The 230,686-nt window shown below is 48.5% G+C and carries 234 protein-coding genes, 2 tRNA genes and 2 pseudogenes (2 of these 238 only partly in view); 104 read left to right on the plus strand and 134 right to left on the minus strand.

Translation table 11 applies throughout. From position 1 onward, the window contains the following. The 3 genes and pseudogenes from XMA152_RS01850 to XMA152_RS01860 form a co-directional block, all read right to left on the minus strand. Positions 1–177, minus strand: the 5' end (the start) of a protein-coding gene (locus XMA152_RS01850) for an ISL3-like element ISPpu12 family transposase (protein WP_173482551.1). 1,113 nt of this gene lie to the left of the window's left edge; only the first 177 of its 1,290 coding nucleotides appear in the window; the start codon lies at positions 175–177; the stop codon falls past the left edge of the window. A gap of 21 nt (positions 178–198) precedes the next feature. Continuing rightward, a complete protein-coding gene (gene lspA / locus XMA152_RS01855) occupies positions 199–711 on the minus strand; it encodes a signal peptidase II (RefSeq protein ID WP_173480186.1) in 513 nt (170 codons plus the stop codon). A 3-nt stretch (positions 712–714) separates the two neighbouring features. Further along, positions 715–1,595: pseudogene (locus XMA152_RS01860) on the minus strand (cation transporter). Between the two features lie 95 nt (positions 1,596–1,690). Here XMA152_RS01860 and cadR point away from each other — a divergent pair. After that, positions 1,691–2,098 (plus strand): Cd(II)/Pb(II)-responsive transcriptional regulator, encoded by a 408-nt coding sequence (gene cadR, locus XMA152_RS01865; RefSeq protein ID WP_173482552.1) that lies wholly within the window; start codon positions 1,691–1,693, stop codon positions 2,096–2,098. Between the two features lie 441 nt (positions 2,099–2,539). Next, positions 2,540–3,157: a LysE family translocator gene (locus tag XMA152_RS01870; RefSeq protein ID WP_173482553.1), complete on the plus strand. Its 618-nt coding sequence runs from the start codon at positions 2,540–2,542 to the stop codon at positions 3,155–3,157. Between the two features lie 65 nt (positions 3,158–3,222). Here the strand turns inward: XMA152_RS01870 and XMA152_RS01875 are convergent, their stop codons facing one another. Next, the gene (locus XMA152_RS01875) at positions 3,223–3,639 is read right to left on the minus strand and encodes a MarR family winged helix-turn-helix transcriptional regulator (RefSeq protein ID WP_254448264.1); all 417 of its coding nucleotides are present in this window, start codon (positions 3,637–3,639) and stop codon (positions 3,223–3,225) included. A 180-nt stretch (positions 3,640–3,819) separates the two neighbouring features. On the opposite strand from XMA152_RS01875, the gene XMA152_RS01880 reads away from it, so the two are divergent. Together XMA152_RS01880 and XMA152_RS01885 are read left to right on the plus strand one after the other, a co-directional pair. After that, positions 3,820–5,739, plus strand: coding sequence for an FAD-dependent monooxygenase (locus XMA152_RS01880; protein WP_173482554.1), 1,920 nt, complete (start codon positions 3,820–3,822; stop codon positions 5,737–5,739). 149 nt (positions 5,740–5,888) lie between these two features. Next, a complete protein-coding gene (locus XMA152_RS01885; protein WP_173482555.1) occupies positions 5,889–7,829 on the plus strand; it encodes an acetoacetate--CoA ligase in 1,941 nt (646 codons plus the stop codon). A 22-nt stretch (positions 7,830–7,851) separates the two neighbouring features. Here XMA152_RS01885 and ybaK read toward each other — a convergent pair whose 3' ends face one another. The 5 genes from ybaK to trxA (XMA152_RS01910) all read right to left on the minus strand — a co-directional run bounded on the left by ybaK (position 7,852) and on the right by trxA (XMA152_RS01910) (position 12,487). Next, positions 7,852–8,331: a Cys-tRNA(Pro) deacylase gene (gene ybaK, locus XMA152_RS01890; RefSeq protein ID WP_173481756.1), complete on the minus strand. Its 480-nt coding sequence runs from the start codon at positions 8,329–8,331 to the stop codon at positions 7,852–7,854. 15 nt (positions 8,332–8,346) lie between these two features. Then, positions 8,347–9,081, minus strand: coding sequence for an NAD(P)H-flavin reductase (locus tag XMA152_RS01895; protein WP_371731531.1), 735 nt, complete (start codon positions 9,079–9,081; stop codon positions 8,347–8,349). Positions 9,082–9,158: 77 nt separating this feature from the next. Further along, a complete protein-coding gene (gene ubiD / locus XMA152_RS01900; protein ID WP_173482557.1) occupies positions 9,159–10,637 on the minus strand; it encodes a 4-hydroxy-3-polyprenylbenzoate decarboxylase in 1,479 nt (492 codons plus the stop codon). Positions 10,638–10,720: 83 nt separating this feature from the next. Further along, complete coding sequence (gene rho / locus XMA152_RS01905; protein WP_173481811.1) at positions 10,721–11,980, minus strand: transcription termination factor Rho; 1,260 nt, start codon at positions 11,978–11,980, stop codon at positions 10,721–10,723. 180 nt (positions 11,981–12,160) lie between these two features. Further along, on the minus strand, positions 12,161–12,487 hold the full coding sequence (gene trxA / locus XMA152_RS01910) for a thioredoxin TrxA (protein WP_173481753.1): 327 nt from the start codon (positions 12,485–12,487) through the stop codon (positions 12,161–12,163). 137 nt (positions 12,488–12,624) lie between these two features. Here trxA (XMA152_RS01910) and XMA152_RS01915 point away from each other — a divergent pair, with 137 nt between their 5' ends. Continuing rightward, entirely contained in the window at positions 12,625–13,581 is a 957-nt protein-coding gene (locus tag XMA152_RS01915; protein WP_254443081.1) for a hypothetical protein, read from the plus strand. Positions 13,582–13,620: 39 nt separating this feature from the next. Here the strand turns inward: XMA152_RS01915 and zapE are convergent, their stop codons facing one another. The 7 genes from zapE to yrfG form a co-directional block, all read right to left on the minus strand. Continuing rightward, positions 13,621–15,015 carry a cell division protein ZapE gene (gene zapE, locus XMA152_RS01920; RefSeq protein WP_217363978.1) on the minus strand — a complete coding sequence of 465 codons (1,395 nt, stop codon included), beginning with the start codon at positions 15,013–15,015 and terminating at the stop codon, positions 13,621–13,623. A 200-nt stretch (positions 15,016–15,215) separates the two neighbouring features. Beyond that, a complete protein-coding gene (locus XMA152_RS01925) occupies positions 15,216–15,698 on the minus strand; it encodes an Ivy family c-type lysozyme inhibitor (RefSeq protein ID WP_173481750.1) in 483 nt (160 codons plus the stop codon). A gap of 34 nt (positions 15,699–15,732) precedes the next feature. Continuing rightward, positions 15,733–16,014, minus strand: coding sequence for a hypothetical protein (locus XMA152_RS01930; protein WP_173481749.1), 282 nt, complete (start codon positions 16,012–16,014; stop codon positions 15,733–15,735). 175 nt (positions 16,015–16,189) lie between these two features. Continuing rightward, positions 16,190–17,737, minus strand: a complete 1,548-nt coding sequence (locus tag XMA152_RS01935) for a phosphoenolpyruvate carboxykinase (protein WP_173481748.1) — start codon at positions 17,735–17,737, stop codon at positions 16,190–16,192. A 186-nt stretch (positions 17,738–17,923) separates the two neighbouring features. After that, on the minus strand, positions 17,924–18,802 hold the full coding sequence (hslO, locus tag XMA152_RS01940; RefSeq protein ID WP_173482560.1) for an Hsp33 family molecular chaperone HslO: 879 nt from the start codon (positions 18,800–18,802) through the stop codon (positions 17,924–17,926). A gap of 67 nt (positions 18,803–18,869) precedes the next feature. Then, on the minus strand, positions 18,870–19,250 hold the full coding sequence (gene hslR, locus XMA152_RS01945; protein ID WP_173481746.1) for a ribosome-associated heat shock protein Hsp15: 381 nt from the start codon (positions 19,248–19,250) through the stop codon (positions 18,870–18,872). Beyond that, positions 19,247–19,909 carry a GMP/IMP nucleotidase gene (yrfG, locus tag XMA152_RS01950; RefSeq protein ID WP_173482561.1) on the minus strand — a complete coding sequence of 221 codons (663 nt, stop codon included), beginning with the start codon at positions 19,907–19,909 and terminating at the stop codon, positions 19,247–19,249. Before yrfG ends, hslR begins: the two co-directional genes overlap by 4 nt. A gap of 40 nt (positions 19,910–19,949) precedes the next feature. On the opposite strand from yrfG, the gene nudE reads away from it, so the two are divergent. Next, positions 19,950–20,495 (plus strand): ADP compounds hydrolase NudE, encoded by a 546-nt coding sequence (gene nudE, locus XMA152_RS01955; protein ID WP_173481744.1) that lies wholly within the window; start codon positions 19,950–19,952, stop codon positions 20,493–20,495. Here nudE and XMA152_RS01960 read toward each other — a convergent pair whose 3' ends face one another. After that, complete coding sequence (locus tag XMA152_RS01960; RefSeq protein ID WP_173481743.1) at positions 20,496–20,780, minus strand: hypothetical protein; 285 nt, start codon at positions 20,778–20,780, stop codon at positions 20,496–20,498. It abuts the gene before it with no gap. A 214-nt stretch (positions 20,781–20,994) separates the two neighbouring features. Between XMA152_RS01960 and XMA152_RS01965 the strand changes: the two genes are divergently transcribed. Further along, complete coding sequence (locus XMA152_RS01965) at positions 20,995–21,579, plus strand: superoxide dismutase (RefSeq protein ID WP_173481742.1); 585 nt, start codon at positions 20,995–20,997, stop codon at positions 21,577–21,579. A gap of 48 nt (positions 21,580–21,627) precedes the next feature. On the opposite strand, the gene XMA152_RS01970 is transcribed toward XMA152_RS01965, so the two are convergent. Next, positions 21,628–22,236 carry an arylesterase gene (locus tag XMA152_RS01970; protein ID WP_254443080.1) on the minus strand — a complete coding sequence of 203 codons (609 nt, stop codon included), beginning with the start codon at positions 22,234–22,236 and terminating at the stop codon, positions 21,628–21,630. 94 nt (positions 22,237–22,330) lie between these two features. On the opposite strand from XMA152_RS01970, the gene XMA152_RS01975 reads away from it, so the two are divergent. The 3 genes from XMA152_RS01975 to XMA152_RS12690 all read left to right on the plus strand — a co-directional run bounded on the left by XMA152_RS01975 (position 22,331) and on the right by XMA152_RS12690 (position 25,716). Further along, positions 22,331–23,014, plus strand: coding sequence for an ABC transporter ATP-binding protein (locus tag XMA152_RS01975; protein ID WP_173482562.1), 684 nt, complete (start codon positions 22,331–22,333; stop codon positions 23,012–23,014). Next, complete coding sequence (locus XMA152_RS01980) at positions 23,011–25,488, plus strand: ABC transporter permease (RefSeq protein WP_173482563.1); 2,478 nt, start codon at positions 23,011–23,013, stop codon at positions 25,486–25,488. Before XMA152_RS01975 ends, XMA152_RS01980 begins: the two co-directional genes overlap by 4 nt. A gap of 105 nt (positions 25,489–25,593) precedes the next feature. Then, positions 25,594–25,716: a hypothetical protein gene (locus tag XMA152_RS12690; protein WP_256368141.1), complete on the plus strand. Its 123-nt coding sequence runs from the start codon at positions 25,594–25,596 to the stop codon at positions 25,714–25,716. 60 nt (positions 25,717–25,776) lie between these two features. Here the strand turns inward: XMA152_RS12690 and rpiA are convergent, their stop codons facing one another. Beyond that, positions 25,777–26,448: a ribose-5-phosphate isomerase RpiA gene (gene rpiA / locus XMA152_RS01985; RefSeq protein ID WP_173482564.1), complete on the minus strand. Its 672-nt coding sequence runs from the start codon at positions 26,446–26,448 to the stop codon at positions 25,777–25,779. A 127-nt stretch (positions 26,449–26,575) separates the two neighbouring features. Here rpiA and ilvA point away from each other — a divergent pair, with 127 nt between their 5' ends. Continuing rightward, positions 26,576–28,090 (plus strand): threonine ammonia-lyase, biosynthetic, encoded by a 1,515-nt coding sequence (gene ilvA, locus XMA152_RS01990; RefSeq protein WP_173481738.1) that lies wholly within the window; start codon positions 26,576–26,578, stop codon positions 28,088–28,090. Positions 28,091–28,100: 10 nt separating this feature from the next. On the opposite strand, the gene XMA152_RS01995 is transcribed toward ilvA, so the two are convergent. The 3 genes from XMA152_RS01995 to XMA152_RS02005 form a co-directional block, all read right to left on the minus strand. Then, positions 28,101–28,610 carry a hypothetical protein gene (locus XMA152_RS01995; RefSeq protein WP_173481737.1) on the minus strand — a complete coding sequence of 170 codons (510 nt, stop codon included), beginning with the start codon at positions 28,608–28,610 and terminating at the stop codon, positions 28,101–28,103. A gap of 69 nt (positions 28,611–28,679) precedes the next feature. Beyond that, on the minus strand, positions 28,680–30,041 hold the full coding sequence (locus XMA152_RS02000; protein WP_173481736.1) for a sigma-54 dependent transcriptional regulator: 1,362 nt from the start codon (positions 30,039–30,041) through the stop codon (positions 28,680–28,682). After that, positions 30,038–32,308 carry an ATP-binding protein gene (locus tag XMA152_RS02005; RefSeq protein ID WP_173481735.1) on the minus strand — a complete coding sequence of 757 codons (2,271 nt, stop codon included), beginning with the start codon at positions 32,306–32,308 and terminating at the stop codon, positions 30,038–30,040. The genes XMA152_RS02000 and XMA152_RS02005 overlap by 4 nt, the downstream gene beginning before the upstream one ends. A gap of 165 nt (positions 32,309–32,473) precedes the next feature. Here XMA152_RS02005 and gshA point away from each other — a divergent pair, with 165 nt between their 5' ends. Next, positions 32,474–34,039 (plus strand): glutamate--cysteine ligase, encoded by a 1,566-nt coding sequence (gshA, locus tag XMA152_RS02010; protein ID WP_173481734.1) that lies wholly within the window; start codon positions 32,474–32,476, stop codon positions 34,037–34,039. A 72-nt stretch (positions 34,040–34,111) separates the two neighbouring features. Continuing rightward, complete coding sequence (gene rsd, locus XMA152_RS02015) at positions 34,112–34,579, plus strand: sigma D regulator (protein ID WP_173481733.1); 468 nt, start codon at positions 34,112–34,114, stop codon at positions 34,577–34,579. 63 nt (positions 34,580–34,642) lie between these two features. On the opposite strand, the gene XMA152_RS02020 is transcribed toward rsd, so the two are convergent. Together XMA152_RS02020 and XMA152_RS02025 are read right to left on the minus strand one after the other, a co-directional pair. Beyond that, positions 34,643–35,335, minus strand: a complete 693-nt coding sequence (locus XMA152_RS02020; protein ID WP_173482565.1) for an FKBP-type peptidyl-prolyl cis-trans isomerase — start codon at positions 35,333–35,335, stop codon at positions 34,643–34,645. Positions 35,336–35,428: 93 nt separating this feature from the next. Then, on the minus strand, positions 35,429–35,896 hold the full coding sequence (locus XMA152_RS02025; RefSeq protein WP_173481731.1) for a TIGR02444 family protein: 468 nt from the start codon (positions 35,894–35,896) through the stop codon (positions 35,429–35,431). Positions 35,897–35,963: 67 nt separating this feature from the next. Between XMA152_RS02025 and XMA152_RS02030 the strand changes: the two genes are divergently transcribed. Next, complete coding sequence (locus XMA152_RS02030) at positions 35,964–37,871, plus strand: ATP-binding cassette domain-containing protein (protein ID WP_173481730.1); 1,908 nt, start codon at positions 35,964–35,966, stop codon at positions 37,869–37,871. Between the two features lies 1 nt (position 37,872). Here XMA152_RS02030 and spoT read toward each other — a convergent pair whose 3' ends face one another. From spoT to XMA152_RS02075, 9 genes are all read right to left on the minus strand, one after another. Further along, entirely contained in the window at positions 37,873–39,999 is a 2,127-nt protein-coding gene (spoT, locus tag XMA152_RS02035) for a bifunctional GTP diphosphokinase/guanosine-3',5'-bis pyrophosphate 3'-pyrophosphohydrolase (protein WP_173481729.1), read from the minus strand. A 63-nt stretch (positions 40,000–40,062) separates the two neighbouring features. Continuing rightward, positions 40,063–40,275 (minus strand): DNA-directed RNA polymerase subunit omega, encoded by a 213-nt coding sequence (rpoZ, locus tag XMA152_RS02040; RefSeq protein WP_173481728.1) that lies wholly within the window; start codon positions 40,273–40,275, stop codon positions 40,063–40,065. A gap of 65 nt (positions 40,276–40,340) precedes the next feature. Next, on the minus strand, positions 40,341–40,958 hold the full coding sequence (gene gmk / locus XMA152_RS02045; protein WP_173482566.1) for a guanylate kinase: 618 nt from the start codon (positions 40,956–40,958) through the stop codon (positions 40,341–40,343). A gap of 65 nt (positions 40,959–41,023) precedes the next feature. After that, a complete protein-coding gene (locus XMA152_RS02050) occupies positions 41,024–41,947 on the minus strand; it encodes an AraC family transcriptional regulator (protein ID WP_173482567.1) in 924 nt (307 codons plus the stop codon). Positions 41,948–41,980: 33 nt separating this feature from the next. Continuing rightward, positions 41,981–43,372 (minus strand): D-arabinitol 4-dehydrogenase, encoded by a 1,392-nt coding sequence (dalD, locus tag XMA152_RS02055; RefSeq protein ID WP_173482568.1) that lies wholly within the window; start codon positions 43,370–43,372, stop codon positions 41,981–41,983. A 9-nt stretch (positions 43,373–43,381) separates the two neighbouring features. Then, complete coding sequence (locus tag XMA152_RS02060; protein WP_173482569.1) at positions 43,382–44,395, minus strand: ABC transporter ATP-binding protein; 1,014 nt, start codon at positions 44,393–44,395, stop codon at positions 43,382–43,384. A 19-nt stretch (positions 44,396–44,414) separates the two neighbouring features. Continuing rightward, entirely contained in the window at positions 44,415–45,248 is an 834-nt protein-coding gene (locus tag XMA152_RS02065) for a carbohydrate ABC transporter permease (protein ID WP_173482570.1), read from the minus strand. Between the two features lies 1 nt (position 45,249). Further along, on the minus strand, positions 45,250–46,128 hold the full coding sequence (locus XMA152_RS02070; protein ID WP_173482571.1) for a carbohydrate ABC transporter permease: 879 nt from the start codon (positions 46,126–46,128) through the stop codon (positions 45,250–45,252). Positions 46,129–46,229: 101 nt separating this feature from the next. Beyond that, positions 46,230–47,546 carry a sugar ABC transporter substrate-binding protein gene (locus XMA152_RS02075; protein WP_173482572.1) on the minus strand — a complete coding sequence of 439 codons (1,317 nt, stop codon included), beginning with the start codon at positions 47,544–47,546 and terminating at the stop codon, positions 46,230–46,232. Between the two features lie 272 nt (positions 47,547–47,818). Between XMA152_RS02075 and xylB the strand changes: the two genes are divergently transcribed. The 3 genes from xylB to XMA152_RS02090 all read left to right on the plus strand — a co-directional run bounded on the left by xylB (position 47,819) and on the right by XMA152_RS02090 (position 51,163). Beyond that, positions 47,819–49,273 carry a xylulokinase gene (gene xylB / locus XMA152_RS02080; protein WP_173482573.1) on the plus strand — a complete coding sequence of 485 codons (1,455 nt, stop codon included), beginning with the start codon at positions 47,819–47,821 and terminating at the stop codon, positions 49,271–49,273. Positions 49,274–49,339: 66 nt separating this feature from the next. Further along, positions 49,340–50,392 (plus strand): aldo/keto reductase, encoded by a 1,053-nt coding sequence (locus XMA152_RS02085; RefSeq protein WP_173482574.1) that lies wholly within the window; start codon positions 49,340–49,342, stop codon positions 50,390–50,392. Positions 50,393–50,434: 42 nt separating this feature from the next. Next, entirely contained in the window at positions 50,435–51,163 is a 729-nt protein-coding gene (locus tag XMA152_RS02090) for an SDR family oxidoreductase (RefSeq protein ID WP_173482575.1), read from the plus strand. Positions 51,164–51,243: 80 nt separating this feature from the next. Here XMA152_RS02090 and XMA152_RS02095 read toward each other — a convergent pair whose 3' ends face one another. The 11 genes from XMA152_RS02095 to XMA152_RS02145 form a co-directional block, all read right to left on the minus strand. Continuing rightward, the gene (locus tag XMA152_RS02095) at positions 51,244–54,324 is read right to left on the minus strand and encodes an efflux RND transporter permease subunit (RefSeq protein ID WP_173482576.1); all 3,081 of its coding nucleotides are present in this window, start codon (positions 54,322–54,324) and stop codon (positions 51,244–51,246) included. Position 54,325: 1 nt separating this feature from the next. Beyond that, complete coding sequence (locus XMA152_RS02100; protein ID WP_173481723.1) at positions 54,326–55,324, minus strand: efflux RND transporter periplasmic adaptor subunit; 999 nt, start codon at positions 55,322–55,324, stop codon at positions 54,326–54,328. Between the two features lie 127 nt (positions 55,325–55,451). Continuing rightward, a complete protein-coding gene (locus tag XMA152_RS02105; RefSeq protein ID WP_173482577.1) occupies positions 55,452–56,036 on the minus strand; it encodes a DUF3501 family protein in 585 nt (194 codons plus the stop codon). Between the two features lie 10 nt (positions 56,037–56,046). Beyond that, positions 56,047–57,387 (minus strand): heterodisulfide reductase-related iron-sulfur binding cluster, encoded by a 1,341-nt coding sequence (locus XMA152_RS02110; RefSeq protein WP_173482578.1) that lies wholly within the window; start codon positions 57,385–57,387, stop codon positions 56,047–56,049. A gap of 59 nt (positions 57,388–57,446) precedes the next feature. After that, positions 57,447–57,878: a rubrerythrin family protein gene (locus XMA152_RS02115; protein WP_173481720.1), complete on the minus strand. Its 432-nt coding sequence runs from the start codon at positions 57,876–57,878 to the stop codon at positions 57,447–57,449. A gap of 250 nt (positions 57,879–58,128) precedes the next feature. Further along, complete coding sequence (locus XMA152_RS02120) at positions 58,129–59,757, minus strand: electron transfer flavoprotein-ubiquinone oxidoreductase (protein WP_173481719.1); 1,629 nt, start codon at positions 59,755–59,757, stop codon at positions 58,129–58,131. A gap of 38 nt (positions 59,758–59,795) precedes the next feature. Then, a complete protein-coding gene (locus XMA152_RS02125) occupies positions 59,796–61,565 on the minus strand; it encodes an acyl-CoA dehydrogenase (protein ID WP_173482579.1) in 1,770 nt (589 codons plus the stop codon). A 74-nt stretch (positions 61,566–61,639) separates the two neighbouring features. Beyond that, positions 61,640–62,566 carry an electron transfer flavoprotein subunit alpha/FixB family protein gene (locus tag XMA152_RS02130; protein WP_173482580.1) on the minus strand — a complete coding sequence of 309 codons (927 nt, stop codon included), beginning with the start codon at positions 62,564–62,566 and terminating at the stop codon, positions 61,640–61,642. A gap of 13 nt (positions 62,567–62,579) precedes the next feature. Next, positions 62,580–63,329, minus strand: a complete 750-nt coding sequence (locus XMA152_RS02135; protein WP_173482581.1) for an electron transfer flavoprotein subunit beta/FixA family protein — start codon at positions 63,327–63,329, stop codon at positions 62,580–62,582. Between the two features lie 48 nt (positions 63,330–63,377). Then, on the minus strand, positions 63,378–65,006 hold the full coding sequence (locus tag XMA152_RS02140; RefSeq protein ID WP_217362097.1) for an acyl-CoA synthetase: 1,629 nt from the start codon (positions 65,004–65,006) through the stop codon (positions 63,378–63,380). A gap of 107 nt (positions 65,007–65,113) precedes the next feature. Further along, positions 65,114–65,953, minus strand: coding sequence for a 3-hydroxyacyl-CoA dehydrogenase family protein (locus XMA152_RS02145; protein WP_217362098.1), 840 nt, complete (start codon positions 65,951–65,953; stop codon positions 65,114–65,116). Between the two features lie 165 nt (positions 65,954–66,118). On the opposite strand from XMA152_RS02145, the gene XMA152_RS02150 reads away from it, so the two are divergent. Beyond that, positions 66,119–67,129, plus strand: a complete 1,011-nt coding sequence (locus XMA152_RS02150) for an AraC family transcriptional regulator (RefSeq protein ID WP_173482583.1) — start codon at positions 66,119–66,121, stop codon at positions 67,127–67,129. A gap of 4 nt (positions 67,130–67,133) precedes the next feature. Here the strand turns inward: XMA152_RS02150 and XMA152_RS02155 are convergent, their stop codons facing one another. Genes XMA152_RS02155 through XMA152_RS02165 form a run of 3 tightly spaced genes read right to left on the minus strand, consistent with a single transcriptional unit; the run spans position 67,134 to position 71,089 of the window. Next, positions 67,134–67,595, minus strand: coding sequence for a DMT family transporter (locus tag XMA152_RS02155; RefSeq protein ID WP_173482584.1), 462 nt, complete (start codon positions 67,593–67,595; stop codon positions 67,134–67,136). 38 nt (positions 67,596–67,633) lie between these two features. Then, entirely contained in the window at positions 67,634–68,332 is a 699-nt protein-coding gene (locus XMA152_RS02160) for a response regulator transcription factor (RefSeq protein ID WP_173482585.1), read from the minus strand. Between the two features lie 6 nt (positions 68,333–68,338). Then, positions 68,339–71,089 (minus strand): cache domain-containing protein, encoded by a 2,751-nt coding sequence (locus tag XMA152_RS02165; protein ID WP_173482586.1) that lies wholly within the window; start codon positions 71,087–71,089, stop codon positions 68,339–68,341. 212 nt (positions 71,090–71,301) lie between these two features. On the opposite strand from XMA152_RS02165, the gene XMA152_RS02170 reads away from it, so the two are divergent. Beyond that, on the plus strand, positions 71,302–72,942 hold the full coding sequence (locus XMA152_RS02170) for a fatty acid--CoA ligase (protein ID WP_173482587.1): 1,641 nt from the start codon (positions 71,302–71,304) through the stop codon (positions 72,940–72,942). A 20-nt stretch (positions 72,943–72,962) separates the two neighbouring features. Next, positions 72,963–73,988 (plus strand): MBL fold metallo-hydrolase, encoded by a 1,026-nt coding sequence (locus tag XMA152_RS02175; RefSeq protein ID WP_173482588.1) that lies wholly within the window; start codon positions 72,963–72,965, stop codon positions 73,986–73,988. On the opposite strand, the gene XMA152_RS02180 is transcribed toward XMA152_RS02175, so the two are convergent. Continuing rightward, a complete protein-coding gene (locus XMA152_RS02180) occupies positions 73,985–74,989 on the minus strand; it encodes an AraC family transcriptional regulator (RefSeq protein ID WP_173482589.1) in 1,005 nt (334 codons plus the stop codon). The genes XMA152_RS02175 and XMA152_RS02180 overlap by 4 nt on opposite strands. Before the next feature lie 144 nt (positions 74,990–75,133). Between XMA152_RS02180 and bktB the strand changes: the two genes are divergently transcribed. The 9 genes from bktB (at position 75,134) to XMA152_RS02225 (ending at position 85,712) form a co-directional block, all read left to right on the plus strand. After that, positions 75,134–76,312, plus strand: coding sequence for a beta-ketothiolase BktB (bktB, locus tag XMA152_RS02185; RefSeq protein WP_173482590.1), 1,179 nt, complete (start codon positions 75,134–75,136; stop codon positions 76,310–76,312). Positions 76,313–76,396: 84 nt separating this feature from the next. Next, positions 76,397–78,520, plus strand: coding sequence for a fatty acid oxidation complex subunit alpha FadB (gene fadB / locus XMA152_RS02190; protein ID WP_173482591.1), 2,124 nt, complete (start codon positions 76,397–76,399; stop codon positions 78,518–78,520). Between the two features lie 14 nt (positions 78,521–78,534). Further along, positions 78,535–80,292 (plus strand): acyl-CoA dehydrogenase, encoded by a 1,758-nt coding sequence (locus XMA152_RS02195; protein ID WP_173482592.1) that lies wholly within the window; start codon positions 78,535–78,537, stop codon positions 80,290–80,292. Between the two features lie 257 nt (positions 80,293–80,549). Next, positions 80,550–81,329, plus strand: coding sequence for an ABC transporter ATP-binding protein (locus XMA152_RS02200; RefSeq protein WP_173482593.1), 780 nt, complete (start codon positions 80,550–80,552; stop codon positions 81,327–81,329). After that, complete coding sequence (locus XMA152_RS02205) at positions 81,329–82,042, plus strand: ABC transporter ATP-binding protein (protein ID WP_173482594.1); 714 nt, start codon at positions 81,329–81,331, stop codon at positions 82,040–82,042. Before XMA152_RS02200 ends, XMA152_RS02205 begins: the two co-directional genes overlap by 1 nt. Before the next feature lie 51 nt (positions 82,043–82,093). Then, entirely contained in the window at positions 82,094–83,299 is a 1,206-nt protein-coding gene (locus XMA152_RS02210; protein ID WP_217362099.1) for an ABC transporter substrate-binding protein, read from the plus strand. A gap of 64 nt (positions 83,300–83,363) precedes the next feature. Beyond that, positions 83,364–84,242 carry a branched-chain amino acid ABC transporter permease gene (locus XMA152_RS02215; RefSeq protein WP_173482595.1) on the plus strand — a complete coding sequence of 293 codons (879 nt, stop codon included), beginning with the start codon at positions 83,364–83,366 and terminating at the stop codon, positions 84,240–84,242. 3 nt (positions 84,243–84,245) lie between these two features. Next, positions 84,246–85,172 (plus strand): branched-chain amino acid ABC transporter permease, encoded by a 927-nt coding sequence (locus XMA152_RS02220; protein WP_173482596.1) that lies wholly within the window; start codon positions 84,246–84,248, stop codon positions 85,170–85,172. 72 nt (positions 85,173–85,244) lie between these two features. Then, positions 85,245–85,712: a MaoC family dehydratase gene (locus tag XMA152_RS02225; protein WP_173482597.1), complete on the plus strand. Its 468-nt coding sequence runs from the start codon at positions 85,245–85,247 to the stop codon at positions 85,710–85,712. A 4-nt stretch (positions 85,713–85,716) separates the two neighbouring features. Here the strand turns inward: XMA152_RS02225 and XMA152_RS02230 are convergent, their stop codons facing one another. Beyond that, positions 85,717–86,112 carry a DUF3429 domain-containing protein gene (locus tag XMA152_RS02230; protein ID WP_173481664.1) on the minus strand — a complete coding sequence of 132 codons (396 nt, stop codon included), beginning with the start codon at positions 86,110–86,112 and terminating at the stop codon, positions 85,717–85,719. A gap of 309 nt (positions 86,113–86,421) precedes the next feature. On the opposite strand from XMA152_RS02230, the gene XMA152_RS02235 reads away from it, so the two are divergent. The 4 genes from XMA152_RS02235 to XMA152_RS02250 all read left to right on the plus strand — a co-directional run bounded on the left by XMA152_RS02235 (position 86,422) and on the right by XMA152_RS02250 (position 89,586). Further along, positions 86,422–87,099: a hypothetical protein gene (locus XMA152_RS02235; protein WP_173481663.1), complete on the plus strand. Its 678-nt coding sequence runs from the start codon at positions 86,422–86,424 to the stop codon at positions 87,097–87,099. A gap of 122 nt (positions 87,100–87,221) precedes the next feature. After that, entirely contained in the window at positions 87,222–87,419 is a 198-nt protein-coding gene (locus tag XMA152_RS02240) for an AlpA family transcriptional regulator (protein WP_173482598.1), read from the plus strand. After that, complete coding sequence (locus XMA152_RS02245; RefSeq protein ID WP_173481661.1) at positions 87,419–88,837, plus strand: phage/plasmid primase, P4 family; 1,419 nt, start codon at positions 87,419–87,421, stop codon at positions 88,835–88,837. The genes XMA152_RS02240 and XMA152_RS02245 overlap by 1 nt, the downstream gene beginning before the upstream one ends. Before the next feature lie 251 nt (positions 88,838–89,088). Beyond that, positions 89,089–89,586 (plus strand): hypothetical protein, encoded by a 498-nt coding sequence (locus XMA152_RS02250; RefSeq protein WP_173481660.1) that lies wholly within the window; start codon positions 89,089–89,091, stop codon positions 89,584–89,586. Between the two features lie 837 nt (positions 89,587–90,423). Here XMA152_RS02250 and XMA152_RS02255 read toward each other — a convergent pair. Continuing rightward, the gene (locus XMA152_RS02255) at positions 90,424–90,993 is read right to left on the minus strand and encodes a hypothetical protein (RefSeq protein ID WP_173482299.1); all 570 of its coding nucleotides are present in this window, start codon (positions 90,991–90,993) and stop codon (positions 90,424–90,426) included. A 489-nt stretch (positions 90,994–91,482) separates the two neighbouring features. Between XMA152_RS02255 and XMA152_RS02260 the strand changes: the two genes are divergently transcribed. Both XMA152_RS02260 and XMA152_RS02265 read left to right on the plus strand, forming a co-directional pair. Then, entirely contained in the window at positions 91,483–91,815 is a 333-nt protein-coding gene (locus XMA152_RS02260) for a Qac family quaternary ammonium compound efflux SMR transporter (RefSeq protein ID WP_173482599.1), read from the plus strand. A 464-nt stretch (positions 91,816–92,279) separates the two neighbouring features. Beyond that, on the plus strand, positions 92,280–92,624 hold the full coding sequence (locus XMA152_RS02265) for a DUF3147 family protein (protein WP_173481955.1): 345 nt from the start codon (positions 92,280–92,282) through the stop codon (positions 92,622–92,624). A gap of 43 nt (positions 92,625–92,667) precedes the next feature. Here the strand turns inward: XMA152_RS02265 and XMA152_RS02270 are convergent, their stop codons facing one another. The 7 genes from XMA152_RS02270 to XMA152_RS02300 form a co-directional block, all read right to left on the minus strand. Further along, positions 92,668–93,189, minus strand: a complete 522-nt coding sequence (locus XMA152_RS02270; protein ID WP_173481954.1) for a cytochrome b — start codon at positions 93,187–93,189, stop codon at positions 92,668–92,670. Positions 93,190–93,339: 150 nt separating this feature from the next. Then, the gene (locus XMA152_RS02275) at positions 93,340–94,023 is read right to left on the minus strand and encodes an ATP-binding cassette domain-containing protein (RefSeq protein WP_173481953.1); all 684 of its coding nucleotides are present in this window, start codon (positions 94,021–94,023) and stop codon (positions 93,340–93,342) included. A 12-nt stretch (positions 94,024–94,035) separates the two neighbouring features. After that, positions 94,036–95,208 (minus strand): FtsX-like permease family protein, encoded by a 1,173-nt coding sequence (locus tag XMA152_RS02280; RefSeq protein ID WP_173481952.1) that lies wholly within the window; start codon positions 95,206–95,208, stop codon positions 94,036–94,038. Beyond that, positions 95,205–96,425, minus strand: a complete 1,221-nt coding sequence (locus XMA152_RS02285; protein ID WP_173481951.1) for an HlyD family efflux transporter periplasmic adaptor subunit — start codon at positions 96,423–96,425, stop codon at positions 95,205–95,207. The genes XMA152_RS02280 and XMA152_RS02285 overlap by 4 nt, the downstream gene beginning before the upstream one ends. A gap of 374 nt (positions 96,426–96,799) precedes the next feature. Beyond that, on the minus strand, positions 96,800–97,330 hold the full coding sequence (locus tag XMA152_RS02290; protein WP_173482600.1) for an SOS response-associated peptidase: 531 nt from the start codon (positions 97,328–97,330) through the stop codon (positions 96,800–96,802). Between the two features lie 213 nt (positions 97,331–97,543). Then, entirely contained in the window at positions 97,544–98,773 is a 1,230-nt protein-coding gene (locus XMA152_RS02295) for a site-specific integrase (RefSeq protein WP_173481949.1), read from the minus strand. A gap of 200 nt (positions 98,774–98,973) precedes the next feature. After that, positions 98,974–99,825: a YicC/YloC family endoribonuclease gene (locus XMA152_RS02300; RefSeq protein WP_254443079.1), complete on the minus strand. Its 852-nt coding sequence runs from the start codon at positions 99,823–99,825 to the stop codon at positions 98,974–98,976. A gap of 85 nt (positions 99,826–99,910) precedes the next feature. On the opposite strand from XMA152_RS02300, the gene rph reads away from it, so the two are divergent. From rph to XMA152_RS02315, 3 genes are read left to right on the plus strand one after another with little or no spacing between them, the layout of a single operon-like run. Continuing rightward, positions 99,911–100,678 (plus strand): ribonuclease PH, encoded by a 768-nt coding sequence (gene rph, locus XMA152_RS02305; RefSeq protein ID WP_305792080.1) that lies wholly within the window; start codon positions 99,911–99,913, stop codon positions 100,676–100,678. 31 nt (positions 100,679–100,709) lie between these two features. Beyond that, positions 100,710–101,294 (plus strand): HupE/UreJ family protein, encoded by a 585-nt coding sequence (locus tag XMA152_RS02310; RefSeq protein ID WP_173481947.1) that lies wholly within the window; start codon positions 100,710–100,712, stop codon positions 101,292–101,294. 3 nt (positions 101,295–101,297) lie between these two features. Further along, a complete protein-coding gene (locus XMA152_RS02315; protein WP_173481946.1) occupies positions 101,298–101,906 on the plus strand; it encodes a hypothetical protein in 609 nt (202 codons plus the stop codon). Positions 101,907–101,952: 46 nt separating this feature from the next. Here the strand turns inward: XMA152_RS02315 and XMA152_RS02320 are convergent, their stop codons facing one another. Further along, the gene (locus tag XMA152_RS02320) at positions 101,953–102,726 is read right to left on the minus strand and encodes an exodeoxyribonuclease III (protein ID WP_173482602.1); all 774 of its coding nucleotides are present in this window, start codon (positions 102,724–102,726) and stop codon (positions 101,953–101,955) included. Positions 102,727–102,893: 167 nt separating this feature from the next. Between XMA152_RS02320 and pyrE the strand changes: the two genes are divergently transcribed. From pyrE to XMA152_RS02370, 10 genes are all read left to right on the plus strand, one after another. After that, positions 102,894–103,541 (plus strand): orotate phosphoribosyltransferase, encoded by a 648-nt coding sequence (pyrE, locus tag XMA152_RS02325; RefSeq protein WP_173481944.1) that lies wholly within the window; start codon positions 102,894–102,896, stop codon positions 103,539–103,541. A 3-nt stretch (positions 103,542–103,544) separates the two neighbouring features. After that, complete coding sequence (modA, locus tag XMA152_RS02330) at positions 103,545–104,324, plus strand: molybdate ABC transporter substrate-binding protein (protein WP_173481943.1); 780 nt, start codon at positions 103,545–103,547, stop codon at positions 104,322–104,324. Further along, complete coding sequence (modB, locus tag XMA152_RS02335; RefSeq protein WP_173481942.1) at positions 104,317–105,009, plus strand: molybdate ABC transporter permease subunit; 693 nt, start codon at positions 104,317–104,319, stop codon at positions 105,007–105,009. The genes modA and modB overlap by 8 nt, the downstream gene beginning before the upstream one ends. Next, a complete protein-coding gene (gene modC, locus XMA152_RS02340) occupies positions 105,006–106,088 on the plus strand; it encodes a molybdenum ABC transporter ATP-binding protein (protein ID WP_173481941.1) in 1,083 nt (360 codons plus the stop codon). Before modB ends, modC begins: the two co-directional genes overlap by 4 nt. A 145-nt stretch (positions 106,089–106,233) precedes the next feature. Beyond that, complete coding sequence (locus XMA152_RS02345; protein WP_173482603.1) at positions 106,234–107,802, plus strand: cytochrome ubiquinol oxidase subunit I; 1,569 nt, start codon at positions 106,234–106,236, stop codon at positions 107,800–107,802. 2 nt (positions 107,803–107,804) lie between these two features. Then, a complete protein-coding gene (cydB, locus tag XMA152_RS02350) occupies positions 107,805–108,941 on the plus strand; it encodes a cytochrome d ubiquinol oxidase subunit II (RefSeq protein WP_173481939.1) in 1,137 nt (378 codons plus the stop codon). 12 nt (positions 108,942–108,953) lie between these two features. Further along, positions 108,954–109,058 carry a cytochrome bd-I oxidase subunit CydX gene (cydX, locus tag XMA152_RS02355; protein ID WP_173481938.1) on the plus strand — a complete coding sequence of 35 codons (105 nt, stop codon included), beginning with the start codon at positions 108,954–108,956 and terminating at the stop codon, positions 109,056–109,058. A gap of 73 nt (positions 109,059–109,131) precedes the next feature. Next, positions 109,132–110,817, plus strand: a complete 1,686-nt coding sequence (gene cydD / locus XMA152_RS02360) for a thiol reductant ABC exporter subunit CydD (protein ID WP_173482604.1) — start codon at positions 109,132–109,134, stop codon at positions 110,815–110,817. After that, a complete protein-coding gene (locus XMA152_RS02365; RefSeq protein ID WP_173482605.1) occupies positions 110,814–112,424 on the plus strand; it encodes an amino acid ABC transporter ATP-binding/permease protein in 1,611 nt (536 codons plus the stop codon). Before cydD ends, XMA152_RS02365 begins: the two co-directional genes overlap by 4 nt. 12 nt (positions 112,425–112,436) lie before the next feature. Next, complete coding sequence (locus XMA152_RS02370) at positions 112,437–113,489, plus strand: GTP-binding protein (protein WP_173481935.1); 1,053 nt, start codon at positions 112,437–112,439, stop codon at positions 113,487–113,489. Positions 113,490–113,567: 78 nt separating this feature from the next. Here XMA152_RS02370 and XMA152_RS02375 read toward each other — a convergent pair whose 3' ends face one another. Then, positions 113,568–114,779: a hypothetical protein gene (locus tag XMA152_RS02375; protein WP_173482606.1), complete on the minus strand. Its 1,212-nt coding sequence runs from the start codon at positions 114,777–114,779 to the stop codon at positions 113,568–113,570. A gap of 258 nt (positions 114,780–115,037) precedes the next feature. Between XMA152_RS02375 and XMA152_RS02380 the strand changes: the two genes are divergently transcribed. The 7 genes from XMA152_RS02380 to XMA152_RS02410 are packed head-to-tail and all read left to right on the plus strand — an operon-like array spanning position 115,038 to position 121,065. After that, the gene (locus XMA152_RS02380) at positions 115,038–116,432 is read left to right on the plus strand and encodes a cytochrome ubiquinol oxidase subunit I (protein WP_173481933.1); all 1,395 of its coding nucleotides are present in this window, start codon (positions 115,038–115,040) and stop codon (positions 116,430–116,432) included. Positions 116,433–116,443: 11 nt separating this feature from the next. Next, positions 116,444–117,667 (plus strand): hypothetical protein, encoded by a 1,224-nt coding sequence (locus XMA152_RS02385; protein ID WP_173481932.1) that lies wholly within the window; start codon positions 116,444–116,446, stop codon positions 117,665–117,667. 10 nt (positions 117,668–117,677) lie between these two features. Beyond that, entirely contained in the window at positions 117,678–117,980 is a 303-nt protein-coding gene (locus XMA152_RS02390; RefSeq protein ID WP_173481931.1) for a cytochrome C, read from the plus strand. Further along, on the plus strand, positions 117,977–119,302 hold the full coding sequence (locus XMA152_RS02395) for an NAD(P)/FAD-dependent oxidoreductase (RefSeq protein WP_217363979.1): 1,326 nt from the start codon (positions 117,977–117,979) through the stop codon (positions 119,300–119,302). The genes XMA152_RS02390 and XMA152_RS02395 overlap by 4 nt, the downstream gene beginning before the upstream one ends. Then, positions 119,299–119,964, plus strand: a complete 666-nt coding sequence (locus tag XMA152_RS02400) for a cytochrome c (protein WP_173482607.1) — start codon at positions 119,299–119,301, stop codon at positions 119,962–119,964. The genes XMA152_RS02395 and XMA152_RS02400 overlap by 4 nt, the downstream gene beginning before the upstream one ends. 17 nt (positions 119,965–119,981) lie before the next feature. Next, the gene (locus tag XMA152_RS02405) at positions 119,982–120,674 is read left to right on the plus strand and encodes a Crp/Fnr family transcriptional regulator (RefSeq protein WP_173481929.1); all 693 of its coding nucleotides are present in this window, start codon (positions 119,982–119,984) and stop codon (positions 120,672–120,674) included. Between the two features lie 10 nt (positions 120,675–120,684). Continuing rightward, positions 120,685–121,065: a rhodanese-like domain-containing protein gene (locus XMA152_RS02410; RefSeq protein WP_173481928.1), complete on the plus strand. Its 381-nt coding sequence runs from the start codon at positions 120,685–120,687 to the stop codon at positions 121,063–121,065. Between the two features lie 69 nt (positions 121,066–121,134). On the opposite strand, the gene XMA152_RS02415 is transcribed toward XMA152_RS02410, so the two are convergent. The 4 genes and pseudogenes from XMA152_RS02415 to XMA152_RS12415 all read right to left on the minus strand — a co-directional run. Beyond that, the gene (locus XMA152_RS02415; protein ID WP_173482608.1) at positions 121,135–121,557 is read right to left on the minus strand and encodes a rhodanese-like domain-containing protein; all 423 of its coding nucleotides are present in this window, start codon (positions 121,555–121,557) and stop codon (positions 121,135–121,137) included. A 120-nt stretch (positions 121,558–121,677) separates the two neighbouring features. Further along, entirely contained in the window at positions 121,678–124,137 is a 2,460-nt protein-coding gene (locus tag XMA152_RS02420) for a glycoside hydrolase family 3 protein (RefSeq protein ID WP_173482609.1), read from the minus strand. 21 nt (positions 124,138–124,158) lie between these two features. After that, on the minus strand, positions 124,159–125,052 hold the full coding sequence (gene rimK / locus XMA152_RS12410; protein WP_217362114.1) for a 30S ribosomal protein S6--L-glutamate ligase: 894 nt from the start codon (positions 125,050–125,052) through the stop codon (positions 124,159–124,161). A gap of 75 nt (positions 125,053–125,127) precedes the next feature. Then, a pseudogene (locus tag XMA152_RS12415) lies at positions 125,128–125,544 on the minus strand (ATP-dependent zinc protease); the annotation flags it as partial. Positions 125,545–125,721: 177 nt separating this feature from the next. Between XMA152_RS12415 and XMA152_RS02430 the strand changes: the two are divergent. Together XMA152_RS02430 and XMA152_RS02435 are read left to right on the plus strand one after the other, a co-directional pair. Then, positions 125,722–126,981, plus strand: a complete 1,260-nt coding sequence (locus tag XMA152_RS02430; protein ID WP_254448265.1) for a PotD/PotF family extracellular solute-binding protein — start codon at positions 125,722–125,724, stop codon at positions 126,979–126,981. Positions 126,982–126,990: 9 nt separating this feature from the next. Continuing rightward, a complete protein-coding gene (locus XMA152_RS02435) occupies positions 126,991–128,727 on the plus strand; it encodes a diguanylate cyclase (RefSeq protein WP_173482610.1) in 1,737 nt (578 codons plus the stop codon). On the opposite strand, the gene XMA152_RS02440 is transcribed toward XMA152_RS02435, so the two are convergent. Together XMA152_RS02440 and XMA152_RS02445 are read right to left on the minus strand one after the other, a co-directional pair. After that, on the minus strand, positions 128,696–129,016 hold the full coding sequence (locus XMA152_RS02440) for an AzlD domain-containing protein (protein ID WP_173482611.1): 321 nt from the start codon (positions 129,014–129,016) through the stop codon (positions 128,696–128,698). The genes XMA152_RS02435 and XMA152_RS02440 overlap by 32 nt on opposite strands. After that, the gene (locus XMA152_RS02445; protein ID WP_217362110.1) at positions 129,013–129,741 is read right to left on the minus strand and encodes an AzlC family ABC transporter permease; all 729 of its coding nucleotides are present in this window, start codon (positions 129,739–129,741) and stop codon (positions 129,013–129,015) included. The genes XMA152_RS02440 and XMA152_RS02445 overlap by 4 nt, the downstream gene beginning before the upstream one ends. 102 nt (positions 129,742–129,843) lie before the next feature. On the opposite strand from XMA152_RS02445, the gene XMA152_RS02450 reads away from it, so the two are divergent. Further along, a complete protein-coding gene (locus tag XMA152_RS02450; RefSeq protein WP_173481922.1) occupies positions 129,844–130,239 on the plus strand; it encodes a nucleoside-diphosphate sugar epimerase/dehydratase in 396 nt (131 codons plus the stop codon). Then, positions 130,226–131,101, plus strand: a complete 876-nt coding sequence (locus XMA152_RS02455; protein WP_173482612.1) for a DMT family transporter — start codon at positions 130,226–130,228, stop codon at positions 131,099–131,101. The genes XMA152_RS02450 and XMA152_RS02455 overlap by 14 nt, the downstream gene beginning before the upstream one ends. A gap of 30 nt (positions 131,102–131,131) precedes the next feature. Here the strand turns inward: XMA152_RS02455 and XMA152_RS02460 are convergent, their stop codons facing one another. Further along, positions 131,132–131,347: a DUF2892 domain-containing protein gene (locus tag XMA152_RS02460; RefSeq protein WP_173481920.1), complete on the minus strand. Its 216-nt coding sequence runs from the start codon at positions 131,345–131,347 to the stop codon at positions 131,132–131,134. Between the two features lie 165 nt (positions 131,348–131,512). On the opposite strand from XMA152_RS02460, the gene pyrC reads away from it, so the two are divergent. Together pyrC and XMA152_RS02470 are read left to right on the plus strand one after the other, a co-directional pair. Beyond that, on the plus strand, positions 131,513–132,547 hold the full coding sequence (pyrC, locus tag XMA152_RS02465; RefSeq protein WP_173482613.1) for a dihydroorotase: 1,035 nt from the start codon (positions 131,513–131,515) through the stop codon (positions 132,545–132,547). Between the two features lie 242 nt (positions 132,548–132,789). Next, positions 132,790–132,866 (plus strand) — tRNA-Arg (locus XMA152_RS02470). 84 nt (positions 132,867–132,950) lie between these two features. On the opposite strand, the gene XMA152_RS02475 is transcribed toward XMA152_RS02470, so the two are convergent. The 7 genes from XMA152_RS02475 to rluF form a co-directional block, all read right to left on the minus strand. After that, on the minus strand, positions 132,951–134,279 hold the full coding sequence (locus tag XMA152_RS02475; protein ID WP_173482614.1) for a sensor histidine kinase: 1,329 nt from the start codon (positions 134,277–134,279) through the stop codon (positions 132,951–132,953). Position 134,280: 1 nt separating this feature from the next. Beyond that, positions 134,281–134,952, minus strand: coding sequence for a response regulator transcription factor (locus XMA152_RS02480; protein ID WP_173481961.1), 672 nt, complete (start codon positions 134,950–134,952; stop codon positions 134,281–134,283). Between the two features lie 2 nt (positions 134,953–134,954). Then, complete coding sequence (locus XMA152_RS02485; protein WP_173481917.1) at positions 134,955–135,164, minus strand: PepSY domain-containing protein; 210 nt, start codon at positions 135,162–135,164, stop codon at positions 134,955–134,957. A 64-nt stretch (positions 135,165–135,228) separates the two neighbouring features. Continuing rightward, positions 135,229–135,846, minus strand: a complete 618-nt coding sequence (locus tag XMA152_RS02490) for a diheme cytochrome c (protein ID WP_173481916.1) — start codon at positions 135,844–135,846, stop codon at positions 135,229–135,231. Positions 135,847–135,861: 15 nt separating this feature from the next. Continuing rightward, positions 135,862–136,248, minus strand: a complete 387-nt coding sequence (locus XMA152_RS02495) for a DUF1924 domain-containing protein (RefSeq protein WP_173481915.1) — start codon at positions 136,246–136,248, stop codon at positions 135,862–135,864. After that, the gene (locus tag XMA152_RS02500; RefSeq protein ID WP_173481914.1) at positions 136,238–136,810 is read right to left on the minus strand and encodes a cytochrome b/b6 domain-containing protein; all 573 of its coding nucleotides are present in this window, start codon (positions 136,808–136,810) and stop codon (positions 136,238–136,240) included. The genes XMA152_RS02495 and XMA152_RS02500 overlap by 11 nt, the downstream gene beginning before the upstream one ends. Before the next feature lie 185 nt (positions 136,811–136,995). Further along, entirely contained in the window at positions 136,996–137,982 is a 987-nt protein-coding gene (gene rluF / locus XMA152_RS02505) for a 23S rRNA pseudouridine(2604) synthase RluF (RefSeq protein ID WP_173482615.1), read from the minus strand. A gap of 89 nt (positions 137,983–138,071) precedes the next feature. On the opposite strand from rluF, the gene XMA152_RS02510 reads away from it, so the two are divergent. From XMA152_RS02510 to XMA152_RS02530, 5 genes are all read left to right on the plus strand, one after another. Next, entirely contained in the window at positions 138,072–138,416 is a 345-nt protein-coding gene (locus XMA152_RS02510) for a hypothetical protein (protein ID WP_173481912.1), read from the plus strand. Positions 138,417–138,565: 149 nt separating this feature from the next. Continuing rightward, positions 138,566–138,727 (plus strand): hypothetical protein, encoded by a 162-nt coding sequence (locus XMA152_RS02515; RefSeq protein WP_173481911.1) that lies wholly within the window; start codon positions 138,566–138,568, stop codon positions 138,725–138,727. A gap of 50 nt (positions 138,728–138,777) precedes the next feature. Beyond that, on the plus strand, positions 138,778–139,446 hold the full coding sequence (locus XMA152_RS02520; RefSeq protein WP_217362111.1) for a rhodanese-like domain-containing protein: 669 nt from the start codon (positions 138,778–138,780) through the stop codon (positions 139,444–139,446). An 82-nt stretch (positions 139,447–139,528) separates the two neighbouring features. Continuing rightward, a complete protein-coding gene (locus tag XMA152_RS02525; protein ID WP_173482616.1) occupies positions 139,529–140,197 on the plus strand; it encodes a rhodanese-like domain-containing protein in 669 nt (222 codons plus the stop codon). Between the two features lie 315 nt (positions 140,198–140,512). After that, a complete protein-coding gene (locus XMA152_RS02530) occupies positions 140,513–140,932 on the plus strand; it encodes a cytochrome c5 family protein (protein ID WP_173481909.1) in 420 nt (139 codons plus the stop codon). Positions 140,933–140,983: 51 nt separating this feature from the next. Here the strand turns inward: XMA152_RS02530 and rep are convergent, their stop codons facing one another. The 3 genes from rep to XMA152_RS02545 all read right to left on the minus strand — a co-directional run bounded on the left by rep (position 140,984) and on the right by XMA152_RS02545 (position 144,856). Next, positions 140,984–142,999: a DNA helicase Rep gene (rep, locus tag XMA152_RS02535; RefSeq protein ID WP_173481908.1), complete on the minus strand. Its 2,016-nt coding sequence runs from the start codon at positions 142,997–142,999 to the stop codon at positions 140,984–140,986. Positions 143,000–143,074: 75 nt separating this feature from the next. After that, positions 143,075–144,568: a YifB family Mg chelatase-like AAA ATPase gene (locus XMA152_RS02540; RefSeq protein ID WP_173481907.1), complete on the minus strand. Its 1,494-nt coding sequence runs from the start codon at positions 144,566–144,568 to the stop codon at positions 143,075–143,077. Between the two features lie 39 nt (positions 144,569–144,607). Further along, entirely contained in the window at positions 144,608–144,856 is a 249-nt protein-coding gene (locus tag XMA152_RS02545; protein WP_173481906.1) for an accessory factor UbiK family protein, read from the minus strand. Between the two features lie 293 nt (positions 144,857–145,149). Here XMA152_RS02545 and glnK (XMA152_RS02550) point away from each other — a divergent pair, with 293 nt between their 5' ends. The 3 genes from glnK (XMA152_RS02550) (at position 145,150) to glnK (XMA152_RS02560) (ending at position 147,314) form a co-directional block, all read left to right on the plus strand. Then, positions 145,150–145,488: a P-II family nitrogen regulator gene (gene glnK / locus XMA152_RS02550; protein ID WP_173481905.1), complete on the plus strand. Its 339-nt coding sequence runs from the start codon at positions 145,150–145,152 to the stop codon at positions 145,486–145,488. 35 nt (positions 145,489–145,523) lie between these two features. Beyond that, a complete protein-coding gene (locus XMA152_RS02555) occupies positions 145,524–146,774 on the plus strand; it encodes an ammonium transporter (protein ID WP_173481904.1) in 1,251 nt (416 codons plus the stop codon). 201 nt (positions 146,775–146,975) lie between these two features. Beyond that, positions 146,976–147,314: a P-II family nitrogen regulator gene (gene glnK / locus XMA152_RS02560; RefSeq protein ID WP_173481903.1), complete on the plus strand. Its 339-nt coding sequence runs from the start codon at positions 146,976–146,978 to the stop codon at positions 147,312–147,314. A 32-nt stretch (positions 147,315–147,346) separates the two neighbouring features. On the opposite strand, the gene XMA152_RS02565 is transcribed toward glnK (XMA152_RS02560), so the two are convergent. Both XMA152_RS02565 and XMA152_RS02570 read right to left on the minus strand, forming a co-directional pair. Further along, complete coding sequence (locus tag XMA152_RS02565; RefSeq protein WP_173481902.1) at positions 147,347–148,603, minus strand: HAMP domain-containing sensor histidine kinase; 1,257 nt, start codon at positions 148,601–148,603, stop codon at positions 147,347–147,349. Further along, positions 148,603–149,307, minus strand: coding sequence for a response regulator transcription factor (locus XMA152_RS02570; protein WP_173481901.1), 705 nt, complete (start codon positions 149,305–149,307; stop codon positions 148,603–148,605). Before XMA152_RS02570 ends, XMA152_RS02565 begins: the two co-directional genes overlap by 1 nt. A gap of 143 nt (positions 149,308–149,450) precedes the next feature. On the opposite strand from XMA152_RS02570, the gene XMA152_RS02575 reads away from it, so the two are divergent. Beyond that, the gene (locus XMA152_RS02575; protein ID WP_173481900.1) at positions 149,451–149,846 is read left to right on the plus strand and encodes a hypothetical protein; all 396 of its coding nucleotides are present in this window, start codon (positions 149,451–149,453) and stop codon (positions 149,844–149,846) included. Between the two features lie 150 nt (positions 149,847–149,996). Then, the gene (locus XMA152_RS02580; RefSeq protein ID WP_173482617.1) at positions 149,997–150,839 is read left to right on the plus strand and encodes a fumarylacetoacetate hydrolase family protein; all 843 of its coding nucleotides are present in this window, start codon (positions 149,997–149,999) and stop codon (positions 150,837–150,839) included. Here XMA152_RS02580 and XMA152_RS02585 read toward each other — a convergent pair. Further along, positions 150,836–151,684, minus strand: coding sequence for a WYL domain-containing protein (locus XMA152_RS02585; protein WP_173481899.1), 849 nt, complete (start codon positions 151,682–151,684; stop codon positions 150,836–150,838). The two genes, XMA152_RS02580 and XMA152_RS02585, sit on opposite strands and share 4 nt — an antisense overlap. A 126-nt stretch (positions 151,685–151,810) precedes the next feature. Here XMA152_RS02585 and purT point away from each other — a divergent pair, with 126 nt between their 5' ends. The 4 genes from purT to XMA152_RS02605 all read left to right on the plus strand — a co-directional run bounded on the left by purT (position 151,811) and on the right by XMA152_RS02605 (position 156,198). After that, entirely contained in the window at positions 151,811–152,986 is a 1,176-nt protein-coding gene (purT, locus tag XMA152_RS02590; protein WP_173481898.1) for a formate-dependent phosphoribosylglycinamide formyltransferase, read from the plus strand. A gap of 13 nt (positions 152,987–152,999) precedes the next feature. Beyond that, a complete protein-coding gene (locus XMA152_RS02595) occupies positions 153,000–154,802 on the plus strand; it encodes an ABC transporter ATP-binding protein/permease (protein WP_254448266.1) in 1,803 nt (600 codons plus the stop codon). 191 nt (positions 154,803–154,993) lie between these two features. Beyond that, the gene (locus XMA152_RS02600; RefSeq protein ID WP_173481897.1) at positions 154,994–155,926 is read left to right on the plus strand and encodes an SPFH domain-containing protein; all 933 of its coding nucleotides are present in this window, start codon (positions 154,994–154,996) and stop codon (positions 155,924–155,926) included. Beyond that, a complete protein-coding gene (locus XMA152_RS02605) occupies positions 155,926–156,198 on the plus strand; it encodes a hypothetical protein (protein ID WP_173481896.1) in 273 nt (90 codons plus the stop codon). The genes XMA152_RS02600 and XMA152_RS02605 overlap by 1 nt, the downstream gene beginning before the upstream one ends. 95 nt (positions 156,199–156,293) lie before the next feature. Here XMA152_RS02605 and XMA152_RS02610 read toward each other — a convergent pair whose 3' ends face one another. From XMA152_RS02610 to ftsY, 10 genes are all read right to left on the minus strand, one after another. Further along, positions 156,294–156,479 carry a CPXCG motif-containing cysteine-rich protein gene (locus XMA152_RS02610; RefSeq protein WP_173481895.1) on the minus strand — a complete coding sequence of 62 codons (186 nt, stop codon included), beginning with the start codon at positions 156,477–156,479 and terminating at the stop codon, positions 156,294–156,296. 65 nt (positions 156,480–156,544) lie between these two features. Beyond that, positions 156,545–156,832: a hypothetical protein gene (locus tag XMA152_RS02615; RefSeq protein ID WP_173482618.1), complete on the minus strand. Its 288-nt coding sequence runs from the start codon at positions 156,830–156,832 to the stop codon at positions 156,545–156,547. Positions 156,833–156,870: 38 nt separating this feature from the next. Then, complete coding sequence (locus XMA152_RS02620) at positions 156,871–157,119, minus strand: RNA-binding protein (RefSeq protein ID WP_173481893.1); 249 nt, start codon at positions 157,117–157,119, stop codon at positions 156,871–156,873. Positions 157,120–157,135: 16 nt separating this feature from the next. Next, entirely contained in the window at positions 157,136–157,351 is a 216-nt protein-coding gene (locus XMA152_RS02625) for a VF530 family DNA-binding protein (RefSeq protein ID WP_173481892.1), read from the minus strand. 1 nt (position 157,352) lies between these two features. Then, positions 157,353–158,051 (minus strand): tRNA (guanosine(46)-N7)-methyltransferase TrmB, encoded by a 699-nt coding sequence (gene trmB, locus XMA152_RS02630; protein ID WP_173482619.1) that lies wholly within the window; start codon positions 158,049–158,051, stop codon positions 157,353–157,355. Further along, the gene (locus XMA152_RS02635) at positions 158,048–158,431 is read right to left on the minus strand and encodes a DUF423 domain-containing protein (protein WP_173482620.1); all 384 of its coding nucleotides are present in this window, start codon (positions 158,429–158,431) and stop codon (positions 158,048–158,050) included. The genes trmB and XMA152_RS02635 overlap by 4 nt, the downstream gene beginning before the upstream one ends. Positions 158,432–158,503: 72 nt before the next feature. After that, the gene (rpoH, locus tag XMA152_RS02640; protein ID WP_173482621.1) at positions 158,504–159,364 is read right to left on the minus strand and encodes an RNA polymerase sigma factor RpoH; all 861 of its coding nucleotides are present in this window, start codon (positions 159,362–159,364) and stop codon (positions 158,504–158,506) included. Between the two features lie 171 nt (positions 159,365–159,535). Next, complete coding sequence (gene ftsX, locus XMA152_RS02645) at positions 159,536–160,513, minus strand: permease-like cell division protein FtsX (RefSeq protein ID WP_173482622.1); 978 nt, start codon at positions 160,511–160,513, stop codon at positions 159,536–159,538. Further along, positions 160,503–161,168: a cell division ATP-binding protein FtsE gene (ftsE, locus tag XMA152_RS02650; RefSeq protein WP_173481887.1), complete on the minus strand. Its 666-nt coding sequence runs from the start codon at positions 161,166–161,168 to the stop codon at positions 160,503–160,505. The genes ftsX and ftsE overlap by 11 nt, the downstream gene beginning before the upstream one ends. 5 nt (positions 161,169–161,173) lie before the next feature. Next, the gene (gene ftsY, locus XMA152_RS02655) at positions 161,174–162,397 is read right to left on the minus strand and encodes a signal recognition particle-docking protein FtsY (protein WP_371813276.1); all 1,224 of its coding nucleotides are present in this window, start codon (positions 162,395–162,397) and stop codon (positions 161,174–161,176) included. A 247-nt stretch (positions 162,398–162,644) separates the two neighbouring features. Here ftsY and rsmD point away from each other — a divergent pair, with 247 nt between their 5' ends. From rsmD to XMA152_RS02670, 3 genes are all read left to right on the plus strand, one after another. Beyond that, complete coding sequence (gene rsmD / locus XMA152_RS02660) at positions 162,645–163,256, plus strand: 16S rRNA (guanine(966)-N(2))-methyltransferase RsmD (protein WP_173481886.1); 612 nt, start codon at positions 162,645–162,647, stop codon at positions 163,254–163,256. A gap of 124 nt (positions 163,257–163,380) precedes the next feature. After that, complete coding sequence (gene coaD, locus XMA152_RS02665) at positions 163,381–163,860, plus strand: pantetheine-phosphate adenylyltransferase (protein WP_173481885.1); 480 nt, start codon at positions 163,381–163,383, stop codon at positions 163,858–163,860. 32 nt (positions 163,861–163,892) lie between these two features. Next, a complete protein-coding gene (locus tag XMA152_RS02670; protein ID WP_173481884.1) occupies positions 163,893–164,138 on the plus strand; it encodes a YfhL family 4Fe-4S dicluster ferredoxin in 246 nt (81 codons plus the stop codon). Between the two features lie 58 nt (positions 164,139–164,196). Here XMA152_RS02670 and XMA152_RS02675 read toward each other — a convergent pair whose 3' ends face one another. From XMA152_RS02675 to XMA152_RS02685, 3 genes are read right to left on the minus strand one after another with little or no spacing between them, the layout of a single operon-like run. Then, entirely contained in the window at positions 164,197–164,733 is a 537-nt protein-coding gene (locus tag XMA152_RS02675; protein WP_254442848.1) for a DUF501 domain-containing protein, read from the minus strand. Next, a complete protein-coding gene (recG, locus tag XMA152_RS02680) occupies positions 164,708–166,783 on the minus strand; it encodes an ATP-dependent DNA helicase RecG (RefSeq protein WP_173482623.1) in 2,076 nt (691 codons plus the stop codon). Before recG ends, XMA152_RS02675 begins: the two co-directional genes overlap by 26 nt. A gap of 6 nt (positions 166,784–166,789) precedes the next feature. Further along, the gene (locus XMA152_RS02685; RefSeq protein WP_173482624.1) at positions 166,790–167,692 is read right to left on the minus strand and encodes a hydrogen peroxide-inducible genes activator; all 903 of its coding nucleotides are present in this window, start codon (positions 167,690–167,692) and stop codon (positions 166,790–166,792) included. 46 nt (positions 167,693–167,738) lie between these two features. Here XMA152_RS02685 and XMA152_RS02690 point away from each other — a divergent pair, with 46 nt between their 5' ends. Further along, positions 167,739–168,593, plus strand: a complete 855-nt coding sequence (locus tag XMA152_RS02690; protein ID WP_173482625.1) for an NAD-dependent epimerase/dehydratase family protein — start codon at positions 167,739–167,741, stop codon at positions 168,591–168,593. A gap of 6 nt (positions 168,594–168,599) precedes the next feature. Here XMA152_RS02690 and hemB read toward each other — a convergent pair whose 3' ends face one another. The 8 genes from hemB to radC form a co-directional block, all read right to left on the minus strand. Then, the gene (hemB, locus tag XMA152_RS02695; protein ID WP_371731467.1) at positions 168,600–169,616 is read right to left on the minus strand and encodes a porphobilinogen synthase; all 1,017 of its coding nucleotides are present in this window, start codon (positions 169,614–169,616) and stop codon (positions 168,600–168,602) included. A 346-nt stretch (positions 169,617–169,962) separates the two neighbouring features. Continuing rightward, a complete protein-coding gene (locus tag XMA152_RS02700; RefSeq protein WP_173482626.1) occupies positions 169,963–170,847 on the minus strand; it encodes an alpha/beta hydrolase in 885 nt (294 codons plus the stop codon). Then, entirely contained in the window at positions 170,847–171,659 is an 813-nt protein-coding gene (mutM, locus tag XMA152_RS02705) for a bifunctional DNA-formamidopyrimidine glycosylase/DNA-(apurinic or apyrimidinic site) lyase (RefSeq protein WP_173482627.1), read from the minus strand. The genes XMA152_RS02700 and mutM overlap by 1 nt, the downstream gene beginning before the upstream one ends. Next, positions 171,660–172,538, minus strand: a complete 879-nt coding sequence (locus XMA152_RS02710; protein WP_173481877.1) for a DMT family transporter — start codon at positions 172,536–172,538, stop codon at positions 171,660–171,662. An 88-nt stretch (positions 172,539–172,626) separates the two neighbouring features. Continuing rightward, complete coding sequence (gene rpmG / locus XMA152_RS02715) at positions 172,627–172,794, minus strand: 50S ribosomal protein L33 (RefSeq protein WP_027854336.1); 168 nt, start codon at positions 172,792–172,794, stop codon at positions 172,627–172,629. A gap of 17 nt (positions 172,795–172,811) precedes the next feature. Continuing rightward, the gene (gene rpmB, locus XMA152_RS02720; protein WP_173481876.1) at positions 172,812–173,048 is read right to left on the minus strand and encodes a 50S ribosomal protein L28; all 237 of its coding nucleotides are present in this window, start codon (positions 173,046–173,048) and stop codon (positions 172,812–172,814) included. A 657-nt stretch (positions 173,049–173,705) separates the two neighbouring features. Further along, entirely contained in the window at positions 173,706–174,140 is a 435-nt protein-coding gene (locus XMA152_RS02725; protein WP_173481875.1) for a transposase, read from the minus strand. A 371-nt stretch (positions 174,141–174,511) separates the two neighbouring features. Beyond that, the gene (radC, locus tag XMA152_RS02730; protein ID WP_173481874.1) at positions 174,512–175,186 is read right to left on the minus strand and encodes a DNA repair protein RadC; all 675 of its coding nucleotides are present in this window, start codon (positions 175,184–175,186) and stop codon (positions 174,512–174,514) included. A 99-nt stretch (positions 175,187–175,285) separates the two neighbouring features. Here radC and coaBC point away from each other — a divergent pair, with 99 nt between their 5' ends. From coaBC to XMA152_RS02755, 5 genes are read left to right on the plus strand one after another with little or no spacing between them, the layout of a single operon-like run. Continuing rightward, on the plus strand, positions 175,286–176,482 hold the full coding sequence (gene coaBC / locus XMA152_RS02735; RefSeq protein ID WP_173482628.1) for a bifunctional phosphopantothenoylcysteine decarboxylase/phosphopantothenate--cysteine ligase CoaBC: 1,197 nt from the start codon (positions 175,286–175,288) through the stop codon (positions 176,480–176,482). 1 nt (position 176,483) lies between these two features. After that, the gene (gene dut, locus XMA152_RS02740; RefSeq protein ID WP_173481872.1) at positions 176,484–176,939 is read left to right on the plus strand and encodes a dUTP diphosphatase; all 456 of its coding nucleotides are present in this window, start codon (positions 176,484–176,486) and stop codon (positions 176,937–176,939) included. Positions 176,940–176,970: 31 nt separating this feature from the next. Beyond that, a complete protein-coding gene (argB, locus tag XMA152_RS02745) occupies positions 176,971–177,885 on the plus strand; it encodes an acetylglutamate kinase (protein ID WP_173481871.1) in 915 nt (304 codons plus the stop codon). Further along, positions 177,882–178,481, plus strand: coding sequence for a nucleoid occlusion factor SlmA (gene slmA, locus XMA152_RS02750; RefSeq protein WP_173481870.1), 600 nt, complete (start codon positions 177,882–177,884; stop codon positions 178,479–178,481). Before argB ends, slmA begins: the two co-directional genes overlap by 4 nt. Next, positions 178,481–179,665, plus strand: a complete 1,185-nt coding sequence (locus XMA152_RS02755) for an MFS transporter (protein ID WP_173482629.1) — start codon at positions 178,481–178,483, stop codon at positions 179,663–179,665. The genes slmA and XMA152_RS02755 overlap by 1 nt, the downstream gene beginning before the upstream one ends. Here the strand turns inward: XMA152_RS02755 and XMA152_RS02760 are convergent. Genes XMA152_RS02760 through gpmI form a run of 4 tightly spaced genes read right to left on the minus strand, consistent with a single transcriptional unit; the run spans position 179,662 to position 184,423 of the window. Next, a complete protein-coding gene (locus XMA152_RS02760; protein WP_173481868.1) occupies positions 179,662–180,429 on the minus strand; it encodes an MBL fold metallo-hydrolase in 768 nt (255 codons plus the stop codon). The two genes, XMA152_RS02755 and XMA152_RS02760, sit on opposite strands and share 4 nt — an antisense overlap. Before the next feature lie 10 nt (positions 180,430–180,439). Further along, positions 180,440–181,714, minus strand: coding sequence for a S41 family peptidase (locus XMA152_RS02765; RefSeq protein ID WP_173482630.1), 1,275 nt, complete (start codon positions 181,712–181,714; stop codon positions 180,440–180,442). 24 nt (positions 181,715–181,738) lie between these two features. Then, positions 181,739–182,869, minus strand: coding sequence for a peptidoglycan DD-metalloendopeptidase family protein (locus XMA152_RS02770; RefSeq protein WP_173482631.1), 1,131 nt, complete (start codon positions 182,867–182,869; stop codon positions 181,739–181,741). Positions 182,870–182,872: 3 nt separating this feature from the next. Further along, positions 182,873–184,423 (minus strand): 2,3-bisphosphoglycerate-independent phosphoglycerate mutase, encoded by a 1,551-nt coding sequence (gene gpmI, locus XMA152_RS02775; protein ID WP_173482632.1) that lies wholly within the window; start codon positions 184,421–184,423, stop codon positions 182,873–182,875. 167 nt (positions 184,424–184,590) lie between these two features. Here gpmI and XMA152_RS02780 point away from each other — a divergent pair, with 167 nt between their 5' ends. From XMA152_RS02780 to secB, 3 genes are read left to right on the plus strand one after another with little or no spacing between them, the layout of a single operon-like run. Then, on the plus strand, positions 184,591–185,007 hold the full coding sequence (locus XMA152_RS02780) for a rhodanese-like domain-containing protein (RefSeq protein ID WP_173481864.1): 417 nt from the start codon (positions 184,591–184,593) through the stop codon (positions 185,005–185,007). Then, positions 185,004–185,267 (plus strand): glutaredoxin 3, encoded by a 264-nt coding sequence (gene grxC / locus XMA152_RS02785; RefSeq protein ID WP_173481863.1) that lies wholly within the window; start codon positions 185,004–185,006, stop codon positions 185,265–185,267. The genes XMA152_RS02780 and grxC overlap by 4 nt, the downstream gene beginning before the upstream one ends. A 28-nt stretch (positions 185,268–185,295) precedes the next feature. Further along, positions 185,296–185,778 (plus strand): protein-export chaperone SecB, encoded by a 483-nt coding sequence (gene secB / locus XMA152_RS02790; RefSeq protein WP_173481862.1) that lies wholly within the window; start codon positions 185,296–185,298, stop codon positions 185,776–185,778. Between the two features lie 67 nt (positions 185,779–185,845). On the opposite strand, the gene XMA152_RS02795 is transcribed toward secB, so the two are convergent. Beyond that, positions 185,846–186,886 (minus strand): NAD-dependent epimerase/dehydratase family protein, encoded by a 1,041-nt coding sequence (locus XMA152_RS02795; RefSeq protein ID WP_173481861.1) that lies wholly within the window; start codon positions 186,884–186,886, stop codon positions 185,846–185,848. Positions 186,887–187,021: 135 nt separating this feature from the next. Between XMA152_RS02795 and trxA (XMA152_RS02800) the strand changes: the two genes are divergently transcribed. Next, positions 187,022–187,396 carry a thioredoxin gene (gene trxA, locus XMA152_RS02800; protein WP_173481860.1) on the plus strand — a complete coding sequence of 125 codons (375 nt, stop codon included), beginning with the start codon at positions 187,022–187,024 and terminating at the stop codon, positions 187,394–187,396. Here the strand turns inward: trxA (XMA152_RS02800) and XMA152_RS02805 are convergent. The 11 genes from XMA152_RS02805 to XMA152_RS02855 all read right to left on the minus strand — a co-directional run bounded on the left by XMA152_RS02805 (position 187,383) and on the right by XMA152_RS02855 (position 195,564). Beyond that, positions 187,383–188,537, minus strand: a complete 1,155-nt coding sequence (locus XMA152_RS02805; RefSeq protein ID WP_173482633.1) for a glycerate kinase — start codon at positions 188,535–188,537, stop codon at positions 187,383–187,385. The genes trxA (XMA152_RS02800) and XMA152_RS02805 overlap by 14 nt on opposite strands. A 103-nt stretch (positions 188,538–188,640) precedes the next feature. Beyond that, positions 188,641–189,294, minus strand: a complete 654-nt coding sequence (locus XMA152_RS02810; protein ID WP_173481858.1) for a peroxiredoxin — start codon at positions 189,292–189,294, stop codon at positions 188,641–188,643. Between the two features lie 151 nt (positions 189,295–189,445). Then, positions 189,446–190,123: a tRNA-uridine aminocarboxypropyltransferase gene (locus XMA152_RS02815; protein ID WP_173481857.1), complete on the minus strand. Its 678-nt coding sequence runs from the start codon at positions 190,121–190,123 to the stop codon at positions 189,446–189,448. A gap of 16 nt (positions 190,124–190,139) precedes the next feature. Beyond that, positions 190,140–190,970, minus strand: a complete 831-nt coding sequence (gene tatC / locus XMA152_RS02820; RefSeq protein WP_173481856.1) for a twin-arginine translocase subunit TatC — start codon at positions 190,968–190,970, stop codon at positions 190,140–190,142. Then, positions 190,948–191,448, minus strand: coding sequence for a Sec-independent protein translocase protein TatB (gene tatB, locus XMA152_RS12795; RefSeq protein ID WP_173481855.1), 501 nt, complete (start codon positions 191,446–191,448; stop codon positions 190,948–190,950). The genes tatC and tatB overlap by 23 nt, the downstream gene beginning before the upstream one ends. Before the next feature lie 6 nt (positions 191,449–191,454). Further along, entirely contained in the window at positions 191,455–191,700 is a 246-nt protein-coding gene (gene tatA / locus XMA152_RS02830) for a twin-arginine translocase TatA/TatE family subunit (protein ID WP_173481854.1), read from the minus strand. A gap of 50 nt (positions 191,701–191,750) precedes the next feature. Further along, entirely contained in the window at positions 191,751–192,080 is a 330-nt protein-coding gene (locus XMA152_RS02835; RefSeq protein WP_173482634.1) for a phosphoribosyl-ATP diphosphatase, read from the minus strand. Continuing rightward, on the minus strand, positions 192,073–192,480 hold the full coding sequence (gene hisI, locus XMA152_RS02840) for a phosphoribosyl-AMP cyclohydrolase (protein WP_173482635.1): 408 nt from the start codon (positions 192,478–192,480) through the stop codon (positions 192,073–192,075). Before hisI ends, XMA152_RS02835 begins: the two co-directional genes overlap by 8 nt. A 9-nt stretch (positions 192,481–192,489) precedes the next feature. After that, positions 192,490–194,118 (minus strand): ubiquinone biosynthesis regulatory protein kinase UbiB, encoded by a 1,629-nt coding sequence (gene ubiB, locus XMA152_RS02845; protein ID WP_173482636.1) that lies wholly within the window; start codon positions 194,116–194,118, stop codon positions 192,490–192,492. Between the two features lie 110 nt (positions 194,119–194,228). Further along, a complete protein-coding gene (locus XMA152_RS02850; RefSeq protein ID WP_173481850.1) occupies positions 194,229–194,861 on the minus strand; it encodes a thiol:disulfide interchange protein DsbA/DsbL in 633 nt (210 codons plus the stop codon). A gap of 109 nt (positions 194,862–194,970) precedes the next feature. Next, positions 194,971–195,564, minus strand: a complete 594-nt coding sequence (locus tag XMA152_RS02855) for a cytochrome c (RefSeq protein ID WP_173481849.1) — start codon at positions 195,562–195,564, stop codon at positions 194,971–194,973. A gap of 199 nt (positions 195,565–195,763) precedes the next feature. Here XMA152_RS02855 and yihA point away from each other — a divergent pair, with 199 nt between their 5' ends. Further along, entirely contained in the window at positions 195,764–196,399 is a 636-nt protein-coding gene (gene yihA / locus XMA152_RS02860) for a ribosome biogenesis GTP-binding protein YihA/YsxC (protein WP_173481848.1), read from the plus strand. Positions 196,400–196,425: 26 nt separating this feature from the next. Here the strand turns inward: yihA and polA are convergent, their stop codons facing one another. Continuing rightward, entirely contained in the window at positions 196,426–199,182 is a 2,757-nt protein-coding gene (polA, locus tag XMA152_RS02865) for a DNA polymerase I (RefSeq protein ID WP_173481847.1), read from the minus strand. A gap of 106 nt (positions 199,183–199,288) precedes the next feature. Between polA and XMA152_RS02870 the strand changes: the two genes are divergently transcribed. Beyond that, positions 199,289–200,254 carry a homoserine kinase gene (locus XMA152_RS02870; RefSeq protein ID WP_173481846.1) on the plus strand — a complete coding sequence of 322 codons (966 nt, stop codon included), beginning with the start codon at positions 199,289–199,291 and terminating at the stop codon, positions 200,252–200,254. A 66-nt stretch (positions 200,255–200,320) separates the two neighbouring features. On the opposite strand, the gene XMA152_RS02875 is transcribed toward XMA152_RS02870, so the two are convergent. Further along, on the minus strand, positions 200,321–201,490 hold the full coding sequence (locus XMA152_RS02875; RefSeq protein ID WP_173481845.1) for a GAK system CofD-like protein: 1,170 nt from the start codon (positions 201,488–201,490) through the stop codon (positions 200,321–200,323). Positions 201,491–201,621: 131 nt separating this feature from the next. Here XMA152_RS02875 and uvrD point away from each other — a divergent pair, with 131 nt between their 5' ends. From uvrD to pstB, 6 genes are all read left to right on the plus strand, one after another. Then, positions 201,622–203,826: a DNA helicase II gene (gene uvrD, locus XMA152_RS02880; protein ID WP_173481844.1), complete on the plus strand. Its 2,205-nt coding sequence runs from the start codon at positions 201,622–201,624 to the stop codon at positions 203,824–203,826. Positions 203,827–203,982: 156 nt separating this feature from the next. Further along, positions 203,983–205,533 (plus strand): inorganic phosphate transporter, encoded by a 1,551-nt coding sequence (locus tag XMA152_RS02885; protein ID WP_217362113.1) that lies wholly within the window; start codon positions 203,983–203,985, stop codon positions 205,531–205,533. 171 nt (positions 205,534–205,704) lie between these two features. Then, positions 205,705–206,736 (plus strand): substrate-binding domain-containing protein, encoded by a 1,032-nt coding sequence (locus XMA152_RS02890; protein ID WP_173481842.1) that lies wholly within the window; start codon positions 205,705–205,707, stop codon positions 206,734–206,736. 69 nt (positions 206,737–206,805) lie between these two features. Further along, a complete protein-coding gene (gene pstC / locus XMA152_RS02895; protein ID WP_173481841.1) occupies positions 206,806–208,188 on the plus strand; it encodes a phosphate ABC transporter permease subunit PstC in 1,383 nt (460 codons plus the stop codon). Continuing rightward, complete coding sequence (gene pstA, locus XMA152_RS02900; RefSeq protein WP_173482637.1) at positions 208,181–209,488, plus strand: phosphate ABC transporter permease PstA; 1,308 nt, start codon at positions 208,181–208,183, stop codon at positions 209,486–209,488. Before pstC ends, pstA begins: the two co-directional genes overlap by 8 nt. Before the next feature lie 8 nt (positions 209,489–209,496). Then, positions 209,497–210,339, plus strand: coding sequence for a phosphate ABC transporter ATP-binding protein PstB (gene pstB / locus XMA152_RS02905; RefSeq protein WP_173481839.1), 843 nt, complete (start codon positions 209,497–209,499; stop codon positions 210,337–210,339). On the opposite strand, the gene XMA152_RS02910 is transcribed toward pstB, so the two are convergent. Both XMA152_RS02910 and ppk1 read right to left on the minus strand, forming a co-directional pair. Then, the gene (locus XMA152_RS02910; protein ID WP_173481838.1) at positions 210,336–211,847 is read right to left on the minus strand and encodes an exopolyphosphatase; all 1,512 of its coding nucleotides are present in this window, start codon (positions 211,845–211,847) and stop codon (positions 210,336–210,338) included. The two genes, pstB and XMA152_RS02910, sit on opposite strands and share 4 nt — an antisense overlap. Continuing rightward, positions 211,831–213,900, minus strand: a complete 2,070-nt coding sequence (ppk1, locus tag XMA152_RS02915) for a polyphosphate kinase 1 (RefSeq protein ID WP_173482638.1) — start codon at positions 213,898–213,900, stop codon at positions 211,831–211,833. Before ppk1 ends, XMA152_RS02910 begins: the two co-directional genes overlap by 17 nt. A gap of 198 nt (positions 213,901–214,098) precedes the next feature. Between ppk1 and phoU the strand changes: the two genes are divergently transcribed. From phoU to phoR, 4 genes are all read left to right on the plus strand, one after another. Then, positions 214,099–214,818 carry a phosphate signaling complex protein PhoU gene (phoU, locus tag XMA152_RS02920; RefSeq protein ID WP_173481836.1) on the plus strand — a complete coding sequence of 240 codons (720 nt, stop codon included), beginning with the start codon at positions 214,099–214,101 and terminating at the stop codon, positions 214,816–214,818. Positions 214,819–214,923: 105 nt separating this feature from the next. Beyond that, a complete protein-coding gene (gene ubiA / locus XMA152_RS02925; protein ID WP_371739804.1) occupies positions 214,924–215,784 on the plus strand; it encodes a 4-hydroxybenzoate octaprenyltransferase in 861 nt (286 codons plus the stop codon). Positions 215,785–215,855: 71 nt separating this feature from the next. Continuing rightward, positions 215,856–216,551, plus strand: a complete 696-nt coding sequence (gene phoB / locus XMA152_RS02930; protein ID WP_173481835.1) for a phosphate regulon transcriptional regulator PhoB — start codon at positions 215,856–215,858, stop codon at positions 216,549–216,551. A gap of 9 nt (positions 216,552–216,560) precedes the next feature. Further along, complete coding sequence (gene phoR / locus XMA152_RS02935; protein WP_173482639.1) at positions 216,561–217,847, plus strand: phosphate regulon sensor histidine kinase PhoR; 1,287 nt, start codon at positions 216,561–216,563, stop codon at positions 217,845–217,847. A 6-nt stretch (positions 217,848–217,853) separates the two neighbouring features. On the opposite strand, the gene cysZ is transcribed toward phoR, so the two are convergent. Genes cysZ through hisB form a run of 9 tightly spaced genes read right to left on the minus strand, consistent with a single transcriptional unit; the run spans position 217,854 to position 222,983 of the window. Next, positions 217,854–218,612 (minus strand): sulfate transporter CysZ, encoded by a 759-nt coding sequence (gene cysZ, locus XMA152_RS02940; protein WP_173481833.1) that lies wholly within the window; start codon positions 218,610–218,612, stop codon positions 217,854–217,856. Positions 218,613–218,618: 6 nt separating this feature from the next. After that, positions 218,619–218,849 carry a hypothetical protein gene (locus XMA152_RS02945; protein WP_173481832.1) on the minus strand — a complete coding sequence of 77 codons (231 nt, stop codon included), beginning with the start codon at positions 218,847–218,849 and terminating at the stop codon, positions 218,619–218,621. A 10-nt stretch (positions 218,850–218,859) separates the two neighbouring features. Then, on the minus strand, positions 218,860–219,291 hold the full coding sequence (locus tag XMA152_RS02950; RefSeq protein ID WP_173482640.1) for a hypothetical protein: 432 nt from the start codon (positions 219,289–219,291) through the stop codon (positions 218,860–218,862). Further along, on the minus strand, positions 219,288–219,560 hold the full coding sequence (locus XMA152_RS02955) for a hypothetical protein (RefSeq protein ID WP_173482641.1): 273 nt from the start codon (positions 219,558–219,560) through the stop codon (positions 219,288–219,290). Before XMA152_RS02955 ends, XMA152_RS02950 begins: the two co-directional genes overlap by 4 nt. Then, complete coding sequence (locus XMA152_RS02960) at positions 219,560–220,162, minus strand: DUF416 family protein (protein ID WP_173482642.1); 603 nt, start codon at positions 220,160–220,162, stop codon at positions 219,560–219,562. Before XMA152_RS02960 ends, XMA152_RS02955 begins: the two co-directional genes overlap by 1 nt. A gap of 22 nt (positions 220,163–220,184) precedes the next feature. Then, positions 220,185–220,958: an imidazole glycerol phosphate synthase subunit HisF gene (gene hisF, locus XMA152_RS02965; RefSeq protein WP_173481828.1), complete on the minus strand. Its 774-nt coding sequence runs from the start codon at positions 220,956–220,958 to the stop codon at positions 220,185–220,187. 10 nt (positions 220,959–220,968) lie between these two features. Next, a complete protein-coding gene (gene hisA, locus XMA152_RS02970) occupies positions 220,969–221,709 on the minus strand; it encodes a 1-(5-phosphoribosyl)-5-[(5-phosphoribosylamino)methylideneamino]imidazole-4-carboxamide isomerase (protein ID WP_173482643.1) in 741 nt (246 codons plus the stop codon). A 26-nt stretch (positions 221,710–221,735) separates the two neighbouring features. Beyond that, complete coding sequence (gene hisH / locus XMA152_RS02975) at positions 221,736–222,386, minus strand: imidazole glycerol phosphate synthase subunit HisH (RefSeq protein WP_173482644.1); 651 nt, start codon at positions 222,384–222,386, stop codon at positions 221,736–221,738. A 3-nt stretch (positions 222,387–222,389) separates the two neighbouring features. Further along, the gene (gene hisB, locus XMA152_RS02980; protein ID WP_173481825.1) at positions 222,390–222,983 is read right to left on the minus strand and encodes an imidazoleglycerol-phosphate dehydratase HisB; all 594 of its coding nucleotides are present in this window, start codon (positions 222,981–222,983) and stop codon (positions 222,390–222,392) included. Positions 222,984–223,106: 123 nt separating this feature from the next. Between hisB and XMA152_RS02985 the strand changes: the two genes are divergently transcribed. From XMA152_RS02985 to XMA152_RS03000, 4 genes are all read left to right on the plus strand, one after another. Beyond that, entirely contained in the window at positions 223,107–224,663 is a 1,557-nt protein-coding gene (locus XMA152_RS02985; protein WP_173482645.1) for an AsmA family protein, read from the plus strand. Between the two features lie 12 nt (positions 224,664–224,675). Next, positions 224,676–225,728, plus strand: a complete 1,053-nt coding sequence (gene mutY / locus XMA152_RS02990) for an A/G-specific adenine glycosylase (protein ID WP_173482646.1) — start codon at positions 224,676–224,678, stop codon at positions 225,726–225,728. Continuing rightward, positions 225,729–225,998 carry an oxidative damage protection protein gene (locus tag XMA152_RS02995; protein ID WP_173481822.1) on the plus strand — a complete coding sequence of 90 codons (270 nt, stop codon included), beginning with the start codon at positions 225,729–225,731 and terminating at the stop codon, positions 225,996–225,998. 67 nt (positions 225,999–226,065) lie between these two features. Continuing rightward, positions 226,066–226,141, plus strand: a tRNA-Phe gene (locus tag XMA152_RS03000). Positions 226,142–226,205: 64 nt separating this feature from the next. On the opposite strand, the gene XMA152_RS03005 is transcribed toward XMA152_RS03000, so the two are convergent. The 5 genes from XMA152_RS03005 to XMA152_RS03025 form a co-directional block, all read right to left on the minus strand. Next, positions 226,206–227,288 carry a site-specific integrase gene (locus XMA152_RS03005; RefSeq protein ID WP_173482647.1) on the minus strand — a complete coding sequence of 361 codons (1,083 nt, stop codon included), beginning with the start codon at positions 227,286–227,288 and terminating at the stop codon, positions 226,206–226,208. A 213-nt stretch (positions 227,289–227,501) separates the two neighbouring features. Then, the gene (locus XMA152_RS03010; RefSeq protein WP_173482648.1) at positions 227,502–227,888 is read right to left on the minus strand and encodes a GntR family transcriptional regulator; all 387 of its coding nucleotides are present in this window, start codon (positions 227,886–227,888) and stop codon (positions 227,502–227,504) included. 10 nt (positions 227,889–227,898) lie between these two features. Further along, positions 227,899–229,626: a DNA polymerase gene (locus XMA152_RS03015; RefSeq protein WP_217363980.1), complete on the minus strand. Its 1,728-nt coding sequence runs from the start codon at positions 229,624–229,626 to the stop codon at positions 227,899–227,901. Next, a complete protein-coding gene (locus tag XMA152_RS03020) occupies positions 229,623–230,186 on the minus strand; it encodes a hypothetical protein (RefSeq protein ID WP_173482649.1) in 564 nt (187 codons plus the stop codon). The genes XMA152_RS03015 and XMA152_RS03020 overlap by 4 nt, the downstream gene beginning before the upstream one ends. A gap of 130 nt (positions 230,187–230,316) precedes the next feature. After that, positions 230,317–230,686 carry the 3' portion of a hypothetical protein gene (locus XMA152_RS03025; protein ID WP_173482650.1) on the minus strand. 443 nt of this gene lie beyond the right edge of the window, so 370 of the gene's 813 nt are visible here — the last part of the coding sequence; its start codon lies off the right edge, out of view; the stop codon is at positions 230,317–230,319.

The raw sequence follows: 230,686 nt of genomic DNA on the forward strand, positions 1-230,686 counted from the left end.
ATCACGATAGGGAACGTCACGCTTGCCGAACCGTACGAGCTCACCCTGCACGCCGCATTCCTCGCAGGCGATGGGATCGGGCACGTCCACCTGGAAGTGCATTTCGTCGTCGGTTGATTTGCAGCCCAGTACTTGGTATTGCGGCAGGTGAAGGATGTTGTCGGGAAGTTCGGTCATGGTGTTGTATAGGCGTAGGTGTCAGTCAGATCCATCCGGCTCGGCATTGGTGTTTGCTTTTTTACCCAACAAGCTGCTGGAAACGAAAAGTAAGGCACCGAGGACAATTGCAATATCAGCCAGGTTGAAGGCCGGCCAATGCCAGTCTCGCCAATAGAAATCAAAGGAATCCACAACATAGCCGCGAAAGACCCGGTCAATCAGGTTGCCCATGGCGCCACCGAGGATAAGACTGTAAGCGATGGCTTCTCCTTTATGACGATTTTCAAGGATCAGCTTGATCAGAAAAATCGTGACCACTACCGCGATTCCGATAAAAAAGTAGCGCTGCCAGCCTCCACCATTCGCAAAAAGACTGAATGCGGCACCGGTGTTCCATAGGTGCACCCAGTTAAAGAACGGGGTCACCGAAACATACTCGCCATAGGCCATTGATTGCTGCACCAGCCACTTTACAGCCTGATCAGACGCTGCCAGCAGGCCCGATATGGACAATAGGGCATACGGCGAGAGCTTTTTGCCAATAATGAGCATTATTTAACCCTTCAACGCCAAAATGCGTCTGGCACCGTTAAGTACAATGCCCCCCGCGATGGTGCCGATAATCAGATCCGGATAATTGGAACCGGTCCACGCGACCAGGGCGCCGGCGGTGATGACCCCCAGGTTGATCACCACGTCGTTGGCCGAGAATATCCAGCTTGCCTTCATGTGCGCCCCGCCTTCCCGATGTTTGGATATGAGCAGCAGACAACTGGTATTGGCAATCAATGCGACGAATGCGATAGCCATCATCACCAGCGATTCAGGCTCACTACCGAATACAAAGCGTCTCACCACCTCTACGAGCACGCCCACAGCCAAGATCAGTTGCAGTACACCAGCAAGATGCGCGGCACGTACCTGCAAACCGCATAAAGGGCAAGCCCGTACACCGCCGCATCGGCAAAATTGTCCAGGGATTCTCCAATCAGGCCGGTGGACCGGGCGATCAGACCGGCAGTCATTTCCACCACGAACAGAAGTGCATTGATGCCGAGCAACCAGCGCAGGGTCCCGGATTCTTGCTTAGCAGAAGCTGCCGAAAACTCGGCGGCCTTGATGGTCTCCGGATTTGCAGCGACGGTTTCCTGAAGCGAGGCGCCTAGCCCCAAGGTCTTCAGTTTCGAGGTGACGGGCTCGACCTCGCCGTCATGCACGACCTTCAGCCGGCGGTTCGACAAGTCGAAGGACAGCGCCCGAATCTCCTCAAAGCCGTTCAGGGCTAGGCGAATCATTCGTTCTTCTGATGGACAGTCCATCTTCGGCACGGCATAAACACTGACCCATCTCCCTGGCGCCTCGGAGGAGGCCTGTATATCGGTATCCGCTGCGGACGTTGCATCACCGCCACAGGCGCCACCACAGGATTTGCTCATGATACGACTCCACTTGAACAATGTTGTGGTACCATTTAAAACTATAAAGCTACTATAAGGTCAATAGAGTAAAGAATCCGTTGGGGAGGAGGCTGATGCGCATTGGTCAGTTGGCGCAGTTGGTAGGGGTCGAAACACAGACGATCCGCTTCTATGAACAGCAGGGCTTGTTGCCGCCGCCTGATCGGCAGGACAACGGTTACCGTGTCTATACCGAGAAGCATGGTGAGGGGCTGGCCTTCATCCGTCGCTGCAGAATCCTGGGCCTGTCACTGGCTGAGATTCACGAACTACAGAGCTATCAGGACGACCCTCATCAGCCTTGTACCGCCGTCAACACCTTGCTCGATGATCTCATCTCTCATGTGCGGTCGCAGATAACCGCTCTGCAAGCGCTTGAGAAACAACTCGTTTCACTGAGAGCGAGTTGCAACGATGACCGGGAAGTTGAGGCGTGTGGGGTTCTTGCTGGAATTAGCGAAGGAAACATGCACCAGCAGTAGGTGAAGCATCAACCAGATAATCCGATGAGATGCCGGTCTGTCTCACTCTCATGCAAAGGTAAGATCAACCATTTAATCCGCTTACCCTAAATTTTAATGGGAACTTATTGTGCTCGAATCCACACTTCCACCCCGGCGTCGCTACACGCCAGAAATGAAGCTTGAGATAGTCCAGGAAGCTATTCCGGGAACTTTGCCCTTCCGCTTGACAAGCGTCATGTCCGCTTCAGGGAAAATACCTTCGATCTTTACATTGGATTAACGTCAGGAATGTGCGCTTAACCGCCATCTGGCGTTCCGTTGCAAATGACGCCTAAGTGCCGTAAAGCGAAGCTTAACTGAGTGTTCAAAGACGACCCAAAGCCCACATTTAATCGTTTACTTGCAGTTCTTTGTTTTAAACCACATCATTAAATATTGTGACATTTAATCGGTAGAAAGATGACTCTAGAAAGCTCCCTTTCATTCTTCTTGGCTGTTTTGGTCTTTGGGGTAACACCTGGCCCAGGAGTATTTGCAATTTTAGCTAGAGCATTGGTATCTGGCTCACGTTCATGTCTTTTTTTAGCATTCGGTATGACGATTAGTGACATTCTCTATCTAATAGCTGCATGCATCGGGCTTGCGGCACTGGCAACTCACTGGGGCGAAGTGTTTACAGTTATCCGTGTAGTTGGAGCTGTCTACTTAATCTATCTTGGCTGGAAAATGTGGAATGCACCGCTTGATTTGGATTCCGTAGATTCCGATTCATCAACTTCAGGTGGTCTTTTGAGTTTTGTGCAGGGCTTTTTAATATCTGCATCCAACCCTAAAGTTATTCTTTTTTACATCGCATTCTTACCAACGTTTATGGATTTAAATGCTCTAGATTTAAGTGATATAGCACTTGCTGCTTTTCTAACTTTAATAGCGTTAATGATTGGCTTAATGGGAATTGCTGTTTTTGCAGCTAAAGCACGGAAGTTTTTTAAATCTGAACTGTCAGTAAAGCGGCTTAACAGAAGTGCAGGCTCTATAATGGTCGCAGCAGGGGCTTACTTAGTATCACGCAATTAAGCTTCTTATGACTGCTTAGTGCCGTTAGGCGATCCTCACTCATAGACTTCAGTAGTCAAAACATATTAAGAGACAACCTTTTGCGCCAATTTGATAAACAGAGCGCGCTCGTCATCACTTAAATTGGCTACCACTTGATCCTGTAACGCCTTAACCACCGGGGTGATCTCCTCCAGAGCCTTACGCCCTTCTTTGGTTAGCGTCACCAATTTAGCGCGTCGATCTTTGGGGTTTGATTTACGCTCTACCCAACCACGTTTTTCGAGTCGATCAATCACGCCTCCAATCGTCGCTTTGTCGTAGTGAATCGACTGCGCGATCTGTGACTGCTCCATCTCGCCATGCAACTCTATTGCCTGCATTGAGGCAAATTGCACCGACGTGACATCGGCACCGATACGCTTCATCTCTTCTTGAAACACCTGATTCGACTGCTGACTTAAGCGACGTATCAGGTGACCAGGCATCTCGTAGTAGGACAACTCGTTCTCCAACACTTTTTACTGTTTGTTCCATCCTATTTGAAAAGAACTAGTTTGTATACTTACTAGTTTACAACCACATAAAACTTTGGTTACACTATGAGCACAAATAGTAAGCATACTTACTAACAAGGTTCTCTGAGCCGCACTAAGAGACAGAAGATAATAAGGAGTCTAGTGATGCAATATTACGAAGATGGTTTCCGTGGTGGTAACCCAGATCGCAAAAATGCTGCACCTAACCGTCGCGAATTCGCACCTAATGCCATTCTTCCTGAAAAAGTCGATGTACTGATTGCAGGTACAGGCCCTGCAGGCCTCTGTCTGGCGGCTCAGCTCTCTCAGTTCCCCGAGATCAGCACGATGATCGTTGAACCAAGCCCAATGAATATCCAAAAAGGTAAAGCCGATGGTATCAACACGCGTACCATGGAGATGTTCCAAGCCTTTGGTTTTGCCGATGCCGTTAAGCGTGAAGCTTACTGGGTAAACCAGACCAACTTCTGGATGCCAGACCCAGAAAATTCAAAGAATATCCAACGCATTGGCCGTGTACAGGATGTTGCTGATGACTCATCTGAAATGCCTCACATCATTGTTAACCAGTCACGCATCCACCAGTGGTTCCTTGAGGTGATGGATAACTCACCGACGCGTATGCAACCAGATTACAACTGGTCGGTAGAGACGTTGGAAGTAAACCCATCTCTTGATGAATACCCAGTGACAGTGACTCTGGTGAACACCGGTGTAAACAAAGGCCAGAAGAAGATTGTTCGCGCTAACTACGTGGTCGGCTGTGACGGTGCACGATCTAACGTTCGTACCGCCATTGGTGGCGAGCTGCACGGCGATGCTGCTCACCAGGCTTGGGGTGTAATGGACATCCTAGCTAACACAGATTTCCCTGATGTTCGCCAGAAATGTTTGATCACCTCTGCCACTGAGGGCAACGTACTGATCCTTCCTCGTGAAGGTGGTTACATGTTCCGTATGTACGTGGAGCTGGATAAACTAAAAGAAGATGAGCGCGTTGCCAACCGCAAGTTCACATCGGATGACACGATCGCAGCGGCTAACCGCATCATGCACCCATACAGCATCGATGTGAAAGAGGTTGTTTGGTGGTCTGTTTACGAGATTGGTCACCGCATGACGGACCGTTTCGATGATGTGACTGATGAAGAGCGTGCAACTCGCAACCCTCGCGTATTCACTGCGGGCGATGCCTGTCACACGCACAGCCCGAAAGCGGGTCAGGGTATGAACGTATCAATGCAAGATACCTTCAACCTAGGCTGGAAGTTAGTCCACGTACTGACTGGTCAATCAGACGCATCTCTACTACACACTTACTCTAAAGAGCGTTGGACAGAAGCGAAACGTCTTGTTGAGACCGACCACGAGTGGGCGCGCATCATGTCGGCACCTCCTGGTACGTCTGAACTGGATAAAGGCGATGAGCCTCGTTTCGTTCGTGCCTTCAAAGAGAATCTGGAGTTCACCGGCGGTCTGGCCGTTAAATATGATGAATCAATTCTAACCGGTGCACAAACTTACCAAGCACTAGCAACAGGAGAAGAGATTGGACGTCGTTTCCACTCAGCGCCGGTTCTACGCCTATCAGATGCTAAGCACATGCAACTTGGTCACGCAGCTCAGGCCGATGCTCGTTGGAGAATCTACGCATTTGCAGGCAAAAACGACACCAGCTCAAGCTCTGCCATTCATACGCTAGCGGACTGGTTAGAGAACGACAGCAACTCACCGGTTGTTAAGTACACCAAGTCAGGTGCTGACATCGATTCAGTCATTGATGTTCGCGCTGTATTCCAGCAGACATTCTACGACTTGGATTACGATAAAATGCCTTCTCTACTGATTCCTAAGAAGGGCAAGCTGGGTATCCAGGATCATGAGAAAGTCTTCTGTGTTGATCATAAAGGTAATGGCGACATCTTCGATATGCGCGGTATCGATCGTGAGCAAGGCTGTATGATCGTCGTTCGTCCAGACCAGTACATCGCACACGTACTGCCACTATCGGCAACCGACGAATTGGCCGACTTCTTCTCCAACATCTTTGTTGAGCAGAACTAAGTTCAGATCCAAGGATCAAAGGCACCTCAGGGTGCCTTTTTTATTGCGCACATCAACGGTTTCGCGAAGTGAATTCCGCTGTTTTTCCGCTTGAGTGAATGAACGCCTTAACTTAAGGTTCTTATAGTGTCTTAACCCTAGGTAACCTCATGTCTAAACTGCTATGGCAGCCAAGTAATCAACGCATTGCAGCTGCACGCTTAACCGAATTCCAAAACCGCGTGAACGACCAGTGCTCACTGGCACTGTCGACTTATGATGATCTGTGGCAGTGGAGTATCGATCAGCCCGATCAGTTTTGGGGCTCGGTGTGCCAGTTTCTCGATATTGAGTTCAGTCAGCCAGCACAAGAGGTTCTACAAACCGGGATTGGAATTCGTGACGCCCGTTGGTTTGAAGGGGCCAAGCTCAACTTTGCCAAGCATCTATTAAAACGTCGCGATGACAGCATTGCGATCATTTTTCGGGGTGAGAATGGCAAACGCAGAACGCTGACCTATGCAGAGCTCTTTCAGCAGGTTGCATCGGTACAGGGCTACCTGAAAAAGATGAATATCGGCGCCGGCGATCGTGTTGCAGGTTACCTACCCAATGCGCCAGAGGCGATCATTGCGATGTTGGCCACCACAGCACTGGGAGCGGTTTGGACATCCTGCTCACCTGACTTTGGTGTCAATGGCGTCGTCGACCGGTTTGGGCAAGTTGAACCGAAACTGATCTTTACGATAGATGGCTACCACTACGCAGGCAAACAGATTAACAACCTCGACAAACTACCGGAGATCGTTGATCGCATTCCCAGTGTAGAAGGGGTCGTGGTCTACCCGTTTCTGAATGATTCACCCGATCTAACGGGGATCAAGGGAGCACAGCCTTGGTCAGAGGCACTGGACGACCAAGCCGGCGACATCGATTTTGTTGAACTCCCTTTTGATCACCCGCTCTACATCCTCTACTCATCGGGCACGACAGGAGTTCCTAAATGCATCGTGCATGGCGCTGGCGGAACACTGCTCCAGCACATGAAAGAGCTAGCCCTACATACAGACTTAGGCCCTGACAGCCGGTTAATGTACTTCACAACCTGCGGTTGGATGATGTGGAACTGGATGGCATCTGGTTTAGCAGTTGGTGCTTCACTCGTTCTGTTTGATGGCTCCCCTTTCCACCCGACTGCCTCGGCACTGTGGGACATCGTGGAGCAAGAGGAGATCACTGCCTTCGGCACCAGCGCCAAGTACATAGCCGCGATTCAGAATGCCGGTTACTTACCCAATCAGCACCACAGCTTTGCTCAGCTTAGATCGATACTCTCGACCGGATCGCCACTCTCACCGGAAAGTTTCGAGTTTATCTATGACTCAGTTAAACAAGACCTTCATCTGGCCTCTATCTCAGGCGGAACCGACATCGTCTCATGCTTTGCGTTGGGTGTGCCGACCCTCCCCGTCTACTCAGGCGAGTTACAGGCCAGAGGCTTAGGTATGGCCGTTGATATTTATGACGATGAAGGCAACTCTTTGCTCGAGGAGAAGGGTGAATTGGTGTGTACAGCCCCCTTCCCTAGCCGCCCCATCGGTTTTTGGAATGATCCGCAGGGTGAACGTTACAAAGCAGCCTACTTTGAACGCTTCGATAACATCTGGGCGCACGGTGATTACGCTGAACTGACAAAACGAAAGGGCGTGATCATCCACGGTCGCTCTGACGCGGTATTGAATCCAGGCGGTGTCCGAATCGGTACAGCCGAGATCTACCGTCAAGTCGAAAAGGTCGCGGGAATCACCGATAGCATCTGCGTCGGGTTACCCAAAGAGGATGATGTCGTGGTAGCGCTCTATGTCGTGCTCGCAGACGGCCTGGAACTCACCGACGACCTAGTGGCCGAGATAAAACGCACCATCCGCAACAACACCACGCCGAGACATGTACCCGGTATCATCAAAGCGGTTACGGACATCCCGAGAACCAAAAGCGGAAAAATCGTTGAGCTAGCAGTACGCAACGTGCTGGTTGGCGAGCCGGTTAAAAATAGAGAGTCACTGGCTAATCCAGAGGCGTTAGAGCTGTTTGAAGGGTTAGGAGTTTAGGAATTAAAACGACCCAAACTAATTAATTTTTAAACTTAGCAATCGCTGCAAACTGACCTTGTGTGACTCTCAACAGGTCAGTTGGTGCCAACTCAATCTCAAGTCCACGTCTGCCAGCGCTGACATACAAAGTCTTCAAAGACTCGGCACTCTGATCAATTAAGGTAGCAAAAACTCGCTTCTGCCCCAGTGGACTGATCCCTCCAACCAAGTAGCCGGTTAAGCGCTGAGCAACCTGAGGATCCGCCATCGATACTTTTTTCTGTTTTAGCGCTTTGGCTGCGGCTTTGAGATCCAACGTTGCTGCTACTGGTATGACTGCGACCGCTAGCGCATTTGGGCCTCGGTCAGTCTCAAGCATCAAAGTTTTAAAAACCTGACCTGGGTCGAGGGCTAACTTATCTGCAGCTTCGAGGCCGTAAGCGGCCCCGGGTGCATGTTCATACTGATGCGTATTGAAGGATATTTTTGCCTTTTTGGCAGCATCAATAGCAGGGGTCATAGGTGAATTTAATGATTAAGGACGCGGAGCGTAGGCAAACACGTCAGATTTCATCTGACTCTGAGTAAAGCCCTGCTCTTCTAAAGCATCCAACAGTGCATACACCATTGCCGGCGATCCGCATGCGAACACCTCTGCTTTTGTCAGGTCGTCAACATCTTCCACAATGGCCGCTGGTAGTAAGCCCGTACGTCCACTCCAACCCGGGCTCTTATCTGGTTCACTAACGACAGGAATAAAGTGAATGTTGGCGTGGTGCTCTGCCCAGCTCTTCGGCAACGCTTCGAGATACATATCCTCTTCAACCCGCGCGCCCCAATAGACATGGATAGGATTTTTGCGCGCTCTGGCGATCAGGTGCTCAACAATGCTTTTCACCTGTGAAAAACCGGTACTTGCGGCAGCAAAGATGATGGGCTGATCGTCATTGAGCTCATCTAGATTGATGGTGCAGTCGCCCATCGCCAACTCCACTTCAACGCTCGGTTGATGCAGCAGATGTTGGACAATCGAGTCGTTGAACTCACTGTCAGGCATATGGCGAATGTGAAGTTCTAATTCACGACCTGCCTCGGGTGCCGAAGCAATAGAGAATGAAGCTTTTTTCCCGTCTGGCAGGCAGATATCTAGATACTGTCCCGCTTTAAATTCAGCGCCCGCTTGCTCAGACTCAGGAAGCAAAAGGCGGATACGGTAAACATCCCTATTTAACAGATCAGCCGATAAAATCGTCGTAACTTTCCTTGCCACGTTCACTCTCCAAATAACAGTCCACGCGATGCGTGAATTAACAATTTACTCTAGTCAGGTAACTAAATAGTGGGGACTTAGTCGTCGATTCCAAGATCAGCCCAGATATCATCTACTCGACGTTTCACCGACTCATCCATGGTAATGGGCTCTCCCCATTCACGATCCGTTTCGCCCTGCCACTTATTGGTCGCATCCAATCCCATTTTGGAACCCAACCCAGACACAGGGGATGCAAAGTCCAAATAGTCGATCGGGGTATTCTCAATCATCACCGTATCCCGAGCCGGATCCATACGCGTAGTAATGGCCCAGATGACATCCTGCCAGTCACGAGTGTTCACGTCTTCATCCACAACGACAACAAATTTGGTGTACATGAATTGACGCAAGAAGGACCATACACCCAGCATCACACGCTTAGCATGACCCGGGTACTGCTTCTTCATACTGACGACCGCCATGCGGTAAGAGCATCCTTCTGGTGGCAAGTAAAAATCGACAATTTCTGGGAACTGCTTCTGCAGAATCGGTACAAACACCTCGTTCAATGCAACGCCCAGAACAGCCGGTTCATCCGGTGGACGGCCCGTGTAAGTACTGTGATAGATCGCATCAGCACGTTTCGTGATGCGCTCCACCGTAAAGACGGGAAAACTGTCGACCTCGTTGTAGTAGCCGGTGTGGTCACCAAACGGACCTTCGTCCGCCATTTCGTCAGGGTAGATGTAACCCTCTAATACGATTTCTGCACTAGCAGGCACTTGCAGGTCGCTACCAATACAGGACGTCACTTCCGTTTTCCCACCCCGTAACAGTCCAGCAAAAGCGTACTCGGACAGAGTATCGGGAACCGGTGTCACAGCGCCCAGAATGGTCGCCGGATCCGCACCCAAAGCCACCGCAACCGGGAACGGCTCGCCTGGATGCTGTTGCTTCCACTCAAGAAAATCCAACGCACCACCGCGATGCGACAGCCAGCGCATGATCAGTTTGTTCTTAGCAATTTTCTGCTGACGGTAGATACCTAGGTTTTGACGCTTTTTGTTTGGGCCGCGAGTAATGACCAATGGCCAGGTCACCAAAGGACCAGCATCACCTGGCCAGCAGGTTTGAATCGGAATCAGATCCAGATCGACGTCATCACCCTCAAGCACAACTTCCTGACAGGGTGCCTTTTTAACCACCTTGGGCCCCATGTTCAGCACTTGTTTGTAGAGCGGAATTTTGTCCAGTGCATCTTTAAAGCCCTTAGGTGGTTCAGGCTCTTTAAGTTGCGCCAGCAATTTACCGACAGCGCGCAGTGCCGAAACGGACTCTTCCCCCATGCCCAGTGCAACGCGATCAGGTGTACCAAACAGGTTGCCTAATACCGGCATGTCATAACCAACCGGGTTTTCAAACAGCAGTGCTGGACCACCGGCTTTTAACGTGCGGTCACAGATTTCTGTCATCTCTAAATTGGGGTCGACAGGATGCGTTATTCGCTTAAGCTCACCACGAGCTTCCAGCTGGCTAATAAAATCACGCAGATCTCTGTACTTAGGTGTCGCCATACAATCCTCGGCAAAAACAAAAAAGGGCGAGTGGTAAATGCTCGCCCTGTTTCAATACTAAGCCAAATAAACGCTCAGATTGATTACTTACGCTTCATCGAAAGGAAGAACTCTTCGTTGGTCTTGAAGTCCTTCAGTTTATCGATGACAAATTCAGTTGCGGCCGCATCTTCCATTGGATCCAACAGCTTACGCAGAATCCACATACGTTGGAGCTCTTCTTCTGTTGTAAGAAGATCTTCACGACGCGTACCTGAACGACGAATGTTGATCGCAGGGAAGACACGCTTCTCAGCAACGCGACGATCCAGGTGAACTTCGGCGTTACCAGTACCTTTGAACTCCTCAAAGATGACTTCATCCATCTTAGAGCCCGTATCAACCAGAGCCGTAGCAATGATCGTCAAGCTACCACCCTCTTCGATGTTACGTGCCGCACCAAAGAAACGCTTAGGACGCTCAAGTGCATGCGCATCGACACCACCGGTCAGTACTTTACCCGAAGAAGGCACAACCGTGTTGTAGGCACGGGCTAGACGGGTAATCGAATCAAGTAGAATGACAACGTCTTTCTTGTGCTCGGTTAGACGCTTCGCTTTCTCTAGCACCATTTCAGCCACTTGTACGTGGCGTGATGGCGGCTCATCAAACGTTGAAGCTACCACTTCACCACGCACCGTACGCTGCATGTCGGTTACCTCTTCCGGACGTTCATCAATCAGAAGAACAATCAGGTAACACTCTGGGTTGTTACGTGTGATGCTATTAGCAATGTTCTGTAGCATCAGTGTCTTACCGGCTTTAGGTGGAGAAACCACCAATGCACGCTGACCTTTACCAACCGGAGTCACTAGGTCTAAGACACGAGCGGTAATATCTTCTGTACTACCGTTACCGATCTCCATACGCAGACGCTTTTGAGCGAAGAGTGGCGTAAGGTTCTCAAACAGAATTTTGTTCTTGGCATTTTCAGGCTTGTCGTAGTTGATCTCAGCCACTTTAAGCAGTGCGAAGTAACGCTCACTGTCTTTCGGTGGGCGGATCTTTCCGGCAATGGTATCACCCGTGCGCAGATTGAAACGACGAATCTGGCTTGGCGATACATAAATATCATCAGGTCCAGCTAGGTAAGAGGAGTCCGCTGAACGAAGGAAGCCGAAGCCATCCTGTAGGATTTCAAGAACACCGTCACCGTAAATATCTTCACCACTGCGGGCGTGCTTCTTAAGGATCGAGAAGATGACATCTTGTTTACGAGAACGAGCAAGGTTATCTAGGCCCATTTCTGCTGCGATATCGAGCAGTTCAGGCATGCTTTTTAGTTTGAGTTCGGTAAGGTTCATTTTTTCGTTATGAATAGTGTCGTGCACGACGAGAGCCGCGAGACAGGAATGATTGAAATTAGAAGAAGATTATTTGGGTTGGTCAGAAATCAACCAACGGAGTTAATATATAACCAGTTGGTGGTGCTGTCTAGCCAATAGACAAAGAAAAGGCGGGATATCCCGCCTTTTACCTAATATTTAGATGTTTGCGTCAACAAACGCCGTTAGCTGCGACTTAGACAGTGCGCCAACTTTGGTTGCTTCAACGTTGCCGCCTTTGAAGATCATCAGTGTTGGAATACCACGAATACCAAACTTAGGAGCGGTTTCAGCGTTTTCGTCGATGTTCAACTTACACACTTTCAAACGACCCGCGTACTCAGTCGCAACTTCTTCTAGGACCGGTGCAATCATCTTACAAGGGCCACACCACTCTGCCCAGTAATCAACCAGTACTGGACCTTCAGCCTTTAGGACGTCCTCTTCGAAACTTGCGTCAGTTACGTTTAGGATGTTTTCGCTCATCTGTTCTTATCTCCAATGCGTTTTACGCGAAGCGGTTGCAAGACTTGTCTTAACAAGACATCAACCTTAAATTGCAAAATAACTTGCCCAATAATAGCATCTGCTCACCAATAATGGGAATGATGTCGAGAACTGTGATGAATCCACTAATGAAACACCTGCGTGAAGTCACAGAGGACAGTGTTCGCGTTACCCTGACCCTGTTCAAAATACTCATCCCAGCCATCGTCATTGTACGCCTATTGGAGCTAATCGGTGCAGCCGACTTCTTAGCCGACACACTCAGTGCACCTATGGAGTGGCTAGGTCTACCAGCCATTGCCGGCATTGTATGGGCCACCACGCTGCTCACCAACATCTACGCAGGCTTAATTGTCCTATTCACCTACTCACAAGCCTGGACACTTGAGCAGATTACGTTGATGGGCATCCTGATGCTGGGTGCGCACAACTTGATTGTTGAGATCGCCATCACCTATCGAGGGGGTTGCCGATTATTGCCGATGATTCTAATTCGCATCGGCGGCGCACTCGGGCTTGCGATCTGTATGCACTGGGTCTACCAAGATATGCCCAGCATGCAGCAGCTGGTTAGCTTCGATTTTGCCCCAGAGATTGGTGACAACAGTTGGACCGCGTGGCTAAGTGCACAACTCGAGATGCTATTTTGGACCGTTGTCGTCATTTTTGGTTTGGTAGCCGTTCTAAGAATTGCCAAAGTGACGGGTTTAGAGCGCGCCATCGAATATCTACTTAGACCGATTCTCAAACTGATTGGTATTAAACGAGAAGCCCTACCGATGAGCTTAATAGGGATGACACTGGGATTAGCCTATGGTGGCGGATTACTGATTCGTGAAGCAGAGCGAGGCACCATCAGTGGACGCGATATTTTTGCCTCTTTTGCCCTTCTTGGCCTGTGTCACAGCCTGATTGAAGATACCCTACTGATCGCACTAACCGGTGCAGAACTGCACGGCATACTCTGGGCTAGATTGGCTTTTGCACTGATTATCATTGCCCTACTAACGCGGCTACTACCTCTGATATCAGATCAAACCTTCTATCGATTCTTCATGAGAAAGCAGGAGTAATATTAAAAACTGAGAGGCGGCTTTGAGTCGTTGAAGTTTTTACCGCCCCCAATCCTTACCACTCATTTCGACCAACCGAGACGCGGCTCGTCGAAAAGAGAAGGCTAGATCATTGGCGGCCGATAATTTTGCCAGTGACGCGCCATTTAGACCCGTTGCCGACCACTCCATATCTTCACCCTCTTTGGAACGAATCATGGTCGTCGCAAAGGAGCTTGAGTTGCCCCCTTTTTCACTAACAAACAACTCTTCATTGCCATCGCTGCGTTCAATTTGCGCTGAGAAATCGACAAACAGTTCATCGAGTGGGACGTTGGCTGCCAGCACCAAGCGGGTGCGAGATTCATAACACAGGTCAATGAGGGTCAAAAATCGTCGCCCTTCGTCAAGGTGATTGACGTCTAATTGCGGAACACCGTCGATGATGAGGACCGGAAATCGGTCGCAAAGGGAAATATAATCGGACGCGCCAAGCGGCTGGTGACACAACTCGGAAAAATCAAACCAGGCGCACCGGTCATTATGTCGTTTGACCTGGACGGTGCGGCCGAAGCGTACGTCAATGACCTCGTCCTCAGTTCCCGATACAGTGCCACCAAATATCTCTTTAAGCTGCGACTGAATGTTGTTATTGCCATGTACATCCTTGTTTGACCAAAAATAGGAATGACCATCTGCTCGAGTTTCGAGTCGATAATCTCTGGCGGAATCCTCCATGGAGATAATGTCGAACCTGTCTTTTAACATGTCTATGAATGGCAAAAAGAGGGATCGGTTAATGCCTCCCTCATACAATGTATCCGGGGAGCGGTTTGAGGTGGCGACCACTACGACATTCCTATCCAATAATAATGAAAACAGTCGCTTCAAAATCATGGCATCGGCAACATCGGTTACTTGAAATTCATCAAAACAGAGGAGTTGAGCTTCCTGTGCCAATTGTTGTGCAACAACAGGCATCACATCATCTAGTGGGTGCTTCTGTTTGAAGACAAATAGGCGATGGTGCACGTCTAGCATGAATTCATGAAAGTGGACGCGGCGCTTGGTAATAGAAGCCTTAACCGACGCGTAAAAGAGGTCCATTAGAAAGCTCTTGCCGACTCCGACCGGACCATGGATATAGATACCGCGCGGTGGTGGACTAAAAGACCACAAATTGAGTTTCTTTCGAAGAGAGAACTGAGCGGAGACCAAAGATCGTCCAAGTGGAAGCGGGCTGTTGCTAGTAGTACTGCTCGCTATCGATTTATCAGAACCCACAGGGACTGGCGGTAGCAAGGCAAGCGAATCATGCAGAGCATCGAGTTTTGCGGCTAGTGTGACTTGTGCCTCATCTCGTTGCACCTCCCCCGCATCCACCATTCGTTCATAGGTCTCAGTCACGGGGCCTATCGATAGGGGTTGCTGGGTGACGAAATGTTGTGCTGCCATATTCTTCCTAACCGTACTCATCATGAATCTGATCAGTAATACGGTATGGTAGGCAATATATGATCAAGTCTTTCATTGAAACCACTCATCGCGTTTCTCCTGTTTGTTAGATAGTTAAAATTTACCCCCAAGCCTCAGTAATATGAAATTAGATCTGTTTATCGGTCTGATAACCTTTTGGCTATAGTTGATAACGAGAGTTATTTGAGCTCAGCTCTGCAAAGGTCTGCAAACTGAGGCAGAACATAAATTGGCTTATCCCCATCATAGAACTTCAGCTTTACGCCGAATTGGCGAGTCACTTCGTCGAAACTAGTCATCACCCCATGAACTAGAGGGCATGTTTTGGAGACGACAAACGTAAATTTGCTACCCCAACAGTTGTGAGGCTCACACAGACTATAAATTTCAAAAACGAAACCGCCCTCCTCTACGTACTCAACTGGATGCTCCACGGCACCGTTGTCCAGGTATTCAGCCAACCACTGATCTACACCAACCTCGCCTTCAAACAGACCGTTCCATTTCATCCGATAGTCCGGTTTGTCGATCACGTCTGTGAGATAGTCAGGCATTGGTTGTTTTAATACATCGGAGAAATCGTCACGCGTTGGGTTTTCTTCGGCTTGAACTGGAACCGCTAGCATTAACACGCTCAACACAGCTGCTATTTGATTGTTCATAGAAGAGCCCCTCTGTCCTGAGTGGATATCAGTCTCATTTATTTTTTTTGTTTCTGCTGCCCACTTGTTCACCTGCTTTGAAAGCTGCAAGTATTCCTGACAACCCCTTCTTATTTTTTGCCTCGCGAACCGCATCGATTTCAGATTGGTTCAAAGTTATGGCTGGTTTTTTGGACGTGAATTTTATGGAAACAATGAAGCCTACAGCGAAGAAGATGAACAACCCACCAAAGTGCCAAGCTTCAGAAAAACCAAGCCAACGAAGTATTTGGTATACAGGTCCGAGCCAGTCTGCGATTAAGTCCTCATCTAACATCGTTCAGACCCTCCTTTAAACCCTTGATATTTTTTTCTATTGAATCACAGATTAACTTACACCGCCAAAGCCAGGTGTTTCTTACATGGAGTACCCAAGGTTTAAGTTCGAAATTAGTTTTCACAGCAATAAAAAAGGCGACCTTAGGTCGCCTCTCTATACTGCATGCAGCCTCTTAAATTTGAGGGCCTGCAGCAATGATCTTCTCATCAACACCTTCAAATTTTTCGAAGTTGTTAACGAACTGTGCGGTCAGATCGGCACAAGCAGCATCATAATCGGCGCCGTTTGCCCAAGTATCACGTGGCACAAGTAGGTTGTCATCAACACCCTGAACGGTCACAGGCACTTCTAGGTTTAGACCAGGGATGTGCTTAGTTTCCACATCTTTAAGGTGTCCGTGTTGGATCGCTGAGATAATGCCGCGAGTCGTTGGGATGCTGAAACGCTCACCTGTACCGTAGCTACCGCCGGTCCAACCGGTATTCACTAGGTAAACTTTAGAGCCGTACTCTTCGATACGCTTGATCAGTAGTTCTGCGTACTCGCTTGGTGGACGCGGGAAGAATGGTGCACCAAAACAGGTTGAGAAGGTCGACTTGATGCCGCCGCCTGAACCCATCTCTGTAGAGCCAACCAACGCTGTGTAGCCAGATAGGAAGTGGTACGCCGCTGCCTCTTTGCTCAGGATAGAGACAGGAGGCAGTACGCCGGTTAGGTCACAGGTTAGGAATACGATGTTATCTGGCTCGTCACCCATATTAGTCGCCGAACGCTTCTCAACATGGCTCAACGGGTAGGCACAACGACCGTTCTCTGTCAGGCTGACATCGTTGTAATCCGCTTCACGACACTCGTCTAGAACAACGTTCTCGACGATTGCACCAAAACGGATTGCATCCCAGATGATCGGTTCGTTTTTCTGGCTAAGGTTGATTGTCTTAGCGTAACAACCGCCTTCTAGGTTGAAGACACCGCCTTTCGCCCAACCGTGCTCATCATCACCGATTAGGTAACGGCTTGGGTCTGCAGAAAGGGTTGTTTTACCAGTACCTGAAAGACCGAAGAAGAGCGTCGTTGAGCCATCTTCACCAATGTTCGCTGAACAGTGCATTGGTAGCACGTCTTTTTCAGGTAGAAGGAAGTTCTGTACAGAGAACATCGCTTTCTTCATTTCTCCCGCGTAACGCATACCGGCGATCAACACTTTACGTTGTGCGAAGTTCAGAATGACACAGCCATCAGAGTTGGTGCCATCACGCTCTGGCTCACACTCGAAACCAGCAGCGTTAAGAATTTGCCACTCTTCTTTACCCTTAGGGTTGTAGTCGCTTGGACGGATGAAGAGATTTTGACCAAAAAGATTTTGCCATGCAGTTTCAGTGGTCATACGCACTGCAAGGTAGTGACTTGGATCAGAACCGACATGCACTTCAGAAGTGAAAGACTCTTGCTCAGAAATGTACGCTTCAACACGCGCCCATAATGCATCAAACTTGTCTGCGTCGAATGGACGGTTGATTGGCCCCCAAGAGATGGCATCGGATGTGCTTGGCTCTTGGACGATGAAACGATCCATTGGTGAACGACCTGTACGCTTACCGGTAGTAACGACAAGTGCACCTGTGTTTGCTAGTACGCCTTCATTGCGTGCGATAGCAGCCTCAACCAACGCGGCAGGCGTCAGGTTAAGGTGATTCTCTGCGATTGACTCTTTAGTCATCAACTGATCCCTTGGGCTTTAACCCATTTGTACCTAAAAGTTACCGTCCTCAAAGAGGGCGGAACGCGGAAAATAATTTAAATAATATTATTGGTGGTTGGTTTGAAAGGTCGTGGCCAACTCTTTTTGTAGGTGCGCGATTATCTCATAGCCGGGGGCTCTAACAAACCCCCAGATCGATAACCTTTAGTGTAACGAGTCACTCTCGTTCAATGCCCCATCGTTGTGGAACAGTGCTTTAATGTCTTGCGCATCAAAATCATAACTGCGATTACAGAAATGACAAGTTGTTGATACGACACCGTTATGCTCTTCAGCAAGGCTCAGAAGCTCCTCTTCGGTCATCGTTTGCAGAGCGGCTGCACTGCGTTGACGTGAACAGTCACACGAGAAGCTTAACGGCTCAGGATCTATGATACGTGCGCTCTCTTGGTGGAATAGACGATACAACAGTGTCTCGTTATCCAACTCGAGTAGCTCATCGTTTTGCAGGGTTTGCGCCAGAGTAGAGATGTGATTCCAATCCTCATCACCATTGCCAGCAGCCGGTAACACTTGCAGCATCATGCCAGCGGCACGCTGACCATCGGTGGTCAGAATCAGTTGCGTGGGTAGCTGCTCTGATTGGCGGAAATAGCCTTCGATACACTCGGCAACGCTCGCCCCTTCAAGCGGTACAATGCCTTGGTAACGCTGACCCTGTTCAGGCTCCATGGTCAGCGCCATGCGACCATTAACAAAGGAGTGATCGAAACGCTCGCCGTGCTTTAGAGTCTCTTCGTCAAAACGAGCAATCGCACGGACCTGGCCTTTATCGTTGCACTCAGCAAGAAGCAGACGCAGTCCACTGTCGCCCTGTGCTTGAAGTGACAAACGACCTTCGATCTTCAAGTTTGAACTGAGTAGCACAACCGCCGCCAACATCTCGCCCAACAGGTGGCGAATCTCATCCGGGTAGTCACCATAAGCAATCGCTTGCTGGAAACTCTCTTCAAGACCGACAACAACGCCTCGCACGTCGGCATTATCAAACAGGACGCGTTGAATTTGATCAGGTGTGCTCATCAGAAGACCTATAATAATTTAACAATTGGGGCGCGATTTTACGCGGAATTGGTGCAGGTTTCAGCTATCAATCTCGTAAATAACCTTTAACCCGCAACAACTCACGACGGCTCTTTTTATCCGGTCGTGCATCAGGCCCTGAGCCCAACTGCTTACGCATCGCAGCGTTCTCTTCGCGCTTATTGATACTGGCTTGAGTCTCAACGTAGAGTTTTTGAGCTTCTGGCGCGCCACGACGTTGATCAGAGAGTGCAACGATCTCGATCTCTTTCTCGTCGTAGCCCTGACGAATCTTAAGCTTGGCACCAATCTCAACCGCTTTACTGCACTTTGCTCTTTGCCCGTTGTAGTGCACCTTACCGCCTTCAATCATCTCTTTGGCAATGCCTCGGGTCTTGTAGAACCGGGCAGCCCAAAGCCACTTATCTAGACGGATACCGCTACTCATTCGTTTACCATTACCTCATTAAAATCATTGATCGACATAAAATCACAATCACTCATGTCGCGTGGGGGCATCTGCAGATCAGGCTGATCAATCGTTAGCAGATGCTTGATGCCGAAATCATGTGCGGACTGCAGAACCGGTAGACTGTCATCCACCATCAATGTACGTTCAGGGTCGAAGGGTTCATGCTTCATCAGAGCCTCCCAAAAGGCTTGCGACTCTTTCGGATAGCCATAGTCGTGTGAACTGATCACACCCTGCACCTCATCCGCTAAATTGGTACGAGAGAACTTTAAATCAACCCCTGCCCGATGCGAATTGGTGACAATCAGCACACGTCGACCACTCTGTTTAAGCCAAGCTAGAAACTCGGGCACAGAGTGGCGGTAGCCAATCCTATCGGCCACCTCGTGTTTTAGCTCAGCAATCGGTAGCTGAAAGCGCTCACTCCAGTAGTCAAAGCAGTACCAGTTTAATGTCCCCTGCTCTTCCATAATGTTCGACAGGATATATTTCTTAGCCTCTTCAACATCGATTTGGTGAATCTCTGCGTAACGAGCAGGCAGAAACTCAAGCCAGAAGTGTGAATCGAAGTGAAGATCCAACAGGGTGCCGTCCATATCTAAGAAGACGGTGTCTATCTCTTGCCATTGAAGCATAATCGGGGAACACTCTAGGAAACGTTATTTGGATACCAGTATGCCGATCAAACCGGAAATTTTGAAGGTCACTAAGCCAGAGAAGAGTGCGCTGTTTCATGTCGAGCAGGTCGACCTTCGCTTCAGCAATGGTGAGGAGCGTCGATTTGAACGCCTGGCATCCAAGGGCCGAGGCGCCGTCATGGTGCTTGCCATCGATGCCCAACAGAACATCGTTCTGATTCGAGAGTATGCGACCGGCTTTGATGATTATGTCTTAACACTACCCAAAGGGGTGATCGATCCTGGCGAAGATGCACTACAGGCAGCCAATCGTGAGCTTCAAGAGGAGGCGGGTTTTGCTGCCAATCAACTTCAGGTTATCCGGAATATGAGCGCGGTGCCCAACTACATGGGCAACTCACTGACGCTGGTTGTGGCGCAGGATCTTTATGAGAGTCGTTTAGAAGGTGATGAACCAGAGCCTCTGGAAGTTGTGAAATACCCACTGGCGGATATCGAGACACTGGCGATGCAGAGTGATTTTCATGAAGGCCGAGCCATTGCCGCACTGTTTCTGGTCAAGCAATGGCTTGCCGAGCAGTAGTTACTGATCCGCAGACTTACAGGCCAACGTACCAGCTGCAATAACGCGATCCACGCGCTCAGAAAAACCAGCATCAGACCGATCACTACGCAGAATGCGACCGACTTCCAAGTCGTCAAAGCGCTCGTGGACATAATCGGTTAGACAGCTGCAGCGCGCTTCAGAGGCACCTGACACCAGACAACCGTTCATAAACGGTTCGTAGGTTTTGGATCCAAAGTAGTTAACACGAACAATGTAGATGGCGCCCATAACAACGGCGATCCACAACAGAACCTTTGACATGCTTTAAGCCTTGTAAATGATCAAGATGGCCGCATTGTAATCAGAGGTGAACATAATTTCAGCTATCTTTAGTTGCAGATACGAAACAACCGAGTGATCTAAAGACATTACTTTTTGTGCCATTAATAGTCGGGCGAAAGGTGATATGATCGCATCCACTAACTTACCGCCAGGGTTTTTATGCCCTGACTAACTGAAATGATTGGAGCATAAAATGAGCTTTGAACTTCCAGCACTGCCATACGCAAAAGATGCACTAGAACCACACATCTCTGCTGAAACTCTAGAATTCCACCACGGCAAACACCACAACACTTACGTGGTTAAGCTAAACGGCCTAGTACCAGGTACTGAGTTTGAAGGTAAATCTCTAGAAGAGATCATCAAAACGGCACCAGCTGGCGGCGTATTCAACAACGCAGCACAGGTATGGAACCACACCTTCTACTGGAACTGCCTATCACCAAACGGTGGCGGTGAGCCAACAGGCGCTATTGCTGACGCGATCAACGCTCAGTGGGGCTCTTTCGACAAGTTCAAAGAAGAGCTAAACGACAAAGCGGTTAACAACTTCGGTTCTTCATGGACTTGGTTGGTTAAAAACGCTGACGGTTCTTTAGAGATCGTAAACACTAGCAACGCAGGCACGCCAATGACTAACGGTCAAACAGCGATCCTGACTGTAGACCTTTGGGAACACGCTTACTACATCGATTACCGCAACGTACGTCCAGACTACCTAAACGGTTACTGGTCACTTGTGAACTGGGACTTTGCAAACGCAAACCTAGCGGCTTAATCAGTAGCCCGTCATTGAAAAGAGAGCTTCGGCTCTCTTTTTTATTGTCTACTGCACGCCTATTTCCGGTCCCACAACACTCATCACGGTCTCAAGAATGATCGGCTGAGCGACCGCTTTAGGGTGTAGGCCATCTGACTGCATCAGATCCCAATCGGTCGCCACGCCCTCTAACAGGAATGGCACGAGTGGTGCATCAAATGTTTCAGCCAGCTGGGGGAATAGATTAAAAAAAGCGCGGGTGTATCGTGGACCATAGTTGGGCGGTAGCTGAATACCAATCACAATCAGCTTTGCACCTGACTCAGTAATCTTACTGGCCAAAGCTTCAAGATTGGTTTGAATAATATTCAGAGGAGTACCGCGTAAACCGTCATTGGCTCCTAACTCAAGCAGGACCCATTTAGGTTCGTGTAGCTCTAACAGATCGGGAAGTCGCGCCAGCCCCCCGGCTGTGGTTTCACCACTGACACTGGCATTTAATAACGTCAGACCGGAACTTTCCAAACGCTGTTCCATCAACTCTACCCAACCTTCACCCGGGGTTAATCCATAACCGGCCGAGAGGCTATCTCCCAACACCATAATATCCGCTGCCTTAACCGGCAGCGCTAACCAAAAAGCGATGAATAAGTGCAGTATGAAATTCTTTAACAAAACGACCTCGAACCTTTAAAAGCGACGTAACAAACCCAAAATTAATAATAGTCGTAAGGGTATTAGAAGACTATTGGATCATTAAGAGGACACCATGACTAGCCGCTCCGTTCTACTTGAAGCAAAACAGCTGGGAAAACAGTTTAAGACCGGAAGCGGAACACTGGATCTGTTCGTCAATCTCAACCTAACCATTAATGCCGGGGAGACGATAGCGATCATCGGTAAATCTGGCGCCGGTAAATCGACGCTACTCAGTCTGCTTGCGGGGTTGGATACGGCCACCTCTGGGACAGTCGAATTTGAAGGTAAGCCTTTAGAGTCACTGTCGGATGCAGAACGAGCAAAACTCAGAGCCGATAAAATTGCCTTTATTTTCCAATCCTTTCACCTACTGCCCGAGCTAACAGCACAGGACAACGTCGCACTACCCCTTGAGATTCGCCAGCAGCAAAACGCGGAGGCAACAGCGTCGGAATGGCTACAAAACGTCGGGCTGGGTGATCGAACTGATCACTATCCTTCACAACTCTCCGGTGGCGAGCAGCAACGCGTGGCGATAGCGCGTGCTTTTGCAGGTAACCCTGCCCTGCTCTTTGCCGATGAGCCTACCGGCAACCTCGATGAAGCGACGGGGCAGCAAATCGTTGAACAGCTCTTCTCATTAAACGAGCAACAGGGCACAACGCTGATATTGATCACTCACGACCTTGAGCTAGCAAAACGCTGTCAGCGTCGAATTCAACTGAGTAATGGGGCTATCGAGGAGCTGTCATGAGTTCTGCCATTCCCCGCATCGCAAGGCGACAGCTGTGGGTGCAACTGCGCACCATTGAGTGGCGAGTATTAATCCTTGCGGCTCTACTCGCTGTGACACTGACCAGCTTTCTATCGATCGTCAGTGATCGTTTAGAGAGTGGCCTCCTCAGGGAGAGTGCCTCAGTGCTAGGGGCCGATCTGGTCGTTCGATCCAGTCGACCCATTAATGAACAACGCACGGACCTAGCTGAAGAGCTGGGGCTAACCACCACCCGAGTGATTCAATTCCCCACCATGGTCGGTGCTGGTGACAACCTCATCCTAAGCTCAGCCAAAGTAATCTCTGATCCCTACCCGCTCAGGGGAGAGGTGATTACTGATCCACCTATGCAAGTAGCGGTACCTGAGCCTGGAACCGCATGGGCTGAAGAGCGCATTATTGATCAACTGGGTCTGTTGATTGGAGATACCCTGCAGTTCGGTTATGCCGATCTAGTGCTTACCGCCAGGTTAAAACAGTCCCCCGACAGAGGTAGCGGTTTCAACACACTCAACCCTCATCTTCTGGTCAATCAGCAAGATCTTGAGAAGAGCGCGGTACTGGGCCCAGGCTCTAGAGCCGAGTTCCGTCTACTGATCAGTGGTGACAATGATCAGCTTAAAACGTACGAGGCACGTCTAAAACCGACGCTGGAGAACCACGAGCGGATACTGTCACTGATCAATGATCAACCGGTCACCGGTAACGCTCTCGCTAACGGCCTCTCCTATGTTCGTTTGAGTTCACTGACGACCCTACTGCTCGCATCACTGACCATTCTTTTGGCACTGCGTCGCTTCGGTCATGCCCAGCAGAGTCGCAGCGCGCTCTTCTTAAGCATGGGGTTAACACCCAACGCCTTAGTAAGGCTCTATTTTTGGCAGCTCGGCATAGCCGCAACCCTTATCGCAGTGATTGGCGGGATGGCTGGCGCTCTTCTCGCTGGCCTAGCCGATATCTGGCTATCCGGTCTGCTTCCACAAGCGCTCCCTAACGCGCGGTGGACTAGTTACTTAATAGGCCCTGCGTTGGGGTATGCGATGCTACTTCTACTCGGCATGCCTCCAGCCCTGGAGCAGGCCAAGGTGCCCGTTGCACAACTACTACGAAGCGACCAGACAAACACGACTCAAAAAGCAAGCTGGGGACTCTACCTCATCAGTCTGGTACTGCTAAGCGCTGTATTACTGCTATTTTTGGCGGCGCCTGCCGCTGCTGCGGTTTTACTGATCATGCTGGGTATCAGTGGCCTGCTGTTCGGTTGGTTGGCCCAACTGATTCTGCATAGCCTCGGGCGTTTTTTAGCTAACCGTCTTGCCCTTGGGCGTTTGCTCATCATGCGTTTGCGTCAGCAACGTAAATGGCACCGATTACAAGCGGGTGTCATGGTACTGTTACTGATGTTGTTGAGCGTTATCTGGGTGGCTCGTCAGGACTTAGTCAAAGAGTGGCAAGCGCAATTCCCTGAAGACGTGCCGAACTACTTCTTAATCAATATCCAGGAGTGGCAAAAGCCAGGGGTCGATCAGTTTTTGGCAGATCGCGACATTGATACCGAACTCTATCCCATGATACGCGGGCGATTAGTGGACCTTAACGATGCACCGATCAGACCTCAGCTAAACGAAGAGCAGTTAAAGGATAACTCTCTACGCCGTGAGTTAAACCTGACCTGGCGCCAGCAACCACCGGTGCATAACCAGATCATCCAAGGTGAGTGGTGGGATTCAGACTCTAGCGAGCACCAGATCTCAATCGAGCGGGACATGCTGGAGGATCTAGGGCTTAAACTGGGTGACAAGCTCGGCTTTGACGTCGGTGGCCAACCCGTCAGTGGTGTCATCACCAGTGTGCGTGAAGTGAAGTGGGAATCTTTCCAACCCAACTTCTACGTCATTTTCTCGCCAGCAGCACTGCAATCTTATCCGGGCACATGGATCACCAGCTTTAAACTGGCCGAGGAGCGCAAAGCACAAGCGAACGAACTGCTTCGCGAATTCCCGTCGTTAACCTTGATCGATATCGATCAACTGATGAAACAGCTCGCTGGCTGGTTAGAAAGACTCGCTGAAAGCTCGGCCTTTGTGTTGATTATGACGCTGGCGACTGGCCTTATTCTGGTCACTATCACCCTGCTCCAAGCATTAGAACAGCGTAAAACTGAGGTGGCACTGCTGCAAACATTAGGGGCAAGAGCGACTGAGACCAAACAGCTTGATCTCTTGGAGTTTGGTCTTTTGGGTCTGGTGTGTGGCTCACTCGCTGTGTTCAGTGCAGAGATCACCTTGGCAGCCATGAATCAGTTTTTGTTGAAGATACCGCTCTCTGCTCACTGGGAGCTGTGGCTCACTCTGCCAATACTGGCCAGTTTCGCGTTTATTGCGATAGCCAGTCTGCTGCGTGCTCCACTTAAGATAGAGCAGTGCTATGCCATTCTTAAATCCAATGGGTAATAACAACGGCTAATTCCACTATTGGAGTAGTGTTATTTTTCATTAAAGATGTGTAGAATTCGCTCAAATTTTGATCTACATCAACAAATTTGAGGGTTTAAAACCATGGCACACGACGAAAACTTCCGTGACAAATCTGGCTGGGGCTGGATCGCAATCAACCTAGTTGCTCTTGCTTGGATCACTATGCCAGTCAGCATCGCATTGACTCAGGTTGTTCAGTGGTAAGCCACTCAACCAACAAAAAAGGAGCCTAATGGCTCCTTTTTTTGGCTGTACTTTTCCGACTTAGACAGTCAGTGTCTCAACACCCTCTGGCGTTGCCATCAGGACAAGGTCTGCAGGGCGCAGCGCAAACAGACCATTGGTGACAACACCCACCAAGTCGTTCAACTCTCGCTCTAGCCCTTTTGGATTGAGGATCTCCATATCGTGAACATCCAAGATGATGTTGCCATTATCGGTCACAAAGCCCTGGCGGTATTCAGGCTGCACACCCAGCTTCGCTAACTCACGAGCTACGTAAGAACGAGCCATCGGAATCACCTCTACCGGCAGAGGGAAAGCGCCCAATACATCAACCTGCTTAGACTGATCGACAATACAGACAAACTCTTTGGATGCTGCTGCGACAATCTTCTCGCGAGTCAACGCACCACCGCCACCTTTGACTAAGTTTAGGTGTGGATCGAACTCATCGGCGCCATCGACGTAGACCTCAATACCTGATACTGAGTTCAAATCAACCACTTCAATGCCATGTGAGCGCAGACGCTCGGCAGAAGCTTCCGAGCTGGCCACGGCCGACTCGAATGCACCTTTGTGTGCTGCCAAAGCATCAATAAAGCAGTTAGCCGTAGAGCCGGTTCCGATACCAATCACCGAATCCGCTTTTAATTTTGGCAATACATAATCCAGTGCCGCTTGTGCGACCGCCTGTTTCATTTCGTCTTGAGTCATCAATCCATCTCTAAACAGTCAATTTTCGGGTGTTTTAGCAGCCATTTGCCTGGCTATCTAGACGCAATAGCAGTGAGTCTATACCATTTGCATCCATATTTCTTAAGCAAAACAGCTCTTGATCACTATGCAGCGATACATACGAAAAATTCTTGAAGCGCGTGTTTATGACGTAGCCGTCGAAACCGCACTGGATGACGCACCCGGTTTGTCCGAGCGCACAGGCAACAAAGTCCTACTAAAACGTGAGGATGAACAACCTGTCTACTCGTTCAAAATTCGTGGTGCCTACAACCGTATGGCTCAGCTGACCGATGAAGAGAAGGCGCGCGGTGTAATTACTGCATCCGCCGGTAACCACGCTCAAGGCGTTGCAAATGCGGCTAAGTACCTTGGTATCAAAGCGACCATTGTCATGCCCAAAACCACGCCAGACGTGAAAGTCACCAACGTGCGTCGCTTGGGAGGAAAAGCGGTTCTGCACGGTGATGCCTTTGACGATGCGCGCCAGCATGCTGCAAAACTGGAGCAAGAGAAAGGCTTAACTTACATCCCGCCCTACGATGATCCCGATGTCATTGCAGGACAGGGTACCGTTGCAATGGAGATGTTGCGCCAGCATACTGGCCCCATCGAGGCGATCTTTGTACCGGTCGGCGGTGGCGGCTTGATTGCCGGTGTTGCTGCTTACGTTAAATACCTTCGTCCCGAGACCAAGATCATTGGCGTTGAATCGGATGAGTCCGCGTGTCTTGCACTGGCTATGGAGAAGGGTCGTCGTGCCACACTGCCACAAGTTGGCATCTTTGCGGACGGTGTCGCCGTAGCTCAGATCGGTAAGCACACTTGGGAAATCTGTAAAGATCATGTCGATGAAGTGATCACCGTCAGCGTGGATGAGATCTGTGCGGCCATTAAAGATATCTTTGACGATACCCGTGCGGTGTCAGAACCCGCAGGTGCCCTAGCGGTTGCCGGCCTCAAACGCTATGTCGAGCGCGAGCAGTGCACCGGCAAAAATCTAATCGCCATCAACTCAGGGGCCAACGTAAACTTTGATCGTCTGCGTCATGTTGCTGAGCGTTCAGAGATCGGTGAAAAACGTGAGTTATTAATAGCGGCCAAAATCCCAGAGCGACCAGGTGCCTTTAAGCAGTTCTGTAAAACGCTGGGGAATCGCAACATCACTGAGTTCAACTACCGCTATAGCGACAGCGATGCGGCCGTGGTGTTTGCCGGTGTTCAAATCCGAAAAAACAACGATGGTCGCGAAGAGTTACTGGCCGAACTTAACGACGCATTAGATGAAGTGACAGACCTTACCGATAACGAGGTGGCAAAAAGTCATATTCGCTATATGGTTGGCGGTCACAAGCCTGATGCCTGTGGTGACGAAGCGCTCTTCCGCTTTGAATTTCCAGAGCGTCCAGGCGCGTTGATGAAGTTCCTAAATACTCTGGGTGGGCGTTGGAATATCTCAATGTTCCACTACCGCAACCACGGCGCTGCCTATGGACGCGTTTTAGTGGGTATGGAAGTGCCTAAGAAAGAGCGTTCTGAAGTGCGTAAGTATTTAGACGAGTTGGGCTACACCTGGTTTGAAGAGACCACCAACCCAGCCTACCAGCTCTTCCTAGGTTAACCGAAAAACATCAGTGGTGTTCTGGGGTCTCGGGTGAGACGTCGAACACCTCTTTAGTTAGCGCTTTCATTCCGTATACCAGCAACGAAATAGTTCCCCAGGTCAGACCCAGTACGACACCAGCATCGACAATGCCGCGCCAAGGTTGCGGGATAGAGTGCACCACAATGATCAACACAATGATAAATGTGGTCAGTGAATAGCTGACGATTTTGCGCTTCTTAGTGGTATGGAAGAACCCCATGCAAAAGAGCGGTGCGAGTACCAAACGCGCAGGCGTCACATGGTGACGAAGGTAGCGAGCTCGCGCTGCTGCACGAGGTGAAAAGTTTTGCTGGAAGCCTCGATATCCCTCTGCAAATCCCATAAAAACCAACGAGAAAGCCAGTGCCACCCAATGGCCAAAACTCAATTCAGCAAACGGAAGTTCCAAAGCCATGGGGGCTAAGCGATAGATTGCACTGCTCAACAGAGCAACAACGCCAACAATACCCCAAACAGCTGCAATTGAACCCAACATAGAGAGTCGCCTTATATTCAAACAAGCGGGCAAGTATAACGAATAGTCAGGTCCTGACAACCGGGTGCGTTATTTGTAGTCCGCTTTATCAAGACCGTACTTACGCATTTTGTCAGAGAGGGTTTTTCTAGGTAGACCCAAAGCGGCCAGCGTCTCTTTGATTGAGCCGGCATGACGAGCCAATTCGGTTTGAATCAACGTTTTCTCAAAGTACTCAACGCGATCAGGTAGGCTCATAGTGGTGTTCTGATTACTCTCCAACTCGCCCGCTTCCCCACAATTGAGCTCACCGAGCAGCACAAAACGCTCCGCCACATTGCGCAGCTCACGCACGTTACCTGGCCAATCATAGGCGACAAGTTGCTGAATCTGCTCCGGTGTTAGCGGTTCGACTTCACGGCCAAACTGACCTGAGGCGACCAGAGCAAAGTGTTTAAACAGCAAAGGGATATCTTCGCGGCGTTCCCTAAGGGCGGGTAGATCGACTCGAACGACATTGAGTCGATAGTAGAGATCCTCTCGGAAATCGCCCTGGTCGGCCGCTTCACGCAGGTCCACTTTAGAGGCGGCGATGACTCTTAAGTCCAGTGAAATAGGGTCGTTCGAACCTAAACGCTCAATGACACGCTCTTCCAACACACGCAGCAGTTTAATCTGCAAAGAGATCGACATGCTTTCGATCTCGTCTAAGAACAGTGTTCCACCTTGAGCATGCTCTAACTTACCAATTCGACGATTTTTGGCGTCGGTAAAGGCGCCCGCCTCATGGCCAAAGAGTTCACTCTCAATTAGGTTTTCAGGAACCGCCCCACAGTTAATGGCGACAAAGTTGGCCCCGCGACGGCTGCTGTTTTCATGGATATAGCGAGCTAGCAGATCTTTACCCGCTCCGGTCTCACCGTGAATCAAAATATCCGCAGGGGTATCAGCAACCGCTCGAACAATATTACGCAGCTGTTGAATGCGCGGACTGGCGCCAATTAAACGAGGGCCTGCCGCGTTGTGAGTGGCTAGTTCCTCTTTAAGCGCTCGGTTTTCGAGAGTTAACGAGCGCTTTTCGATCGCACGACGTACGACATCAATCAGCAGCTCAGAGGCAAAGGGTTTTTCAATGAAATCGTAGGCGCCATCACGGATCGCCGTTACCGCCATAGAGATGTCGCCATGACCGGTAATAATGATGACCGGAATATCAGAATCGATGGCTTTGATCTTAGCCTGTAGCTCTAAACCGGTCATACCCGGCATGTTGATATCGGTGACGACAATCCCCGACCAACCTGAACTGATGATACCCAACGCCTTTTCAGCACGATCACAGGTCACCACAGAGTAACCTTCAAGCTCCAGCGTTTGCCCAGCCGAATCCAAGATGTAGGCGTCATCATCTACCAGTAATACTTGAATCTCGTCAGCTCTAGACTCTGTCACTCGGACTCCTTAGTTGCTTGTGCACTGGGTGGTTGAGCCCTATTTAGAAGAATACGAAACTCGGCGCCACCCTCGGGTAAGTTGTGGGCGCTAAGCATACCACCAAGCGACTCGACAATCCGCTGCGAAATAGAGAGACCAAGCCCCAAACCAAGCCCCTGCTCTTTTGTGGTAAAAAATGGTGTAAAGATCTGCTCTAACGCCTCATCACTTAAACCGGGTCCGGTATCGCATACAGAGATGGCGATCTGCTCCCCGAGAAACTCTGTACGAACCTGAATCTGCTTATCTTCACTCTGCTCCATCGCTTGAGCAGCGTTGTTGATCAGATTCACCATCACCTGCTCCATACGCAGAAGATCCGCTTTCAACCAAATTTGATCCGAGTTATCGGGCCAGGTGATCTCAACATTTTGACGCTCTAACTGCCCGTAAAGGATAGACATAGCCCCATCGCGCAGATCACGCAGCGACACACTACTCTGTTGCGGATCTTGCTTACGCGAGAACTCTTTCAGGGGGTGCAGTATGTTGGCCATTCGCTGCGTCAGATTGGCAATCTGCTGCAGATTGCTCGTGACTCGTTCTGCATTATTCAGTGTCTGAAACTTCAAGGCGTTATCGGCGTAATTGCGAATTGCCGTCAGTGGTTGATTCAACTCGTGGTTTATACCGGCTGACATCTGACCAATGGTCGCCAACTTAGCCGCCTGTACCAACTCGTTCTGAGTTAACTGGTGATTTTCGATCTCGGACAATAGCTTTTTGTTGGCGGCCTGAAGGTCCTGAGTACGCTCTGCAACACGACGTTCAAGCTCATTTTGTGCACGCTGTAAGGCCTGTAAATGCTCGCGACGTTCGGTGATATCAACCAAGGTGACAATCAGGTGATAACGGCCACTCTGCTCCATGTTACTGAGGGTCAGTTCAACCGGGATAACGCTACCATTAGCGTTGAGGCAATCCACCTCCAGCTTCAGATGCTGTTCACGGGTTGCGACCTCTAACTCAATATAGCGCTTCAGTAGTAACTGATCCTGCGGCGACAGTAGCTCATGAAACGGCTTGCCGATGATCTGATCCAAGCGATACCCCAGCAGTCTCTCCAGCACCGGATTAAAGTACTCAATCTTACCTTCTGTATCGATCAGAGAGAGGCCAACCTGAGTATTATTAATCACGCCTTCAATGCGCGCTTCCTGCTCTTTTCGAACTCGGCTTTCACGCTCAGTATAGCGCTGACGCTCAATGCGAATGCGGCGTCGCTGAAAGGCCACAAGACTGGCCAGAACGATCAACACACCCAGTATCGTGGTAATCAACTGCACCACCAATACGCGATCTTCAACCGTTTGCAGATTGGCGAGATGGCGAACGGTCAGACCAGTGTTAGAGATCTGGTCCGCCAACAGCAGATACTGTCGTGTGTCGAGCTCGGCCGATGCTGCAGGGTTGTCACTCTCATTGTGCAGCACAGTAATGATCTCAAACTGCTCATCCTCCACACTGCGTTTAGCAATATTCAAAGAATTAAGCGGCTGATCACCGTATCGAAGACTTTCGGCTATCCGCTTCATCTGCTCATCTGACAGCGGGCTGAGTGTCTTAAACATCCAATCTGGCTCGGTACTGATAACGATAACGCCATCCTCATCTGACACCATCACTTCGGTGGCCGGGTTGTTCCAGCGCTCTTCGATCTGATCCAAGTCGATCTTAACGACGACAACCCCAATGATTTCACCATTGCGGTGCATCGGGTGACTGAAGTAGTAGCCCCGTTTATTCGTCGTACTGCCCAAAGCAAAATAGCGCCCCGACTGCCCTTTCATGGCATCGGTGAAATAGGGCCTAAATGAGAAGTTCCGCCCAATAAAACTGGTCTCTTTAAACCAGTTGCTGGAGGCTCTGGTGTAGCCCGCACTGTCCATCACATAGATATCCAATGCATTGACCAGATCAACGGCTCGTTGCAGATAGAGATTCGCCTGCCCAACACGCTCCTCTTCGGCGCCAGTGACCGCATCAGCCAGTAATTCATGATCGGCTAACAGTTCGGGCAAGCTACGAAAACGATCCAGTCTCTGCTCCACTGACACTCGGTAACGATCAAGCTCACTGGAGGCCTGCTGATGCAGCTCCTCTAATGCCTGTTGACGGGTAAACAGGGTCAAGTAGATCAAAGAGACGACAAACAGCGTAAGCACACCTAAAATCACTTCGGGTCGGAAAGGTAAGAACTGTTTGGGCGTATAACGCTCGGGCATCGACTATCCTGTATAGGCGTTTTAAATAAACAGATATCGATTTTTCCACCTTGCAGGGCATCCCACAACCCCGATGTTGAATATGAAATTAAATCGTCTGCAATCCTCGTGGTTTCTGAAGGCTCTCTGATATACTTCGCCAACCAAGAGTAAGGAAGCTTCAAGGTGTTACAAGCAGTTAAAGAGAATCTGGATCGCCTCGTTGCAAGCGGTCATCAACATCTGTTGCGTGAGCTAGGTCACGGCATCGAGAAAGAGGCACTTCGAATCGACAGTGCCGGTCATATTGCCAAGACAGACCACCCCGCCGCGCTGGGTTCTACGCTGACCCATGGACAGATCACGACCGACTACTCTGAAGCTCTGATGGAGTTCATTACCGGAGTCAGCACCGATGTGCGCGACTCACTCAAAGAGCTGACCGAACTGCATCAATTCACCTACTCTTTACTAGGTCATGAATCGCTCTGGTGTGCCAGCATGCCCTGTGCGATCAAATCGGTAGATGACATACGCATTGCCGAATACGGCAGCTCCAACATTGGACAACTGAAGTACATCTATCGTGTGGGCCTTGAGCATCGTTACGGAAAGATGATGCAGACCATCGCAGGCATTCACTACAACTTCTCGATTTCGGAAGCCTTCTGGCCAGCGTGGAAACAGGTGTGCGACTCGGAACTTAGCGACCAAGATTTCGCCTCCGATCGTTACTTTGCACTGATTCGTAACTTCCGTCGTTACAGCTGGTTGCTGCTCTACCTGTTCGGTGCATCACCGGCTGTCAGCAAAGATTTCTTGCACTCTGTAGAGCACCACCTAGAGCCTCTCGACGATGATACCTATTACCTCCCCTACGCAACGTCACTGCGTATGAGTGATCTGGGCTATTCAAACAGAGCCCAAGAGGGGCTGAACGTCTGCTTCAACCATCTTGATACCTACTCAGACTCTCTTCAGGCTGCGATACACCAACCGCACCAACCCTATGAAGCGATTGGTATTAAAGTCGATGGCCAGTATCGCCAGCTCAACTCCAATGTGTTGCAGATTGAGAATGAGTACTACAGTGACATTCGTCCGAAACGCGTTGCCTTCAGCGGTGAAAAACCTGTCCACGCACTGATGGAACGAGGGGTTCAGTACATCGAAGTACGTAACACCGATATCAACCCACTGCTGCCGATTGGTATCGATCTGCAGCAGAGCCTCTTTATGGACGCCTTCCTGTTAACCTGTTTATTTGCAGGTGAGCAACTACTTACTAGCACTGAATGCGCTATGGTAGCTCACAACAAAGACAAGATTGTCTCTGAAGGGCGTCGCCCAGGTCTGATGCTTGAGACTCTTGAGGGCGAAGTGTCACGTGAGCAGTTTGCTCGCGACATCCTCGATCAGGTGACTCTGGTCGCTGAATTACTCGATCAGATCCACGGCGGAAATGCCTATCAACAAGCGGTTCAGAAACAGTATGAACTGGTAGCTGATCCGCAGCTGACTCCTTCAGCTAAAATTATTAGCGAGCTGAAATCGAGCTCACTCACCTTCCAACAGTGGACGCTCAAAATGGGACAGGTGCACCGCGAGACCCTGTCACGCGAACCGCTTGATCCAGCTGTTAAACATCGACTAACTGAAGAGGCTGAACAGTCACTGGCCAAACAGCGCGATGCTGAATCACAAGATGAAGCACCCTTTGATGAATTCCTTCAGCACTACCTAGCCTCCTAAGTGGAACTTAGTTATCACTTGCCAGCACTCTATCGATCGGCATAGACTGAAATCTCAATTGGAGGTTTTGTTATGTTAGAGAACTGCAAAGATGCTCGTGAACGCTGGGGCGGTGTCAGCACCATTATTGACCATTGGCTGGATGAACGTGCCGCGTTAATTCGAATTCTAATGGAAATTCCCCATACTCAAGTGGGCGAAGAGTTGGATGCGCGACTGGGTGAATTTTGCCAACTCTTGGTAGACTACCTCTCATCAGGACACTTTGAAGTTTACCAACAGCTGGTAGCAGAGGGAGAAGCCTTCAGCGATTCACAACTAGCAGAGGCTCAAGCACTCCTTCCCAAGATTCAGATTTCAACCGATCTTGCGCTCGATTTTAACGACCGTTTCTCTGATCTGCCTGCAGCGACCGTTGAAGATATCCGCTACTTCAGCGAACAGGTCTCTAAACTGGGCGAAGCCTTGGCTGATCGATTTGAGTTAGAGGATCAGATGATCGCCATGCTGCATGAGACACATCGCGAAGCCGTTAGCTAAATTTGCGGGACACTGAAACAAAAAAGGCTGCCCAAATGGCAGCCTCTTTTATATATGAGCAATTTACTCAGCCGGATTGATCGCAAGCAGTTCAACTTCGAACACTAGCGTCGCGTTTGGTCCGATCATACCGCCAGCACCGCCAGGGCCGTAAGCCAGATCAGATGGGATCACTAGACGTCCTTTACCACCCTCTTTAATCATCTGCAGACCTTCAGTCCACCCTTTGATAACGCCAGACAGCGGGAAGGTCACTGGTTCGCCACGACCGTAAGAGCTATCGAACTCTTGGCCATTGATCAGCATACCTTTGTAGTGCACTTTGACGTTATCTTCTGCTGTTGGTGTAGGGCCTGCGCCCTCTTCCAAAATCTCTACCTGAAGACCCGTATCAGTAGTGACAACACCTTCACGCTTAGCATTCTCTGCCATGAAGTCTTGGCCATTTTTCAGGTTAGCATCCGCTAGTGCTTGCTCTTTCGCCTGTTCAGCTTCTAGCTTTTTCGCTTGGAATGCCATCATCACATCAGACAGCTCCTGCATGGTCATCAACGGCTTGTTGCCTTCGAACATGTCCTTAACACCCTGACTCAGTAGATCGTAGTCAAGAGAGTCGAAATCAGCCATTAGACGCTCACCAAGTACCAAGCCCATGCCGTAACTCAACTTTTGATCATCGGTCGTAAGTTCAGTCGCCTGAGAAGGTGTCGCTAGCATTGCAGAAGATAGAGCAAGCGCTAATACCGCTTTTTTCATTGGAAAATCCTTATTCGTGTTATCAATGAGACCAGTGTCTCTGAATGAGATGAAAGAAACATTAAAACCTATACACCGCAGGATTAAAACCCATTAGGTTTGCGGTTTCAGGCGTTGAAGAACGGCATCCTTATCCTGATCAATATCACTGACGCCGGCTGAGACTCTGTCCAAATTAGATTGCGCTGTTATCAGGTTCATCGCTTTAGGCTTGGGCGCAAGCCACTGATGAAGCATCGCTATCTCGACGCGCTCCATGTTCAGCTCCACCCCTTTTAAATGCTGATACAGGGCTTCAAGTTCGGGGTAGTCATTAAGCTGAGGTTTTAACGACATACGCTGCGACCGAATCGGCAAAATTTTTTGATGCCACGCCTCAATAGCGTCGGGAACCGAATCAGGCCATTCGATCTGCTCAGAAGCCGACCAGAGCGCGGCCAACATTAAATTGACTCGCCCACCTTTCGACTGAATCGATAGCATCGGCTTAGCGACTGACGGGTAGATCTCTAGGGCGAAAGACCACAAAGGGTTGTCGAGTTTTAATCCTGAAGGAACCACGATATCTCCAAATATAAGGAATCTAACAGAGAGGATTACGGCCCTTGCTGTGATAGACTTGCCGCCCATGATACGACTTGAACAGCTCAGTTTACAACGTGGCGCCCAGCGCCTAATTGACCACGCCGACCTAAACATCCATTTTGGTTGGAAGGTCGCCCTTATTGGTGCCAATGGCGTCGGTAAATCGAGTCTATTTAAGCTGATTCTAGGTGAGCTATCACAGGACACCGGGGAGCTACACAAACCCGCTCCTGGCAAGATTGCGCATATGGCCCAAGAGGTCTCCAGCAGTGATCGTTGCGCGTTGGATTATGTACTCGATGGTGACAAGGAGCTGCGCCAGCTGCAGAGCAAACTGGCCATTGCCGAGCAGGAACATAGCCCAGAGTTAGGTGAGCTTTACGCACAACTGGATGCCATTGATGGCTACCGTGCCGAATCCCGCGCCCACACTCTACTCAATGGTTTAGGCTTTGCACCTAATGACGCTAGCAAACCCGTTCAGAGTTTTTCGGGTGGTTGGCGCATTCGTCTTAACCTTGCTCAGGCATTGATGTGCCGATCTGAACTGCTACTACTGGATGAACCGACCAACCACTTAGATTTGGATGCCACCATCTGGCTAGAGCAGTGGTTGAATCAATACCCAGGCACCCTGATTCTGATTTCGCACGACCGCGCCTTTGTCGATGCAACCGCTAACCAAGTCGTACACCTCTATCAGCAACAGCTCACCCTGTATAAAGGCAACTACTCCGCTTTTGAACGCATGCGCGCTGAACGACTCGCGCAACAACAAGCCGCTTACGACAAGCAGCAGGCACAAATAGCACACATCGAAAGCTTTGTGCGTCGATTTAAAGCCAAGGCGAGCAAAGCCAAACAGGCGCAGAGCCGCATTAAAGAGCTAGAGCGCATGGAGATGATCTCCGCGGCACACATCGATTCACCGTTTAGTTTTCGATTCGACTGTTCCGACAAACTCTCATCGCCCCTGCTGAATCTCTACAACACGGAACTGGGTTACAGCGAACAGAGTAAAATTCTTAACGGTGTATCACTTAGTCTTGTACCCGGTCAGCGAATTGGCCTACTGGGTAGAAACGGCGCTGGTAAATCGACCCTAGTCAAAAGCTTGGTCGGAGATCTACCTCTAATCAGTGGCGAGCGCTCCTGTGGTGAGCATCTAAAGATTGGCTACTTCGCACAGCATCAGCTCGAAGCACTGGATATGAACGCCTCGGTTCTGTTGCATCTGCAGCGTATTGCTCCTAAGGCAACCGAAGCTCAACTGCGTTCGTTTGCCGGTTCTTTTGGTTTCAGTGGCGATGATGCACTGGATCCGATTGGACGTTTCTCTGGCGGTGAAAAGGCTCGCCTTGCATTAGCATTGATCGCTTGGCACAAACCCAATCTGCTGCTGCTCGATGAGCCCACCAACCACCTGGATCTGGAAGTTCGTCACGCACTGACTCTAGCCCTTCAGGACTTTGAAGGCTCGATTATCTTGGTGTCCCACGATCGCCATCTACTGGCGAACACCGTCGATCAGTTTCTTCTGGTCGCCGAGGGCAAAGTGACCGAGTTTGACGGTGACCTCGATGATTACCACAAATGGCTAGCGACCCAACGGCAAGAGGACTCTTCACCGGTCATCGCATCGGAAGGCCGCTCACAAAGCGCCGCCGATCGGAAAGAGCAGAAACGCATCGAGGCTGAAAAACGCTCTAAATTACGCCCTTTGCGAAAAGCGCTTGAGAAGCTTGATGCGAAAATGGAGAAGCTCAATCAATCGTTGGAAGCCCTAGAGTCACAGCTTGCCGACACGGATCTGTATACGGATCAACGCAAAGATGAGTTAAAGGCCCTACTAAGCCAGCAGGCCGAAGCTAAAAGCGAATTAGAGGGTGTTGAGCTGGAGTGGTTTGAAACTCAAGAGCAGCTCGAAGAGCTTGAACAAGAGCACGCCTAGGCTAAATTCGACTCACTCGGGTCACTTGCTTAATAGCACGCAGCTTTTTCATAACCCGCGCCAGATGAACACGGTTGGTCACTGTCAGTTCAATGGTAACGGCATTCATCTGACCATCTTTCTCGCCTGACAGTAGCTGATTGACGTTCCCGCCTACTGAAGAGACCGCCATCGCCAGCTGTGCGATGATGCCTCGTTGTGATTCAACCTGAACTTCTAAAACGGTGGTGTACTCATCCTCACCTGTTTCGCCCCACTCGATGTAGATGTTGCGATTGGTGGTCTCGTCACGCTTACCGTTGAGGTTGCGACAGTCAGAGCGGTGCACCACCAAGCCACGTCCTGCCGAGATATTACCGACAATATTGTCGCCAGGAATGGGGTAACAACAGCGAGCAAAGTGCATGACCATGCCTTCTGCACCCCGAATCGAGATCGGTTTACCGTCTGTACCAATAAGTGATTCTGGTTCGTCAGATTCACCATCCGTCGGTTGTAGACGCTGAGCGATGACGTAAGCCATTCGATTACCCAATCCGATATCTTCTAACAGATCATCGAGAGTCTCGAAGTTCAAATCTTGTAACAGCTTGTCCAGCTTATTCTGATCAAGCTGTTGATCACTGATCTCATATTGAGCCAAGTACTGGTTCAACAGGCGACGACCCAACTCGATCGACTCATGCTGTTTTTGGTTCTTCAAGAAGTGGCGAATCGCTGTCCTTGCTTTACCGGTCACAACAAAGTTGAGCCAAGCCATATTGGGTTGGGCACGTGGGGTTGTGATGATCTCAACGGTCTGACCGGTTTTCAGCGGCTCTGACAGCGGCGATAGATGTCGATCAACACGACAGGAGATACAGGAGTTACCCACGTCGGTATGAACCGCATAAGCAAAGTCGACCGGGGTTGCCCCTTTCGGTAGCTCAAGAATGCGTCCCTTCGGAGTGAAGACATAGACCTCATCTGGGAACAGCTCTTTCTTAACGCTGTCGATGAACTCCATCGAGTCACCGGCAGCCTGCTGCATTTCAAGCAGGCCTTGTAGCCATTTGCGCGCACGGTTGTAAGAGCCTTCGGCACTGCTGCCATCGCCACTCTGTTTGTAGTGGCTGTGTTCGGCAATACCCTGCGCAGCGACGGCATCCATCTCATGGGTTCTGATCTGTACCTCAATAGTAATATCGCGTGCACCAAACAGATCGGTATGCAGCGATTGGTAGCCATTTGCTTTTGGGATAGCAATGTAATCTTTGAAGCGCCCCGGTACGGGTTTAAACAGGTTATGTACTGCGCCTAAAATTCGGTAACAGTTATCAACAGATGTCGTAACAATACGAAAAGCGAACACATCCATGATGCTGGCAAAACTGCGATTTTCGCTCTTCATTTTGCGATAGATTGAGTAGAGGTGTTTCTCACGGCCGGTCACTTCACCGACTAACTCCTCCTGTTTCAAGCGGCGATTAATGGCCTCCTGAATCTCAGAGATAATATCTTTACGCTGCCCCCGCGCTTGCACCACCGCACGGCGAATGTACTTAGCACGCATCGGGTGGAAAGATTTAAACGCTAAATCCTCTAGCTCTACCTGAACATCACGCATACCCAAACGGGCTGCAATCGGTGCGTAGATATCCAGAGTCTCTTTAGCGATACGACGCTGTTTATCTGGGCGCATAGCACCCAACGTACGCATATTGTGAAGACGATCCGCTAGCTTAACGATGATGACGCGAATATCTTCTGCCATCGCTAAGACCATCTTCTGGAAGTTTTCTGCCTGCGCTTCCGCTTTGCTCTCGAACTCAAGATGCGTCAGTTTAGAGACACCATCAACAACTCGTGCAACGGTTTCACCAAACTGGCCAGAGATACCGTCAAAATCGATCTCAGTATCTTCGATGACATCGTGCAACATGGCTGCAATCAGACAGTCACGATCCATGTGCATCTCAGCAAGAACACTGGCAACGGCTAGAGGGTGTGTAACGTAGGGCTCACCACTTTTACGACGCTGACCATCATGGGCCTGTTCCGCGTAAAAATAAGCACGCCTTACCTTTCGGATCTCATCAGAGTCCAAATATTCGGTAAGGCGTTCAGATAGAGCGTCTATAGTGGGCATCAGTTATCGCTTAACAAACAATATGATAAGGATGATGCCCCACTTTGAAGAGAGTTGGAAGAGTTAGTCTAGAACTGGCTCGTCAAGCACTGCGCGAGTTGTGTGACCTTCGGCGATTTCACGAAGAGCAACAACCGTTGGTTTGTCATTTTCCCATTCAACTTTAGGATCTTGACCACCAGTAGCGATCTGACGCGCACGTTTAGACGCAACCATTACAAGTTCAAAACGGTTATCAAGATTGTCTAGGCAATCTTCTACAGTAACACGTGCCATGAGTAACCTCTTTAAAGAGTAGTAACAAATTCGAACCGGCGATTGTACAGAGTTTAGGCAGCTCTCTACAAGAGTTCAGCGAGTAAACTTTGCTGCGCCTGCTGTTGAACCGCCATTTCTAGACGATTTGCGGTAAATATTGCAGCCAATTGATCCAGTGCAGTGTCGAATTGGTCGTTAATCACCAAGTAGTCAAAGTCGCCGTAGTGGCTCATCTCAGATTCAGCTTGCGCCATACGACCGGCGATCACCTCGTCACTGTCGGTGCCGCGACCGGTCAAACGACGCAGAAGCTCTTCGCGACTCGGTGGCAAAATAAAGATAGAGCGCGCTTCGGGCATCTTTTCACGAACGATTTCAGCACCCTGCCAGTCGATCTCTAGAATCACATCGATACCCTGAGCCAGTTGCGACTCCACCCAGCCTTTGGACGTACCGTATTTATTGGTGAAGACTTCAGCGTACTCGAGAAACTGTCCCGCTTCGATCAGACGATCAAATTCCGTAAGATCAACGAAGTTGTAGGCAACACCATCTTCCTCGCCAGGACGAGCAGCACGGGTAGTGTGAGATACCGACACACGAATGCGCTCGTCACGCTCCAACAGTGCTTTAACGAGACTGGTTTTACCGGCACCGGAGGGTGCAGAAATGATGTAGAGAAAGCCCTGAGCTGCTTGCATAACAAAAACCCTGATTACTGAGTCGCGAATGATATAACAACTCAGCGCGTCTGTTTAGGGATAGATCAGTAACGCAGCTTACCGTTTTTACGGAATTCACTCGGCGTCATGCCGCGCACTTCCATAAACCTACGGTTAAAGTTTGCGACGTTATTAAAGCCGACGCTGTAACAGATCGTAGAGATGTACTGATCAGTATCCAACAATAGCTGACTGGCCTTGTTGATACGCATGCGCGTGACAAAGTCAGTAAAGGTATTGCCTGTCGCTTTCCGGAAATAGCGAGAGAATCGGCTCTCACTCATACCAAACTTTTCAGCGACTTCCGCCATGTTGAAGTTGGTTGAGTAGTGCTCTGAGACATAGCCAACAATTTCACTGATCTCATCGAGATGGTGTTGATCATCTCGACTCTGCAACTGTACAGACGAGAGCAGTCGGTAGTTTTCATGCTTGGCCAAAACAGCCATTAACTCAATAAAATTGGCGAGACGATCCATACCTGAACTGACTTTTATGCGGTCCATCATCGCCTCAACTTGAGCGCTGATACCGTAGAATTCGACACCGTTAGCCGCACGATCCAGGAAATTCATTAAAGAACGCATTTCCGGAATTAATTCAGCACTGCGCACAAGCGGTTCGCGACGGAACTGCAACACCTTGTCACGCACTTCAACATGATCTTGGCCGTTAGGGTATTCCGTGGAGATCCAGTTATGAGGCAGGTGAGGCCCGGTCAGGACAAGCTGACCCGGCTGGAAGTGACCAATGTAATCACCGACAAAAACTTTGCCCTTGGTTTCGGTGATCAAATGAAGTTCATACTCTTCATGAAAGTGCCAACGAATCAACTGGTGAGGTGCACCATGCTCCAAAAAGCGAATAAAGCCCTCATCAATCTGCTCCTCATAACCGAGGTCAGGATGACGGTGAAAATCACTCTCTTTTTCTGGCGGTCTAATGACCTTCAAATCATTTGTTTGCATATGCACCTCGATGCTGACTCCGTCAGCTTATTATCAACGCCCCTCCCGACGTTCAATAAATTCATTCACCTGTTGGTAAGCGCTTCTCATTGCGGCCAACAAAATCTCATTGCCTGCCAACTCATTGAATAGCAGGCGCTCAGCAACAAAAGCATTTACCGGATCTTCTGCACCAACAATCGCGTCAGCCACTGCAGCATCCATTAGCTGATCTTCGTAAGTGTAAGGGATATCCCCTCGACGCTCACGAATCAAGAAAGCTAAAAATAGAGCCGGAAGAATAGAGACCGATTTTAGATCTAATCCACGCTCTAAACCATCTCGAATGGTTGGCAGAATGAAACCGGGGATCTTCGAAAAACCGTCCATGGCAACTCGTGCGTTAGTATCTTGAATGTTCGGATTAGAGAATCTATCCAACACCACATCACGATATTTTGCCAAATCCAACGGGCAGTCTGGCAACGCTGGAATGACATTGTCGGTTACATAATTATAACCCAACTGACAGATCTCTTTATCCTGCGTACCTTCATGGATATAGTCCATACCGGCTAATGTACCCGCCCAAGCGATACAGCTATGCGTCGCGTTTAGACAGCGTATTTTAGCCTCTTCGTAGGGGCCTACGTCCTCAACCATCTCTACGCCGACTTTCTCCCAAGCGGGACGCCCTGCAATAAAGTGATCTTCAATAACCCATTGAATAAATGACTCACCCATCAGAGCAGATTTGTCATCTATACCCGTCGCAGCTTTGACACGCTCTACCACATCAGCGGTTGGGCGCGGTGTAATTCGATCCACCATCGCATTGGGCGCTGAGGTATTGTTTTCGACCCAAGCTTTTAGCTCTGTCTCGTTACGCAGATCTAAAAACTGTAGGAAACCTTTCATGAAGCGATCACCATTCGAACGAAGGTTGTCGCAGTTCATTAGAGTAACAGGACCTGCACCCGCCGCTAAACGAGCCTTTAACAAACGCGCCAAAGCGCCGTAAAGCGTAACAACTGTCTCACCTTTAAGGTCAGTGACCAGGTCTGCATAGCTTTGATCCAGCTGATCTTGTGAGTCTAGGTAGTATCCCGCTTCAGTAACGGTAAATGAGATGATCTTTGTCTTCTCATCCACAGCGACCTCTGTCAGACCATTGAGCTCAGCATCGAATGGAATGATCTGTTTAATCGCCTCAATACGCTTATAGTCACGCTCACCCTGAGGCGTCACTGTCTCAAGCGTGTAAGCACCTGACGAGGCTTGAAGGGCTGCAATCGTATCGGCCATGTCAGGACGAATATTACCCCCGGCTAGAACCCAAGATTGATCACCCAGATCATGTAACCACTGCAAATAGAGCGCTTGGTGGGCTCGATGAAAAGAGCCCAAGCCTAAATGCAGGTTAATATTAGGTTGTGTATTACTCATACCGAGACCTCAGCGAATCGCCTCACCCTTCGCATCAAATTGATGCAGGTGAGAAGCGTCGTAATTGATTGAGACAGAGTCACGAACTTTGATGCTTGGCTGCTCATACTGGCGAACAATCAATTTCTCGCCACTACCTTCAAGGCAAACATGAATCAGTGTTTCGTTACCCAGGGCTTCGATCAATTCAACCTGACCGGAAATAGCACCTTGTCCCGCATCCACAATAGAGAAATGCTCTGGGCGCACACCCACATCGACCGCATCGGCAGAGATACCGCTGAAGTAACTCGCAGAGAGTAGGTTCATCTGAGGCTGACCAATAAATTGAGCAACAAACTTGTTTGCAGGTGCTTCGTATAGTTCCATCGGCGTACCGACCTGCTCAATCACACCACCCTGAAGGACAACCACTCGATCAGCCAGTGTCATTGCTTCGACCTGATCGTGTGTTACGTAGATGCTAGTCGCGTTCAAATCACGGTGTAGCTCTGCAATCTCTACACGTGTTTGACCACGAAGAGCAGCATCAAGGTTTGATAGCGGCTCATCGAACAGGAATACTTTTGGCGAACGAACAATCGCACGACCGATCGCGACACGCTGACGCTGACCACCTGAAAGTTCCTTAGGAGTGCGCTTCAAGTAGGGCGTTAGGTTCAGCGTCTCTGCAGCCTTAGCGACCTTTTGATCAATAATCGACTGTTCTTCACCTTTGATACGCAGAGCGAACGACATATTCTCTTCAACCGTCATGTGTGGGTAGAGAGCGTATGACTGGAAAACCATCGCCAAATCACGCTTAGATGGAGCCTGGTGAGTGATCTCATTGCCATCTAACACTAGATCGCCATCGTTGATCTCTTCTAGACCGGCAATCATGCGAAGCAGCGTGGATTTACCACAACCGGATGGACCTACGAATACAATGAATTCGCCTTTGTTGATGGTAAGGTTAACCCCTTTGATCGCGTGTACATCGCCGTAGTACTTATCGACGTTTTTTAATTCTAAATATGACATGTGTAAAAACTCCAAATACTTACTTCACGGCGCCGAAAGTCAGGCCTTGAACCAACTGTTTCTGTGAGAACCAACCGATCACAACGATTGGTGCAATAGCCATTAGGGACGCTGCAGAGAGCTTCGCCCAAAACAGGCCTTCAGGGCTTGAGTAACTGACCATCATGGTTGCCAACGTACCAGCATCTGCTGCCCCGAGGTTTAGCGCCCAAAATGCTTCATTCCACGCCAGTACCAGACATAAGAGGCCAGTAGAGGCTAGACCACCAATACCCAGTGGAAGCAACACATGGCGAAACTCCTGCCAAACCGAAGCACCGTCCATACGCGCAGCTTCTAAGATTTCGTGTGGAATATCTTTAAAGTAGGTGTAGAGCATCCAAACCATAATAGGCAGGTTCATCATGGTGAAGATGATGACCAAAGCCGTCTTGGTATCTAACAGACCGAGTTGTTGGAAGATGACATAGATCGGAAGCAACGCACCGACTGCAGGCATAAACTTAGTTGATAGCATCCACAACAACAGACCATTAGTGCCCTTGGTAGGCGAAAACGCCATACTGTAAGCAGCAGGTGCAGCAATCAGTAGACCTAAGACAGTTGAAACAACCGAAGTGACCACAGAGTTCCAGGCAAACTGGACGTAGTCAGAGCGCTCGTTAACGACATGGAAGTTCTCCAGTGTCGGCTCAAAGGCCCAAAGACTAGGAACAGCGATAGCCTGCAGCTCTGTTTTGAACGCTGTAAAGCCCATAAATATAAGTGGAAAGAAGAGCAGCAACGCAATACCCCAAGCTGCTGCCGTTCTAGCAATAAGGGCTGGAGTCCATTTAGATTTTTTAGTACTCATCTTACTTCTCCAGATTTTTGCCGATGATACGGATCAAAAAGATCGCAACGATATTCGCTAGGATGATGGCAAAGACCGCGCCAGCTGATGCAACACCAATATCGAATGCCTGCAAAGCCTCATTGAAAATCAAGTAAGCAAGGTTGGTACTCTGTGTACCTGGACCACCGTTCGTGGTTGTGAAGATCTCTGCAAAGACAGACAGTAAGAAGATCACTTCAATCATGATGACAACAGAGATCGGACGAGCTAAGTGAGGTAGATACATGTAACGGAATTTCTGCCAGTAATTGGCACCGTCCATTTCAGCTGCTTCAAGCTGCTCGCGATCCATCGATTGCAGTGAGGTCATAAAAATCAAACAGGCAAAAGGGAGCCACTGCCAGCTGATCATTATGATGACTGAAAAAAGTGGCAGATCTTGAAGCCAGTTGATCGGGGTTAGCCCAAAAAATGTCCAAACTTGAGCCAACACACCATAAATAGGGTTCATCATCATGTGTTTCCACAAAAGTGCATTGACGGTTGGCATGACAAAGAACGGAGAAATAAGTAGCAGACGAACAATACCTCGCCCGGGGAATGTTTCATTGATGAGAAGCGCTATCGCTAATCCACCAATCACAGTAATAGCAACTGTCGAAGCAAGCAGAACCAAGGTATTGATAATGGCATCACTGAATGCAGGGTTGGTGATCATGAACTCGTAGTTCATCCACCCAGCAAAACCGGTGCTATCTGGTTGCATCAAGTTATAGAAAATCGACGAAAAATAGATCGTCAAAGCCAGTGGCACGACCATCCAGATCAACAGTGTGATCACAGCTGGACTTAGTAGTAACCGAGGCATTAAGCGACTGCTTCGAGATTGCGAAGACATAATAAATTACCGTAAATAGATCAGAAAAAGTGCCCCCAGCTAAAGATTAGCTGGGGGCTTTTTAGGGTAAAAGAATACTGAAACCCTAAATTACAGCTTGCTTAGTAGTAGCGAGCTTTACGCATTTCGCGGTCAGCGTAAGCCTGTGCTGCAGCCAACGCCTCTTCTACACTTTTCTCACCTGCAAGAGCAGCAGCGAACTGCTGACCAGCCGCTGTACCGATAGCCTGGAACTCAGGAATCGCAGCAAATTGAACACCTGTGTATGGTGTTTTCTCGAAGGTAGAGTCGTATGGATTTGCGCTGTTGATAGCATCCATCTCAGCGCTTGCGAAGTTAGCAGCTGCCTGGAATTTCTCGTTAGCGTAAGTCGATGCACGAGTACCAGTTGGAACACGGCCCCAACCGTTAGTCTCACCAACTAGGTTGATGTAGTCAGCAGATGTAGACCACTCTAGGAACTTCATTGCAGCATCTTTCTTCTCAGAAGAGGCTGGGATACCTAGAGCCCAAGCCCATAGCCAGTTTGCACCACGTTTAGTTTTCTGAACTGGAGCCTGTGCATAAGCAATTGAGTCAGCTACTTTTGACTGGGCTGGATCAGATACGAAAGATGCAGCGATTGTTGCGTCAACCCAAGAGCCACACTTACCTTCGTTCATTAGAGCAAGGATTTCGTTGAAGCTGTTAGCTGTTGAACCTGGAGGGCCGTACTTAGTCATTAGGTCGACATAGAAGTTAATAGCAGCATTCCACTCAGCAGAGTCTAGCTGTGGCTTCCAGTTCTCATCAAACCAACGCGCACCGAAAGTGTTAGCAATCGTTGTGATGAATGCAGCATTGTCACCCCAACCTGGCTTACCACGAAGACAAGTACCGTACACACCATTTTCTGGGTCATGCATTGCAGCGATTGCCTGCTCCATATCTGCCCAAGTTGGGTTGTATGGAAGAGTGATACCTGCTTTATCTAGTAGGTCTTTACGGTACATAACCATAGACGACTCACCGTAGAACGGAGCAGCGTATAGGTTACCTTCGTGAGATAGACCACCGCGCATCGCTGGTAGGATATCGTCTACGTTGTACTCAGCAGAGAAATTTAGAGGCTCTAGCCACCCTTTCTCACCCCAGATAGGCGCTTCATACATACCAATAGTCATGATATCGAACTGACCACCTTTAGTTGCGATGTCAGTCGTAACACGTTGACGAAGAACACCCTCTTCAAGAGTTACCCACTTAACTTTGATACCAGTCTCTTCTTCGAACTTAGGCGTTAGCTTCTGCATCTCGATCATGTGACCGTTGTTTACAGTAGCGATTACTAGCTCAGTGCCGCCGTGTGATCCAGCGAACGCTTGAGTTGATAGCATTACGGCACCTGCAACGGCAGCCGAGAGCATTTTTACTTTCATGACGTACTCCTGTCGATTTTTTTCTTGTTTTGACACTAAATGTACTTTTATTCGCAAATTCGAATATAACCCTTAGCATCTGATCAACACAGTAGCATTAGATTTTTTCAAACACTTATACAAAAAAACTCAATGATTGTATTTTATTGCAATTCTATTTCGCATATGCGTTAACCAGTGCAATATAGTTTATAAATACGTCAAATAATGCAAAGTTTCGACGTTGAATATAGCCAATGCATTTTTTGGAATAAAAATAGTAGGTAGTTGAAATGTATTTAGGACTCGACCTAGGAACCTCTGGGGTTAAAGCCCTGTTAATGGATGACTCACAGCAGGTTGTGGGCAGCGAAACTGCTTCGATCACTGTCTCAAGACCTCACCCGGGTTGGTCAGAACAGGACCCTGCCGACTGGATTGCGGCCTGTGAAGAAGCGATTACTAAACTGAAAAGTCATCACCCAGAAGAGCTTGCTGCAACGCGTGCTATATCATTTTCAGGCCAGATGCACGGTGCCACACTGCTGGATGCTGAGGGCGAAGTACTTCGTCCATCTATTCTTTGGAACGACACTCGCAGCTACAAAGAGGCCGCTGAACTAGATGCCATGCCGGAGTTCCGAGCAATATCCGGTAATATCGTCTTCCCAGGTTTTACGGCACCCAAACTCGTATGGGTAGCAAAAAATGAACCCGAGATTTTTAACAAAGTAGCCAAGGTCCTTTTACCCAAAGACTACATTGCCTATTGGTTAAGTGGCGAATACATTTCTGAAATGTCCGATGCGGCCGGAACAAGCTGGCTAGATGTTAAGAATCGCTGTTGGTCAGAAGAGCTTTTATCATTGAGTGGAATGACGCTTGATCAGATGCCTCGTCTTGTTGAGGGATCTGAAGCGGCAGGAAGGTTACGTACTGAGTTAGCCAGCAGATGGGGTTTGAGCAACGACGTAATCATTGGCGGCGGTGCAGGTGACAACGCAGCTTCGGCTATCGGCATGGGCGTTATTGATGAGGGCCAAGCCTTCCTCTCATTAGGCACTTCCGGCGTCCTATTTGCAGCGACCAATGGTTTTAAACCACTTCCAGAGAGCGCTGTTCATGCCTTCTGTCATGCCATCCCAAATACTTGGCACCAGATGGGGGTCATACTCTCTGCTACCGACGCACTGAATTGGTATGCCAGGCTAACGGGCAAGTCAGCAATAGAACTTGATGCCGCACTGGAGGCCGAGCCTAAGGGGCCTGCTAGCGTCACTTTTCTGCCCTATCTTTCGGGTGAACGAACGCCCCATAACGATGCGCAGGTAAGGGGGATGTTCATCGGCTTAGATCACAGTTCTGACCAGAAGCTACTGACTCAAGCCGTTATGGAAGGGGTCGCTTTTGCTATTCGCGATAATCTTGAAGCTCTTATTGCTGCAGGCTCATGCGTCAACGAGATCATTGCGGTAGGAGGCGGCTCAGGGTCAACGTTTTGGTTACAGACGCTGGCTAATATTCTGAACAGAACTCTGCTGCTTCCATCCGATGGGGATTTTGGTGCCGCCTACGGTGCGGCACGTCTAGCAATGCTGGCTCACCGGAAAGCTAGCCCTGAATCACTACTGACTCAACCTAAGATTGAAGCTCGCATTGAGCCAGATGCAACTCTGTTGAATCAATATGAAGCAGCCTATCAACGTTACCGCTCTCTTTACCCAGCAATTAAGTCACTGAATCTATAAAGAGTATGTTAGCGTAAAGCTTGGCTTTACCAATCTAGAATTAACGAAAACTTAGAAGGGGTTAGCATGCAGTTCAGCCGTTTAGGAACCAGTGGATTAAGCGTTTCAAGAATCTGTTTGGGCACAATGACCTGGGGTAAGCAGAACACCCAAGCGGAGGCCGACGAACAGATCGAACACGCCTTATCAGTTGGTATTAACTTTTTTGATACAGCCGAAATGTACGCAGTGCCGCCAACAGCAGAGACCTACGGTAAAACAGAAGAGATCATTGGTAACTGGCTTGCTCGAAACCCATCCCGTCGCAGCGAGATGATCATTGCCACCAAAATCGCAGGTATCGGGTTACCTTGGGTAAGAAGCGGCGGCCCAATTACAGGCAAGGCAGTGATTGAGGCGGTCGATAATTCATTGAAGCGCCTGCAGACTGACTACATCGATCTCTATCAACTACACTGGCCAAACAGAACTTCACCTCACTTTGGCAAGCATACTCCGAACTTCTTCAAGTTTAGCGACATTAAAGCGGCTGAACATGAAGCTCAAATGTTGGATATCCTTAAAGGTTTAGCGCAATGCATAAGTGACGGAAAAATCCGTCATTTCGGCCTCTCAGATGATACTACCTGGGGCATCAACACCTATCTAAAACTGAGCCGACAGCATGACCTACCCAAACCGGTCTCGATTCAGAATGAGTTTAGTCTGTTGCATGCGAAAGATTGGCCCTACTTGATCGAGAACTGCGTTCACGAAGAGATCGCCTATCTTCCTTGGTCACCGTTGGCATCAGGATTACTCTCTGGCAAATACGCTGATGGAGCAATGCCGAAAGGAAGCCGCTGGAGCATCTCAAACCCCGCTGCCCTGCATCGGAATACACCCCAGGCTCATGAAGCTGTTGCAGAGTACGTCAAGTTAGCCAAACAGTTTGGTTACACCCCGTCACAGCTTGCACTCGCATGGTGTGATCAGGTTGATGGCGTAACCTCTACCATTATTGGGGCGACCTCAATGGATCAACTAAAAGAGGACATCGCCGCTTTTGATATGCTACTGTCTGAAGAGCTACAAACTGAGTTAGCGGCTGTCTTTAAGCGCTACCCTCAACCCTTTTAAGAGGCGGCTATCCTGATAGCCGATGCAAAATAAGAGATTGATATGAGCGAACAATTAAAAGGCAAAATTGCCGCGGTTACAGGCTCTGCGTCAGGCATTGGTTTCGCCAGTGCCAAAGCGATGCTGGATGAAGGTGCCACAGTTATCTTTATCGATCGAAACGAGTCTGCGCTGTCTGATATCTGCAGTCGTCTTGGGGATAAGGCTCTACCACTGGTCATTGACCTGCTCGATCCGGAACAGTGCAAAGAGATGGTGCCACGCATTCTGGAGATGACTGGGCATCTGGATATCTTTCACGCCAACGCTGGGCTCTATGTCGGCGGAGATCTCATGGAGTCTGACGCTGACCAGATTGATCGAATGCTGAATTTAAATATCAATGTGGTGATGAAAAACGTACAAGCTGTGTTAGCGCATATGATTGAGCGAGAGACCGGTGACATTTTGGTGACCAGCTCGCTAGCAGCCCACTACCCGACGCCATGGGAACCTATTTATGCCTCATCAAAATGGGCGATCGACTGTTTTGTTCAGACGACTCGACGTCAGATGTTTAAGCACGGCATTCGTATTGGATCGGTATCACCTGGGCCTGTGGCAACGGGATTACTCTCGGACTGGCCGGAAGATAAATTAAAAGAGGCTCGTGCCGATGGCAGCCTAATCGAGCCAGAAGAGATCGCAGAGGCGTTGCTGTTTATGTTGACTAGGCCACGTCATATGACTGTGCGTGACATGGTCATCATTCCAACGAATTTTGATCTCTGATGGGCGAGTAATTTTCGCTTCGCACCGAGTGCTAGCTCCTAAGGCAGGTTTCATACCTTGGAGCTAGCGTTAAAACTACTTCAGCTTTCAGAAATTCGCTTAACCGCTCTTCGCATCGACAGACGATAAAGAAGCGGAATCACAAACAGCGTTAGCACAGACGAGAAGCCCAAGCCCCATACGATCGAGGTGGCGACTGGGCCCCAGATCAGTGACTTACCACCCAGACCCGCTGCAAGCGAAAATAGACCCGCCATGGTGGTCAGGGTAGTAATCAATACCGGAATGACCCGTCGACGCGAAGCATAAAGCGTCGCATGCATCAGGCTCATGCCATTGCCAATTCGGTCATTGGCGGCCGATATCAGTACGATCGCGGCATTCACGGCAATACCGGCTAAGGCCACGACACCGTACATAGTGAAGAGACTGAGCGGGTTTTGCGTCACGATCAAGCCCAATACAACACCGGTAAACGCCAGTGGCACTGTCGCCAAGATCATTAATGGCTGCCAGTAACTGCGGAACTGCGTGCCCAATATTAGGTACATCAAGCCGACGCCGACCAAGAAGAGAATCGCAATCGAATCCATACTCTCTTGGATATCATCCAACTCACCCGAGAAGTCGAGATCGATGGCAGGATATTGCGCTTCGTACTCCTTCCAGCGCTCTAGCAAGAAGGCGTTGGCTTGTACGGTATCCATACCGCCAGAGCGAAGGTCAGCCTCTAAGGTGATTGCACGACGGAAGTTGTAGTGACGAATGTTACCCAACGACTGTTTACGCTCCTCTATTACCAACTCCGACAGAGGAATAGCACCGCCCGCGGGAACAGGAATACGGTAGCTAAGCAGACGCTCAAGAGAGGGTAGCGACTCAGGATTAGCACGAACACGAACATCCAGGCGTTCACCGGCATCTCGCATACTCGCGACAACTTCACCGTCGACCAATAGGCGCAGGGTGCGACGAACATCCGCAGGGTTCAAACCTGTACGATTGATCGCATCACTGTCTAACTCCAGACTCAACTCATAACGACCACGAGCCGCATCGTCTTCAACATCCACGAAATCTTCGTGACTGTTCAGAATTTCAATCAGAATGTTGGTAGCGTCGCGAATCTCTTGGTAATCATCACCACGTACCTTGACCGAGATCGGTTTAGAGGCAGGCGGACCACCCGATAGGCGCAAGAATGAGATGCGAATCGGACCGGCAATGTCACCCAAATCTTCACGCACCGCATCGGTCATCTCTTCAACTGTGCGCAGTTCAGGTGTTTTAGGGTTTAGACCGACAAGAATCTGGCCGTACTGCTCGCCAATACGCGGCTCTGTCTCGGTAAACATCTGACCGGCATAGCTTGCGATGGCGCGCACTTCCCCGTCACGCACATTTTGACGGACACGCTCTTCCACACGTGAGACCACCTCCATCGTTTTCGCGACAGGCGTCGCTGCCGGCATTTCAACGTTCACATAGAATAGGCGGACAGGATCGGCCGCAAAGAAATCCATCTTAATGTAGCCGTTGCCTAGGGCACCGACCGCGCCTATCAGTGGCAATACGGCGACAATCAGTGAGAGAACCGGACGGCGCAGCGCTTTGATCAACAGACGAACATAGGTGATCTGCACGCGGTGGGTCATGGTTTCACGCAGACGCTGAATTCGACTCGGTTTATCAAACCCAACCTTAGCCGCCAAAATGTGGGCAGGCAGCATCCAAAAGGCTTCAATCAGACTGATCGCTAGGGCGATCGACACCACCATAGGAATAACCTTCATGAACTTGCCCAAAATACCGGGCAGTAGCATCAGCGGTAAAAAAGCAGCGATGGTCGTCAGTACCGCCGCCGTGACGGGGCCCGCTACCTCTTTCAACGAACCCTGAACGGCGGCTATCCCCGAAAATCCGCGCTGTAGCCGATAATAGATCGACTCAACCACAACGACGGCGTCATCAACCAACATACCCAATACAATCACCACACCCAACAGCACGGTGACGTTCAACGTTTCGCCCAGTCCCGCCAGTACCCAGAAGGTGGCTGCCAAAATAAAGGGGATGCCGATCGCTGTGAGCAGTGCGATGCGTGTACCTAAGAAGAGCCAAGCCACAACCAACACCAGGATCAGACCGATCAGGGCATTGTTCTCCATGATTTGAATCGACTTGCGCGTCGCAATGGTCTGATCATCGATCAAGACCATCTCGACACCGGTCTCAACCGATAGAGCATTTCGCTCATCCATGTAGGTCTGAACACGCTCAACCAATTCCAGGGTGTTGGCACCCTCTTTCTTCATTACCGCCAACAGCACAGCCGGTTTATCATCGACACGTACTAAGAAACTAGAATCTTCACGAGCGCGCTCGACACTGGCGACACGTGACAATGGCACCTCACCCGAGGCACCCAATACCGGTCGATTGGCCAGATAGCTTGGGTCAGCGGCCGTACCGACAACACGCACCAACCAGTTACGATCGCCTTGTACCAAGTTACCAGCCGCCTCATCTTGGAAGAAGGCAGTAACGGTGTTGGCAACCTGTTGTGGGGTAATGCCTAGGGCTTCCAGTTCAGAGACATCCAGATTGACCTGCAGTTCTGGGTCAGGCAGTGCCACAGGGTCGATGCGAGAAACGCCTTTAAGCTGGGACAGATCTTTGTCGATACGAGTCGCTTGCAGACGCAGGTTCTCGTCATCCGCCAAGCTGGTCACCGCCACCGTCGCGGCAGGGAAGGCATTGGAGCTGGTGATCTCCAGAATCAGTGAATCTAACGCAGCATCCGGCAGTTCAGATTCAGTGTTTTGTATTTCACGACGCAGATCGGCTAAGCGTTTATCGAAGGTACGATCATCGATGTCCTCAAAGCGCACTAGGATACTAGAGATCCCTTCACGTGAATTACTCGAGACAAACTTTACATCGGCCAGTGAACGTAACGCATCTTCAAGCGGATCCGTCACCTTACTCTCAACATCAAGCGCTGTAGCACCCGGCAGCGGTGTGGTGACGATGATCCAGTTGAAGTTGATGGTTGGATCTTGTTGGCGGGGTAGTCCTTGATAACTCAACAGACCGACCGCCAGTACTAGCAAGAAGGTCAGGTTAGCTAGCACATGGTTAGTAATGAAGCGTTGCCACATATCAGCGCACCTCTACCGCTTCGCCCTCGACTGCGAGCAATCGACCCTCGGTAATGACCTGTGACCCCTTGGGAAGATCAACCGCCGCAGGCTGACCCTCTATGGCACCGTCGACGACGACAAATTGTGCGACACCCTGCTCTTCAAGCAACAGACCAAGCTTCCATTCGCCATCGACTTTACGACGAACCAACAGTTCAGAGGAGACGTGCGGTTGATTGGCGGTCCAGGTTAAACGACCCGTTGCACCAATCTCGGGCGTCGCTTCAGTAAAAATAAAACGGTAGGTCTGCGTGCGTTCGCGACGATCAATAATGGGCAATTTAGCTCTTAACTCAACCGCGAAAGATTGGCCGTTGCTTTCAAACCACACCTTGCTCTCAGCAACCCCTTTTCCAGGGGCGACTTTGGCTTCTAGTTCTGCCCCATCCGTTTGAACCAACTGAAGCAGAGGCATACCGGGAGCGGCTAAGGCACCTAGCTGAGCCATTCGTGCTGCAATGACTCCATCGAATGGAGCAACCAGCGAACAATTTTCAGTCGCAATACCAGCCAGTTCAATCTGACGGTTTTGCACATCGATGCGGGCATCCAATGAGGTAAGCGCCGTTTCACGCTGTTGCAGAGCATCGTCACCTAGATTGCCTCGTTTGTTCAAGGTCTTGGCACGTTCGTATTGATCACTCAAAAGTGGGCGTTGTGAGCGCAACTCACTCAAAACCGCTTTTTGCGTCGCCAACTGACTCTCGTAGGTACGGCAATCTAAATTCACCAGAGCGTCGCCCTGCTTCACTCGATCACCCACCTCAACATTGATCTTCACAATACGTGCAGAGAGCTCTGCACTCAGCGCAGCATCATTGGCACTGATCACTTCTGCAGGTGCTGAGAATGTTGGGTAATAGACTAAGTCAGCAAAAGACTGAGTCGACACCACAGGTGCTGCCTGAACACTATTAGCTATGCCAAACACTAGAACAAAAAGAAGGGAGCGCATCATTAACCTCGATTGTGACGGATGGTCTAAAGATCTAGACCGATATCTACGCAGTCTAGCAAGGAATGGTGCATTGCAAAATGAAAGAGTGAGAGGGTGGCCGACTGCACCCTCTCTTCAGGGATCAGAACTATTTAAGATCAGCGGTTAAAGTAACCTGAGTTTCTGGGTCCACTTCATAAACATGGTGCTGATAGTTGGGGTGGTCCACACCGACAGCAAGAGCCGCACCCGCTTTGAGTGTCGCGATCATCTCATCGGTCAATTCAAAACGCATGAAGTGGACGGCACTGGTCTTCTCTTCAGTACTGCGCTCTAGATCTTCATCGGCTATTGCAAACACCTTTTCATGGCCGAATACCTGAACATAGGTTTTGTGTTCAAGCCCGACCAACTTACCCAGTGCCACTTTGCGCTCATCTGGATCGGCAAATTCAATGAGCTGTGTACACTTCAGGTTGGTCCCATCTGGAATCAGTGGGTTGTAGGCATCCAACTCATCTTGAATACCCTCTTCATCGAAGGTTTTCTCGATGCGAAGCATCTCTTGGATCTGGTAGCGGATGGTCAACTCGTCTTCAAACTGAAGCGTGACGTTGGGACCAATAAAGACCGTTCTTCGACGGCGGTGCTCCAGTGCCTTTTTACGAAATTCAGGACGTTCTTTGTGGTAGGTTTCCAGCGACATTAACGAGTCGCGTACTAATTGGGTCATACTCTACTCCTTAAATGCCATAAGCCTTGCGCAATAGTGATATTGGGTGTGACTTTTCTGGCTGCTTATCGTGATTTTTATCGATACCTTGTGCGATGTGAGCTCCTCCCAATGGGCAGTCACTCGAAATGTAATCCGGATCAAAATCAGCCATCTGACGGAATACCGGCTTACCTATCTTCATCGCTTTTTCATGAAACTCTTTCTTAACACCGTAAGTACCCGCGTGACCACTGCATCGCTCTACTGTTTTTAGTTCGGTATCAGGAATCTGCTTCAGCATCTCTTCGGTTTTCTTACCGACGTTTTGCACGCGACCGTGACAGGGAACATGGTAAGAGACTTTACCTAATCCCTGTTCAAACTCCGCTTTCAATAGACCATCTTTTTGACGTGCGATCAGGTATTCAAACGGATCCCAAAATGCTTCCTGGACCAGCTTAACCTCTTCGTCATCTGGGTACATTAATGGCAGCTCTTGTTTAAACATCAAGGTACAACTGGGCACGGCGGACGTCAGCGCATAACCCTCTTTGGCTAACTTAGCCAGTTGCGGGATATTGATACGTTTTAGCGAGTCCACCCCTTCAAGATCGCCCTGCTCTAGCTTCGGCATGCCACAGCAGACCTCTTTCTGAGCAAAGGTCCAGGGAATGTAGTTGTGCTCTAGTACGGCAATAAAATCTTCACCAATACCCGGCTCGTTGTAATTGATGTAGCAGGTAGCAAACAGTGCCACTTTTCCGGGTGTGCGTTCACCCGCTACAACGTCAAAAGTCTCATTCGGCTTGGCTTTGCTGCGTAACTTCTTGCTTGCAAATGGCGGTAACCATGCCTCTTCGTCAACGCCTAAGGTCGCAGAGAGTGCTTTGCGTGTCGGCTTCCAATGGTTAACCGTATTAATCGTCTCACTGACAATGGGGATACCGGCTAGCTTACCGGTGGTGTCAGTGCTGGATAAAATCTTGTCGCGCATGGGGAGACCCTTCTCTTTGGTCTCAACCGCTTTAGCGCGCAGCATAAGATGCGGAAAATCTAAATCAAACGGGTGTGGAGGTACGTAAGGGCACTTCGCCATGTAACACATGTCACAGAGGTAGCACTGATCAACAACCTTCTTGTAGTCCTCTTTAGCAACACCATCGACTTCCATAGTTTCGCTTTCATCAATCAGATCAAACAGCGTTGGGAAGGCGTCACATAAACTCAGGCAACGACGGCAACCGTGACAGATATCAAAGACGCGCTCCATCTCTTGGTGAAGGTCATCTTTGTCGTAAAAAGTTGGATTTTTCCAATCCAGAGGATGGCGTGTTGGGGCTTCTAGATTGCCCTCTTTTTTTGTACTCATAACACTCTCCAGGCAAAGATCGATAGGTCGAACAGGTTGCCCGACCTATCGTGGGCTGATTACGCTTCCGCTTTGTAAGCTTCCAGTGTTTTCTGGAACTTGTTAGCGTGACTACGTTCTGCTTTTGCAAGCGTCTCGAACCAATCAGCAATCTCGTCAAAGCCCTCTTCACGAGCTGCTTTCGCCATGCCTGGGTACATGTCAGTGTACTCGTGAGTTTCACCTGCAATCGCAGATTCCAGTGCTTCCGCCACATTACCTGCAGCTAGACCAGTTTCAGGGTCACCTGAACCACCATCGATTAGGTATTCCATGTGGCCGTGCGCGTGACCAGTTTCACCTTCAGCCGTATTACGGAATACGTTGGCTACTTCTGGAGCACCCTCGATGTCTGCCATGTTGGCAAAATATAGGTAACGACGGTTTGCTTTTGATTCGCCAGCGAATGCTGCCTTTAGATTCTCTTCTGTTTTAGTACCTTTGAGATCCATGATGTTCTCTCCTATTTTTGTTAGCTAACTAAACAGAGCTTGGACAAGAAAATTTCTTGTCTCACTTAAAAATACGCCAGGATCTCAAAATTGGCTTAATTTTAATTTTCTATGGTGCTGATAGATCTTTCCTATTCACCTTTCAACCCTAAAGCTGGCAACATAAAGCGGTCTCTTTAAGAAACAAAAAAGAGAGCTAAAAAGCTCTCTTTAATTAATAATTTACCAGGCCGCTAGGCCAATTCCTGTTTTACATGTTCGGGTAGTTAGGGCCACCGCCACCCTCTGGTGCCACCCAACGAATATTCTGCGTAGGGTCTTTGATGTCACAGGTCTTACAGTGCAGACAGTTAGCTGCGTTAATCTGAAGGCGTGGTTCGGCTTCATCTTCAAGCACTTCGTAGACACCGGCTGGGCAGTAACGCTGTGCTGGCTCTGCATACTGAGCAAAGTTAACGGTGATAGGAACACGGCTATCCTTCAGCTGTAGGTGACAAGGCTGATCCTCCTCATGCACGGTGTTCGAAATAAACACTGACGAAAGCTTATCGAATGAGAGCTTTCCGTCTGGTTTAGGGTAATCGATCTTCGTACACTCGCTGGCTGGACGCAGCATCTCATGGTCGACGTGAGTATCGTGCAGTGTCACTGGGATACGACCACCAAAGATGTTCTGATCCAGCGTATTGAAAGCGCCACCAAGAATTGGACCAAACTTATGTAGAGCTGGGCCAAAGTTACGTGAGCTGTACAACTCTTGGTACAACCAAGAGTTTTTGTAGAGATCATTAAATGTGGTTGCCGTGTTTGACTCTTCAGCAATAGCAGAGACTACCGCTTCGGCCGCCAACATGCCCGACTTCATTGCCGTGTGAACACCTTTGATGCGCGAGAAGTTCAAGGTACCGGCATCACAACCGATCAATAGACCACCAGGGAAGGTCATCTCTGGAAGACAGTTGTAACCACCCTTAGCAATGGCACGTGCACCGTAAGAGACACGAGTACCGCCCTCTAAGTACTGCGCGATTTTCGGGTGGTGCTTCATACGTTGGAATTCATCAAAAGGACTGACCCAAGGGTTTGAGTAGTTCAAATCGACGATTAGGCCCACAACGACCTGATTATTCTCAGCATGGTAAAGGAAGAAGCCACCACTTGTACCGTCACTCAATGGCCAACCAGAGCCATGAATCACCAAGCCCTCTTTATGTTGCGCAGGATCGATATCCCATAGCTCTTTAATACCAAGACCGTAGTGCTGAGGATCTTTGCCCTCATCCAAGTTGAACTGACTGATCAGCTCTTTACCTAAATGACCGCGACAGCCTTCGGCAAAGAGTGTGAACTTAGCCTGCAGCGCCATGCTCGGCACGTAGCTATCTTTCTCTTCACCGTTTTCGCCAATGCCCATCGCACCGGTGAGAACACCTTTGACACTGCCGTCTTCGTTATAAAGAACTTCAGCCGCAGGGAAGCCAGGAAACACCTCAACACCCAAGGCTTCAGCCTGTTCTGACAACCAACGTGACAGATTGCCAACAGAGGCGATGTAACAGCCGTGGTTGTGCATCGTTTTAGGTGCCACAAAGTTAGGCACTGTAATCGATTTTATCTCGTTTTTCAGAAGGACGATTTCGTCTGTTTTCGCTTCAGTGACCAGGGGTGCGCCCTGCTCTTTCCAATCTGGGAAGAGTTCAGTTAACGCTTTAGGATCGACCACCGCGCCTGACAGGATATGACCACCCACCTCAGCCGCTTTCTCAACAACACAGACCATCAGATCAGCATTGAGTTGTTTGATCTTACAAGCAGCTGCAAGTCCCGCAGGGCCTGCACCTACAATTAGGACATCAAAGTCCATTACTTCATAATCCATTGATCTCTCCTAAAACGACTCAATCACTGAAATGTAAATTAAAACTGTTCGTCACTCAGCACAAATGCGGCATCAAGGCCCGTCATAATCGTTTGTGCATGAGCTTCTGCTCGTGGCAAGTAGTGCTCTGCATAAAAGCGCACGGTGGCAACTTTAGCGGCCAAAAACTCATCCGAGTAAGCAGAACCTGCTCCGCTTAAGGCTTTAGCTCGAATGGCCTCTTTTGCCATTAGGTAGGCGCCGGTGAGGTAGCCCATCTGCATTAAGAAATCGAATGCGACCGCACCCATTAAGCTGCGATCGGCAGCAGCACGATCAAGAATAAACTCTCGAATCTCTCGTGCGCGGGCCACGGATGCCACAAAACGATTGGCCATCTTATCAAGTCCGCACGCTCGAAGATCGGCTTCAATAGCCGCCATTTCATCAAGCAGATCCGCTAACGCTGCACCGTTATCGCTCAAGGTTTTACGACCAATCAGATCCAGTGCCTGAATGCCGTTAGTACCTTCATAAATGGCTAAGATACGGGCGTCACGGTAGTGCTGAGCCGCGCCAGCCTCTTCGATAAAGCCCATGCCACCATGAACCTGAATATTCAGAGAGGTCAGTTCATTGGCCATCTCTGTCATCCAGCCCTTCACGATCGGCGTTAACAGTTCAACACGCGCTTTAGCCGCCGTTTGATCACCCTCGATGTGCGAACGATCAATCTCAGCAGCAGCAACTAGGGCCAATGCACGCATCGATTCACAGCCCGAGCGCATCGCCATCAACATGCGACGCACATCGGGATGCTCAATAATAGGGATTTTCGAACCATCTTTACGACTGCCCTGTGTGCGCTCTTTCGCGTAGGCAACCGCTTGCTGATAAGCACGTTCAGAGATCGACAAACCCTGCAGACCCACCGACTGACGTGCATGGTTCATCATGGTGAACATGTAAGCCAAGCCTTTGTTCTCTTCACCGACCAGGTAGCCTACTGCACCGCCATTATCGCCAAAACTCATCGTACAGGTTGGCGAACCATGAATGCCCAATTTGTGCTCTAGAGAGATGCATTTTGCATCGTTTAGCTCTGCAGGCTCTCCGTTCTCATCCAGCAAGAACTTAGGCACGATAAACAGCGAAATCCCTTTTACACCGGCCGGTGCATCTGGAAGTCGCGCCAAGACTAAATGCACAATGTTCGGGGTCATCTGATGATCGCCCCAAGTGATGTAGATCTTCTGGCCTGAGATCAGGTAGTGATCGCCATTCGGTACCGCTTTGGTTGAAACGGCTGCTAAATCTGAACCCGCGTTAGGTTCAGTCAGATTCATGGTGCCGGTCCACTCACCGCTGACTAAGCGCGATAGGTACTGATCTTTTAGCTCATCACTGCCGTGAGCGATCAGTGCTTCAATCGAACCCTGAGTCAACATCGGGCAGAGTGCAAACGCCATATTGGCCGAGTGCCACAACTCATTGACTGCCGTACCTACAACATTTGGCAAGCCCTGGCCGCCAAACGCTTCAGGAGCTGTCAGAGTTGCCCAACCGTTTTCCATATATTGTTGATAAGCATCAGAGAATCCCGGAGTCTCAATAACCTTGTCACCCTCAAGGCGTGCGCCATTTTGGTCACCCACTGCATTGAGCGGAGCCAGTACTTCAGATGCGAGCTTACCCGCCTCTTCAACGACGACATTGGCCAGTTCAAGATTAACTTCATCCAGGCCCATCGCCTGGCAAAGTTGATCGAATTCAACCAATTGATCCAATACAAAAGCGGTGTCCTGTGCAGGCGCGTTATAGATACTCATAGAATAGATTCCCGATTTGGAAAGCGTTGGAAAGCTCTTAAAAACAGAGGGCAGCTAGGCTGCCCTTGTTTGATTTAGATTTTCGATACTAGCTCTGGAAGGATCTCGTGTAGATCACCCACTAGACCGTAGTCTGCAATGCCGAAGATTGGCGCTTCTTCATCTTTGTTAATAGCAACGATAGTGCCTGACTCTTTCATACCTGCAAGGTGCTGGATAGCGCCTGAGATACCTACAGCAATGTATAGCTTAGGCGCTACCATCTTACCTGTCTGGCCAACCTGCATATCGTTTGGCACAAAGCCGCTGTCGACCGCAGCACGTGATGCGCCCACTGCAGCACCAAGCTTATCTGCAAGTTCGAATACCTTAGCGAAGTCCTCTTTAGAACCTACACCACGACCACCTGAAACAACGATATCTGCAGATTCAAGTTCTGGACGATCTGATTCGCTCACCTCTGCACCTACGAAACGTACTTTCGCAGCTGGGACAGTCACTGATGCCGCTTCAACAGCAGCTGAACCGCCATTACCAGCAGCAGCAAATGCAGTACCACGAACAGTCATCACTTTAAGCGCGTCGCTGCTCTTCACAGTCGCGATAGCGTTACCAGCGTAGATTGGACGCTTGAACGTATCTGCATCGATCACTTCGATAACTTCAGATAGCTGATTCACACCGCAAAGTGCAGCAACACGTGGTGCCAAATCTTTACCAAAAGTGCTCGCACCTAAAATGATGTGTGTGTAATCACCCGCTAGCTGTTTAGCGATAGGTGCTACGAATTCAGCAAGCGTGTGCTCAAGCGCTGCATCTTCAAAGGTAAGGACGCGATCCACACCCGCAACTGAAGCCGCCTGAGTAGCCGCTGCCGATACAGAAGAACCAACCACTAGCACATCAACAGGAGCGCCTAGTTTAGTTGCAGCTGTCACTGCAGAAAGAGTTGCACCTTTAAGTGACTGACCGTCGTGTTCAGCAATAATCAACGTTTTCATCATCAACTCTCCCTTAGATAACCTGTGCTTCGTTACGTAGTTTGTCGAGCAGCGCATCAACAGAATCCACTTTGATACCGCCACTACGCTCTGCTGGAGTCTCAACAGAGATAAGCTCTACGCTGTTTGTTAGCTCAACGCCAAGATCTGCAAGCGTTTTAACATCTAGAGGCTTACGCTTTGCCTGCATGATTTTTGGCAGTGCCGCGAAGCGTGGCTCGTTTAGACGTAGGTCAGTCGTAATAACCGCTGGGAGATCCATCTCAACAGTGACAAGACCACCATCCACTTCACGTGTTACCTGTGCTTTACCGTCAGCGATTTTCACTTCAGATGCGAAGGTTGCCTGAGGCACATCTAGAAGTGCTGCAAGCATCTGACCAGTCTGGTTGTTGTCAGAGTCGATCGCCTGTTTACCTAGAAGAAGAATCTCAGCGTTCTCAGACTCGTTCACTTTTGCAAGGATACGCGCAACGTCTAGCGAGTTAAGCTTGCCTTCCGCTTCAACCTGGATACCACGGTCAGCACCTAGCGCCATTGCGTAACGCATCTGCTCTTGGCAAGACTTGTCGCCGATCGATACAACAACGATCTCAGAAACAACGCCCGCTTCTTTAAGACGCACAGCCTCTTCAACTGCAATCTCACAGAATGGGTTGATCGACATTTTAGTATTTGCCAAATCTACATCGCTGTTATCCGCTTTAACGCGAACCTTAACGTTGTAGTCAATAACGCGTTTTACTGCGACTAATGCTTTCATGTTAACTCCTCAAAACATGGCCACTAAGGCCACTCTACATAAACTCTATTACAGCGCGTTTGCTTGATCGCGCAGTACGAACTTCTGAATCTTACCGGTCGACGTTTTTGGTAGCGGACCGAAAACAACATTCTTAGGTACTTTGAAACGTGCTAGGTGCTCACGACAGAACTCGATCACATCCGCTTCACTTACCTCTGGCGCACCCTCTTTTAGAGTGACGAATGCACACGGTGTTTCGCCCCACTTCTCATCATTCTTCGCTACAACTGCAGCCTCTTGAATGTGAGGGTGAGAATAAAGAACACCTTCAACTTCGATACTAGAGATGTTCTCACCACCCGAGATGATGACATCTTTCGAACGGTCTTTAATCTGCACGTAGCCATCTGCATGCCATACCGCCAAATCACCCGATGCGAACCAGCCGCCTTTGAATGACTTCTCAGTAGTTGATGGGTTCTTCAGATAGCCCTTCATGACAAGGTTACCTCGCATGAAGATCTCACCCATGGTCTCACCATCTTTAGGCACAAGTTCCATGGTCTCTGGATCCATAACCACCATGCCTTCCATCATTGGCGAACGCACACCTTGGCGAGCTTTAAGCACAGATTTTTCTGCAGGTGATTTTTCATTCCACTCATCTTTCCATGCACAAACAGCACATGGACCATAGGTCTCAGTTAGACCGTAGACATGAGTTACCTCAAAACCAATTGCTTCCATACCAGCGATAACTGGAGCTGGAGGAGCAGCACCCGCGGTCATTACTTTAACTTTGTGGTTGATGCCCGCTTTCATCTCAGCAGGAGATGAGTTCAGCATATTAAGAACGATTGGCGCACCACAGAAGTAGCCAACCTCTTCTTCTTTGATCAGTTCAAAAATCTTATCGGCACGGACATGACGCAAGCTCACACTGACGCCCGCTTGTGCGGCAATGGTCCAAGGGAAACACCAGCCGTTACAGTGGAACATTGGTAGAGTCCAAAGGTACGATGCGTGAATTTCCATACCCCAAGATAACGCATTGCTTGCAGCATTCAGGTAAGCACCACGGTGGTGGTAAACAACCCCTTTCGGATCACCTGTAGTACCTGAAGTGTAGTTTAATGAGATCGCATTCCACTCATCAGTAACGCGCGGGAAATCGTATTCCGGATCACCACCAGCGATAAACGCTTCGTAGTCCATCTCACCGATCATCACACCGCCATCATAGCTAGCATCATCAATACCAATCACAAGCGGTTTGTTGTCTAGCATGCCTAGTGCAGCCGTAGCCAATTCACCAAACTCTTTATCGACTAGGAATACTTTTGCTTCAGCGTGCTGAAGGATAAACGCAACAGCTGCCGCATCCAGACGCGTGTTAATCGAGTTAAGAACAGCTCCAGCCATCGGCACACCGAAGTGCGATTCAAAATGCTCTGGAAGGTTAGATGCAATGATTGATACGGCCTCACCCTTTTTAACACCCGCTTTATTGAGGGCGCTCGCTAACTGCTTACAACGTGTGAGAGTCTCTAACCAAGTACGACGAACAGCGCCATTCACTGTTGCAGTTCGATCAGGGTAGATGAACGCAGAACGCTCAAGGAAGCTGATAGGTGTTAATGCTGCATAGTTTGCAGAGCATTGATCAAGGTTGGTCTCAAAGGGTGAGTTGTGCATCTGATTATCCCTCATTTATTTTATGCGAGTTTTATCACTCGTTTATTCTGTTTATCGTCACAGCTTAAACCGCTTTGAGCAGCTTAAACAGCGTTAATTCCCTAAATTTAGTAGGTATAAAAACCTTTTCCGCTTTTCTTACCTAGCTCTCCCTCAACCACTTTTTCTCGCAAAAGAGGCGCAGGTAGATATCGAGCATCTTTAAGCTCAACAAACATCAAATCCAAAATACTTAGACAGGTGTCCAAACCAATCATATCAGCGAGAGCTAGCGGCCCAATTGGGAAGCCTGCCCCAAGTGTCATGATTTGATCGACCTGTTCTGGTGTTGCAGTACCCTCTTCGACAACACGAATCGCTTCATTAATGGTCGGAAGTAAAATTCGGTTGAGCACAAATGCAGGGCGGTCTTTAACAACAACCGCTGTTTTACCTAATTTCTCAGCGAGTTCGAGCACTGTCGATCGAGTATTTTCTGAGGTGTGCTTAGTCACTATCACTTCAATCAACGCCATCAAAGGCACCGGATTCATAAAGTGCACACCCAACATACGCTCTGGATTATCTACTAAAGCTGCCAATCGACCGATTGAAATTGAGGAGGTATTACTCGCCAGAATAGCTGAAGATTTACAAACTCCATTGAGCGCTTGGAAAATCTTACGCTTGGTCATCTCATCTTCAGTAGCAGCCTCAACCACCAGGTCGCAGTTAGCTAAAGCATCCATTGAAACAGATGTAGCAATGAAAGGTAGTGGATTACACTCTACTGGAAGCTTATTGCGCTCTTTAAGCTTAGCAACACTCATTTCGGTGCGACTGAGAGCTAACTCTAACTGATCCGCGGAGATATCAACCAATACAACCTGGATACCCGCACACGCCAAAACCTGAGCAATTCCTTGCCCCATCTGTCCTGCGCCGACAACACCAACCTGCTGAATCATCACTCTAACCTTTAACTTTTTGCATGGTTTAAATTATCGGGCATAAGTGGCAAGGACTAAATGATAAGGCGAGACTATTTATTGATATTTTCGGACGTGAAATTGCGCTATATTGTGACACTAATACCTAAGTAGAAGCCAATAGATAGATTTTCGGTCAGCGCTATGCAGCATTTTGATAACAATAGCATCTCCTCTCATTTTGCGCTGGGAACACTTAAATCCGCAGCACGGATGGGAGTCGATATTGGCTCACTACTTAAAGACTCAAATCTGGACGGACGACTCCTCGGCAACCAAAAGTTTCGCTTAACGCCCGCGCAGTTCGGTTCATTAGCTCGACTCTCATGGGAGCGAGGGGACGATGAGTTCATGGCCTGTGCCGAACGTCCTGCTCGGTATGGGACGTTTAGTCTCTTCGCGAGGGAGGCGGTGCGCGCAGAAAACCTGTTAGAGGTTTATAAGCACTTATGTCGCTTCTACCGTTTAGTGAATGAATCACTCTCACTTACACTTAGTGTCGACAACTCCAAAGCGACGCTCGAGATGTCACTTTCCAAACCTGAGTTGGATCCAGACTACCTTCTTAGAGACTTCCTACTTCTACTCTGGCACCGCTTTCCGAGCTGGCTGATTGGCCGCAGGATTCACCTATTTGAAGCGCAAATGACAGGCCCTAAACCGCCACATGCAGACGAGTATCGGCTTATCTTCCCCTGCCCAGTCTCATATGAATCATCCGCTAACCGACTCATCTTTGAGGTAGAGGCGTTAAAAGCACCGATCGTTCAAAATCTGGAGACCCTTCGTGATCATCTCCGCAGCGCACCGCTGCAATGGTTCACTCGACAAGAGTATCTGCCGGTATTCACCCGTCGCGTAAGAGATATCATGGGTCACATGGAGTTTGTCGAGATAGATATGGAAAGTGTCGCCCATCAACTCAATATGACTGTTAGAACGCTACGAAGAAAACTTGATGATGAGGGTACTGGATTTCAAGATATTAAAGACGAGCTCAGACGAGACAGTGCTCTGCATCTGCTAAACCAATCCTCTCTTTCAATTCAACGGATATCGCAACAGCTTGGTTTTTCTGAAACTGCCGCATTTACGCGCTCTTTTAAAAAGTGGACTGGTCAAACTCCTAGAGCGTTTCGAACAGGGCAGTTTTAAAAAACTATTTTTGGACCACTGTTTTATCAAGTACCAAATAGATACCTACAGCCATCACAAGTAAGCCAATTATTCGCTTCAGAGTTAAGGCATATTGCTGCGCACCGAAGAGACCAAAATGGTCGATAGTACTCATTGCAATTAACTGTCCCAAAAGAGCAAACGCTATCGCATTAGATACACCAAAGCGCGGCACGATCCAGGTCACACTAATAACGTAAAAAGCGACACAGAACCCCCCTAGATAAAAATAGATGGGGAGATCCTCAGCGACGAATTTTTTAGGAAAACCTTCGGTTGCAAGTAAGTAGACCGACACCGATGTAAAAGCTAACGCCAAAGCCATCGCAGTTGCCAAGGAGGAGCTCATCAAACGTCCGCCAAGACCACCATTTAGGGTAGCCATCGTCGGAATTCCAATACCGGCAAGTAGCATTACTAGCGCATACACAAGAGGATTGTTCATAGATATGTTTCCAACAACTCAGCTTGTTCAAATAGGGGTCAGGATTCCCAGTCGACATCAGCAGTCAACATGTATCCTGCACCGTATACCGTCTTAATGATTTTAGGATCTTTAACGTTCTCTTCGACTTTTTTGCGCAATCTGGACATACGCGAATCGATACTTCGATCATAAGGAATAATCTGATCACCTAGAAGCTGATCACGCGTTAAGATCTTTTTGGGCGCTTTCAAAAACGAAACGAGCATGTTGGCCTCGGCTGTGCTTAAAATCGTCTCCTCACCCGTTTGCGAGGTGAGGGTTAACGAATCTAAATCAAAACTCCAGCCTGAAAAGCGAGCTATACGCACTGCATTAACCACATCGTCACGATGGATTCGACGCAATAGACTCTTGACCCTTGCGACCAACTCACGCGGCTCAAATGGCTTAGTAAGATAATCATCTGCACCCAGCTCTAGCCCAAGTACACGATCGGGAAGACTGCCTCTGCCCGACAGAATTAGCACCCCAACATTGAACTGATTCACCATCTCTCCGACAAGAGTCAGACCGTCCATATCTGGCAGACCTAAATCGACAACACAGAGCTCTGGCCGCTGCTGCTTTAGCCCTTTAAGAATTGCAGCTCCAGTATTAAAGGTCGCTACCTGATAACCGAACCTCTCTAGTTCTGTTTGAATCAGATCACAAATATCTGACTCATCATCGACCACGTAGATCAGATTCTTTTCCATATCTCGTTATCCTCTTGCCACCGTCCGATTAAGGGCAGTCACAATCTGTTCTCGTGTAAATGGCTTAAGTAAAATTTCGTAGCAGGCAGCTGTTGAATGTTCGACTGCATACTCAGCATTACCCGTCATCAACAAAATACGTTCAACACCTCTATTACCACATAGATGATTAGCTAGCTCAATGCCATTGAAACGCCCGGGAAGGTCAATGTCACTGATTAGTGTGCGTATATCTGGAATAGCATCTATAAGTAACAGCGCTTCATCAGTGTCTGAAGCCTCCACCACGCTTAAGCCTATTGATGTCAATTGATCACGTACTACCTGGCGCACATCAAGATCATCCTCCACCAACAACAAAAGTCCATCCATCAGAGTTGGAGCTAATTTTTCGGCATCGGCAGAGAGTTGATGTACCGCCGAGTCCTTTTGCTTCGCTTTAGGCAAAAGAATAGAAATCGTGGAACCAATATCTGAATTATTCAGGATTCTAATGTAACCATTTGACTGCTTTGCAAAGCCATAGACCATACTTAGACCAAGTCCTGACCCACGCCCTTTTTTGGTAGTGAAAAATGGTTCAAATGCTCTCTGAATCGCGTCACGACTAAATCCAGTACCGGAATCTTTTACTTCAATTAGAACATATTCCCCTGGAACAACGGCCTCATCAAAACCTCTGGGGGAAGCGCTGGCACTATTAACCACGCAAATCTCAATTTGGCCACCGTCGGGCATACTATCGCGCGCATTTAGTGCTAGGTTAATCAGTGCGTTTTCAAACTGAGCCAAATCCACTTCAATTAAAGCGTCAGATTTGCCAGTAACATTGAAATTTATCGATGCTGGTAGAGAGCTTTTTATAAGCTCTGACACTCCATTAATTGCAGATGCGGCCCCCACAAGAACAAGTTCTTGAGACTGTGCGCGAGCAAAGGTCATCAAGCGACGAATAATGTCTGCGCCACGATAGGCCGCTCTCAGTGCAGGCGATAAATTACCCTCAATACTCTGCGACTCATTATGATCTTTAGCTGCTAAAAGGTTCCCGATAATGACTGTCAGCAAGTTATTGAAGTCATGGGTCAACCCCCCCGCCAACTGGCCAGCCGCTGTCATACGCGAGGCTTCAAGCATTCGTCGCTCTGAGTTTTTCTCGTCTGTAATATCCAGAGAAAGATTGAAAATACCAACGACGTTTCCAGCAGTATCGAACTCAGGAATGAATCGACGACGTGTTATCAACTGACCTTTTGGCCCCTCTGATACATACTCAAAAACAACATCCTCACCAGAGAGGCATCGATTAATGTGAGAGGCAATTTCGACCTGCATGGAACCAGGGATAACATCGCTTAATTTGCGCCCAATGATGCCCTCTTTGTTCAAACCATAAAACGCTGCATATTCTCGGTTAACAAAAAGGAAACGTAGATCGCTAGTTAAGTAAGCAACCTGAGCAGGGAGCGCGTCCAGAATAAGTGTTTGCCGCTCCTCTAATTGTTCGACCATGTTGGATTTGCGCACAACCTCTTGGCCAAGAGCATCCACACTATGCCCGATACGTGCGACCATACTGTCAAAAGTAGAGGCAAGAATACCGAGTTCATCATCACTCTGAATACCTGATCGAACTCTAAAATCACCATCTTTGACACGCTGGGCAGCGGATGCGAGGCGACGAAGGGGCGAAAGAATTCGGTCAATAGCAAAAGAGCCAACAATGACGGCTATAAGAATACTGATAAGCGCGATCATGAGTATTCGCTGACTTAGAGTGAAAGCGCTACTTTGCAATTCATCCACATAAACAGAAGAACAGATATACCAGTCGAGGCCTTCTAATTTGCGAACAAGCGAGATCTTTTCATGCACATAATTACCCGGGTCAGCCGGCGAGTCCCAGGCATATAAAAGCTCTTCTCCAGTGTCCGCAACTGACTTCAGGTCGAATATAATCGACCGCCCCGTGGTGGGGTTTTTTAGGTTAGTGGCATTCGTCTTATCGATATTTGAGTTAGGGTGCGCAACCAAATAACCCGACGAATCAAAAATAAACATGTAGCCGGTTCTGGCAATTTTGATCTCCATGAGAGCCGCACGTAGCTCATTGACCAGCTGCTCACGTCGCTCAACGACTTGCCGCTCAATATCAACCATAAAAACACCGGTACCAATGCTGACACCAAGATCTGGAAAAAAACGGATGAAGGATAGTTTTTCGGATGAGGTATCACTTCCTACTGACTGCCAGGGATAGCTAATAAATGCTTCCCCTTTCTCGGTTACTTCACGGTGTATTTTCGCGAGTATAGCGAGCTGCCCATCAGAACTATCGGAAATTGGCTTACCAATTAACTCTGGGTTTGGGTGTGATAGGAGCACACCATTGCGATCGGCTATCCAGATATAACCCTCTTCGTCATATCGAAGCTGTTCGAACAGTTTAATAATCGCTCTTGGATCGCCTCCTGCTACAACAGAGCGACTTAACTGGGCACCCACCAGATCAACGATGGTACGCAAAGAGGCCTTACGTGATTCAAGTGCCTGTAGCCTATAAGTATCGACACTCGAGAACATCTTGTCCGCCAGCTGATAGACATTATCCAGCGCCAAACGAGCAGAGTTACGCTCAATCTTGTACACCTCCGCACGAATAAGAGGCACAGAGTAGCTGTAGATACCAATAAAGGTCATTCCAAGCATCGCTAAGATGAGCAGTATGGAGCGATTTCGAATCTTATTCTTTTTCATGAAATCAAATATTCATCACCAAAAAAGCTAGGGAACCTGCGAACAATTCCATGGTTCCCTAGTCTATTCGTTATGGGAGCTAATTTCTGCATCAGTCACATTTCGGTGGAATTTAGTCAGAACTGCGCAAACCTTAAGATATTTAATAGAGACTCACTAAATCCCATTAAACCTTGTCCCAGCAACAAATTTTAAAGATGGAGCAAACACCGATGAAAACAACAAAAATACTGGCGCCAACGGAAAGTGCTTACCAATACCCCCTTCTAATCAAGAGTCTACTTCTTTCAGGCGTCAGATATGAGCCTAACCAGGAGATCGTTTACGGCGATAAGGTTAGATACAACTACGTTGAACTTAATAAACGTATTGCTCGCCTCGCGAACCTGCTTACGAAAGCTGGCATAGGTGCGGGCGATACTGTTGCTGTAATGGACTGGGATAGCCACCGCTACTTAGAAGCGTACTTTGCTGTACCAATGATTGGTGCAATCTTGCACCATGTAAATATTCGTTTAAGCCCGGATCAAATTGCTTACACGATGAACCATGCAGAAGATGACATGGTCTTAGTACATGATGATTTTGTAGAACTCTTTGAAGATATTGCCTCCCAGGTACCCTCTGTGAAAACGGTGGTTCAATTGACAGATAAAGAGAGTGCAAAATCTACAAAGCTTGCGACACTTGGTGAATATGAAGCGTTACTTGCAGAATCCTCTGAACAGTATGATTTCCCTGATTTCGATGAAAATTCTGTAGCGACAACCTTCTACACAACCGGCACAACTGGAAACCCTAAAGGGGTCTTTTTCTCACACCGACAACTGGTACTTCACACACTTAATGTTGCTGTCACTATGGGGGCATACGACGCACTTCCACTGCTTCGCTCTGATGACGTCTACATGCCAATGACGCCTATGTTCCACGTTCACGCATGGGGCATCCCATATGTAGCAACCATGAAAGGTATTAAGCAGGTATATCCGGGTCGTTATGAGCCAAACAAACTGGTCCGCCTATATCGCGAAGAGGGTGTAACTTTCTCGCACGGTGTTCCGGCTGTGCTCCAGATGATCCTTGAGTCTGAAGAGGCCAAAACAACCGATCTATCGCGTTGGAAATTAATGACCGGAGGAAGTGCACCGACACTCGGCCTTGCAAATGCTATGGCTGCTAAAGGAATTAAATTCCATACCGGATACGGCATGTCCGAAACCTGTCCTATACTGACCATAACCTACCTGCACACCGATACACGTGAGTTGTCTATCGAAAACCAGATGAGCACACGAATCAAAACAGGCGTTCCAATGGGTCTCGTTGACCTGCGAATAGTAGACCCTAATGGCAACGATGTTCCGCACGATGGAGAAGCGATGGGCGAAGTGGTGGTGCGTGCACCTTGGTTAACACAGGGGTATGTAAAAGAGCCTGAACGAAGCGAAGAGCTGTGGAGCAACGGCTGGCTTCATACGGGAGATGTTGGCTCAATTGATGGCCGCGGCTTCTTACAGATCAAAGACCGTATCAAGGATGTCATCAAAACTGGTGGTGAATGGATCTCGTCACTCGAGCTAGAAAATCTCATTAGCCAACACCCAGCTGTCAACGAAGTTGCAGTAGTAGGTATTCCAGACGAAAAGTGGGATGAACGCCCGCTAGCGCTTATAGTTACTGCTTCTGATGCAACCCTTGAACCAACGGAGATCCAACAACATCTAATGCAATTTGTTGAAAGCGGCAGAATCAATAAATGGGCTATTCCTCAACAGGTTAAGATTGTTGAGTCGATTCCAAAAACCAGTGTCGGTAAAATCGATAAAAAAGTCATTCGTGCAAGCGTCTAACTACGGAAAACTAGATCGATATGAATTCAGTGCAACCAATACCTGAAGACAACTTACTGGGTATACCCACAGAGGTCGCAGAAGGCATCTACCAAATTCGGTTGCCGCTACCCTTTGCACTGGATCATATCAACGTTTACCTAGTCGAAGATTCCGATGGGTGGATCCTTGTTGATACAGGTATTAAAAGCGAAAAGTCACAAAAAATTCTAGAAAACATCCTAGAAAAACTGCCTGAATCGAGACCTTTAAAGGCTGTACTAGCCACTCATGCTCATGTAGATCATATCGGCGTTGCTGGATGGATCTGTGATAAATGGAATGTACCCCTTTGGGTAAGCAAACCCGAATACGATGGAATAAAGCAATTTTTAGCGATGAATCCCGCTGAAGATGCCGCACTCTCAAGCAATCTGAATGAGTTTTACCATCAAGGGGGTATTCCAGAGTCTGAATACGAGCTCATCATTAGAGGATTATTGGGCTTTCAAAGAGCCTTCTATCCACTACCAAGCACATACGTCGCACTTGAACCAGGCACACTCACTATTAAAAACGAGACCTGGGACATTTTTGTAAATGATGGCCACACTGTAGCCCACGTATCACTGTTCAATCGAGATAGAAATATTCTGATCGCAGGCGACCAAGTACTGGCAAGAATAAGCTCTAATGTAAGCGTTCGATTTGGTGATGCTGACGCCAATCCGTTAAAAACTTGGATCGATGGGTTACTTCAGCTTAAATCACTGCCATCTGAGACACTGGTGTTACCTTCACATGAAAAATCGATGACTAATCTTTCAGCTCGAATCGATGAGTTAGTTGAGGGTTATCTTGAAAACGCACACAAAATCACTCGTTTTTGCAAAACACCTAGTACAGCTGAAGAGCTATTAAGAGCACTGTTTCCTCGCGATCTTTCACCGTTCGAACACCACCTTGCATTCGGGGAAACGAGGTCCTATATCAACTATCAAATTGCACAACAGAAAATTGAAGTAGTTGGTGATGAGAGTGACATTCCTCTCTACATTGCTGTTTAACTTTTCGCTCTAAACGTATGCGGCGAAACTCCAGTCCAGTTCTTGAATGCACGAGAGAAAGAGGGAGCATCAGAAAAACCTAACTCAATAGAGATGTTATGGATTGAGAGCTTTTTCTGACCAAGTAATGTAATTGCCTGATCCAATCTGACACGATCTTTAATGGATTGAAAACTGCCCTTTTCATCCGCAAGTTTGCGTCTTAATGTGCGGGAAGTTATGTAGAGCTCATTCGCTAGATGCTCTATCGAGGCATTAGCAAAACCCACCCTAACCAAATAGTCATAGGTTTTCTTAGTGAAGGTCTGCTGATACGCCTGTTTTGTGAACCAGGCGTAAGGTAAGCGCCTTATATATTGATCCAAACTGCCTTCATCTTGAACGATAGGAAGTGACATTTGACTGCGTTTAAAGACCAAAGCATTTGCGGATTTATTAAAGATGACAGGGGATGGGTACATGAGTTGATATTCTGAAAAATGCATAGGTTCCGAAAATGCAAATTCAACAGAATTAAGGTTTATTGTTTTCCCGACTAACCAACTACCAAATCGATGCCAAACCATCAGATAAAATTCATCCAGCGTATAGCCTGAGTAGTGTGTATTCGCATCAGTTTTAAGTGTTAAACGCACCCACTCCTCATCCTCCTCTAGCCCCAATTTCATAGCACTACCCGTAAGCGCATAAAAATCACTTAAATAACGGAAGAAAGAGCCAAGATCAGGCAAGCAGACAGCATGCTTTGCCATCAACATAAACATGCCAAACCTAGCGTTTTTATTAGCCATCCCCATGAATTCATCATCCATAGAACGCCAAATCGACAAAATGAAACGCGAAAATTGCGTTGGCGTAACACGTGATAAACGACTGGTTAGAAGACGGGGATTTATACCCGCTTTACTAAGCATCAATTGAACATCAACACTCTGATCATCTATAGCACTTATCAATTCATGAACGAAGTGAATGGAGATAGTTTGCTGGACAGATTTCATATTCTTTCTATTAAGTTGTAAGCGAGGAGTGATTCTATCTAAGCATGTCCGTTTTTGCTAATTATCGATCTGTTTTTGCAATTCTAACCCCTAATTTCATCCGTAAAATATTGCCCCTATAACAATTTAAAACAGGAGTTTTTCATGCAAGAAGTAGTTTTTTTAAGCGCCGCTCGCACAGCCATCGGAACCTTTGGCGGCTCTTTTAAGGATCAAGCACCAACACAACTTGGGGCACTTGTGATTAACGAAGCTATCAGACGCGCGGGGATAGAAAACTCTGATATCGAACAGGCCGTTATCGGTAATGTGACGCATAGCGAAGCTGCAGATATTTATATTTCACGTGTGGCAGCCCTGGGGGCAGGCATCCCAGAAAGGACGCCTGCCCTAACAGTAAACCGCCTCTGCGGAAGTGGTTTACAAGCAATTCTTACTGCTGCCCAGCAAATTCAATTGGGTATTTGTAAAACAGTGGTTGCGGGCGGCGCAGAATCGATGAGCCGTGTTCCTTACCACATTCCATCAGCTCGGTTTGGTCAGCGCATGGGCGATGGAAAAATGGTTGATGCGATGGTCGGAGCGCTAACCTGCCCAATCAACCAAGTTCACATGGGTGTAACAGCAGAGAATCTTGCAGAAAAATACAACATTTCACGTGAAGAGCAGGATCAACTGGCAGTCACCAGCCATAATCGAGCTCAGATGGCGATAGAAAATGGCTTCTTCAAAGAGCAGATCGTACCGGTAACATTGAAAACACGTAAAGGTGAACAACTTGTCGATACCGATGAGCATGTTCGTCACAACTGCGCATTAACTGACATGAGCAATCTAAAACCTGTATTTAAACGTGAGGGTACGGTAACTGCAGGTAATGCATCGGGGCTGAATGATGCGGCAGCTGCTGTAGTCATGATGTCTGCTGAAGAGGCTCAACGTCGCAACCTAAAGCCCATGGCCAGGTTGGTCGATTACAGCGTCGCAGGTGTAGACCCAGCCTACATGGGAATTGGTCCAGTGCCTGCGATTCAACAGATCCTTGCGCGTCAAAACCTTTCTGTAGATGACATCGATCTATATGAAGTCAATGAAGCCTTTGCAGCACAGGCTCTGGCTGTTGCTAAAGAGCTAAAACTACCTATGGATCGTCTAAATCCAAACGGAAGCGGGATATCTCTAGGACACCCAATTGGTGCGACGGGCGCCATCATCACGACAAAAGCACTTTACGAACTTGAGCGCACCCAAGGCCGCTTTGCAATCATTAGCCTATGTATCGGCGGCGGCCAAGGAATAGCTGCACTAATAGAACGAACTTGATCAATTTTCGCTCGACACTATCACCCTTGAAGTGTCTTTAGGTGGGTGAATTTCACCCGCCATTTTTTATAAGGTAAAAGAACGATGTATACAGGCGAACATATCCAAGTTATTCAACGCAAAGACTCTATTATTGAGCTTGTCATCAACTCGAATAATGCAAGTGTAAACACATTAAGCGCCGCTGTTTTATCTGAACTGAAAACTGCGGTTCAAACGATCAAATCTGAAAGCAGTGCACTAGGCTTAATTATTCGCAGCAGCAAATCTTCGTTTGTTGTAGGTGCAAATATACTTGAGCTAATCGAGCTACAGAAACAGCATAAGGCTGCAATACTCGAGATGCTTGACGAAACCCATGCCCTTTTTAATTCAATTGAAAACCTGCCATTCCCAACAGTCAGTATCATTAACGGCATGGCGCTGGGCGGTGGTTTAGAGATCGCTTTAACTACAGATTTTCGTGTAGCTACTCAGGACGCACTTATTGGCCTACCCGAAATTACTCTAGGTCTCTGCCCAGGCTGGGGTGGAAATATTCGAGTTGCTCGATTAGCTGGAGCAGACAAGGCTTTTGAGATGATCCTATCAGGCAGACCATTAAAGGCAGATAAAGCCCGTGAGATAGGATTAGTAGATGCGATTGCTGATGACACAGGCGTTGAAAGTGCTGTTTCCCTTCTCTTAAACAGTCAGAAACAGGCAACTGAGAGCCAACGCTTACGTAAACAGCTTGCATCAAAGCAGAGTAGCGAAGCAATTAAAGCTGCAGCTCTAAATAAATTTGGATCGCAGTTGAATGCAAATACACCCGCTGCAACTGAGATCATCGAACTAATCAGTAACACAGCTCAATTAGACTTCACTTCAGCACTCGATGCTGAGGCTCAATGCTTTGCAACTTTGATGCAATCCGATGCCGGCAAGGCATTAAGCGGCCTCTTTGCGAGTGATCAATTCATTAAAACTCAAGCTAAACGTTTTGCAAAAGCAGGTGGATCTGTAAGCAAGGGTGCAGTTATTGGCGCCGGAGTCATGGGCGGTGGTATTGCTTACCAGTCAGCAATCAGCGGCATTCCTGTTGAGATGAAAGATATCAACGAACCAGCGTTAGACCTTGGGGTTTCAACTGCATCCGTACTACTCGATCGCCAAATTAAGAAGGGTAAGTTATCCGAAGAGCAGAAGATTGAAACACTCACTAAAATCAATCCAACCCTTAATTACGAAGGCTTTGGTGATGTCGATATGGTTGTTGAAGCTGTGGTCGAAAATCCAAAAGTTAAAGCGATGGTATTGAGTGATGTAGAGAGTGTGTTAAGGGATGACGCTGTACTCTCTTCGAACACATCAACCATCTCAATTACTAGCTTGGCAGAATCGCTGCAGCGTCCAGAGCAATTCTGCGGCATGCACTTTTTCAATCCTGTCCATGCTATGCCGTTAGTTGAAGTTATCCGCGGAGAAAAAACCAGCGATGAAACAGTCGCTCGTGCTGTAAATTACGCACTTGCCATGGGTAAAAAACCGATTGTTGTGAATGATTGCCCAGGCTTTTTAGTTAACAGAATTCTCTTCCCTTACTTCAATGCGTTTAACCGTTTGCTACTCGATGGCGCAGATTTCGAGCAGATCGACCGCGTCATGGAATCGTTCGGCTGGCCAATGGGCCCGGCCTATCTTGCCGATGTAGTGGGGATTGATGTCCTTGTCCACGCTGATCAGGTTATACAACAAGGATTCCCTGAACGCATGGGCCATGACGGCACTGTAATTGCTGAGTCATTGCTTGCAAAAGGTGAGCTGGGCCAGAAGAGCGGTTCGGGCTTCTATGCCTACGGCAAAGACGAAAACGGCAACCGTTTTAAACGCCCAGCAGAAAGCACGCTTGCGCTCATTTCAGAGCATGCAGCGGATCAGCGCAGTTTCAGTGATCAGGAGATCATTGATCGTCTAATGATTCCACTATGCATGGAGACTGTGCGCTGTTTAGAGGATGGCATCGTCTCCTCGGCAGCCGAAGCGGATATGGGCTTAATACTCGGACTTGGCTTTCCGAAATTCCGAGGCGGAGCACTACGCTATATTGACCTGATAGGTCTTAAAGAGTTCCAAGCCAAGGTTGAACAATATGCTTCTCTTGGTGCGCTATACCAAACCACCGAAAACTTCATCGCTCGCGCGAATGAAAACAGAACATTTTACTAATCGGAGTTTTATCTATGAGTGACTACCAACACCCTCAAGATGATGCACTTTTCGTACTTAACGAAGTGATTGGACTTGATCAACTTTGCAATACGATTGGCGCAGATGAATGCAACTCCGAATTAGCGGAGATAGTTTTAAACGAAGCCGGGAAACTTGGCAGCCAACTATTAGCACCCCTCAACTCTATTGGAGATAAAAATCCACCAAAACTGGATTCTAATGGAGTTCAAGAGACTGCGGGTTATAAAGAGGCGTATGCACAATTTGTAGAGGGTGGCTGGAACGGCCTCACCTCTCAAGAGGAGTACATGGGTCAAAACCTACCTAATGTATTAGGTACGGCAGTGAATGAAATTTGGCAGAGCGCCAACCTCGCGTTTGCCCTTTGCCCCCTTCTAAACCAGGGTGCAGTTGCAGCGGTAACAGAACACGCTTCTAATGAACTGAAAGCAGAGTTTCTAGAAAAAATGGTATCAGGTGAGTGGACAGGCACCATGAACCTTACAGAACCTGATGCAGGCTCAGATCTAGCCGCAATTCGATCAACTGCAACTCCAATGGGCGATCATTACCTAGTCAAAGGTCAAAAAATCTTCATCACCTGGGGCGATCACCAGATGACCGATAACATCGTCCACCTGGTACTAGCTCGCCTACCTGATGCACCAGCGGGCGTTAAAGGAATTTCACTATTCTTAGTACCTAAATTCCTAAAAGACGAAGCGGGTAATTACACTCAACGAAATGATGCACATGCTATCGCACTTGAGCACAAACTGGGCATCCACTCTAGCCCAACCTGTGTCATGAGTTTTGGAGATCAGGGCGGTGCAGTTGGCTACCTTATTGGCGAAGCAAACAAAGGCTTGGCGTACATGTTCACAATGATGAACCACGCTCGCCAGTCTGTGGGATTACAAGGCCTTTCAATCGCTGAGCGCGCCCGCCAACAATCAGTTAGCTATGCGCGTGATCGCATCCAAGGTCGCTCTAAAAGCGGCGAAAAACTTGCCATCATCGAATTCCCAGATGTACGCCGCATGCTTCTCACACAGCGAGCAGCTACCGAGGCGATGAGAGCATTTGTCCTTGAAGCTGCTGCAGAGATAGACCGCGCACATCACTCCGAACCAAACAGTGACGCGCAAAAGCGTGTTGAACTATACACTCCCATTGTTAAAGGCTGGATGACAGAGCTTGCCCAAGAGGTCTGTTCTTTAAATGTGCAAATTCATGGCGGCATGGGCTTCATTGAAGAGACAGGTGCCGCGCAACACTTTAGAGATGCTCGAATTCTTCCGATATACGAAGGCACAACTGGAATCCAGGCACTTGATTTAGTGGGACGCAAAACACTTCTAGATCAGGGCGCTGCGGTAAACAATTTCCTAGCAGAAGTGTTAAATACTGCGAAAGAAACTGCTCAAGTTGAGGGTTTATCTGTAATCGGGGAAGCGCTTGCCAACTCAGTGAAAGAGGCCCAAGCAGCAGTACACGCAATCACCTCGTCAGATCTAAATCAGGGTGCGGCTGTTAGCTTCGATTACCTCATGGGCATGGGTTACCTGTGTGGAGGCTGGATGCTAGCGCGTTCAGCTATAGCAGCAAAAACTAGCTCAGACGGAAACTTCTCTGACGACTTTATTGCAGCTAAGTTAGCAACCACTCAATTCTACACAGAATATCTACTGCCTCGTGCCCAAACTCACCTAGGTCTTGCACAAAAAGGTCTTAGTTCCCTATTTAAGTTTGAAATCAGTCAATTTTAATTTTCAGACTTAGATCTTTTGCCCTGCCACAGCAGGGCATTTTTTTGTCTAAAAAGCCCTCTAATACCAATGGATAATAAACAATAAGCAATTGAAAAATAACGATTAATTGCAATTGTGTCACAAATATTACAAAGACGACCCCACAAAACACAATTCGTCGTATTCTCTTAATAGTTACGACAAGCTTACTACTTAACCTTGGATGAAAAGCTAGAACCACTGAATGATGTGGTAACCAAGGGATAATAAAAGTAATGGCTTCAAATCAGTCAGAATTCATTCTCCAGACCAAAAATTTGACGAAAGAGTTTAAAGGTTTTTCGGCCGTCTCTGATGTTAACTTGAATGTTAAGCGCGGCAATATCCACGCGCTTATTGGTCCAAACGGAGCAGGTAAAACCACAGTATTTAACCTGCTGACTAAGTTTCTTCAGCCGACTTCGGGCGTCATTACCTTTAATGGGCATGACATTACTCGAAAAGAGCCTGCTGAAATTGCCCGTATGGGTATCATCCGCTCATTCCAGATTTCTGCAGTCTTCCCACACCTAACGGTTCTTGAGAATGTCCGTGTTGCGTTACAGCGCAAAGAGGGGCACAGCATGCACTTCTGGCGCTCAGAAAAAATTCTTAACGGCCTTAATGATCGCTGCATGGAACTACTCGAATCGGTAGGTCTAAAAGAGTTTGCAAATACAGTCACCACTGACCTGGCATACGGTCGTAAACGCGCACTAGAAATTGCCACTACACTCGCACTGGAACCTGAGCTGATGCTTCTTGATGAGCCAACTCAGGGCATGGGACATGAGGATGTAGGCCGTACAACAGACCTTATCAAACAAGTCAGCAAGAATCGCACAATCCTTATGGTTGAACATAACCTAAAGGTAGTTTCGACCCTCGCTGATCAAATTACCGTTCTGCAACGCGGTCAAATCCTTACAGAGGGTAATTACGAAACTGTATCTGCAGACCCACAAGTTCGTGAAGCCTACATGGGCCGCGAAGCGGATGCAGCGGGAGCACACTAATGAGCCAAAGTCATCGCGAAAAGATTCGTATTAGCAACCTCCACGCCTACTACGGTGAAAGCCACATCCTTCATGGCATCGATCTTCACGTCATGGAAGGAGAGCTTGTCACTCTGTTAGGACGAAATGGTTCAGGCCGCTCTACAACCTTAAAAGCGATCATGAACCTCGTAGGCAAACGTAGCGGTCAGATCGTCATTAATGGCAATGAAACCATCAACATGGCTTCACACCGTGTTGCCCATTTGGGACTTGGCTACTGCCCAGAAGAGCGTGGCATCTTCGCAAGCTTGAACGTAGAGGAAAACTTGATGCTTCCTCCAAATGTTCGCTCTGGCGGGATGAGCGTCGATGAAATTTTTGAGATGTTCCCTAACCTATATGAGCGCCGCATGAGCCAGGGCACGCGCTTATCAGGTGGTGAGCAGCAGATGCTTGCGCTTGCTCGCATTCTAAGAACAGGTGCCAACATCCTGCTGTTGGATGAGATCACAGAAGGGCTTGCACCGGTTATTAACGACAAACTTGCTGATGTTCTTGTACAGCTCAAAGAGCGCGGCTTAACAATTTTGCTTGTTGAACAAAACTTCCGCTTTGCAGCTCCGATAGCTGACCGTCACTACGTGATGGAGCACGGACACATTGTTGAAGAGATTCAAGCAGATGAATTGGAAGCAAAAACTGAGCTTCTAAACAGCTACCTAGGCGTCTAATTAAACAGCCAAAGATAGTCAGATAACAAAAAAATCCAATATGGAGAAAAGATGATGCGTAAAACACTACTCGCTTCAATGATCGCAGCTAGTATGGCAGCAACAGCGACTGCAGCAACTGTAGACGGCAAAGTTAAAATCGGTGTAATAGGCGACATGGGCGGCGTATACGCTGACGTTGGCGGCAAAGGCATGACCGAAGCTACTCAGATGGCTATCGATGATTTCGGCGGCAAAGTACTTGGTCAGCCTATCGAACTTGTTTCAGCTGATTCACAGCTTAAACCAGACGTTGCCTCTTCTATCGTTCGCAAATGGGTAGAAAATGAAGGCGTAGACACCATCGGTGGTCTTGTTTCTTCTGCAGTAACAGGTGCTGTAACTCAGGTTACTTCAGCGAACAAAAACATCGCACTTATCACTGGTTCAGCTTCACACTCTTTCACAGCTAAGCCAGGCGTTTGTTCTCCATACATCGCGCACTGGACATACAACGTAGCAGCTCTTGCAAACGGTACCGTCAAGAACATGGTTGCTTCAGGCAAGAAGAAGTGGTTCTTCATCACTGCTGACTACTCTTTCGGCCACGCGCTAGAAGGCGTTTCAAGCGGCGTAATCAAAGCTAACGGCGGTGAAGTAGTAGGTGCAGTTCGTGCTCCACTAGGTACAACTGACTTCTCTTCTTACGTTCTTCAGGCTCAGGCTTCAGGTGCTGATGTTGTGGCACTTGCTAACGCAGGTAACGACACAACTAACGCTCTAAAAGCGGCTATCGAGTTCGGTCTAACTGAACAGTCTGATATCGCAGGTCTTCTTGTATTCGCAACAGATACCCAAGCGATGGACGGTGATGTTGCTAAAGGCATGCGTCTTACAACTGGTTTTTACTGGGACATGGACGAGCAGACTCGTGAATGGAGCAACCGCTTCAAAGCGATCCACGGCTCAATCCCAACAATGGTCCACGCAGGTGCTTATTCAGCAACTATGAACTACCTGAAAGCTGTTGAAGCAGCAGGTACTGATGATGCAGATGCTGTAATGGCTCAGATGAAGTCTGCTAACCCAAATGACTTCTTCGCTCGTAACGCGTCGCTACGTGGAGACGGTCGTATGGTTCACGACATGCTACTTGTAGAGATCAAAGATCCTGCAAATCGTAAATCTGAAGATGACATCTACGACATCGTAAAAGTTATCCCAGGTAACGAAGCTTACAACCCAATGAACCCAGAGTGTGATTTCTCTGCTAAGTAAATGCGGTTAAATAAAGGGGGAGTGCTTAGCACTCCCCATCTTTCAGTTTGAGATCGGTAATAGCATGTTCGATATCAATATTATGGCGTTAAGCGGGCAACTGCTGGTAGGACTGATAAACGGTTCTTTTTACGCCCTTCTTAGTTTAGGTCTTGCCATCATTTTTGGTCTGTTGCGAATCATCAACTTCGCCCAGGGCGCAATGTATATGCTTGGTGCTTTTGCGGCGCTATTAGCATACAAATGGACCGGTTTGAATTACTGGGCAGCACTTGTTGTCGTGCCAGTAACTGTCGGTGTATTGGGCATCCTAATCGAACGTTTCTTAATCCGTCCGATTGCTAATTTAGACCATCTATACAGTCTACTTTTAACCTTCGGTATCGCTCTTATGCTGCAGGGTACGTTTACCCACATATTCGGTTCATCTGGCCAGGGCTACCCTGTGCCTGCTGAACTTAAAGGCGGTATTAAATTACCGTTCATGTACCTACCTACTTACCGCGCTTGGATCATTGTTGCATCAGTTGTGGTCTGCCTAGGTACCTGGTTCATGATTGAAAAGACCAAACTTGGTGCTTACCTTCGCGCAGGTACTGAGAACCCAAAACTTCTTCAGGCCTTTGGCATAAACGTACCGTTGATGGTCACACTAACCTTTGGTTTTGGAGTGGCTCTAGCTGGTTTAGCCGGTGTTCTTGCAGCACCTGTCTACTCTGTATCACCAGACATGGGCTCTAGCATTTTGATTGTTGTCTTTGCCATCGTAGTTATTGGCGGCATGGGCTCTATTGGCGGCGCCATAGCTACCGGTTTAGGTATGGGCGTTGTTGAAGGTCTAACTAAATACTTCTACCCAGAAGCATCCACAACAGTCATTTTCGTGGTGATGATGCTAGTACTGATGTTTAAACCTGCTGGCTTATTTGGAAAAGAGGCATAACAGATGAATACGAATATTCGAAATCTTATTATTGCCGTAGTTGTTCTTGCTGTTGCACCTTACTTACTCTACCCAGTTTTTTTGGCTAAGCTACTCTGCTTTGCGCTATTCGCAGCCGCATTCAACCTACTACTTGGTTACGCTGGCATCCTCTCCTTTGGACATGCAGCCTTCCTAAGTACCGGCGGCTACATTACTGGTTGGGCGATGATGAATCTTGGAGTATCAACTGAGATTGGTATTCTAATGGGCACTGTAGCTGGCGCTCTACTTGGAGCAATTTATGGCAAATTGGCGATCAAACGCGAAGGGATCTACTTTGCAATGGTTACCCTTGCACTCGCTCAGCTAACTTTCTTCGTATACCTGCAATCAGATTTCACAGGTGGTGAGAATGGCATGCAGGGTATTCCTCGCGGGAACCTGTTTGGCCTGATCGACCTTACGGATAATGTCGCGATGTACTACACGGTCGCGGTCATCTTCCTAATTGGGTTTGCGATCATTCAACGCACTGTCCACTCGCCATTTGGCCAGGTTCTAAAAGCGATCCGTGAGAACGAGCCTCGTGCAATCTCTCTGGGATATAACGTTAACAACTACAAGTGGCTGGCATTTATCATCTCATCTGCACTCGCTGCATTAGCTGGTTCAACCAAGACAATCGTCTTCAATCTTGCGTCACTAACGGATGCTCATTGGCACATGTCAGGTGAAGTAATCCTGATGACTCTAGTAGGCGGTGTAGGTACCCTAATGGGACCAGTGGTTGGTGCTGGTGTAATCGTGACCATGCAGAACTACCTCTCTACAGGCGACCTAGGTAACTACATTCATATCATCATGGGTGCAGTGTTTGTAATCTGTGTACTGGCATTCCGCGCAGGTATTGTTGGGCAGTTTAAAAAATTCAAAGAGCGTAACTTCTAATAATTTAAGTTACTCTCACAAGGGCTGACTGTTGTGTCGGCCTTTTTTATCTAGTAGGACTAGGATGTACCGATGCTTTACTTGGAAGACCTGAAGGCTGGAGATCGATTTGAGAGTGAAAGCTATGAGATAACCAATGAGAATATCGTAGCCTTTGCAGAACACTACGACCCTCAACCTTTCCATTTATCTAATGAATCAGCCCAGGACTCCTTCTTTGAAAGCCTTGCAGCGAGTGGTTGGCAGGTAGGCTCAATTACAATGCGCCTGATCGCAAAATCACTTCCGATTGCCTCTGGCGTTATTGGCGGCGGCGTTAGCCTACGCTGGTTAACACCCACTCGTCCTGGCGATGTGCTTCACGTAGAGACCGAGATATTAGAGGTGATACCGTCTAAGTCGAAACCCGACCGTGGTGTGGTGAAGATTCATGCTAAAACCATCAATCAGCATGGGGAAACACGCCAAACATTTGATAGCTCGCTATTGGTATTTCGCACCAGCGCGGGAGTGAAAGGCGGAATTTTCGCTCCAAAATAGTCAACTAATTTAAATGAGCAATCAACCAGATGTGGCATAGCGAAACGACCACCGTTAGATGAGTTCTCAATCTCCGATAATCGCCATCTTCAATCTGAGTATGATCCCAGGCCCACCAAACCAAAAAGGCAATTAACCCAACCCACAAACCTAAATAGAGGGGGAGTAAAAGTGCCAACCAGGCTAAAAGTGAAGGGAGCATGCAAATGGCCAAACGAGCATCAGAAGCAAAGTTGCTATCCCGCATAGCAACTCCCCAGTGAATCCCTCCTAAAAACGAGAGGATCACAGCGGAATAACTCATAAAAGCCGAGACAGACGCTGCATCTTCAAACTGAAAAGCCAATCCGACGAAAGGGATCAACCCGGCATAACCCAGACGGTGTGCTAACTTAATCACGCGAAATACTCTTAACTGTTTCTATGAGTTACGCAGCTGTCGGTATTCAGGATCTTATTCGATATTCTGTATCTGAATATAGAATAATAAATTAAAATACATATATATCGGCAACTTAATAAAATACGATTCGTATTTTTTAGTTTTTACCCACCATTTAACCCACCAACAGGATTGCCGTTACCAATCCATTGAGTTACAACTAGTGTCATACAATAGAATACCAATTCGCCTACAACCGCACCAAGCACCTAGCACAAAGAACTGAGATGATGCAGCGCTGGGCTGACTATTTGGATGAATTAAAAAATGCAGCTAGATGATTTAACACCTCTCGCAGTCTACTGTGAAAAAGAAAAGCTGATCTACCGCCAAGTTCTGGCTAAAGCTTTAGCTGGCAAAGTTGAGCTTTACTATGTTTTCGATCGTTGGGCCGAAGTCACTTACGTACTCGAAGAGGACTTCTGCAACGGCACTGTAACTGATAAAAACTTCCGCGAGGCACCTAGCTTTATTGAGCATGCGTACAACATTTGCGATTTCATTCTACTCACCGATGGTTATCTGAAAGGCTTATGGAAAGCCGAAAATGAAGGCAACAACAGACTCTACTTTGAAGAGCTTTTTGATCTTGGCACCCCAGACGGTTATGTACTGACGAGTTTAAATCGTGAAGCCGATGATGAGGCCATCACTGACAATCTATTTATCAATCCAAACCCATCTACTTCCAATGCTAATGACCGCGCCCCAGGGATTGCACCAGAAAAACCCTCTACAACTGCATTAAAGGTTATTGGTTTGCTAATGCATCATCTGGCTAAAAGCCCCAAATACGCTTCAGGCACAACCCCCAATAAGAGCCAAATTAAAGAGCTGTTATTAGAACTAGCCGTTGAACTGGATATTAACAATTACGGCCTTAGCAAAGTCGATGAACGCCTTTTAGCTGAAGCCATGAAGTACCTGGAGACACAAAAGAACTAATTAGGAAATTCCCCACCTGGGGAATCCTCTTCCCCCACCTGTGAGGGAGCAAAACCCTCGATTTCTTTTAATCAAACCTCGCCAAGACGGCGAGCAAATTAACTGATTAAAGGAAACACAAAATGAAAACTACACTTCTCAAATTAACAGACGTAATTGCCGCTACTGGCCTATCACGTTCGTACATCTACCATCTTGCTAAACAAGGTGCATTCCCTAAACCAATCAAACTTAGCGAACGCTCAAGCGCTTGGGTGCAATCAGAATTAGAAGCATGGATTGATAGCCGCATCGCCCTTCGTGATCAGGAGGTAGCGTAATGAACTCTCTAAACACTAACATTATCGCAACCAAAGCGGATCTCGAACTAGCAGACCACAATCAGACTGAAATGCTAGAAGGCAAACATGACTCAATGATCGCAGAACTGATCATCAAAGAGCATGGCGAAAACATTGTCTTCGATAACAGCAAAAAACAATGGCGTGTCTTTAGTAATGGAGCCTGGATTGGGGCTGAAGATGCACGACGAATGCTTATAGCCTTCCACAAGGAGATCATCTCTAACATTGCTGATTACAAGTACCCGCATCTGAACATTGTGGATGAGAAATGGCTTACCAGCGCGATGAACACCAGCAAGATCGCCGCTGTACGCAAAATAGTTGAAGAGGAAAAAGCACTTAGTATGGATAAGCTAGATGCTGACCACAATCTGATTGGCATTCAAGATCGGGTGTACGACATTGCTGAAGGCTCGAGTAGACCAGCCCTCGCTAGTGATCTTGTAATGAAGTCACTAGGTACAAGCTTCGATCCTGACGCCAAATGCCCTAAATGGGAAAGCTTCCTAAAGACAGCAATGCAAGGTGATCAAGAGATGATCAACTATCTACAATGTCTTGTTGGGTACTTCTTAACTGCCAGTACTCAAGAGCAGGAGATCTACTACTTATACGGAACCGGCGCTAACGGAAAATCGACATTCCTTGACCTAGTTAAGACTCTACTTGGCAATTACGGCGTTAAGCTATCCTCTGACAGTTTCATGAAGAAGCGCAGTGGAACGCTTAACCTAGGCGCTCAAGCAAGCCTGGCAATGCTCGCTGGGGCTCGACTTGCCATAACAGATGAAACTGGTGAAAACGCAACATTTGATGCACAAATGCTGAAATCCATCTCAGGTGATGATGAGGTAACAGGACGCTTCCTACGTTCAAACCCGATCACGTTCAAATCAACTACCAAAGTGGTTATGTACGGTAATGACAAACCACACGCTAATATGAATGACGAAGGCTTCTGGCGCCGATTCCGATACATTAAGTTCGAACACGTCGTACCTAAAGCAGATCGAAATCCCAACCTCCTTGCGGAGCTCAAGAATGAGTTACCAGGCATTCTTAACTGGGCCCTTAAAGGGTTGTCAGAATGGCAAGAAAATGGTCTACAAACACCCCAGAAGATCTTGAAAGACGGAAACGACTACAGAGAGAGTCAAGATACAGTATCCGACTTTTTAAAGAGAAACACTCAAGAGAAGCTAGGTAGCAGACTGCCGATCAAACAACTCTTCGACCGTTACAACGAGTGGTGCGAAACCAACCTTAAACCCGCTGAGTCCAAACAAGGCTTTAGCAAGCGAGCACGTTGGTACTTCGAGACCTATATGAAAGGCAAAGTTAAAGATTTCCGAACTAACAAAGATCGAGGCTATGAGGGTGTTCAACTCTGCTAAGAGTTGGATCTAGGTGACAGGTGTGACACGAGTGACACGAGTGACAGCAATTTACAGTTAACTTTTTTGTGAAGTACAAGCTGGAAATTGCCGCCACTCCACCTACAGCCGACACCATCTAAATGCAGCCTTTATTTATTATTTAAATAACATATAAAAAGCCTTTTATAACAATGGTTTAAATCTATTTTCACATATCAAATCAATCGATTTTTATTCTTAAAATCGATTGCAACCATAGGATTTTAAAAATGACCACAATTACCGAACTTGGGCAGAACATCAAAGAACTAAAATCTAACGAACGCGTAAACGTTCAGATTAGCAAACAAACGAACGATAACTTGCCTCCCTACCTTATTGTAGGCAATGGAAGATCAAGCAAAGAGTATCCGGAACATATAGTGATAGATACCTTTAGAGTAATGAGTAATTTGAGCCCGGACCTCAGATGGCTCTTCATCAACTTAAAAGACATCTTGGTAACTCAAAATATCAATAACAGTTACCCAAAACGAAGGGTAGAGAATCCAAACTTAATCATCCTAGAGAAGAATCAAGACAACGAGCTGCACAAGAGTATAAAAAAGAAGATGAGTGAAAACGGCAATCGCAGGAAACTAGAGGAGCAAGGGGTACTGAAGCAAGTAAAGCCAGGTACTTACATGCTCAATCCACATATGTTTATACCATCTGAAGACTTTAAAAGAATTGCACAGATATGGAAGGACATGCCAACTAAATCATAACCCTCACACCCCTAGTGGTCAGATTTACCCCGTGTCGTTGCGTCGGAACTAGAAGCACCCGAGCGAAGCGAAGTGCTTCGATGTTCCGTAAGCAAAAGACTAAGGGGTAAAGATGACGAAGCCTCGGCAGAGGCTGAGAACGTTCTTATGGCTACGCCATCATTCTAAAGAAATCAAAAACACTCCCCTAGTTCCTGTTCATAAAACTAGGGAGTAAATATCTGATGCCGAGCAAGCACTATTTTTAATGGTGCTTGTGAAGGTATCCAGCAAGCGTAGCGCGGTAGCTAGGTGTGATTCATCCCCTAGTTCACAGATTCATGCCAACTCGTAAACCTCAGCCATTTGATATGCGTATGGGGGGGTATGTGTAGTAAATATATTTTTTCTATAAGTAATACCTCCAGAATAAACGCGAGCAATTTGCCGTATAGCGGTTCTGGTTGGCACTGAAGGGGAACTAGGGAGTAATGGTTAGCGAGTATGTTCCGGGGCATATCCCCTAGTTTTGATAACAGTCCTGCATTAATAGTCAGGCAAGATCGTTCCATTTTTCTATAAGAAAAAATTAAAACAAAACTAAACTTAAGAACAAGGAAGTAAGGCTGCCCATCTCGTTACTGAGCGCTGGGGCAGTAGCTGAGTTAGCGAAGCGACACGAAGCTACGTCACTCCATAAGCGCGAAGTATAAGAGATGATGACACTCCGTTAGGAGTGGTAAACGTCGATTGAGGGGTGGCTAGTTCAGTGGCTGTTACCGGCACATAGCAGTCGTTTACAGCTGCGAATTAAATCAGAATCTAGCCAATTAAAACATTGGCAAGCCCCGAATCGCCTTAGATGCTTGAAAGTTGATCAAGTAACACCTTATATGATTCGTTTTCAGTTTTCTGAGTAGCAGTATCTTTCTGCATTACTTCTATAAATTTTAAATACGATTCATAGGTTTCAAATCTTTCGAAAAATGTCTGTATCAGTTCAAAGCAGTCATTTTCAATTTCATAAATATCGGAGAGCCATTTGAATAGTTTCGCCAGTTTCTGATCTTCTATCTCTTTGTACCGCCTGAAAATATTTTCATCTAGTCCTCGTTCCATCACGGCTTCCAGATAATCTTTTCTCAGGAGGCTATAATCATAAAACCTGATAGGCATTTCGTCGATCAACCCTCTATAAAGCCTGTCGGTCAGAAGATATTCAAAGGTTTTCCTTTTAGGATTAACCAGATACTCAACATGTGATGCTCCATAATTCTCGTATCGATCAAATACATAGCTGATCTCATCAGCAGCCGAATTGAACGCTACAGGCTTACACCACTGATCATCAGTAGAAAGATTTTCCCAGTCGGCAAAACTTATCAGCATTGATTTACCTTCTGTAATAGTAGAATTGATCTCCGACATTCTTTTCCCTCTGAGGAATACATCCGCATAGTAAAATAAAGATATTAAAGGTTTTTTCTAGTAACTGTATTATTTGCTGCGCACTTATATACGAAGTACGTCAGGTGCAACCCATTTGAATTGTCAGTGGCAGCTTTGGGTCGTGTTTGACCGCTAAGCGGGGCTACGTCTAACGGCACAAAGCTGCCGTCTCTGCTAATACCTCGAAGGGGCTCGCTTCAAGCCAAAACCTATAAATATTTCACCTGCCAGACGCTCAAGGCGGGATATTATCCTCGGACTGTTCATCCATTTGCTTAGTCTGCCAGGTGCCAAAAGAGGACATAAATAATCATATGCTTTATAGGTATATAGTAAACGGCAAATCAAACCGTCTTAGAATTGAAATGTTAGATGTACATGTGCTCACAGTCTCTCCAAAAGAACAAGAGTGCACATTATTAAAGGGTTAGTTTACTCTATCGCAATATATATACATTGGAGCAAACCTTGAAAAACTGGTTGTTTTTATCCGCTGCAATTATTTGTGAAGTAATTGCAACATCTAGTCTGAAGTCGAGTGAAGGTTTTACTAAAATCGCCCCATCTATGCTTGTTATTATTGGTTATGGCGCAGCTTTCTATTTACTTTCACTTACTCTGAAATCAATCCCTGTTGGTATTGCATATGCAATTTGGTCAGGGCTTGGCATAGTTTTAGTTACTCTAGTCGCATGGTTTATGCACGGTCAAAAACTTGACCTTTGGGGATATGTTGGGATGGGGTTAATCGTTAGTGGCGTTGTTGTTCTCAACTTGCTTTCAAAAACTAGCGCACATTAATCCAGTGCATCTAATAAGTTACTCAAGTGTACTGCGTCTGCTATACCTGGCTAAGAGGGGCAGTTATAGCTACTTTTCAGGCCACCTAGCAAGGCGTTAATGTCAGCTTTGGGTCGTGAATAGCCGCCCAGCCCTAATTTAAAGCGGACGGATTATGTATCACTAGGTATTTGTTATCCGTCCGTCCACAACCTTAGGCGCCTAGTTACAAGAACACTCAATCATGAACTTATCTGTACGTTCTTGTACGTCAAAACCAGTTCTGTGTAGAGGCTTGTATGTAAAGGTTCTTGGATGGATACATGAGAACTAGGTGTATGGTTGTGTAGGTAATTCAGGAGGGCTAGTTTTGGTGTATGCACCAGTAACAATGAGGGGCTGTTACCGGCACAGAACGGACACTGACGCTTTCAAATATTAATGGATATAATCTGAGTCAGAACCAACTCTGTTGAGAGGCGTACATGGCTTACTATTTAGTAAAAGTGCTAGTTTCGAGCATTCTGATTGTTCTTGTATCTGAGATTGCCAAACGAAGCTCAGTTTTTGGCGCTGTGATCGCATCTGTTCCATTAATTTCAGTCATCGCAATGATCTGGCTTTATATGGACACTGGAGATATTCAAAAGGTCCGAGATTTAGCGGCAAGCATCGTATGGTTGGTCATCCCTTCTCTCATACTCTTTATCGTAATGCCCATTATGATTGATAAAGGTTTTAGTTTTCAGGTCAGTCTTTTTGCAGGGCTAGGCGCCATGATAGCGTCTTACGGGTTAACGCTGGTGATATTAAACATGGTGAGAGTTTAAGCGGATGCACCACCTACAATATGCAGGTGGTACTCAAGAGAAGTTATTTAAAGGGTGATATGCGACTCATGATCTGATCCTTTTTAACAAACTGATGCATTAGGGCAGCAAGAATGTGAATAACAACGCCAGCGAGAAGTAGCTTAGACCCTAACCCGTGCACGATTCGTACAGGTGAGCCAAAGAAGTCTTCAGGTAACTCACCTACTCCAGTCACAATCAACTCCATCAAACCTGAACCAATTCCCATCACTACACCTGAGATCACCACCACAAGTGATAATAGGTTAAGCACTTTGGGCGCTAATGCTCCGAGCTTATCCATCACAGGTGAGTCAGACACAATATGCGCAGGCTGTTCAGTTTTAAGTGCCCATATGATTCTGAACAGTATAAGTACCAAAGCAATACCACCGACAATTGAGTGAATGGTCAGTTTGCCAAGTTTATCAGGATCAGAGTTTGGAACTTCAGACAGGATAAATGTACCTGTTATAAGAAGGAATGAGATTACCGCAGCACTTAGCCAATGCACGACACTTTGAACTCGATTATAGGATTTCATAGAAGCACCACTTAGATATTAGATTTGTCTAATATAATAGATGGCTATTGGTAAATAATTGATAACGATCAATATAGTTGTCGATTATGGTGGCTTTGGGTCGTCTTTAACCGCTCTGATATGCTTAGCTTAACGGCACATAGCATAAGCTCATACTATATCTACGATTTTTCCATCTTCTAACTTAAGGATTCGATCTGCACGATCCAAAATCCTATCATCGTGAGTAACTAGAAGTGTTGTTGTGCCTCTAGCTGCACCAAGCCGCTTAAGAAGGTCAACCACATCTGATGCGCTATCTTTATCCAATGCCGCAGTAGGCTCGTCTGCAAGTACCAATGTAGGATTCCCTACCAATGCTCTTGCCACAGCTACTCTTTGCTTTTGTCCACCTGAAAGATTGGCAGGGAGATAATGTAACCGACTTGATAAACCTACCAAATGTAACGCTTGTTCAGCGGCTTTGTATGCTAATTCATCAGACACGCCCGAACGAACTTGAACACCCATAACAACATTTTGTACCGCTGTTAAACTTTCATGCAGGTTATGAGCCTGAAAAATAAAACCTAAACGCTGACGAATTGAAGTTAGTTTTTCATGGGAAGCTCCATTTAACTCTTGATCAAGTAAGTTAATTGATCCCTCATGAATTGATCTCAAACAACCTATCAATGTCAATAACGTTGTTTTTCCTGAGCCTGATGGCCCCATCAATACAGTTAAGCTTCCCCTTGGTAACTCTAAATTAATATCAAAGAGAGCTTGCTTACTTGCCTCACCACTCCCGAACCAAAAGTTCAGATCTTTAACAGCAACGACTGGCTTATCCACAATGATTTCCCCTTAAAATAAGTCGGCTGGATCAGCAGCTGCTAGACGCCTAGTGGCGATCAAACCAGAAAAAATTGAGAATATTACAGTACCAATAAACACTGATACCGCCATTAGAGGCGTCATAGTCAATGGTAGATTCGTCATTTTCCCCATGAAAGTTAAAATGACAGTCCCTACAAACAACCCTGGCACAAAACCAAAAAGACCTAGAATTACTGCCTCTTCAACAATAATGCTTTGGAAGAACTTATTACCATAGCCCATCGCTTTAAACGTTGCATACTCTCTCAAGTGGTCTGCAACATCTGCGGATAGAACTTGATAAACAATCACTATTCCAACCAACACACCTATCAAAACACCAAAGCCAAAGATCAGACCTGTAGGCTTCTGAGTCTGCTGGTATTGAACATCCTCATTTGAGGCTTCTGAGTAACTACGCAATCTGAGGGATTTATCTGAGATTAGAGTTTTTAATCGACCTACAACTACTTCGGTATCAGCTCCTGCGCGAAGTTTCAGTAAGATGTGATCGGGCGCTGACGAACTCCGAGATGGAAAAAGGGATAGGAACGTCTGGTCAGATACAAACATATAACCATCACCACCAAATCCACCACCCCCTGAAAATGTATCAATAGCCGTAAGTGTTTTATTAAGAGTTTCAAAACTAAGTGGTGTTTGCGGTCTGATTGCAGCTGCCTCTTCAGAAGACAACCCTCTCGCCAATCGATCCAAAACTCCTGAATTTTGAATCTGAAGCAACCTTAAATCTTTAGAAACATCATCTGAAATAAAATCAGGTTTAAGAGGGTCAACACCAAAGGTAGTCAGTGAAATTGATTTTTCTCGCCTATCCCAAGGAACATTGCCGACAAACAATCCTGTAGCGCCTACTACATCAGAATCTGATAAGGCTTTCAGCATCCATTGACGAGCGACATTTCCACCTTCAGTTAGTGAATTTGCATCAACAGCAGAAATCATAATGTCCGCTTGAAAAAACTCATAAGGTCTTAATGTGGCAATCTCCATAGAATTCATAATGCCTAGTTGGACGAACACCAGAACATTTGCGAAGGCCACACCAGCTAGTGCTGAAGCAAATCGGCTACGCTTATAAGTTAGCTGTAACCACCCTACAGGTAGTCGACCAAGTATTCGCTGAAGTAAGCTACTCATTTATCCAACCTAATACTTGCTCCGCTATCGATACGAGCTATAGCCTCAAGGTTGGTATAACGGGAAGCTATTTTAGAAGATGCTTGGTCAAGCTTAACCAACACCGTAAACACCCTGGCATCAGAGTTGGCGGCAGCGTCATCTGATATAAGTCCCTGTCGTCCAACAGTTATACCAATCTGTTGGACTGTTCCTAGTAATTTTTCCTTTAAAGAATTTGCCGTCAGCTCCACAGGCTGTCCAACCTGTACCTCAACAATACGATCTTGCCAAATCTCAACTTCAGCCATCATTTGTCTCGTGTTCCCCATTTCCATTATCCCATCGACAGGCGGGCGCTGACCTGGAGTTACATGAATATCCAGAATGGTACCATCTATAGGCGCTCGAACAACGGAACGATTTAGATCTAGTTTAGCTCGTGCCAATTCAGCTTTTGCAGATTCAAAATTTCGTTCTGCAACCACTACATCAGGTTGCTCTTCAATGGCTATCGATGAAAATCTAGCCAATGTGGCCTCCGCACGAGTGACTGATTGCAGTGTTTCAAGCTGGCGAGATTTAGCAGAATCAAGTGCAGCAGCGGTTGTTAAGCCTTTATCTTTTAATGCCTGTGTACGTTCAAAATTGGCTTGAGCATCTACAGCTGAAGCCCTAGCCAGATCCAAGCTCGCTTGAGCTTCATCTCTACTGGCTTGAACAGCGTGTTTAGTTTGTATAACTGAAGCTTCCCGAACAGCTAGTCCAGCTTCAGCAAGTAATACTGCACTTTCAAGAGTATCTCTATTATCGAGATATGCTAAGGGATCATCCTTAGATACTTCATCACCAATCGAGACATTAATTTTTGCAACTCGTGCATCACCTGCACCGTATGGAGATGCAACTATCGCAATATCACCTTGAGGTATGATTTTAGCTAAACCAACCACATCACTGGGAAGTAAGGTTAGTTCCATTTCTTTAGGAAGGTTGATTTCTGGAGGAATTGCAATTGGTGACTTAGATCCTGCACCAGGCTCTAAGCCTGTCATAATGTAAAATTTTTGAAGCCCTGGTGGCTGGAAATACATTCCTAAGACAGCACCTAAAAACATAAATAAAGGGAGAATCAGAATGATTAAATATTTCATTTTAAAACTCATCTTTGGAGTTTTAGGGGCATTTTCTGGGTAATTGATTTGTAGGGGCAGATCCGACTCTTGTTGCTTAACCATAGCGCCTTCTCATCTTTATAAAGATTTCAAATAATGTTTCTGCGAATGTACAAGCAATATCCCGCTTAATCGCTAGAACTTCACAACTGCGGATACTTTATATTAGATAATGCTAATATTCAATGCTATCAAGCACCTACTTCCCAAGAAAAACGCTATATACCAATTAGAGTCTCTCTACGAATGTCTCTTATGGGTCGTGAGCCGCCTCCCAACAGTCAGCTGGATACTACAACCTCTTGGCTACTGTTGAGGTATCTAGGGGCCTCTTTAAGCCGACTATTATTGATTGATGGATCTATCGCTCTAACAAGCATATTTTGCGGTAGTGGAGCTTTCAGAAGCTCTCGTAGATCATTTAAATCTGCCCTCTCTTATAACCAAGTATTTGCCTGATCTGAATCCAGCAACAAGGGCTGCCGGGAGTGGAATGGTTTAAAGTCCTTACTCGCGTTTGTCGTTACCATTGCGCAGGTATCTAGAACAATCTCGCCATCAGTCCATTGAGACCAAACACCTGCTGCAGCCATACAACCGTGTTCATACTTAACTAGATATGGCTGTCTAATAGCCCCCTCCTTACGCCATTCAATAAACGACGTCATAGGTATGATGCTACGGTGATGTCTAAAGCTACCCTGGAAGGCCTTGCTCTTATCTAGAGTCTCAGCTCGAGCATTAAACATAGAGTACTGGGTAGTGATCTCCTTAGCCCAAACTGGCGTTAACCACCACCGCATAGGTCTTAAGGCTCTGATACCTTCTTCTTCCGAGATAACTGGGATTTGCTCAGTAGGTGCTAGGTTAAAGAAGCTCGGGATGTCCTTACGACCAAACGTAACACCTAGGCGATCCATTAGTGCCTGGGTATCGTCATTGTCTTCTAGGTTGTATCTACCGCACATTCAATCACTCCATCTAGTTATTTGAATATACCGGATAAGAGGCGTTGAGCAATTGATTAGATACTTATTAGAGAGTTAGGGTGCGCAAGAAGTACGCAGGATGTGTGCAACAAGTGCGCAGCATCTATGCAAGAAGTGTGCACAATTGCAGGGGTGTGAAAAATTGCGCACTTCGCACCTAAAAATTTTTAGTGATGCTTATGTTTTGCGCACCTAAATTTGTTGAGTTGGCTGGAGACTGGTTACCTTTTTAGCCAACAAGTCCAACGCTTCCTTTCGTTCATCAAAATAATCATGTTTGTTATAAACACCTTCTACCCCCTTCAGCTTATGATTGAGACACCGCTCGGCCACATATCCTGGAGTACCCTGCTGTGCCAGGAGCGTACGGCAAGTTCTTCGCAAATCATGAACGGCAAAGTGCTCCATATCACCCATCAGATTGGGTGGTTGCTTCTTTTTTCCAGCCTCATGACCGAATAGTTTAGATATCGCTCTATTTAAGGTATCTGATCCCATGTGAGGTCTAGAGCTTGTGCGTCGGCTTGGAAACACATAATCAGATCCAAAGGCTCTTATCTTTAACTCTCCAAACCATTCAAGCACCTGTGGAGCCAGCGGGACATCAAAACCAACATTAGTTTTACTTCTAGACGCAGGCAACTTCCATAAACCTTCCTCCAAAGAGAACTCTTCCCACTTAGCTTCGCAAAGTTCTGATTTACGAACCCCTGTTGATACTAATAGCAGACACGCCAAATAATTTTCGCGACTAAAACTTTTACTATTTGCTTTTGCCACTGAGAAGAATTGCTTTAATTCGCCTTCACTTAGGGCTCTCTCTCGACTCTTTTCCAAGCCACCTGCATCTCTAAATGTGAAAGCTGACGCTGGATTCAACCCCATCAAATCAAGCTTGATTGCATGGTTAAATAGTTGCTTACAATATCCCAATGCATCATTTGCTATCGCCATCCTTCCCGTTTTCTTAATTGCTTCGATAATATTTCGGATGTCACGTGCTGATAGCTGATCTAGTTTGAATTCACCGATATGTGGCGCTATGTCTTTTGTATAAATTCTCTTTGGAATCTGCGGATGCTTTAGCCTACTAGCAAGTGTCGGGTACCAGTCATTAAAGAGGTCATTTACTGTTCTGATACTTTCTTGTTTAGAACGCTGCTTAGCTAATAATGGATCCATACCTTCACGATTCTGTTTTTGCTTAGCCGCAGCTTCGAATCTAGCATCTTTTAGAGACAAGTCTGCATAATGGCCCAGCGTCATCTCTTTACGTTTCTTATTAGACGTATAACGCAGCATCCAATAAGGATTACCAGATTTAGGAATCACAAAGTAAAGACCAGCGCCATCAGGGTGTTTCCCTATTACATGTTTACTCACTAGAGACTGGATCTCTTTGACCGTCAGCTTCTCACTCATATCTAACCATTCAGTGTAATTAAATTATTACGCTCAATAATACCCACCACTGTAAATTGAGTAAATAACTAAATACCCACCTATTTACCCCCCAAATATCTCAGGATTTAATAGAGTCCCAGGAAATCCTACAGGACAATAATCACAAAAAAGCCCAGTAATTACTGGGCTTTATAAGGATTAAAAGATCCTACAGGATTCTACTCTATATTCTGTATCTGCTCGCGCATCTGTTCAATCAAAACCTTAAGCTCTACCGCGCTTTGAGTCGTTGCGACGACAACGGATTTGGAGCCCAGTGTGTTAGCTTCACGGTTCAACTCTTGCATTAGAAAATCCAGCTTACGACCAATTGGCCCCTTCTCTATTAAGATGCGTCTTACTTCAGTCACATGGGTATCTAGACGGTCCAGCTCTTCTGCAACGTCGGCACGTTGTGCCAACAGCACTACCTCTTGCTCAAGACGTTCGGCATCAAGGTCGACTCCTAATTGCGACACTCTTTCGACTAGATTCGCTTTTTGATTTTCGATAATTTGCGGCATTTTTGATCTTATTTTGCCGACGATCGCCGCAATTGACTGCAACCTATCCTCTATCAAACCCGCCAACTCAATCCCTTCGCGATGACGGCCCTCAATAAGTTGAGCCAATGCGTCATCAAATAGCGCTAGCGCGGCCTGACCTACCTCACCAGGATCAGCTGAAGTGCTGTTCATCACGCCCGGGAATTGAAGCAGAGCCAAAGGATCAACCCTTCCCTCTGAAGCACCACTGAGTTTAATCTGCTGTAGCGCTTCATTAATCTGCTGCAACCGCACTTGATCCACTTGAACACTCTGCTGACCCACCGATTCATGGAACCGAAGCGAACATTCAACTTTGCCGCGGGCCAGGCGTTTGCGCAGCTTGTCGCGAATGGCTATCTCGTGCTGACGCATAAAGTCTGGAAGTTTGAAATGAGGCTCTAAGAAACGCTGATTAACCGAACGAATTTCCCAAACCAAGGTACCCCATGAAAATTCAGCTTCTGAACGGGCAAAAGCGGTCATACTCTGTGTCATATACTGTCAAACTCGATTACCATAGATTGATTGTCACTATAACAGCCGATGCCGGCACTTTTAAGGTACCTACATGAGCTCTCCACTCTCTGATCAATTGAAAAACCTAGGTTTAGATGCAATGCGCCCAAGTGGGCGTCAACCAGACCAAATGCGCGACGTTAAAGTCACTCGTAATTTTACAATGCATGCAGAAGGTTCGGTTTTGATCGAGTTTGGCAATACAAAAGTCCTTTGTAATGCGTCAGTTACTCGAGGTGTACCTCGCTGGTTGCGCGGATCAGGCTCAGGTTGGGTAACCGCTGAGTATGGCATGCTGCCTCGTGCAACCAATAGCCGCACCGATCGTGAGGCATCGCGCGGTAAGCAGTCAGGACGCACGCTTGAGATTCAGCGCCTGATCGGCCGTTCACTGCGTGCTGCGATTGATCTAGATAAGCTAGGCGAGAACACCATCACCATCGACTGTGATGTTCTGCAAGCAGATGGTGGTACTCGTACCGCCTCAATTACCGGTTCGTACATTGCGCTGATTGATGCGATCAACGAACTGAAAAAAGACAAAAACGGCGCACTAAAAGGCAACCCGATTAAAAACCAAGTCGCAGCTATTTCGGTGGGCATCTATAAAGGCCAAGCGGTATTGGATTTGGATTATGCAGAAGATTCAACAGCCGAAACTGATATGAACGTCGTCATGACTGAAACCGGCGGTTTTGTTGAAGTCCAAGGCACAGCAGAAGGTGCTCCTTACACTCAAGATGAACTGAATCAGATGCTAACCTTAGCTAAGAAAGGCATTGAAGAGCTCACAGCAATCCAAAAAGCCTCACTGGCGTAAGCAACTAAAATTTAATTTCCTGGAACTAAGAATGACTATCAAACAACTCGCTACAGCTCTATCTTTGATGATTTTCAGCAGCATGGCGTTTGCCCATACTGGTGAAGGTATCAACACAGGTTTTGCATCTGGCTTCTGGCACCCCATCATGGGTTGGGATCATGTCGTTGCAATGGTTGCAGTCGGCCTTTGGGGTGCTTTTTTAGGCGCACCCGCCATCTGGATACTTCCGGTCGTTTTCCCACTGGTCATGGCAATTGGCGGTGCTTTAGGCATTGCCGGTATGCCGCTTCCTGCAGTGGAGACGGGTATTGCGCTTTCGGGTGTGGTTCTTGGTCTGCTGATTGTCTTTGCTGTTAAGGCACCGCTATGGATAGCCGCTGTGATCGTGGGCATCTTTGCGATCTTCCATGGTCACGCTCACGGCACAGAGTTCCCAACAGAGTTTAACGCTTACGGTTATGCCGTTGGATTTGTAATTGCGACTGGTCTACTGCACCTTATCGGTATCGCGTTCGGCTTCCTAACCAAACTCGATTTTGGTGCGAGTTTGGTTCGTCTAGGTGGGGCGATCATTGCATTAGTCGGTGCTGGCTACCTATTTGGTGTGCTTTAACCTATGGTCTATCCATCACGCTCAATACTGCTTCTTTTGACCTCAGTGTTACTGCCTAACCTGGCAGTAGCGCATAGTTTTGGGGCTGGCACCGATCAATTTGCTAGTTTTGTTGAAGGGGCCAGCGTGGTGATCTTTGATCAAGTCACTCTATTTGCCACCCTCTCTTTAGGCCTAATGATTGCACTGTGGAAGAATCGCGGTGTGGTTCAAGCCCTTCCCCTCTTTGTTGTGGGGTTAGTCTTGGGCTTTTTACTGGCGCCTTCAGTAACCACCTGGGTGATGATGGGGGCTACGGTTGTCGGCGCTATCACTGCAACCCTGGGTGCTAGCTTGAACCAGCAGTTCAAACCGCTAACACTGATCCTTGCACTGTTTACTGGCCTGCTTGTCCAGATGGTCTCTTTGGAGGGGCATGTCTGGATGGAGTTAAGCGTCTCCATCTATGTCGGTGTGACACTTGGGGCGATATTGCCAGTGATGCTTGGCGCCGCAACCGGTGAGTTACTACTGGAAAAGCTGCCCGCAACCTTTTCACGAATTGCCGTCAGGGTAGCCTGCTCTTGGCTCGCAGCGATTCAGATCATGATGTTAGCTTTCTTCTCGCACTAACAATAAAATACCCTCGTAAAGAGGGTTTCTAAAATCCAATTCTCAATTAAAAATCGAGATCGTAATCCACGATGTAGGGTGCATGCTCAGAGAACTGCTGACCTTTGTAGATACTGCAGTGCTGAATGGTTTTACGCAGACCTTGAGTCGTAATCTGGTAATCCAAGCGCGCACCTTCATTTAGCTCACGGGCACGGTTGTAGTCTGGCCACCAAGTGTATTCGCGATCCGCTTTTGTACACTCACGCATTGTGTCGACGTAGCCCATTTCACCGAATAGCTCCTCCATGAACTCACGCTCTTCTGGAAGGAATCCAGATACGGTCTGATTGGCATACCAGTTACTCAAGTCGACCGGTTTGTGCGCAATTTTCATGCTACCGGCGAAGATGAATTCACGACGCTTGCGAAGAGTCTTCTCAAAGTGACTTTCAAATTGCTCAATGAACTTCTCTTTCTCTGCTTGAGCGTCTGGTCCTTTGAGACCCGATGGCACATTAAAAGAACCGACGCTGAATCGTTCGAAGTCAGCCTGAATATAACGGCCTTGGAAATCGCACTGTTCAAAACCTAAGCCGGTCATAATCGCTTTAGGTAGATGGCGGGTGTAGATCGCTACACCGCTGTAGTCATCATCAAAGGCTTCAAAGAAGTAGGCTTCGTAACCCTCAGGGTGGTAGCGAGAATCATCTAATTGATACTCACGTGCACGAATGTTTTGCAAGCAGACAACATCCGCATCCTGCTTAACCATCCAATCGAAAAAGCCCCGATCAGCGGCTTGAACAATGCCTTGAGTATTAAAAGTAATTACGCGCATGAGTTCGAAGCGCTCCGTATAACCATTGTTGTTAGACTAAAGATTGCAATTGTAGCGATAGATTCATAAAAACGGAATTTTTTAAAGCTGAAAGAAGTTGGTTTGGGAGTTGAACTCTGTTCAGGTATCCTACGCGGATTAAACCCAGTTCTAAGGATTTCACTATTATGCAAAGCTACCAGCGTGAGTTCATCGAATTCGCAATCGAAAAAGGCGTTCTTAAATTTGGTGAGTTCACCCTAAAATCGGGTAGAACTAGCCCTTACTTTTTTAACGCAGGCCTTTTCAATACCGGTGATGCCATAGCAAAACTGGGTCGTTTCTATGCAGCGGCAATTGAAGACGCGAAGATCGATTACGACGTCATGCTTGGGCCTGCTTACAAAGGCATTCCCCTTGCAACAACGACCGTCGTTGCACTGGCAAATGATTTCGGTAAAGACGTTCCTTATGTTTTTAACCGCAAAGAGGTTAAGGATCACGGTGAAGGTGGCAACCTAGTGGGCGCACCACTCGCTGGCCGTGTTCTGATCATCGACGATGTCATTACCGCGGGTACCGCTATCCGTGAGGTGATGACGCTGATCGACGAAAATGGTGCAACACCAGCCGCCACGGTGATCGCACTGAACCGTATGGAACGCGGTACAGGTGAGCTTTCCGCCATTCAGGAAGTTGAGCGTGACTACAACATGCAAGTTGCTAGCATCATTTCCTTAGATGATCTCGTTGAGTACCTTGAAGAGCAAGGTGGTCGTGATGCTGAGTTAACGGCCATTCGAGCCTACCGTGACGAATACGGAATCAGCGCATAACTTATGCAGTTTAAAGCAGTCCTACTTAGATCAATACTCACGCTGAGTCTGGCTGCTTTTGCATCCTCACAAGCCGTTGCAAACACACTTACTGTGTTTGCAGCAGCGAGCTTAAAAAATGCGATCGATGAGATCACAGAACATTACGAGGCAGACCATTCAGACTCGATTGTTGTCTCTTATGCGGGGTCTGCCACCTTAGCACGTCAAATAGAGATGGGCGCACCAGCCGATATTTTCATCTCTGCCAACACTGCCTGGATGGATTACCTATCTGATAGGGCGCTAATTAATGAACCGACTCGCTTCAACCTTGCCAGTAATCAGTTGGTACTGATAAGTCATACTCCAGACGCAAAACTCACCCTCACCAGGTCGCAAGAACTGCTCGATTGGCTGGACAATGAATACCTGGCCATGGGTCTTGTGGAATCTGTACCTGCTGGCATTTACGGTAAGCAAGCACTTACTTATTTTGATCTTTGGGACCCCCTTAAGCAGCAAGTCGCTCAATCAGACAATGTGCGGTCTGCACTTGCATTAGTTGCTTCAGGTGAAGCACCTTTAGGGATCGTCTATCACTCGGATGCGGTGGCTGAACCCAAGGTCTCAATAGCTGCCACCTTCCCTACAGAGTCCCATGACAGAATTCTATATCCGGTTGCGGCTGTTACAGAGAGTGATAAATCAACCGCGGCATTTTTAGAGTTTTTGCGCTCAGAGCAGTCTAGGGCGATACTAGAGCGCAACGGCTTTTTAATGGATTCGCAACAACGTGACTGATTGGCTAGGCCCCAACGAGTGGGCGGCAGTTCTCCTATCAATTAAGGTAGCTTTTTGGGCAACACTGCTTAGCCTGCCTGTGGCCATTGGCGTTGCCTATCTTCTGGCGAAAAAGGAGTTTGCAGGGAAACAGCTTCTCAACGGAATTGTCCATCTACCCTTGATCTTACCGCCCGTTGTAACGGGTTATCTGCTGTTAATGACCTTCGGAAAACGCACGCCTGTCGGATCATTCCTTGCTGAGTGGGGAATTGAGTTTGCTTTCCGCTGGAGCGGTGCCGCATTAGCAGCAGCCATCATGGCTTTTCCATTACTGGTTCGCGCTATTCGTCTCTCCATTGAAGCCATTGATCCTAAATTAGAGGAAGCGGCCGCAACCCTGGGTGCCTCAAGGCGCTGGGTGTTTATCACCATCACCCTACCTTTAATGCTTCCTGGTGTGATCGCCGGCTCCGTTCTGGGCTTTGCCAAAGCGATGGGTGAGTTTGGAGCCACCATCACCTTTGTATCGAATATTCCAGGTCAGACTCAGACACTCCCTTCGGCTATCTATGCGTTTCTTCAGGTACCCGGTGGTGAAAGCTCTGCGACCAAACTGGTGATCATCTCTATTATCATTGCGATGAGTGCACTTCTTGCCTCTGAATGGCTGTCACGTCGTATGAGCCGGAGGTTGCAGTCATGACACTGTCAGTCACTTTGCAGCAGTCGATGCCAAACTTCTCGCTTGATATAGCCTTTGAAGCCCCCAGTGGCATCACGGTTCTATTTGGCGAGTCAGGTTCAGGGAAAACCACCACAATCAATGCGATAGCCGGCTTGCAAAGCAACAGCCAAGGCCGCGTCACTCTGTCCGATCGGGTGTTATTTGATAGCGCTTCAAACACGAGCTTAAAGCCCTATCAACGCAACATTGGCTACATTTTTCAAGAGAGCCGACTCTTTCCACATCTGACAGTAGAGCAGAATCTAAATTACGCGAAACGCTTCAATAAGGTCGACAAAAGCGTCGATTTTTACCAGATCGTCGAACTTTTAGGTATAAAACCCCTACTTAGGCGAACGCCAAATTCACTCTCTGGTGGTGAAAAACAGCGTGTTGCGATTGGTCGTGCGTTATTAAGCGCACCAGATCTTATTCTGGCCGATGAACCCCTTGCAGCACTCGATGGCGCCCGAAAAGCGGAGCTACTCCCCTACTTCAAAAAATTAAACCGGGAATTGGGTATTCCTATGCTCTACGTAACCCACTCACCCGAAGAGGTATTAGAGCTGGCTGACCATGTCATCGCACTGGAGCAGGGCCGCATTGTGACTCAAGGGCCTGCGCGAGAGGTGATGGCCAACAGCAAGGTCGCGCGAACCGCCAATCGTGCGATCAAGTCGACACTGACAACCCAGTTAGTGGCACAACACCCCGATGGACTGTCCGAGCTTCAAGTGGCCAGCGAAACACTCTATGTGCCGACCCTTGATGCACCCATAGGTTCAGCGGTCTGCCTTGAACTGGTCGCGAACGATCTAATCCTATCGACCGCAAAAGTGGCAGGCATCTCTGCCTTGAATCAGGTTTCCGGAAGGGTTGAATCCATTGAAACGACTTCATCGAGTGATGTACTTATTAACGTGTGCATTGCAACAGATATCGTCTCAACACACATCACCAAACGCTCCCTTAACAATCTAAACCTCAAGATCGGCGATCCCTGCGTTCTGATCATAAAATCGGTCAACATCTGCCCCTCTAACCGCTGCCAAGGTTGAGATTTTCTCAACTAGTCGTGAGCATTTATCGTTAAGACTTTAGATATATATCAATTACTTTTGACTATATAACCGATTACAATTCTGAAACTTTGTGCAGTGCACATAATTTTTGTGCTTAATTTGTCTACTGGAGGCATCCCCGATGATTTCAGAATCGGTTGTGGAACTATCGCGTTGGCAGTTTGCTATTACCGCGATGTATCACTTTCTATTTGTACCACTGACCCTCGGTCTATCCTTCCTGCTGGCCATCATGGAATCTGTCTATGTCATGACCGGCAAGCAGATCTACCGCGATATGACCAAATTCTGGGGTAAGTTGTTCGGTATTAACTTCGCGCTAGGTGTGACCACCGGTTTGACCATGGAGTTCCAATTTGGAACCAACTGGGCCTACTACTCGCACTACGTGGGCGACGTCTTTGGTGCACCGCTGGCGATTGAAGGTCTGGTAGCCTTCTTCCTTGAATCCACTATGATCGGCCTGTTCTTCTTCGGTTGGGATCGCCTGAGCAAGGTACAGCACCTTGCTGTGACCTGGTTGGTCGCACTGGGCTCTAACTTCTCTGCGTTGTGGATTTTGATCGCCAACGGTTGGATGCAGAACCCTGTTGGGGCCTACTTCAACTTTGAAACCATGCGCATGGAGATGGACAGCTTCGCGGAAGTCCTGCTAAACCCAGTGGCGCAGGTTAAGTTTGTTCACACTGTCTCTGCAGGTTATGTAACGAGCGCTATCTTCGTTCTAGCCGTCAGCAGCTACTTCATGCTGCGTAACCGTGACATTCCATTTGCACGTCGTTCATTCGCGATCGCTTCAGCCTTCGGTTTAGCCTCTGCGATCTCTGTCATCGTGTTAGGTGACGAATCTGGCTACGAAGTGGGCGAAGTGCAGAAGGTTAAATTGGCAGCGATCGAGGCGGAGTGGGATACACACCCAGCACCTGCAGCCTTTACCGTTGTCGGCCTTCCCAATGAAGAGACCATGACAACTGACTACGCTCTGAAAATTCCGGGCGCCTTGGGTCTAATTGCAACCCGCTCCTTGGATGAGGAGGTTACCGGTATTAAAGATCTAGTGGCTCATGCTGAAGATCGCATTCGCAACGGCATTGTCGCTTATGGCCTTCTAGAGAAACTGCGTAACGGTGAAGACACTCCTGAAAATCGTGCTGCGTTCTCTAAAGTCAGCGTTGATCTGGGCTACGGTCTGCTGTTGAAGCGTTACACGCAGGCGGTTGTTGACGCGACCGAAGAGCAGATCAAACTGGCGGCTCGGGACACCATTCCACAGGTGGCTCCGATGTTCTGGACCTTCCGTGTCATGGTCGGTGCAGGCTTTACGATGCTGCTTCTATTTGTCCTAGCCTTCTACTACACCGCTAAGCGTAAGGCTTACCAGACACGTTGGTTGCAGTGGTTCGCACTGCTCTCTCTACCGCTTCCTTGGATTGCCAGTGAGATGGGTTGGTTCGTTGCTGAATTTGGCCGTCAACCTTGGGCGATCGGTGAAATTCTTCCGACCTATGTCGCAACCTCTCACCTAACTGAGACGGATCTGTGGATGAGCTTGGCGGGCTTTATTGGACTCTACACTCTGTTCTTGGTCATCGAGATCTACCTGATGGTGAAATACATCCGCAAAGGCCCAAGCGCCTTGCAGACTGGCCGTTACCACTTTGAACAGAACACAGCGACTCAAGGAGCTTAATGATGTTTGATTACGAAACGCTTCGACTTGTTTGGTGGCTGCTGGTTGGTGTACTGCTGATTGGTTTTGCCATTGCAGACGGCATGGATTTGGGTACTGCTATGATGATCCCTGTATTGGGTAAAACGGACACTGAGCGCCGCGTCATCATCAATACCATCGGGCCTCACTGGGACGGTAACCAGGTGTGGTTAATCACTGCCGGTGGTGCCATCTTTGCCGCTTGGCCACTGGTTTACGCAACAGCATTCTCTGGCTTCTACTGGGCCATGCTACTGGTACTGTTCGCACTATTCTTCCGTCCTGTCGGATTTGAGTACCGCTCTAAGAAGGACTCTGTCGCTTGGCGTCGCAACTGGGACTATGCACTGGCAGTGGGCTCGTTTGTTCCATCACTGGTCTTTGGTGTGGCATTCGGCAACCTATTCTTAGGCGTGCCCTTCTACTTTGACGAGTTTACCCGCCCAATCTACACCGGTTCTTTCTGGGCTCTGTTGAACCCATTCGCCATTGTCTGTGGCCTAGCCAGCGTGGTAATGCTTGCTCTGCAGGGTGCAACTTGGTTGCAGATGCGTGCCGGCGGTGAGGTTCAAGGCCGCGCTCAAACTATGGCAACTCTGCTAGGTCCGGTTCTAACGGTACTCTTAGCGGTTGCGGGTGCATGGTTGTACTACGGTATTCCTGGTTACGAAATCAGCTCTACTGTCGTGGGTGATGCTCCTTCTAACCCGTTGAGCAAAACCGTAACGACCACTGACAACTGGTTCGGTAACTACACCGATTACCCAATCCTTTGGACATTGGTAGCGGCATCTGTGGCACTCCCTCTGCTAACAAGCTTAATGGCTAAAGCGGGTAAAAGTGGTTTTGCCTTTACGTTGAGCTCACTGGCGATCGCAGCGATCATTCTTATGACCGGTTTCACCCTATTCCCATTCGTGATGCCTTCATCGACTGATCTAGCCAGCGCTCTAACGCTGTGGGATGCGACGTCGAGTGAACTGACACTTGAGATCATGTTCTGGGTGGCTCTGTTCTTTGTACCGATCATTTTGGGTTACACCTTCTGGGGCTACTACAAAATGTGGCGTCGAATTGAACCTGAGTTCATCGAACAAAACAGCGTTTCAAACTACTAGGAGATTAAGAAGATGTGGTATTTTGCTTGGATCCTTGGCGTACTCCTAGCCTGCAGCTTCGGCATCATCAACGCGATGTGGTTGGATGCTGAAGAGGAGCAGCGCGCAGACGATTAATCTGTACGCTCTAGCTGTACGTAATCAAGGGGCTTTCGAGCCCCTTTTTTTGTAAACCTTAGTGAGTGTTAAGTTGGCCAGACAACGAAAATCCAACCCGACCGCAATCCTCGATCAGCACCAGTTTGATCTGAAGGGTTCCATGCGCCTGTCGCTGCTATTGGGCGTGATTCAAACGCTTTGTACTATTGGATTCGCCTACTGGGTCGCTCTGTTGATCGATCAGGTATTAACTCAGGGCAGCTTAGATCACAGCCCGCTTCTTTTGGTCGCTGCGGCCTTCCTCATTCTTGCCGTTAAAGCGGCTGCATCACTCTGGCAATCGACTATCAATCTGCGCAACTCAGTCACCATCCGCGATCGCTTGCGAGAGCAGATTCTTAGCCTCAGTTTTAAAACTGGGATTTCGCTCTTCCCTGCTTTCAAGCCGGCACAACTGGCCAACCTGCTGACCAGTGAAGTCGACAAGCTCAAAGAGTATTACGCAGAGTTTAAGATTCAAAAGCAGATGGCTGTATGGACTCCCGTTTTGATTCTAATTGCCGCTAGCTTTGTGAACTGGTTAGTGCCGCTGATTTTGTTGCTGACCACGCCTTTGATTCCGATCTTTATGATCATTGTCGGTAATAAAGCGGGGGAAGCGTCACGCAACAACTTAGAGCAGCTCAATCGGTTGGGCCATCTACTCGAAGATCGTCTTCGTAACGTCGATCTGCTTCAGCAAGAGAGAGCAGTCGATAGAGAGACCGAGGCGTTGCATCATCAATCGGATCAGTTCCGTATTAGCACGATGAAAGTTCTGCGTTTGGCGTTTCTGTCCGGGACGCTCTTGGAGTTTTTTGCCGCGATCAGCGTGGCACTGGTCGCAGTCTATTTAGGACTCTTCTTTTTGGACAAATACTCTCTCGGTGCATGGGGAACAGACATCAGTTTTGCTGAAGGTGCCTTTCTATTGATGCTAGCGCCCGAATACTACTTACCCCTGCGTAAGATGGGCGCGCTATACCACGCAAAATCGAATGCTCGGGCTGTCGCCGAGCAAATTGAGCAACTCAAACAGGCCGCTGAACAGTCAAGGGTAGTTAGTGAACCTTCAAAAGCAGGCTCTTTTAAAGCATCGATAAAAATCGAAGGCCTAGTATCAGGTAGTGATCAAGCCATTCACAAACCTGTCTCTGTTGAGCTTAAAGCGGGTGAATCACTACTGATTGAAGCGCCTTCTGGCACAGGAAAAACGAGCTTACTCGATACCCTAGCAGGGCTTCGTCCCCCACTATCTGGGGCCGTATCTGCTGACGAAATAACAATCGAACCCTACAACAACCCTCACTGGCAGCAGACCATTGGATACATAACCCAGCACCCAGAACTGATCTATGGTTCGTTAAGGGAGAACCTCTGCTTAGGTAAGAGTTACTCTGATGATGACATTTGGGCTGCCCTACGATCGGCTCAATTAGAAACCGTCGTTAAGCAACTTCCACAGGGTTTGGACTACTTCATAACCGACTCTGGACACTTTCTATCGGGAGGTCAGACACAACGTCTTTCGATTGCGCGAGCGCTTCTGCATCGACCTAAACTACTGCTTCTTGATGAACCTATAGCGAACTTAGATGTCGATACAGCCGAGTTGTTTATGAGTGCGTTACAACAGTATGTTGAACAGGGTGGCATGATCATCATGGCCAGCCATCGTACCAATCAGTTTACCTTCACCCAACAGCTTACTTTAACTAAGGCGGAGGTAGAGGCATGAAACGACACTACTGGTCTCTACTGCTAGCAGAGCGAGGCGTCTTTCTACTCGGCTTAACCCTTTCCATTGTGACAGCCTTTGCCGGTATTGCTCTATTGGCAGTCTCTGGTTGGTTTATCAGTGCTGCAGCCATAGCGGGCGTTACGGCAGCCGCCGCTCATGCATTTAACTTTTTTACTCCCGGTGCCATTGTTCGTGGCCTCTCCATTGCGCGTACGGCTGGTCGCTACGGAGAGCGATTGGCCAACCACGAAGCAACCTTTAGGCTCATATCGACACTAAGACGAGATATTTTCTCTCGACTGGCCAACAGCCAAAACATCAGTGCACGGATGAATCGACACGACAGTGCGAGTCAGATGCTGCAGGATATTCAAAACATTGAGGGGATCCATCTGCATTCGCTCGTGCCTGCCATTACCGCTCTCTTTTCAGCGCTTGGGTTTATTCTGGTTACGGCTCTGTTTCTACCCGATCTTGCGATAGCAAGCCTGCCATTAATCCTATTAGCTTTGATCGGAATTCCTTGGCTCTATGCTAAAGCGGTTCTGGAGCCCGAGTCTGAGCTGCATCTGAGTCGAAATGCACTCTGGTCACGCGCCAGCGGTATCTTCTCAAGCTTGCGCCTGCTCACCCTGTCGCAGCAGCTTGAACATGAGGGCAATAGGTTGCGCCAGCAGAGCCGACAGTCGGATCTATTCGAACTCCAAGCCCTAAAGCGCCAGCAACTCATCAACCTTCTATCGCAATTGATTAATTTATCTTTGGTCGGCTTAACAATGCTCATGGCTCTGCAGGCCTATCTCACGGGTGAACTGGCCGGCGCATTAATCTTTATGTTGCTGCTGTTATCTCTCGGAACCATTGAGGTCTTTGCCGCTGCAAATGGAGCCATCTCGCACCTTCTGTTAGGCCAACGCGCTTTAAGTCGCTTAGGCAAAAGTAGTAAAAATCAGCAAAACTTCGAAGAAAAACGCACTATATGCATAGAAAAGCCCTATTTTGGTATCTCAATCAAAGAGCTCTCATACGCTTATGAGGGGAGTGCACAGAGCGTCTTCGAAGCGCGATCTGTTGAGTTTAATCAGCTAGGTTTAAACTGGATTGCCGGACAGAGTGGCCGCGGTAAAACCACACTACTTCGATTAATTGCTGGCGAACTTGAGCTACAGCAGGGCAGCCTGATCGTTGAAGGTACCGCCTTATCTCAAATCGCTTATCTACCTCAACGAGTACAGATTGTTCGCTCTACACTGCGTCACAACCTAGACTTCACTGGCCAACGAAGCGACGAAGAGATTATCAGTGCACTGCAAACAGTAGAGCTAGGCGAATGGGTCGAATCACTACCCAAGCAACTCGACACTTGGATTGGTCCTGGTGAATGGGAGCCATCTGGCGGTGAGTTAAAACGCATTGGTTTGGCGCGTCTGCTTCTGAAACAGGCTGACATCCTGCTGTTAGATGAGCCCTTCGCTGGAATGGATGCTGAGCTTCAATCCACCATCGTCAATTCGCTACGAGATCTTTGGCAACATAAGCTGGTTATTCTGGTGTCACATGATCTTGAGCAACGAGCTTCGCAGGACGCCTTACACCAGCTGTAGAGAGACATTGTTATGAAAACCCCTATTACACTCCTCACAGGCTTTTTAGGCAGTGGAAAAACCACACTACTGAATTACTTAATTAATCAGCCTGAACTATCAGATACTCTGGTTATCATTAATGAGTTTGGTGAAATCGCCTTGGATCATCTGTTGGTGGCTGAGAGCAACGAGAATGTCTTGATGGAGATGGACAGCGGGTGCATGTGTTGCACCGTGCGGGGTGATCTGGTCAACACGCTTCACGAAGTAACCGCACAAATTTCAGAGCCTGAGGGTCGACAATTCAAGCGCATCATCATTGAGACAACTGGGTTGGCAGACCCTGCTCCCATCATTCACACTCTGATGACCGATCGCTGGATTGCTGAAGCCTATCAATTAGATGGTGTTGTCACGACGGTCGATCTGGCTACGGGGTCACACACCTTAGATCAGCATAAAGAGTCCGTAAAACAGGCTGCTTTGGCAGACCTGCTGCTACTCACCAAAGGGGATATGACCGATAAAGTGGCAAAAGAGGCGTTAATCAGCCGACTTACCCAAATCAATCCCAGTGCGCGTAAGCTTGAGGTGGCCAGCGGTAAAGCAGACCCTAATCAGCTGCTCAACCTAGGATTGTTCACTACTGAGGGCAAACTAACCGATGTAGAGGCCTGGTTAAAAGAGGAGGCTTATTCTGAACAACATGATCACCACCATGACCATGATTGCCATCAGCATGGCTGCGATCATGATCATGCCAAACGTCATGGTGACAACATCGAATCCTTCTGCCTGACCGTTGAAAAGCCGATTAGCAAAGAAGCGCTTCAAGATTGGATGCAGTTATTAATGAGTCTAGTCGGCAGCAACATCCTACGTATCAAAGGCCTACTAAATATTGAAGGCGTTGCAGAACCCCTAGTCATTCATGGGGTACAGCAACTGTTTCACCCACCCGTTCCTCTACCAGCCTGGCCAAACGATGATCAGCGAACACGATTAGTGTTTATCACGCAAAACGTCAGCAAAGAGTTTATCGAGAACACGTTTAAGGAGCTGATTGATATTGCGGAGCCGTAAAGTAAAAACCCCATGAAATAACGACATTTCATGGGGTTTTTCAGTTAATCGCGACCTCTTCGAGATCGCTCCTACTGTTTATACTGCAGGTTCTACCACTAACTCTGGGTGGCGAAGCATGTTGTTTGTAAGGCGGACAATCGCATAAATCGTCGCGGCCTGAATCAAGAACATAACCCCGATACCCAACCAGTAGACTAAGCCAAACTTAGCGACAATGCCGTTGCCGACAATCGCAACGTGCCACCAGAAAAGGTTCAGCACAAAGAAGGCAACACCTGGGCAGACCAGACCAAAGGCAACTGGGCTGTGCTCACCTCCGTGCAGATACTTGTCTAGGTAACCATTCAACTTCATGACACGGTACCCAACCATCAAGATCACGGCTTGCAGGGCAACCATCAACGTCATCATTTGGAAGTTATCGCCAGCATCCAATGCACCACCGGTTAGGTGAGCAATGCCATGTTCCATACGTAACCACTCAATACCGAGCAGTGTCACAATCGGTACCAACATCCAAAGACTTGGCGTCGCTTGCTCTTGTAGACCATGCTGCATCATCGCATTGACGCCCGACACCAAAACGACCAGAACAACCAACACTGCGGCGATTAAGAACAGGTAAGAGAACACCGCGGCAATTGTAATAACAGCGGGAATGTGTGACATCGCTGCAGGCGCCGCAAAGCCGACCGATAGCATCGAAAAGGTAAAGGCCGCCATCAAAGGTGAAAGGTGGTTGTGCTCTTCACTGCGGTAACCCCCCTGCGTCAACATGCGACCCAAGTAACGTCCGTACATTTTTAGCGCGTAGTAACCGATGATCAAAAAGGCGATCAGCGCGCCGGGGAACATCCACTCAATAATCGTCCATAGACCCGGAACAAATAGCGCACCCGATACAAACATCACGTTCACTGTCATGGAGAAGGTCAGAGGCAAGGCCATCATTTGAACTTCAGCTGGTGAGTTCAAAATCCTCTCGTGGGCGTCAGTGCCTTTAACTGCGTTGTATTCGCGAATATTCCAAACCAACAGCGCAATGTGCAACAAGCCAAAAATAACGACACCGGCAATAGCAAAACCGATAATCAATGGCATTGGAATACCACTGGCAATGTCAGCACTCCAGGCACTCGTCCAGTGGTCCCAAGTTGGCATAGGGTAACCCTTATGCGGAACCATCCACATTAGGTACATAAAAAATGCCACTGACATACCGCCAGCGCCAAGTGCAGCTAAGAAAAAGCTAGGATGCCAAGGCTGAGTTGAGTCTCTTCTAAACATGGGAGATCTCCTAATTAGTTAAACCATAATGTATTAGATTTTTCTAATATAATAGAATTCAAATATATTAGAAACGTCTAATATGAATATTAATTATCCCCTTTTGATTTATCGCAAAAGCCTATAAATCCGGTTGCGGATTCTCAATGCGACGATCACTGCATGAATAGATACTGCTCGCCAAGCTGGTCGAGATGACTCGACCATTGAGCGGGGAGGTACTCCCCAAAACGTATCGTCTTCAAGGGGAATTATTCAATGGAGATGCTAGGACTCTATCCAGTCTGGTTTGAGCCGACACTCGGTTCAGGTTGGATCATCGGTATCATTGCGACCATACACGTTCTGTTTTCACACACATCTGTGGGTGCAGCACTGGTCTTCTCTTACCTTGCGGTGGTCGCTTACCGTAAGAACCGCCCAGAGCTTCTCGACTACATTCGTCGTTACGGCCTGTTTCTTTTGGTCTTCTCTTATGTCTTAGGTTCGATTACCGGACCAGGCATCTGGTTCTCAACTACGGTCGGCAGTCCGCGTGGTATCTCTGCACTGATTCATAGCTTTGTCTGGAAGTGGGCAACCGAGTGGGTCTTCTTTGTCATCGAGGTCATCGGTGTCTACATGATCGTCTACTTGGTGAATAAGGTGGATCAGAAAACACACCTGCGCATCAGTATCATCTTTGGCCTAGCCTCTTACACCACCATGCTAATCATTATCGGTATTCTGTCGTTCATGCTGATGCCTGGTAATGAAAACTGGTACACCGAAGGCGGTTACTTGAACGGTTTCTATGGCGCCAACACCTTTGCGCAATTGGCTATGCGAACGGCGTTTATGTTCACCATGACAGCGGTAGTCGGAGGCATTGTTGCCTCTTCAATTAAAGATATCGATTTCCGCAAAGAGATGGTTCGTCGTCTGGCGATTCTAGGTTTGGTTGCGACTGCAGCCGGTCTTGGTCTATTCAAATGGTACCTATCAACGATTCCAGCGACCGCTGAATTGGTGATGGAGAATCGTCTACCGGAGTACTTCACACCCGCTCTAATCTCTGTAATGGGCGGCATCATGGCCTACTTCGCAGCCACTCTGGCCGCACCAAAGCTGCTAAAACCAGCCATTGCGGGCGTCATGACGGTCGTCATTTTGGTGTTCGGACTTTGGCCAGAAGAGGTTGCGCGTGAGTCGATTCGTAAGCCTTATGTTGCAGGTGGATACGTCTACTCTAACCAGGTTATTGGTCGTGATGTTCCGGGGCTTGGTATTCACAGTGAGATCCCGACCATTGAAGAGCATGGCTTCACTAACGCTCTAATCTTCCTTCCCGAAGAGCTTCGCACGGTGACTGATTCTAATAAAGAGGCGGTTGGTCAAGCTCTGGCGTTGAACACCTGTTCAAACTGTCACTCACTGACCGATACAGGGATTCGCCCACTGGCAAATTACTTTGGTGACGACTCAAGCGAGTCGGATATTGCGGCCTACCTAAGAGCTGCACTGTCGAGTGGTACAACGCTCTACATGCCACAAATTCCACTTCAACAAGATGAAGCAGTGGCCTTGGCTAGCTTTATTCGTCAGTTGAAAGATCAATCTATTGCTGTCGCGGCTGATCAGGGTAATCCGATCACTGTGTCTCAGTCTCACTAAGGAGTATCACGATGAATGTAGACTCTTTATACGCACTTCGTGATGTGGCCGGGGTTCCCTCACATCCGATTCTATTTTTAGTGTTAGGTGTCGTCACCTTTGCACTTCATATGTTTGCGGTTCACGTTATGTTGGGCGGTGCAGCGCTGACTATTCGTGGTGCATTAAGCCAAGACAGTTACTGGCGTCAGCTTGCTAATGCCATGCTATCGACCGCAAAAATTGCGGTGTCGGTTGCTGTGGTTATCGGCGTTGCGCCACTACTGTTTGTGCAGGTGATCTATGATCCTTTCTGGTACACCTCTAATGTGCTGTCCGCTTGGTGGGTTATTGGATTCATTATCATACTGTCAGTCGCTTATCTGTTGATCTACCTCTTCTACTTTAAAAATGAAGATCTGACGCAGAATAAGACGAAATGTCCTGGCAGCATGATTCTATCGCTCGCACTGTTCATTGTTGTGGGTCTGATTATGCACACCCTAACCAACCAGATGCTCTCCCCTGATCAGTGGATGGAGTGGTATGCACCGCAGGGGCAGATCGATGCCAGCGGTACTCAGCTTCACTCAATCAACTGGGCGCGTTTCATCTTTATGATTGCTCTAGCAGCACCGGTAACCGGCGCATGGCTTTACGGCTACCGCCACTACATCAGCGTTCGTCCTGGTAGCGACTCGGGTTACCTTGAGTTTGTTCATAATCTGGCGCGTAAACTGCTTGCTCAAGGCTCTGTGGTATCGATTCTTATTGGTGCAATCTGGATGGTTAGCCTGCCAGAGAACCAAATTGAGTTTTTAACCAACCCGATGCTCTACATCACAGCCCTAGCATTGATCGCTTTAGCGATGGTGCCGACTCTGTTTGGCAGCAAAATTAACAACGGCTACACCGCCTACTGGTTAGTAGCGGTCGCCTTTGTAGTGATCGCACTGGTCGCGGTTGATCGTGAAATCATTCGCTGGGTTGCCCTAGTCGTTGAGTCTGGCTACAACCCAATGGACTACCCAATTAACATGGATTGGTACAGCACCATTCTGTTCTTCGCGACTTTCGCAGTTGTCGGTGGCATGGCCTGCACCTACCTAATCACGGTTGCATGGCAGGCGGGACAAACAGAAGGCACCTACACACCATCTGTGGCTATCTCTCGCCTGGGTAACTGGACCATTTACATCATCTTAATCTGGATCGTGCACTACTTTGCCGTCGGATTCTGGGTATGGGCACAGTAAGGAGATGACGATGAAAAAAGTAATGATTTTAAGCGCCCTACTCCTATCCACTTCAGCTTTTGCCGATGAGCGAGCGGAAATTATGGCGAACCCCTGCGCTGTGTGCCACGGCACCAATGGACAGGTTGAAAATTCAGCGTTCATGCCGTTAGCAGGAATGAGTGCCGAGACCTTTGTTAAAACCATGTTGGATTTCCGGACAGGTGAACGCGACTCTACTCTGATGAGAGGTCTTGCTCTTGCATACAGTGACGATGAGATCGCAGCAATGGGTAAATACTTTGAATCACTTGAAGTTGGAGGTGAACAATGATTTCACGTAGAGACTTCCTTGGCATGGCTTTGACTGCTGGTGCAGCAGGTCTGCTGCCACTAAATGCGCACGCTGCAACCGGTAAAGTTGTCGTTATTGGTGGCGGTGTCGGCGGTGCAACCTTCGCTAAATATATGAAGATGAAGGCACCTCAAATTGAGGTCACCATAATTGAGCAAAATCCAATTTACATTCGCCCGTACGGATCCTCTGAAGTGCTCAATGGACACATTGATATCTCTGATCTCGAGGTCAGCTATGATGCTTTAAGAATCAAATACGGCGTCAACGTTGTGATCGATAAAGCAGTTGGACTGGATGCCGATAAACGCATTGTCACAACCGCTTCGGGAGCAAACTTCCCATATGATCGTTTAGTTGTCTCACCTGGTATAGAGCTGCTGTACGAGCGCCTAGACGGCTATTCTCGGGAGATAGCAGAGACTAAAGCACCTTCTGGCTGGATTCCGGGATCACAGACTGCTCTGTTACGTGACCAGATCAAAAACATGCGTCAGGGTGGCACCTTTCTGATCGTAGCTCCGCCTAACCCTTATCGTTGTCCACCTGGGCCATATGAGCGAGGCGCGCTGGTTGCAGAGTGGATGCAGAAATACAATCCAACCGGAAAAGTAATCATTACCGATCCAAAAAATGATTTCGTAACGGGCCCTGACATGCGTCTGGGCTGGAACCGAATGTATGGTTACAACGTCCCTGAAGATCTTCAAGCGGGTATGCCAACACTCAAACAGCACAGTGAAGCTGGCATGATCGATTGGATTCGTGAAGTTGACGGTGGTCGACCACTGTCGATTGACGCAGCAAAGATGCAAGTTGAAACAGAGCAAGGCTTCATTAAAGCTGATGTCATCAATGTTGTGCCGCCGATGAAAGCGGGCAAGATTGCCACAACTTTCGGACTAACCGATCAATCAGGATGGTGCCCCGTAGACCCTTATACTTTTGAATCTAAGCTAGTGGCCAATATCCACGTGCTAGGGGATTCAGCATCCGCTAGCCCTCTCCCTAAATCTGGCTTTGCAGCCAACAATGAGGCCAAAGTCGCAGCGTATGCCATCATCAATCTATTTGCAGGGCGTCCAGTTGAGGAGCCCTCTTGGGAAAACACCTGTTACGCACTAGCCGGTAAAGATTATGGATTCATGGTAATCGGCGTCTACGGAATGCGTGATGGAAAGATAGCTAACCTGCCGAGACCTGGTTTCCAAACACTGGATGTCAGTGAGACAAAACATCGTCTTGCTGCTGTTTACCAGCAAGCATGGATGAAATCCTTCACGGAGGACTCTTTCGCATGAAAAAGTTAATACTTTCAGGCCTTCTTTTAGCAGCCACAACAAGTTATGCATCAGATCAGGTCACACAAGCAACTGAGTGGACTTCTCATTCGCTTCGCTTGGCAACAAGCTCAAGACCTACTGGTGATATATCTCGTGGTAAGGCGCTGAATGATTCTATGATGTGCAGCTCCTGTCACGGTAAAGAGGGGCTACCACCGACTAACCGTTGGCCAGCCGTTGCAGGACAGCTGGAGAGCTACACTTACAAGATGCTGTTGGACTATCAGTCCGGCGCGCGAAGCGAGGATAACCGAGCTAACATCATGACGGCCGTCGCTGACCTAATGTCAGAACAGGATATGTCAGATATTGCAGCCTACTACGCATCGCTACCCGCACCGACCCTAGCGCAACAGTCAGCACCGGCACTGGTAACCGAGGGTGATAAAGATCGACTGATTACTGCCTGTGCCTCTTGTCATGGCCTTAGCGGCCAAGGTGGTATTAAGGGAACCCCTGCTATTGCGGGCCAAACTGCCGAGACTTTGAAGCGTGCGTTAGAGATGTATCGCAGTGGTGATCGTGACTCTGATCTCTATTCTGTCATGCGACAAGCAAGTCAAAGACTCACAAGTAGTGAAATTGACTCATTAGCCAACTATTATAGTGGAACTAATTAACTATAAGAGCGTTGAGTATGGGAACACTGGTTGGTCAAGGGCACTGTTTAACCTGCCCGATTAGGCCGTCGAGTCTGTTTGGATGTCTAAAAGAGTCCGAGCTTTCGCTGATTGAAGATTTTCAGACGCGTGTCATTAAATTTGAGACGGGCGACATTATCTACAATGAGGGCGAGAGTCTCGGACTGATCTACACTCTTCGAGCCGGCCATATCAAACTGACTAAATTCAACAATGAGGGCAATGCTCAGATTGTTCGCTTAGTTCGTCCTGGCGATCTCTTTGGCTATGAAAAGCTGATCAGCAGTGGCACCTATATGCACACAGCCGAGGCGCTGGAACCGATCGAGCTCTGCCAGCTTTCGGTTGAGAAGTTGAACCACCTGCGTGATCAGAGTGGCGCCATCAACCAAGCCATTATTGAACGTGCACTGCAGCAGGTGATGAAAACAGAAGATCACCTAACCCAGGTAGGTCTACTCAAATCCAAACCTCGTTTGGCTTGGTTCCTGCTTCAATGGGTGGGTGAGACTGCAGAAGCGGTCAGCTTCCCGATCAGTCGAAGAGATCTCGCTCAGTATCTCGGCTTAACCATCGAGACCATTTCACGCCATACCGCGGAGTGGAAACGCCAAGGCATTATTAGCGAATCAAAGAACTTGTTAACGATATCTGACAGAGATGCTCTGCAGGAAATAGCGAACAGCTAAAGGAGTTCCAATGAAGACAGCACAAGATCTAGTCATGGCCGCAAAGGCGACCATTAAAGAGGTCAGCGTTGCAGATGCCGATGGTGCCATTCACGACGCTGAGATCGTTATTGATGTGCGTGAACCGGCCGAATATGAACAGGGCCATCTAAGTGGTGCTATCAATATTCCGCGTGGTCTTCTCGAGTTTAAAATCGGTGGCATGCCGGCTCTAGAGTCGCGTGACACCAACATCGTAATCTACTGTAAGACCAGTGGTCGTGCTGCTCTTGCCGCTGCATCTCTTGCCGAGATGGGCTACCTGAATGTCACATCCATTGCCGGCGGTTACGACGGATGGGTAGAGGCAGGTAAGCCGGTTGTGACCCAGAACTTGCCTGAGTTCGGTTAATCACAAGAGCCACACCCTAAGAATCAAAAACGGCGTTCAAAAGCGCCGTTTTTATTTTTGATTTACTGACTAGGGTTTATAGGCGGCGTTTTGTTGCCAGCCAATAAAACCAGACTGCAGAACCACAACATTTTCTCGTCCCGCGACACGCAGTGCAAAAGTAGCCTGTGCTGAGAGAGAACCTGTATTACAGAACAGAATCACCTTGCCAGTCTCTGGAATTTCGTCGATGCGATCCAACACCTGGCGCCACTCAATGTTGATCGCACCCGGAATAGTCGCTTCTGCGAACTGCTCTGCATCACGAGTATCGATAAAGGTTGATGCTTCAAATACGACTTGATCAATCTGCTGAGGGACCATAATACCCGACTCATACTCTTGAAAAGCCATGTAGTCGTTCATCGCTTCAATCGCCTCTTCGTTGGCAACCGCAGCAGACATATTAAATGTGAATAAAATCGTAACCAACGAGGTCATCAAGGCACGCATTCTTTAACCCTACTCTTAAAATTATCAATGGGCTGAATTGTAACGACACAAGCTGTAAAACTCAGTGATTCGCTTAGACTCTTTTGCCACAAATAAAAGTCTCTCTATAACGTTAGTGCATCAGGCTGATGGACAGAGCGTCTTGGCTGACAAATTAATCACCGCTTCACAACCTGGATCCTTGGCATGGAAACTAGCCCGCACTCGATAGTCACCTTCCGCAACCGTCCACATGCCCGTTTTGATATCAAAGTATGCAAAACGACGAAGAGGTAGATGAAATGTCAGATCGGCACTCTCTCCAGCATTCAGTTCCAGCTTCTCAAAGTCGGCCAACTGGAATTCTGGGCGTTCAATGTCAGAGTTAACTTCACCACAGTAAATCTGAACAACGGTCTGACCTTGGCGATGACCAATATTGTTAACACTCACTTTCAACTCGACAATACCATTTGCCACCTTCCGACAACGTAGATTTTCGAGTTGGTAATCACTGTAGCTGAGGCCAAATCCGAAGGGGAATAGAGGCTCAATCTTGTTGGCCTGATAGTGACGATAGCCGATAAACACGCCTTCACGATAAAGCACATGGCCGTCTCGTCCAGGGTAGACCAGTGGGTCATCGGTGTACGTAGGATTATCTTCCAACTTGACTGGGAAGGTCTGAGGCAAACGGCCGGAGGGGTCTTGTTTACCAAACAAAACATCGGCAATCGCATTGCCACACTCCTGTCCTGGGTACCATGCCTGTAATATGCCAGACACTTGATCTACCCAAGGCATTTCAACCGGTCCACCCGTTTGCAATACCACTAGGGTGTTAGGATTAGCACTGGCCACGGCTGCGACCAACTCATCCTGACGACCAGGGAGTTTAATGCCTTCAAGGTCACTTCCTTCCGTGTCCCATTGACCGGATCGACCAACAAACAGGATGGCCACTTCGGTACTTTTTGCTAGTTCTACCGCAGCTTGTATTGCCTCATCCCCTAAGGGTTTTGATAGACCAAAGCGCCATGCGGCAAGGTCGAGATTGTCCGTATCCTTAGTGGCAAACTCCATCTCAAGGGTATAGGTTTTACCTGCCTCGAATCGATAACTGGCAACGACCTCATCACACCCCTCCTCGAAGAAGGTTCGGCCTTTCTGCCAGTGATCCCAAACATTGATCACCAAATCGCCATTCACATAGAACTTGGCAAGGCCTGCACTGTGAAGGCCAATATTAAAATCGCCCGTCTCAGTTGCTGTGTAATCAACACTCGCTCGCAGAGAAAATGCGTGTTGATCGACTAGCCCATTCGCCACTGGGGGTAGAATGAAACTCTGGCTCTCATCAACCTCTTCAGTGAAAACCACCTCACCCGAAAGATCTCGATTGGCGAAGTAATCGACTCGTATCTTTTGGTTAACCAGGGGCTCCCAACGATGGTTAGTACACCCCTGTGCATAATGAATAACCTCACCGCCCAGAAGGTTTGTTAATCCCTGCATAGGTGAAACGGAATAGTGAGGATTGAGCATAGAGGAGCCACCGCCCATGATCTGAGCCTCGATGGCATTAGGCCCAATTACCGCAACGCTATTTAGGTCAGTAGACAGGGGTAGCAAGCCAGTGTTCTTAAGCAGCACACTAGCCTCAACACCGGCACGTCTGATCAGCTGCTGGTGTTCAGGGCGATTATCGGCAATCTCTTTGAACGGCGAAGCATCATTAATAGCACCGCAACGCTCCATCAACTGAACCATGTTAACGGCCAGCTGACGAACCTGTTCAACAGGCACTTCACCGCGATCAACGGCGTTGAGCAATGTGTCACCGCGGTCTCGGGTTGGCCCTGGCATTTCTAGATCTAAGCCCGCATTAATGGTTGGTGCCGTTGTTCTAGAACCAAACCAATCGGACATCACAATGCCGTCATAGCCCCACTCGTTGCGAAGAATTTCGGTCAATAACCAGTGATTTTCGGCGGCATAGGTACCATTAATCTTGTTGTATGAGCCCATAATGGCCCAAGTACCCCCCTCTTTAATGGCGGCTTCAAAGGGGCGAAGGTAGATCTCGCGCAGTGTGCGCTCATCAATATCGGAACTGACCGTTGTGCGCTCAATTTCAGATTCATTTCCGATGAAATGCTTGGGTGTGGCAGCAACCCCTGCACTTTGAAGCCCTCTGATGTATGAGACCGCCAGTGCAGCGGTTAGCTCAGGATCTTCTGAATAGCACTCAAAGTTACGGCCGTTGGTCACAGATCGTTGAATATTGATGGTCGGACCAAGCAGCACGTGCGCCGATTTAGATTTAACTTCGTCAGCAATAGCGCCACCCACCTTCGCAAGCAGAGCGCGGTTCCAGGTTGCGCCTAAAGCAATACCAACGGGGAAACAGGCGGCCGTCACACCGCCAAATAGAGAACCACCACCACGTGCACCATTAGGTCCGTCAGTGACACGCAGCTTATGGATTCCTAGTCTAGGGATAGCATTAACTGACCAAACATCTTCACCCGACAGTAGAGAGATTTGCTCTCTCAAACTCATCGAATCAACCAGTAGCTCTGCCGTCTGTCGGTCAGCCATCACCTCTCCCTTTTATTGGTTTTACCCTTTTAAACGTCGTGCAAAACGTTTCTCAATAGCGGTGATCATAGCGCCCGCAACATCCTTACCGGAAGCCCCCTCAATACCCTCTAAACCTGGGGATGAGTTAACTTCCAATAGAAGAGGACCTTTGCGAGAACGGATGATATCAACACCCGCCACCTTCAGACCTAGGGTTTTAGCCGCTTTAATCGCTAGCTTACGCTCTTCTGCTGAAATGCGAACCGAAGAGGCCGAACCACCTTGGTGTATGTTTGCACGGAACTCACCCGGTGCTGCTGTGCGCATAATCGAAGCCACTACTTTGCCGTCAATGACAAAACAGCGAAGATCTTTGCCATCCGCCTCTTTGACAAACTCTTGTACCAACAAGTTAGCTCGAAGCGCTTTAAACGCGTTGATTACCGACTCGGCTGCTTTGCCTGTTTCGGCCAACACAACTCCACGACCTTGCGAGCCTTCGAGTAGTTTTACGATCAAAGGTGCACCGCCGACCATCTCAATCAGGTCATTGGTATCCATTGGCGAGTTGGCAAAGCCTGTTGTAGGTATATCCAAACCCGACTTCTGCAGCAGTTGCAGCGAGAAGAGTTTGTCACGCGAACTTGTGATCGCCTCTGCCGTATTCTGAACATAGACGCCAAGACTCTCAAAGTGACGAGCCAGTGCACAGCCATAAAACGTCATTGAAGGTCTAATTCGAGGAATGATGGCATCAAAATCGTTCAGGATAGCACCACCACGGTAGTGAACCTCTGGATTATCAGCATCCATCTTCATGTAACACTGTTTGATGTTCAAGAAGACCATCTCATGTCCGCGCGCCTCACCCGCCTCAATCAAACGACGGTTTGAGTAGAGATCCGGATTGCTAGCCAACACACCAATTTTCAGAGCAGTGCGTGCTGTTGGGTTCACGCCGTACATCTGATTACACTCAGTAATGGTGCGCTCACCCTGCAGACAACTACCTTCAGGATCAACGATCATGCGACCTGACATCGCTTCACGACCCAGCAGCATTCTATAACCCATAGAGTCACGGTTAGTGAGTGTTAACTCAGCCTCAAATGTTTGATCTGCCAAGGTAATGTTGGTTTTTACAACGTAACGTCTCTCCGCTGTTCCGCTTGATGACTTAACGGTGCGACGATCAACCACCTGAGCTTCACAACGAACAACTAGCTCATCATTTTTTTGCAGAGGGTGGATCTCGAAAGAGACCCAAGTGTCTCGATTACGAGTGAATTTACGAATGTTAAACGCATGCAGCGATGAGGTTTTTGCCCCCGAATCGACACGAGCTTTAACAGCGGGTAGGCCCAATAGAGGAAGGCCACACCACTCCTCAGAACCAACGATCAGTTTGTCCATAATGTTCTCCATTTAATGGGGCGAACCATAGCTCATAAATCCCCAATCACGTAGCTTTTTATAGCAACGATTGGTGAAAAATACTCAGCCTTTATCTGTATATTTTTTAGCCATATTTAATACCACTTTCAAAAAATAGGTCTATATTGAAGGAGATAGAGTTAAGTTACTGAATTCAGGAGTTGTAAATTGCGACGTAGGCAATTTATTAAAAACGCTGCGGGTATTGCACTGCCTGCAGCAATTGGGGGCTTCCCTGCGATTTTAAAAGCAGAGAATGCTCGCCCGACTATTCGTGTCATGGGAACTCACGTTACCCTGCAGGAAGAGCTACGTCTGCGTGCCGAAAAAGAGCTCGGGATTAATATTCAGTTCTACCCAGGCGGTAGTGCTGAAGTACTCATGCGCGCAACAACCAACCCCTCCTCATTTGATCTGTATGAGCAGTGGTCAAACTCCATAAGAGTTCTATGGAATGCCGGTGCGATTCAATCAATCGATACACAACGAATTCAGTACTGGAATGAGATCAATAACCTCTCGAAAAACGGTCAGATTTCAGAGGGCGCCAAGATCGGCCGCGGTGATGCACCACACCGTATTCTCTATGTACAGAAGGATAAAACTTTAGGCCGTGAGCCTAGCCAAAACGTTAGTTTCCTACCCTATGTGCACAACACCGACTCCTTTGGCTATGACTCACGCTACATTGATCTTGGCGAACCCTACATCACAGAGAGCTGGGGCTGGCTCTTAAACGAAAACTATTCCGGTAAGGTCGCCATTGTGAACGAACCTACGATCGGCATATTCGATTTAGCCTTAGCCGCTCAAGCTAAAGGACTTATGACCTTTAATGACATAGGTAACATGAGTATCAGTGAGATCGATCAGCTGTTTGAGATCGCAATAGATTATAAAAAACGCGGCCACTTCAGGGGAGTATGGTCATCCGTTCCCCACTCCGTCGAGTTGATGGCGAACAACGAAGTCATCATTGAGAGCATGTTCAGTCCTGGTGCTTCTGCACTCCAAGGGCAGGGGATCCCTTGTATTTACGCTGCGCCGAAAGAGGGCTATCGAGCATGGCATGGGGTCATGTGTCTCTCTAGCCAAACGCGGGGTGAGCAAGAAGATGCTGCTTACCAATTTATGAATTGGTGTTTATCGGGTTACCCAGGAGCCTTTATTGCAAGGCAGGGTTATTACATCTCCAACCCAGAACGCTCTAAACAGTTTATGAGCCCAGAGGAGTGGGATTACTGGTACGCGGGCAAACCCGCCGCTAAACCGCTAAAAGGGACAGATGGCTCGATTTCAGTAGCCGAAGGTTCCATAAGAACGGGCGGATCCTACGAACAACGCTTCAGTAATGTTGCCGTTTGGAACAGTGTCATGGACACCTATGACTATACACTGCCCAAATGGAAAGAATTTGTGCTGAGTTAGGGGAGTTGAATGCCTGCTCAAAGAGTTCCTTTTACCACTCGAATTTACACCGGTTATTTTTTAATGGGGCTGATTACCCTTGCGCTGGGGATTATTGCTTTTATCGGGCTCACAACCCTTAACAAACAGTTTGATCAACAAAACGATCTATCGAGCAATTTAAAACATGCAATGCAATTAGGTTTTCATGCAGCCGAGATGCAGAGCCGCGCTGAAACCTTTTTAAGAGTTGGTCAGACCCAAGCAGCCGACTCTGTCGACAATGCCTACCGATCTGCACTGTACGAGCTATCAACGCTCTCGTCATTAGAGAGCGAAACAGCCAAACCGATCATAAAACGAGTGGATGAACATCTTCATACTTTTCAAAAGGCGTTTAAGGCAGCTAAAACTCAGCGATCGCGCCGACAACAGCTTGTAAAGACAACACTTCCCAGTGTCACGAATAGTTGGGGCGCTCTAATCGAAGCCTATCAAAAGCAGACCATATCGGCCGGCTCTTTAGCGATTAGCAACAATATTTGGCGAGACCTATTAATCATCGAAAAACACATGGGGCAATATTTTGAGTCACTCAACCCAGCCGAGCTGGAACTGGTGGATGAGTACTATCAACACGTAATGGGGTTGATAGAAGATCTCTACATTCTAGAGAGCTACCCCCCACAAATCACCCGTTTAGATATCATCCATGACTCATTGGCTCGTGGTTACTCAACATTCAATGAGGGTGTTCAAACCACCCGAAACTATCTCTTTTTAATTAATGTTGTCATGGCGGCCGAGAGTTATGAAATTAAATATCTTTCTGAGAAATTAACTCAAGAGTTCAGGCAGGCCCTAAGCAGCACTCAGGAACAATCTTCAAGCATAGTCAGTTCGTTATCACAGCAGCTGATTGCACTCTGCATTCTCTTTATCTTGATGACGATCATTATCGGCATGGTCGTCGGCAGAAGCATAGAGAGACCCATTGCCATGCTGAGGGAGATTTTTGATCGACTTTCCAATGGCGAGCGAAAAGTCCCCATCCCAACTTACCACTCTAAAGATGAGATAGCGGCACTGGCTGTTTCAGCAGAGGCATTCAGGGAAGCCAACGAAAACACACAGAAGTTGCTCGATAAATACCAAGAGCTCAGTTCGCAACTCGATGAGAAGGTCAAACAACGAACCAAAGAGCTCGAGAAAGCGAATCACCGATTAAAAGATCTATCAGTAAAAGATGGACTTACGCAGATCTATAACCGACGCTTCCTCGATGCAAGCTTGGTCGAAAACTTTAATCGTGCCCGACGCAGCGCCCTTCCACTATCGGTTATTATCTTAGATATCGATTACTTCAAAGCGTACAACGATACCTACGGCCATCAGGCGGGCGATACCTGTATTCAACGTGTCACCCAAGCGATGAGTCATATATTTCATCGCTCTACTGATACCGTCGCTCGTTACGGTGGAGAAGAGTTTGTTGCTCTCCTTTTCGACACGCCTGCACCAGCGGCACAAGCGCTTGCTGAAAAACTGCGTAAAGAGATTGAATCGAAAAACATTCCGCATCGTGCATCACCCATTGGTTGTGTCACGGTGAGTTTGGGCTGTTGCACCTGGACACCTGATACAGAATTCATGAGTGGCGAAGAGCTTTTAAATCAGGCAGACAAAGCGCTGTATCGATCTAAAGATAGCGGGCGAAACCAATTAGGCATCTGTTCTACAAAACCGCCATCAGAAGGGAGTAGCTGAGTATTCCTGCTAGTAATGAGTAGAGTAGGCTTCGCGTCCAAGCGCCAACCAACAAGGTTAAAAACGCAGCGATCAGTCGAGTCGGCTCTAACTCTCCGCTGCTGCTACTTAACACCATAGGCATAGCTATACCCGGCAAAATAGCCACCGATGTATAGCCCAAAGCTCGCTCAACCGGTTTGGGAAGTTGACGATCACCAATTAGCCCTAAGAAAGAGAAACGAATCGCAAAGCTGCCCAGACTTAAGCCCGCTATGATCATCCAAACATACAGATCAGAGTGAATCATACAGCCTCCTTCGAACGGCGCTTTTCAAGCCAAACTTCCGATAGATAGCCCACCGCCAACGCCATGACTCCGGCCACCAAAAGTCCTGAACTGAATGGGAAATCTGCAAATAACAAGGTAAACAGGACTGAGGTAAATGCTGCAAGTAGGTGTGGAATACTTCTTAAAAGTGGTGCAACCAAGGCTAAAAAGGTGACGGGGACCGCAAATTCTAGCCCTAATTCGGATGGAATTTGATTGCCCACCACCGCTCCAAGATAAGTGCCGAGATACCATAGAGAGGAGACCGGAATCGCAACCCCAAAAAAGACACCTAACCGCTCATCCAACGAAAGGTTGGGGTTTTTATTGTGCTCTAGCGCTGTCACAGCGTATGACTGATCAAAAATCCAATAGCTTGCTAGGACTCTCTGCCAGAGTTTCGCTTTCCCAATCAGTGGCACTAGGGCAGCTGAGTACATGCCCATCCTCAGGTTCACCGCAAGCGAGGTGGCTAGAATAATGACGGTAGGGGCATTCTCCTCCATAAGTGTCACGGCTGTAATTTGCGCAGCGCCTGCTAAGACCGCAAAGCTAAACCCCATCACTTGAAGCACATTTAAACCTGCTTCTGTGGCTAAAAGCCCAAACAGTGTGCCAAATGGAACCATGACGATATAGAAAGGGAGCGACGAGATAAAACCACGCCTAGCGCCTTGCCAAAATAGCTTATTACGACCAAACAACAGAGGTTTCCTTATGGGACGGAAAAAGTGAGAATAGTGTTTCAGTTAGGTCCACTATTGTGATCTTTAGCCAACGCGACAACAAGTAAAAAGAGGAACTAAGTGCTCGACAAAATCCTGAATGCATTTCGCAATTCAAAATGGCGAGGCTCAAGTTTCATTATCGTGGGTATCGATTTTGTAGAACATCAACTCGCCCAAGCACTGATTGAGAGAGGTGGAAAAATAATAGCCTTTGTCGATGATGAGCCATGGAGCCATAAAACCGAGATGCTTGGAGCCCCGCTTCGATATCCAAGCGAAATAGAAGCACTGGCTCAGCGACATCATGTTCAAGCTGTGGTTACATTCAACCAAAGATCTGAGCTGCTGCCTGATGAATGCGTTAAGCAACTTAGCTCAATGAACATACCCACTGTCCAAATGGACCCAAACCTGAGTTTGGAAGAACAACTGAATACGATCTCTTCAACGCTGGACTCATATGAACAGAAGTAACGCGACACTGATTGGTTTTTCAGCCATAGCGCTCTGGGGTGCCTTGGCTCTGTTAACTCGGTTAACGGATAACCAGATCCCACCCTTTCAATTAATGTCGATGACCTTCGCCATTGCTTTTCTACTGATGCTTACCAAATGGCGTAAAGAGGGTCACTGGGGTGTCCGTTACGCAAAACAGAAAAAGCCTGTCTGGCTATTAGGCGTAAGTGGCTATTTTGGTTACCACTTCTGCTACTTTTTAGCGATGTCGAAAGCGCCGGCTGTGCAGGTCAGTCTATTAGCCTACCTTTGGCCCCTACTGATTGTTCTATTCTCTACCCTACTTCCAGGCCACCGTTTTAGATGGGCGCATCTAGTCGGCGCTCTATCAGCTCTAGCGGGCTGTTGGTTATTGATTGGGGGTGGCAGTGACGCCTTCGAACCGCAATACACGTCAGGCTATCTAATCGCCCTAGCCTGCGCTCTAATCTGGTCTAGCTTTTCTGTCACCAGCCGTTTGGCCGCCAATGTACCGACCGATGCGGCTGGCTGGTTTTGTGGTGCCACAGCGGTATTGGCCTTCTTCTGTCACCTCGCCTGGGAGACAACCGTCATGCCAGCCAATCTGATTCAATGGATAGGAGTGATTGGCCTTGGCCTGGGGCCAGTCGGCATCGCCTTTTTCACTTGGGATTACGGGGTAAAGCACGGCAATATTCAACTGCTGGGGGTACTAGCCTATTCGGCACCGTTGATCTCGGTCGTGCTGTTGGTTCTGTTTGGATTAGCGGAACCGAGCTGGACTCTTGCCTGGGCCTGTCTGGCTATTGTCGGTGGGTCACTGATTGCAGGTTTTGAACGCAACAAAAAAGCCGCTTAATAGAGCGGCTCTTCAATCACTTAGCGGAACTTAAAACGCTGTACCCGCTTTACCGCCTAGCTTCTTCAGGATAATTGCCAATGGGCAGAATCCAGTAAAGGCTGTTTGGAATAGGTTCGCACCAACAAAGGCTGTGAACCACAACCAGTACTCACTGACAAACAGTGGGCTAGCCGCTACGCCCAGTGCCAAGCTCAACAAAACCATAAAGCCAGCAAAGGCAAATACCATACGTTCTACAGACATGTTCCGTCCCTCTCAAAATTGAAATTAGGTGGTTCAACTCGAACCAATTTCTATATATTAGTTTTTACTAATTAAACAAGCAACTAATTTATAAAATGCACAGCGACCTCTAACCAAACCGTGTAAAATATTCAGATCGAAAATTTTTAAGGAGTGGGCGATCCCATGAACGAAATCACCATCAAAACACCCGATGATTGGCACCTTCACTTTCGTGATGGCGATATCCTTGCTGAGACAGTAGCAGCAACCGCTCGCTGTTTTGATCGTGCGATTGTCATGCCCAACCTTGCACCACCGGTTCGAAACGCTGCTGACGCAGAGGCCTACAAAGAGCGCATTCTAGCTGCACGACCAGAGGGTTCGAACTTTGAGCCTTTAATGACGCTTTACCTCACCGACAGAACCACCGCTGAGGATATCAATGAAGCGGCTAAAGCGGGCATTAAAGCCGTTAAGCTATACCCTGCCGGTGCGACCACAAACTCGGATGCTGCAGTAACAAACATCGATGGCTTAGCCGATGTGTTCGCTGCGCTGGAAGCGAACAACATGCTTCTACTGGTCCATGGTGAGGTCACTGATTCGCATATTGATATTTTTGATCGTGAAAAAGAGTTCATCGATCAACGCATGGGTCCAATCACTCAGAAGTACCCAACGCTTAAAATTGTATTTGAACACATCACCACTAAAGACGCAGCTGAGTTTGTGCTTGCTGCGGGCGGAAACATTGGTGCCACCATTACACCGCAACATTTGATGCTGAACCGAAATGACTTGTTAGTGGGTGGTATTCGCCCACACAACTACTGTTTACCTGTCTTAAAGCGCAACATTCACCAGCAAGCGCTACGTGATGTCGTTGCATCAGGGTCAGATAAGTTCTTCTTAGGCACTGACTCAGCACCTCATGAACAGGCTAAAAAAGAGACCGCCTGTGGCTGTGCAGGCTGTTACAGCGCTTGGGCAGCCATTGAGCTATACACCCAAGTGTTTGATGAGTTAGGGGCACTGAACAAACTAGAGGGTTTTGCGAGCCTACACGGCCCTAAATTTTACGGCCTACCGGAAAACAGCGGCACCATCACACTGTTAAAAGAGTCCTGGACACTACCAGAGAGCATCACTCTACCGAATGGCCGCCCCATCATCCCATTCATGGCCGGAAGTGAGGTTCAGTGGAAGCTGAAAAGCTAGAACTCACTTGCAAAGCGAGGCGGTATCAGTAAGATTCACGCCTCAAGATAAAGCGCCCGTAGCTCACCGGAGCGCCGGCCGGCTAGATAAAGTAACAGCTTCAGATCCTGTTGGTCGGGGGTTCGACAAATTGTGGCAAGAATTTGGACCGCTGTAAGCGCCCGAAGGGGCGTTGAATCGCTTAAGCGATTCAACGAGTCTATCCCGATGATGGATAGCACTATACAATTCAACAACTCAACGCGCCCGTAGCTCAGCTGGATAGAGTAGCAGGTTCCGATCCTGTTGGTCGGGGGTTCGAATCCCTCCGGGCGCGCCATCTTTACCTGAAAGGCCGAGGTCAGGATTGACCGAGTAATCCCGGGCGCGCCATCTCTACCTTCACCAAGCAAAACCAATCCGTTTAAATGGGTAATTCGACTTTAACGCCAAGCCCACCAAGCAATCCGTCACTAAAGCTTAAATTACCCGAATAGCTCTCTACTACCGCTTTACTGATGGCGATACCAAGGCCTGAACCTGACACTGCAGAATCTTCGTCTAAACGAACGCCTCGTTGAGTTAGTCGAATCATATTCTCTTGCGACACCCCTGTTCCATCATCCTCTATTAAAAGAATCCAACGGTGATTTTCACGTGAGTAGGTTATCGATAACTCAGCTTTTGAAGTCGCATACCTTAGGGCGTTATCTAGCAAATTGCCAATAAGCTCGAGCATATCATCTCGATCATAGGGGAGTTCATATCGGGGCAGTTGTTTTAGGTGTAACTCCTTACTGGGGTAAATTCGTTTAAAGAGCTCAACCATAGGGGTCAAGTCAGCGTAAGGAGCAAACAGTTTGCCGGGCGTTGGTGTTCCTGAAATACGAGCTCGTCGAAGTTCGCGGTCCATCAAATGCTGAAACTCTTCACTTAGAGCTATTGCCTTGGCAGAGTTTTCATTTGAATCTAGTTCAGAGGAGAGCCAGCGCAACTTCTGAATAGGCCGCTTCAGCTCATGAGCTAGATTGCCTAAACCTGTGCGTGATCTCTCTATTTGCGCAGCTGAGCGAGCCAATAATCGATTGAGCGCAGAGGCTAAAGGCGCTATCTCTCGAGGAAGTTGATCCGGGAATTGAATCGATGAACTGATGTCACCAGCCTCAATCGCTTGCCGAACTGGCTCTAGGCTAGCAAAACCTGATTTAACCATTCGCCTTTGTAGCCAAACGACCACCCCAAAAACAACCACCATGATTAGAAATAGCAGCAGTTCTAGCAGCCACTGATTGTGATAGAGCTCCGTTACATCCTCAGCAACCGCAAGCGTAAAATTGACATCTGATTTTTTAAATCCTTGAGTAAGAATCATCCAGCGCTGGTCATCATTAATAATCACCGCAATATCAACAATGCCAGGGGCAACTGACGATACATTAAGCTCGCGATCCCAAAGAGAGCGAGAGAGTGCCTGAAACTGCTCGGACTGAAGTTTGAAATAGTGGCCAGACTCTACGCGTTGATAAATAGAGGAGATACGCTCTTGTTGCAGTTGCCACTGACTGTTTGTATCCAAACTCAAAGCGGTGATAATCGTCTCTGCATCATGACCAAGGCGTTGTTCGATAATGTCATCAACAAACGAGCGAACAGTAAGATGTAAGGGCACTAACAGCAGAACAGCAAGAAGCAGCAGAAGTTTAGTTAAGCGAGACTGGAGATGCGCCTCAATTGAGTATCCCTGCTTAAACATCTTATTCGCTCACATCCAACTGAACGATGTATCCCTGGCCACGTTTGGTCTCAATGAACTCTTTCCCAAAATATTGGCGAAGACGGTTGATGTAGACCTCGATCACGTTGCTATCTTTGAGCATCTCCTCTTCATAGACATGTTCACTCAGCTCTGTCTTAGATACGATTTTTCCTGCATGAGTAATCAGATAACGCAGCAATCGAAACTCTTTGCCGGTCAATGAAATACTCTGCCCTAACGCATCAATTGCCTGTTGGGTATCAACGTTTAAAGAAACGCCCTGACAGACTAAAGTGTTATCTGCACGCCCTTGATTACGGCGCATCACCGCTTCTATACGCGCTTGGAGCTCTTCAAAATGGAAAGGCTTAGTAAGGTAGTCATCTGCACCATGCTTAAGACCATCCACCTTCTCTTGCCAGGAGTCGCGAGCCGTAAGAATCACAATGGGGGTATCAATACCCGCACCTCTCAGGTTAGATAGCACCTCAATTCCTGGGCGTTTAGGCAACCCCAGGTCGAGAATAATGCCGTCAAATGACTCTTCTTGAGCAAGAAACTCGCCATCTACTCCATCTCGGGCCACCTCCACTGCAAAGCCCGCTTTTTGCAATTGGGGTTTTAATTGATCGATGAGTTCGGTGTCATCTTCAATGAGCAGTAGGCGCATCATTAATCCTCCAATTTCTCTTGAAGAAGCTCACCCGAAGCTGCGTCGATGTAATACTCACGCACCTCACCGTCACCACCGAGAACCTCAAATTCATAGATCAATTTGCCATCTTTGCGTTCTAGCTCAAGATCTAAGATTTTGCCGATAAATGTCTGTGCGTGTCTGTCCTGTAGTTCCGAAAGTGAGAGGATATGACCCGACTCCAACAACTCCCTCGCCTCCCGCTGTGAGAGGTTATCTCCCGCAATAGAAGGCAACGAAAGTGCTAGGAGATTAATGATCCCAGCGGCCGTGATTCGGAATATTGACCGAGTCGTCATCAAAGTAGCCCTGCTCTGCTCTATCCCCGTGACAAGCCTGACACTGGCTAAAACTACCAACATCTGGATTACCGGTTACCATACGATCCGGTACCTCATCATGCTTCTTTTTAAAGTAACGTAACTCAGTAATACGCAGTGGTGTAGCGTTATCTGATACGCTGCGTAAAAACTTACGTGCCCTTCGATTTGAACTGTTTTCAGCCGCATTATCAACCAGATACTGAGTAATCGCTTGTTGTGATGTAGGATCCAACTCGGCATTTTCACCAAAGTGATTATCTAAATTACCCATCATCTTCTGCCAACTTCGCTCAGGTAGAAATCCTGTAGGATAGGCCATATGACAGTCTGCACACTCATCAATATAGAGCTGGCGTGCTGGCGAATTATCTGTCTGTTTTAAAGCACCATTTCGACGCTCACCGTACTCATCGTCATCTTGACCGAAGATTTTCCAGCCCTCATCAGCGAAGGCGACATTAACAACACCAACCATTCCAACCCCTAGAGCACTAGTAAGCAGTGTCGTACCCAAAATCCAACGGACCGTTTTAATGCTAAGTTTCATATTTCTATCTCGCTCTTATTGATTAGATAACCAGAGTAGGATGTCTCCTTTCTCTGCTGGGGTGCACTCGCGGCCAAGCGTCCATTTACAGTTCCTTAGGAACCACTTATTAATCTTATGATCCTGCGTAAGTCGCTCCGGATTTACGCTTGGCGCTAGAGGATCAATCGCCTTTTTGGTTTTTGCATGCTGGCCTACCAGTTTCACATCAGACCCATGACAGGTTGTACAGCTCTTACCGTTAAAGTCTCGGTTCCACAACGCTTTACCTGCGTCTGCATTAGCACTTTTACCACTAGCCGCCTCGAAGGCTGCCACCATGCGATCACTCACTGGCGTTGCATTTGCAGCCACTACAAAGAGTGAACCTATCAGTGCGATAGCAAATTTATTAATTCTCATCGCCCTTCTCCTCGATCTCTTTTTTCCCGTTGATCATCGCTCGAACTAGGTTTTCCCCATGGACTAAACTGCTGATTAAGACACCTGATATATGGAACAACACGAAGGCTAGAACTAGATTAGCAACGGCCTCATGAACGTCTTCCATCCAGTACCCTGAAATCGACTCTACCCAAGTGCCAGCAAGCGGTCCTATGCCATCTGGCGCTACAGAAGCCATGCCTGTAAAAGTGAGTAATCCAAGAGAGAGAAGCAGGACAATCACCATTAATCCACCTGCCGGGTTATGCCCCACATAGTGTTTAGGACGCAAAGCAGCCAGATCAATCAGATAGCTTTTAATCGTATTTATACGGTAAACAAAATCGCTGAAGCGTGCGTGGCGGGTGCCAATAAAACCCCACACAATACGGAAAGCTACTAAAGCGGCAATGGTATAACCGGCCCAGAAATGTAGAGTGTCAAATTCGTCTGCACTTATCCAAGCGATCGCAAAGCTCAACACGAGCGCCCAGTGAAAAACACGGACTAATGGATCCCAAACCCTGATCTCTTTTTTCATTGAATACTCCAAAGGTTTATTCAAATTTCTCAACTTGAATGAGATCTTGCCTTGAGCAAGATAAAACCAAGCTTAAAAATTTATTATGAGATTGGAGTTACAAAAAATTGAGGAGAAGCAGCTAATAGTGCTTCTTTATGCAGTGCGAATTTAGAATAGCTTATTGGAGATATCCGTCTAATCGGTTATCGCTTTCTGGCACGACCGCCAGACCCACTGGAAGACTTTCCGCTTTTAGCCGCGCCACCGCGTTTTGCTCCTCGATCAGGATGCTTGGTTGTTGGTTTACGCACGATCGGTTTGCCTGCAGCATTTCGTTTTGGTCCGTTGGAATTGGGTTTTTTACCCTCTCCGTGGCTATTACGATTTGCATGCCCTTTCTTGTGTGTGGATTGAGAGGGCTTTGATCTGTTCGGGCTGCGTGACTTACGTGTTCCGGGCTTCGCCTCTGACGAGGAGTGCTCTACTGATTTTAACAGTGTTGTTAACTCTTTTTGTGTCAGATCTCGCCAATCGCCAAGCGCTAGGCCCTTCAGGTCGACGTTCATAATGCGGGTACGCTCTAGCTTTACGACCTCATAGCCAAAATGTTCACACATACGGCGAATCTGTCGGTTAAGCCCTTGAACAAGCGTAATGTTGAACACACGAGTATCTAACTTTTTCACGGGGCACTTTTTGGTCATTGTGCCAAGAATGGGGACTCCGCCCGCCATCCCTTCTATGAACGCCGGAGTGATCGGTTTATTAACCGTGACGACATACTCTTTCTCGTGGTTGTTACCCGCGCGCAGGACTTTGTTAACCAAATCGCCATTATTGGTCATAAAAATCAGACCCTGAGAGTCTTTATCTAGACGGCCGATTGGGAAGATACGCACACCGTGATTAACGAAATCAACGATATTGTTGGGGCGAGAGCTCTCTGTGGTGGATTCAATCCCTACAGGTTTATTTAGGGCTATAAAGACGAAGTCATCGGGCTCTGGTGGGTCGATCATCTGACCATTGACGCGAACCTGATCTCCAGGGTGTACTTGGTCTCCAATCTGAGCCCGTTTGCCATTGATAAAGACATTACCCTGTTCAATAAAGCGATCGGCTTCTCGTCGAGAGCAGATACCACTCTCACTGATAAATTTATTGAGTCGCTTTGCTGAACCGTTGAACATGGCTTAGAGTAATCCTGATTAATTGATCGTCTATTGTATCGATCGAACCAGGCTTCACCAACTTAGACCGCAGATTCATAAGTGAAAAAATGACAAACATAACCGCTTTGCTCTTGGCCCTGTCTGTAACAGCACCGGTATTAGCCGATACAGATAACTACACCTTTATATCGGGAAGTGATATTTACGAAGCTTTATCACAGGAGTCGATGGTCGTTCAGGGGTATGTGTTAGGCGTGACCGATGCACTGAAGCACAGCACAGATTCCAGTAGCTGTTTTGTGATTCCTATGCGTCCCGATGCGGATGCCGTTATCTATTCAACCTATTTAGACTATTGGCAGAACCGCCAAATTCCCGACAGTGGAACTGAGGCAATCACTCAGATGATGCTAAACAACTTCCCTTGTGCGACCAACGTCGAAAATAACTGATATCTCTTAACAATTTACGTTAATTACTAATCAATATACGTTTTCAGGCCGTAAACTTTGAAAATTGATAAATATCAATCTATTGTTATGGGAGAAGTCAGAAATTGACTGCAAAGTTAATTCTGATACTTCTAAAAATGGAGAACATCATGAATCTTAAATTTCTAGCCGCAATCCTTACATCGTTGATGATGGCTTTCGCATTTGTATCACCAGCTCATGCAGCTGATGAGGGCGAAGCAAAGTCTATCTACTGCGATGACGGTTCACTTTGTGTACCAGAGGGTGAGCCAGAACCAGAGTGTGATTAATTTCAACACTCAATAATTATTAAAAAAGAAACATCACTGAGGAATCAAACATGATCCGTAAATCTCTTGTAATGGGCCTAGTTGGCGTAGTTGCTACAGGTATGGCGAGTCTTTCAATGGCTGGCTCTCACTCGGACGACAAACCAGTCGGCATCACTGGCGACCTATTGTCGATTGAAGTCATGCACAACGGCAGCAAAGTGACTGTTGAGCGTAACGCTGACAACCAGAACACTGTAAACCCATCATTCGCATTGACTTCACGTCCTTGTCCTCCTTTCTGTATCCAACCAATGAAACTTGCACCTGGTGTCGAAACCATTGGTGAAGTAGAGATGATTGGCTACATGGAGAAAGCGTCTGCAGGTGACGACTCTATCCTAATCATCGACTCACGTACTCCAGACTGGGCTGCGCGTGGCATGATCCCTGGTGCGATCAACCTACCATGGACAGCACTATCAACTCGTAAAGGTGCTGACCCAATCTCTATTGGTGAGATCTTCACTGACACATTCGGTGCTGAAGAGTTCGACGGTCTTTGGAAGTTCGGTAACGCTAAAACTCTAGTAATGTACTGTAACGGTATGTGGTGTGGCCAGTCGCCAACTAACATCAAAGCACTTCTAGACTTCGGCTACCCAGCGCACAAAATCAAGTGGTACCGTGGTGGTATGCAGAACTGGGAAAACCTTGGCCTAACAACTGTTAAGCCTTAATTGGGGTTTTATACCTAGTTGAACAAAAAAGCGTAGTTATTAACGACTGCGCTTTTTTTTGCCTAAAAATAAGGAAGATACAATGAAAAAAATTCTAATCGCGTCACTGGCCGCTCTCACACTGGCTGGCTGTAACTCTGCAGCAACTAAAACAGAGTCGGCTGCAGCAACCAAGCCTGTGGGTATCACTGGCAGCCTAATGTCGGCTGAGGTCATGCATAAGGGTGAAAAAGTAACCGTCATGCGTAACCAAGATACTAAAAACACCGTGAACCCTTCTTTCGCAATGACATCACGCCCTTGTCCGCCATTCTGTATTCAGCCAATCGTACTGGCACCCGGTGTTGAGACCATTGGTGAAGTAGAGATGGTCGGCTATATGGAAGCGGTCTCTGCAGGTGATGACTCAATCCTTATCATCGACTCACGCACCCCAGACTGGGCTGCTCGCGGCATGATTCCTGGAGCAGTAAACATTCCATGGACTAAGCTGTCGACTCGTAAAGGGGCAGACCCTATCTCTATCGGCGAGATCATCGTGGAAGATTTCGGTGGTGAAGAGTTTGATGGCCTATGGAAGTACGGTAAGGCTAAAACTCTAGTGATGTACTGTAACGGTATGTGGTGTGGCCAATCGCCAACCAACATCAAAGCGCTGCTTGATTTCGGTTACCCAGCTGACAAGATCAAGTGGTACCGCGGTGGTATGCAGGATTGGGAAACACTCGGTTTCACAACCGTTAAACCCTAAGTCGTGCGTCCCTAAGGATAAGGATAAGAGAGCTTCGGCTCTCTTATCCTTTCACCTTTAATCTTCTCATCTTTTAGTCTAAAGCCAATCCCACCGATCATCTCTGATCCTCGATAAAGCACTAAAACAGTCACAAGTTGCCCCTATATGCTAGTTATACCAACCCCTTACATCTTTAAACGATAAGAACCAAAGATAGCGTTATTTCGAATAAAACTAATAATCGTTATAATGCGCGCAGAATTTTTAGCCTTCGGTCTAGGTTACCCACAAGGTAGCAAGTAGAGCCGACTTCAATACAGAGAGGAGCAGCCAATGAAAGCAATCATTTCTAAGGCTTCAACAGCACTATGTACTCTAGGTCTAACGTTTGTAGCTCTATCAGCGCAAGCCGTTACTTCTGAAGATGTCATCGCAGAACGTCTAATGCCAGTAGGCAAAGTGTGTCTACAAGGTGATGAAAGCTGTGGTTCAGCTTCTGCAGCACCAGCGGGTGGTGCCCGAACTGCAGCGGATATCGTCGCGGTTTCATGTAATTCTTGTCATGGTGCAGGTGTATTAGGCGCTCCTAAGATCGGCTCTGGTGAATGGGCTGCACGCCTAGATGCTAAAGGTCTAGACACCTTGGTTAGCAATGCAATTAATGGCATCGGTGCAATGCCTCCCCGCGGTACATGTTCTGACTGTACTGATGATGAGATCAAAGCATCAATTGAGTACATGATCGCTCAATAAGCGATACTCGATAAAAAACAGCGCCTATAGGCGCTGTTTTTGTGTGTACTATCAGAAATCATCCAATAGATTTTTTAATCCAGCCAAGGTCTGTTTGCCTCTGACTCGGTTTCGTTCTGGATCGACTTCGCCATGCCCTTCACGCTCAATATCCTCATCGGGCAGTTCGTCTAGGAATCGACTCGGTTCACAACTCTGCCACTCCCCAAACTGTTTACGCTTCTTCGCTAACGTCATCGCTAACGTGCGCTGCGCTCGGGTGATGCCCACATAGGCGAGACGACGTTCCTCTTCGATGGTGTCCGACTCGATGCTATTTCGGTGCGGTAACAGATCCTCTTCCATACCCATTAGGTAGACATGGGGGAACTCCAATCCCTTAGAGGCGTGTAGCGTCATTAACTGAACACGATCGGAGTCATCCTCCTCCTCTTGGCGTTCTAGCAAGTCGAGCAGCACAAGTCGCGCAATCGCCTCTTCAATGCCCGCATCTGGATCATCTTCTTGGATACGCTCCAAGGAGGCACGAAGGGAGTCGACTAGGAACCAGACATTCTGAATACGCTTTTCCGCGATAATATCGCTTGAGGCGTTAGCGGTAATCCACTCTTCGTAGCCAATTTCGGCGATCAGTTCACGAATCGCCCCAATGGGATCCGACCCCAAACAGAGTGAGTGCAAACGCTCTATCATCTCAGTAAAGGCACGCAGCCGAGCCAGCGCGTTGGGCTTCATAACCTGCTCGATACCCAACTCATCGACCGCTGCAAACATGCTGATATGTCGCTCGGTTGCATACTCCCCGAGCTGCTGCAGTGTGGTAGGTCCGATCTCTCGACGCGGCAAGTTGATGATACGAAGGAAGGCGTTATCGTCGTCGCGATTGATCAACACTTTGAAGTAAGCCATCAAATCTTTGATCTCGGCGCGAGCAAAGAACGAGGTGCCGCCGCTGAGCTTATAAGGCACCTTAAAGTTCTGCATTTTAATCTCGAGCAACCTGGCTTGGTGATTGCCACGATAGAGCACAGCAAAATCTTTAAAGGGTGCGCGCTCTCGCAGGTGTCGTTCCAGAATCTCGGTCGCGATGCGCTCACACTCCGCATCTTCACTGGGTAGGTGTATCAGACGCAGCGGATCACCCATGCCCATTTCGCTCCACAGCGTCTTATCAAACACGTGGGGGTTGTTCGCAATCAAGGTGTTAGCCGCCTTGAGTATGCGGCTTGTAGAGCGATAGTTCTGCTCTAGCTTTACTAGTTTTAAACTTGGAAAGTCGTGCTGCAGTTGGGCCAGATTCTCTGGACGAGCACCACGCCATGCGTAGATCGACTGATCATCATCACCTACGACGGTTAAACCTGTACGATGCCCCACCAGCTGTCGAACTAGACGGTACTGTGACAAGTTGGTGTCTTGGTACTCATCGACTAACAAGTAGCGAATGCGGTTTTGCCAACGCTCTAACACCTCTGGCTTTTGATCAAACAGCCGCACAGGCACCAAAATAAGATCATCAAAATCGACCGCGTTATAGGCACGAAGGTGGCGCTCATATGCCTCATAGGCTCTGGCGCAGAGAATGTCGATCGGCTCTGAGACAGTCTCCAGAGCCTGTTGAGGCGTGATCATCTCATTCTTCCAAGAGGAGATTTGGCTCTGAACGACATTGATCTTATCCGTGTCCTCATCGTGATGGACTAGAAGATCTCGAATTAAGATGCGACTGTCTTGGTCATCAAACAACGAAAAGCCTGGCTTCATTCCGAGCGCTTTATGCTCACGGCGCAAGATGGTTAGACCAAGATTGTGGAAGGTTGAGACAATCAAACCGCGTGCCGCTTTACCCTCCACCAGCGACATGACTCGCTCTTTCATCTCACGCGAGGCTTTGTTGGTAAAGGTAACCGCCGCAATGTGGCGCGCCTCAATGCCGCACTCTTCAATGAGATAAGCGATTTTTCGCGTGATGACACTGGTTTTACCTGAGCCAGCGCCAGCCAATACCAGCAGTGGACCACTGATGTATTCGACGGCTTCTTTCTGACGGGGGTTAAGGCGTGACATGTTTGATGAGCAGACTCGATATTAGGGCGCACAGTGTACACCCTGACATCAGCAAGCCCAAGATCTGCTCATCAGTTAAAGCTGTCGATAGCTGAGCGCCTCCATAATGTGGCTGTTTTCGATCGCCTGATCTGCATTCATATCCGCCAGTGTGCGAGCCACGCGAAGTGCTCTATGGCAAGCCCTAGCGGAGAGCTGTAAGCGTGTCGCTATCACCATAAACTCTTTTGATAATGACTCTGAAGCATTCAGCTCTTTTTGGACTTCACTGCCTGTTAGCTCAGAGTTGAGCTTGCCCTGCCGATCATACTGTCGCTGCTGACACTGACTAACTCGCTTACGAACTGCGTCAGAGCACTCCTCATGCGATTCGCCCAGTAATAGCTCCTCTGTGGGCACCGCACTCAAAGCCAGACGCATATCAAATCGATCCAACAATGGGCCAGAGACTCGACCCTGATATCGATCGATTAGAGCCTGAGAACACTGACATCGCTCAGTCCCATCAGCGTAGTAACCGCAGGGGCAAGGATTCATCGCCGCCATCAAAGAGAAACGCGCAGGGTAGGTCAGCGTGCCCGCCACTCTAGAAATACTGACCTCACCGGTTTCAAGCGGCTCTCGCAGAACTTCCAGAACAGAACGGGGAAATTCTGGCAGCTCATCCAGAAATAGAACCCCTTGATGCGCCAGTGAGATCTCACCCGGCCTAGGGGAAGATCCACCCCCCACCATCGCCCGTGATGATGCACTGTGGTGCGGTGCTCTGTAGGGTCGTTCACCCCGAAACAATCGCTCGACCGGCAAACCCGAGACCGAATAGATACTGGCCGTTTCGATACAACTGGATTGCGAAAGTGGCGGTAGGATCGATGGCAGTGCTTGGGCCAACATACTTTTACCACTGCCCGGAGGACCGCTCAAAAGCAGGTTATGCATTCCACTGGCGGCCACTTCCAAGGCACGACGGGCCATCGGTTGTCCCCGAACTTCTGAAAGATCTACGGGGTAACTCGGCGGATAATGAACTGGGGGTTGAGGGTCTATTTCAGGTAGCTTTTCAGCACTCAACGCCTGACATAGATCGTACAGCGTCTTAGCTGAAAGTTGTTGCTTAGCACCCGCGAGAGAGGCTTCTTGGCTATTATCGGGGGCAATAACAATCAGTGAATCCGCTTCAGCACAGGCATAGGCGGCCGGAAATAGGCCTCTAATAGGGTGCAGTTTGCCGTCCAAGCCCAATTCTGAGTAGAGCTCTGCCTGCTGCAGGTGAGTTGTTTTAAGCTGATTGGATGCCAACAGAATGCCAAGCGCAATGGCTAGGTCATAGCGTCCGCCCTCTTTGGGGAGATCGGCCGGTGATAAGTTAACGGTGATTCGTCGTTGCGGGTATTCAAAGCCGGCGTTTAACAGTGCACTGCGCACACGCTCGCGGCTTTCACGCACCGCGGTCTCTGCCATACCCACAATTGCAAAGGAGGGTAAGCCTCCTGAAAGGTGCACTTCAACGCGAACGCGAGGTGCCTCGATACCGAGCTGAGCTCGGCTATAAAGAGTTGCCAATGCCATGACGCCATCCTTGGGTCCTGCAGTTGGCCTAGCGTTGCTTTAGGACTCTTTTGACTCCAACTCAGCAACCATCGCTTCCAACTGCTCTAATTTTTCTCGAGTTCGCTGAAGTACAGCGGCCTGAGCGTCAAACTCCTCCCGAGTGACTAAATCCAGTTTAGCAAAACTTGATTGAAGTACAGTTTTAATTTGCTGCTGCATCGCCTCCTGACCTGGAAGTGATGAGTTACCCTGAAGGAATTGGGTCATCGTCTGACTTAGGTTTTCAAACATCTTAGGATCAAGCATCTCAGCCCCCTTTAACATCGATATGCGTCTCAATAGATGCACTATACCAGAACCCTTTTAAGACAAGCGTCTATGATCACTATTTTAGCCTCAATATGGCGCACCAAAGTAGTGCATGCACTTTTGTGGTGCATACTGGCGTGCACTATAAAGGTTGATAAAACGGTAAAGAGACCCATGAAAAATTTATAAGTCAATGTTTTATAAGTTATTTTTAAAAGTTGGCACAAGTTTCGCAAATAGAGTTCACAGGAAAAAATTAATCCTCCCTTTTCACATTAAGGAGAAATCTGATGAAACTAGTGTCAGCCGTAATTAAGCCATTCAAGCTTGACGACGTGCGCGAAGCGCTATCAGAGATCGGTGTACAAGGTATCACCGTGACTGAAGTTAAAGGCTTTGGCCGTCAAAAAGGCCACACCGAACTCTACCGTGGTGCAGAGTATGTTGTGGACTTCCTACCTAAAGTTCGCCTAGACGCTGCTGTCTCTGATGAGATCGTAGATCAGGTTATCGAAGCGATCACCAATGCTGCGCAAACCGGCAAAATTGGCGACGGTAAGATTTTTGTTTCAGCGCTTGAACAAGTTGTTCGCATCCGTACCGGTGAGACCGGCGACGAAGCTCTATAACGTTTTGATTTTTGGCCTTATTGGAGGGCATAACAATGGAAGAACTTTTGAATACAACAGCTGGTGATGTTACCCAGCTGAAGTACGCACTCGATACCTTCTACTTCTTGGTGTGTGGTGCGCTGGTTATGTGGATGGCGGCAGGCTTCTCAATGCTAGAAGCAGGTCTTGTTCGTTCTAAGAACACCACTGAAATTCTAACTAAGAACATCGCGCTATTCGCGATCTCTTGCATCATGTACTTCGTTTGCGGTTACGCGATCATGTACGGCGGTGACTACTTCCTATCTAGCATCACGGGTGACGGTGTTGCCGATGAGTGGACCTACGCGCCATCAGCTGACTTCTTCTTCCAGGTGGTATTCGTTGCAACAGCAATGTCTATCGTATCGGGTGCAGTGGCTGAACGTATGAAACTATGGGCGTTCCTAGCGTTCGCGGTTGTGATGACAGGCTTCATCTACCCAATGGAAGGTTCTTGGACTTGGGGCGGCAACGCTGTATTCGGCATGTACACTCTAGGTGATCTTGGTTTCTCTGACTTCGCGGGTTCAGGTATCGTCCACATGGCAGGTGCTGCAGCAGCACTAGCAGGTGTCCTAATGCTTGGCGCACGTAAAGGCAAATACGGTAAGAACGGTGAGATCAATGCGATCCCTGGTGCTAACCTACCAATGGCAACACTGGGCACATTCATCCTTTGGATGGGTTGGTTCGGCTTCAACGGTGGTTCGGTTCTAGCAACGTCTGACGTTGAGAACTCAAACGCAGTTGCCGTTGTCTTCATGAACACTAACGCAGCTGCGGCTGGCGGTGTAGTAGCAGCACTAATCACAGCGCGTCTACTGTTCGGCAAAGCGGACCTTACAATGGCACTTAACGGTGCACTAGCAGGTCTAGTAGCGATCACAGCAGAGCCTTCAACCCCTTCTGCACTACAAGCTCACATCTTCGGTGCGATCGGTGGTGTTCTGGTTGTCTTCTCTATCCTAACGCTGGATAAACTAAAAATTGACGATCCTGTCGGTGCGATCTCTGTACACGGTGTTGTAGGTCTTCTTGGTCTACTACTGGTACCAGTAACTAACGACGGTTCTACTTTCTCTGGCCAGATCATCGGCGCCCTAACAATCTTCGTATGGGTATTCGTTGTCAGCCTAGTGGTTTGGGGCATCATCAAAGCTGTGATGGGCATCCGAGTGACTGAAGAGGAAGAGTACGAAGGTGTCGATATCTCTGAATGTGGTATGGAAGCCTACCCAGAGTTCGTCACTTCACGTAAGTAATAGGAAACTCAGTTTCTGTTGAAACCCGGGGTGTAGCGATACACCCCTCTTCTCAGCCCTACCCCCAGGTAGGGTTTTTTTCGTTTCTGGACAAACAGGTTGATCAGGAAACTTGAAGGTTAAACCATCCATGTACATAATGGATGAAAATTTACAGCGAATTGGGACAGTTTTGCCTGCCCAGTTCAACAAGGAGAAACTATGAAACTGGTATCGGCAGTTATCAAACCGTTCAAACTGGATGATGTGCGCGAAGCGCTGTCTGACATTGGTATCCAAGGTGTTACAGTGACTGAAGTTAAAGGCTTCGGTCGTCAGAAAGGTCACACAGAACTTTACCGTGGTGCCGAGTACGTAGTGGACTTCCTTCCTAAGGTAAAAATTGAAGTCGCGATCGACGACGACATGCTAGATCAAGTCATTGAAGCGATCAGCTCTACGGCCAATACTGGCAAGATCGGTGATGGTAAAATCTTCGTTATGCCAGTTGAGCAAGTGGTACGTATTCGTACTGGCGAGACGGGTTCAGAAGCGCTTTAAGCTTCGATCCATTTCAAAAATGCCGCTACCGATCAGTTCGCTAGCGGCATTTTTATATCTACTTGAAGCCCCGTTGGCGCGAGGTTTTGGAACTGAACCTCCCCACCGACGCGTTCAGTCGCTCGAGTCACGATACTCAAACCCAAACCGTAACCGCCTGAGTTGGCCCCACGTCTAAATGGCTGCCCAATCGAATCTAGAATCGATTCTGGTAATCCGGGTCCATTATCAACCACTCGAATCGTTAGCCTGCCGTTATCAGTAGCGACAGATACCTTAATCAACGTACCCTGTGGCGTGTGATTGATGGCGTTATTCAACAGATTGCTGACGACTCGACTCAGTGGTTCACTCCGAATGGTTGCTCCATCAGTGACATCAAGTGATAGGTCGAATTGATGCTGTGGGCCGCTGACACGGGCGTCCTGCACCAGATCCCGACACAGCAGTGCCAGATCCAAAATTGGTGCAGTCGCTTCGGCATCTCGAGCTCGGGCCAGTGTGAGTATTTCAGAGATTAAACCGTCTAATTTAACGCACTCTTTATTAATGCGTTGCAGGGTACGATCATCCTCACCCCACTTCTGCTCTGCCAAACCTGCTGCCGCCTGAAGACGGGCTAAAGGTGCTCGTAGCTCATGAGAGACATCCTGCAGAAGATGCCGTTGGCTATCGAGCGTCTGCTCAACGTAATCAACCATCTGGTTAAACTCACGTGCCAGCTGGCCCAGCTCATCGCCTCGTTTGACGAGCTTACCCTCGGCTCGACTGCTTAAATTACCCTGTTGATGAAGGCGGCGAACAAACCCCTTCAAGTCGTTAATCGGTCTGACGACTAACCACGTGACCAGAAGGCTGCTGCCAAAGGAGACCGCAATGACCCACAAAACTTGGAAGGAGAGTAAGAACCCCCACATCCGTTCAAACAGCTCTTCATTTCGTTCGGGTGGGAAGTAGACGAGGTATGGGGTGCCATCAGCAGCGATGATCTCTGTCACCATTGCATCCTTGGGTTGTGACCGTCTACCTGACGAGTAGATCAGTTGATTGGATCGCTTCTCATAGATCCAAAGCGGTAGACGTCGGCGCTGCTCTTTACGTTGCATCCCATACTGATAATCGGAGATTAACTGCTCTGCGATGATAGTCGCTTTCTGCTTTTGGCTCTCGGTGCGATCGGGAGTATCAGTGACAGAGATGAACAGGGTCAAGCTGATAAGAATACCAAGCGTGCTGACCAGCCAGACGGCGCCGAAGATGCGCCAGAATAGATGTTGATACCAGCGCATTAACCCTCCACCCCAACGACCATCTGGTAGCCTTCACCACGGACTGTTTTAATCATCTCGGCTAAGCCAGGCTTTGCCTGCTCAAGCTTCTGTCTAACACGGCTGACGTGGACATCGATCGATCGATCGTAAGCCGTTAATTTGCGGTGCAGTACCTGTTCGGTCAGCCACTCTTTTGACGCGACCTGCCCAGCACGCTCCATCAACAAAGCCAGCACATTAAATTCAGCTGCGGTTAGCTGTAACTCTATCTCATCAACACAAGCCACTCGACGAGCTGGGGTAAGATTCACTGCCCCAACCGAAAGCGTCTGTTTGTTAGTCTCCTCTTTAACGGGAACAGACCTGCGTAACACGGCACGAATACGCGCCAGCAGCTCGCGCGGGTTGGCCGGTTTAGACAGGTAGTCATCAGCCCCCATCTCTAGTCCCAGGATGCGATCAATATCATCCCCTTTACCGGTCAACATGATGACAGGTGTAGAGACCTTAGGACGAACCTGCTGCAGCAACTCAAGTCCAGATAGGCCAGGCATCATGATATCGAACACACAGAGATCAAACTGATTGCCAGCATCAAACAACTCGATAGCCTGCTCTGCTGACCCTGCTTGAGTCACTGAGAACCCCTCATTCTCAAGGTATTCACCCAGCATGTCCGTCAGATCAAGATCGTCATCAACTAACAGTATTTGTGTGCTCATATTCACTCCTATTTGGGCCCAGTTTACGCTTGGCTGCGTCAAACTCCCAAAACTTTACGCAACTTTACGAACTCGCAACCCAACTTAGCATTGCCATCATCAATAATGGATACATCGAAACGAACAACGAACGGAGAGTTCACATGAAAAAGACAATCATCGCTTCAATTACTGCTGTAACACTAACAATCGGTGCACTATCAGGCGCGGTATACGCACATGAAAAAGGGGGTAAAGGTGGCCCAAAAAGCGCTGAAGATCGTGTTGAGAAACTGACTCAGCGTCTGGATCTATCAGCCGACCAACAATCACAGCTTTTAGCTATGTTCACAAAACGTGATGCGGATCGTGAACAGATGCAAGCGACCCTAACGGCAGAGCAGCGTGAAAACATGAAAGCCAATGCGCGTGATGGCATGCGTGACCAGATGCACAAAGATATAAAATCGCTGCTGACAGAAGATCAAATCGCTAAGTTCGAAAACATGCACTCTGGTAAAGACGGCCACGGCAAAGGTGGTAAAGGCGGCAAACACTAAGAGACACCACTGCAGGCTCTGAATGAGTTTTTGAAACCAACAATAGGTTAGAACCTTTTGCAGTGTGGGGAGCTTCGGCTCCCTTTTTAGTTTCTCTTGACCTGACTAGGTCCGCATAGTTAATTAGGCCTAAACTATAAGGAGCTCCTAATGAAATTGTTACGAGTCGGCGCCATAGGGCAAGAGAGACCTGCCATTCTGGATAAAGATCAACAGATTCGAGACCTCTCTTCTGTTGTTCCAGATATCAACGGCGATCTATTATCGAATCAAGCGCTCGAGAGATTAAGAGCGGTAGATCTCGATTCACTTCCCATTATCGATTCATCAGAAAGAGTCGGCCCCTGTATTGGTGAGGTTGGCAAAATAGTCTGTATCGGCTTGAACTACTCAGATCATGCCGCAGAAGCGGGCATGGAGCTTCCCTCAGAACCCGTTCTCTTTATGAAAGCCACCAGCGCGATTTCAGGCCCAAATGACCCTATACAAATTCCACGTGGTGCCGATAAAACAGACTGGGAAGTCGAGCTGGCCATCGTCATTGGCAAAAAAACAAAATACATTTCAGAAGATCAATCGATGGATCATATTGCTGGCTTTTGTCTTGCCAACGACCTATCCGAACGAGCTTTTCAACTTGAGCGTTTAGGCAGCTGGGACAAAGGGAAATCCCATGACAGCTTTGCTCCTATCGGGCCCTACTTAGTGACCAAAGATGAAATCGTTGATCCGCAAAATCTAAGGATGTTTACAGAGATTAACGGTGAGCGTTTCCAAGACGGAAATACCAATACGATGGTGTTTGATGTCAAAACGATCGTCGCCTATTTGAGCCAATTTATGACCTTAGAAGCTGGCGACGTCATTATGACGGGGACTCCCCCTGGTGTCGGTATGGGTCAATCACCCCAAAAGTATCTTATGGCTGGTGATAGGGTGCGAATTGGCATCGAAGGGCTCGGTGAGCAGCACCAGCTCTGCATCGATGCTTAAAACGCGTAACTAATGACCGACTCACCTGAGTTACTAACCGCTAACACGGGGAAGCGCTCAGGGTGAGTTTTGGCCTCATTAAGCTCTGACTCACTGGTGGGTAGTAGATTCGCCTGCAAAAAGTAACCGATCAGCGCTTTACGAATCTCAAACGCTTCAAGCTGCTCCAGGTCAAAATCATCGATGACCAGTCGTTGTTGTGCCGCTGTAAGCGCGTCATTAACGACCAGTCGAACAGAGAGTGATTCATTCCACGCATTGTCGACCGGCAGCTCATCTCCACCCTCTTTAAGAGTCAGAGCACCGCGGAAGCGACTTAACACAAAGTCACGATAAGCTTGTCGCTCCCAACAATAGGCACGTACATGCAATCGATTGCTGGCACTGATGATGGCACAGGGTGTAATCGATCGAAGTGAACCCTCTGGATTCTGCATCGAAACATAGACCGCCTCTATACGGCTTCGATTCTCAATGCCTGCCAAAATAGTGGCTAACGCGCCGGGCGCAGTCGATCGATTCAATACGGGTACAGAGAAGAAGTCGGGGTTCGCCGGAGTCGATAGGCGGGAGATGGTGATCAACGAGTCAGCCGAATCTGGAATCAGCTTAGGCTTAAACCCCTGAGTGGGTTTGTAACTGCGATCAGATGGCGAATAGGAGCGAACATTTTCAGGCGCGAACTCACAGTAGGTATTAATCGCCTCTTGCGCCTCTGGACGAGCAATACCAAAGGCCCCAACCAACATAGGCGCGGTGACTTCACGCTCCCACAACAGCTGACGCTCAATAAACCTTAAGCGCTGCAGCTGCGGCCAAGATGTCTCGTTAATTGTGACTGCCATTTTATCTATTCCATCCCATTTTAGGTAAAGTCTAGCGCATTCAGAATCAAAGTTGGGGATATTCTAATACCCTCTCAGATCTCCTGTTAGCATGGTAATATGGAGTAAAAATTTTAGGAGTCAAAAATGTTAGGTACCGCTCTTTGTAACAGCGCAACACGCGTCATGATGTTGGGTTCTGGTGAACTCGGTAAAGAGGTTGTCATCGAACTTCAGCGCTTGGGTTTAGAGGTGATTGCCGTAGATCGATACGCAAATGCGCCTGCTATGCATGTCGCTCACCGAAGCCACGTCATCAACATGCTGGATGGTGGTGCACTGCGTGCCGTTGTTGAGAGCGAAAAACCGGACTATATCGTGCCCGAGATTGAAGCCTTAGCAACCGAGACACTGCTTGAGCTTGAAAGCGAAGGATTCAAGGTAGTCCCTACCGCACGGGCCGCGCGTCTGACAATGGATCGTGAAGGTATTCGTCGCCTAGCGGCTGAAACACTAGGAGTACCGACTTCAGCTTATCGCTTCGCAGATACTGAGGCTGACTATCAAGAGGCTATCAAAGAGATTGGTATTCCCTGTGTCGTGAAACCGATCATGAGCTCATCCGGCAAAGGGCAGTCGTTGGTTCGTTCTGAAGCGGATGTGGCACCGGCCTGGCAATATGCTCAAGAGGGTGGCCGTGCCGGGAAAGGCCGTGTCATCGTTGAAGGGTTTGTCGATTTTGATTACGAGATCACACTGCTGACGGTCAACGCCGTTGATGGCATCCACTTCTGTGCACCGATTGGCCACCGTCAGGAAGGGGGTGACTACCGTGAATCTTGGCAACCACAAGCGATGTCAGATCTTGCACTACAACGCTCACAAGAGACCGCTCGCAAAGTGGTCGAGAACTTAGCGGGTTTTGGCATTTACGGTGTCGAGCTGTTTATCAAAGGCGATGAGGTCTACTTCAGCGAAGTGTCACCCCGACCACACGATACGGGATTGGTCACACTGATTTCCCAGAATCTCTCTGAATTTGCGCTGCATGCCCGTGCCATTCTCGGCTTCCCTATCGGTAACATTCGCCAGCTTGGTGCTTCTGCATCAGCGGTCATCTTGGGTGATGGACACTCTACAGACATTCAATTTGATGGGGTTAGGGAAGCGCTGAGTGATAACGACACGCAACTGCGTCTATTCGGAAAACCCGAAATCGCTGGAAGTCGCCGCCTAGGTGTGGCGCTTTGTCAGGCTGACAGCGTTGAAGCGGCCATCGAGAAGGCGGTAACCGCTGCCGGCAAAGTTAGTATCAACTACTGATCAGAGACTCAATATGTCACGACACGGCGGCGGCCGGCACTACAAGAGCGACTCCAATAGCAGCAACACTGTTGGCATGAGCGAGGCTTGGTCGGTCATTAAAATGATCTGGCCTTACTTGTGGGAGTATCGCCGTCGCATGGCGGTCGCATTTCTGTTGCTGATCTCCGCCAAGCTTGCAGTGGTTGCTATGCCACTGGCTTTGAAGCAGATCGTTGATGGTCTAGATGCCTCTCTGAATCCATTGATTACAGTGCCCATTGCGATGGTCGTAGCCTATGGGATGCTCCGCTTTGGCTCGGTCTTCTTTGCAGAAGCTCGCGATGCGGTGTTTAGCCGAGTCACAGAGAGAGCGATGCGCCGGATGGTGCTCAAAGTCTTTCGCCACCTCCACTCATTAGAACTCGATTTCCATCTCTCTCGGCAGACCGGTGGTATCTCTCGCGACATTGACCGTGGCAGTAATGGCTTCAGCTTTTTGATGAGGATGATGGTCTTTAACATCGTACCAACGCTGATTGAGATCAGCCTCGTTGCTGCCATTTTGCTGTTCAACTTCAGTGTCTGGTACGCATTGGTGGTTGTGGTCTGCGTTGGTATCTACATCTACTTCACCATACTCACTACCGAATGGCGCAACCGCTACGTGCGCGAAACCAATCAACTCGACTCTCAAGCCAATACTCGAGCCATTGATAGCCTGCTCAACTATGAGACCGTAAAATACTTTGGCAATGAGGAGTATGAGGCCAGCCAGTACGATAAAAACCTAGCCAGCTGGGAAACGGCTCGTTTAAAAACGCGCATGACGTTGATGATCCTCAACAGCGGTCAGGCATTCATCATCTCGCTAGGGATCATCTTAATGCTCTGGCTGGCCGCAGAGGATGTTGCAAGCGGAGCCATGACCCTGGGTTCGTTAGTCATGATTAATGCCTACATCTTACAGCTATTCATGCCGCTTAATTTCCTTGGCATGGTCTACCGTGAAGTGCGCAAAGCCCTGACAGACATTGAGAATATGTTTGGGTTGTTGAAGAAGCAGCCTAAGATTGTCGACCGCCCCGATGCAACCGACTTGATAACTCAAGGGGGCGCCATTTGCTTTGACTCCGTCAACTTTGCTTACCACCCCGACCGTCAAATTTTGAAAAGTGTCAGCTTCAAAGTAGAAGCGGGTAAAAAGGTCGCCATCGTCGGGCCAAGTGGATCGGGCAAATCGACCTTAGCGCGACTGCTGTTTCGATTTTATGATGTTCAGTCGGGGCAGATCAGCATAGATGGCCAGCCGATCGACCAAGTGACTCAGCACTCATTACGACAAGCGATTGGCGTGGTTCCGCAGGATACCGTCCTGTTTAACGATACGATCTACAACAACGTGGCTTATGGACGCCCAGGTTCAAGCAGAGAAGAGGTTCTCAAAGCGATTGAGCTGGCCAACCTAAACGACTTCATTGCGGCACTCCCTGAGGGGGTGGATACCCTGGTTGGCGAACGTGGCCTAAAAGTCTCTGGCGGTGAAAAACAACGCATTGCGATTGCCCGCGTGATTCTGAAACGCCCACCCATTTTGCTCTTTGATGAAGCGACCTCAGCGTTGGATAGCGACAATGAGCAGGCGATCCTTAACGCCTTTACATCACTCTCGAAAAACCATACGAGTTTGGTGATCGCGCACCGTCTGTCGACGATTATCGATGCCGATAACATCCTAGTGATGCGCAAAGGCGAAGCGGTGGAACAGGGTACTCACACAGAACTCCTTGCCCAACAGGGCGTTTATGCTGGTATGTGGTCTCTACAGCAACAATAGAGAGCAATCGCCTCATCTTCGATAAGGCTCCAATCCAGTGCTGGAGAACTATTGGCGCTCTGTTGGAGCGGTCTTAAAAAGGCCGCGATAAATGCACTCAGGCACCAAAACGAATCTTAAAGCTTTCCATCAAAGATTAATCTGAATCTATGTACTATGCTAAGTAAAACAGTATCAATTTGGAGTGATCAATGAACGGTGAATTCCTTAGTGGCGGCATGATCGTCACCTTAGCTTTTGCAATCTTCTTCCTCGTACTCGCCTGGTCTGCCGTTAAGGTTGTTCCACAGTCACAGGTATTTGTCGTTGAACGTTTTGGTAAGTTCTCCAAAACCCTGAACGCAGGGATCAACTTTATTGTCCCTATGATCGACCAAGTGCGTCACCGCATCTCTATACTTGAACGCCAGCTACCGGCCTTTGAGATCAGCGTCATTACCAAAGATAACGTTGAAGTGATCCTAGAGGCGACCAACTTCTACCGTATTACCGATGCGGCCCGCTCGGTCTACCGTATTCAGAACATCGATCAAGCCATTCAGACGACAGCCGAGTCGATTGTTCGCTCTGCAGCGGGCAAGCTGGACCTTGATGAGCTGCAATCATCACGCGCTCAGATGAACGAAGAGATCCTGACCAATCTGCAAAAAGCAGCTGAAGTCTGGGGAATTGAGATTACTCGTACTGAGATCACCGATGTTCAAGTGGATGAGCAGACCAAAGAGGCGCAACGTCAGCAACTCAATGCAGAACGTCAGCGTCGGGCACAGGTTGCGCAGGCAGAAGGCCAAAAACGCTCTGTGGAGCTGAATGCAGAGGCACAACTCTACGAAGCACAAAAGCAAGCTGAAGCGGTAAGAGTCGCGGCCGATGCAGATGCCTATGCGATAAAAGTGAAAGCCGAAGCGACCGCCGAGCAGACGCGCATGATAGCCGATGCTATTAATAACGGCGGGCAATCGGCGATCAACTTCGATATTCTACAGAAACAGGTTGCAGCACTGTCTGAGGTTGCAGCAGCTGATAACAGCAAAACAGTGATCATGCCGACAGACATCACTAAAGCAATTGGCTCATTAGAGCTATTAGCACAGACCGTTGGCGACGGATTAAAGAGTAAATGATGGATTTTTTTACAAACGGAAACGGCTGGCTGATTCTTGGATTGGGGCTCATCATCATTGAGATGGTGTTGAACCTCGCTTACATCTCTATCAGCTTCGGTATCGGGTCAATCCTAACGGGCCTATTGATTAAGTTGAATCTGATCCCGACCCTATTGGATTCTGGCGTAATCGATGAGCTACTGATCGTCGGTATTATCTCAGTGATCACGCTGATTGCTCTGCGCGCACTGTTCAATAAAAAGAGTGATCAGGATATCAACCAGTACTGATCTATCGCCTCATCCTCGATAAGGCTCCAACCCAGTGTTGGAGCTCTGTCGGCGCACTGTTGGAGCGGTCTTACAAAGGCCGCGAATAAGACTGATCAGAAATCATCTTCTGAGTGCGGTGTAATGTAATAATCGCCATACCCATCCACTGAGACAGAAAAGTGGATGGGGTGGCAACAGACCGTACAATCACAGACAAACATCTCAGCCTCATCGGGCTCGTAGACAATCTCGATCATCTCCCAACAATAGGGACACTGTACATTTTGACTGGGCAGCATGGGCGATCTCAGCTTAAAGAGTTAACTTCTATAAGTGAGCTTTAACCCGTTGGATCACCCAATGACTACTCGGAATCTTTACTGCGCTTTTTCGCAAAGCTGGCAGAGACGTAGTAGATCAGCAGCAGAAAGGCGCCAATACCGTACTGAAGCAGGGACACATCAAAGCGTGGCGGACCGCCGTTAGCAATGGCGTAACCCCCAGCAATTGAGGCCAGCATCCAAGCTAATGGTAGCGAGAAGAGCTCTTTTTGCGGCGAGCTCTTTTTCTTAAACAGCAGATTACCAATTAACCATACCAACACCCACACACCAATTAACGAAGAGAGTATTGAGAGGAGTATTGCTGTCATATCGGCTCCTTAATTAAGTTGAGAAGTGACTCGAGCGATCAGTCCGCTCTCTCTTCCGCTTTTTTTACACGAATCATATTACGGCCAACCAGTGTGTGGTTTAGATTTTTAACCGCCGCTTTCGCTTCACCTGGCTTAGGCATTTCAACAAACCCAAAGCCCTTCGATGAGCCCGTTTTCTCGTCCATCACCAAGGTGCAGTACTGAACGCTACCGTAACCTTCAAAGAGCTCTTTAATCTCAGCTTCTGTGGTTGAACGATCCAAATTACGGACTAACAATTTCATAATTAACTCTCTCTATTCAGCAGAAGGTATCAATGTAGAGCTGCTCTACCTTATCGCGAGCCCACTGCTGTTTGCGTAAAAATTTTAGGGATGACTTAACGGATGGATCGATCTGAAAGCAGTTAATATCGATCCGCTCGCCCAACTCATCCCAGCCGTAATGATCCACAAGACGCTCGACAACATCAGCCAACTTAACGCCGTGCAGTGGATTATTCGGTTGATTGTCCATCTTAGTTGACGCGCTCGAACATCAGATCCCAAACACCGTGACCTAGCTTTTCACCCCGTTTTTGGAACTTAGTCACAGGGCGGAAGTCTGGCTGTGGCGAAAACTGACCTTCGCCCATCTGGTTTTGATAGCCCTCTGCCGCACTCATCACTTCCATCATATGCTCTGAGTAGGGCTCCCAGTCAGTCGCCATATGGAAGACACCGCCAATCGCCAGCTTTTGACGAATGGTTTGAGCAAATTCAGGTTGTACAATGCGGCGTTTATTGTGCTTCTTCTTATGCCAAGGGTCTGGGAAGAAGAGCTGCACACCCGCCAAAGAGCCATCCGGTATGCACTGTGCCAGTACCTCGATCGCATCTTCACAATAGACGCGAATATTGTCGACCCCTTCGGCACGTGCATCAGCTAACAAACGACCAACACCGGGAGGATGCACTTCGATTCCAATAAAGCCCTTCTCAGGTGAGCGGCGCGCCATCTCTACCAGCGACGCGCCCATACCAAAACCGATCTCTAGAGTGACGGGGCGATCATCGCCAAACAGAGTTTTAAAGTCGACCATGCCATCTTCAAGTTCTAGCCCATACAGAGGCCAGTTCTCTTTCATTGCACGCTCTTGCCCTTCTGTCATGCGTCCAGCGCGTACGACAAAACTTCTAATCGTACGGTGTGGGCGCTGCTGTTCTGTGTCACTCATTGTTCTATCCGTAAGGTTCGTAACGACCAGGCAAACAGTGCCCAGCCAATAATCATTAATATACCACCGATGGGGGTGATCGCTCCTAACCAACCAGTATCAGTTGCGATTAGCAGATAGAGGCTGCCACTGAAGATCAACGTCCCTGCCAACAGCGAATACCCAGCAAGGCGCCAGCTTTTACTATTGAGTTTAAAACCGGTAATACCGACCACCATCAAACCTAGAGCCTGCCAAAACTGGTAATCCACAGCGGTGCTGAAGGTTTCAAAGCGAGCAGCTGACAGGGTGCTTTTCAGTAAATGGGCACCAAAAGCGCCAAAAATCACCGAAAACATCGCTAAAAGCGCACCAATCATCAAAAAACGTTTCGCGTGCATCATCACCTCATTTGGGCCGCAAGCATACACAAAAAAAGCCGCTAATGCGGCTTTTTCACAAACTTTCATCCGTTAGATAACGACTAAAGCGTTTTTAATTTTCTTCATCGCGTTCTTTTCAAGCTGACGGATACGCTCTGCAGAGACCTCATACTTAGCGGCCAACTCGTGCAGCGTTGCTTTTTCATCAAGCAACCAACGCTGTGCCAAGATATCTCGACTGCGCTCGTCCAACTGGCCCATCGCTGCGGCTAACTGGCGGTTAGAATTATCTTCCCAATCCTGCTCTTCAAGTAGCTCGGCTGGATCGGCAGACTTGTCTTCCAAGAACAGTGCCGGTGCAACAGGCGCACTCTCTTCAGAATCATCAGCAGCAGGCGCATCAAAGGCCATGTCAGTGGCGGCCATGCGACCCTCCATCTGACGCACTACTGCAGCATCAACGCCTAGATCTTCTGCGATCGCTTCAACTTCATCATTGTTCATCCAACCTAGGCTCTTCTTCTGTGAGCGTAGGTTAAAGAACAGCTTACGCTGAGCTTTGGTCGTCGCAACTTTAACAATACGCCAGTTGCGAAGAATGAATTCGTGCATTTCGGCTTTGATCCAGTGAACGGCAAAGCTCACTAGACGAACACCAACGGTTGGATCAAAACGCTTAACCGCTTTCATCAAACCAACGTTACCCTCTTGGATCAAATCACCGAGAGGAAGGCCGTAGCCTTTGTAGCTGCGCGCAATGTGCACAACAAAGCGCAGATGTGACATAACCAACTGGCGAGCCGCATCAAGGTCTTGCTCAAAATGCAGACGCTCGGCAAGCTCCCGTTCTTCCTCTGGAGTGAGGATAGGGATAGTGCTGACATTCTGAACGTAAGCGTCAAGATCGCGCCCCGGAGTCAGATGTTCAACTAATTGCAAGCTAGTGCCCATTTCTCTTTAAACCTCAAAAACTTTCGTTTTTTACACTGTTTTAAATCGTTTTAACTGTCTAGTTAGACCCAGTTTTGACAAAAAAGTTCATTAGGAATTACTAATATTTACCAACACTGGACCCAAAAAGATACCAGAGTGACAGATAAACGCAAATCCGGCTAAATCCGATCAATCAGAGCCTTGATTTAACTGCCCCATCTGTCTGGATACAGCAATGAATGCCCCTATCCATCCTAGTATAGTCCCGCCCACTAACAGCGCCATGATTAATGACAAATCAGGTCCCTGAAGATCAAAACGACCAATATAGAGCTCTGTTAACTCAGCCAATGGCGCTTCGACAAGTGCCAGTGAGAAGTAAACCAATACTAGGCTCAACAGTGCACCAAAGTGTCCGTACAGCAGTCCTGCATAGAGGAATGGGCGTCTCACCCAAGCAGCGGTAGCGCCTATCAACAAACTGACCTCAATCTCCTCTTGGCGACTGCTGATCATGGTACGAATGGTGTTAGCGATCACCAGAAGCACGGTCATACCCAATAACAGCGCCAGCACAAAACTGATGCTGGAGAATGAGCCTAAAATCACTTCGAGACGCTCTAACCACTCTACGTCTAACTCGGCGACATCCACCTCTGGCAAGGCTGCCATGCTTTCACGCAGTGCTTTCATGGTCGCAGGATCTTGATCACGCGGCGTCGCGAGCACAACCGCTGGGAGTGGATTCTCATCCAATAGGTTGATCAGCTCACCCAGTTCAGAGTGGCTTTTAAACTCGCTGGCACCTACATCGCTACTGATCAATTCAACCGAAAGTAGATCATCACGCAGCAGGAGTGAACGGCTGAATCGATCTAACTCGTCGGCTTTGAGTTCTGGGCTTAAATAGAGTGCAAGCTGAGGCTCAAAGTCAGTACCCGGTGTCAGCTGTTTCAAATTACCCAACAGCGAATACATAAAGGTTGGCACAGCGAGTACAACCGCCAATAGCAGCAGTGTCACCAGCGTCGACAGTCGATTATGTAGAAGACGCTTAACGGCATCGGCACTCTCTAGACGGTGCTGTACCGCCCAGTGTTTAACGCGTTGCCAACGGCTGACGCTGATATCAGAGGCGCCGCGTGATCGAGTCTCACTACTGGACATGACGCAGTCGCCCCTTATCTAAAATCAGCACTCTATGACGCATTCGCTTGATCAACGCCACATCATGGGTCGCGATCAAGACGGTCGTTCCAATGCGGTTGAACTGCTCGAATAGACTCATGATGTCGAGAGAGAGTCTAGGGTCGAGGTTACCGGTCGGCTCGTCGGCAATCAGCACCCTAGGCTTATGAACAATGGCACGCGCAATACCGATACGCTGCTGCTCGCCACTCGATAACGCCTGTGGGAGCTTCTGCTCTGACTCCAACAGTCCTACTCGATCGAGTGCCGCGCGTACGCGACGACCAATATCCTCTTCGTTATAGCCTGCGATACGCAGTGGAAGTGCAATGTTCTGGTAAACAGTGCGATCTTCTAACAGACGATGATTCTGGTAGACCACACCCAGGGTTCGGCGATATTGCGGAATCTCGCTGCGAGACAATTCAGATAGATTTTGATCACCGACCCACACATCACCACGGCTAGGTTGCTCAACGCGCGTCAGCAGTTTTAACAGGGTACTCTTCCCTGCTCCCGAGTGGCCTGTCAAAAAGGCCATCTCGCCCGACTCCAATGTAAAGTCGACAGACCTTAGGGCCTCTTGACCAGAGTCATAGCGCTTACTGACGTTAGTGAATTGAATAGCCGCCATAGGAGTTAGTCGAACAACGCCTCAACAAAAGCTTTCGCTTCAAAAGGACGTAGGTCATCAGCTTGCTCACCGACACCGATGAATCGAATAGGCAGACCAAACTGTTTGGCGATGGCAAAGATAATACCGCCCTTCGCTGTGCCATCGAGTTTCGTTAGGGTAATGCCCGTCACGCCCACCGCCTCTTTGAACTCTTTAGCCTGGCTGATGGCGTTCTGACCCGTACCCGCGTCGAGTACCAACATCACTTCATGTGGCGCCGAAGGATCTAACTTCTGCATCACACGAACAACCTTCTGTAACTCTTGCATCAGGTTATCTTTGTTCTGCAAACGACCCGCTGTATCTGCAATCAATACATCAACGTTTTTCGCTTTAGCTGACTCAAGCGCATCAAATAGAACAGAGGCTGAGTCTGCACCGGTATGTTGAGCAACCACTGGGACGTTATTTCGCTCACCCCAAACCTGAAGCTGTTCAACCGCCGCGGCACGGAAGGTATCACCCGCCGCTAACATCACCGACTTACCTTCACCCTGATACTTCTTGGCCAGTTTACCGATGGTCGTTGTTTTACCGACACCGTTAACACCCACCATCAGAATCACCATTGGGGATTTGTCACTCTGTAATTCAAGCGGTTGATCAACGGGTTCTAATAGCTCGGCCAGCTCCTGTTTCAGAGCCGCCTGCAGAGCGTCGCCATCCGAGAGCTGTTTACGCTCTACACGATCGGTTAAACGTTCGATAATCTCTGTCGTTGCCTCAACGCCAATATCGGCCATCAGCAACAAGGTCTCGATCTCTTCCATAAGATCTTCATCGATCTCAGGGTTACCGGCGAAGAGGGTTGTAATCTGCTCAGTCAGGCCGGCTTTCGTGCGACTTAGACCGGATTTAACACGATCGAAGAAGCTTTTTGTTGGCTCTGGCTCTGGCTCTGGCTCTGGCTCTGGCTCTGGCTCTGGCTCTGGCTCTGGCTCTGGCTCTGCAGGAGTCTGTTCAACCTCCACTTCGGTCTCAACAGCTTCTGGCTCAACCGTCTCTTCTGCAGCTGCTGGCTCAACTACCTCTTCGACTGCGTCTTCAGCAACAGGCGGCTCTTCAACGGGCGCTTCGTCAACCGATGGTGTTTCAACTGGGGCCTCTGTAACGCTCTCTTCAACGCTTTTTTCTGAAGCAGAATCCTGAATAGCCTCAGTTTTATCCCCTTTCAGATAACGCATCATCACAATCAAAATGACGACGGCAAAAGCGGCCGCAACGTAAGGGATAATGGCTGGATCATAGCCGTTATCAAGCATCCAGTTGTAGAGAGATTCCATAGTCTAAACAGTCCTAATCAGAGGGAACTAAACAGTCAAAATATAAGTCCAGAATTCTACCACATCAGACGCTGTGAAAGCCTATCTATTAGCCTAAGCTGAGGTTAAAATTTCTGTTTACCTAAAACTGCTTTGGCAGAGACCTTTTTCAATGAGCCCTAGACGCAACAGAAACAGCAAACCCGCCCCTCATAATCGAGCAAATGACTCGTTCGTTCGCATCATCGGCGGAGATTGGCGCTCACGAAAACTGAGCTTTCCAGAGAGTGAAGGACTTCGCCCAACACCGGATCGGGTTCGAGAAACGCTATTCAACTGGTTACAAGCTTACACACCAGCAGCCAAATGCCTGGATCTGTTTAGCGGCAGCGGTGCGCTGGCGTTTGAAGCGCTGTCGCGCGGTGCAGCTCACGCCACACTGATTGATGCATCGCGCTTGGTCTGCAATTCACTTAAACACAATCTGCAAGAGCTGAAGGCACAAAACGCTGAAGTGCTCGAAACAGACGCTACTCAATGGCTCCTGCAGCAAGCGAGCCGTGAATTTCGATACGACCTGGTCTTCTTAGACCCCCCCTTCAACAAAGACTTAGTTTCAGGCATCTGTCAGCTACTTGAGGAAAATCAAGTTCTTGCAGATGGATCGATGATATATATAGAGACTGAGAGATCGCTAAGTACCCTATTAGTTCCAGATAACTGGCAACTGTATCGCGACAAACAGGCAGGTGACGTCAGCTACCGCTTGTATAAAAGAAATTAATTTTAGTTATAGATAAATAATTTAATATATCTATTAATTATTAAAAGTTTCTCCTATAATTTGTCGCCTTGACGCAATTCCGTTACCATCCGCGGGAATATTACCGCTATTAGGAGTAGCTGGGATGAAAAGGGTAGCTTACCCAGGAACGTTTGATCCTATTACGAACGGCCATGTAGATTTGGTGGAGAGAGCCTCCAAACTGTTTGGTCAGATTGTAGTAGCTGTGGCAGAGAGCCCAAAAAAACGTCCCCTGCTGGATTTGGATGTTCGAGTAGAACTTGCACGCGAATCCTTGGCACACCTCGACAACGTAGAAGTGGTTGGCTTTAACAGCCTACTGATCGATCTTTTGAAAGATCATCAATGCGACGTCATTTTACGAGGTTTGCGAGCGGTTTCAGATTTTGAATATGAGTTTCAGCTTGCCAATATGAACCGAAAGTTGGCTCCACAAGCTGAGAGCCTGTTTTTAACACCGGCTGAACACTTGTCGTACATCTCATCGACGCTGATTCGCGAAATCGCGTCATTAGGTGGAGACGTGACAGAGTTTGTTCATCCGGCTGTCGATGCGGCATTGAAACGACATTTTTCTAACTAGTTTAGATTTGAGCCTAGAGTGAGGTAGACACGATGGCACTAATGATTACCGACGAATGCATCAACTGTGATGTGTGTGAACCAGAATGTCCTAACGAGGCGATCAGCCCAGGGGATGAGATCTACGAGATCGAGCCAAGTAAATGTACTGAGTGTGTAGGCCACTACGACACGCCACAGTGTGTTGAGGTTTGTCCGGTTGACTGTATTCCAAAAGATCCTGATCACGTTGAAACTGAAGAGCAACTGATGATCAAGTACGAGAAGCTGGTTGGCTAATCGAACTCAAAGACAAAAAAACGCGACCTTGGGTCGCGTTTTTTTGTGCCTGATTGACCTAAAACTCCGGCGCCAGCTCGTTCATCTGAAACTCTTGATCAAGACGCTGGCCAACCACATTGGGCTCCACCAAGTGGTAGGCGTAGTTCATGTGCAGACAACGAACTTTGTCCCAGTTAGCAATACCGCCAATGCCTACCTCGTTGAACATCTTAGTGAACCCAAGAGTTTCGATTCGCTGTCTGTCCTCCGGACGCATCAGTTCCCAGCGGCGCTCCATGTAGTGTTTCTGCTGCGCCATGTAGGTATCACGAAGCTCTGCATCCTCTTGCAGCTCCTCCTCAAAACGCTTAATCCAGCCCGTCATCTCGACACGACTGATCTCAACACTTAAATCCTTACTGCTCAGCCAATAGAGGGTTGGGAAAGGCTTATCATCGATCAGGCTTCGCATCTGTAACACCAATGGCACACCACTAGGGGTTTGTGCCGCTATCGCCTCGATACCGCGAGGCTCGCGACCGATCTGCTGGCGTACTATTTGAAGCTGTCTCTCTGTTGGTTGCATCTTAAACCTGTGCGTATTGATCAGCATTGAGGATCCATCGATCACACAGCTGACGGGTTAATTCTGTTGATGTCTCTATGCGCTCTGCTGTCTGCTGGACACTGTCGAGCATGTCAGCGTCACGTTGCAGATCGGCGATTCTGAAACTCATCATGCCTGTCTGGCGGGTGCCTAACACCTCACCCGGGCCTCGCAACTCAAGATCACGCTCTGCAATACGGAAACCGTCACTGGTCTCACGCATGATTGCCAAACGGTCGCGACCCTGCTGCGAAAGAGGCGCATGATACATCAAAACACAAAAACTCTCTCGCGACCCTCGACCTACACGGCCGCGTAACTGATGCAACTGTGATAATCCCAGTCGTTCGGGGTTCTCGATGATCATTAAACTCGAATTCGGAACGTCTACGCCGACCTCAATCACCGTCGTAGCCACCAAAAGATCCAACTCATGCGCTTTGAATTGCGCCATCACATCCGCTTTTTCGGCCGGTTTCAGACGACCATGCACCAGACCAATTCTAAGATCGGGCAGAGCCTCGCGCAGCTCTTCGGCAGTCGTTTCGGCTGCCTGACACTGCAGCGCTTCGGACTCCTCTACCAGCGTACAGACCCAATAGGCCTGCAGGCCCTGTTTGCAGTTCTGTTCAACGCGCTCAACCACTCGATCGCGACGACTGTCATCAATCACGACCGTTTGCACTGGCGTTCGGCCCGGTGGTAGCTCATCGATGATGGAGCAGTCCAGGTCAGCGTAAGCACTCATTGCTAGTGTACGAGGGATGGGGGTAGCGGTCATTATGAGCTGATGAGGTATTTTACCGTCATTTCGCCCCTTTTCACGCAAACTTAGCCTCTGATCGACGCCAAATCGATGCTGCTCATCAATCACAACCATCGCCAGATCATGGAAGGCGACCTCATCTTGAAACAGGGCGTGGGTTCCGACAACCACCTGAGCCTCACCACCACTGATCTCAGCTAATGCCGCTTCCCGTGCTTTACCTTTTACCTTACCCGCCAACCACGAGACCTTAATCCCAAGCGGCTCCAGCCAACTTTTAAAGTTGATTAGATGCTGTTCGGCCAGAATTTCTGTCGGAGCCATAACCGCCGCTTGTTTGCCGTTTTCAACCGCTTGTAACGCGGCCAATACAGCAATCATGGTCTTACCTGAGCCCACATCACCCTGCACCAACCGCAACATCGGCAAAGGGCGCCCCATATCACGGGCCACCTCTCGTGCCACACGAAGCTGAGCCTCTGTAAGTGAAAAAGGCAGCCGATCTAGAAACGGCAGCGTGAGTCGACCCGTCGATTTCAGCGCTGGCGCACCTTGCGTCTGCATCTGATGACGTACCACGCGAAGCGATAGGTTATGTGCCAATAACTCTTCGAAAGCTAAGCGTCTCTGCGCTGGATGCTGCCCTTCAAGTAGCGACTCCAAATCCACACCAACAGGAGGCTGGTGAAGAAAGCGCACGGCATCGGTTAGTGAGGGGTAATGGTTGCGCGCTAGCTCAGAGTCCGGCAGCAACTCATCTAAGGGTTCAGAACCCAAAGCGGAGAGTGCCTGCCCTACCAGGCTTCTAAGGCGCGGTTGAGTCAAACCTTCAGTCAATGGATAGATTGGGGTCAGCGTCTCTTCCAACTGATCAAAGCCATCGCCCTTCATCAGCTTGTACTCGGGATGAATCAGTTCTAAACCATTTGCACCAGGGCGCACCTCGCCAAAACAGCGAATATCCGCATTGATCAAGCCGCTCTTTTGCGCAGCGCTGAAGTGGAAAAAACGCAGAGTTAGGGTACCAGTGCCATCCTGAATACGGCAGACCAGGCTTCGGCGGCGCCCCATCACGATGTCACACGCGATTACACGCGCCTCAACCACCACCTCATCACCGGGGCGCATCGCTCCTATCGCAGTGATGCGCGTTCGATCTTGGTAGCGCAACGGCAAGTGAAACAGCAGATCCTGAAAGTTATGAATACCTAGCTTGCAAAGTTTGGACGCTAGCGCAGCGCCAACACCCTTTAGCTCAGTGACCTTTCGATGGGCTACCTGAGAAGACACGGCCAGTTAACTATCCAACGCTCGGCACTTAGCGATGGCATCAACCAACACATCAATCGCCTGTGGACGAGGGAAGCTGGCACGCCAAGCAACAGCAACCGATCGCATCGGTTTGGGATCATTGAACGGCACAATATCAACCAACGCATTGGAGGGGTGGTTCGCTAAAGCCGACTCTGGTAACACGCTGGTTCCTAAGCCAGAGGCGACCATCATACGAATGGTCTCTAGTGAACTGCCTTCAGTGACTCTGTGTTGATCATGGAACGACTGATTCAAGCTTGGGCATGCCTCTAGTACCTGATCCCTGAAACAGTGCCCCTCACCTAGCAGCAGCATATCCAGCTCGTTCAACTTCTGAGAGTCCACTGAGCCCGCTTTGCTCAGCTCATGCCCTTTTGGAGTAATTAAACTGAAGGTCTCATCATAAACCGCCCGAGTCAGCACATCGGGCTCATGGAAAGGCAACGCGATGATGATCGCATCCAACTCACCAGTGCGTATTTTGCTTCGAAGAACTTCGGTCAAATTCTCCTCGATGTAGAGAGGCATTTGCGGTGCAATCTGCTGAACTTCGGGAATTAGACGAGGGAAAAGGTAGGGACCGATGGTGTAAATCGCACCCACACGTAACGGGGTAGCCAGCTGATCTTTACCTTCACGGGAGAGCTCTTTAATCGCTTCAGCCTGCTCTAATACGCGCTGTGCTTGACGCACTACTTTGTCACCTATGGGCGTCACGCGTACGGCGTTTTTACTGCGTTCAAACAACGCGACACCGAGCTCATCTTCCAGCTTTTTAACGGCGATAGAGAGCGTCGGCTGACTGACAAAGCATTTTTCGGCGGCATGGCCGAAGTGCTGTTCACGAGCTAGCGTGACGATGTAGCGAAGTTCTGTAAGCGTCATTTTCGATCCTCTGGTAATCTTTAACGACTAAAGGGAGAACACTACCGTGTCGAAACGTTTTCTAATCATTGGCTGTGGTGACTTGGGCAATACCATTGCAACCAAGCTCATCAGTCAACAACATAAGGTCTATGGTCTTAGACGTAATATAGACCAGCTATCGGAAGGCGTACAACCAATAGCGTGCGACTTTTATGAAATTGAAAATCTCCCGCCCCTTCCAGAAGTCGATTACGTCATCTTCTCGGCCGCCGCAAAATCACGCGATATTGAGCACTACCGACAGATATACGTCGATGCCCCGGCTGCCATATTAAAAGCACTGCCAACTGCACCGATACGCTCTTTTGTGGTTAGCTCAACCGGCGTCTATGCTCAAAACCGTGGTGAGTGGATTGATGAATTCAGCGCTGCTGAACCTAACACGGCGCACTCCGTTCTACTTTTGGAAGGCGAATCACAGTTTAAACAGCGATCAGCTTGCACCCTGATCCGCAGCAGCGGCATATACGGCCCTGGCCGTACCCACCTTCTAAAACGCATCCTCAGTGGAACCATTGCGTTAGAGACGCCGACTCATTTTAGCAATCGTATACACAGTGACGACTTGGCCGATTTTGTTGTGCACTTAATTGGCAAAGCGATCGACCAACAACCACTGAAAGAACTCTATTTAGCCAGCGACGGTCACCCAGCACCGATTCATGAGATTACCAAGTGGCTTGCAGAGCAACTGGGCGTGGCAGCCCATCATCAGGAGCCGATACAGCGTGGCGGGAATAAACGCATCGCTAACAGAGCGATGAGGGAGAGTGGCTTTGTCTGTCGATACCAGGACTACAAAGCCGGATTTGCGCCTCTGCTGGATGATTTCAAATCGCAACAGAGGCAGATCACTTAACAGCGGTTAAGCCTTCGATTTAAGCAGGCGTGCCGCTTTAACGGCAAAGTAGGTCAAGATGCCATCGGCACCTGCTCGTTTGAATGCCAGCAGTGACTCCATCATCACCGACTCCTCATCCAACCAGCCATTTTGAAACGCCGCCATGTGCATCGCATATTCGCCGCTCACTTGGTAAGCATAGGTAGGCACACGTAGCTCAGTTTTCACACGGCGCACGATATCAAGATAGGGCATACCCGGTTTTACCATCACCATATCAGCACCCTCAGCTAGATCGAGAGCAACCTCGTGCAGGGCTTCATCGCTGTTAGCAGGGTCCATCTGGTAGCTGTATTTATTGCCTTTACCCAGGTTACCGGCAGAGCCTACCGCGTCACGGAAAGGACCGTAGTAAGCACTTGCATACTTGGCAGAGTACGCAAGGATGCGAGTATTGACATGACCACCGGCCTCTAGCGCTTCACGGATCGCCTGAATACGGCCATCCATCATATCACTCGGGGCCACCACATCAGCGCCCGCTTCAGCGTGTGAGAGCGCCTGCTTCACCAATACATCAACAGTGATGTCATTGAGTACGTAACCCTCTTCATCGATGATGCCGTCCTGTCCATGGGTAGTAAATGGATCCAACGCAACGTCAGTAATCACACCCAGTTCTGGTAATTTTGCTTTGATCGCTCGCACGGCACGCTGTGCCAAACCCTCTGGATTGAATGCCTCTTCGGCCATTTCAGACTTAGCGGATGCAGGTGTGACTGGGAATAGAGCCACGGCAGGAATACCTAGTTCATAAGCTTCCTGACAGGCATCAACAAGCAGATCAATGCTGAGTCGCTCAACACCCGGCATAGAGGGGACCGTTTCACGCTCACCTTCGCCCTCAATCACAAACATTGGGTAGATCAGATCTTGGGCTGTCAGCTGGTTCTCACGCATCAAATCACGAGAGAAAGTGCTAGCACGCATACGACGCATGCGAGTGAGTGGAAAAATGCGTTGGCTAGGATCGAATGCCACGAGACACCTCATTAGTAGATGATTTTTAACAAGTATAACGCTCAAGATGGCGGCAAGACTAACCCGCCGACCAACAAATCGACACAAAAATGGCTTTGGTTATTTACATATAACTAAATAATATCTAAATAACCTCTTTTTAGCTGTTATGACTATATACAAACCCTATCTCAATCCCTAAAGTACGCACCACGGAATAACTGAGGTCATGGATTGACCCGGTGAGACCAAGGATTGGTTTCAATGGAAGTAAAGCAACACAGGGACATCGCAGGACGCGACTAGGTTGCAAGGAAAGTCTTCCAACAGGGCGTGCCATGGAGTGGCCGCCCTATTTTTTTGCCTGCTATTTGCCCAACAGCAATGCGATGCGATGCGCCAGATCCTCGGGATCATCCCAGGGCATCATATGCCCAGCCCCTTCAATGAACTCCAAATGCATCGGCTGCTTAATCCTATTAGCCACACGTAGCGCATACTCTTTGGATAACACCTCATCATGATCACCTTGCAGATTGATCAATGTAAATGGGAACACCGAATCAGCAATCCCAGCTTGGTGCGTAAATAACGAAGAAAGTGTTGCAAGCGGGTAGTTAAAGATAATCAATGGATCATCATTAATATAAGGCCCTGCTGGATGATCACCCAACAATGACTCAAAATCGATAAAGCTCTTAAGCGGCAGACGCATATTAGGGAACCACAGAGCACTGAAGCTGGTCCAACTCCAACCCAGTGCATACATCATATCAGGAGGCTCTTGCCCTAACAGCAGCGTGGTACAGAGTACTGATTGAATACGTTGATCCTGCTCAGCCAACGCAACCGCCGTCACAGCCCCTATCGAGTAACCGTAGACGGACCATGGACCGGTAAAGCGGGATTCAAGGGCATTCAGCACATGGGAAAGGTGATGCTGGAACTGTTCAACGCTATAACGACCGCGATTACCTGCAGAGTAGCCATGCCCTGGCGGATCGACTGCAATCACATTAAAACCCTGCTGATTAAGGGCAACGGCTAATTCAGCATAGAGCTCGACATAGGTGCCGATCCCTGCGAGAAACAGAATATTGGGGGCGCTGTGCGATACGGGGTAGATCTCGACATTAATGCTGGCATCCAATCGCCACACTTCACGATGTGTCAGCGCATCCGAAATACCCAACCCCTGACGACGAGCCTTCTGCTCTGCCGTCTCAACGGGGAACGCCTGCCTAAAGCTCATTAACGCTGACACCTAGGACAAAAGACCGTCGCCCGCTGCCCCTGACGAATCTCTTTAAGCGTCGAACCACAGGATTTACAGGCCTCACCGCCTCGACCGTAGACCGAGAGTTCTTGGGCAAAATAACCTGGCTTACCGTCACTGGAGAGGAAATCTCTTAAGGTAGTACCACCGCGCGTGATGGCGTACTCAAGCACGCTCTTAATCTCTCCGACCAACCGCTCATAACGCTGTTTTGACACTTTACCCGCTGGCTTACGCGGATCGATACCCGATTTGAAGAGAGACTCGTTAGCATAAATATTGCCAACACCGACCACCACTTCAGAGGTCATGATGAACTGCTTGATGGCTAGAGAGCGATTACGTGACGCCTTAAACAGATAATCCACGTTGAACGCGTCGGACAGAGGCTCTGGGCCTAGCTTCTCCAATAATTTGTGCGTCTCACCTTTGGGTTGCCAGAGCACGGAACCGAAACGGCGAGGATCGGTTAGGCGCACCAACAAGCCATTTTCCATCACGAGATCCACATGATCATGTTTGGCCGGTTCTGTTCCTATGGGCAGTACTCTTAAGCTACCTGACATACCCAAGTGCACCATGAGATCGCCCTCATCAAAACGTATTAGGATATACTTTCCTCGACGTTCGACGCTATTAACCTTTTTTTCAACGATGTTTTTAGGAATTTCACTAGGCACAGGCCAACGCAGACGAGGCTCACGCACCACAAAATCGGCCACACGCTGCTGATCAATGTGCGGCTCTATGCCACGTCGTGTGGTCTCTACTTCGGGTAACTCTGGCACTTAACTCACCTTAGCTGCACGTTGGGTTAAAAAGACACCTAGCACCGTCACAGCCACACCCACCAGGGTTAGCATCGACAGACGCTCATCAAACAGATACCAAGCTTCTAGCGCTGTTGCGGGCGGAACAAGGTAGAAATAGCTGGCTACTTTGGCTGACTCGCCTTCACGAATCATCAACATCAATAGCAAAATAGCAGAGAGCGACAGACCAAGCACCAACCAGGTCAACGCGCCAATTAACTCAATATGCCAAACCACCTCTTGAGTCTCAAAAGCGAAGGTTAAAGCGCCCATGATAATCGCCGTCATCACGTATTGAATGAAGGATCCAGTAAGAAGATCCGCCCCCCCACCAAAACGTTTCTGATAGAGGGTGCCAATAGAGATCGCAAAGAGTGCCACCAAGGCGGCCGTGATCGCTCCCGCCGTAAGGGTAATCTCCTCATCCGCCACACCTGACCAGAGCACTGTCACGACGCCGATCAAGCCAAGCCACAACCCAACCCAACCCATAGGGCTCAACTTCGACTTGAGCCATATCTGTGAGATAAAGGCGGTCAGTAGCGGCTGCAGACCGACAATAATCGCCGTTACACCGGCCGGCATATCCAACTTGATGGCTGCAAATACACCACCCAAATAGCCTGCATGAATCAACGATCCCGTAACCAACTGATGTTTAGCGACATCCCAGCTCGGCCAACGTCCACGGAAGATCTGAATCAATAAAAAGAAGACCGCCAACGTGAACAGCATACGGATAAATAGGTAGTTAAACGGTTCAATATAGGGCAAACCGTATCGAGCACCGATAAAGCCGGTGCTCCAAAGCAGAACAAATGCAAAAGGTACAACACTCATCCATGACTTAGTCATGCGAACATCCTTAAATGGGTAAACGCTGGGCAAAAAAATACCCGCATCAGTGTAACCGAATGCGGGTATCTTTGGGATGCTGTATCAATTACTTGATCTTAGCTTCCTTGTAGATAACGTGCTTACGAACAACCGGATCGTATTTCTTGAATTCGAATTTGTCCGGAGTGTTACGCTTGTTCTTATCTGTAGTGTAGAAGTGACCAGTACCTGCAGAAGAGACTAGTCGGATCTTTTCGCGTGCGCCTTTAGCCATGACTTAGCTCCTTATGCTTAGACTTTGTTGCCATTTTTACGAACGTCAACAAGAACAGCGTCGATGCCTTTCTTGTCGATGATGCGCATACCTTTAGAAGATACGCGTAGACGAACGAATTTGTTTTCGCTCTCTACCCAAAAACGGTGCCAGTGCAGGTTTGGTAGGAAGCGACGACGTGTTTTACGTTGTGAGTGGGAAACGTTGTTTCCTGTTACTGGGGATTTGCCAGTAACCATACATACTCGAGACATTTTAAAACCTCAGTTAATAGTGTTTTCTTTTACTCTGTCAGATATTTATTGAATGCCACTTTCATAACGAAAACCTTGGCAATCTCAGGCGGAGCGTCCGAAAACGAGACAGAAATCCCGTACCAATGAGACAGAGGCGCGTGATATTACAGAAGAACCACCCCAAACGCCACCTTTTTGTCTGTTTTTTGTTCAATCTTAGGAGTGATGTGAGATCGTGGTTTTGCGGTTTTGTTCGCGGTTTTTAGATTTCGCGGTTTTTCGCTTCGCTCAAATTCGCTCCTACAACGCCACCCCGTAAGAACGAATTACCGCAGGTAAACCGTGACACATGATCGCAACCCCCACCCCGCAAGAACGAATTACCGCAGGTAAACCGTGACAAATCATCGTAACCCACACCCCGTAGGAACGAATTGCCACAGGTAAACCGTGACAAATGATCGTAACCCACACCCCGTAGGAACGTATTACCGCAGGTAAACCGTGACACATCATTGTAACCCACACCCCGTAGGAACGAATTGCCGCAGGTAAACCGTGACACCCAATCGAAACCTCCACCCTGTAGGAACGAATTGCCTCAGGCAAACCGTGACACATCATCGTAACCCACACCCCGAAGAAACAAATTGCCGTAGGCAAACCGTGACACGTCTAATCAAGCCATATGGCATCCCAATGCGGATATTCTCTGACTGTTGTTACCAAACCCGCTCTTACTGGGTTCATCACAATGTATCTAGCAATACTCTCAATATCATCCGATCGCCTAATCGCTCGATCATAAAAGCCTTTTTCCCAGCTGATACCCTGACCTTTAACCAAACTCAGCTTAACTTTTCTCATCACATGTGAAATTGAACCTGAGTGTTCATTGAGTTGAATTAGCCAATGGAAATGATCGGGCATTATGACATAGGCCAGACTCTCAATCTGTTGACTGTGCAGGCATTTAACTAGAGATCGAGCCACATGAAAATCTTCAAAAAAGCACTGGCGCCCCAGCGTCACCGTGGTTAGATGATAAATCTGCCCTGGAATCGAAACACGGCCTTTTCTTAACGAACTGTAACCTGGTTTTTTAATCATGACTCATCCTTGAGTTATGTAATTTATGTTTGCGGTATTTGTTTGTGTTTTGCGATTTTATGCGCGGTTTTTTATTTTCGCGGTTTTTCGCTTCGCTCAAATTCGCTCCTACAACGCCACCCTGTAGGAACGAATTGCCGCAGGCAAACCGCGACACATCATCGCAACCCCCACCCCGTAGGAACAAATTGCCACAAGCAAACCGCGACACATCATCGCAACCCCCACCCTGTAGGAACGAATTGCCGCAGGTAAACCGTGACACATCATCACATCCCACACCCCGTAGGAACAAATTGCCACAGGCAAACCGCGACGCATCATCGCAACCCCCACCCTGTAGGAACGAATTGCCGTAGGCAAACCGTGACCTATAGCAGCCCCCGCTCTGCAAAGCTCATCGATTGGCTGCCCGCTATGATCAGATGATCGAGCACTTTGATGTCGATCAGAGCTAGCGCTTCTGAGATTCTTTGGGTAATGGTTTGATCGGCCATCGAGGGCTCGCAGACGCCTGAGGGGTGGTTATGGGCGAGGATAATGGCTGAGGCGTTGAGCGACAGCGCCGCTTCAACAATAACTCTGGGGTAGACCGCAGCCGCATTTAACGTACCAGAAAAGAGCACCTGCCATTTAATCACTCGATGCTGTGCATCCAGAAACAGACAGCCGAAGTGCTCTCGGCTGGCGCCGGCCAGCTCATGGCTAAGATAGGCCTTAACCGATTCCGGACTCTCGATCACCGAACGTTGTGCTATTTCACTGGCTAGGTAGCGTTTCCCCAGCTCCAGAGCTGCCTGAAGCAGAACGTACCGAGCAAGGCCGGCGCCGGCCAAATCGATAAAGCTTTCACACTCTCTATTGAGCAGTGCATTTAAGCTACCCGCTTGATCCAACCATTGACGGCCAAGATCGACGGCATTGCAGCCCGGTAACCCCTGCCCTACAAAAACGGCCAGGAGTTCAGCATCACTCAGCGCCGATGCGCCCTGTTGTAATAGCCTCTCACGCGGCCTCTCTGAACTTGGCCAATCCAAAATTTTCATATCACCTCCCTGTGATGAACGATATTTCGCTATACTCTGATCCCAGTATAGAAGATAATTCAATTTAAACATTGTCACTGTTTATAAGGCTTTCGAGGTATGCATAGACTTACTAACCGCCACATTTTGATCGGTATCACTGGCGGTATTGCAGCGTATAAAGCAGCTGAATTGACGCGTCTATTCAAAGGAGTCGGCGCGGATGTACGCGTTGTTCTAACGGACGCTGGTGCCGAGTTCATCACCCCGCTGACCCTGCAAGCGCTATCAGGCAACCCTGTGCATCAATCCCTGCTCGATCCGGAAGCTGAACAGGGCATGGGGCATATTGAACTGGCCCGTTGGGCGGATCTCATCATCGTAGCGCCAGCGACGGCTGACTTTATGGCTCGATTTGCAGGCGGCATGGCAAACGACTTGCTGACCACTCTCTGTCTGGCGACGGATGCCCCTATCGCGTTAGCGCCAGCCATGAACCAGGCTATGTGGCGTGACCCTCGCACCCAGCAGAACTTAGAGACGTTACTATCTCAAGGCGTCAATATATTTGGCCCAGGTTCGGGTGAGCAAGCTTGTGGTGATACGGGGCCTGGTCGCATGATTGAGCCCACTGAAATCCTAGCCAGTTGCGCCAATCTCATCGCGAACGGTCCGCTCAATGAGAAGAGCGTCGTGATCACCGCCGGTCCTACCCGTGAAGCGATCGACCCAGTTCGTTTCATCTCGAATCACAGCTCAGGCAAAATGGGATTCGAGCTGGCTGCTGCAGCTGCTAAAGCGGGCGCCAAAGTCACCTTGATCGCGGGACCTGTATCACTACCAACGCCAAAAGGGGTTCGACGCGTTGATGTCGAGTCAGCAGAGCAGATGCTTGAAGCCGCTTTGATTGCGTCAGAACAGGCGGACATCTTCATTGGCGCCGCCGCTGTGGCCGATTACCGTCCGCAACTGGTCGCAGAGCAGAAGATCAAGAAAGGGGCCGAAGAGGTGATGGAGATTCTATTAACCAAGAATCCAGACATCATCGCTACCATTGCCGCGCAACCTGAGCGCCCACTGATGATTGGCTTCGCTGCTGAGACTGAAAATCTTGTTGAGTACGCTCGCAGCAAACTGGTTCGCAAAGGGCTGGATCTGGTGATTGCTAACGATGTTTCGCAAGCCGATATTGGTTTTAATGCTGATCAGAATGAAGTCATTCTGGTCGGACCTAACGGCGAGCTTCCTCTACCCAAAGCCGGTAAGAGCGAATTGGCCGAACAACTCATTTCACACATTTCACAATTGATGGATTGATATGCAAAAGCTACAAGTAAAAATCCTAGATAAGCGCCTAGGTGACTCGATTCCCATGCCAACTTACGCCACCACTGGATCAGCGGGGCTGGATCTTCGTGCCTGTGTTGAAGCACCGCTGACTCTAGAGCCAGGCCAAACTGAACTGATCCCAACCGGTATGTCGATCTTTATTGAGGACCCTAGCCTCTGTGCGATGATTCTTCCACGTTCTGGCTTGGGACATAAACACGGCATCGTGCTTGGCAACCTGGTTGGTTTGATCGATTCTGACTACCAGGGCCAGCTATTTGTATCGTGCTGGAACCGTGGTCAAACCACTTTCACAGTTGAGCCAGGCGAGCGCATCGCACAGTTAGTTTTGGTTCCTGTGGTTCAAGCTGATTTTGAATTTGTTGAAGAATTTACTGAAACGGATCGCGGCGAAGGCGGCTTTGGCTCTTCGGGTCGTCACTAATTTTTATATTTGATTTAGAGGTTTTTTCACCATGCCATTAACACGCCAACAAGCGATCTCGACCGCCACCGTCCTTTCTGAAGCGCTTCCCTATATTCAACGCTTCGTCGGTAAAACCATCGTCGTTAAATACGGCGGCAACGCCATGACCGATGAGAAGCTAAAAGCCAGCTTTGCACGCGACATCGTTATGCTGAAACTGATTGGCCTGAACCCCATTGTTGTGCACGGTGGTGGCCCGCAGATTGGTGATCTACTCGACAAATTGAAGATCGAATCTCACTTCATTAATGGCATGCGTGTCACCGATACGGCAACCATGGATGTGGTTGAGATGGTTCTCGGCGGCATGGTCAACAAAGAGATTGTCGGCCTCATCAACTCCGCCGGCGGTAAAGCGATCGGCCTGACCGGTAAAGATGGCGACCTGCTTCGTGCACGTAAGCTGAAAGTGAAACACAAGACGCCTGAGATGGAAGCACCTGAGATCATCGATATCGGTCACGTCGGTGAAGTTGAGCGTGTTAACGTCAGCGTTCTAGAGATGCTGGTGGATTCGGACATCATTCCAGTCATCGCCCCAATCGGCGTAGGTGCTGACGGTGCCTCATACAACATCAATGCGGACCTAGTCGCGGGTAAAATTGCAGAGGTTCTTCAGGCAGAGAAACTGATCCTACTGACCAACATTGCAGGTTTGATGGACAAAGAGGGCGAAGTGTTAACAGGCCTCTCAACCCAACAGGTCGATGCTCTAATTGCCGACGGTACTATCTACGGCGGTATGTTGCCTAAAATCGACTGTGCATTGAGTGCGGTAAAATCAGGCGTGACTTCAGCGCACATCATCGACGGTCGTGTCGAGCACTCCTGCATGCTGGAGATCTTCACTGATGAAGGTGTCGGCACTCTGATCTCTAACAAATCGTTGAAGGTGGAAGCATGAGCGAGACCAAAATTTCACGACGCGACCAGATTCTCCAGGCACTCGCCCAGATGCTGGAGGTCAATCCAGGACAACGCATTACAACGGCGGCCCTTGCAAAAGATGTTGGGGTATCAGAAGCGGCTCTCTACCGCCACTTCCCAAGTAAAGCGCGCATGTTTGAAGGGCTAATCGAATTTATCGAACAGACCCTATTCACACGCATTAAGACCATCACACAATCCGATGTCAGCGCCGTTCGTCAGGTTGAGCAGATCATTACCCTGCTACTCGCCTTTTCAGAGCGCAACCCAGGAATGTGCCGACTGCTCGGTGGTGATGCGCTTTCGGGCGAAAATGAGCGTCTGCGCGGTCAAATTAATCAACTGTTCGAGCGTATCGAGACGCAAATTAAACAGACCTTACGCGAAGCCGAGTTGAAAGAGGGTATTCGCACCCAACTTCCAGCCGGCTCTACCGCCAACCTAATTTTGGCAACGGCTGAAGGTCGCATTCGCCAGTACGTTAGAACGGACTTCAAGAAACGCCCCACTGAGTTCTGGCCAGAACAGTGGTCCCGCATGTCGATCGGTCTCTTCAGAAGCCCATCGAACTGATGGGCAACAACTACTTCAAAGATCGCCTCAGCTTTTTTGCGGCGATCTTTGCCTTGATGCTGGCCGCGGCCAACCTTCGCGGCGGCCTAGTCGTTATCGGCCCACTAGTCGAAGATATTCGGTCGGACCTGGGGATTTCAGCTGCCGCGTTCGGCTTCTTGATGACACTGCCACTGCTCTGTTTTGCCTCATTCTCTCTGGTCGTGCCCTGGGTTGCTAACCGTTTAGCACCGATGAAAGTGGTGGCTCTGGCGCTGCTGACTCTTGGCATAGGCGCAGCGGCACGCCTCTTTGGCGACTACGGGATGATGGTCTCTGGCACGCTAGCACTGGGGGCCGGCATCGCCATTTTGAATGTACTGATTCCATCATTGGTTAAGGGACTCTTCCCAGAGAACGCGAGCTCACTGACCGGTGTCTATACACTGGTGCTAACCACAGGGGCCGCGTTTAGCTTCTACTCCGCGATCCCGATGCGAGATGCCTTTAATGATTGGCATGTGCCTATGATCGTTTGGGCCATCTTGCCGATCATTGCTCTATTGGTCTGGCTGCCGATGTTGCGGGTTAAGTTTAAACCGGCTGCACCGACCAGCGTCAGCAGCAGCGTTTGGCGTTTACCACGAGCTTGGTCTTTGGCCTCTTTCATGGGACTGCAGTCTATTCAGTTCTATGTATTAGCGACTTGGCTTCCACGCATCTTTATGGATGCAGGGTTAAGTGATGCAGAAGCAGGGCTGATGACCGCCATCTTCACCATGATCGGTATACCGGCGGCACTCCTAACCCCGATGATAGCGGCTAAGTTGCCAACGCAACGCAGCATTGTCGCGATCATCACCTTAATCGGCTTGGTGGGCGTTTTTGGAATATGGCTAGCGCCCATTGAAGGTCGCTACTTGTGGGTCGCTTGTTTAGGTACCTATGGTGGGGCTTCGCTCTCACTTGCGTTGGCTCTGATCGCGATGAAGTCGCATGATATGCGCCAAGCAACCGCTCTGTCAGCCATGGTCCAAGGGGTCGGTTATCTGCTCGCAAGCATCGCACCGAGTCTGATCGGCGCTCTTTACGACTGGCAACAAGCTTGGACTCTGCCGATGCTCACGCTTGTCTTGCTGCTCATTGCACAAGCGGTAGCAGGTTGGCCCATCAGTGGCACCGGCAAGGTCGATGAAACGCGTTAAATGTTGAAGGCTTCGATCTCATGGCAGAGATCGAAGCAGTGATGCAGTGATTTAGAGCATTCAGAAAACTCTGCAATGATTTGATCTTCCACTCCCGGTTTTAGGTGCATGATATGCACCTTGCTGGGCTCGTCTAACTTGGCCAAATCCTCTGCCAAAGTAACCGATGTGTAGTGCTTACTGATTCCAGCCAGTTCGGCAGAGTCATTTCGGTAGGAGAGCTCTATGAAGATATCTGAGACCGGCTGCTGATTCAGGGCTTGCCACACCAGCTCGGTTGGTCCGGTATCACCAAAAAAGCAGAAAGCACCCTCCCCTCTGCTGATCCGGTAGGCATAACTCGGCACCGTATGCGAAAGCGGGATCGGCATCACCTGATAGCCGTTTAACTCCAATGTTTGAAAAGGTTCTAGCTCTAGATATTCAAGAACCGGTGTCTGCTCGTTGGGTATTTTTGAAAAGTCTGGCCAGATCACCCAGTTCAATATGTGCGCCTTAACCGCCTCTAACACCTCTTTAGGTGCCGCTAAGATAACTGGCTTTTTTCGATGCTCGGAAAGAGAGGCGAGCATCATGGCGACACCCGCTATGTGATCCATATGGGCATGGGTCAGCAGCACCGTTTCGATCTGGTTCATCTGCGCTAAGCTAAGCCGACCAACCCCAGTGCCACCATCTAAGAGTGTGCGCTCATCCAATAGAAAGCTGGTGGTGAACAGCCCCTCTGCCAAGCCTCCTGAACAACCTAAGTTTCGAACCTTCATCGCTGATCAATCATCGATTAAGGATGTTCAACGCTTTGAGCATGGTCAGCGCTTGATAGAGCTGGAAGTCATCACCCGCTAAATCGGACTGCACCGAGGATTTAACCGTCTCTTCTGACTCGTTCTCAAGGTGTCCAGCCAAATCCACTTCGCGCACCTGATCTAGATTAGGGGCTTTGCGATCCAGCCGAAGGTCTTCGACTACCACATCAGGGCTAATCCCTTGCGCCTGAATAGATCGTCCATTGGGCGTAAAGTAGCGTGCCGTCGTAATCTTAACGGCACGATCTTCTGACAGCGGAACAACCGTTTGTACAGAGCCTTTACCAAAACTCTGAGTACCCATAATTACCGCGCGTTTTTGATCCTGTAGAGCCCCTGCGACGATCTCTGATGCTGAAGCGGACCCGCCATTAATCAGCACGATTAACGGCACATTACCGATCGCCACATCATCCGTGGCATTAAACTCCAACTCAGATCGAGCAATACGCCCCTCTGTATAGACAATCAGACCTTCATCCAAAAATGCATCCGACACCGCAACAGCCGCCTGAAGCACGCCACCAGGGTTATTTCGCAGATCCAAGACAAGCCCTTTAAGCGCCTCATCTTTTTGCAGCTTAGCCAGAGCATCTAACAGATCCTGACCTGTATTGGCTTGAAACTCGCTGATACGCACATACCCAAAGCCAGGCTCTAACAGGCGACTTCTGACGCTTCGAATCTTGATTGCTGCACGAACCAACTCAACTTCAAAGGGGGCATCGACGCCTTCACGCATGATGGTGATGCGAATCGACTCACCAATTTTGCCGCGCATCAATTTCACTGCGTCACTGAGAGACATACCTTGAACCGGCGTATCACCCAATTTAGTGATGAGGTCACCCGCTTTGATACCGGCCTCTTGAGCAGGGGTATCGTCCAGCGGCGTAATGACATGTACAAAGCCATCCTTCATACCGACTTCGATGCCCAATCCACCGAACTCGCCGTTCGTGTGTTCTTGCAGGTTATCGAACGCCTCTTTAATCAAGTAGTCCGAGTGCGGATCTAAGCCACGTACCATGCCGGCAATGGCATCTTCTAATAACTGCTGATCAGTAACCGGTTCGACGTAACTCTTTTTGATACTGCTAAATACCTCCGCAAAACGGCGCAGCTCATCGAGTGGCAACTGATTCTCGGAGGACTCTTCACTGGTCTGTTCTATCGGGTAGGCAAAGACGTTCAATGATAAGAGGCTTGAAAGGAGCAGAAAGCTAACGGAACGGAACAACATAAAACCACCTATCACTGATTCGAATTATCTCTTTTTATTTAGCCAGGGAACCGGGTTAAAACTCTTACCATTATGACGTAATGAGAAGTAGAGACCCGTCTGATCATAGCCACCACTGCTACCGGTGAGTGATATGGTCTCGCCCGCTTGCACCCAATCACCTGTGTTACGCAACAGACTCTGATTGTGACCATAGAGGCTGAGGTAGTCATCCCCATGGTCCACTATGATCAAAAGCCCATAGCCTCTTAACCATTCAGAAAAGACAACACGACCTGGATGGATCACTCTAACAGCCTTACCTGGATCGGAACTGATGAAGATACCATCGGTCGATAGCGTGCTCTTTTTACTGCCATATTTAAGAGCCAACTTACCCGACACCGGCCAATCTAACTTCCCTTTGCGTTTGGCAATCTGCGGCGTATCGATATCGACGAAGTTATCTTTCAGCGACTGCTCTATCTCAACGAGGAGAGACTCAAGCTGTTTGCGATCTTGCTCAAGTTTGACCAACTGATTTTTCTCGCTGCCAATGTCTCGCTTGATTTCATCCAAGGTTTTTAAGCGCTGCTGGTAGGCTTGTTTTAAGCGATTTTCCTGCTCAACTAGCGCCTGCTTTTCAGACACTAGTTGCGACTCTGTCGCACTGAGGTCTGCGCGATTCTGATCAAAGTCACTTAATAGCCTTTGGTAGCTAGTCACTCGCGTTTTTAAAACATCGCTGAGGTGATCGTAGTAGCGCAGCATGCGATCAACCGTCTGTGGCTCTGTACCACTCAAAATCATTTTCAGTCTTGGCTGACGACCTTTACGGTACTGCTCTTGCAGCAAAGAGATTAACAATGCGCGCTCTTTTTCGACCGCCTGTTTTAGACGAGTCTGATCACTGGTTAGCGTATTCGCTCGACCAGTTAGTTTATTGATAGATAGGGACACTTCGCGCTTTTTAGAGGAAATTTCAGCAATTTTACGCTCATCTTCACGAAGTTTTTTCTGGAGCGCTTGCTGGTCGCCCTGTTTTTTAGCGACACTTTTTTGCAGTGACTGCATCTGTGCAGTCAGCTGTTTGATTTTCTGCTCAGTCTCTTCAGCCGTTCCCGCTAATGCTGGGGAGCAACAGAAGAGACCTAGAAGGAGCCAGTGGCGCAACACGGATTAGCGTGACGCCAGGCTAGAGCCGGTCATTTCAGACGGCTTATCAATATCCATTAGATCCAGCAGCGTCGGTGCCAGATCACATAGCGCGCCATCCGCTAGGGTTAGCGACGCTTTACGAGGACCATCGTAGATCAAAGCGACTGGCCAGTTGGTGTGGGATGTATGAGGCTGTCCTGAGTTTGGATCGACCATCAACTCAACGTTACCGTGATCGGCTGTGATCAGTGTCTCGCCGCCCACTTCTGCCATCGCCGCCAGCACCTTAGCCAGTGCTTCGTCGACCGCTTCACAGGCTTTAACCGCTGCATCAAATTTACCGGTATGACCGACCATATCACCATTGGCGAAGTTGCAGACAATCAGATCGTATTGACGGCTTCGTATAGCCTCACAGAGTTTCTCACTCACCTCTGGTAAGCTCATTTCAGGTTTCAAATCGTAAGTAGCCACATCGGGAGAGGGCACCAAGATGCGCTCTTCACCTGGGTAGACCTCTTCCTGACCACCGTTAAAGAAGAAGGTGACGTGTGCATACTTCTCGGTTTCAGAGATACGCAACTGAGTTTTACCCATACCCGAAAGGTACTCACCCAAATCATTACTGATCTTTTGAGGAGGGTAGGCACAAGAGGCCGGGATATCCGCTGCATATTCGGTCAGCATGACAAAGTCAGCAAGTGCTGGGCGTTTAGCGCGTTCAAAACCATCGAATGAATCATCCAGAACAAAGGCACGCGTAATTTCACGAGCACGGTCCGGGCGGAAATTAGCACAGATTAGAGTATCACCATCATTGATCGTACCCACTGGCGCACCCGATGCGTCAGTAATCACGGTGGCCGCGACAAACTCATCGTTCTCATCACGAGCGTAAGCAGCAGAGAGCGCCTCTTGAGCGGACGCAGCCGTCTGGACACCTTTACCCATTGTCATGGCATCGTATGCCGTCTGCACACGATCCCAACGGTTATCACGATCCATCGCGTAGTAACGACCAACAACGGTGGCGATGGCGCCCACACCCAAATCTGCAAACGCCTGCTCAACAAGGGCAATCGACGGCTCTGCAGAGCGAGGCGGCATATCACGACCATCCAAAATAGCGTGCAGATAAATCTGCTTCGCACCACGCTGAACGGCCATTTTAGCCAACGCAACAATATGATCTTCGTGGCTATGAACACCGCCAGGGGATAACAAGCCAGTAATGTGCACCGCATTACCCTTTGCAATCGCGGCATCCATCGCGCTAACGAGCGCGCTGTTCTCGAAGAAATCACCATCGGCAATCGCTTTGGAAATACGTGTCAGGTTTTGGTAAACCGTTCGGCCTGCACCGATATTCATGTGCCCTACTTCGGAGTTGCCCATCTGACCATCTGGAAGGCCCACGGCCATGCCCGATGTTTGAATACGTGAGTTTGGATTATTGGCCAATAGACCATCCCAAACAGGCGTATTAGCAGCGGCTACAGCTGATGATTCAGTGGCTTCGACTCCGTACCCATCTAGGATAAGAAGCGCTCTTGGGGTGCGCATATCACTCATAGTTATGAATATTCCGGTTATAAGACTTTAGATTGATAGAGATTTTAACCGTTGAGGCCCGTTAAAACCATTAAACATTGGTGATTTTTCAGTCAGCCCCCTTATCCCTTGAGGCTCTGCAATGTATACTTTCGCGCATTAATTTTTATTGCATACACAGGTCTGAAATGGAAAACGTAATCGAATTTATCGGCAATCACACCATGATGGTTGTTGCTTGGGCATTTACCCTAGCCATGCTGATCTTTACTGAGCGTATGAAAGGCGGTAAATCAGTGACGGCGGCTGAAGCAACGCGCCTAATCAATAAAGAAGATGCTGTTGTTCTTGATATCCGAGCGCACAAAGATTTCAGCACTGGCCACCTGACTAACTCGATCAACATTCCACTGGCTGATTTCGATCGCCGCATGACTGAGTTGGATCAGTACAAAGAGAAGCCGATCATTGTAGTGTGTAACATGGGTCAGACAGCGGGCACCGCGTGTCGCAAAATGAAATCGGCTGGATTCACACAGGCGATGCGTCTTACCGGAGGCATCTCTGAGTGGCGCCACCAAAGCATGCCAGTGGTAACAAAATGACAGTAGAAATTTACAGCTCAGCTCTATGCGGTTTTTGCACTCGTGCAAAGATGTTACTTGATCACAAAGGTGTTTCATTTAACGAGATCAGCGTAGATCAGGATCCAACAAAACGCGCTGAAATGATGGAACGCAGTGGTCGACGTACCGTTCCTCAAATCTTTATCGGCGAGCACCACGTTGGCGGATGCGACGATCTGTTCGCACTTGAGCGCAATGGTGAACTGGACGGACTGCTGGCAAACAACGCCGGCGAATAATTAGAACGATTAAAAGTAAGGAAGCAACATGTCTGAAGAGAATCAGCAACCAGCACCACAGTTTGGTATGAAACGTGTCTACCTAAAAGACGCATCACTTGAAACACCTGCTGGCCCAGAAATTTTCAACAAAGCTTGGCAGCCACAGGTTGGTCTAGATGTTAATTCGGCTAGCCGTGTACTGGGCGATGATCACTACGAAGTGAACCTAACACTGACTGTGACCGTTAAGACAGAAGATGAAACAGCCTTTCTGATCGAAGTACAGCAAGCAGCTATCTTCCAGATCAGCGGCTTTGAGCCAGCACAGCTGCACCACACTCTAGGTGCATACTGCCCAACGCTTCTATTCCCATACGCACGTGAAGCAGTAGACAACCTAGCGACTAAAGCTAGCTTCCCTGCACTGATGCTTGCACAGGTGAACTTCGATGCTTTGTACGCACAGAAAGTTCAGCAAGTAATGGAACAGCAGAAAGCAGAGCAAGGCGAAGCTGAAGCGGCTGAATAAGCACGCACTGCACACAATATAAAAAGGAGGCGAATGCCTCCTTTTTTGTTGTCTAAAGATCGGTGTTTTACGATCGATGCTCCACCCAATACTCGAACATATCATTCATCGTTTCAGAGAGTGGACGATACTCAATACCTAATACCTCCCGACTCTTACTGTTGTCCGCTCGCCATTCGATGTTGACGTTGTTAGCAATAAACTTTCGATCCAATTTAATGAACGGAGCAAGCAACCAAACCAACCATTTAGGTGCAGCTCTCTTGGGAAGTTTGTAGTCCTTTCCGAATCGCGCTTGCAGTGTCAGTAGTGCGGTTAGTAGGTCGCTACAGTGTCCAGAAAGAATAAAGCGCCCTACTGCCTCAGGGGTGAAGGCTGCACGTAGATGAGCTTCTGCGACCTCTCGAACATCAACAAAACCAATACCTAAACGTGGCGCACCCTGTTTGAACTCACCCGAACCCACACGTTCGATGATCGAGAAACTCTCTGACGTTGGAATGCCACCTATCGCTGGCCCCATCACTAAACAGGGATTGATCGTCACCAAGTCAAACGATGCATCCTCAGCGATGCGCCAGGCTTCACGTTCGGCCAGAGTTTTTGAATACGAATAGGGCTGATAGTCTATGGATGCGGTTTCATTCCAGTTTGCTTCCGTTAGCACGCCGCCCTCGACCGAGTCACACTCTGTCGCATCAGTATAGATTGCAGCACAAGAACTGGTGACCACCACCCGCTTAACGGTTTCGAAGGATTTAGCCGTCTCGAGCACATTGCGGGTACCGATCAACGCAGGATCAATAAGTTCCCGCTGCGGGTCTTTAAAATTTGAGGTAAAAGGCGATGCGGTATGAAATACAACACCACACCCCTCGATCGCATCGGCAAACCCCTCTTTGGAGAGCAGATCGGTTTTGAAGAATTTAAGCGTACCCGGGCTTCCATCAGCTAAGGCGTTCAACGCTTTAAGTTTATCGGTGGCCTCGGGATCACGCACCGTGGCATGTATAGTTAACCCCTCTTCCAATAAGCGCTTAATAATCCAACCAGCAACATAGCCTGTAGCACCCGTCACTGCGACGGAAAGAGAACGATCTATGTTCATATAAAGGACTCTTCTAAATTTTAATTAATGTATCACGTACGCTAGTGTTTTAGACCTAGACCGCTTTAATCCTATTAACTGCCATCAATCATTGATAAGCTGTTTCTAATATAAACTAAACATTAGGAGAGCAACATGGCGGTTATTGAGCTAAACCAAGAGAATTTTGAATCGACCATTACGCAAAACAACTTTGTGATTGTCGATTACTGGGCGCCTTGGTGTGGTCCTTGTAAAGCCTTTGGCCCAACCTTTGATACCGTCTCTGAAGAGTTCCCAGACGTTGTCTTTGGTAAGGTGAATACTGAGGTTGAACAGCAAATTGCAGCAGAGTTCCGCATTCGCTCGATTCCAACACTGATGATCTTCCGCGACAACATTCTGATCTACAACGAAGGCGGTGCACTGCAAGCGGGACAGCTTCGCGAACTGCTGACCAAAGCGGCTGAACTTGATATGGATACCGTTCGTGCAGAGATTGAGCAACAAGCCGCAGCTAAAGCTGAATAGTCTTCAGACTCAACAGGCGTCCAATTTGGGCGCCTGTTCTTTCTAAATTTTCAGCGCCATTAGCAAGCGCCTCTTCCAAGCTACAAACACCTGGAACCACTGAGAAAAGTGCATCTATCCCAACTTCATGCACGCCCTCTGCCCCCTCACCAATTGAGCCACAGAGTGCAATCACAGGCAGGTCGTGCTGTTTAGCCCAACGTGCAACGCCAACCGGGGTTTTACCACTTAGACTTTGACCGTCCATTCGTCCTTCACCGGTAATCACCAGATCGGCACCCTTAAGTGTTTTATGGAAATCGACCGCCTCCAGCACCAGATCGATACCTGGTGCTAAGCGAGCATCTAAAAACTGAACCAACGCGTAGCCAAGGCCACCCGCTGCGCCAGCGCCGGCACGATCTCGTAAATCCTTACCCAACAAGTCAGCACTCACGTCGGCCAATCGAGTTAGGGCGTCATCCAACTGTTGAACCTGTTCAGGTGTCGCCCCCTTTTGCGGACCAAAAATAGCAGAAGCCCCCCGCTCACCTAACAGCGGATTATCAACATCACAGGCGACTAAGAACTCTGTCTCGGCTAAACGTGGGTCAAATCCGGTTAGATCTATACGATCCAGATCAGCCAGTGCCGCACCCCCTTCGGCAAGTTCATGACCTGCCGCATCAAGAAACTTAGCACCCAGAGCCCTTAACAATCCCGTTCCACCATCATTGGTGGCACTGCCTCCTAAGCCCATAATGATGCGACGCGCGCCTTGATCCAGGGCTTTAAGGATCAGCTCACCCGTACCATAGGTTGAAGCTGTTAGGGCATCACGCTGTTCAGGCAGTATCTTATCCAATCCTGAGGCTGCCGCTGTTTCGACCACCGCTGTCAGTGGCACACCCTCTTGGTGACCCAGTACGCCCCAGATAGCATTGAGGGAGCCCCCTAATGGCCCCGTCACTTCGGCCGTGTGTTGCTTCCCAGAGGTTGCTGCAATCAGCGCTTCCGTCGTTCCCTCGCCACCGTCCGCCACAGGTACGCAGTGAATGTCGACATCCGTTAGCGTTGACTCAATGCCTTTGGCAATCGCACGTGCGACGCCTTCTGCATCTAGGCTCTCTTTAAACGAATCGGGGGCAATGACTAGCTTCATCAACAAGGCTCCAGAAGTTGGGACTCACCCAACTATCGCATTGTGCACTGCATCAAGCAATAAAAAACCCAGCACATGGCTGGGTCTTATTACAGAACCGGTCTTAAGAGGGCTGCTTAGTGGTGCGTAGGTAAGGCAGCTTGATGTCTACATCGCCAAAACGCTCTTTAGCCTCTTCATCGTTAAGTGATAGAGCTACGATTACGTCCTCACCAGGCACCCAGTTAGCTGGCATCGCAATTGGCACACCGTAAGAAGCTTGAAGTGCGTCAAGCGCACGCAGTACTTCAGCAAAATTGCGACCAACAGACATCGGATATGTCATCGAAAGCTGAAGCTTTTTATCTGGGCTAAAAATGAATACAACTCGAACACTAGCAGAATCAGCTGCTGTTCTGCCATCAGGAAGGTATGCTTCCGCTGGCAACATATCGAGTGCTTTAGAAACCTCTAGCGACTCATCAGCAATGATTGGGAAATTAGCCTTTGCATTGGCAAAGCTCTCGATATCGCACTTCCACTCTTTGTGCTCATCAACACCGTCAACCGATAGACCGATCACTTTGGTATTGCGCTTCGCCCATTCATCGGCCAGTTGAGCAACTGCGCCAAATTCAGTTGTACATACTGGAGTAAAGTCTTTCGGATGGCTGAAAAGGATTGTCCAGCTATCACCAATGAAATCATGAAGCTTGAATTCACCCTGATCAGTGACAAGATCAAGATTTGGGACAGTATCATTAATACGTAAAGCCATGGTTTATCTCCATTGTTAATTTAATTTCGACTTATCTTCAGTCGATATGGTTATAGTTACATAACAAAAATACATAATAAATTTTATTATGTTTATGGCCTTGATAAATTATATCTATGTTGGTCATCGAAGAGCTTGGCGAAAAAAGAACTTAAACTAGTTCGCCTGTGTCACGATCACGCTTGGCTAATCGACCACGACTAGCGACGTAGTGCTGATTAAAGCGTTTGAAATAGGCATTGAGGTGGTTCGAGGCAGGTTCATCGCCTAACTGTTCAAGCAGTGCGATGGCAACTTCGGCGGTGCAGAGTTGTCCTTCATGAATCGCTTTGCGCAATCCATAACTCGACTCGCGCACTTCATCCAGACTGATCACTGGTAGATGTTGTAGGTAGTCAGAGTGGCGGAAGATCCTGCGCGCTTGTCGCCAGGTACCATCCAGCAGAATTAAAAGTGGCTTACCCGAACGTTGTTGGACCTCAACGGGCGTTGTCATTCGCTCGAGGTAGTCCTCTGCGGGTGGGAAGACAATGATAGGCTGATAAGAGGGATCGTTCAGTAAAGCTGTTAACTCGTCACCTGGCTCTTTGCGACCTTGCCACTCTATGACGCGGGTTTTAGCGATACTGTCGGCGATTAGCCTACCGGTATTGGTGGGTTTATAGGTTTCGTAGCGATGCATCAGCACCACAAACTCAACCTGTGATTCAACCTCAGATCGGTACTCACAGATACAGGCGGTGATTGGCAGACGGCAATGTTCACAGCGCTTTACATTAGCACCACGCGTAACAAAGGGTTTACGAGGGGGGTTGTCGATCTGAGGCATTGAGCAGCGTTAAAACTTAGCTTTTAGCGCTGCTATCAGTCTCTTCTGAGTCTGAACGGTTTGCATCGTCTTCGGCTTCGGCCGCGGCGAACTCATCTTCAAACTCCTCTTCATCCGTGTTGCGAACAAAGATACGGCCCATGATCAGACCTACTTCGAACAGCAGCCACATTGGCAGCGCGAGTAGTGATTGAGAGATGATATCTGGCGGTGTCAGCAGCATGCCGACAACAAAACAGCCAACGATCACATAGGCACGTTTTTCACCCAGTGACTGTGCAGTTGTCGCGCCTGACCAGATCAGTAACAGCGTTGCGATAGGGATCTCGAAGACCACACCGAAAGCGAAGAACAGTTTTAGAACGAAGTTCAAATAGCTGCTGATGTCCGTCATCACCGCAACGTTCTCTGGACCTACGCTGGTAAAGAAGCCAAATACCAGTGGGAAGACCACAAAGTAGGCAAAGGCAATACCGGCGTAGAAGAGGAAGATCGATGAGATCAGAAGAGGCACGGCAAGGTGCTTCTCATTTTCGTATAGACCCGGTGCGATGAAGCTCCAGATCTGATGCAGAATGTAAGGGATACCGATGAATACCGCTAACACCAATGCCAATTTAAAGGGCGCAAAGAACGGCGACGTAACGTCCGTCGCGATCATGCTGGTCCCTTCAGGCAGCAGCGCCGTCAGCGGTGCCGATAGGTAGGCATAAAGATCATTCGCGAAGTAGAAAAGCCCCGCAAAAATCACCAACACGAACAACACGATGCGCATGACGCGCTGGCGTAACTCGATTAGGTGGGCAATTAATGGCTGCTCTTTATCAGCTGTGTTTGTTTGGCTCATTCTGCTCTGTATTGTCCGCTAGCTGCTCAGCTGGTTCAGCAGTTACCGGCTCGGCAACATCTGATTCAGCGACTTGGGCAGCGCTCTCTTCTTGAGCGTTCTCTTCGGCTACGGCGGTTGGCTTGTAAGCTTCGTGAACGGAAGGGTCACTGGTAAATGAAGTTGGGTCAAAGTCGGTTTTGGGGGCGTCAGGTGCTGCTTTTTCTGCAGGCGAATCCTCACCAAAAGGACGCTGGAAAGATTCGGTAACATCACCAAGCTCTTTCTCTAGCTGATCTTTGCTCATCGCCGTGGTGCGTTTTAGCTCGTCAACGCGCAACTCTTCATTGATCTCGCGTTGAATCGAGCCAATAGAGCGGCGAATACGACCTACCCATAGGCCAACCGTGCGAGCTGCTGTCGGCAGTTTCTCTGGACCAAGTACGACCAGACCTACTACACCAACGATGAGCAGCTCGGCAAAACCGATATCAAACATCTTAAATTAAGACTTAGATTCGGTTTTATCTTCAGTTTTTTCAGCGTCTGCAGCTTTGAACTCTGCATCACTCTCTTGAGCGATTGATTTAGGCTCTTCTTTTGCGCCTTCATCAGACATTGCTTTTTTGAAGCCTTTTACAGCTGAACCTACGTCACCACCCAGGTTACGAAGTTTCTTAGTACCGAACAGCAGAATGATAATGCCGAGTACGATAACCAATTGCCAAATGCTGATACCACCAAAACCCATTACAGTTCTCCTAACGCGTTGTTGTTCTGTTTTAGTTTGTTATACACCTATTATTTGGTGCGATTAGCTTTTTCTTCAAGGCCTGACAGACCAAAACGTCGTGCCAGCTCCTCTAAAACCTGTTCCGGTGACACATCTAAGTGCTTTAACGCCACCATGGTATGAAACCAAAGATCAGCAGTTTCGTAGATTAGGTCCGAATTGTCACCACTCTTTTCTGCATCTTTAGCCGCAAGGATGGTTTCAGTCGCCTCTTCACCCACTTTCTCTAAGATTTTATTTAACCCTTTAGAGTAAAGACTGGCTACATAACTCGAGTCAGCTGACGCACCTTTACGTTCTTCAAGAATAGCGGACAGTTCGCCAATAACGTTATTCACCTTTGGTATCCTCTTTCGCATACAGCAGCGCTGGATCCTTCAGCACGTCCGTTTCAACTTGCCATTCGCCGGTCTCACTGTTGAGCTTACGGTAAAAACAGCTGCGGCGACCTGTGTGACAAGCCACTTCGCCAATTTGTTCAACACTCAACTGAATGACATCTGCATCACAATCCAAACGGATCGCGTGCAGCTGCTGAACATTACCCGACTCTTCACCTTTACGCCAAAGCTTTTGACGCGAACGCGACCAATAAATGGCACGCCCTTCGGCCACACTCAACTCTAATGACTCGCGGTTCACCCAAGCAACCATTAGGTTTTCACCGGTTTTGTAATCTTGAGCAATCGCCGGTACTAAGCCGCGATCATCCCACTTAATTTCATCTAACCAAGACATCTCTCTTTCCTATGCCCGCCACACAAGCAGCCAAGCCAAACCGGCTGGCAGCCAAGCATAACCGGGTAGGGATTCTACCCAAGCCAATACGGCCGGTTCTGCCAATGCTGTCGCAGCTGCTAAAGTGGCTGCCAGCAGCAGAGTACGGCGAGTATTGCGTGATCGCTGCTCTTGCGCTTGCTGCAAAGCCAGCATGCGTTGGAACTCTAACTCACCCGCTTGACGGTTTTGTTGCAAGTTATCAAAGACCAGTTGTGGAATTTGCGGTAACTTCTCAATCCAATCCGGTGCCTGCTGCTTGATATTCTTGATCATCGCTTTGACACCCATACGCTCTTTCATCCAGTTCTCTAGATAGGGTTTACCCGTTTTCCAAAGATCCAATTCTGGATAGAGCTGCCGACCCAGCCCTTCAATATTGAGCAAGGTTTTTTGTAGAAGAATCAGCTGAGGTTGCACGACCATATTAAAGCGACGCGCCGTCTGAAACAGTCCTAACAGCACCATTCCAAAGGATATGTCCTTCAATGGCTTTTCAAAAATCGGCTCACAAACACTGCGAATAGCGGTCTCGAAAGCGTGAACATTGGTATCAGCAGGTACCCAACCGGAGTCGATGTGTAGCTGTGCCACCAAACGGTAGTCGCGCTGGAAGAAGGCCAAAATATTACGGGCCAGGTAGCTCTGATCTTCAGGTGAAAGCGATCCCACAATACCAAAATCAACGGCAATGTATTGTGGGTCGTCAGGATTTTCACGCGACACAAAGATATTGCCTGGGTGCATATCAGCATGGAAAAAACTGTCACGGAAGACTTGGGTAAAGAAGATCTCTACGCCACGTTCAGCCAGCTTCTCCATATTGGTACCCTGAGCTTGCAAAGCGTCGACATCCGCTACAGGAATACCGGATATACGCTCCATCACCATGACGCTTTGACGCGTGAAGTCCCAATAAACTTCGGGCACGTAAAGAATATCTGAGTCGGCAAAGTTACGTCTTAGCTGAGTCGCATTGGCCGCCTCTTTACGCAGATCGAGCTCATCAAAGATGGTCTGCTCGTACTCTTCAACCACCTCAACGGGGCGCAGGCGCTTACCCTCGGACCAAAGATTCTGCACCATACGAGCCATGACATAGAGCAGCGCAACATCTTGGCGGATCACACGCTCAATACCAGGGCGAATCACCTTAACAACGACAGCACGGCCATCTTTCAGTCGGGCTGGATGAACTTGGGCAACGGATGCCGAGGCTAGGGGTTCGGCATCGAACTCTGCAAAAAGCTCATCGACACTGGCACCCAGTTGTTTCTCTATCAACTTACGCGCTTGTGCGCCTTCGAACGGAGGCACTCGATCCTGCAGAAGTGCCAACTCATTGGCGAGATCTGGCGGCAGCAAGTCACGTCGGGTTGATAGGGTCTGTCCAAACTTAATAAATACAGGACCTAAAGCGATCAATGCGCCGCGTAAACGCGCCTCAGAGCTGCCGTTGGCACGGAAGAAGAGACGCCAAGGCAAAAGCGTAACCACAAGGCGAAGGTACCAAGGCAAGCGGGTCGTGTTGATGAAGGTATCAAGACGAAAACGGGCGATAACCCAATAAATTTTGATGATTCTAAGAATGCTTTGCACGAAACGGCCGCCAGCACTGATCGATAATGAAGCCGCTATTATGCCACCTTAGAGGAGTATAAAAAAACAACTGCTCCAAAAGGAGCAGTTGTTAGAAGGTTATTGTGCCTTTATTGAGCGTTGCGCTCTTTCTCGATTAGGTGTTCTGCCACTTTCAACATGTTGGCGTGTGAGCCCGTTAGAGTAGAGGTGACTAAGTATTTACCGTTAACGATGATGCTGGGTACACCCTGAATCTGGTATCCACGGACACGCGCATCACTCTGCTTCAACTGCATGCCAACCGCAAAGGAATTGTAGGTCTTAAGGAAGTCCTGTTTCGACACGCCATGCTCTTCAAATACTTCAGCGATATCTTCTGGGCTGCGGAAACGACGACGTTCAACATGAATCGCATCAAACATCGCTTGGTGAACCTTATCTTTAACGCCCAATAGCTTACCTACGTAATATGCACGAGCGAGCGGCTCCCAACTGCGGCCAAACACAACCGGCATATTTTCAAACGTCACATCGTCTGCAAGCTTCTGGCTCCAAGCGTGAAGCATCGGCTCAAAGGCATTACAGTGCGGACAAGAGTAACCAAAGGCCTCAACCACCTCGATTTTGCTCGCATCCGCTGTCGGTACAGGCTGCTTAAGAACGGTGTAGTGCTCACCCGCTTTCCACTCTGTCGCATGAGCAAGTGTGGCGCCAAGCGACAAAACGGCAACAGCAAACAGATTGAATGAACGTCTTAACATGATTTAGTTCCTTGGAATTTATCTTTAATAACTAAAGTAATGGTCATGGCTGAATTGAAGCTGAAATCAAAAAAGGCAGCCGAAGCTGCCTCTTTATAGAAGTCTACGATTACTCGTATAGACCCTGGATGTAAGCGGCTACCGCTTTCATTTCGTTCTCTTTCATGTTCGCAGCGATCGTACGCATCATCGCGTTTGGATCGTTGTTACGCTCACCTGAGTAGAACTTCTTAAGCGTGCTCTCAGTGTATTGAGCGTGCTGACCCGCTAGAGCTGGGTAGCCTGCAGACGTAATGCCTTTACCTGCAGGACCGTGACAGGCAGTACACGCTGCAACGCCACTCTCTGGGTTACCTGCGCGGTAGATCTTCTGACCAAGCTCAACCAGTGCTGGATCTGCCTGACCACCAACCATCGTTTTACCCGCGTAGTGAGCGGCAATCGCAGCAAGCTCATCATCGCTCATCGCATCAAGAAGACCGGTCATTTCAGGAATAGCACGTGCACCTGACTTGATCTCTTTAAGCTGCTTTAGCAGGTATGGCTGGCCTTGGCCGGCAATCTTAGGAAAGTTACCCACCATACTGTTACCATCAGCACCGTGACAGCCAGCACATACAGCCGTTAATTGAGCGACATCTGCCGCATTCGATCCGCTAACCAGACCAACGCTGATCAACATTCCGAGTAATACTTTTTTCATGGCTCTCTACCCACATTTCATCTTTGAAAAGTTTGAAACCAGTGGTGCTGGCTTCGTCGAATCCGTTCAACGCGCTCGTTTTTTTCACTTTTGGTGGTTACGAGTTGACGACAGCGCTAAAATTGCGGTGCATTATAAACCTAATCATCTATAACGAAAACCGATAAACCCCGTACTTATATAGTACTAAAGGCCAGATATGACTGAAGAGTTAGAACAAATTCATTACAACACAGCACGTTTTCTTATAAGCGCAGCAAAACTCAGTCAGTGTCCAGAGGATGTCGGTGCAGAAGTTGCTTTCGCTGGGCGCTCCAATGCCGGCAAGTCGAGTGCCATTAACTCGCTAACCAATCAAAACAGTTTAGCGCGCACCTCAAAAACACCAGGTCGCACCCAGCTGATCAACTTTTTCGATCTGAATGTCGAAGGTGTGCGCATTGTCGACCTTCCTGGTTATGGCTATGCGAAAGTGCCGATCGCAATGAAAGAGCACTGGCAAAAGCATCTCGATGACTACCTACAGCGCCGTCAATGTCTGCGCGGGGTGGTACTGGTGATGGATATCCGCCATCCGATGAAAGAGTTCGATGAGATGATGATCGACTGGTGTGAATCTACGGGCGTGCCACTGCACATTCTGCTCACCAAAGCCGACAAGCTAAAACGCGGCCCAGCTCAGGCTACGTTGTTGAAAATTAAGAAAGAGACCAAAGAGCGTCTGGCCGACAAAGTCAGCGTACAGGTCTTTTCAGCACTGAAGAAAACGGGCGTTGATCAGCTACGTAACCGTTTAGACAGCTGGCTATTGCCAGAGCCGTTCGACGCAGAATAGAGCTAATTGTGTGAATGGGGGCAAGCTTAGTGCGCTTGCTCCCAGTTATCCCCGACACCCACTTCGACCAACAGCGGCACACTCAATTCAGCGGCCGACTCCATTAGACGTTTAATCTCAGCATTAAATGCATCAACCTGATCTTCAGCCACTTCAAAGACCAATTCATCGTGCACCTGCATGATCATTCTGGCATCAAAGCCGCTTTCTGTTAGCCAAGCATCTACCGCCAACATAGCGCGCTTAATGATATCGGCGGCGGTACCCTGCATCGGAGCGTTGATCGCAGTCCGTTCAGCCCCTTGGCGCAACATTGGGTTACGGGCGTTGATCTCTGGCAAGTAGAGACGGCGACCAAAGATGGTCTCAACGTACCCCTGCTCGCGCGCCATGTCGCGGGTGCTCTCCATGTAGTTTTGGACACCTGGGTAGGTTTCGAAATAGTGCTCAATGTAGGTCTGCGCCTCTTTACGCGACGTACCCAACTGCTTGGCCAAACCAAACGCAGACATACCGTAGATCAAGCCGAAGTTGATCGCTTTGGCACTGCGGCGCTGATCGGTGCTGACCTCATCCGGTGAGACCTTAAAGACCTCGGCAGCCGTCGCTTTGTGAATGTCATCGCCATTGGCAAAGGCATTGACCAATCCCGCATCGCCAGAGAGGTGCGCCATAATGCGCAGTTCGATCTGTGAATAGTCGGCCGCCACCATGCGGTAGCCCTCTGGAGCGACAAAGGCGTGTCGGATACGTCGACCTTCGGCCGTTCTAACCGGAATATTCTGCAGGTTCGGGTCAGTCGAAGAGAGACGTCCTGTAGCCGTCACCGCTTGATGGTATGAGGTATGCAGACGACCCGTATTGGGATCAACCATCGTCGGCAGCTTGTCCGTGTAGGTCGATTTCAATTTGGTTAGACCGCGGTGCTCAATAATCAGCTTGGGCAGTGGGTACTCCAGCGCCAACTCTTGCAGCACCTCTTCTGCCGTCGACGGGGCGCCTTTCGGAGTCTTCTTAATCACCGGCAGCCCCTGCTTTTCAAACAGAATGGTCTGCAGTTGTTTAGGTGAGGATAGATTAAACGGCTCACCCGCCGCTTCAAACGCGTCGTTCTCTAACACCTTAAGGCGCTGCTCGATCTCAGCACTCTGTTGCGCCAGCAGTACCGATTTAATCAGCGCACCGTTGCGTTCAATGCGTGACAGAACCGGAATCAGTGGAATCTCGATCTCGTCTAGAATCGGTTTCACCGAAGGCACTTCATTTAGAGCTTGCTGCAAGGTCTCATGCAGACGCCAGGTAATATCGGCATCTTCAGCGGCATAAGGGGCGGCCTGCTCTATCTCGATCTGATTAAAGGTCAGTTGCTTCTTGCCTTTACCCGCCAAGGATTCAAAGCTGATGGTACTCTCATCTAGATAGAACTTAGCCAAACTGTCCATATCATGGCGTGTCGCGGTGCTGTTCAGTACATAGGATTCCAGCATGGTATCGGCTGATACGCCTTGAACATTAATGCCATATCGCGCCAGCACATTCATGTCGTACTTAATGTGCTGACCCACTTTATTGAGGGAGGCATCCTCGAGCAGCGTTTTAAGCTCAGCTAACGCCCAATCAAAATTAACTTGCTCCGGCACGCCGACGTAATCATGGCCCAGTGGCAAGTAGGCCGCTTTGCCCTCTTCACAACAGAATGAGACACCCACTAACTGAGCTTGCATGTAGTTTAGGCTGGTCGTCTCGGTATCAAAGGCAAAGGTGCCCGCAGCGCGCAGTTTGGCAAACCACGCAGAGGCCGTCGCCTGATCCAAAATGGTTTCGTAGTGGCGTTCAACACTGGGCTTAGGAGCAACGGGCTCGTTTGAAGGCGCAGAGTCTTCAACAGCTTGCCCATCGGGGCCCTCTAATAGCGCCACCCATGAGCGGAACTCGTAATCCTTAAACAGCTCAATCAACGAAGCGTTATCAGGTTGCGGAAGGTGCACATCCGATAGAGAGATCGACAGTTCAACATCCGTTTTAATAGTCGCTAACAGATAAGAGAGCTCAGCCGCTTCACGATGCTCTTCAAGTTTCTTGGCCATGGTTTTAGAGCCACGGAAGGTTAGATCGGCAATCTTATCGAGATTTTGGTAGAGGTCACTGATACCGCCAATACCTTGCAGAAGCGCCAGTGCTGTCTTCTCGCCCACGCCAGGCACACCTGGAATGTTATCGACCTTATCGCCCATCAGAGCCAGATAATCGATGATCAATTCTGGGGGAATACCAAACTTTTCGACCACCCCGTCGCGATCCATCTTAGTGTCAGTCATGGTGTTGATTAGGGTGACCTTATCATCGACCAACTGCGCCATATCTTTATCGCCCGTTGAGATCACAACCTCTAAATTGTGCGCTTCGGCCTGGCGCGCCAGTGTACCGATCACATCATCCGCTTCGACGCCCTCTTCCACCAACAGTGGCAATCCCATTGCCTTAATAATGTTGTGAACCGGCTCAATTTGCTCACGCAGATCATCGGGCATCGGAGGACGCTGTGCTTTGTATTCAGGATAGATCTCATCACGGAAGGTTTTACCCTTAGCATCGAAGATGACCGCCACAGGAGAGTTTGGATAACTCTTTAGCAGACTGCGCATCATTGAGGTGACCAGTCGCACCGCACCGCTTGGACGTCCGTCGGATGTTCTTAAATCAGCCTGTTGTGACGCAAAGAAGGCGCGGAACAGATAAGAGGAGCCATCAACGAGAACTACGGGGGCTTTTGTGTCGGTCATAATAAGATATCTATTGTATTTTTAAGCAAGGCACACAATCATAGACAAAAGCGCTGCTGCACCCAAGCTTTAGCAGCAGATAGCCCCTGATCATTGAGAACCAACCATGGCTGTATACACTCAGGTGTCTGACACCGACCTCGACAAACTGCTCGCTGATTTTGATATTGGCCAGGCCGTGGCACTTAAAGGCATTGACGGTGGTATTGAAAACACCAACTTTTTCTTAACAACAGAAAAGAGCGGCCAGCAGGCGGAGTATGTACTCACTCTCTTTGAAGAGCTTGACAGAGATGAGGCACCTTTCTTTGTTGAACTGGGCAGCTGGCTAGCGAAACGTAATGTTCCCGTCTCTTATGCCATCGAAGATCGCAATGGCATTGGTCTGAAACAGATCTCAAAAAAACCGGCCATTATTCAACCGCGATACCCCGGTGCACACCTAAAACGCGAGCTTATGACGGCCAATCATTGTGCTCAAATCGGCACAGCCCTTGCACACTACCACCAAGCCTCTAAGGATTTTTATCTAAAGCGTCAGGCACACCGTGGGGTATTTTGGTGGCGCAGAGAGAGTGAACGACTCGCGCCTTTTATCGATTCAGAGTCTCGTGATCTGCTATCCGAAGAGGTCGCTCGGTTTGATGAGCTACGCGACACCTACACCAACCTGCCGATGGGCATTACCCATGGCGATCTTTTCCATGACAACGCGCTGTTCCATGAGGATAAGCTGACGGCAATTCTGGATATCTACAATGCGGCAACCGCCTACTGGCTCTATGACCTTGCGATTGTCGCCAATGATTGGTGTCTGGATGAGAATCTGCAGATTGATCCGGTGAGAGAGCAAGCGCTGTTAAAAGCCTATTCAGCGATTCGCCCCTTTAGTGCAGAAGAGCATGAGGTTTGGCCGCAGCTGACTCGTACCGCCGCGATGCGTTTTTGGCTATCACGCCTTGAGCCTTGGGTTGATGCCCAGCAAGGCAACGGCAGCGATAAGACACTGAAAGACCCTGATGAGTTTAAACAGGTGCTGATGCACCGAATTAAATCGCCGAGTCAGCTGTAGGAACGAATTTCTACATTTAAGAGAGTGGTGTCAGACCGAAGGTCATATATGGTCTGACCCATCTATCTATGCCAGTGATAATAAAGCTTCCGCCAACTTAATCTCGTCGTAGCGATCTGTGCGTTCAGGATTAGCCAGATCAACATCCAAAAGCTGAATGCCACGCTTACCAAGCCAGTTTAGAAACTCTGCATCAATGCCACTCAACAGTGTGGAATCGGTCAGCAGAATATCGATACAGCGCTCCGATCCACCTTGAAAACCACCGCCTGCATCTCGAGCAACAAATCGTTCCAACTGCTCAACCTGCTCCTGCAAGGTCATACCAAACTGCTCAGGATCCATACCTAAATTTGGGACATACACTTTGCTGGCAGGGTTATCCATGATCGCTTTACCCACCCCTTTGGGGAGTAGGTTAGCCAGAATACTGCTATAGAAACTACCGGGCGGGAAGACGACCAGATCTGCTGAATTGATCCAACCTCTCTCTTGATCAGCCAAATGCGATTCCGTGCCCTGCGGCAAATGCAGATCAAGTAAGGCGATACGCTCATTTAATGGCTGGGACTCTTTTCCTGTCATCCGATGCTGCCCGATGATCTCTCGCCCACTCTCTGTCGTCACTTTCAGTTCACCGCACTCGTCCGTAACAGTGCGTACTTGGCCTCTAACATGAACCAGACGACTAAACAGCAGAGCAATAGGATCTAATGATCGATTATGGCTCAGGTAGCCCCCCGCCAATATCAGATTACCAATACTGGCTCGCCTGAAGTCAAAATCCTTGGGGGCTGACTCAAGAAAGTAGTTTAAAAAATCACAAATAATGCTCTGAACTGGCTCGGGAATGGACTGAACGCGCCTGTCGTTGCGTTGTTGCATCGCCTCGACCCTTGCACGTAATAACGACTGTGATTCATCGGTCGGCAGGCGGTACGCAAACAGCTCGGTCACTTCAGGGTGACCGTCGAGTGAAGCGTCAGCTAACGCCATCATGCGGGAGCGCAAATCGCCAACAGCAGGCATATCAAATGCTTTTCGCAACACAGCGGAGCTGCCGCCAGAGTCAAAGGGGGTCACTAAATGAATAGAATTATGAGTGTATCGTTTGAGTATCTGCGAAAAGCCATTCAACGCAGTGCCACCGCTGAAAAAGAGCAGCCTCGGCCCGGTAACAGGGTTGGCTTGATACTCAGCCAAACGGGCAGTCGTATGGTCAGCAGATAAGGGCATTCACTACTCAATGAAGGTGGATATGTCATCCCAGTGTAAGTTTGCTGCGTAGGAATGCCAAGACTCCCATAATAATTATGCGTATACTGTACGCCCATTCAGTAATTTCTCTTTTTGAGCAGTGCGGCACTATGGATGTAACTCACATTATCGACTCCCTCAACGATGCGCAGCGTGAAGCGGTTACCGCGGATATTAGCAACCTTCTGGTGCTGGCCGGTGCAGGATCAGGCAAGACGCGTGTCTTGGTTCACCGAATCGCTTGGTTGATAGAAGCCGAGCAGATTTCACCCTATTCGATATTGGCGGTTACCTTTACTAATAAAGCGGCTAAAGAGATGCGTGGACGTATCGAGAGCCTGCTCAACGTCAATGTGCATGGCATGTGGGTCGGTACTTTCCACGGCTTGGCGCACCGACTGCTTCGCTCGCACTGGCAAGAGGCCGGGCTGCGTGAGAACTTCCAGATCATGGACTCCGATGACCAGTTACGTTTGGTTAAACGCATCTCTAAGGAGATGGGATTAGACGATTCACGCTGGCCGCCGAAACAGATTCAGTGGTACATCAATGCACAGAAAGATGAAGGGCTACGCAGTAAACATCTAGAGCGCACCGGTGACCTGGTACAAGACACCTTAATACGTGTCTATGAGGCGTATGAACAAGCCTGTGATCGCGGCGGCATGATCGATTTTGGTGAACTCCTGCTGCGCTGCCTTGAACTGCTGCGTGATAAGAACCCACAACTGCTGCAGCACTACAAAGAGCGCTTCCGTTACGTCTTAGTAGACGAGTTCCAAGACACCAACGCCATTCAGTACGCTTGGTTGCGCCTGCTCTGTCAGGGTGAACACAAACTGATGGCCGTGGGCGATGACGATCAGTCGATTTACGGCTGGCGTGGCGCACGTATTGAGAACATTCAAAACCTTGAGGCACACTTTGGTGGGCTTAAGACCATCAAGTTAGAGCAGAACTACCGCTCGACAGACAACATTCTGTCTGCGGCCAATGCCGTCATTCGCAACAACTTTGGACGACTGGGTAAGGAGCTGTGGACCGAGGGCAATCAAGGCGATCCTATCAGCCTCTACGCAGCCTTTAATGAACAGGATGAAGCGCGATTCATTGTCGATCGCATCGCACAGTGGGTATCGGATGGTAATCGTCGTGACGAGAGCGCCATTCTCTACCGTTCCAACGCACAATCCCGTGTGCTTGAGGAGATGCTGATCCGTGCCGCAATTCCCTATCGCATCTATGGCGGCCAACGATTCTATGAGCGTTTAGAGATTAAAAATGCCCTCGCCTACCTGCGCCTAATAGCCAACCGCGATGACGATACGGCGATGGAGCGCGTCATTAACGTGCCAACCCGAGGCATCGGCACCCGCACCATTGAAGAGGTACGCGATTACGCGCGAAGCCAAGGCATATCAATGTGGCGAGCCTCGAACGAGATTATCGAGCATAAGAAACTACCTGCACGTGCCGGCAATGCACTGCAGGCCTTCTTAGATCTGGTCAATCAGTTGACGGTTGATACAGAAGAGGCATCCCTGCAGGAGCGGACAGAACATACCATTCGCTTCTCTGGACTGATTGCTCACCATGAAAAAGAGAAAGGTGAAAAAGCTCAATCACGCATCGAAAACTTAGAAGAGCTAGTGACCGCAGCGCGCCAGTTTGAGCAGCAGTGGTCCCAGGAGGAGAACCCTGAGTTCCCTTCCGTGCTGGCAGCCTTTCTTGATCAAGCTGCACTGGATGCCGGTGAATCACAGGCGGATCCCAATACCGACAGCGTTCAACTGATGACACTGCACTCAGCGAAAGGCTTGGAGTTCCCGCTGGTCTTCCTATGCGGTATGGAAGAAGGCTTGTTCCCACACAGCATGTCGGCAGAAGAGCCCGGACGTTTAGAAGAGGAGCGCCGCCTCTGTTATGTAGGCATTACGCGTGCCATGCAGAAACTCTACATGACCTATGCTGAGTCCCGCCGACTTCATGGCCAAGACAACTACAACCGCCCTTCACGCTTCATTCAGGAGATTCCATTGGAGTTGATAGAAGAGGTGCGCCTGAATGCTAGCGTTCGCCGACCGCTTTCGAGTGGCTCGGATATGGAGGTCAGCTTCACACCACAATCCGCTTTTGCCAGCGAAGTACCCGATACTCAGCTCAGTTTAGGCCAGAGAGTCAATCACCCTAAATTTGGTGACGGCATGGTCATAAACTTTGAGGGGTCCGGCCCGAAGGCTCGAGTACAAGTGAACTTCGACTATGAAGGCACCAAATGGCTAGTCGTTGGTTTTGCTAATCTAACAACGCTGTGAATAAAACATTTCAGTTTGTTTAAAGAAAAATTACACCTGTGTAACATTCTTGTAACAAAAGTGTATTTAAATGGCGTCAACTTAAATTAGCGACTACTTTAAGTAGTGGTAAATCAATGAACCAAGCAAGAGGAGCTTCTCTTGGAAATTAAAGACATGAATAAGCTTGATAAAGCGACAGCATCTAACCGTGGCGATGTTATGCGCATCGGTTACGCCCTGCTCTTCCTAGTAGGTATTGTTCTCTTTATCTCAGCACAAGTTGGGGATATCCCAGGAAGTTACATCCTTGTCATTGCCGCAATGATCGGTGGTTACATGGCAATGAACATTGGTGCTAACGACGTAGCCAATAACGTGGGCCCAGCAGTAGGTTCAAAGGCGCTTACCCTAACAGGCGCTATCATTATCGCGGCTATCTTTGAAGCATCGGGTGCTTTAATCGCCGGCGGTGACGTTGTCAGCACAATCAAAAAAGGGATCATCAACCCAGAAGTGATTGGTGATGCTGATACCTTTATTTGGTTGATGTTAGCCGCACTTCTAGCGGGTGCGTTATGGCTTAACCTAGCAACAGCTGTTGGTGCTCCTGTCTCTACTACTCACTCTATTGTTGGTGGTGTATTGGGTGCTGGTATCGCTGCAGGCGGTTTTGGTATTGCTAACTGGGACAAGATGGGCGCGATCGCAGCAAGCTGGGTGATCTCACCTGTACTTGGCGGCCTGATTGCAGCTGGTTTCCTATACCTAATCAAACGCACCATTACTTATAAGTCGGACATGCGTGTTGCAGCTAAGAAGATGGTACCTCTGCTGATCATGTTGATGGCTTGGGCATTCTCGACCTACCTAGCACTTAAAGGCGTTAAGAAGCTGATCAAACTCGATTTTGTGACAGCTCTACTGATCGGTCTAGCCATTGCGGTAGTTATTTACTTCATTGTTAAAGGTCTGGTAGCTAAAGCAGCTGACCGCCTGGATAACGATAAAGCGGGTGTTAACCAACTGTTCACCATTCCTCTAATCTTCGCTGCAGCACTACTAAGTTTCGCACACGGTGCAAACGACGTTGCAAACGCCATTGGTCCACTAGCGGCGATCAACGATGCGATCGTTAACCACGGCATTTCAACGAAAGCAGCGATCCCACTTTGGGTCATGATGATCGGTGCTCTAGGTATCGCGTTGGGTCTAGCACTATTTGGTCCAAAACTGATCAAAACCGTTGGTTCTGAGATTACTGAGTTGGATCAGACACGTGCATTCTCTATCGCTATGGCGGCAGCGATCACGGTTATCATCGCTTCTCAGCTAGGTCTTCCAGTCTCTTCAACTCACATTGCTGTGGGCGGTGTATTCGGTGTGGGCTTCCTTCGTGAGTACTTGAAATCAAGCCACGCTCGCATGATCAACGAGATCAAATCGCACCACCAAGGTGCTGATCAAGAGGAAGTGGAAGAGTTTCTTGCTAAGTTTGAAAGTGCATCAATCGATGACAAAGCTAAAATGCTTAAGCAACTTAAGAAGAAAACAGCCTCTGCAGAACTAAGCAAAAAAGAGCGCAAGCAGCTTAAGAAAGCGTACAAACAGGAGCTGGTTAAGCGTTCAGCTGTTTACAAAATTGCCGCTGCATGGGTTATTACAGTTCCAGCATCAGGTACATTGGCGGCGATTCTGTTCTACGTAATCCGTGGAATCATGGTCTAATAAACGCCAAACTATCCATCAAAAAGCCCCTTCGTGGGGCTTTTTTGCGTCTTATATCTATCATTAAATTGTCATAAACGCTTCACAGAGTTGTAACAAAGCAAGCGCCTAATAGTTATCAAAGAGGTAAGCGACAGCCTACCGACTGATTTAGAAACTAAGGAGTTTGAAATGTTCCTACGACTCGCAACAACAGCTGCTACTTTAACCGCTCTAATGAGCACTCCAGCAATGGCCCGAGATAACGTGAGCATCGCTGGTTCATCTACCGTTCTTCCATTCGCAACAATCGTTGCTGAGCGTCTAGGTCGTAACCCAGCGTTCAACACACCTGTTGTTGAATCAGGCGGTTCTTCTGTTGGTAAAAAAGGCGTTTGTGACGGCATCGGTACTGAGTTCATCGATATCGGTAACGCTTCTTCACGCATGAAGAGTGGCGAACTAGAGTACTGTGATGCAAACGGCGTGAAGATCACTGAGATCAAAGTCGGCTACGACGGTATCGTATTTGCTAACTCTAAAGACGCTGCTCAACTAGAGATCTCTCGCTCAGACCTTGGTAAAGCCTTAACAGCTAAAGTGGCCGTTAACGGTGAGCTAGTTGATAACCCATTCAAAACTTGGAAAGACGTTAACCCAGCGCTTCCAAATGTTGCAATCCGTGTCTACGGTCCACCAACGACTTCTGGTACTCGTGCATCATTCGCTGAAATCATCAACGAAAAAGCGTTCTGTAAAAAAGACGACGAGATGAAAGCAGCACTAAAAGCAGCAGGCAAAAAAGCAAAGTCTTGTCGTGCGATGCGTACTGACGGTGCGTACATCGAAGCTGGCGAGCAGGACAACCTGATCGTTCAAAAGCTGCAAGAAGACTCAGAAACTTTCGGTATTTTCGGTTTCTCTTACCTTGATCAGAACTCTGACACTCTACAGGGTGCGAAACTGGATGGCGTAGCACCAACATTCGAAGCGATTGCTGACGGTTCTTACAAAGCATCACGCGCACTGTTCATGTACGTTAAACACCAGCACGTTGGTGTTGTACCAGGCATTGCTGAGTACATGACTGAGTGGACTAAACACTGGGACGAAGATGGCATCCTAGCGGACGCAGGCATGATCCCAATGCCAACTGCAGAACGTGAAGAGATGGCTGCTCGCATGACAGCACTGCCAGTTCTTACTGCTGATGCTCTTAAGTAACCCAATCCTAGATTGAAATTAATCCGGCCTGTATTACAGGCCGGATTTTGCAGCATTTGAGATACTGAAATGACACTGACTTCGTTGCTAATTATTTTAACAGTCATCAGTCTCGCCTTTTACTTCATAGCTAAAAGGACGGTTCTTATCGCTCGATCAAATGGGCAGGTATTCCACTCACTTCCGAACTACTATGGCCTTTGGGCTGGCTCTTTAGCCTTCTTCCCAGCGGTTGTTGTATTGATTCTCTGGTCTATCATCGATATTCAGCTGTTCCAGAGCTGGGTGCGTGATTTCTATCCTCCTGAAATCCTTGCTGCCGGTGGCTCACAAGCCATTGTGGCGCTCGCCAAGGTAGAAAACATAGTCGCAGGCATCCGTTTTGGTGAACCTGAAGCATGGGTTCTGCAAGCAGGAGATGCTTGGATTGGCTGGGCTGCAACCTCTACGATGCTGAAATCAGCCGTGGTATTAGGCCTAGCAACTGTGTGTGGTCTAATCGCTTACCGTCAGATCGATTCCGATTTTCGTGCACGTAACGGTGTAGAAAAGCTGATCTCATACGGTCTGATTGCAGCATCGACTATCGCGATACTAACAACCATTGGTATCGTACTGTCTGTACTGTTTGAAACCATTCGATTCTTCCAACTGGTACCGCCAACTGATTTCATCTTTGGTACTGAGTGGAACCCTCAATTCGAAGGCGCAGAGCGCGCTGGTTCGGGTGGCGGTGAAGCGAAATACGGTATGCTTCCGATGTTTGCCGGCACCTTGTTGATCTCATCTATCGCGATCATTGTTGCAGTGCCTGTAGGTTTAGCCAGTGCGGTCTACCTAGCAGAGTACGCGTCACCTAAAGTGCGATCTACTGTTAAACCGCTTCTTGAGATTCTAGCCGGTGTACCCACCGTTGTTTACGGCTTCTTCGCAGCCTTGACCGTTGCACCTGCCATCAAAGGCTTTGGTGAATCTTTAGGCCTTACCGTTGCGTCTGAATCAGCACTCGCGGCAGGTCTCGTCATGGGCGTAATGATCATTCCATTCGTCTCATCTCTTTCTGATGACGTGATCAATGCGGTGCCTCAATCACTTCGTGATGCAGCTTACGGATTGGGCTCGACTAAGAGCGAAACCACCCGCCAAGTGGTACTTCCTGCGGCCCTACCAGGTATTGTGGCGGCCGTTATTCTCGCAGTGTCTCGTGCAGTGGGTGAGACCATGATCGTCGTAATGGCTGCGGGCCTAGCGGCCAACCTTTCGTTCAACCCTCTCGATGCTGTCACAACCGTGACATCTCAGATCGTTACAATTCTGGTCGGTGACCAAGAGTTTGAGTCGGCGAAAACACTATCAGCATTTGCGCTATCTACAATGCTGATTATTTTGACCTTGGGTCTAAACTTCTTCGCCCTTCAAATTGTTAAGAAGTACAGGGAACAATATGACTAACAAGGCATTCAAGGGCCTCTCACCTCAAGAGGCGACTGCGCGCGTTGAAGCGTCACTGAAACAACGTCGCAAGAAGGAGAAACGCTTTCGTCTGATGGGCTTATCGGCTGTCGGTCTAGCGTTAACCTTCCTAGTCGTTCTGTTCTCGGGCATCTTAACCAAAGGCCTGCCAGGCATGTTCCAGCACTACGTGCAGCTGGATGTAGTATTGGACAAAGCGCGTCTTGACCCACAAGGTGATATGTCAGATGCCTCGCTTTTCTCGGGCGATGCCGACAAAATCATTTTAGAAGCCTCACTCGCCTCTATTGGTGAAGAGGGTGGCCGTAAAACTAAGAAGGCCCTTCGTAAGATGGTCTCTTCGGGTGGCTCACAGCGCCTGATCGATTTCGTGAAGGCTAACCCTGAATTGATGGGCACAACGCAAACCATTAAGTTTGCTGTGGATGATGATATCGACTCGTTCCTGCGTGGATTCATTAAACGTGAAACCCCTGAGAAAGATCGCCGTATCAACGACTTCACCATTGAGATCGTAGACAAGTGGCAAGAGGCCGGTTTAATCAGCTACGAGTTAAGTGACTACCTGTTCTTCGGTTCTGCATCGCGTGATGCAGAGATGGCAGGCATCAAAGGAGCGCTTTTTGGATCGCTCCTGACCCTGGCTATCTGTGTCAGCATCGCCTTCCCTCTTGGGGTTGCAGCAGCCGTCTATCTTGAAGAGATTGCTCCGAAAAACCGCTGGACTGAGATCATTGAGATCAATATCAACAACCTAGCGGCAGTGCCTTCAGTGGTGTTCGGTATCATGGGCTTGGCGATCTTCATCGTCACCTTTGGTATGCCACGATCTATTCCGCTAGTGGGCGGTATCGTACTGGCACTGATGACTCTGCCGACGATTATCATCTCCTCGCGCGCGGCGATTCGTGCAGTACCGCCGAGTATTCGTGATGCCGCACTGGGTATTGGCGCGTCGAAAATGCAGACCATTTTCCACCATGTCATCCCATTGGCGATGCCGGGTATGCTGACGGGTACCATCATTGGTATGGCGCAAGCTCTAGGTGAGACCGCACCACTGTTGATGATTGGTATGGTCGCCTTCATTGTTGATATTCCTGGTGGCTTTACCGACCCTGCGACAGTATTACCGGTTCAAATCTTTATGTGGGCTGACTTTGCAGAGCGAATGTTTATTCAGAAAACCAGTGCTGCAATCATCGTACTACTGGCCTTCCTTATCACGATGAATGCTGCTGCAATCTTGCTTCGTAAGAAGCTAGAGCGTCGTTGGTAAGCGAAAAAATGAACGAATCTAAAGACTTAAACAATTCAACGGACAAGAAGATGGAAAACAGTAATATCAAAACGACGGGTAATGTGTTTGTTGAAAACCCGCGCATGACTGCTCGTAATGTTGACGTTTACTACGGCGACAAACATGCCATCAATGATGTCACCATCGATATTGGTGAGCAGGAAGTCATTGCTTTCATCGGCCCATCCGGCTGTGGTAAATCAACCTTCCTTCGTACCTTGAACCGTATGAACGATACCATCGATATCTGTCGAGTAGAGGGTACTATCGCATTGGATGGCCAGGATATTTACGCGCCATCCGTGGACGTTGTACCACTTCGTGCGCGTGTCGGCATGGTTTTCCAAAAGCCAAACCCATTCCCTAAATCGATCTACGACAACATTGCTTACGGTCCTCGTATTCATGGCTTAACGAAAAGCAAAAGTGAATTGGACGACATCGTAGAGTCAGCACTAGAGAAAGCGGGCCTTTGGAACGAAGTTAAAGATCGTCTAGATCAACCGGGTACAGGCCTATCGGGCGGTCAACAGCAGCGTCTATGCATCGCACGCGCTATTGCGGTAAGCCCAGAGGTCATTCTTATGGATGAGCCTTGTTCCGCACTGGACCCTATTGCGACAGCAAAGGTTGAAGAGTTGATCGAAGAGCTTAAAAGTCAGTACACCATCGTTATCGTCACGCACTCAATGCAACAGGCAGCGCGTGTCTCTGATCGTACAGCCTACTTCCACCTGGGTGATCTGATTGAGGTGGGTAATACTGAACAGATCTTCACCAACCCATCACACCAGCTAACGCAGGATTACATTACAGGCCGTTTTGGTTAGAGCAGAAATTCAATTCGCATATCGATGCCGTACTGTTTACAGAAAGACTCTTCCCGCTCCAGATCCGCAATCAGGAGTGGATATTCATCACTGACCTCTGCATCTAATGAGAGGGTGAGTCGTTCGCCATCGAATTCAATTTTAGGTACTTCAGGGTACTCGCTGCTTCGACTTAGGTGCCAGATAACAGAGATACGTAAAATCAGAATCAACGCGATGGCATGTTTTTTGGATAGCATGCCAAGGTTGGTCACTAGGGACTTTTTAATCTTTTTACGATGCAATCGAACCATTAGCGCGACCAGCTTTTGCTGGTCGAAACTAAAACCGGCTAGGTTTGAATGCTCTAAAATATAGGCTGAATGCTTCTGCAAACCACTTGAATTTAGGTTGAGTCCTACCTCATGTGTCAGTGCCGCATATTGCAGGTAACGACGAGTAAAAACCGGAAGTCGTAATTCTGGAGCTAACTGCCGCCAAAGTTTCGTTGCGGTATCACTGACTCGCTCCGCATGCTTGGTATCAACGTGGTAACGTGCCATCAATGAGCGAATCGCACGCGTTCTAGTATCCTGCTGATCACCCGATGACGCCGTAAACTCTCCCAGCAAACCTTCACGTAACGCACCAGAGGAAAACTTGGCTTGCTCAATCTCGAGGCTAGAGAAAACGGCATCTAGAATCGCCAAACCACCAGCGAAAATCTGCAATCGTTGCTCACTAATGCCTTTTACAACTTTACTGGATAACTCATTTTTGACGACTAATTTACGTAAGGCTTTTATCGATTTAGCGGAAATCTCTTTCGGATCATAGCCCAAGTTTTCACTGGCTGTCGCTATCGCTTGTGCTGAACCTGAAGTACACCGGACTTGATTCCAACCGATGGATGCAAAGAGGGCAGAAAAGCGTTCCAGCTGCTGTTGCGCATAGAGCTTCGCTTTTTTATAAGAGGCCTTATCAACGCCTTTACTGAAGAAGGCCTCGGTAAAACTCACCGAACCCATAGTATGAGAGCGACCTAACTCCAAGCTATTCTCACGACCGAGTGCAACCTCAGTGGACCCGCCACCAATATCAATGACCAAGGTGTTACCCGCTAAGTGCTCTGAACTTGAAACACCCAAATGAACCAGGCGAGCCTCTTCTTGACCACTGATAATCTCGATGGGGTATGGAAAGACTTGTCTAGCAGAGGCAAGAAATTCACTGCGATTCTTAGCAATTCGCAAGGTGTGTGTACCGACCACGCGCACAGTACAGTTTGGAAAGGGCGTTAGTTGTTCAGCAAATGTCTTGAGTACTGCGACTCCTCGTTCGATAGCCTCTTCAGAGAGGTTATTTTTAGCGTCTAAACCCTCAGCCAAGCGAACACGCTCTTTGTGTTTAAAAAGGGGCTGCACATCATCGTGAAGTTGACGCACGACCAACATGTGAAAACTATTAGAACCTAGATCAATCGCTGCAAAGTGTCGTGATTCAGATTCAGAGTTATGCTTGTCGTTCACGAGAGCGCTCCAGCTGTTTTAAGTAGTCGTAAATCGCCATCTGTGAGCGTATTTTCTTACGATTGCCACGAGTGACGTATTGATTGGCCTGCTCCGGGTCTAAGGCTCTAGCCTTAGTGTTATCTCGCCATTGTAGGTCGAGCTGGTCCTTAATGAGCTTACGAACATTTTTATCCAAAATTGGGCAACCGACTTCAATTCGGTGGTCGATGTTGCGAGTCATCCAGTCAGCAGAAGTTAAAAACATCTTTCGTTTACCACCAGCATAAAACAGTGACACACGAGCATGCTCAAGATAGCGATCGACAATACTGATGATTTTGATATTGTCACTCACGCCTGGTATACCGGCTAAAATGTTACACATTCCGCGAACAATTAGACGTATTTTGACTCCCGCCTGGCTCGCTTCATAAAGTTTATTAGAGAGTCCTTCGTCGACTAGATTATTCACTTTCAAAAAGATCTCGGCACGGTTGCCATTGCGTGCCGCTTCAATCTCATCATCAATCAATTGATTGATTGGGTCACGGCTGTAATTTGGACTAACTTGAAGATGTTTGAACTTGAAATTTTTGTAAGGATTGATAATAAAATCAAAGACTTTATCGAGCTCTTCTGTAATCTCAGGTCGTTTAGTAAACAGACCAAAATCAGTGTAAATTCGAGCAGTTTTCTCGTTCAAGTTACCCGTACTGATGTAACCATAAGCAACCTCTTCACCCTCCTCTTCTCGGACGACGTGAATTATTTTTGCATGACACTTAAGTGAGGCAACACCAAACTCAACAACAACCCCTGCCTCAGTAAGTTCACGTGCCCATTCAATATTCGCCTCTTCATCAAATCGTGCACTGAGTTCGACAATGACAATCACTTTTTTACCGTTCTTAACAGCCTCGATCAGTGATTTGAGAATCTGACTATTGTTCGCTACTCGATAAACCGTTACCTGTATCTGCTTAACAGCGGGATCGAACGACGCCGCACGCACAAAATCAGTCAAATAACGAAATTTATAGTAGGGGTAGTGGAGCAGAATGTCCTCTTTAGAGATCGCTTCGAATACATTCGATGCACTATCAAATTGATGACTATTCAGAGCCGAGAGCTTTTCGTTCTCTAGATAGCGAGGACCAACATTTGGAAAATTAATAAAGTCTTTAAAGTTTCGATAACGTCCGCTCGCAGTGGTTTCCGCATCGGGTTGTAGCCCCAAATTCTCACACATGAAGTCAAACATGTAATCAGGCATCATTTCGTCATAGACCAGTCGCACAGGCCTATTCGTATCACGCTGTTTGATGCCTTGAGACATTTTCTCTAGTAGGGATAACTCAACATCACGCTCTAAGTCATAATCCGCATCTCGCGTCACCTTAACGGCAAACATTTCGGTCGAGTCAAAATCGATAAATCCATCAAAGATATCGTCAACGCAATAGCGAATGGCGTTATCGAGCACGATGATTGGCTTTCGCCGCTGACCTTTGATTCGAGGCAGTTGGATAAATCGGTTGGTTTTATCAGAAGGAATTTCAAGAAGTGCATACTGAACTGAAGTCCCTTTTTTTAGGGCACACATCAGGTACGCATCTTCGTCATTCATGACGCTAGCAAGCTTGGTGTTCTCATTCACTAAGATGGGTGTGATGTGGTGCAGGACCTCATCTCGGAAGTATTTCCGTAACCAGCCACCCTCTTTCTCGTTCAACTGATCGTTATTGATCAGAAAGATATTGCGACGGGCGAGTCCCTTGATGACATCAATGTGGATGTCATTAAAACGATCTGCGAGAGTTTGTACCTTCTCATTCACTAGATGTAACAGATTTTCAGCCGACATCCCTTTGGGTTCGACCTTGCCTAGTTGCTCAAGACGTAGGCGACGGTGCAAGTCTGCAACCCGAACTCTGAAAAACTCATCTAAATTGCTGGAGTAAATACCCAAAAAACGGACACGCTCAATGATGGGTACGTTTACATCCGCAGCTTCCTGCAGTACGCGTTCATTGAACGATAACCAACTTAACTCTTTTTCAATTAACTGCATTGCGTGTCCATTGGGCTTATCTCAACAGCCTAAAAAGCTGATTTCTTTGATAATCATAAGTTTTATCGCAAGGTAAGCCTACCCTTTAGAGATATATTTTCCTTTAACCAAATCGACACGAAACTGTCACAAATCTCTAACATTCTTTTGAAATACTAAAGGTAATTAGACCTAGTTGACCTAAAAAGAGGGTTTGTAATGCGCGACAGTGGCGAGATCTATTCGCAACACACATCAAATAAGTTCAACGAAGAGCTTGAGAGGCTTCGTTCCGAATTTTTAGAGATGGGCAGAACCGTTAAGCAGCAAGTCACTGACTCTTTGCATGCACTGCTCAATCAAGATATCTCACTGGCTGAATCAACTCGTGAGCTGGATCGAGAGACCAATCGCTTCGAAAATCAGATAGATAAAGCGTGTGAACAGATCATTGCGCTTCGCCAGCCAGCAGCCGTTGATTTAAGGCTGGTTCTGTCAATCAACCGTGCCATTGTTGATCTGGAGCGTATCGGAGATGAAGCCTCTCGCGTTGCCAAACAGGCCATCGATCTGTCAAATAATGAATCGAGTAGCAAAAGTCTTCATGAGGTCAGCCACATTGGTGAGATGGTCACAGACATGCTCAACTCAGTATTAATCGCTTTTGAAAATCGTGACATCGAATTAGCGTACAAAGTGGTCAAGAGTGATAAACATGTTGATCGTGAATACCAGTCGACCATGCGAGCTTTAATCACTTTCATGATGGAAGACTCACGCTCTATCAGTGGTGTGCTAAATATTATCTGGATTCTTCGTGCACTAGAACGAATCGGTGACCATGCCTGCAATTTGGCTGAGCAAGTCATCTACCAAGTCAGCGGTACCGATGTTCGTCACATGAAGACTAAAGAGATCAAAAAGATCGTTCGAGAGTAAGCTTGCGACTCTGCTTCTAACAAAGCCACCTTCAGGTGGCTTTGTTGTTTTAAGCACTCCCTCACTTCATACTACCACCTTAATTTAAAGATACTTGAGTCACTTGTGATCACTGCAGATAAACTCCATGCCGCATGGCAATTGATGCGAGCAGACAAACCGATTGGCACCTATCTCTTGTTATGGCCAACTCTCTGGGCTTTATGGATCGCCGCAAGTGGCTTACCCAGTTGGGATCTACTGTTTATCTTTACCTTTGGGGTATGGGTGACTCGTTCAGCCGGCTGTGTCATCAACGACTTTGCAGACCGCAAAGTGGATGGCCATGTAAAGCGCACCTCAGAAAGGCCGCTACCAACGGGCCGCATCACTAGCAAAGAAGCCATTGGCTTGTTCGTCGGATTAATGCTGATCGCGTTTATCTTAGTGCTGTTCACGAACAAAGCCGCGATCTTGCTATCGCCCATCGCTCTGTTATTAGCCTTCAGCTACCCCTTTATGAAGCGCTACACCCACTTCCCCCAAGTCGTTTTGGGTATGGCGTTTGGTTGGGGAATTCCGATGGCCTTTGCTGCAACCTTAGGCGAAGTGCCATTAGTCGGCTGGTTAGTCTTCCTTGCTAAAATTTTATGGACGGTCGCTTATGACACCATGTACGCCATGGTCGATCGGGATGATGATTTAAAGATAGGCATCAAATCGACAGCTGTATTTTTTGGCCAATACGATCGCATGGCTATAGCCGGCCTACAGATTGCTGCTCTTGCTGTACTGGTTTGGATTGGAATACTGGAATCCCTTGGAATCTATTTCTATCTTGGACTGATAGGTGCTGTAGGGTTCTTTATCTACCAGCACTGGCTGATAAAAGATCGTGAACGCATGCCCTGTTTCAAAGCATTTTTAAATAATCACTATGCTGAACTAGTTGTTTTGGTGGGATTAGCTGCTGATTACGCACTGTAAAACGTCATTGTCATCTTTTTGTAACGAAAGCATCATTTAATGAGGTCAATGAAACAGATGAGAGAGTTACCATGAGTCGTTCCAGACGCATACTGATCGTTGATGATGAATCCGCTATTCGTGAAATGATTGTAATGGCACTAGAGCTCGCCGGCTTTGAGACACTAGAGGCCTGTGATGCAAAAACAGCCCATGCCATGGTCATTGATGAAAAGCCTGACATGATGCTGCTCGATTGGATGATGCCTGGTACCAGCGGAATAGAGCTAGCCAAACGCCTTCGCAGCGACCCTACCACCAAAGACCTACCGATCATCATGCTGACGGCGAAAGCTGATGAAGACAATAAAATTCAGGGCCTTGAAGCGGGTATAGATGATTACATTACTAAGCCTTTTTCACCCAAAGAGCTGATCGCTCGCTTAAAAGCGGTTCTTAGAAGAAGCCTTCCCGAGAGTGATGAGGGCGCCATCTCAATCGGTGGGATTATTTTAGATCCAGTCTCACATCGGGTTTCGGATGCTTCCGGCCAGTCGCTCAATCTAGGTCCAACAGAGTTCAAACTGCTTCATCTGTTTATGACACATCAAGATAGAGCCTATTCCCGGGGCCAATTATTAGATATGGTTTGGGGCGGGAATGTCTATGTGGAGGAGCGAACAGTGGATGTGCACATTCGACGTCTTCGCAAAGCACTAGGGCCAGACCTTGGTAATTTAATCCAAACAGTTCGTGGTACAGGATACCGTTTTTCAACCAAACTCTAGGATAGATTTGTGACCGAATCGATAGCACGCCAACTACTTGGCCTTCTCAGCTTTACTCTTGCTGGTGCAGTTCTCGGTTTTTTTACAAGTCACAACCTAATACTGGGTGCATTATTTGGCTCTTTGCTTTGGTCGATATTGAGTTCGCTGCTGAACGCAAAGTTAGTCACTTGGCTAGACCAAAATCTCAGCTCGCCAGATCCTAAATTACCCTTTGAACAGGGGCGTATTGTTCGCTCGATAGCCAACTATCGGAATAAGACGGAAGCAGAATACGATGAGATCCATGCCGATATGGATCAGTTTCAAGCAGCCACCTCTGCCATGAAAGACGCCATCGTCATCATTGATAATCAAGACAATATTGAGTGGTGGAATAATGCCGCTGAAGAGATATTAGAGATAACCATTGAGCAGAAACATAAAAGGGTACAGGAGGTCTTTTCTGAACCTAATTTTTTAGAATTTTACTCTCAATCGTCTCATATCGCTTCATTCAAAGCAGACTCAGCAGACCAGAAAAGAGTGCTTGAGTACCGTGTAGAGTCCTTTGGTGAAGGTGACAAAGTTCTAATTGTTAGGGATATCTCTGAGAGCGAAAAAATTGGCCTTATGCGTCATACCTTCTTAGCCAATGCGTCACACGAACTGAGAACTCCAATCACAGTTATTCATGGGTATCTGGAGACATTACAAGAGCAAGAGCTGCCCAAACCAATACAAAAAGCGATCCACTCTATGCAGTCTCAGAGCAGTCGTATGGCTGCTCTGATTGCTGACCTTCTAACCCTTTCTCGCTTGGAAACCAGCTCAGAAAATAAGAGCCGAAAGCCCATTTTCATTAGAGAAATGCTAGAAAGGATCACAGAAGAAGCAAAAGAGGTGTCAGGGCCAAAACAGCATCAAATCTCGCTCAAAATGGACCAAGGCTTTGAGATTCTTGGTAATGAGGGTGAGGTACGTAGCGCCCTCTCCAACCTTGTGTTCAATGCGGTTCGATATACACCGGCTAACGGAGTCATTGATATAGCACTGGAGAAACTGGACAACGGCGTACAGTTTTCAGTGACCGATACCGGAGTCGGTATACCAGCTGAACACATCCCAAGAATCACAGAACGTTTCTACCGAGTGGATGAGGGTCGATCACGCGACAGTGGTGGTACTGGTCTTGGGCTGGCCATAGTGAAACACGTGTTGGTTCGGCACAATGCTAAGTTGGGAGTAACTAGTAAACCGGGTGAAGGCAGCCGATTTAGTGTGACCTTCCCTGAAAGTCGAGTGGTTAAGATTTAGCAGCGCTTACTTTAAACGCCCCTGCTCACCATCAGCTTCATACTCTTCCACCCAAAAGATCGTCGCACCAATCACGGCCGCCGGCATCAAAATCAGATTCAATAGCGGCACCAACATACCAAGCTGAATCACCGAGCCTAGACTTAACGCAGACCAACGGCGCTCTTTCAATAACCCCTTCATTCGCTTGAAAGTCAGACCGTTATTATCCATCGGGTAGTCGATGTACTGAATCGCCATCATCCACGCACTGAAGATGAACCAAAGCACTGGGGTCGCTAGGTTGATGAGCGGTATAAAGCCTAGAATCAACAAGAGCAAAACCCTTGGAATAAAGTACGCCAACTTAGCTAACTCACGCGCGAGGGTGCCGGGAATCATCTGCAATAGGCTGAGTTCATTGCTGATCGCATCGCCTCGCAGACGCTGCTCAACCCGTTCTGAAAGGATACCGTTGAATGGCGCGGCTATAAAGTTCGCAACAACCGAGAAGCCGTAATAGACCATCAGCACCAAGACCAGTGCGAAGATAGGCCATAAGAAGTAGATCAGATAATCCAACCACCCCCAATCGGGTAACCAGAGCGCGATTAGAGCATCAACCCAAGCAGAGAAGTTGGTCACCAGAAGATAGATCGCCCCAACAAAGATGACTGTATTGATCAGCAAAGGTACCAATACAAAGGCGCGAAGACCGGGCTCCGACAGCATTTTGAAACCGCGGCCTAGATAGGCCAACCCTGAGAAAGGCGAGTTCGTGCGCATGGTGAATTACGCTAGGAAGTTTAGGTAGACTCGAATCACAACCGCCAGAATCATGCCGCTCAGACCGATGCGGTTGATACGAAACTCGGTTGGGTTAAGTTTGAGTAGCGGCTCCCAAAAGCGAATGATCGCTTTCCAATCGCCACTGCGAGTTCCATACATGGCCAGAGAGATGATGTAGATGCCCAAGCCACCCCAGAATAGGAAGGGCTCCATCGCTGCTAAATAGTAGTTCATTCAATTGTCCTTATTGTGTTGCGCAGTGCTGCTGCTTTTGACGCATCAGAAGACGGCAGCCATCGCCGCGACTGTTCAGATCGTAGCAGGCAAAACGAGCCCACTCTTTCTCCTCTTCGGTCTTCTCTTCTTGGAACTCAGGCACCCCATCACAGAAGCTCTCTGCACGTTCGGCAACGCCCCAACAACCGCGTAGATACTGACCGGCATCGACCGTACACGAGATGCTTAAGCACTCAGCAATCTGACCAATAGCATCATCAAAACAAGCTGCGTCCGTTTTTACCCTACCCTGCTCTTCACCCTTAGCAAAGAACTCGGCAGCAGCCTGTTGTCGCTCTGAATTGAACGCTTCGAGCCAATCATCACCGGCAAACTCTACCCAGAGGTAGAAGCCGATGCCTGACATTAAAATAAGAGCCCAGATGATCTTTTTAATCACGCAACGTCTCGCTTATTGGGTTTATAGAGGCCAACGATGGTTAACAGCAGACCCAACACACTCAGCAGCATGCCGCCGTTCACCAACAGTGGGTAGCGCACCATAAAAGGAATAAAAGGTTGTTCTGTCTGTGGATCACACTCTGAGAGAGTATAGTCGTAGAAACCACCGGTCGCCGTGCAGCTCTCGATCAAGTGCTGCTCGTACATGTAAGCCCCCATCAGTGCGAGGCTTGGAACAATCAGAAGAATAAGACCCAGTCTAAGCATTACTCTTCGTCGCTGATCCCTATGTTTGAGATGCCTTGGTTTTCACCAAGTTCACGCAGTGCTGCAATGGTTGCAGCATTCTGTTTAGCGCCGTTTAGCTGTTCCAGAACTTCGCTCTGAAACGCATCTTCATCCAGCATCATATCGTGTGAGTTGATCATGCGGATCAGCTCTTCATCTGACATCTGATCGTCCGCTTCAGCAAACTCAATGTAAGCCGATACGGTTTCGTAAGAGAGGTTTGATACCGCAACTGCGTCGCTCGCCTCTTTCTCTAGCTTACACATCAGCGTTGAGTAGAGCGCCAGCATGGCATCGCGGGCAGGAATGGCACCAAAGGTGTCGAACTCATCGAGATCCACCAGGTTATCGTCTACATGGCCGAGCTGAACGTCGTAGTTTAGCTTGCTACCGTTTTGGGCCAGTTCACCCCATACGCCATCAAGCACTGTGCGCATGCGATCTAAATCACCAAACTCCATCAACTTGGAGAACAGCGCGAAGTTATTGAACATACGCTCGGTCAGCGCAGCAGAGAAGGCAACCTGCTGCCAGTGCTCAAGGTTACGAATCTCAGTTTCTAGTTCATTGGGATCTAGCATCGATGCCTACCTTTGCCATTGATTAAAGACGTACTTCAATACCGCGCTCGCGCATATACGCTTTCGCTTCGGGTACTGTGTATTCGTTAAAGTGGAAAATAGAGGCGGCCAGCACTGCGTCGGCTTTGCCTTCAATACAGCCATCAACCAAATGATCTAGGTTACCAACGCCACCTGATGCGATGACAGGAATGGTCACCGCTTCAGACACTGCGCGAGTCACGCCTAAGTCATAACCACTTTTCACACCGTCTTGGTCCATGGAGGTCAGTAGAATCTCACCCGCACCAAGCTCTTCCATCTTTTGCGCCCATTCAACAGCATCTAGGCCGGTAGGCTTGCGACCACCGTGGGTAAAGATCTCCCAGCGGCCCTCTTCATCTGGAGCAGAGACTCGTTTCGCATCAATCGCCACAACAATACACTGGCTACCAAAACGATCCGCGGCCTCTTTGACAAACTCGGGGTTAAATACGGCCGCCGTATTAATAGAGACCTTATCAGCGCCAGCATTCAATAACGTACGAATATCATCACAGGTACGAACACCACCGCCAACGGTCAACGGGATAAACACTTGCGACGCCATACGCTCAACCGTATGCACCATCGTGTCACGGCCTTCATGGCTGGCTGTGATATCCAAAAAGGTGATCTCATCAGCCCCCTGTTCGTCGTATCGACGGGCGACCTCAACTGGATCACCAGCATCACGAATATCGAGGAACTTAACGCCTTTAACGACGCGTCCGTTTTCGACGTCCAGACAAGGGATAATGCGCTTCGCTAGTGCCATCTATAAATCCTTACTTAGCCGTCAGCTGATCGCTAAGAGCCTGTGCTTCAGCCACATCCAGTGTGCCTTCATAAATAGCTCGGCCAGTAATCGCACCCAAAATGCCTTGGTCAGCCACTTCCGCCAATGCACGGATATCGTCGATGTTCGTGACACCGCCTGAAGCGACAACAGGAATACCGCCCTGTACCGCCAGATCAACGGTAGCCTCTACGTTAACGCCCTGCATCATGCCGTCACGAGCGATATCGGTGTAGACAATTGAAGAGACACCGTCATCACGGAAACGTTTAGCCAGATCAACCGCCATGACGTCAGTCACTTCCGCCCAACCATCAATCGCAACGCGGCCATCTTGCGCATCAAGACCCACAATTATTTTGCCTGGGAAGGCTTTACACATCTCGGTAACAAACTCAGGCTCTTTAACCGCTTTAGTACCGATAATCACGTAAGAGACGCCGGCATCTAGGTAGGCTTCAATGGTCTCTGCAGAACGGATACCGCCACCGATCTGAATCGGTAGATCAGGGTATGCTTTAGCGATCTCACGAACGATACCACCATTGACTGGCTCGCCTGCGAACGCGCCATTCAAATCGACAAGGTGCAAACGTCGACATCCCGCATCGACCCACTTTGCCGCCATATCAACGGGGTTGTCAGAGAATACGGTTGAGTCATCCATACGGCCCTGACGCAGGCGCACACATTTACCGTCTTTAAGATCAATCGCAGGGATAATTAACATTGAAGCTTTTCCTATGGGTGAACGACTTAAACTTGGCCGTTCCAATTTACAAAATTCTTTAGAAGCTGAAGGCCCGCTTTCGAGCTCTTCTCTGGGTGGAACTGCGTAGCAAAGACATTGTCTTTTGCCAAAGCCACATCAAAGTCGACACCGTAATTTGCGGTACCGGCAACCAATGCTTGTTCCGCCAACTTAACGTAGTAGCTGTGCACAAAGTAGAAACGTGTGTCGTTTTCTATGCCCTGCCAAAGTGGGTGATCAATACTCTGCTGAACCTGATTCCAACCCATGTGCGGCACTTTGAGCTTGTCGCCATTGTCGTCTTTAAGATCTTTACCAAAGAAGTTAACACGGCCTTCAAACTCGCCTAAACACTCCACACCGCCATTCTCTTCAGAGAAGTTAGTCAGTGCTTGGTAACCCACACAGATACCTAGGAAGGGCTTTCCAGAGCTGATCGCTTCGCTCACCTCTTGATCCACACCAAGACGGCGCATCTCTGCTACACAATCGCGAATAGCGCCAACACCTGGCAGAAGGACGCGATCCGCATCGCGAACCTTCTGTGGATCAGCCGTCAACACGACCTGAGTGCCGTCGTCGGAAACCAGTTCAAGCGCTTTGGCAACCGAGTGCAGGTTACCCATACCGTAATCAATAACGGCAATCGTGCTCATAACTTATAGACACCCTTTAGTTGAAGGCATCATGCCGGCAGCACGATCGTCAAACTCCAATGCCATACGTAGAGCGCGGCCAAAGGCTTTGAAAACAGTCTCTGCTTGGTGATGAGTGTTCTTACCGCGCAGGTTGTCAATGTGCAGCGTAACGCCCGCGTGATTCACAAAACCGTGGAAGAATTCGCCAAACAGATCGACATCAAAACCACCCACAGAACCACGCACGAAATCGACGTGCATCTCTAGACCTGGACGACCTGAAAAGTCGATTACAACACGTGACAATGCCTCATCAAGTGGCACGTAAGCGTGGCCGTAACGACGAATGCCTTTTTTATCACCAACTGCCTGCTTAAACGCTTGGCCCAGTGTAATGCCGATATCTTCGACTGTGTGGTGATCATCGATGTGTGTATCGCCATTCGCTTTGACGTTGATATCAATCAAGCCGTGACGCGAAATTTGGTCCATCATGTGCTCAAGAAAAGGGACGCCAGTATCGGCTTTAAACTCGCCGGTACCGTCCAAATTGATCTCAACACTGATCTGAGTTTCTAGCGTATCGCGTGATACGTTTGCTGTGCGTGCAGCCATGTTTCTCTCCGCTAGTCATGCGCAAAGCGCAAGTATAGCGAAATCGCGCTGGAAACGGCAGATTAACTGGCTTTTTTTAATTTTCGACTACACTGAATGTAAATCCCTAATTTGGAACACACTATGAAAGTCGCTATTCGAATAATCGTCGCTCTACTTTTGCTGGCTGTTTTAATGGTTGGTGCACTGGCAGGATACATGGCCTACCTGTTTGATCCCAACGAATATAAAGCCGAAATCGAGCAGCAAGCCAAAGAAAAAGCCAGCGTTGAACTGGTAATAAATGGCCCGATCGGTTGGTCGCTCTACCCAACGCTTGCGATTGAGCTAAGCGATATCTCTGCGCAATCGAGCGACTCAAAACAACAGGCGACCCTCGAAAACGCACGAGCTGTCATTAGTATCCCAGCACTGTTGGGCGGCAAAGTTGAAGCGGACAGCATTCAAATCAGAGGGCTAATGCTCTCTATGCCCAATCAAGACCAGGGCAAACTCGATCTAGCCATCGATCTGACAACTGCTCTGCAATTCGATACCGAGAAGCAGATTCTGACTCTTTCAAACATCGATCTACGATTTGATGAAAGTCGCTTTAAAGGGTCAGCGACCGTCGACCTGAACAGCCTTGCCATGCAAGTGAATTTAGCAGGGGACAGCATCGATCTGGATCGCTACCTCCCATCAAGCGACACTGAAGCGAATAGTGACTCTACCGATAAAGGCTGGCCAACAGATCCTATAGAGATATCACTGCCCATTGCTGATAACTCTTCTTACCAGCTATCGCTCGATACCCTTATCGTGAAAAAGCAGACCATATCTGACATAAAACTCAGCGCCAAAACCAAAGGGGGCGTGCTGACCGTCGATCAGTTAGATGCTAAGGCTTTTGGTGGCTCTTTAAATGCCACTGCCGAGATTCGAGCAGATAACAAAGCGCCAACCTTAACGGTCAATCCAATATTTAAAGACATTGCCGCAGAACAACTGATGGCACTGGCTATGGAAGACCCCATACTCTCGGCCAAAGTCGACCTAGCAGGAACGCTGAGCACTAAAGGAACATCCGTTAAATCATTCATCGAAAACCTGAATGGCAAAATGACACTGACCGCTGATGAAGGAGTAGTCAAAGGGATCGACATGGCACAAGAGCTTTGCCAAAAGATCGAGAACATCACCTCGTTCGGCTTCAACCCTGATCAGGTCGATAAAACCACCCCGATTGCTAACCTGAGCAGCGATTTCATTATTAAAAATGGCGTTGTAACCAATCCTGAACTGCTAGCTAGTGTCGATGCCGCCAACTTAGATGCCAACGGGACCGTTAACCTGCCCAAACAGTCACTGGATTACACGCTGGGGCTTACCATTAAAGAGGATCTATTCCAGAAGAGCTGTGGCATCAATCCAGCACTGCGTGGCACTCGTATCCCCGTCAATTGCAGAGGCACATTCGATACCGACCCTGTTAAACTCTGCAAACTGGATACCCGTTTTGTTGGTGACATGCTGAAGAAAGTAGCGGGTGAGAAGCTACAAGCAGAGATCGACAAGAAAAAAGAAGCACTCGAACAGCAAGCCAAAGAGAAGCTACAAGACTCTCTTAAAGATAAATTGGGCGAACAGCTGAAAAGCCAAGACGCCGGATCTCTGATTAAGGGGCTGTTCGGTAATTAGTAAAGAGACCGAATGGATAACAGTCACTTCTCTGCGACCCTGTTGAAATGGTTTGATCAACACGGTCGCAAACACCTCCCCTGGCAACAGAATAAAAACGCCTACAACACTTGGATCTCTGAAATTATGTTGCAGCAGACCCAAGTAGCGACTGTGATTCCTTACTACAACGCGTTTATGGAGCGCTTCCCTACAGTCGAAGCCTTAGCCAAAGCACAAATTGATGAAGTTTTGCATCACTGGACCGGTCTGGGTTACTACGCCCGCGCCAGAAACCTGCACAAAGCCGCCAACATGGTTGTTAATGAGTTTAACGGTAACTTCCCGCAAGATCCTCATCTGCTCGAGCAACTTCCCGGCGTTGGACGATCAACCGCCGCCGCAGTGAGTTCCATTGCTTATGGCACCAAAGCAGCCATTCTGGATGGCAATGTAAAACGCGTCTTAGCACGGTACTTTGCTGTCGAAGGTTGGCCCGGCAATACCCAAGTCGCTAAAAGACTTTGGGAGCATGCAGAATCATTGACCCCGAATAGCCGTAATGCCGACTACACCCAAGCGATGATGGATCTTGGAGCGACACTCTGCACTCGCTCCAAACCCCGTTGTGCAGACTGCCCAATCAGCGCCGGCTGTGCAGCTCTAAAAGCAGATCGCGTTACAGATTTTCCTGGATCAAAACCCAAAAAAGATAAGCCCACAAAACAGACCTTTATGTTGTTGATAAAAGAGGGTGAGAAGTTCCTTCTCGAACAACGGCCCGCGGCAGGCATATGGGGTGGACTGTGGAGTTTTCCGGAAGTCACAGACCTACGGGACATAGAGAAAAACTGGGCAGTTGATCAAAACAACCTAGAGATCCTAGAGCCGTTTAGACACACCTTCTCGCACTACCACCTAGAGATCACACCCGTCGTCATCAATGCAGACGACCTACAAGTCGAACACGTCATGGAAGAGCGAACCACACTCTGGTATAACAGCGTACAACCCAGCGAAGTTGGCTTAGCGGCGCCCGTTAAAACACTGATTCAAACACTCAGCGCCGCACACAAGGAGAGTTAAATGTCACGCACCGTATTTTGTCGTAAGTACCAAGAAGAACTAGAAGGCCTAGAGCGCGCACCCTACCCCGGCCCAATCGGCCAAGATGTGTTCGACAACATCTCTAAAAAAGCATGGCAAGAGTGGACCGATCACCAAACCATGTTGATCAATGAAAAGCACCTCAACATGATGGATGCAGAATCGCGCAAATTCTTACAAGGCGAAATGCAAAAGTTCTTCGCTGGAGAAGATTTCGAGAAAGCCGAAGGCTACGTACCCACTAAATAAAGATTTTTTAAATCAGACTGTTGACACCCAAAGCAGATCTCGGTTTAATACGCGCCTCCAATGAGTTGCCTCGATAGCTCAGTTGGTAGAGCAGAGGATTGAAAATCCTCGTGTCGGTGGTTCGATTCCGCCTCGAGGCACCAATATTAAAGGCTTGCAGAGATTGCGGGCCTTTTTTATTTCTCCCTTGCGGGACTTTTGCGGGACCTACCCCACTAGCCTCAACCTTCTCATCACGACCAGATCCGGCTTGTCACTCTTAGAGCAGACTTTGTTTGCCGCCTCAATCAGTGACGTTAGTTCTGCCGCCGAATAATGTGTTGTTATTCGACCAGAGCGATGACCTAAGAGATCCTGTCGGTCCTCAAAGCTCACACCTGCTGCTCTTAGCCTCCGGCCAAAGGTATGTTTAAGGTCATGCACCCTCACCATATCTAAGCCAACCGACTTTCGAGCACGTAGCCAGGCCCCATTGAGCATGCGTTGTACCGGTCTATCTTGGTATGGAAACACATAGGTGTTACTCAAACCGCGCTGTTCCTCTACAACACTTTTAGCCTCATCGTTCAAAACGATGAGACGTTCATCTCCGTTCTTTACGTGTTCGCTGGGGATAATAAATACTGAAGTTTTAAGTTGAGGCACCTGAACTTCCCACTCCCATCGGAGATTACAGACTTCAGCGTCTCGACAACCCGTATTCACTGTAAACAATGCCATTTGCTTAAGGTGTTTTGGTAACGCCTCAAACAACTTCTCTTGTTCATCCCAGCTCAGTGGATAAGGCTGGCGCTTATCAACATCTGGCAACAACTTGATTCTTGGTGCCGTCAGAAGCCAACTCAGGCCATACTCATCTACCCATTCGTGTGCCGCAAGGTTGAGTATACGACGCACGACTTTTAGGCCGTGGTTTATGGTGCCAGCGGCAGCACCTTCTGCTCGCCTGTGGTCAATCCACGGCTGCAGAGATCCCAGATTCAGACGGCTGATCGATGTATCGCCGATCCACGGCATAAGCTGTTTCAAACGACTGATGTCGTTCTTCAGGCTTCGCTTATGAGTGTTTTCCAACACATACTTAGCCGCAGCTTGCTCAAATGAGCGTTCGGGTCTTACACCGTATATTTCCGCCTGACGAGCTTCTTCGATCACTCGCGCTAGGAGTTTTTCGGCCTCTACAAGTTGATCTGTTCCAGTGCTGCGGCAAATGCGCCGCCCTGAGATTTGCTTGTCGATGTGCCAGACACCGGCTCTTTTGATGAGTCCGGGTATTTTTTTACGTCCCATATGGCCTCTCCTTTCGGTTGACCAGGACGCCCGTTGCGAGCTTTATATTGCTCCGCCCAAGCGTCTAGTTCAAGTCTGTCGAACGCCACTCCTTGCACCCCCATCTTTATTTCAGTCACAAATGGCCGTACTTCGGCACTGAACCTATTGCGGTCCATGCCCAAGTAAAACGGAGCATCACGTAACCTAATCAAGCGGGGCAGGAGTATTTGTTCAGCAGACATCTGAGCACTCCAACACTGTTACAACAGGGCTTTTTCCTCGGCCTTGCTTTACAGATATCAGCTTCGCTTTTGAAAGTTGTTTCAGTGCCCGTCTTTTAGAGTATCGATCGACCCCAAACTCGCGTAGCAACTTATTCGACAACTGGACAGAATTGGTATTCTTTACTCCAGTCAAGAACCAGATCGCTATAGCTACATGAAGCGCCTGACCAGACTGCTGGCCAGCTTTCATGAGCCACTCCAGAGAAATAGGCCCTCTCAGAAAACGCCCCGTGATTCGCTTCCTTGAGGCCTTCTCAACAGCCTTCTCTTTAGGCGGAGATGACTCTGGACGAAGCCCATCCGGTAAAGCAATCTGTTTAGGATCAATCGACATGCCGCTACCCTCAGCCTTCGATGTCAGCCGCTAGCCCAATAATGGTCTCCCATAAATGAGCTCCGCGTTCATCGGTATAGCGTTCAGGGTATTTAACAACATCCACGTCCGAGCTCAGCCGGAATCCACTCAAGATATAATCACTGACATCCGCCATGATGACCTGAGCCTTGCTAATGACTTCATCGAGTTCATCCAGTGGAGCTTCGATGAGGACTGCATCATGAATGGGGGCACATACTTTGATACCCTCATCAAGCATGACGCTAATCGCCATCCGTAGCATCTCAGCCCCGTTTGCTTGCATAGGGAAGTTCCTCAAAAAGCGGGGATTGGGGTTAGTACCAACGTTGATAGTCCAGTCAAAAACCGTATGAAGCTGGTTACGAAGCATTGCTCGATCCACAGCTGCATCTGACCATGCCCAGAACTCTCTGTAGGTTTCACGGTGAAGTCTGAGCAACTCCCTCGCCCTTACAACCGGCTGATTGATGCGAGCTGCCAATGATTCGGCACCCATCCCATACTGAACAGCTAAAACACACGCCTTAAACTGGTCTCGTTCTGATTTGTGACTCTGCCTAGTCGCACTTTCAGGAACGGCGCCAGCTTGCTTGGCAAAGGCAAGGTATGGATCGCCAGACTTATAGGCTGCCTTCATCTTCTTGTCACCAGAAAGAGCAGCAGCAATACCGAATTCTTGCTGTGACCAGTCGATGTAAGCAATTCCGAAGCCCTCTTTAGGCTTGATAAGGCTTCTTAACCAAACAGAAGGCCCAAATATGAACCGAGAGTTGCTGGGTTGGTTGCGACCTGTTCGGGCACTAAAAGGCGAGAGCAGGCAACGATTCCTGCCATCTTTCCCAACAGGCAAGTCAGACAATCGCATTTTGGAAAGCAGATATCTAAGCTCACGGAGTGGCGATACTTCAGGGTATGACTTAGCCATATCCCTGAACGTGTCATCGCTCAGATCAAGATTCCCAGTAGGTAGCCGAGGCCAAGGTATCCCGCGATCGATTAGGAACTGAGCAAAGCGATCCTGTTTAAACGTGCGACCTTCATAGATACCCGTATCACCAGCAATTTTTTCAATAAGGGCATCTTGTATTGAGTCCCAAGAGCCTTTGAGAAGATCAAGAGACTCTGTATCTATAGGCACCCCATTGAACTCCATTCGAGCAACGGACTTCATATATGAGCCACGTAAGTATGCATAAGGCGGTTCTAAATCTTGCTCCATTACAGGATATAGTCGCTTCAGTGCCTGAACATCAGACTCACAATACGCAAGAATTTGCCGGCGCTCGAATTCACTCCAGGGGCCACCACCTAGAATTAGCTCACGCATAGAATCCTTTTCAGAACCCTCTAATGAATCCAGACCATAATATGAAAGCGCACCAATCAAACCCCTTCCACAGGGCGTATCTAGGCCATTAGTGAGGTTCCTAAACTCAACGTATAGGTCTACTACCCTTTCTGGCATTTCCCAGCCTAGTGCAAGATGGCAACCCATCTCAGCGGATGCATAGTAGGCGACAAAGACCGAGTCTTTGCCTATGTCGTAAGGAGGTGCTTCCATTTGTGCGAGCTCATCCTGCCAGTAGCGCAATGTGCGTCCAGAGAGGTATTCATGAGCAACTAGGCAGACAACCTCAGGATTATTGCCATCGACTGCTATGAACTCAAAATCAACAAACCAGATAGACTTTATTGGAGTCATAAGCTTGCTCATAGCTCACCTCCTTGCAGGGCACGAATAACAGCATGATCAGTTGTTTCGATATACCTACCCTTGAAAGCAATCTTCAAGATCTCTTCAAAAGAAAGGTCCGGCCATTCAGGCTGAGGGATCTCGCCTAATGCAGTAAATGTGTCATAGGCCCCCAGTGACATATTCGCTGACACACGCACCCAATAATCTTGGGCGATCTGAGCGGCATCACGAGCAGACTCGTTCCAACTATTAGTGCGGCCCTCTGCATTAGGAAGACCTATTGGCCAGAGTGCTAAAACACCCTGCCTGTTTATGTAGGTAATTAAAGATTTAGCCACCCATTCAGATGGGAGCTCTGGTAGCAGATGAGGAGCGAGAAGGTAGATCTCGCGCTCTTCTTTTAGCTCGATAACAGCCGTATCAACGCGATACTCTTGGTTTGGGTGAACCCTAACGAAATCCTGCTTACCAGGTTTTCGGACAGGTATGGTAGTTAGGTGTTTTTTTACGCCTGTGTTCTCTCGGAAGTTTTGAGATAGGCGAATATTTGATGGGTTAAATTTCGTAGTACTTTCCATGGGTTGATCTCCTTAAATGTGGAAATCAAAAGTTCGCATGGAAACTGACCTAGAGATATTTGCAGCGAGCTAGTAAACGGTATACAGAGTGCTAGCAAACTGAACACTTTTTAAGCAAAAAGGATGGTTCTTAAAATATTTTGTACAGCAAGTGATCTTTATTAGCCTCCCTTAGCCAGGTGTAAACCCTTCGCTCAACATCTTTTGTTTTCAGTGCCCCAAATCTTGATTTGTCATACTCAACTACTTTCTTTGCTAGATGAATTGAGCCCTGCCTCATAGAGATAAACTTGGACTGGTTAAATTGATCGATAGCGTAATCCTTTAACTCATGATGCATAGCCGCTCTGGCTTGCCCCCCTTTTCGAGCCTGTTCGGATCTCGAATTAGCAAGGGCTTCCATTGCTGCAGAATGGAGAAGGGCCTGCTCTTCTTGATGAAAACTGATGTCTACAAATGGGCCGCTCTTCAACATCACCAATGCTGTGACACACTTATGG

The sequence above is a fragment of the Marinobacterium sp. xm-a-152 genome (assembly GCF_013282965.1).
Classification (GTDB): Bacteria; Pseudomonadota; Gammaproteobacteria; order Pseudomonadales; family Balneatricaceae; genus Marinobacterium_E.

Coding starts and splice junctions, on each gene's coding strand:
- lspA (WP_173480186.1), bottom strand. CDS start 711: ATGCTCATTATTGGCAAAAAGCTCTCGCCGTATGCCCTATTGTCCATA.
- cadR (WP_173482552.1), top strand. CDS start 1,691: ATGCGCATTGGTCAGTTGGCGCAGTTGGTAGGGGTCGAAACACAGACG.
- XMA152_RS01870 (WP_173482553.1), top strand. CDS start 2,540: ATGACTCTAGAAAGCTCCCTTTCATTCTTCTTGGCTGTTTTGGTCTTT.
- XMA152_RS01880 (WP_173482554.1), top strand. CDS start 3,820: ATGCAATATTACGAAGATGGTTTCCGTGGTGGTAACCCAGATCGCAAA.
- XMA152_RS01885 (WP_173482555.1), top strand. CDS start 5,889: ATGTCTAAACTGCTATGGCAGCCAAGTAATCAACGCATTGCAGCTGCA.
- ybaK (WP_173481756.1), bottom strand. CDS start 8,331: ATGACCCCTGCTATTGATGCTGCCAAAAAGGCAAAAATATCCTTCAAT.
- ubiD (WP_173482557.1), bottom strand. CDS start 10,637: ATGGCGACACCTAAGTACAGAGATCTGCGTGATTTTATTAGCCAGCTG.
- rho (WP_173481811.1), bottom strand. CDS start 11,980: ATGAACCTTACCGAACTCAAACTAAAAAGCATGCCTGAACTGCTCGAT.
- trxA (WP_173481753.1), bottom strand. CDS start 12,487: ATGAGCGAAAACATCCTAAACGTAACTGACGCAAGTTTCGAAGAGGAC.
- XMA152_RS01915 (WP_254443081.1), top strand. CDS start 12,625: ATGAATCCACTAATGAAACACCTGCGTGAAGTCACAGAGGACAGTGTT.
- zapE (WP_217363978.1), bottom strand. CDS start 15,015: ATGGCAGCACAACATTTCGTCACCCAGCAACCCCTATCGATAGGCCCC.
- XMA152_RS01925 (WP_173481750.1), bottom strand. CDS start 15,698: ATGAACAATCAAATAGCAGCTGTGTTGAGCGTGTTAATGCTAGCGGTT.
- XMA152_RS01930 (WP_173481749.1), bottom strand. CDS start 16,014: ATGTTAGATGAGGACTTAATCGCAGACTGGCTCGGACCTGTATACCAA.
- XMA152_RS01935 (WP_173481748.1), bottom strand. CDS start 17,737: ATGACTAAAGAGTCAATCGCAGAGAATCACCTTAACCTGACGCCTGCC.
- hslO (WP_173482560.1), bottom strand. CDS start 18,802: ATGAGCACACCTGATCAAATTCAACGCGTCCTGTTTGATAATGCCGAC.
- hslR (WP_173481746.1), bottom strand. CDS start 19,250: ATGAGTAGCGGTATCCGTCTAGATAAGTGGCTTTGGGCTGCCCGGTTC.
- yrfG (WP_173482561.1), bottom strand. CDS start 19,909: ATGCTTCAATGGCAAGAGATAGACACCGTCTTCTTAGATATGGACGGC.
- nudE (WP_173481744.1), top strand. CDS start 19,950: ATGCCGATCAAACCGGAAATTTTGAAGGTCACTAAGCCAGAGAAGAGT.
- XMA152_RS01960 (WP_173481743.1), bottom strand. CDS start 20,780: ATGTCAAAGGTTCTGTTGTGGATCGCCGTTGTTATGGGCGCCATCTAC.
- XMA152_RS01965 (WP_173481742.1), top strand. CDS start 20,995: ATGAGCTTTGAACTTCCAGCACTGCCATACGCAAAAGATGCACTAGAA.
- XMA152_RS01975 (WP_173482562.1), top strand. CDS start 22,331: ATGACTAGCCGCTCCGTTCTACTTGAAGCAAAACAGCTGGGAAAACAG.
- XMA152_RS01980 (WP_173482563.1), top strand. CDS start 23,011: ATGAGTTCTGCCATTCCCCGCATCGCAAGGCGACAGCTGTGGGTGCAA.
- XMA152_RS12690 (WP_256368141.1), top strand. CDS start 25,594: ATGGCACACGACGAAAACTTCCGTGACAAATCTGGCTGGGGCTGGATC.
- rpiA (WP_173482564.1), bottom strand. CDS start 26,448: ATGACTCAAGACGAAATGAAACAGGCGGTCGCACAAGCGGCACTGGAT.
- ilvA (WP_173481738.1), top strand. CDS start 26,576: ATGCAGCGATACATACGAAAAATTCTTGAAGCGCGTGTTTATGACGTA.
- XMA152_RS01995 (WP_173481737.1), bottom strand. CDS start 28,610: ATGTTGGGTTCAATTGCAGCTGTTTGGGGTATTGTTGGCGTTGTTGCT.
- XMA152_RS02005 (WP_173481735.1), bottom strand. CDS start 32,308: ATGCCCGAGCGTTATACGCCCAAACAGTTCTTACCTTTCCGACCCGAA.
- rsd (WP_173481733.1), top strand. CDS start 34,112: ATGTTAGAGAACTGCAAAGATGCTCGTGAACGCTGGGGCGGTGTCAGC.
- XMA152_RS02020 (WP_173482565.1), bottom strand. CDS start 35,335: ATGAAAAAAGCGGTATTAGCGCTTGCTCTATCTTCTGCAATGCTAGCG.
- XMA152_RS02030 (WP_173481730.1), top strand. CDS start 35,964: ATGATACGACTTGAACAGCTCAGTTTACAACGTGGCGCCCAGCGCCTA.
- spoT (WP_173481729.1), bottom strand. CDS start 39,999: ATGCCCACTATAGACGCTCTATCTGAACGCCTTACCGAATATTTGGAC.
- rpoZ (WP_173481728.1), bottom strand. CDS start 40,275: ATGGCACGTGTTACTGTAGAAGATTGCCTAGACAATCTTGATAACCGT.
- gmk (WP_173482566.1), bottom strand. CDS start 40,958: ATGCAAGCAGCTCAGGGCTTTCTCTACATCATTTCTGCACCCTCCGGT.
- XMA152_RS02050 (WP_173482567.1), bottom strand. CDS start 41,947: ATGCAAACAAATGATTTGAAGGTCATTAGACCGCCAGAAAAAGAGAGT.
- dalD (WP_173482568.1), bottom strand. CDS start 43,372: ATGAGTAATACACAACCTAATATTAACCTGCATTTAGGCTTGGGCTCT.
- XMA152_RS02060 (WP_173482569.1), bottom strand. CDS start 44,395: ATGTCATATTTAGAATTAAAAAACGTCGATAAGTACTACGGCGATGTA.
- XMA152_RS02065 (WP_173482570.1), bottom strand. CDS start 45,248: ATGAGTACTAAAAAATCTAAATGGACTCCAGCCCTTATTGCTAGAACG.
- XMA152_RS02070 (WP_173482571.1), bottom strand. CDS start 46,128: ATGTCTTCGCAATCTCGAAGCAGTCGCTTAATGCCTCGGTTACTACTA.
- XMA152_RS02075 (WP_173482572.1), bottom strand. CDS start 47,546: ATGAAAGTAAAAATGCTCTCGGCTGCCGTTGCAGGTGCCGTAATGCTA.
- xylB (WP_173482573.1), top strand. CDS start 47,819: ATGTATTTAGGACTCGACCTAGGAACCTCTGGGGTTAAAGCCCTGTTA.
- XMA152_RS02085 (WP_173482574.1), top strand. CDS start 49,340: ATGCAGTTCAGCCGTTTAGGAACCAGTGGATTAAGCGTTTCAAGAATC.
- XMA152_RS02090 (WP_173482575.1), top strand. CDS start 50,435: ATGAGCGAACAATTAAAAGGCAAAATTGCCGCGGTTACAGGCTCTGCG.
- XMA152_RS02095 (WP_173482576.1), bottom strand. CDS start 54,324: ATGTGGCAACGCTTCATTACTAACCATGTGCTAGCTAACCTGACCTTC.
- XMA152_RS02100 (WP_173481723.1), bottom strand. CDS start 55,324: ATGATGCGCTCCCTTCTTTTTGTTCTAGTGTTTGGCATAGCTAATAGT.
- XMA152_RS02105 (WP_173482577.1), bottom strand. CDS start 56,036: ATGACCCAATTAGTACGCGACTCGTTAATGTCGCTGGAAACCTACCAC.
- XMA152_RS02110 (WP_173482578.1), bottom strand. CDS start 57,387: ATGAGTACAAAAAAAGAGGGCAATCTAGAAGCCCCAACACGCCATCCT.
- XMA152_RS02115 (WP_173481720.1), bottom strand. CDS start 57,878: ATGGATCTCAAAGGTACTAAAACAGAAGAGAATCTAAAGGCAGCATTC.
- XMA152_RS02120 (WP_173481719.1), bottom strand. CDS start 59,757: ATGGATTATGAAGTAATGGACTTTGATGTCCTAATTGTAGGTGCAGGC.
- XMA152_RS02125 (WP_173482579.1), bottom strand. CDS start 61,565: ATGAGTATCTATAACGCGCCTGCACAGGACACCGCTTTTGTATTGGAT.
- XMA152_RS02130 (WP_173482580.1), bottom strand. CDS start 62,566: ATGAAAACGTTGATTATTGCTGAACACGACGGTCAGTCACTTAAAGGT.
- XMA152_RS02135 (WP_173482581.1), bottom strand. CDS start 63,329: ATGAAAGCATTAGTCGCAGTAAAACGCGTTATTGACTACAACGTTAAG.
- XMA152_RS02140 (WP_217362097.1), bottom strand. CDS start 65,006: ATGCACAACTCACCCTTTGAGACCAACCTTGATCAATGCTCTGCAAAC.
- XMA152_RS02145 (WP_217362098.1), bottom strand. CDS start 65,953: ATGATTCAGCAGGTTGGTGTTGTCGGCGCAGGACAGATGGGGCAAGGA.
- XMA152_RS02150 (WP_173482583.1), top strand. CDS start 66,119: ATGCAGCATTTTGATAACAATAGCATCTCCTCTCATTTTGCGCTGGGA.
- XMA152_RS02155 (WP_173482584.1), bottom strand. CDS start 67,595: ATGAACAATCCTCTTGTGTATGCGCTAGTAATGCTACTTGCCGGTATT.
- XMA152_RS02160 (WP_173482585.1), bottom strand. CDS start 68,332: ATGGAAAAGAATCTGATCTACGTGGTCGATGATGAGTCAGATATTTGT.
- XMA152_RS02165 (WP_173482586.1), bottom strand. CDS start 71,089: ATGAAAAAGAATAAGATTCGAAATCGCTCCATACTGCTCATCTTAGCG.
- XMA152_RS02170 (WP_173482587.1), top strand. CDS start 71,302: ATGAAAACAACAAAAATACTGGCGCCAACGGAAAGTGCTTACCAATAC.
- XMA152_RS02175 (WP_173482588.1), top strand. CDS start 72,963: ATGAATTCAGTGCAACCAATACCTGAAGACAACTTACTGGGTATACCC.
- XMA152_RS02180 (WP_173482589.1), bottom strand. CDS start 74,989: ATGAAATCTGTCCAGCAAACTATCTCCATTCACTTCGTTCATGAATTG.
- bktB (WP_173482590.1), top strand. CDS start 75,134: ATGCAAGAAGTAGTTTTTTTAAGCGCCGCTCGCACAGCCATCGGAACC.
- fadB (WP_173482591.1), top strand. CDS start 76,397: ATGTATACAGGCGAACATATCCAAGTTATTCAACGCAAAGACTCTATT.
- XMA152_RS02195 (WP_173482592.1), top strand. CDS start 78,535: ATGAGTGACTACCAACACCCTCAAGATGATGCACTTTTCGTACTTAAC.
- XMA152_RS02200 (WP_173482593.1), top strand. CDS start 80,550: ATGGCTTCAAATCAGTCAGAATTCATTCTCCAGACCAAAAATTTGACG.
- XMA152_RS02205 (WP_173482594.1), top strand. CDS start 81,329: ATGAGCCAAAGTCATCGCGAAAAGATTCGTATTAGCAACCTCCACGCC.
- XMA152_RS02210 (WP_217362099.1), top strand. CDS start 82,094: ATGATGCGTAAAACACTACTCGCTTCAATGATCGCAGCTAGTATGGCA.
- XMA152_RS02215 (WP_173482595.1), top strand. CDS start 83,364: ATGTTCGATATCAATATTATGGCGTTAAGCGGGCAACTGCTGGTAGGA.
- XMA152_RS02220 (WP_173482596.1), top strand. CDS start 84,246: ATGAATACGAATATTCGAAATCTTATTATTGCCGTAGTTGTTCTTGCT.
- XMA152_RS02225 (WP_173482597.1), top strand. CDS start 85,245: ATGCTTTACTTGGAAGACCTGAAGGCTGGAGATCGATTTGAGAGTGAA.
- XMA152_RS02235 (WP_173481663.1), top strand. CDS start 86,422: ATGCAGCTAGATGATTTAACACCTCTCGCAGTCTACTGTGAAAAAGAA.
- XMA152_RS02240 (WP_173482598.1), top strand. CDS start 87,222: ATGAAAACTACACTTCTCAAATTAACAGACGTAATTGCCGCTACTGGC.
- XMA152_RS02245 (WP_173481661.1), top strand. CDS start 87,419: ATGAACTCTCTAAACACTAACATTATCGCAACCAAAGCGGATCTCGAA.
- XMA152_RS02250 (WP_173481660.1), top strand. CDS start 89,089: ATGACCACAATTACCGAACTTGGGCAGAACATCAAAGAACTAAAATCT.
- XMA152_RS02255 (WP_173482299.1), bottom strand. CDS start 90,993: ATGTCGGAGATCAATTCTACTATTACAGAAGGTAAATCAATGCTGATA.
- XMA152_RS02265 (WP_173481955.1), top strand. CDS start 92,280: ATGGCTTACTATTTAGTAAAAGTGCTAGTTTCGAGCATTCTGATTGTT.
- XMA152_RS02270 (WP_173481954.1), bottom strand. CDS start 93,189: ATGAAATCCTATAATCGAGTTCAAAGTGTCGTGCATTGGCTAAGTGCT.
- XMA152_RS02280 (WP_173481952.1), bottom strand. CDS start 95,208: ATGAGTAGCTTACTTCAGCGAATACTTGGTCGACTACCTGTAGGGTGG.
- XMA152_RS02285 (WP_173481951.1), bottom strand. CDS start 96,425: ATGGTTAAGCAACAAGAGTCGGATCTGCCCCTACAAATCAATTACCCA.
- XMA152_RS02290 (WP_173482600.1), bottom strand. CDS start 97,330: ATGTGCGGTAGATACAACCTAGAAGACAATGACGATACCCAGGCACTA.
- XMA152_RS02295 (WP_173481949.1), bottom strand. CDS start 98,773: ATGAGTGAGAAGCTGACGGTCAAAGAGATCCAGTCTCTAGTGAGTAAA.
- XMA152_RS02300 (WP_254443079.1), bottom strand. CDS start 99,825: ATGACCGCTTTTGCCCGTTCAGAAGCTGAATTTTCATGGGGTACCTTG.
- rph (WP_305792080.1), top strand. CDS start 99,911: ATGAGCTCTCCACTCTCTGATCAATTGAAAAACCTAGGTTTAGATGCA.
- XMA152_RS02310 (WP_173481947.1), top strand. CDS start 100,710: ATGACTATCAAACAACTCGCTACAGCTCTATCTTTGATGATTTTCAGC.
- XMA152_RS02315 (WP_173481946.1), top strand. CDS start 101,298: ATGGTCTATCCATCACGCTCAATACTGCTTCTTTTGACCTCAGTGTTA.
- XMA152_RS02320 (WP_173482602.1), bottom strand. CDS start 102,726: ATGCGCGTAATTACTTTTAATACTCAAGGCATTGTTCAAGCCGCTGAT.
- pyrE (WP_173481944.1), top strand. CDS start 102,894: ATGCAAAGCTACCAGCGTGAGTTCATCGAATTCGCAATCGAAAAAGGC.
- modA (WP_173481943.1), top strand. CDS start 103,545: ATGCAGTTTAAAGCAGTCCTACTTAGATCAATACTCACGCTGAGTCTG.
- modC (WP_173481941.1), top strand. CDS start 105,006: ATGACACTGTCAGTCACTTTGCAGCAGTCGATGCCAAACTTCTCGCTT.
- XMA152_RS02345 (WP_173482603.1), top strand. CDS start 106,234: ATGATTTCAGAATCGGTTGTGGAACTATCGCGTTGGCAGTTTGCTATT.
- cydB (WP_173481939.1), top strand. CDS start 107,805: ATGTTTGATTACGAAACGCTTCGACTTGTTTGGTGGCTGCTGGTTGGT.
- cydX (WP_173481938.1), top strand. CDS start 108,954: ATGTGGTATTTTGCTTGGATCCTTGGCGTACTCCTAGCCTGCAGCTTC.
- XMA152_RS02365 (WP_173482605.1), top strand. CDS start 110,814: ATGAAACGACACTACTGGTCTCTACTGCTAGCAGAGCGAGGCGTCTTT.
- XMA152_RS02370 (WP_173481935.1), top strand. CDS start 112,437: ATGAAAACCCCTATTACACTCCTCACAGGCTTTTTAGGCAGTGGAAAA.
- XMA152_RS02375 (WP_173482606.1), bottom strand. CDS start 114,779: ATGTTTAGAAGAGACTCAACTCAGCCTTGGCATCCTAGCTTTTTCTTA.
- XMA152_RS02380 (WP_173481933.1), top strand. CDS start 115,038: ATGGAGATGCTAGGACTCTATCCAGTCTGGTTTGAGCCGACACTCGGT.
- XMA152_RS02385 (WP_173481932.1), top strand. CDS start 116,444: ATGAATGTAGACTCTTTATACGCACTTCGTGATGTGGCCGGGGTTCCC.
- XMA152_RS02390 (WP_173481931.1), top strand. CDS start 117,678: ATGAAAAAAGTAATGATTTTAAGCGCCCTACTCCTATCCACTTCAGCT.
- XMA152_RS02395 (WP_217363979.1), top strand. CDS start 117,977: ATGATTTCACGTAGAGACTTCCTTGGCATGGCTTTGACTGCTGGTGCA.
- XMA152_RS02400 (WP_173482607.1), top strand. CDS start 119,299: ATGAAAAAGTTAATACTTTCAGGCCTTCTTTTAGCAGCCACAACAAGT.
- XMA152_RS02405 (WP_173481929.1), top strand. CDS start 119,982: ATGGGAACACTGGTTGGTCAAGGGCACTGTTTAACCTGCCCGATTAGG.
- XMA152_RS02410 (WP_173481928.1), top strand. CDS start 120,685: ATGAAGACAGCACAAGATCTAGTCATGGCCGCAAAGGCGACCATTAAA.
- XMA152_RS02415 (WP_173482608.1), bottom strand. CDS start 121,557: ATGCGTGCCTTGATGACCTCGTTGGTTACGATTTTATTCACATTTAAT.
- XMA152_RS02420 (WP_173482609.1), bottom strand. CDS start 124,137: ATGGCTGACCGACAGACGGCAGAGCTACTGGTTGATTCGATGAGTTTG.
- XMA152_RS02435 (WP_173482610.1), top strand. CDS start 126,991: ATGCCTGCTCAAAGAGTTCCTTTTACCACTCGAATTTACACCGGTTAT.
- XMA152_RS02440 (WP_173482611.1), bottom strand. CDS start 129,016: ATGATTCACTCTGATCTGTATGTTTGGATGATCATAGCGGGCTTAAGT.
- XMA152_RS02455 (WP_173482612.1), top strand. CDS start 130,226: ATGAACAGAAGTAACGCGACACTGATTGGTTTTTCAGCCATAGCGCTC.
- XMA152_RS02460 (WP_173481920.1), bottom strand. CDS start 131,347: ATGTCTGTAGAACGTATGGTATTTGCCTTTGCTGGCTTTATGGTTTTG.
- pyrC (WP_173482613.1), top strand. CDS start 131,513: ATGAACGAAATCACCATCAAAACACCCGATGATTGGCACCTTCACTTT.
- XMA152_RS02475 (WP_173482614.1), bottom strand. CDS start 134,279: ATGTTTAAGCAGGGATACTCAATTGAGGCGCATCTCCAGTCTCGCTTA.
- XMA152_RS02480 (WP_173481961.1), bottom strand. CDS start 134,952: ATGCGCCTACTGCTCATTGAAGATGACACCGAACTCATCGATCAATTA.
- XMA152_RS02490 (WP_173481916.1), bottom strand. CDS start 135,846: ATGAAACTTAGCATTAAAACGGTCCGTTGGATTTTGGGTACGACACTG.
- XMA152_RS02495 (WP_173481915.1), bottom strand. CDS start 136,248: ATGAGAATTAATAAATTTGCTATCGCACTGATAGGTTCACTCTTTGTA.
- XMA152_RS02500 (WP_173481914.1), bottom strand. CDS start 136,810: ATGAAAAAAGAGATCAGGGTTTGGGATCCATTAGTCCGTGTTTTTCAC.
- rluF (WP_173482615.1), bottom strand. CDS start 137,982: ATGTTCAACGGTTCAGCAAAGCGACTCAATAAATTTATCAGTGAGAGT.
- XMA152_RS02510 (WP_173481912.1), top strand. CDS start 138,072: ATGACAAACATAACCGCTTTGCTCTTGGCCCTGTCTGTAACAGCACCG.
- XMA152_RS02515 (WP_173481911.1), top strand. CDS start 138,566: ATGAATCTTAAATTTCTAGCCGCAATCCTTACATCGTTGATGATGGCT.
- XMA152_RS02520 (WP_217362111.1), top strand. CDS start 138,778: ATGATCCGTAAATCTCTTGTAATGGGCCTAGTTGGCGTAGTTGCTACA.
- XMA152_RS02525 (WP_173482616.1), top strand. CDS start 139,529: ATGAAAAAAATTCTAATCGCGTCACTGGCCGCTCTCACACTGGCTGGC.
- XMA152_RS02530 (WP_173481909.1), top strand. CDS start 140,513: ATGAAAGCAATCATTTCTAAGGCTTCAACAGCACTATGTACTCTAGGT.
- rep (WP_173481908.1), bottom strand. CDS start 142,999: ATGTCACGCCTTAACCCCCGTCAGAAAGAAGCCGTCGAATACATCAGT.
- XMA152_RS02540 (WP_173481907.1), bottom strand. CDS start 144,568: ATGGCATTGGCAACTCTTTATAGCCGAGCTCAGCTCGGTATCGAGGCA.
- XMA152_RS02545 (WP_173481906.1), bottom strand. CDS start 144,856: ATGCTTGATCCTAAGATGTTTGAAAACCTAAGTCAGACGATGACCCAA.
- glnK (WP_173481905.1), top strand. CDS start 145,150: ATGAAACTAGTGTCAGCCGTAATTAAGCCATTCAAGCTTGACGACGTG.
- XMA152_RS02555 (WP_173481904.1), top strand. CDS start 145,524: ATGGAAGAACTTTTGAATACAACAGCTGGTGATGTTACCCAGCTGAAG.
- glnK (WP_173481903.1), top strand. CDS start 146,976: ATGAAACTGGTATCGGCAGTTATCAAACCGTTCAAACTGGATGATGTG.
- XMA152_RS02565 (WP_173481902.1), bottom strand. CDS start 148,603: ATGCGCTGGTATCAACATCTATTCTGGCGCATCTTCGGCGCCGTCTGG.
- XMA152_RS02570 (WP_173481901.1), bottom strand. CDS start 149,307: ATGAGCACACAAATACTGTTAGTTGATGACGATCTTGATCTGACGGAC.
- XMA152_RS02575 (WP_173481900.1), top strand. CDS start 149,451: ATGAAAAAGACAATCATCGCTTCAATTACTGCTGTAACACTAACAATC.
- XMA152_RS02580 (WP_173482617.1), top strand. CDS start 149,997: ATGAAATTGTTACGAGTCGGCGCCATAGGGCAAGAGAGACCTGCCATT.
- XMA152_RS02585 (WP_173481899.1), bottom strand. CDS start 151,684: ATGGCAGTCACAATTAACGAGACATCTTGGCCGCAGCTGCAGCGCTTA.
- purT (WP_173481898.1), top strand. CDS start 151,811: ATGTTAGGTACCGCTCTTTGTAACAGCGCAACACGCGTCATGATGTTG.
- XMA152_RS02595 (WP_254448266.1), top strand. CDS start 153,000: ATGTCACGACACGGCGGCGGCCGGCACTACAAGAGCGACTCCAATAGC.
- XMA152_RS02600 (WP_173481897.1), top strand. CDS start 154,994: ATGAACGGTGAATTCCTTAGTGGCGGCATGATCGTCACCTTAGCTTTT.
- XMA152_RS02605 (WP_173481896.1), top strand. CDS start 155,926: ATGGATTTTTTTACAAACGGAAACGGCTGGCTGATTCTTGGATTGGGG.
- XMA152_RS02610 (WP_173481895.1), bottom strand. CDS start 156,479: ATGCTGCCCAGTCAAAATGTACAGTGTCCCTATTGTTGGGAGATGATC.
- XMA152_RS02615 (WP_173482618.1), bottom strand. CDS start 156,832: ATGACAGCAATACTCCTCTCAATACTCTCTTCGTTAATTGGTGTGTGG.
- XMA152_RS02620 (WP_173481893.1), bottom strand. CDS start 157,119: ATGAAATTGTTAGTCCGTAATTTGGATCGTTCAACCACAGAAGCTGAG.
- XMA152_RS02625 (WP_173481892.1), bottom strand. CDS start 157,351: ATGGACAATCAACCGAATAATCCACTGCACGGCGTTAAGTTGGCTGAT.
- trmB (WP_173482619.1), bottom strand. CDS start 158,051: ATGAGTGACACAGAACAGCAGCGCCCACACCGTACGATTAGAAGTTTT.
- XMA152_RS02635 (WP_173482620.1), bottom strand. CDS start 158,431: ATGCACGCGAAACGTTTTTTGATGATTGGTGCGCTTTTAGCGATGTTT.
- rpoH (WP_173482621.1), bottom strand. CDS start 159,364: ATGGGCACTAGCTTGCAATTAGTTGAACATCTGACTCCGGGGCGCGAT.
- ftsX (WP_173482622.1), bottom strand. CDS start 160,513: ATGTCCAGTAGTGAGACTCGATCACGCGGCGCCTCTGATATCAGCGTC.
- ftsE (WP_173481887.1), bottom strand. CDS start 161,168: ATGGCGGCTATTCAATTCACTAACGTCAGTAAGCGCTATGACTCTGGT.
- ftsY (WP_371813276.1), bottom strand. CDS start 162,397: ATGATGCGTTATCTGAAAGGGGATAAAACTGAGGCTATTCAGGATTCT.
- rsmD (WP_173481886.1), top strand. CDS start 162,645: ATGAGCCCTAGACGCAACAGAAACAGCAAACCCGCCCCTCATAATCGA.
- coaD (WP_173481885.1), top strand. CDS start 163,381: ATGAAAAGGGTAGCTTACCCAGGAACGTTTGATCCTATTACGAACGGC.
- XMA152_RS02670 (WP_173481884.1), top strand. CDS start 163,893: ATGGCACTAATGATTACCGACGAATGCATCAACTGTGATGTGTGTGAA.
- XMA152_RS02675 (WP_254442848.1), bottom strand. CDS start 164,733: ATGCTGATCAATACGCACAGGTTTAAGATGCAACCAACAGAGAGACAG.
- XMA152_RS02685 (WP_173482624.1), bottom strand. CDS start 167,692: ATGACGCTTACAGAACTTCGCTACATCGTCACGCTAGCTCGTGAACAG.
- XMA152_RS02700 (WP_173482626.1), bottom strand. CDS start 170,847: ATGAGCTTTAGGCAGGCGTTCCCCGTTGAGACGGCAGAGCAGAAGGCT.
- XMA152_RS02710 (WP_173481877.1), bottom strand. CDS start 172,538: ATGACTAAGTCATGGATGAGTGTTGTACCTTTTGCATTTGTTCTGCTT.
- rpmG (WP_027854336.1), bottom strand. CDS start 172,794: ATGGCTAAAGGCGCACGCGAAAAGATCCGACTAGTCTCTTCTGCAGGT.
- rpmB (WP_173481876.1), bottom strand. CDS start 173,048: ATGTCTCGAGTATGTATGGTTACTGGCAAATCCCCAGTAACAGGAAAC.
- XMA152_RS02725 (WP_173481875.1), bottom strand. CDS start 174,140: ATGATTAAAAAACCAGGTTACAGTTCGTTAAGAAAAGGCCGTGTTTCG.
- radC (WP_173481874.1), bottom strand. CDS start 175,186: ATGAAAATTTTGGATTGGCCAAGTTCAGAGAGGCCGCGTGAGAGGCTA.
- coaBC (WP_173482628.1), top strand. CDS start 175,286: ATGCATAGACTTACTAACCGCCACATTTTGATCGGTATCACTGGCGGT.
- dut (WP_173481872.1), top strand. CDS start 176,484: ATGCAAAAGCTACAAGTAAAAATCCTAGATAAGCGCCTAGGTGACTCG.
- argB (WP_173481871.1), top strand. CDS start 176,971: ATGCCATTAACACGCCAACAAGCGATCTCGACCGCCACCGTCCTTTCT.
- slmA (WP_173481870.1), top strand. CDS start 177,882: ATGAGCGAGACCAAAATTTCACGACGCGACCAGATTCTCCAGGCACTC.
- XMA152_RS02755 (WP_173482629.1), top strand. CDS start 178,481: ATGGGCAACAACTACTTCAAAGATCGCCTCAGCTTTTTTGCGGCGATC.
- XMA152_RS02760 (WP_173481868.1), bottom strand. CDS start 180,429: ATGAAGGTTCGAAACTTAGGTTGTTCAGGAGGCTTGGCAGAGGGGCTG.
- XMA152_RS02765 (WP_173482630.1), bottom strand. CDS start 181,714: ATGTTGTTCCGTTCCGTTAGCTTTCTGCTCCTTTCAAGCCTCTTATCA.
- gpmI (WP_173482632.1), bottom strand. CDS start 184,423: ATGAGTGATATGCGCACCCCAAGAGCGCTTCTTATCCTAGATGGGTAC.
- XMA152_RS02780 (WP_173481864.1), top strand. CDS start 184,591: ATGGAAAACGTAATCGAATTTATCGGCAATCACACCATGATGGTTGTT.
- grxC (WP_173481863.1), top strand. CDS start 185,004: ATGACAGTAGAAATTTACAGCTCAGCTCTATGCGGTTTTTGCACTCGT.
- secB (WP_173481862.1), top strand. CDS start 185,296: ATGTCTGAAGAGAATCAGCAACCAGCACCACAGTTTGGTATGAAACGT.
- XMA152_RS02795 (WP_173481861.1), bottom strand. CDS start 186,886: ATGAACATAGATCGTTCTCTTTCCGTCGCAGTGACGGGTGCTACAGGC.
- trxA (WP_173481860.1), top strand. CDS start 187,022: ATGGCGGTTATTGAGCTAAACCAAGAGAATTTTGAATCGACCATTACG.
- XMA152_RS02805 (WP_173482633.1), bottom strand. CDS start 188,537: ATGAAGCTAGTCATTGCCCCCGATTCGTTTAAAGAGAGCCTAGATGCA.
- XMA152_RS02810 (WP_173481858.1), bottom strand. CDS start 189,294: ATGGCTTTACGTATTAATGATACTGTCCCAAATCTTGATCTTGTCACT.
- XMA152_RS02815 (WP_173481857.1), bottom strand. CDS start 190,123: ATGCCTCAGATCGACAACCCCCCTCGTAAACCCTTTGTTACGCGTGGT.
- tatC (WP_173481856.1), bottom strand. CDS start 190,970: ATGAGCCAAACAAACACAGCTGATAAAGAGCAGCCATTAATTGCCCAC.
- tatB (WP_173481855.1), bottom strand. CDS start 191,448: ATGTTTGATATCGGTTTTGCCGAGCTGCTCATCGTTGGTGTAGTAGGT.
- tatA (WP_173481854.1), bottom strand. CDS start 191,700: ATGGGTTTTGGTGGTATCAGCATTTGGCAATTGGTTATCGTACTCGGC.
- hisI (WP_173482635.1), bottom strand. CDS start 192,480: ATGTCTTGGTTAGATGAAATTAAGTGGGATGATCGCGGCTTAGTACCG.
- XMA152_RS02850 (WP_173481850.1), bottom strand. CDS start 194,861: ATGTTAAGACGTTCATTCAATCTGTTTGCTGTTGCCGTTTTGTCGCTT.
- XMA152_RS02855 (WP_173481849.1), bottom strand. CDS start 195,564: ATGAAAAAAGTATTACTCGGAATGTTGATCAGCGTTGGTCTGGTTAGC.
- yihA (WP_173481848.1), top strand. CDS start 195,764: ATGACTGAAGAGTTAGAACAAATTCATTACAACACAGCACGTTTTCTT.
- polA (WP_173481847.1), bottom strand. CDS start 199,182: ATGACCGACACAAAAGCCCCCGTAGTTCTCGTTGATGGCTCCTCTTAT.
- XMA152_RS02870 (WP_173481846.1), top strand. CDS start 199,289: ATGGCTGTATACACTCAGGTGTCTGACACCGACCTCGACAAACTGCTC.
- XMA152_RS02875 (WP_173481845.1), bottom strand. CDS start 201,490: ATGCCCTTATCTGCTGACCATACGACTGCCCGTTTGGCTGAGTATCAA.
- uvrD (WP_173481844.1), top strand. CDS start 201,622: ATGGATGTAACTCACATTATCGACTCCCTCAACGATGCGCAGCGTGAA.
- XMA152_RS02885 (WP_217362113.1), top strand. CDS start 203,983: ATGAATAAGCTTGATAAAGCGACAGCATCTAACCGTGGCGATGTTATG.
- XMA152_RS02890 (WP_173481842.1), top strand. CDS start 205,705: ATGTTCCTACGACTCGCAACAACAGCTGCTACTTTAACCGCTCTAATG.
- pstC (WP_173481841.1), top strand. CDS start 206,806: ATGACACTGACTTCGTTGCTAATTATTTTAACAGTCATCAGTCTCGCC.
- pstA (WP_173482637.1), top strand. CDS start 208,181: ATGACTAACAAGGCATTCAAGGGCCTCTCACCTCAAGAGGCGACTGCG.
- pstB (WP_173481839.1), top strand. CDS start 209,497: ATGAACGAATCTAAAGACTTAAACAATTCAACGGACAAGAAGATGGAA.
- ppk1 (WP_173482638.1), bottom strand. CDS start 213,900: ATGCAGTTAATTGAAAAAGAGTTAAGTTGGTTATCGTTCAATGAACGC.
- phoU (WP_173481836.1), top strand. CDS start 214,099: ATGCGCGACAGTGGCGAGATCTATTCGCAACACACATCAAATAAGTTC.
- phoB (WP_173481835.1), top strand. CDS start 215,856: ATGAGTCGTTCCAGACGCATACTGATCGTTGATGATGAATCCGCTATT.
- cysZ (WP_173481833.1), bottom strand. CDS start 218,612: ATGCGCACGAACTCGCCTTTCTCAGGGTTGGCCTATCTAGGCCGCGGT.
- XMA152_RS02945 (WP_173481832.1), bottom strand. CDS start 218,849: ATGAACTACTATTTAGCAGCGATGGAGCCCTTCCTATTCTGGGGTGGC.
- XMA152_RS02955 (WP_173482641.1), bottom strand. CDS start 219,560: ATGCTTAGACTGGGTCTTATTCTTCTGATTGTTCCAAGCCTCGCACTG.
- XMA152_RS02960 (WP_173482642.1), bottom strand. CDS start 220,162: ATGCTAGATCCCAATGAACTAGAAACTGAGATTCGTAACCTTGAGCAC.
- hisF (WP_173481828.1), bottom strand. CDS start 220,958: ATGGCACTAGCGAAGCGCATTATCCCTTGTCTGGACGTCGAAAACGGA.
- hisA (WP_173482643.1), bottom strand. CDS start 221,709: ATGTTAATTATCCCTGCGATTGATCTTAAAGACGGTAAATGTGTGCGC.
- hisH (WP_173482644.1), bottom strand. CDS start 222,386: ATGAGCACGATTGCCGTTATTGATTACGGTATGGGTAACCTGCACTCG.
- hisB (WP_173481825.1), bottom strand. CDS start 222,983: ATGGCTGCACGCACAGCAAACGTATCACGCGATACGCTAGAAACTCAG.
- XMA152_RS02985 (WP_173482645.1), top strand. CDS start 223,107: ATGAAAGTCGCTATTCGAATAATCGTCGCTCTACTTTTGCTGGCTGTT.
- mutY (WP_173482646.1), top strand. CDS start 224,676: ATGGATAACAGTCACTTCTCTGCGACCCTGTTGAAATGGTTTGATCAA.
- XMA152_RS02995 (WP_173481822.1), top strand. CDS start 225,729: ATGTCACGCACCGTATTTTGTCGTAAGTACCAAGAAGAACTAGAAGGC.
- XMA152_RS03005 (WP_173482647.1), bottom strand. CDS start 227,288: ATGGGACGTAAAAAAATACCCGGACTCATCAAAAGAGCCGGTGTCTGG.
- XMA152_RS03010 (WP_173482648.1), bottom strand. CDS start 227,888: ATGTCGATTGATCCTAAACAGATTGCTTTACCGGATGGGCTTCGTCCA.
- XMA152_RS03015 (WP_217363980.1), bottom strand. CDS start 229,626: ATGAGCAAGCTTATGACTCCAATAAAGTCTATCTGGTTTGTTGATTTT.
- XMA152_RS03020 (WP_173482649.1), bottom strand. CDS start 230,186: ATGGAAAGTACTACGAAATTTAACCCATCAAATATTCGCCTATCTCAA.